The sequence below is a fragment of the Paenibacillus sp. FSL R5-0749 genome, assembly GCF_038595085.1.
Taxonomy (GTDB): domain Bacteria; phylum Bacillota; class Bacilli; order Paenibacillales; family Paenibacillaceae; genus Paenibacillus.
The window spans coordinates 1,842,198-2,072,883 of record NZ_CP152005.1; the positions used below are offsets into that span (position 1 = coordinate 1,842,198).

The window sequence follows — 230,686 nt, forward strand, 5'->3', positions numbered from 1 at the left end:
TGCATTTGGGTGCAGACGATTTTATCCAGAAGCCGTTTCACTTCGATGTATTGATTGCCAAGATTCAGGCAACTCTGCGGAGGGTGTACAACTACAATACAGAGCATATTGAACTCCGGACTTGGCGCGGTGCTGCAATTGAATATGTGAAAAATACACTCACTTGCAGGGATGAATCTGTTCTGTTAACCAAAAATGAGATGTTCATCCTTAAAGTGCTGGTGGAGCACAAAAATCAGATCGTTACCCGTGAGGATCTCATCCGGAGCTTGTGGGATCATGAGCATTTCGTGAGTGATAATACGCTGACGGTTAACGTTAATCGGTTACGAAAGAAGCTTGAACCCATCGGCTTGGAGCGATACATTGAAACCAAGGTAGGTCAGGGTTACATGGCAACGGAAGAGGCAGAAGCATGATCGGAAAGTACATACGAGAAAGGGCTAGTTGGTTATGTCTACTGGTAAGCATACAACTTATTATTTTATTGGTAGCTTACATGGACTCGTCTATTCCATTCCAATCTGTGATGTATATCGTAGTGCTGAATGTGGTGGTATGTCTTGTTTTTATCTGGGCGAGATATCTGAAAGAGACTCGTTTCTATAAAAAGTTGAGCACCTGGGATCAAACTTATAATCTGGGAGAACTCGATATCGCCGATAGTCCGTATGAGCACATCGTACATGAGGCCCTCAGTTCCCAGACACAGCGATATCGTAAGGAGTCGTCACATCATTTTATCGCTCTGGAACAGGAGAAGGACGAGATGTTGTCCTGGATTCATGAGGTGAAGACCCCACTGACTGCGTTGCAACTGATGATCGAGCGCTTGCCAGATGATAAGCTACAGAGCCAAATGACATATGAATGGTTACGAATCCATCAGTTGCTGGATCAGCAGCTTCATCAGAAGCGGATTCCGTTCATGCATAATGATCTGTTCATCGAAGAGACGGAATTTGAACCGATATTGAATAGTGAGATTCGAGCACTGAGATCGTGGTGCATATCCAAGGGGATTGGCTTTGATGTGTCGTTGATGGTATCGCGTGTGCTCACAGACAGCAAATGGTTAGGCTTCATCCTCCGGCAGTTGTTGAGCAATGCGGTGAAATATAGCGATTCATCGGACATCCTCATTGAAAGTCGGGAACAGGATGGACATGTCATACTGAGGATTAAGGATCACGGGCGAGGGATTGAGGCTCAGGATCTGCCGCGTATATTTGATAAAGGATTTACGTCTACCCGAGGCAGAATGGATGGAGCGGCGACTGGGATGGGGCTGTATCTGGTTCGTCAGGTGGTCCAAACCCTTCATATGCGCATTCATGTAGAGTCTTCTCCTGGCGAGGGCACTACCGTCACACTTACTTTTCCGCGAAAGAACGACATGGTGCATCTTGCAGGCGTGTGACAATAATGTCACATGCTTTTTGGTTTTGTTCGGTGAATCACACGATAACACTGCACATCCCGCCTATGATATAGACATGGGCATTTTGCAGAAGTTCAAAGAGGAGTGAGTGGGATATGTGGATACTGGAAGCCAAAAAAATTCATAAAGTCTATGGTAATAAACTGAATAAACAGGAAGTGCTGAAGGGGATTGATCTCGGGGTAAGCAAGGGAGAGTTTGTCGTTATTATGGGGCCATCGGGTTCGGGTAAAACGACACTGCTTAATGTACTTTCCTCCATCGATCGGGTGAGCCAGGGCACGATTGATATTGAGGGCAAGGAATTCACCGGAATGAAGGAGAAACAGCTGGCTGAGTTCCGCAAACATCATCTGGGCTTTATTTTTCAGGAATATAATCTGCTGGATACCCTTACGGTGAAGGAAAATGTATTATTGCCGCTCTCGATCACGAGTATTCCAAAACAGGAGGCACACCGGAAGTTTGAACAGATTGCCAATGAACTGGGCATCTACGAATTGAAGGACAAGTATCCATCCGAGATTTCAGGTGGGCAGAAGCAGCGGACTTCAGCAGCACGAGCATTTGTCCATGAGCCAAGTATCATCTTTGCGGATGAGCCAACCGGAGCGCTCGATTCCAAGTCTGCCTCCGATCTGCTCGGCAAGTTAAGTGAGATGAACAGTACCCGAAAGGCAACCATTATTATGGTTACCCATGATCCGGTTGCTGCAAGTTATTGCAGCAGAGTGATCTTCATTCGAGACGGTCAGATCTACACCCAGCTGAATAAAGGAGACGAGTCCCGGCAATCGTTCTTTAATGACATTATCAAAACCCAGGGCGTATTGGGTGGTGTGCAGCAATGAGCTTGAATTATATTATCTTCCGTAATTTAAGGAAAAACTTGAAGAATTATTATCTCTATGTATTTGCGCTTGTGTTCAGTGTGGCTTTGTATTTTTCCTTTGTGACGTTACAGTATGATCCTTCCATGGATGAGGTAGCTGCTTCAACAAAAGGTGCGGCAGCCATAGGCGCATCTTCGGTATTATTAATCGGTATTGTCGGTATTTTTCTGTTATATGCCAATACCATTTTTATTAAGCGACGCAGCAAAGAAATTGGATTATTTCAGTTGATTGGACTGACGAAGGGCAGAATTTTTGGTATTTTGAGCGCCGAGAACAGTATCCTTTATTTTGGCTCCATGGCCATTGGTGTGTTGATTGGTTTTCTTGCGTCCAAGCTTGTATTGATGATATTGTTCAAAATTCTCGGTGTGGATGCGATTACCAAACTGTACTTTTCTCCGATGGCACTGCTGCAAACGGTGATCGTCTTTACGATGATGTATCTGCTCATCATGCTGATGAATTACATCTTTATCAAGCGCCAGAGTATTCTCTCGCTCTTTCGGGTGTCGGCCACTTCGGAGCAGCAGGTGCAGAAGATGTCGTTTGGACAGATGTTTGTTGGCGTCTTGGGCATTGCCCTGATGGTGTATGGATACTTCGTGTCTGCTCGGCTGTTCAGTGGTGAGGCAATGGATATGCAGCAGTTGATGTATACGATGATCCTGATTCTGTTCTCGGTCATACTGGGGACATACCTGTTCTATAAGGGGTCGGTAAGTTTTATCTTTAATCTGGTTCGCAAAAGCAAAAACGGCTACCTATCTATTCATGAGGTGTTATCGTTATCTTCAATCATGTTCCGCATGAAGTCTAATGCCCTGCTGCTCACGATTATTACAACCGTATCTGCGCTTGCGATTGGCATGTTGTCACTCAGTTACATTTCATATTATTCGGCAGAGGCTCAGGCCAAGGAAAGTTTGCCGGAGGATTTCTCTTTTGCTCAGGAGGATGTGAAAAGTCGTTTTGTAGCGGAGTTGGAACACAAACAGATTGCTTATGAAGAGAAGCATAGAGAGCCTATCTATATTGAAATCGATGCACAGGAAGTGATGGATGACTCCGCAATGGGGGAGCTGTTGTTCAGCAGTGTGCTGAGTGACAACATGGTAGATAACATTGATGTGCAAGCAGGTGAAGTGGTCTTCATGGGATATGGAAATGCCATTCAGCAGTTAATTTCCATTCAGGAGAAAGGTCCAATCGTCTTGCACGGGTTGAAACATAGGCTGGCACAACAACTGATCGGAACAACTAAACAAGGCGTCCTTCCCACGTACTATACTAGGGGCACGCCTGTAGCGGTCGTGGATGAGACGGTATATCAGCAACTGAAGCAGGATATCGATCCCGAGCTGCAGAAAGTCGAGTGGGCTGACTACTATGGTGTACGTATTGTGAACGAGGGGCAGGCTGAAGATGCCTATGCCGTATATAAGGAGCAGCAGTTGGAAGCCCCAAGTTTCTCCCAGGTTGAGTTCAGAAATAACCAACGTAACACGATGGGCCTAATTATGTTCATTGTTGGATTCCTCGGTTTGACGTTTTTAATTACATCAGGATGTATCCTGTACTTTAAACAAATGAATGAGAGTGAAGAGGAGAAGGGCAATTATACCATTCTGCGAAAGCTCGGATTTACGCGAGGCAATCTGTTGCGTGGCATTCAGATCAAGCAGTTGTTTAACTTCGGTATTCCACTCATGGTAGGATTGAGCCATAGTTACTTTGCCGTGAAATCAGGTTGGTTTTTCTTTGGCACGGAGCTGGCGACACCTACGGTCATTGTCATGATTGTCTATACATTGTTATATTCGATCTTTGGTCTGTTGTCTGTGTGGTATTATAAACGGGTGATTAAGGAAGCTTTGTAGAATTGGATCGGGCGTATGCTGATATAACAAAAATAGTTTGAGTAAAGGGCAGCTGTAATATATACAGACTGTTCTTTTTTTTCTAAGTACATTACCTCGTGAAAAAAGGATGATAATGGAATTGAGTCGAAATGATGATAGAGTCACGGAATCTGATCCACGGATAACATTTGAATCGAGGAGAGGTGATGTTCAATGAATTATGCAAATAAAATCACGTTGGCAAGAATTGCGTTGATTCCATTGTTTATGCTCTGTTTCCTTAATCAGAGTAGCTTGTTGTTTGCACTTATTATATTTGCAGTAGCGGCAGGTACGGATAAATTGGATGGGTATGTAGCGAGAAAATATAATCAAATCACGAACCTGGGGAAGCTTCTTGATCCGCTAGCGGATAAACTGTTGATTGCGGTAGCGTTAATCCTGATGATTCAGGAGAATATGATCAGTTCATGGATTGCTGTAATCATTATTGGGCGTGAAATAGTTATTACAGCGTTACGAATGGTGGCAACGGAGCAGGGCATTGCTCTTGCAGCCGATCGATATGGCAAGATCAAAATGGTGCTTCAGGTGGCAGCGATTATTGCAATTTTGTTGAACAATGTTTCGTTCAGTTTGCTGACTGAGGTTCGGGTTGACCTAATTCTATTATGGCTGGCGGCAGGTGTTACGCTGTTATCGGGATTGAATTATATTGTAATGAACTATCAGTTGCTTCGGACAGAAAAATAGAAGAGCCAATCGGATAATGGTTCGATAATCCGAATGTTACCCTGTACTTCATGTACAGGGGTTGTTTGTCGTTGATTTCCGTTCAAAAATATGTGGGGCATAGTCATGGTTCCTTGTATACTTAGAGTATCTGAAAATACATACAATGAATCGGAAAACAGGCACAACGGTGCTGATTCAGGAGGATCTCATGCAACAGGAACATACCGCTGGTCACCACGGGGACTGGCTTCAATTTATGATTTTAACAACCAAACTGGAACTTCCACCTTTGCCAGCGGACACAATGGACCGTCCACGGCTAAGTTTGCAACACGAAGAATTGTTCCAATCCAAAGTCACGTTGTTGACTGCCCCGGCGGGTTCAGGGAAGTCAACACTTTTAGGTAGCTGGGTGAGAAGTGCAGCTATTCATGCAGCCTGTGTCTGCCTGGATGATAAAGATCAGGACCCGCTTCAGTTTTGGCTCTACATTATTCATGCACTGGATCGCTTGAGTAAGGGTCTCTGCGGGGATGTACTGCCGCATTTTTTGCAACGGTACCCGGTAGATCCCAGGTCGGCATTGATATTATTGCTGAACCGTGTTGCCCAGACCAATCAACATGCGCTACTCATTCTGGATGACTATCATGCAGTTACCCAGCCGGAGATTCATGAACAGATGCAGTACTTTATTGAAAATCTTCCGCTATCCATTCATCTGGTCCTGTCTAGTCGCACATATCCTCCGTTCATGCTTGAAAAGATGCGTCTGAGAGGTGAGTTGAAGCAATATACACTTCAGGAACTGGCATTTACGCCAGAAGAGGGCATTGAATTTTGCCAAGAGATCATGCACCTGGATATTACCGGGGGAGATGCGCGTGGATGGGTACAGCAGACAGAGGGTTGGGCTGCCGGTTTGAAGCTGCTCGCTTTATCTCACGCATGGGGTGGAAACGCTTCGGTTAGCCCTATGAATTCGATATCATCACCTCTGTCTCGTGAAGATTATGGAACAACTGGCGAGAGAACGATTTCGGATTACTTGCTCGAAGAGGTATTCCAGCGTCAGTCACCGCAAATGCAGCAATTTCTTCTCCGAACAGCGATCACGAGAAGAATGAACAGCAGTCTATGTCAGGTATTAAGTAATATGCAGGAAGCTCCGCAATTGTTAAGGCAACTGGAGAAGGAGCATCTTTTTCTTGTTCCACTTGATCGGGAAGCACACTGGTATCGTTATCATCATTTGTTCTATGCATTTCTAAAGCGTGAACTGGATCGTTGTGGCACAGAACAAGTAAATGAATTACATGGTCTTGCTGCAGTTTGGTATGAGAAACAAGGGTACACGGCTGAAGCGTTGGATCATTATATCCTCGGACAGCATATGCAGGATGCAGCGAGACTGCTGGAAGAGTTGTTCGCCCATTTTATTATGGGAGAGTGGTGGACGCTCCGGCGATACTTTGATGTTGTGCCACTGGAGATCGTGAAATCACGTCCCAAATTATATATGTCTTATCTGTTCCTTGTTGCACGTGAAATGCCTTATGGACAGATGGTGAAGCAACTTGATGAACTGGAACATGTGATCCGGGTGCATCTTCAAGGGCAGCTGGAACCAGAGATTATCGAGTATTTGTTGCAAGTTATATGTGTAATGCGAGCTTATATGGCCTATCTGAACAGAGATTTAGAGGGGGTGGCTCATTATTTGGTGTTCTATATTGATCAGGGATATCCCGATGATATTGCCTTTCAGTATATGGACTATGACCGGAGAGAGAGCATGCGCCTGCGCAGTTTTCATGGTGTTAATGGCTACTTGAGGCGTGGGGAAGCCTGCTTCGGGGCGATTACGGAACGTTGGTATGCTGAACATGCCTACGTGACGTCCTATTACGGTGTTGGATATGGTGAGATTTTAATGGAACAGGATCGAATTGTAGAAGCGATAAGTTATGCGGACCGAGCGCTTGAAGTGGCTTTGCAGATCAAGGTGGCTGCGCTGCTCGTTCCTGCGTATGTACTCAAGGCCAGACTTGAACTTACAATGGGCCGACCTGAAGAAGGTTTGAAGCTGCTTCAGCAGGTATCAGGTTTATTATCTGTGAAGGACATGGAATACTGGCAGCCAGTACTGGAAGCACATCAACACCGAATTTTAATTGAAATGAGTCCGGTGGAATCGTCCCATACCATTCTGACTAAGCCTGCAAACGAAGGAGATGCAGCTGTTGAGTTCAGCTGTGATCAGATCTTTCGATCCATGGTTCGCATACGTGCGATGATCATCCTTGAACAGTATGATTATGCACGAGAGGAATTGAGACGAATCCGTAAACTGGCTGAAGAACGGGACTTGCTTGCTGAACAGGTAGAGTGTGCTCTGCTAGAGTCAATCATGCTGCAAAAGCAGGCATCTACAGATGCCGGTGTTGTGGCGTTATCCCGTGCTCTGGTGCTGGGAGGACCCGAAGGGTATATCCGTTCATTCGTTGCTGAAGGTGAACAGATGAAGCGGCTACTACAGGACTACCTGTCTCTGCGTCGCACGAAGGCAATACACGATGATGGTGTGAAAATGGCTTATGTGAAACAGTTATTGTCTGCTTTCGCAAGAGACAAACGGTTAAGAGGCGGCCTCTCATCTGTAGGAGAGGCGAAGCTGGATACAAAGGAAGTGGGACTCAGCCCGATGGAGCAAAAAATATTCGGTCACATCGCTGAGGGCATGACCAGCAAACAGATTGCTGCCGAGTTTGGCATTTCACCCGGAACCGTTAATACACACATTCGCCGAGTGTTCGCGAAGTTGGGTGCGAGTAGTCGTACTCATGCTGTACAGATTGCGGAGCAACGGGGATTGTTATGATGTAGTGAAACGATGTCTACTCTTTTGTAGACTGTTTTCGAGTTAAGGTCTCTCCTACAATGAAGATAATCAAATAACGCTGACGAGTCTTTGCTGACACCAGAGTTATGTTCACGTGGGAGGTAACGTTAAGAGATGTCAACACGAATAACCGAACGTAAAGTTCATACGAAAAATAAGATCCGTAAGGTCTCGCCTTATTGGGCAGCCCTTCTGTCTTTATCTGTCATTTCTGTTCCCGGGACAGTGCATGCAGCGACTGATGCAGTAAACATTCGGGGTTTGCAGCAGGCAGCACCATGGGCCAAGCAAGCTATTGAAAGGGCTGCCGAGCAACAGATGATTCTGGCGGACAAAGCAGGGAATTTCAACCCGAGCGCAACGTTAACAAGAGGCGACCTTGCGTATACGCTGGCTCAACTATTGGAGTTGAACGTGTTGTCCTCAGTCCAGCTTCCAGATCTGTTATTCAGGGATTTGGATCATAACGCTGAGAATGGAACCTATATTCATGCCCTTCAAGTGGCAGGAATTATGAATGGTTATCCCGATGGTACGTTTCGTCCTGCCGGTCTGGTAACGAGGGAAGAGCTGGCAACGACAATTATTCGGGCTCTGAAGGCTAAAGGATATGGTGAAACATTAAATTTGACCAAAGAGTTGTCATTTAAGGATACTTCCGATATTAGTGCCTGGGCATTGCCTAGTGTACAACAGGCTGTTGAATTGGGAATCTTGAAAGGGGACAATGGAAACTTTGCGCCGAAGCGTTCTACCTCCAGACAGGAAATGGCTGTAATCGCGCTACGCACAACTGAAGTCATTCAAGTGCTTGATAAAGCTGCGAACCAAGGGGGTACCAACTCGGAATCCAATCCTGATGAGCCAGGAAAGGGAATTGAGGTGCAGGGTACAACTTCAGGCGGCAATAGCGCAGGAAACGCAAACAGTAATTCCGGGGTGACACCAGGGAATGGAACTGGAAGTACGGGTGGAGGAGGTGGATCTGCGCCAACTACGCCAACGAATCCTTCCACTCCGTCCAATCCAGGTACGGGGAACAGGGCGCCACTGGTTAGTAGTGGCGGTTTGCCTGATCAGGAACTTACACTAGATCATGCCGCATTGGACTTGGATGTCTCCACGTATTTTAGTGATCCAGATGGTGATGAATTGCAATTCAGTGTCATAACCGGAGATGCAACCATTGTTTCCTCTACTGTCGTAGAAAAAGTGATTCGACTTGTTCCACAGGCTGCTGGAGAAACAACGTTGACGATCAAAGCAGCTGACGTCCAGGGTGCCAGTGTCACGGCACAACTCAACGTTAAGGTACAGGCCAATACGATAAGTCGTCAATTTCCTGATCCATATTTGGCTGGAGCTATTGCGTATTGGTTGCAAAAGGATGTGGATGATCCACTGACCAAAGATGAATTGGTGGAAGCTCTCATTCAGACCAATGGAGGATTGTATGCCAGAAATGCGGGCATTTCCGATCTGACAGGTGTCGAGATCTTCAAAGGGCTGAACGTAACTGAAATCGACCTCTCCGGAAATGAAATAAGCAAAGCAGATGCCTCTGGATTTGATCGCTTGAATTGGCTTGATTTATCCGGTAACGAACTTGCGCAAATTAATGTGACAGGACTGGATCAGCTGGAGTATCTGAATCTTGCGAATAATCGACTTGCTTTATTGGATGTGAGCGGACTAGACTCCTTGCAAGAACTGGATATGAACAGTAATGAGCTTGTTCATTTACCCGTTGGAATTGCTGGATTACCTGATCTGCAATATCTGGATGTGAGTAACAATCCCATAACACTGAGAGAAGAGCCTGACTTCACACTGCATCACACGTTGCTGCAACGTTTGGACAGGTATGACTTCGATGATGCGTCTCCTGTATTGGTAGAGGCACCTGCGGGTAATACCGCTTATGTTCATGGGGATGAGGTTGAGATTGACCTGTCCTTTATGTTTGAGGATGAAGATGACGTTAGATCAACTCTCACACTAGAGGCTGACTCCCCTGATCCACAACTGGCAGATGTCAGAATGATTGGACAGAAACTATACGTTACTGCACTGGGGACGAGTAGTGAGCCTATTCGGATTGAGGTGAAAGCTACCGACCCTCTGGGCAGAACCGGTGTAGGTCACGTGTACGTTGATCTGAGAGGAATAGAGTAGCGTAACTTAGAACAGCATATGTGAACTAATGCAAGTTACATCAACGTGCCTTCCTATATGGAAGGTTCGTTGTTTTTATTTTGTGTGAGATAACTTTATGTTAAAATATGCAAGAAATGAATGAGGCTGTGAGTAATGATGATAGGGGAGAAGAGGATGTCTAAAGGAAATATCAATCCAAGTACTTCAGAGGATTCAGATTATATTCGCCAGCAACTTATTGCATTTAATGCTGCACATGTGGGCGAGGAATTAAGGCATCGTTACGAGGAGTTGAATTTCAATATCAAAAATGAGACTGGCGAGATTGTTGCAGGTGTGATTAGTACACTTTGCTGGAACTGGCTGGAGGTTGATATTCTCTGGGTCGATTCTGAACAGCGGCATCGGGGATATGGTTCACAGTTGTTGCTTGAAGTCGAGCGAATTGCACGAGAGAAATCTTGTGATTTTGTCATGTTAAATACCTTTTCCTATCAAGCACCAGAATTTTACAAGAAGCACGGATACCAATTGATCACAACGATCGAGAATGCACCGACTGGACATAGTCATTATTATTTTAAGAAGGACCTCACGTAAGAAAACATACGCGAAATAGGATAAAATCAGGAGGATGACAATGGTTACCATTAAAGAAATCGGACTTGAAGACTTACCATCACTAAGCCAGCTATACAATGAGTTGATGGGAACGCCTACCAATGAGCAGCAGATGAAAAAGATGTTCCATTACATACAACAGAATCCCCATTATCATGTGCTTGGTGCATTTCACAATGGTAAACTGGTTGGGTCCGTTATGGGGATTGAGTGTATGGATCTGGTGGGTCCATGCAAACCGTTCATGGTGGTAGAGAATGTGATTGTATCGGATCAAGTGCGTAGGCAGGGCATTGGGCAGAGATTGATGCTCCAGATTGAGCGGATTGCCAAAGATCTGGGCTGTGGTTACATGATTCTGGTGTCTGGCGATCAGCGCAAGGAAGCGCATATATTTTATGAGAAGCTGGGTTTCAAGGATGAGAAGGTGCAGGGTTACCGGAAGCATCTTTAAAAAACCATTCAAGAGGTTGTTCAAAAAGTGCAATTTTGATTACGAAGAATGCCTGGTGGCATCTCAGCATCGAATATGGAATTCAGCCGAAATGTCCGTTGCTCACGTAGTTTTCTCTACGCTCTGCTACTCCATTTCTAGCTTCATCCCATCTTCTTGGTACTGAAAACCGCACTTTTTGAACACATAATTCAAGTGAAAATTTCTTACACAAGTGGAAGGATTACTTAAGGAACATGGCGAATAAGGCATAGTCTTAACAAATGAAACGAATAAGAGGGAGGCACTCTCGTGCTCAAAAAATGGGCTAATGTTTTCATGATTCTGAGCCTGGTATTCGCCGTATGTTCCCCAACCTCCTATGCTGCCGCCAAAACGGTTAAGGTCACCGTGACGTTGGTGAGCGCAGAGCTTGTCGAGAACAATTCTGTCGGTAATGAATGGGCCATCGGAGCAAGTGTGAATGGCAAAGATCTGGAAGAGGGTTCATCGGTCACCTTAAATCTGAAGTCTACAGGTACGTTGAAACTGGAGGCCGTCGCTGAAGAACAGGACAAAATTCCCGATTACGGGAGTAAAAGTACCAACGTCAAACTATCTTCGTTCTCCAAGTCAACCAACAAGACGCTTTCTGTGGTGGTGACCGAGAACAGAGGTCGGTATTCTGGTAACACAGCGACTTGGGCGTTCAAATTTAAGATTAGCAAGAAGTGAATAGTTCCAAACGTGTGATAAAAGGGAGCCGAGCTCTCTTTTTTTATGTGTAAATAATTGGTGATCTGAAGGATGATAACGTTTCGAGCTACGCTGATCTTTGTTAAACTAATGAAAGTATCAGATCAAAATTTAAGATGAAATATTCAAAATAATACATAGGAGGTTAACACAATCATGCGTATCGTAGATAACATTAAAGTCTGGGGGGAGCCGCTGGAGAACGCCGTAAGTCAGGCGGTGACTTGCTCGCAATATGGAGATGTCTTGGGTGTGGCTCTGATGGCCGACCACCACAAAGGTTACTCGCAACCCATCGGTGGTGTTGTCGCTTATCGGAATATGATCAGTCCGTCAGGTGTCGGATATGATATTGCCTGTGGTAACAAGGCTGTGCGCACCAACCTGATGTGGGATGATATTCGGGATCAGATTGTGACGATTATGGATGACATCAATTCGAATATATCTTTCGGCGTGGGTCGTAATAATCCAACACCCGTGGATCATGAACTGTTCGACGACGCGAGCTGGAAGCTGTTTGATACCATTGAACCAGGATTACAGCATAAGCTGAAGACGCTCGCACGCAACCAACTTGGAACCGTAGGCAGTGGCAATCATTTCGTGGATATTTTTGTAGAAGAGGCCACGGGAAAGGTGTGGATCGCGAATCACTTTGGCAGCCGCGGGTTCGGTCACAAAGTGGCGAGTGGGTTCCTTAACCTTGCCGCAGGACGTCAGTTCAGTGGCAAAGCGCCGGGTGAATCCATGGATCAGCCACCTACATTGTTTAACCTGAACAGCGAAATGGGTGATATGTATTGGGATGGAATGACTCTGGCGGGCAGATACGCTTATGCAGGACGTGATTATGTCATTGAACAGGTGCTTGGAATTCTCGGGGCAAATGCTGAATACACCGTACATAACCATCACAACTTTGCCTGGAAAGAACAGCATATGGGTGAAGAGGTCGTCGTGGTTCGCAAAGGTGCAACGCCACTGGCACCTGGGCAGCTCGGTTTTGTCGGAGGTAGTATGGGTGATATCTCGGTGATTGTGGAGGGGATCCACAGTGAAGAAAATACCGAGTCATTCCGCAGCACCGTACATGGGGCAGGGCGCACGATGAGCCGAACCCAGGCGGCTGGCAAAATGAATTACAAGCTGCGCACACGCATGGGCGGTGAGATTAGCGAAGCACAGATGCATGAGGTGATTCGTGCTTACGGCGTTGAACTGCGGGGAGCGGGCACAGACGAAAGTCCATTTGTGTATAAGAAACTGCAAGACGTACTGAACGCACATGCGAATACGCTAAAAATCAACCGTGTGCTACGTCCCGTTGGTGTCGCCATGGCCGGAGGTAATGAATTCGATCCGTATAAGGATTAGTCATATATGTTCAACTGAACATTTACACGATAACGGAGAGGGTGAACTTCATGAGAAATTGTGCAATATACAGCTCTCAGTTTGACCTGGATCAGCTGTTTGAAGTGATTCAATCCATTTATCCTGAGGGTACGATTAAACGCAGGGAAGACAAGACCCATATTCAAGTGACTCAGAAAAAATGGCTGAGTAAAAAAACCAAAGGTTTCAATATCATGACCAGCCAGACACATCCTGAGGAATTTACGACCATGATTCAGGGGATGCTTGGATTTTTGAGTCAGATTGAGGGGCGCAATGCTTCGCTCCAGGAAAAGGTATTGATTAAATGTTCCACACTGAACATGGTGATTGGTATTGAGACAGAAGAGGATATCTCGGAAGAATTCTTCGGCGAATTGCTGCGCTTGGCGGATGCTCTGGATGCCGTCATTTTCTGGGGAGGAGGATCTCTGCTGAATGCACATGGCCAGTTATTGCTGGACGTGAATGGAGAATCTGAGGTTGAGGATTACACGGTGACAGCGCACACCAGTTTCCTGGACGATGCTGGAACCCAGACAGAGTCTGCAATTCAACGTAAAGACCGTTCAGAGCAACGGTTGACGGAACAAGGCATTCCTTATAATGCGAACTTGCCTGCAAGGGCCGGAGAAGAGCACACCACCATTCGGAGTAAAGAGGAAGTCGCGCGCCGTGCGGTTGCCTTGTGTCTTGCCGCGCTGAAGGGAGAGTGTCTGGGAGCAGGCGAAAGCGCGGACGATACCGCAGCTCTGGTTCAGGAAGTGATCGACAAGTATGAGGCTGACTCCTTTTTTTCACCCCTAGAGAAGAAGTTTATCGACCAACACGGAGCGGAGCAGCACGAGATCATTGCCTTCTCTTGGGGATATGAGGCGTACCACGTCATGTTGTGGGCGCTTGGTTATGTGGAGAAATTGGGTGCACCAACGGAGTTGTGTAACGTAGGGAAGGATGTCGGTTATTTGCAACAGAAGGACAGCTTTGCCGACTTTCTCTCCGGTGCATCTCTGCGTAGCAAGAGCGAGATTCTGGATGAAGCAGATCTGATCTACCGTTATAACTGGGTGTGTGTGGATAGTCGTGTCAATGACAAAACACCTCCCGCCGGCTTGAATGGTGGAGTGGCTTATGAACGTCACCGTGCTTTGAACTGGCTGATCTGTTATCTGGATCAGGAGTGGGATGATGTGCGTACAGATACGTAGAACACAACATACACAATGCAAATACCCCGATAGCCGCTCAAATACGGTTAAAGGGGTGTTTGGCGTGTGGTTCTGTGTGGACACAAACTTTATTCCATGCATGCTTCAATATGTGTATTATCACATATTTACCACCATATATTCTGCTTTTATCCGCTATGCTTGCCGAACTGTTCACGGATGATGACGTCAGCAAGAATCAACTTTTTCTCGACATTGCTTTCTGGATTCGCTATGCGCCATAACATCTGATCTACCGCACGCGCACCGAGCAATTCCTTGTTCACATTGACTGTAGCCAGTAATGGGATATGGTCGTATAGATTATCAAATCCCGTGACAACGCACTGATCGGGTACACGAATCCCCATACTCTCAAGGGCTTCTATGGTATATAGCCCATAAAAATCATTCGCACATACAAACACTTCAGGCAGATTATCCTTATGGATTACCGAAGTGAACGTCTGGCGGAACTCATCCAATGCCTGATTGCTCAGCTCGGGAATCTGACTTATTTCCATCCCATGGCCCATAAGTACAGAAGTGTATGCAATCCAGCGTTCATAGAAGCTTTGAGCATCCCCGATATTTCCAACGAACTGGAAAGTTTTGAAGCCCTTGCGGAGCAAATAGAGCATGATCTCCCGCATGGATGCAAAGTTATCGGTGAATATGCTATCACTGTGAAAAACAGGATCCAGATGATCGACCATGACAACCGGAATACTGAGCCGCTTGATTTCAAGCAGAATCGGGGTCGAGATCGAGCCAACGGTAATGATTCCACGAATGGCATCCGGGTTGAGTAGGGTGAATAGCTGGTCTGCGGATGGTTCCGTCAAGGTTAGAATATTAATGCCTTTTTGGTTCAGCTTGGAAGAAATCCCGTTAAAGACGGGTCCCCAGTATACGGAGTCCTGATTTTGGTATCGAACATTGGGAAACAAAATCAAGATGGTACCGCTTGAACGTGTGTTTTTCGAGTCATGTGATGATTCACTGTTGTGAGACAGTTCACCAGACAAGAGGCTGTTATCTTTGAAATACCCAAGTTTGCCAGCGGCCTTGAGAATGACATCCCTCGTCTGATCGCTGACTCCCGATTTTCCAGATAAAGCTCGTGACACCGCGAATTTCGACAAACCTGTAAAATGTGCAATCTCCTGAATTGTTACCTTCGTTTTCATCATACCATCCTTACACTCGTAATTCTGCCGTATTCCTTGTTTGGAGCGATATCCAACTGATTCTAGTATAGCATGATGTATTTCTCTTAATCTAATAACGGACAGAGAATTCAAAATGTTAGAGAAGCACAGCATTTCAGGATACGCAATCCACGTGAAGATAAGCACATTTTCAGATAGAATGACGAATTTTGTCTGTAAAATTATTATTTTGTTATTATTTAAAAATAACAAAATAATAAAAGTTATATTTGTGGTTTTAATAAGGTGTACTTAGGAATAAGGATTTTAGTAAGTGTAAAAACAGGGTTTTAACCATATTATCAGCATTTTATCAGAATAAATAGAAAATGTTAACAATAAAAATGTTGACGCTTACATTTTGCTGTGTTAAATTTTGTTTGTCAAAAACAAACGATAAAATAACAAATGGTGGTGGTTGTTTATTTTTGATTGGTTTCTGAGTGGGGTTAGCGATTTAGGGTGAACCATGATTGGTATACACATTCGGGGAGGTTGTTAAAAACATGATTAGAAGATGGAATGTTGTACCTCTGATGTTATTGGCCGTGATGCTTTTTGTATCCGCTTGCAGTGGTGGGGGGACAGCACAGACGGGAAGCGAAACAGAGGGAACAACGAACTCAGGTAACAGCACCGAAGTCGCTGAAACAGAGAAAGAGGACGTAGTGGAAGAAGCTGTGGCAAATGTGCCTGATCTGGGTGGACGTGTCATCAAGGTTGCTGCCTGGTGGGATCTGAAACCGGCGGGAGAGACCGCCTCCGATAAGGCCAGACTCGATAAAATTGCAGAGGTCGAGAAGAAATACAACGTAAAACTGGAGTTCGTCAACGTACCTTTCGAAGAATACATGAACAAATTTACCACGTCTGCACTGGCCGGCGAACCATTCGCCGACATCGTTCAGATGGAATACAAATCCGCACTACCCGCCATCCTCAAAGGGCAACTGTTGCCCCTCTCCGAATTCACTACACCTGAGAACAACATCAACCAGGAAGCAAACCTGATCACAAAGTTTCCTGCTATTGCAGGCAATGAATATGCCTTCGAATCACCAACCAGCATTGGTCTGGGACTTCACTATAACCGAGACTTGTTCAAGAAACTGTCATTACCTGATCCACAAGAATTGTATAACCAGGGCGAATGGGATTGGGACAAATTCATGGAACTCGCCAAGCAGGCAACCAAAGATACCAATAATGACGGCAAAACAGATGTATATGGATTTTCTGGCTGGGCCCTTGATGTCGTTCGCCATTTTACCGCTGCAAATGGTGGAACCATCGTGGATGATGCCAATAGCAAGGAAGGATTATCTGATCCGAAAACGATTGAAGCAACCGAATTCGTTAAACGCCTGTATAACGTGGAAAACGTCGTGAAGGTCAAAACCGGTGACAAAACCAACTGGGAGGAGAGCAACACTTTTAAGGATGGAGACGTTGCTCTGTTCACTGCTGCTGAATGGCAGTTGGGCGATCTCACCTTTGCTGTCGGTGTTGTACCCATTCCGAATGGGCCACAGGGCAGCAAAGAGGTAACGTATGCAAACAACGCGGCATCGGCAAAATTCATTCCAAAAGGTGTGGAGGATCCAAAGATCGTCTACCAAATCTATGAAGAGACCTTCGACATCCTGCAGATCGAAGAGTATCCAGGTCAGGACTATCTGGAAAGTCGTTATACCGACGAGAAGGATATTGCCATCATTCGCGAGCACATCGCTGGAACAGGCCGTATCTTGCTGGATGATGCCTACACGGGATACCCTTTCGGGGATTTTGTGAACGATATCATCAAGGACAATGCTTCCGTCACAGCAACCGCTGAGAAATACAAAGCACAGGCACAAGCTGCCATTGATAAACTCGGCAAACAATAACAACACTTATCACCAGCAAACGATTCAGGCAGGGGCTCGTGTCGGCAATGTTGCACGGAGCCCCTTTTTCCTGAACCACCAAATCGGCTTTGCTGGCATCAGCCTTGATGAGGAGGACTCGCAGGATGGCTGGAATTCTACAACGTAAGACATGGATATTCTCCACAGTGATCATCGTGGCGGCAGCTTGCATCATTCTATATGTAACTTCCGGCGCTGATGAGGGTGCAGATGTTCCACCTGGCAGTCTGCCTGCCATTGAAGTGGATGCGATCTTGCAGCAAACCCGGCAGAAGAAGGGATACGAACAGTATCGCTCTGGAACAGACCAGGCTTCACAGCCAAGTGTGGACATCACCATTGAAGCGGGAGATTACATAAGAGCCGAAGGTGAAGACGTCCGCAAACTCACTAATTATGAGGGAATGGATGGTGTATCTCTCCGTACCGGAGAGACCGGACAAGTCGATTGGACCATTAACGTGCCGGAGACCGGGCTGTATAACCTGTCCGCAATCTATTATCCCATTGAAGGCAAGAGCTCAGCTATTGAACGTGCATTGTACATTGACGGTGAACTTCCTTTTGCGGAAGCCGCCTATTTGCAGTTTGATCGGGTATGGGCCAATGAGAAAGATGTTGTGGAGCAGGACAATCAAGGCAATGACCTTCGTCCGAGACAAGTAGAGCAACCACGCTGGATGGAAGAAACGTTTCAGGACTCCGACGGGTACGAGCAGGCTCCATTCAAGTTTTATTTGGAAAAAGGGGAACACACCCTAACGCTAAAATCTTCGCGTGAACCCATGGTGATTCGGTCCATACGCCTTTTCAATGAGAAGACAGCCGTTCCTTACGCAGAGACTGCGGAGGCACAACAGTCGGATTCCTCCGGGCAGCCGAAGGATGTCCTTATTCGCATTGAAGGAGAAGCTGCTATTGCCAAATCTTCACCTACGTTATACCCGACGAGCGAAAGGTCAAGTTCTGCAGTATCTCCTTACAGTGCTTCCCAGGTACGCATCAATACGATTGGTGGCTTTAACTGGCGTCTGCCAGGACAATGGATTGAATGGGAAGTGGATGTGCCGGAGAGCGGACTGTATCATATCGGTTTTACCGCACAGCAGAATTTTGTCAAAGGCATCTATTCTACTCGCAAACTGACCATTGACGGTGAAGTTCCGTTCGCAGAGATGGCCCAAGCGCCTTTTCGTTATCAAAGTGACTATCGCATTGACGTCATGGGTGGCAAGGAAGCATACAAGTTTCAATTGGAAAAAGGAAAACATGTGCTGCGGCTGGAGAACAGCCTGGGTGATTTTGCGCCCCTCATCCGAAATGTGGAGGACAGTCTGTACAACTTGAACTCCATGTACCGGCGCATTCTGATGATTACAGGTACCAAGCCCGATGAATTCCGGGATTATCGGGTGGAACAGCAGATCCCGAACCTGCTGGAAGTGTTCAGTGGGGAGAGTAAACGACTCAAAGACGTGGCCGCACAGCTTCGTCTTCTATCAGGACAGTCCAGCGATCAGGAAGCACTGATCAAGACGATGGCGCAGCAACTGGACGAGATGATTGACAAGCCAAATACCATACCAAGAAGGCTTGGAGCATACAAAACCAACACAGGGGGTCTCGGCACATGGGTGCAGCAGGCACGAGAGCAGCCCCTTGAGATCGACGCCCTGTACGTCACTTCCATCGACCAAGATATTCCCGGTACAGGCATGGGGCCAATTGCCAAGCTCGGTCATGAAGCGAAGATATTCTATCATTCGTTCTTCATTGATTATAACCAGATCGGCAATGTAGCTACATCAGAAGATCAGCGCACCGTAACCGTCTGGATTGGCAGCGGGCGGGACCAGGCGAATACGATGAAGGCGATGATTGACAAGACATTTACACCAGACAGTGGCATTAACGTGAACTTGAAGCTGGTCAACATGGGAACCTTGCTGCCAGCGACCTTGTCGGACGAAGGACCCGATATTGCCATGCAGATCGGCAATGATCTGCCCGTGAATTTTGCCATGCGGAATTCGGCTGTAGATCTGACGCAATTCAGTGACTATGGCACCGTAGAGCAGGAGTTCAGGGAAAGTGCAATCGTACCGTATGCCTATGACTCAGGCGTATATGCCTTGCCGGAGACGCAGACCTTTAACATGCTGTTTTACCGTAAGGATGTGCTCGAAGAACTGGGACTTGAAGTACCTCAGAACTGGGAGGATGTTGAGGCTCTGCTCGCGATTCTGAGCAAAAACCATATGGAATTTGGCATGCCGGTTGTAACCCAGGCCAATATGCAGGGGGTCAATATTCCACCGAACTCGCAGTATGCCACAATGCTGCTTCAGAACGGAGGCGCCTTCTATCGGAATGATGACAAGGAATCGGATCTGGATTCCCGGATCGGGATTGAGACCTTTAAGCGATGGACAGAGTTCTATACCGATTACAAGCTGGAACGGGAATATGATTTTGCCAACCGTTTCCGGACAGGACAGATGCCTATTGGGCTAACGGATTACACCATGTACAACCAGCTGTCCGTATTTGCACCAGAGATTCGGGGATTATGGGGATTCGTTCCTGTCCCGGGAACCGTTCAGGCGGATGGAACCTTGAATCGGGACGTACCGGGTGGAGGCAGTGCAGTCATGATGCTGGAGGGTGCCAAGGATCAGGATGCGGCGTGGGCGTTCATGAAATGGTGGACCAGTGCACCGATTCAGGCGGAATTCGGACGGGAGATGGAAGGTCTGATGGGCGCAGCGGCTCGTTATCCAACGGCCAACATCAAGGCACTGGATTCCCTGCCGTGGCCTGCCGAGGATTACGCCAATCTGAAGGCGCAATTTGAAACAGTGAAGGGTATTCCCGAAGTACCTGGTGGTTATTTTACAGGCCGCCATCTGTTCAATGCATTTTACAAAACCGTTGTTGGCCAAGTGGAAGCCAGGGAATCCATCATGGATTATACCCAATATATTCAGGACGAGATTCGAGTGAAGCGTAATGAATTTGGTCTTCCGTAAGCAGAGGGAGGGTTAATCGTGCCACAAATATCACTCCGAGACGGACAAAACAGTCCTCCTGAGAAAGCGTCAAGGATGGGCATGAAATCGTGGTGGAGCTGGAAGCTCCAGGAAATGAAGGCCAGCAAACATTCCTATGTTCTGCTTGCACCTTATATGCTGCTGTTCGTCATGTTTACCGTGATTCCGGTTGTCATCTCGATCATACTCAGCTTCACCTACTTTAATATGCTGGAATTCCCGCGTTTCATTGGCTGGCAGAACTATACCCGCCTGTTTCTGGAGGATGATGTATTCCTGATTGCGATTAAGAATACGTTGTTGTTCGCCATTATTACCGGGCCGATCAGTTATATTGCCTGTTTTGTCTTCGCGTGGATCATTAATGAGTTAACACCGAAATGGAGAGCGTTCATGACGTTGATCTTCTACGCGCCCTCCATTTCGGGCAATGTGTATTTTATCTGGCTCATGATTTTCTCGGGAGATCGTTATGGTATTGCCAATGGGCTGTTGATCAAATGGGGTTTTCTGCTGGAACCGATCCAGTGGCTGAAGACGGAAGCCTATATTATGCCCATCCTCATTCTCGTGCAGTTGTGGCTGAGTCTCGGCACCGGATTTCTGGCATTTATCGCCGGTTTGCAGACGGTGGACCGGACGTTATATGAAGCGGGCGCGGTGGATGGGATAAAAAATCGCTGGCAGGAGCTGTGGTACATTACCTTGCCTTCGATGCGTCCACAGCTCATGTTCGGCGCGGTCATTCAGCTCACAACTTCGTTTGCCGTGGCTGATGTGTCGATTGCACTGGCCGGGTTCCCAAGCGTGAACTATGCGGCAGAGACGGTGGTCACCCACTTGATCGACTTTGGTACAACGCGGTTTGAGATGGGATACGCATCGGCGATTGCGACCGTGCTGTTCATGATCATGGTGGGCACCAACTTGCTGGTACAGAAACTGCTTCGAAGGGTGGGAGAATAACCTATGGCTGCAATTGCAACAGGAAAAAAGCGGGTGAATCGCTCGCTATCAGGAAGTCTCTCCCTGTTTGCCCTTCTGCTCGTATTTGGTGCCTTCATGGTGCTGCCGTTGATCTATGCGATCAACAATGCATTCAAACCATTGGATGAGATTTTCACCTTTCCGCCAACGCTGTTTGTCAAAAATCCCACATTCAGCAACTTTACAGATCTGCTGAATCTGCTGAGTGACTCGTGGGTGCCGTTTTCACGCTATATATTCAACACGGTATTTATTACAGGTATCGGAATTGTAGGTCATGTGCTTCTGGCTTCCGCAGCCGCCTACCCGCTTGCGAAGCACAAGTTTCCAGGCAAAGTATTCATGTTCCAAGTGGTCGTACTATCACTGATGTTCACACCTGCGGTGACGGCCATTCCGAACTATATGATCATGTCATGGCTCGGATGGATTGACACGTACTGGGCTGTTATCATCCCGGCATTTGCCTATTCACTCGGGTTGTATCTGATGAAACAGTTCATGGAGCAGATCCCGGATGCGCTACTGGAAGCGGCCAAGATTGATGGTGCCAGTGAATACCGGATCTTCTGGTCCATTGTCATGCCCAATGTGAAGCCAGCCTGGCTTACATTGATCATTCTGCTGTTCCAGATGTTATGGGGCAGTGATGGCAATGGGTACATCTACAGCGAGCAGCTCAAGACCCTGCATTATGCAGCAGGTCAGATTATTCAGGGCGGAATATCCCGGGCAGGAGCAGGTGCTGCGGTAGCACTGATTTTGATGAGTGTGCCGATCACGCTATTTATTTTCTCTCAGAGCCGAATCATTGAGACGATGGCGAGCTCGGGCATGAAGGATTAAGGGGGAACGATATGGCACGCACAGTGAAAAGATGGCTTGTTCTCCTGGCGGCAGTATCTCTGCTGCTGGTGAATGCCGTGCCTGCGGCGGCCTCCCCGGCGCCGTATGAGAGTTATAACTACAACTACTGGAAAGAGGCTGTTCCTTCACCAGATGCCTATCTGCCTGAGCGCACCATTTCAGGCCGTGACCTCGGCATTAGTGAGTTCAAAGACCCCGGTGATGTGAACGTTTCTCCGTCCGGGTTGATCTACATTTTGGATAGTGGCAACAATCGAATTGTCGTATTGGACCCGGAATTTAAGTTGCTGCGCGTTATCGATGGATTCATGACAGAGGGCAGCAAAGAGAGCTTTAATCTTCCGGGCGGATTGTTCGTGAATGAAGAAGAACACATATACATCGCCGATACGGGAAACAGTCGAGTGGTTGTTTTGGATGGAGAAGGGAGGCTGCTTCATATCATAACCGAGCCGGAGTCGGATATCCTGTCGACCCAATTCCAGTTCCAGCCCTTGAAACTGACGGTTGATCATGTAGGTCGCGTATATGTTGTGGCACAAGGGGTCTACGAAGGCATTATGCAGTTTGATGAGAGTGGGGCATTTATCGGATACGTCGGTACCAACAAAGTGGAGCGGGACTACGGCGAATATATCTGGCGCATGTTATCCACCAAAGCCCAGCGTGCACAGATGGTTCTGTTTGTGCCAACAGAGTTCTCCAATGCGGATATTGACCCCAAAGGATTCGTGTATGCGACGAATATTGATCCAGGCTCGAATGAACCGATCAAACGGCTGAATCCGTCTGGCGAAGATGTACTGAAACGTTTTGGTTATTACGACGTCAAAGGCGATATCCGGTTCCGCAACAATCCCGGTCCATCCAAACTGATTGATGTGAAAGTGCTCGGCGACGGCATGTACAGTGTACTGGATGCGACACAGAATCGGGTGTTCACGTACGACGATGAAGGTCATCTGCTCTACATATATGGTGGCAAAGGAAATCAGGTGGGCACGCTCAAAACGCCAGTTGCGATTGAACAATCGGGTGAGCACCACTTGGTTCTGGACCGGGGGAAGAACAATCTTGTTGTCTACGAGCCAACTCGTTTTGGTTCCCGTGTGAATGAAGCGGTCGCACTCCACTATCGAGGCGAGGACACGGAAGCTGTGAATATATGGAGAGAAGTGCTTAAGCTGAATGCCAACTATGACATCGCCTATATCGGTATCGGCAAGTCCTTATTAATGGAGAAGAAAAACGAGGAGGCGCTGGGGTACTTCGAACTTGGGATGGATCGCAAGAGTTATTCTGTCGCGTTCAAGAGGCATCGGCGAGAGATGATGAAGGAACATTTTGGTACATTCCTGACCGCTGTGATTGCGCTGATTGTCATTCTGATCCTGACCCGGGTGGCGGCTAAATGGAGACGGAGGAGGCAGGTCGATCGTGAAGCAGGATTTCATTAAGTTTCCGCTGCATCTCATTTTTCACCCCATTGATGCATTCTGGGACCTCAAGTCGGATAACCGGGGACGGCTGTTTGTTGCTTTTGCAGCACTCGCGCTTACCATTGTCATGATGATTCTGCAAAAGCAGTATGCAGGATTTCTCGTCAATTACATCGACCCTCGCACGATTAACAGCATCATTGAGATCGCCACAGTTGCGGTGCCTTTCTTTCTATGGTGCACTGCCAATTGGGCAGTAACGACCTTGATGGAAGGGGAAGGCAAGTTCAGGGAAATCGTGCTGGCGACAGGCTACTCGCTCATTCCCGTTATTCTGGTCTATGCCCCGATGATCGTAATTAGCCGGTTCATGGTGCAGGAGGAGACTGCTTTTTATTATCTGTTCAATAGCATCGCGTTTTTCTGGTTTGTACTGCTTCTGTTCATTGGCATGATGACGGTACACCAGTACACGGTGATTAAAACGATCGTTACGATGGTGCTGACACTCATCGTGATGGGCATTATTGTATTCCTTGGCGCACTGGTCTTCAGCATGCTGCAACAGTTGTACGAATTCGGTTATAACATCTACCGCGAGTTGATTTTTCGGACCTAAAGGAGGCGGCATCCGTGAACCAAAGGCAACGACTATATACGGTGCTGGCTGGTGGTGCAGCTGTAATCATGATTGCAGCCGGGCTGCTGTATATAAACAACAGGGGCATTCCTGCCGTAGAAGCTGCGGCTTATCTGGACACAACAACCAGAGCTATGCCTGTCACGGAGGAACCATTGAAGTTCCTTGTCGACTCTTCGCAGGGGGTGCCTGGTATGCAATTGGTCGCCGAAGATCAGGGCTTGGCTCTGTACTATAACGAGGAGACAACGGAAATTGCAGTACGTGACGGGAAAAGTGGAGAGGTCTGGTACAGCAACCCGAAAGAACGGGCTGAGGATGGTCTTGCTTCTGCGTATGAGAAAGAAGTGCTGTCCTCCCAGTTGAACGTGTCTTTCCGGGATTCGATGGGCACTTTGGAGAACTTTCCAAATTTCAGTTCGAGTATAAGCAACAAACAATTCACAGTGGGCCAGATCGATCAAGGGATTCGGGTCAACTATACACTGGGTGATACATCACTTGGGATTGATGCACTGCCGAAGTTGATTAGCAAACAGCGATTGGAGGAGAAGGTTCTTTCCAAGCTGGACGCGACTGTCGCTAGATACACATCTGCCCGTTACTATCCAACCAAGAACAATCCGGATATTCTGGAACGGCTGGATGGACAGATTTCGAAGCAGCTTGTATTGAACAAGATGTTGAGTGCCTTCGAGACGGCAGGTTACACGGCGGACGATCTCGCTTATGACAATCATGAGAATGGAGTCGAAGGCGGAGGCGTATCGGATAAGCCAAGCTTCGTGATTTCTGTGGAATACCGATTGGAGAAGGGAGCGCTTGTTGTTAGCGTGCCCCTGAGTCAGATAGAGGAAAGTGGGCAATACCGTATCCGAAGTATTGATTTGCTCGCTTATTTTGGTGCTGTGGATACGAAAGGTGAAGGCTACATGCTCGTACCTGACGGTTCGGGTAGTCTGATCCACCTGAACAACGGGAAAACCCAGGAAGAGCAGTATGTACAGCGTGTCTATGGAGCAGACCCGAATGATAATTCGCTCAGTCGTCCTCAGGTTAGTGAATCCGCGCATATGCCTGTGTTTGGTCTGAAGAACGGGGAGAATGCGTGGTTTGCAGTCATTGAAAAAGGGGACGGCATAGCCAGTATCTCTGCGGATATTGGAGGCAGACAGAACAGCTACAACCATGTGCATGCGACCTTCTCCCTGCGGGGGGAGGATGAGCTGGAGATGTACACCTCGCAGAAAATGCAGGAGATTCAGCTGCTTGGCGAAGAGCCTTACCGTGGAGACATTCAGGTCCGCTATCATTTCCTTCATGGAGAAGATGCCAGTTACTCGGGAATGGCCCGCCTGTATCAACAGCAGTTAATAGAACAGGATGTGCTGAAACCCCTCGCGGAAAAGACGGAGTTGCCGTTCTATGTGGATGTGATTGGTGCAGTGGACAAAAAGGCTTCGTTCCTTAGCGTACCCTATCGGACCACTTTAGCTATGACGACGTACGAACAGGCCACTGAAATGGCAGCGAAGTTACAGCAGAATGGTGTGAACCGTGTACAAATGCGGTATCAGGGATGGTTCGGCGGTGGTGTCAGCCATCATACGCCAACGCAGGTGAAGTTGGACAAGGAAGTAGGCAGTCGTTCCGAACTTCAGGCATTGTCAACTAAGCTGGAGCAGTCGGGTGGAGCTTTGTACCCGGATGTGGCTTTCCAGCATATTTATCACGATGATATGCGTTTTGCTCCTTCCTCGGATGCAGCGCGGTTTGTTACTAAGGAGACAGCAGAACTGTATCCATACAACTCTGCGCTTAATCGTATGGATCAGAGTAAGGACAGCTATTATCTGCTCTCAGCCGCCAAGCTTCCTTATGTGGTGAGTAAGTTTACTGATCAATTCAATCAACTGGACCTCGGTGGATTATCCCTTCGTGATCTGGGGCAGGTCCTGACTTCGGATTACCGGGATAGTCGGGTGATTCATCGGGAGACGGCAAAAAACATAGTGAAGGAGCAGCTGGGCAAGTTGGCACAGTCCTATTCGAACCTGATGGTATCCGCAGCGAATAGCTATGCTTGGGGTAGCGCACAACATGTTGTAAATGTACCCGCAGGGTCAAGTCGGTTCAATATTACCGATGAAGAAGTACCTTTTTATACGATGGTCATTCATGGATACATGAACTATGCGGCATCTCCAATGAACATGTCGGGGGATCAGGATCTCCGCAAACAGTTGCTGCGAAGCTTGGAGCTTGGGGCCGCTCCGTATTTCCAATGGACCTATGAACCATCATCCAGGCTGAAGCTGACAAATTATGATTCGGCCTACGCAACGGAGTACAGTTATTGGGTGGATGACGCCATTGCTTTGTATAAGCAGGCCGAAGACGTACTGGGAGATGTGGTGAATGAGAAGATCCTCAGACATGAACGCATTCAGGAAGGTGTGGTCCGAGTCACCTATACTGGCGGTACAACCATTCTTGTCAATTACAATGCGGATGCAGTAACTGTGGATGGAACGACGGTTGGCGGGACGGATTATGTGGTGGGAGGAGTGAACCGATGAGAACCATTCGATTATCGCTGAAGTCACGGAGAGCGCTGCTTGGATTTGCATTTATTTCGCCGTGGCTGCTCGGTTTCATCTTCCTCTTTGCCACACCGCTCCTGCAATCGATTCGGTTCAGTCTGAGTAATCTGTCGGTTGCTCCTGGCGGATACGTTCTGGACTTTGTTGGATTCAAAAATTTCAAGGATGCGCTTCTGGTTGATGCTACATACAACCGGATTCTGGTGGATTCCGTAGGAGCGATGTTGCTGAATGTGCCGATGATTCTGTTCTTCAGTCTGTTTACAGCAACACTGCTTAACCAGAAGTTCAGAGGTAGGACGATGGCACGTGCGATCTTCTTTCTGCCGGTTATTCTGGCTTCCAGTGCAGTTGCAGCAGCAGAGTCTGCGGGATTAATCAATCTAATGGGGGATGCAAGTGCTGTCGATGCGGCCGCTGATGGTAGTGCCTCGTTCAATGTGGTGTCCATTGTGCGGATGCTGGCGGATGTGGGATTGCCAATGGCCTATGTGGATTACATCGTTGAAGCCATCATGCGGATCTATGAGATTATTAGCAGTTCGGGTGTGCAGATACTGATCTTCCTCGCCGCGCTGCAATCAGTACCGGGATCCATGTATGAGGTTGCGAAGATCGAAGGGGCGACAGCCTATGAATCGTTCTGGAAAATAACATTTCCCATGGTCAGTCCATTAATTCTGACAAATGTCATCTATACCATCATTGATTCCTTTGCCGGAAGTCTGGTCACACAGGCGATCTATCAGACCGCATTCAAAACCCAGAACTTTGGCTTAAGCTCGGCGATGTCCTGGCTGTATACGCTGGTGATTGGCCTTGTACTGATCGTAGTGGGATGGGTGTTATCACGGCGTGTTCATTACAACTGACAGTTCACATTGAGGGAGGCTTCAGATTATGGCTGCATCAGGGACAGATCGCATGGTGGTAGTTCCGAAGCAGAATTACCACATGCAGCGGGTGCGAAACAAGACATCGGACCTTCTCTATTCCATATTCAGATATGCTTTGGTCATTGGTATTTCATTTATTATTTTATACCCGTTATTTCTCAAAGTGTCAGTGGCGTTCAAGGATAAGCAGGATATCTACAATCCAACGATCTATATGATTCCTCAGAACGTTACATTGGATAATATCCGGCTGGCGGCACAAGTGATGGATTACCTGCCTCTGCTGGCAAACACGTTATTGTTCGTTACCATCACAACGCTTCTGACAGCCATATCCTGTGCACTTGCCGGATACGGCTTTGCCCGGTTTTCTTTTCCAGGTAGCAATGTGCTCTTTATCCTGGTCATTCTCACCATTCTGGTGCCAACAAGCACACTCATGGTGCCGATGTATCTGCATTTCCGCAGCTTTGACTTTATGGGCATCATCCAGTTGTTTACCGGAAAGAATGGCATTAATCTGCTGAATACGTATTGGCCTTCCGTGATTACGGCGGCAACAGCGGGAGGGCTGAAGGCGGGGTTGTTCATCTACATCTTCCGACAGTTCTTCAAGGGCATGCCGAAGGAGATCGAGGAGGCCGCCCTGATTGACGGCGCTGGTGGATTCAAGACGTTTGCCCGTATCATGTTGCCCAATGCCATCTCACCACTGATTACGGTCATTCTGTTCTCCTTTGTGTGGCAGTACAACGATACGTTCTATTCGGCATTATTCATGAGTGAAAGTCCACTGATCTCACTGAAGGTGGCTTCCTTGCCTGCTCAGGCGAACCAGTTGATTCCGCAACTGATGGGCTTTGGTTCGAACTCGGGCATTAAGGCCGATCCGAACTATGTGGCCATGATTGTGGACACAGGTATTTTGCTGGCGATTGCACCGCTGATTATTTTGTATCTGTTTGTGCAGCGTTATTTCGTGGAGAGCATTGAGCGCTCAGGTGTAGTGGGTTAAGTGGAGCGTTGAATTGAGATGAAAGAAGCGTGGGTATTCGCTGTAACAATTCATGCGAATACTCACGCTTCTTTCTGGTGGGGTACATATGTAAATGGAGCTGTCCTTTGGAGAAACATTATAATCTGTTTCGAACCAAAATCTAGTTTGCCGGTTGTAGCATATCTCGGATATTGGGATATAAATTCACACTGTTCGTGAATAAGATATATGATTGATTAACCGTACGGATCAGAATCCTCTCGCTTGTGCCATTAACCGGACCGATCCGAATGGCGGATGGTTCGCTGCCACCGTACGTATCATCCAGAGTGACCGATGAGATATGTGCGATGGGGATTTCGATTTTGGAGAACTGCCAGCGGATGACCAGTTGATCTTCTATTTTTTTCACGTTAACACCAAACATAGGTTGATCTCCTCCTGTTGTAATTCATATCATTGTAGTAATCTCGTATGTCCAGTTTATCATATTATGGATAAAATTACCTTATTAATAATGAAGGGAGTGGAAGGGTTGAACGACTGGAATGCCTATCATTATTTTGAACAAAGTCTTGGTCCTTTCAGAAATCTCTCCAGCCTGTCTGCGGATGAAGCAGAAGAAGTAACTCAGCAGATCCGTCTTCAGGGAAGGAACTTTGCCAGTCGGCGATCCGCAGATTACATGGCTATTCGCAGAATGCTTGAGCATAGAGCTTATGAGCAGTTTGTTGCCAAAGGTGGAAAGCCGTTGCAATCATATCCCCATTACCTGACGCTTGGCGCATGTGAATGGTTGTCGTCCTGGTATTCAGAACCTGATCATGTGCTCATTCCGTGGGGGGATCTTCCTGTCGATGTTGTGAGTTTTACCTACGGGGACTTGTTTCCAACAATGAGGTTTGACGATGCTAAACCTTATCGTAAGCAGATTTATACCAAAGATGAAATCATCGAAGTGATCCAAACCTATGGTTGGCCTCAGGAATGGAACCGTCAGGGCGATAAGGGTCCGGAACGTTATATTGAGGTACAAGTGTGGGACGAGCGGTTCATCCAATCGTACACACGGGTGTAAGATAACGGGGATGGATACAGGATTAACCATGAGACATACCGAATACAAATAGAGAAATGAGTCAGCTTAAACTCCAACACAAAGGGTGTGCCACATGACGAATCTATTCGAACATTGTTCAGGTCAGACATTATCTGCCAACCTGGGATGGCTGAACGAGCCAGCAGATTGGTCCATTGAAGATGGCAAAGTAACGATAACCGTTTCGCCAGTCAGTGACTTTTTCATTGATCCGGGAGGTGACCCGGTGAAAGCCTCAGCTCCATTTTTACATACGATAATCAAGGGAGATTTCAGCATCGTCACTCAAGTACAGGTGGACATGAAAGAACAGTATGACTCGGGCTGTCTGATGGTAATGGTGGACGATACGAATTGGGCTAAAGTCTGCTTTGAATTTTTTGAAGAACAGCCGTCCATTCTCAGTGTTGTGACCCGTGGCAACTCGGATGATTGTGTATCATCCCCTGTAGATGTCAGCAAGCCTTATCTGCGTGTAGCCCGTGCAGGCAGCAGCTTTGCTTTCCATTATTCCCAGGATGGTGAGAAGTGGAAACTGGTACGTTATTTTGGCCTTGATTGCCCCGAAGAGATCAAAGTTGGCATCGTGGCCCAATCCCCAATCGGGCAAGGGACCACAGTTACTTTTGTAGATGTACGGCTTCAGTATGGACTGACCGGAAGTGTACGCCGAGTAGAATAAAAAACGATCAGAACGTTGTTCTGTCATTTATTTCACTCGAATTAACAATCCGAACAGGCCGAGTACAGCAAAGGCCAGAAATGCCGTTGTATTGGAGAACACTTCAATCGTGTAACCTGCCATGGATGAACCGAGGAATTGCCCAACACCCAGCGCGAGAAAGGCAAGACTAATTCCGATGGATACATTGGGACTGAATAGTCGCGTTGCCCAAACGATAAATACACTGGTCAGGAAAATATATGTGCTGCCAAATATGATCGCAGAGATCAGGCTTGCCGCCATGGATGGAAGCAGGATTACCCCCAGCGAGATAGCCAATAAAAGTATACCTATCCGGTAGGACCACCCAATCTCAATACGTTCAATAATGCGTCCGGCGCATCCGCCGAGTATCCCCATAACCCCCATCACAATCCAGAACAACACGGCTTCCGAATCGGAGGCCCCTTTCTCGTCCGTGAGGAAGTTTCGGGCAAAGGTCCAGTAGATTGCGGAACTAACACCTGTTAACAGACAAGCCATCAGAAGAGCAGACCCGGGTCTGGTTGGTTTCATACATGTCCAGAGCGACTTGGTACAAGGCAGTGTCTTGGTTGCCGGAATGACACGTCTGTTCCACAGCAGAACTACAACACCGATCACGGCAAACAGGATGTAGGTTAGACGCCAGTAATCCGTGAACAGCCAGTAGAGTGGACCCGATATAACAATTCCGAAGCTGGTCCCTGTATTAATCCAGCTGTTGCCTCTGGCTTGCAGATCCGGTGCAAGTTCGGCATTAACCGTGTTACCGAGTGCCGGAGAGGCCCAGCCTGTACTTAAACCGGCTAGAAATACACTAAATGCAAGAACCCATGCATTCTGAGACAGGGCAATGCCGGTTAATCCGAGCACTGCGCTGATGCCTGCCAATTGAATGACATAATGGTGCCCCTTGTGATTAATCAACAGGGGTGCCGTTAGAAGGGACAGACAATAGGCAATATACGTTCCAGAGTTAATCGCCCCGGAGGCTGCGTCATTCAAGTGTAAGGCTTCCGAAATTTCCGGCATAAACAATCCATAACTGAATCGCCCGAATGCATAACATACAGCGATAAGTGCAATGCCTGGAAAGATAATTTTTTTCATAAAATCCACCGCCTTTTTAGATAGAACGATCATTATATTTTCACTTAAATAAAAAAGTGAGTTGAACTACTAACTCACCCGGAATAGGACTACTTGAAACTGGTTTGCGTCATATGGATCAATTCTCGGCAGACGTCATTTACATTTTCTGTCTCAGCAAGTGCCGTAGAACCCTCCAGCAGCAGGGCAAATCGTATCAGATCTCGATCACTTGCAGCAGGCGCCAATGTTTGGATTAACGTTCTCATATGTCTTTTATGTGCATTCACTGTCTGGACGATGATATGGTCTGCATGACCTCCGAATTCTTCTTTGGCGCGTAAGAACAAGCAACCTCTTGACTCGTGTTCTTTCAACCAAGTTGCATGTCCTTCAGCCAGATTGAGAAACATGGGTTGTTCTTTATTGTTTGCATATTGCCTTAACTGTTCCAAATAACGCTGTTCGCGCCGGAGGAGCACCTGAACGATAAGGTCATCCTTGGATTCAAAGTGGTTATATAACGTCATGATGGCGATCCCGGCATCTGTGATAATTCGCTTCAATCCAATGGAGTGGAAGCCATGAAGATAAAATAATTCTTCAGCCACGTTCAAAAGCATTTCTTTTTTGCTGCTCATAATCAGGAATGTCCTCTCTTGAAAATAGGATAGAACGATCATTATACCTTATAAAGGTATAAAAAATGGCTCACACTGTCAAATCGTGTGAACCGTTTCAATCTCCATTTGATGTAGGGCCTCAATCCATTCAGTCGAACATTCGGAGTCTGTAATGACCATTGATACGTGATTCATGGGGGAGATCTGTGCAAACGTGGATCGACCAAATTTGGTGTGATCGGCTACCAAAATGGACTCTTCTGCTCGTTCCATCATTCTGCGGGAAACAAGTGCTTCTTCCAGCAAATAGTCTGTTACACCATCCATTAACGAAACACCGCCGGCAGAGATGAATGCTTTGTTTACTTTGAACTGACTCAGCAATTCATGTGTGACTGGCCCCGTGGAAGCTTGCACCGCTGAATTGATTTCACCTCCAGCAAAAATGATTTTACCTGCAAAACCTTCCAGCGCACAGGTGAGGATTGGAACTGAGTTGGTGATGACAGTCACCTGTGAACGATTTCTTAGTTGACGCATGATCTCCAGTGTTGTTGTGCCATTGTCCAACATCACGGTTTCACCATCTTCAATCAGAGCGGCAGCTGCAATGCCGATGCGCTGTTTCTCACTCATCTGAAGCTGCGCACGCTTTTGAAAAGGGGCTTCGATCATTCCTGAACGTACACGAACAGCTCCGCCATAGACTTTACGCAATTCGCCTTCCTTTTCGAGTCGATCCAGATCACGTCGTATGGTTTCTGTAGATACCTGAAACAGATCTGCCAAAGCCTGAACCTGAACTTTCCCTTGGGTAGCCAAACGGGTAAGAATAGTGTTTTTGCGCTCTTCGTACGTTAGAGACATACGTTGTCGAACCTCCTGTATTGCGTATACATATGTATTTTAAATTTATAATTCGTGTAGTCTTGTGGATTTATGTTGATTTATATAGTTTAAAAGGTCAAGCAAAGCTTGTCAATTTGCCGAACGTGTACTTTAAAAGAAATAAATCTGCACCGTCTAGGATCTTGATTATTTTGTTATCCAAGAACATGGGACAGAGATGTGATGATGAAGTTAATGATGTATTGACAGTACTATCATGTGAAGATAAGATCATATAAAACAACATAATGTCACAAGAAACAACATACAGAGTGTAACGAGATCATAATTATATAACATGTATTTTTACTTACTAATGAGGGGGTCAAAAGAGTGAAGCGACAGCTGACTTTTCAAAAAGATGGAACGTTTAAAATTGTGCAGTTTACAGATCTGCACTGGAAAGACGGCCGTCCTGAGGATATCAGAACCCGGAAGTTAATGAATACCGTTGTTCAGGCGGAACAACCCGATCTGGTTGTGTTTACAGGGGATGTGATCTATACAGGGCCGGTAGATCAGGGGAAAAAGGCATGTGAGCATCCGGAGCAGGCTTTCCGTGAGGCCGTAGCAGTTGTGGAAGAGTGTGGCATTCCGTGGGCATTTGTGTACGGCAATCACGATACGGAAAATCGGATTACTCCCGATGGATTAATGGATGTCATTCAGGAGCATGAGTATAACGTGACAGAGCCTGGTCCAAGCGAGATTGCAGGGATGAGCAATTACACGCTGGAGGTAGCCGATCCGGATGGGAGTCCGGCTGCAGTATTGTATTTCCTCGATTCAGGGAGTTATTCCACAGTTGAGTCTATTCCCGGCTATGACTGGATTCAGCCCAATCAGATCCAGTGGCTGATGTCTGAATCCATACGCGTCAATTCCGGCCGCAGCCGCGGAGATAAGCTACCCGCCTTGGCGTTTTTTCATATCCCGATTCCTGAATACCAGTCCATGTGGGACACGCAGATCTGCTATGGCAGCAAGTACGAGCCTGTCTGTTCTGCCCAAGTGAACTCGGGGCTGTTCTCTGCACTGCTGGAGATGGGCGATGTGATGGGAACCTTTTGCGGACATGATCATGTGAATGATTTTCACGGTAATTACCATGGCATTCGTCTCTGCTACGGGCGTTCGAGTGGGCACAGTACATATGGAAGGGAAGGCATGCTGCGCGGAGGACGCATCATTCAGATGAAGGCGGGACAACGCAGCTTTGATACATGGCTTCGTCTGGAAGACGGCTCTGTCGTGAAGGAGCAGCCAGAACATCAACCTGGGAGCGCTTCAGCACAATAGATTATATAAAAGAGTAATGGAGTAGAGAGGAACGTTTTGATTATGATTTTACCTATAATGCTGGTACTGGCTTCCGGGATGGCTCATGCCGTCTGGAGCATGTTTACCAAGCGCAGTCTGAATAAAAGTGTGTTCTTGTGGTCCATTATGATGATTCCAACGATTATATTGCTTCCTGTACTCATTGTGGAATTGGCACGTGAACCCTTATCCATGGCAGCCTATGCGCTACTGATTCTGTCGATGGGCTTGCAGGCATTGTACTCTTGGCTGTTGTCTCAGACCTACGAACTCGGCGATCTATCTCAGATCTATCCGATTATGCGGGGAACGAGCACCTTATTGGTACCTCTGATCGGAGTTACTTTTCTGGGTGAAACCTTATCATTGTACGGCTGGATCGGCATTGCGTGTATGCTCGGCGGATTTACGGTGCTCAGTGGTGCCGGAAGCAGAGATGTTAATACGGGCTCGCGTGTAACGGGATTGAAGCCGGTTTTGATGGCTTTATGTGTAGGTTTATGTACAACCAGTTACGTGTTCGTGGATAAGCTGAATCTGGAACATATCTCACCCTTATCATTACTTGAAGTGACCAACATTGGTTTTGTCGCCGGTTTAACCCCTGCGTTGCTGGCTTCTCGTCAACTGCGTCAGGAGTGGAAGGTGAATCGATCGACCATTATGCTTGGCGCGTTACTGAATCCGGGCTCGTATCTGTTGTTTCTGTTTGCGTTACAGCAGGCACCGATGGCAAGACTGGGTCCCCTTCGGGAAGTAGGAACGATATTTGCAGCCTTCCTCGGTATTTTACTGCTGAAAGAACAGCAGGGGAAAAAGCGTATTCTCTGTTCCGTCGTTATTTTTGCCGGCATTTTGCTAATTGGGATGTGGGGCTGACTAAAAAAATGAATCAGATTTCTTCATGCAATCCCCTCAGGTGAATGACCTTAAGATGCATCTGTTCAGATGACACTTAGGTGACCGCCTGAGGGGATTTGTTCATTTTATCGGAGACACCCAAACATGATATATTGGATGCAGGCACAGTAAGCAGGTAGAATAGATTGAGGGAGTGAGTAGAGCATCGGGAGTAAAGAGAAGGACCACTTGTTGCATGAGGAGAAATTCATCCGGGCAATTGCGGAGCACGAGCAATTAATGCATGACCTGCGGAGAGTCCGAGGTCTCCATTTGCCACAATGTTACATAGGTGCAGGATATATTCGCAATTATATCTGGGATATTCTCCATGGATATGCTGTTCGAGAGCTGCATAGTGATATTGATGTTGTCTATTACGATGCGCAAGATCTGCGAGAGGAACGAGACATACAGTTGGAGTGTCAGCTTCGTGAGTTGACAGGCAATGCCAAGTGGTCGGTCAAAAATCAGGCCAGAATGCATCTGCGCAATGGCACAGATCCTTATCTTTCTACTGAAGATGCTCTTCGCTATTGGCCAGAGATTGTGACTGCCATAGGGGTACAGTTGGATGAAGAAGATCGGGTTAACATCTGCGCTCCTCATGGTCTGTGTGATCTGTATGCGTTAATGGTTCGTCGAAGCCCGTTCTTCACGGATGCTGATTATTATAATCAACGCGTACAGAAGAAGTGCTGGCAACAACAGTGGCCCAAACTAACGATAATAACAGACTGAAAGATAAGTGATTTGCGGAAGTGCAGGTACAAGAAGGAGTGTCTACGGAATTGATGAAAAAGTTCTTACAGAAAAACGGACTGATCATTGATCTTGTCCTGTTGGCATGTTTTGTAGCTTTTCTGGTCTTTTGGGGCCAGAGGTTTGCGGTCATGTTTTTCGGAATGATCACGGTGGCTTTTATCGTGCTAAGACGGATTGACTATCAGAAGCATGTTATTCTGAAACGGATTATCCTTACCGGATTTGGTGTGGTTGCCGTCTCCTTTGTCATTGTTGAAGCACTTGTGTTCACACAGCTTGGTGCGAATGATCCGGAAGAAGCGGACTATGTCATTATTCTGGGTTCAGGCATTCGGGGAACGGAATTGTCATTGACCCTCAAGCAAAGGTTAGATGCCAGTCTGGACTACATTCGCAGTCACCCTCAGACGCCGGTGATTGTATCGGGTGGACAGGGACCCGGGGAATCGATTCCCGAAGCGCTTGCCATGAAAAACTATCTGATTGAACAGGGGATTAACCCCGCCCAAGTCATTATGGAAGATCGCTCGACGAGTACACAGGAGAATCTGGCCTTTTCCAAAAAAATCATTCATGAATCCGGATTGGAGCACCCCGAGATCATGATTGTCACCAGTGACTATCATATGTTCCGTTCCAAATATATCGCTGCCAAGAACGGGTACGCGGCAGAATACGGTATATCGGCCCCGTCACCGGGATATTTGAAGCCGGTCAACATGATCCGTGAATATTTTGCTACGATCAAAACGTTTATCTAATATGCAAAAAGGACGAAGCGTAATACTTATGCTTCGTCCTTTTGCATATATGGGTGTACTTGTTCCTTAACGTTGTGTTACTTCTCTGAAGGAACAAGTACAGCTTCAGAAACCTGATCCGCAGGCGCTACCATTTCAGAAGATGAGGCAGGAGAAGGAACGGTTGCAGCCTCGGAAGGGAGGGCTACCATCTCAGAAGATCCAGCAGGAGAAGGAACTGTGGCTGGTTCTACAACTTGAACTTCAGAAGGTTCAGTAGTCGAAGGAGCTGGTATATTTTCTGAAACTTCATCCTCAGGGATAGCCACGATTTCAGGCGTTTTGGAAGCAGCGGGAGCAGTTACAGCTTCAGAAATTCCGGATTTAGATGGAGAAGCTGCGATTTCAGGAGTTTCAGATACGGTAGGAACAGGCACGGCTTCAGTAGCCTTGGCCTCTACTTTAACCGTATGGTTTGATGCCCATACTGCGGTGGATGTACTTACTCCTGTAATAAGCAATAGGGCCCCCATACTTAACATCCAGTGTTTCTTGTTCAGTTTCTTCACGTTAAACATGTTCATCAATCTCCTTTTTAATTGTTTGCCTTCACCCGACAGGGATGAACAAAATTGAGCAGGCATATTCTTGGTTCCCGCCATCACATTTAAAATTGTCTCACCATATTGTCTTCGTTCTTCGTGGGACATCTCTTTCACCACATCTTCATCACAGGCTAATTCGCTCCAGGTATGAATGTCCCGGCGAATCATATGAATCAGGGGATTGAACCAGTGCAGGGCACTAACCCCCAAGGTCAGAGCCTTGACCCACAGATCTTGATGTTTCAGATGTACCAACTCATGATGAATCACCATCTTGATGTCCATCTTTACCGTATTTTCGGGTGGAAGATATATGGTTGGTTTAAACAAGCCGACCAGTATAGGGCTCCGTACTGCCGTGCTGTGAGCAAGCGTGATATTGCGTTGGAGACCCAAAGCCTCTTTGATTAATGGCAGCTGTATAGCGGCTTCACTATCATAGAGAACTGGTATACGTGTGCGTGATAGTTCATTCAAAAATCTCCGATAACAGTACACCTGCCATGCAGAAAAACCGATGACGCCAATGCCCCATATGCATAACAGGGACCAGGCTGTAGTTACAGAAATGGTTTGTGCCGAGATAAATGTCCCTGCAAGTAAGCTTGTAGATGTTGCATGCTCCATACTCGGTACAGTTGATGTAGGAGGGAATGCAAAACCCAAAAGCCATGAAAGGCCAAGGGATACCGGGAGCAGATAGAACAAGAGAGCCATTTTACCGAGTCTGTAGAGCCACTTGGTCGGAAAAACAGATACAGGTATGAGTCGCAGTGTCAACATACATATGGCAACGATACTTCCAGCCACGGTCAGGCTGCACAGAATTTCAAAAAAGATGTTCATGATCTGCACCTACTTTTCCGAAAGCCATTTTTTCAGTTCTGAAATGTCATCGTCTGAAAGCTTATCGCCGTCATACATGGCCGAAACCAAATTCTTGACAGAACCTTGATAAAGCCCATCAAGCACGTGCTGTGTTTCCTGTAGTTTATAGTCTTCTGGTTGTAGAAGAGGTTTGTAATCATTGATTCTTCCACGCCTCGTCACGGTAAGAGCGCCTTTATCCACCAATCTGGACAGAAAGGTAGACATGGTCTGCGCTTTCCACGCTTTCCCTTTCTCAGCGAATATGTCTAATAGCTCTGTCGAGGTGACGGGTGGATCGCATGACCATATAACGACCATTAACTCCATTTCTGTTTCGGATAATTTTTGAATCTGGTTCACAGTGAACACTCCTTAACATCGTTATGCGTCCATAACGAGCATATTACTACACTACGTAGTACGTATAAACTACTACAACTTGTAGTGGATAGTCAAGTTATCCTGATAGATGATTGCCAAACCATGTTATAATATAGGTCATTAATAGAAGAACGATGTAGGAGTGAATGATCATTACAGCATATCAATTACCTGCTCTCTATGAGCAGAAGCGAGTTTCAATGCAAGAAATGGAAGAGATTGTACGCCTATTGGCCCAAGCCCCGCTACTATATGATGATGGAGAGAGCATTCAGGTTCAGGACTATCTGGAAGGATTGGAAGTCGAACTTGAGCATGAGGTACGCCTTGCTGTGACTGAATTGTATGCACTGGCTGTTCAGGCCTGCCGCGTCTTCGCTGATCCATTGGCGTACGAACAACTTCAAGATGCGCTTGGGTTACAGGCTGAGTTATGGCAGGAGGAAGTGCTTACTCTTGCGAAGTGGATGGACTGGCTGAAGCAGATCAGTGAAGGAAAAAGAACACTGCCCGAGTACAACTTTACAGCCATGCTTGGGACTTTGCCGGACGGATTCATGATCCATGACTTTTATGATGAGCTCCGATATCAACTGGAACAAAACCCTGCAAACACATGGGCTATCGAAGAGCGGGATCGCTTGTACACGGCGCTGGGTGCGAATTAAATCAAACCAACGGGTCACCAGCGGGGTTTAATCTAATATCTGTATTTTGCATGCATAGAAACAGGTTGATCTATCTCTTGCGAAATCTTTACCCAGTATGGGAAATGAGGGGATACCGTGAAAAAGATTGTATTAGCTGGTGGAACGGGTTTTGTTGGACAGGATTTTGCCCAAAGGTTCAGGAAGCTGGGTTATGAGGTGCTGATTATCTCGCGTCAGCCCGGTCATATTGCCTGGGAGGATCGTACAGGGATCATAGAGGCACTGGAAGAAGCAGAGATGTTGATTAACCTGGCAGGTAAATCGGTGAACTGCCGTTATACGGATGAGAATCGCAAAGTCATTCTGGAATCCAGAACGCGTACAACACGTATTCTCGGGGAAGCCGTCCTGGCTTGTAAACATCCTCCCGAACTATGGATTAATTCGAGTACGGCGACCATATACAGACATGCTGAAGATCGTCCCATGACGGAAAAAGAAGGCGAGATTGGCTCTGGCTTCTCGGTCGACGTTGCCAAAGCTTGGGAACAGGCTTTCTTTGAATTCAGTTTGCCGTCTACACGTCAAATTGCACTGCGAATTGCGATTGTGCTGGGCGAGGGCGGCGTGATGGTGCCCATGACGAACCTGGTCCGTTTTGGCCTGGGAGGATCTCAAGGTGCAGGAACACAGCAATTCAGCTGGATTCATATCGAGGATCTGTTCCGCATGGTGATCTATTTGCAAGAGCATCCGCACTTAAATGGTGTGTTCAATGCGTCCTCTCCGCATCCGGTTACAAATCGGGAGCTCATGGCACGTCTGAGAGAACAGATGGGTGTTCGGATCGCGCTGCCCTCTCCTCGCTGGATGCTTGAACTGGGCGCACGATTCATCAAGACCGAAACAGAGCTGGTTCTCAAAAGTCGATGGGTCATTCCTGAGCGACTGGAGAGGGAAGGCTTCACTTTCACCTACGGAACGTTAGATGTCGCTCTTGCCGAGATCCTGAGTAAGAAGAAATAATATTTCATACAAAAGAAAACACAACAGCAAGGGCAGAGGCATCTGCCCTTTATTATATATTTTAAGGCTTCTATCAAATGGCGTTTCGCCATTTGAGGTTAAGGACTCATTTCATTTATATATGTTCAACTAAACATTTACACGATAACGGAGAGGACAGAAATAACTTGAAGAAGCTAAGCGTGCGCCCAAAAGCTTTCTGAAAGAAAGCTGCATCGGAAGCATCGGCTTATCCCCGGATTTTCCCTTTTTAAGAAGGGAATCAAAAAAATCTGGGGATAACAGCGATCGGAAAGTTGTTCTGTCTTCGGAGTCTCTGTGTAAATACTAATTAGCTGAACTTATAGAGGTTTTTCAAAAAGTTCGCTTTTGATTACGAAGGATGCCTAGTGGCATCATCAGCATCGAATATGGAATTCAGCCGAAATGTCCGTTGCTCACGTAGTTTTCCTACGCTCCGCTACTCCATTTCTAGCTTCATCCCATCTTCTCGGTACTGAAAATCGGTCTTTTTGAATACGAACTTATTATCAGTCAGATGAACAGAAAGAGGTTGGGGAAATGCAACTTAGAAGAGTGAGGATTGCGGGAACAGGGAAGTACCTGCCTGAACAGGAAGTTACCGATGAGGAACTGGATCGCCGCTTGGGCGTGCCTGCAGGCTGGGTTAGCAAAGCCACAGGTGTAGGTGTACGCCATTATGCTTCGGGTGAAGAGACTTCCTCCTTCATGGGCGCGCGGGCTGCTGAAGCTGCACTTGCGGATGCAGGATTACAATTCAGTGATATCGACTGCCTGGTGTGTACCAGTGGCACGAAGGAACAACCGTTGCCTAGTACGGCGGTGTTTATCCAGCAGGCCATGGGGCAGCAAGATTCGGGCGTACCCGCCTTTGATATGGATGCAACCTGCCTGAGTTTCCTGAACGGACTGGATGTGATCTCCTATATGGTAGATGCCGGACGTTACCAGCGAGTACTGCTCGTAGCCACCGAGATTGCCTCAGCGGGACTAAATTGGTCGGATAAAGAGAGTGCGGCCCTGTTCGGAGATGGAGCAGCCGCCGTTATTATTGAGCGTTCGCCTGAAGGGTCATCCTCACAGATTGTACATGCTTCCCTTCAAACCTACAGCCGAGGTGCTCGCTTCTCGGAGATAGCAGGTGGCGGTACACGGCAGCATGCTTCGAATTATAATGCAGATCAGCCTGAGCCTTACCTATTTCATATGGATGGACAGGCCATCTTCCGCATGGCTTCCAGACTTTTACCCGGATTCATTGGTGGTATGTTGCAGGCGACCGGGAATCGGATGGAGGATTTCCAATTGGTGATTCCCCATCAGGGGAGTGCCATGGCGATGAGACTGATCCGCAAAAAGCTAGGCATTGCTGAAGATCGGTTTATGGACATCACACGAAATCACGGCAATACAATTGCGGCATCGATCCCGATGGGTCTGCATGAAGCGATTAGACAACAGCGGATTCAGCGGGGAGATCGGGTGTTGATGATTGGCACGGCTGCCGGATTATCATTGGGAGGACTCATTTTTGACTACTAGATCTGGGGAAACCGGACATCGTACAGCTGCTTCTCTTCGTGTGCTGCTTACAGGCGGAAGGGCTCCCGTTACGCTCGATCTGGCACGTATGCTTCATCGTGCAGGCCATCGGGTCTATGTTGCGGAGAGTGTCGTACGGCATCTGACCAGATCATCCCGTGCAGTGGAACAGTACGCTGTGGTTCCATCGCCGCGTCATGACACACGTACTTATCTGGCGGAACTGGAACGGTTGGTACAGGATTGGCAGATCGACCTGCTGATCCCCATGTGTGAAGAAGTCTTCTATGTTGCTCAAGGGGCAGACAGACTGCGTGCATATTGCCGTGTTCTGGTTACAACCATGGAGCAATTACATGAGCTGCACCATAAATATGATTTTATCCAGCTTGCAGGGTCACTCGGTCTTTCAGTTCCGGATACGCGCCTGATCAACAATCAGCAGGAATGGATGGAAGCTCAGTCTGTTCTGGGAGAATCAGGAGATTGGGTGTGGAAACCGGTGTATTCCCGCTTCGCAGCCAAAGTTCGCATGCCTACACGTTTGATCGATGAGGGTACGGGCGGGACTGAGCAAGAAGGACACATAAGCAAAAAGAAGCATCGACATTTACGTAACGATCCTCCGGAAGAAGGGGAATTATCCTCTGCTTCCCCTTGGGTTGCACAGGCCTTCATTCCGGGTCAGGTGTTGTGTACATACAGCATAGCCCACGAAGGACAACTGGTTGCGCACGCCACCTACGATAGCCGCTACCGCACAGGAAGCGTGGGGGCCAGTGTATTTTTTGAACAGGTGGAACATGAGGGTGCCCTTGCGTGGGTAAGACAATTCGTTGAAGGAACGGGATTTAGCGGACAGATTGGGTTTGATTTTATAGTGGTTCAGGATGGGCAACTGTATGCAATTGAGTGTAATCCGAGGGCAACGAGTGGGATTCATCTGTTTCACCCCGGAGATGACTTGGTGCGTGCACTGACTGAACCGGAGACGTTGGTCAAAGAAGGAAAATGGATCACGCCCGCAAAGGGTAGCAAAGCCATGCTCATGCTTCCCATGCTGGGAAGCGGAGTACAGCAGATCTTCGGCAAAGGCAAGTTCCGTGCATGGATAGCTGCCTGGCACGGAGCGAGGGATGTGGTTTATTTAAGGCAGGATATTCAGCCTTTCTTTGAACAATTCGCGGTAGTGCTGGCCGCCTGGCGTCTGGCAAGATCACAGAAAATCTCACTGACTGAAGCTTTGACTCACGACATAGAATGGAACGGTGAACAACAATGAAGAGAGCATTGGTTACAGGAGCTACGGGATGTCTGGGCAGGCACCTCGCGATACGGCTTGCAAAAGAGGGATGGGACGTCACAGGCATGGGCCGACAGTCCAAGGTTGGTGCAGAACTTGAGTCGGCAGGAATCCGATTCCTGAATGGAGATATACGGGATGAGGCGGCAGTAAATGAAGCGTGTACGGGGCAGGATGTGGCCTTTCACTGTGCGGCGCTATCATCACCATGGGGGAAGTATAGGGACTTTTATGGAAGTAATGTGGAAGGAACACAGAAACTCATGGATGGCTGCCTGAAAAATGATGTACAGCGATTCATACATGTCTCGACTCCAAGTGTATATTTCAACTACATACCACGATTTAACGTACATGAAAATGACCCGTTGCCATCCAAACCAGCGAATCATTACGCAGCCACGAAGCTTCTCGCTGAACAGGTCGTAATGGAAGGGCATAGAAAGGGACTTCCGTCGGTCATGATTCGACCGCGAGCGATCTTTGGTCCGTATGACCAGACGTTGTTTCCCCGAATTGTCGCGGCCAATGCGAAATCCGGCGTGCCCATGATCGGTGGCGGACAGGCTTTAATTGATCTGACCTGTGTGGATAATGTGGTGGACGCCCTGTTATTGTGCCGTGATGCACCGGACGAAGCGCTCGGCAGAGCGTACAATATCTCCAATGGCGATCCGAGGGCGTTTAATGAGTTGGTGAGCAGCTTGTTTGGCATGCTGGACATGCCTCTGCGTCGTCGAAACATTCCTTATCAGGCAGCATATGGCGTTGCAGCATTGCTCGAGCGTGTTCATGGCTTTATTCCTGCGCTGGGTGAACCTGTGTTGACAAGGTATACCGTTGGCTCCTTATCCATCCCGCAGACATTGGATATTACGGATGCACAGGAGCGATTGGGATACGTCCCTCGGGTGTCTATTGAAGAAGGTTTACAACAATTTGCAGACTGGTGGAGGGCTGGATCATGCTGACAACAACTCCGGTAGAACTATATCTGGGTGCAGCAGGTTACTGTACACATCCAGAATTTCTGACGCTGCGGGGTGGTCGGTTGAAGCCGGTGCCTTTCCCGGCAGGTTTTGCCTGCATCATTCACCCTGTACATGGACCAATCCTGCTGGATACGGGATATAGCTCCCGCTTTTTCAAGGAAACGGCTCATCTGCCCAATGCACTGTATCGTCATATTACACCGGTTGTCTATCGTGAAGAGGATAGTGCCGTTCATTTTTTGGCTGGGCTTGGGCTGAAAGCTTCGGATATCCGGTATATTATCCTCTCCCATTTTCATGGCGATCACATCGCAGGTGTACGAGATTTCCCGGAGGCACAATTCATCTATTTGCCGAGAGCTTATGATGCTGTGCGCTCACTCGGTCCGATTGCGGCTGTGAAGGCAGGTTATCTGTCTGGATTGTTGCCTGAAGATTTTGTAGCCAGATCCTTGCCTGTTACGCGTCAGCCGGAGCGGTGGACAAGAGCGGGAGAATCGTTCCCTTATGATGAGGTTTACGATATCTTCGGCGATGGCAGTCTGCTGGGGGTGGAGGTATCCGGTCATGCGGAAGGCATGATGGGACTTCTGTTGCGTACAGAAGAACATGATTATTTCCTGTGCGCGGATGCAGTGTGGTCGAGTCGGGCTTTTCGTGAACAGCGCAGGCCTCATGCGCTCGCGGGTATCATTATGTCTGATCGACAGGAATACCACCGTAACTTTGACAAGTTGGTTCAGCTGCATCAGCAGTTTCCCGACATTCGGATAGTGCCGAGTCACTGCCGAGATGTGCTGGACGCTTGGGGCACAGGAGGGCTGAAACGATGAGCAATACCCTTCGTATTGTAGTACATTATGCGCTTGCACGCGGGCTGCGAACATGGAAAACGCGGGAACAACTGGAGCGCTGGCAAGAGCGTCGGATTATTCGACATGTCCATCAGATCCGCGCCCGATCTCCGTTTTACCGAAAGTGGTGGGGTGGCGTGGACGCATCCTACTGGAGAAGCTTTCCGATGATTGACAAATCAATCATGATGGAGAACTTTGATACACTGAATACGGTAGGTATTACCAAGGATGAAGCGTTGGCTCTAGCAGGTGAAAGTGAAGAAACGCGTGACTTCAAACCCTCCATTCAGGGAGTGACTGTTGGATTGTCCTCGGGTACGTCAGGGAACCGGGGAATATTTCTGGTAAGTGATCAGGAGCAGGATGCGTGGACGGGCACGGTGCTGGCCAAGTTGCTGCCTGGTGGGCTGTGGAAACCTGCGAAGATTGCGTTTTTCCTGCGGGCCAACAGTAATCTGTATGAATCGGTGCAGCGCGGCAAGTTACAGTTCCAGTACTTTGATCTTCTGGAACGTGTGGAGACCTTGGTGAGACGGTTGGAAGAATACCAACCTACCGTCTGGGTGGCTCCCCCATCCATGCTGCGTCTGTTGGCGGACGCCTATGTGGCAGGCCACCTGACCGCTGTACCGGATAAAATCATCTCGGTTGCCGAGGTGTTGGACCCCCTGGATCGCAAGGTACTGGAACAGGTCTTCGGACAGAACGTTCATCAAGTCTACCAGTGTACAGAAGGGTTCCTGGGAGCGACCTGTCGTTATGGCACACTGCATTTGAATGAGGATATAGTCCATATTGAAAAAGAGTACATGGACCCGGCCACCCGCCGGTTCGTGCCCATTATTACGGACTTCTCCAGAACATCACAGCCGATCATCCGGTATCGGCTGAATGATATTCTGACCGAGGCGGCAACGCCATGTGCCTGCGGTTCTCTGTTTACAGCGATTGAGCGGATTGAAGGCCGCTGTGATGATACGCTTTATTTTGAACAACTGCATACGGGTGTGTCTGTACCGGTCTTTCCGGATTTCGTTACTCGCGCCGTCATTGCGGCTTCGCCGGATATTGAACATTATCGTGTGGTGCAACGTGGGAACGGGACGATGGAGGTATCGCTAGTACTTGGTGGAAATGCAGCAATGGAGCAAGTAAGGGCTGATGTGTTGCATGAATTGAACAAGATGGCAGACAGGATGGATTGTACTTTACCGGAGGTGAGATTCGTTCCGTATGCGTTCAAACCAGGGGTCACCAAGCTACGCAGGGTGGAGAGACAGCTTGATTGAGTTGGTGAGAAAATATTGGGGGAGAGCAGGTGGCTGCGTGACAGTGGTGACATACAAGATAGGAGATGGACAGCAACGGATGCAGACAGAGAATGATAGAAATGAAGAAACGAAGGAAAAAAGAATATCAATATCCGGTGCATATGATCCCGTGGCTCTCATTACAGGCACATCCAGTGGCTTCGGTATGTTAACGGCCATTACTCTTGCCAAGCAGGGATACCTTGTTGTTGCCACCATGCGTGACCTGAACCGAAAAGAAGAGTTGGTCAGACTTGCAGGAGAGGCAGGCATAACAGAACGTTTGGTGTATGAGCAGTTGGACGTTACGGATTCTGAATCGGTGCAAGCAGCTATAACCAAAGTCGTTCTGGATTATGGGCGCATCGACATACTGGTGAACAATGCAGGATTTGCGGTTGGCGGGTTCATTGAGGAAGTATCGATGGAGGATTGGCGGCGCCAGATGGATACGAATCTGTTTGGGTTAATCGCTGTGACACGTGCAGTCCTGCCTGTGATGCGTGAACAGAAGCAAGGTCTAATTGTTAACTTGTCCAGTGTCAGCGGGTTGTCCGGTTTTCCGGGTTATGCTCCATATGCTGCCTCCAAATTCGCTGTGGAGGGATTCTCGGAAAGTCTGCGGCATGAGATGTCTTCGTTCGGCGTTCGCGTGGTATTGGTTGAGCCAGGCGCTTATCGTACGCCAATCTGGAATAAAGGTTTGGGTGAGATTCACCGGAGCGAGGACTCTCCGTATAAACATAAGCTGGATGCGGTCCTTCGTTATTCTCAACATGCAAGCGAGACGGCACCTGACCCACAGGAGGTAGCAGATCTGATCGGACGAATTGCACGGATGCGTGCACCAAAGCTTCGATATGCGCTAGGCAAAGGATCGCGTGTGCTGATCATAGGTAAAGCATTGCTACCGTGGAAGTGGCTGGAATGGATCATTGCCCGTGGTTTAAAATAGAGATTATATACTTCAGTATCCAGTCAGAATTGCGGCTATTTCCTAGAGAGGGGTGGATTCGTGTTTGAAATCATTGTTGTTATTCTGCTTCTTGTGATTGTGGGCTTGCTCTTGCGAATCAACAGCAAGCTGCTGGAACGTGATTGGGTGAAGGAAGCGATGGAACGGGATCGGAATCAAAAACATAACCAGAGTTCTCCAAATTAAAATAAGCGGAGGTTGCCAATGAAAATTGCATTCGTTTTGTTTGATGGACTGACTTTCCTTGATTTTGCTGGGTTTTATGATGTGATCAATCGGTTGAATTTCTTTGAACAAACCAAAGGAACAACATGGGCAACCTGTGCAATAACAGATCAGGTCACGGATGAGTCTGGTTTAACGATGAAGGTGGATCGAGTGAAGCCTGACCTGTCGGAATATGATCTCGTGTTTGTCCCTGGAGGCATGGGAACGCGTAAGCTGCGATACGACGAGGCATTTGTAGGCTGGTTGAAACAAGCGGAGTCTGTTCCTCTGAAGGTATCCGTGTGCACAGGCTCTCTTCTGCTGGGAGCGGCTGGATTTTTGTCTGGTAAAAGAGCGACGACACATCCGTATACCTATGATCTGCTTCAGCCGTACGTTGCTGAGGTTATTCAGAGCCGGATCGTGCGGGATGGAAACGTAATTACAGCCGGTGGAGTAGCCACGTCCATTGATCTGGGAATTTATGTTGTTGGGTTGCTTGCAGGACAGGAAGCGGCAGCAAATGTGAAACTCCAGATCGATTATCCTTATGAAATGGAGGGAGTGGTCGAAGAATGAACGAAAATGGAAAGCAAGAAACCTATATCATGCGCAATATTAAGCGGGATGAAGCAGATGTATACTGGCCGTTTCGACTGGAAGCATTGAAAACACATCCTGAAGCCTTCGGGGCTTCCTTTGAATTATCCATTCGGATTCCCATGAATGAAGTGCAGGAACGCATACATAACGAGCCCGACGATTATATCTTGGGCGCATATACAACAGAAGGAACACTCGCGGGAATGATGGGTTTCAAGAGAGAATATGGCCTGAAGCTCAGGCACAAAGGCATAATCTGGGGCGTCTATGTTGCCACGCCATATCGGGGAAACGGTCTGGCATCGCAATTGCTCCAGGAAGTCTTGGAACGGGGAAGATATCTGGAAGGCATCAAGCAAATTAATCTGAGTGTGGTAACGACGAATGAATCAGCCAGACGCTTATACGAGCGATATGGATTTGAAGTGTATGGCATTGAGCGTAACGCACTGGAGATCCATGGTCAGGGATATGATGAGGCGCATATGAATTACTTTTATACGTAGCATTCAATATGATGAAGATATCACAGCAGGAGGTGTCCTATGACAGGTCAAGTTGAACTTGAGATCGACGGTATTTCCTTTGTCTTGAAAGAGTCTCACTCATTTGATTGGTTACGGCCCTTGGGTACGGTCTTTCGCGTATTCGATCAGCAGGATTCAGGAAATCTCTCCTTCGGTATCGTGCAAAAGGATGGAAAGAGGTTGTTCGTAAAGTATGCGGGAGCACTTACCATTCATGCGAATCATACGGGAAGTCCCCCGGAAGCCATTCGTAATCTGAAATCATCTGTTTCCGTCTATGAAGATTTGAAGCATGACACGTTGATCCGACTAACGGATCATTTTGCAACGGAGCAAGGGTATGTCTGTGTATTCGATTGGGTGGAGGGGGAGAATCTTCATAACCACTGGAAATTTCCGCCTCCGGCCAAATATGAAGATCCTCGTTCCCCCTACTATCAGTTCAGACAACTTCCGGTGAAGACAAGGATTGGCGCGATGGAGCAGATTCTTGATTTTCATATCGAGGTGGAGCGGAGAGGGTATGTGGCTGTTGATCTGTATGACGGCAGTCTGATCTATGATTTTGACAAGTACGTCATGAAAATTTGTGATATAGACTTGTATCGGAAGGGCTCTTTTACCAATACCATGGGGCGTATGTGGGGATCTTCCCGTTTCATGTCTCCAGAGGAATTCGAGCTGGGTGCACTCATAGATGCGGTTACCAATGTATTCAATATGGGAGCCATGGCATTCGCGCTGCTGGGTGGGGAGAAAGACCATTCATATGATAGATGGGATGCTGGAGAGGCTTTATATCAGGTTGTGATACGTGCAGTCAGCGCAGATCGGTCCCAGCGGTATGCATCGATTGCAGAACTCGGTGAGGCATGGAAAGAAGCTGCAATGCAAAGGTAAGGAGCGCGTATACGAATTATTCGCAAATATGCAAAATCCATTCGTATGTGTGTGATAAATACCGTATAATGGAAATTATTAAGGGGGTGCAGATGATGTGCAGATATGCGATGTCAGGACCATACAAAGACATCTATGCATGCTTCAATTGTCGCAAATCATTTAAACAAGTTTCCAGATACGACCTTCGCCCTGAAGTTGTGGAACAACTCGAATATAAATGTCCACAATGTGCTGCGTCTATGGTTAGCATGGGACAGGATTTCCAGGCGCCCAAACAAAATGATAGCAAACAATGGACCAAAGTGATGATTCTGTATCGCCATGGTTATACCTTTCATAATTGTGGATGTGGGGCTGGATATCGGCCGTCAGATTTACGTGAATTACCCGATTTTCTGGATCAGCAGGAAGCAGGTAAAGGCAGTGAAGGCAAACGATTATTGCAAAGGTTAACTTCATAGATATGGCTCCTACATCGAACCTGCCGTCTATGGAAATGTTGAAGATACAAGCGAGCACGTTATATACAATCAATGAGCAACAGCGTCTATTAAGCATTAACGAGCCGGGTGGTGGGCAGGCTCCAGCCATATTTATCGGATTGGCTTCTGCCGGTTCACTGATCTATTACCATGAGCAGTTACCGCCGGATCTGATGGATGAATTGAGTAAGGAATGCGAGCTTCCATTGGATATTCCGAAACTGATTCGAAAGGTGCAGACCTTTGAGCCAGTTAACCATGTGTGGATGGGACCAGCCTATGTCTTTCCTGAGTCATCTGACGAATGGAATCGGCAGGTTCAGTTGATTGGTCAGGAGCAGTGTAATTTGCTGGCAGAGCATTTCCCTGAATTAACAGATCTCTTACATGAAAAATGGCCTGTTTCGGCTTATGTTATTGATGATTCTGCCGTGGCAGTGTGCTGCTCCGCACGGATTTCCGAACATGGGGCGGAAGCAAGTCTCTATACGGCACCTGGTTATAGAGGACATGGGTATGCAGCGGAGACGGTAAAATGCTGGCAGTATCATGTCAAGGAACGTGGACGCATGCCAATCTACAGTACATCTTGGGATAATCTCGCTTCACAGCAAGTTGCCCGTAAATTGGGATTAATTCAGTTCGGTGTAGATTTCAGTATCACAACTGTGGAGTTGAGGAAGGGCTGTGATGTTGGATGATCCGCACTTTCCTACAAAAGGACCTTCAGTATGTCATTGAAGCGCATATCCGAATCTACCGAGATGAGTATAATTATGATGATAGCTTTGCTGAATTTATCACCCATGCGGTGAATTCGTTTGGTTGTTCAGGCAATCACGCGACGGAGATGTTATGGGTTATGGAGTTAGATCAGACAGCTTCCCTGTTGCGTTAACTCGTTGTTGAAAGGAGTGGTCCAGTGAATCGCAGAAGATGGATTCTGGGTTTGTTATCTGGATGTATTGCACTGACGGTAACGGCGTGCTCGACTCAGACGGAAGAACAAGTATTATCAGCAACCATCGAAAGCAACCTGCAGCAGATAGTTAGTGACCCTCTCCTGCTGACCAGCAGCAATCCCAATGATTACATTGCTGGTAACCCGGAGGTTTACAGGGACATCCTGAATACGGGTAAGGAAGGACTTCTTCTCCTGTTACAGCAACTCGAATCCAGTTCGGAGAACGGTCTCAAGGAATGGATCATGGCGCTCAGGCAAGTAGCGAAATGCTTGGAGAGCACAACCCTGTAGAGGCGTGGCATAGTGGCAAGGACTGGCTCAGGCAGTATAAAATAAACGTAGAATAATGGTTCATCATCATCCCTAGTACCTGACTTAGCGGAAATAATGGAGGGGACGGAATCGATTCTGAAGAAGCGATAGCGTTCGCCTTTGTCTCCGAATTTATACATCTATAAGTTTATTCAAGAAGCTTTGGAGACAACAGCGATCAGAAGAACGATCCGTAACCGGAATGGTTCCCGCAAGTCGTCAAGCACTGTAGTGTGTGATGAGCCGGAAATACAAACCTCACCTCCAGTCAGCATGAGCAGCATTGAGAGGTTCTTGGAACCCGAAATAATACATTATAGAGGTGAAATCCTTGAATAAGAAAATTGCTTTTTTTGATTCAGGCATCGGTGGTTTGACCGTTTTGCATAAGGCATTACAACAGTTTCCCGAAGAAAAATTCCTGTATTACGCGGATACCTTGCATGTCCCGTATGGAACCAAATCTGCGGATGAGGTGAGAGGACATATTTTTGATTGTGTGGAAGCCATCGTTCAGGAGGATGTCCGAGCAATCGTAATTGCTTGTAATACTGCAACCAGTCTGGCTGTTAAAGATCTGCGCGCCAAGTACGATATCCCGATTATTGGTATGGAGCCTGCGGTGAAACCAGCCGTGGAGATGAATCGTGAGAGTGGGAAGAGAGTGCTTGTATTTGCCACTGCCCTCACCTTGAGCCAAACCAAGTATAACGAACTGGTATCGCGTGTTGATGATCACCACAGTGTGGATTCCATTGCGCTGCCGGAACTTGTGGAATGGTGCGAACAGCTGGATTTTGATCCGCGCAAAATCGCTGATTATTTCCGGCTCAAGCTGGCAGATCTCGATCTTCAGGTGTATGGCACAGTGGTGCTTGGCTGCACTCATTATCCATTCTATACGTCCATTCTGCGCACGGTTCTGCCAGATCATATACAGATTATTGATGGCAGTACAGGCACCGTAAATCATCTGAAGCAGCGCCTTGGATTGGTTGCTCAGCATGGAGACAGAATTGGGGAACAGGTCACTTTCCTCAGTTCAGCAGGCCGACCGGAAGAGCAGGAGAAGATGTACAGGGCACTCCAATATCTTGAGAAGAACTCCATGTAGGTTACACCATAGGAGGTGATCGCTATGCAGTCCATTTATCTTATCCGTCACGCCAAGGCCACAGGGCAGGAACCCCATGCAGAGCTTACAGATGAAGGGATCAGGCAAGCCGAAAAACTTGCAGATATCTTGGCTGATCAATCCATTACGTATATTGTCTCCAGTCCGTGGAAAAGGGCTGTTCAGACGGCTATGCCGTTGGGCATGGCAACGCTGCAACATATACATACGGATGAACGTCTCCAGGAGAGGGTACTTAGCTCTTTGGATCTGCCTAACTGGATGGATGTACTGAAACGTACATACGATGATGTGGATTTGGTGGAAGAAGGCGGGGAATCTTCCAGAAACGCGGCTGCAAGGGGGCTGGCGCTTCTGGAAGAGTTGTGGAGCAGACCTGAACAGCATGGGGCCGTGGTTACACATGGGAACTTGTTATCACTGCTTATTCGTGAGTATGAACCATCCTTTGGCTATGAAGAGTGGGCCAAACTTTCGAACCCGGATGTGTATGTATTGGAGAAACAGCGGCCAGAAGCAGGGCAGTTCACCATTCGCAGAATCTGGACAGATTAAACAGGAAAAGAGTGCTCCAGCGATAGGATATCAGCCAGAACACTCTTTTCGTTTATTCATAGGGGATGCTTATAAGGCGGCAATCATGATCATAACCCATCCAGCCAAAAATGCGACTCCACCAAGTGGCGTAATGGCTCCCAATTTGCGAACACCCGTAACACTTAAAGCGTACAGGCTGCCAGAGAACAGGATGATGCCGGCGAACATCAGCCATCCGGCAAGCATGACGAGTGAAGAGGATTCGAGATGGTCTGCCAGAAGCCCAATCAGGATGATCCCCAGTCCGTGGATGAGGTGATATTGAACGCCGGTTTCATAGATTTTGATCATGTCAGCGGATAATTTGCGCTTGAGCGCGTGTGCGCCAAAAGCACCCAAAGCAACAGCCAGGAACATCATAATGCTGCCGAGTATAATCAGGGTTTGCAATGTGTTTTTCTCTCCTTTTAAGGGTAATTAGTTATAACATCAAGGTTTATTTTGCACGAGTGTTGTTTAGAGTTTGCGCAATTGAATCTGCCCAATGGAGTGATCGGCTTCCTTTTTCAGAATCAGTCTGGCACGCCCTTTGGTTGGCAAAATGTTCTCATGCAGGTTTTTGGCATTGATATCCTGCCAGATCTGGTTGGCGGTCCGCACGGTTTCTTCTTCATCAATATTGGCGAATCGTTGATGGAAAAAGGAATCCGTGTCTTGGAATGCCGTATTGCGGAGCAGCTTGAAACGCTCAACGTACCAGTGTCTTATATGCTCTTCTTCTGCGTCAATGTAGATGGAGAAATCGAAGAAATCACTAACCAGCAAAGGCGTTTCTTTTTTGACCTGAAGTACATTAATGCCTTCAATTATGAGAATATCCGGTTGACAGATCTGCACCTCTTCTCCTTGAATGACATCGTAGGCGAGATGAGAATACACTGGTGCTTTCACTTCGGGTTTGCCTGATTTCACATCGCCCATGAACTGAATCAGGGATTTGATATCATAGCTTTCCGGGAATCCCTTACGGTTCATGATGCCTTTCTCTTGCAGCACGGCATTGGGATATAAGAAACCGTCGGTTGTGACAAGGTCAACCTTCGGGCTATTCTTGCCTCGAGCGAGCAGTGCCTGAAGCAAGCGGGCCGCTGTACTTTTGCCCACGGCAACACTTCCCCCGATTCCGATGATGTAGGGGGTGGGGAGCGCTTCTTTTTTCATAAAGGAGGCCGTTAGTCGATTCAGCTCTCGTGAAACTCTTGCATATAGGTCAATAAAGTGGGTAAGAGGCAAATATATATCTTCGACTTCTTGAATCGATACCTCTTCATTCAATCCCTTTAACTGTTCTAATTCGGCTTCCGTCAGTGGAAGAGTGGTCTGATGTTCTTTAAGTTCAGCCCATTCCTTGCGGTTAAACTCGATGTAAGGAGAGTATAAATTCATGAGATCCCGCTTTCTGTATGTAATATAATTGTGGACACAACCTTTAGTGTACCAAATTTCAGGAAACTGACAACACCTTTACATTGTCCGTTTCATAATGCCTTTCGTGAAAATGGAGCGAAAACCAACTTATAGGAAAGTTTAACCCAATTTATGTTAAAGTCAACGTATACCATGCGGAAGGGTGACAGCATATGATCATATATGAGAGAGAGCATGATTTTGTTTTGACCGCACAGCATGAGCATGGATTAGTAGCCGGAGAGATGGCTTCCCACTGGAAGAAAGAATTACTAGCCGACGCTGCACATCGGGATGAATTGATTCTGGCGGCGAGAGAACATGACCGGGGCTGGATTGAGTTGGATGCTGCTCCGTTCTGGAATGATTATAGCCAATCACCATATTCGTTTCGGGATTTTCCTTTGCGTCCGCGTTTTGTATTCTACCATAAAGGGATTGAAGAGGTTTGTCAGAAAAACCTCTACGCCGGATTATTGTGCAGTTTGATGTATACGGAGCTATTTCAGAAGAATCTGGGTGCTAATGCTCAGGATGATGAAGACATCCGAACTTATCTCCAGCAAGAACACGAACGTCAGCTGAATTGGCAGAAAGAGCTTGGCGGTGATGCTGAAGCATTGAAACAGAGGCTGCAAAGCGATGTGGAAATCATGCTTTTCTGCGATCAGCTCAGTTTGTTTCTATGTATGGAGGAACCTGGAACACCTGCTGCGCGTTATGATTTTTTTGCAGAAGGGCTTAGTTGCACGTTTGATGCCTGTTCCAGACAACCGATTCAGGCAGAGTGGTTATCCAATGAAAAAGTAGGCCTGTCTTTTTTTCCGTTTGATGAAGACTTTACGGTCGTTTTGCCTTATAAATCGGTGCCGAAGGCAAGTATCCGCAAATTTGGTATGCAACAGGCTTATCGCCGGGCTGAGTGGAAGGAACGTCGTGTGTTAATTACGGATTTGAACTGAGAACTGGAAACGCCAAGCTAGGGGAATGAGCAACATAGAATATCACAAAACAGGCGGGCTTCTGATGTACAGGGTGTCCGCCTTTCGTATGCATATATATCATCATGGAATGTACTGTGAGATCAGTGAAATTACTAATAAATCAGCGTGGGAATAAAGAAGGAAAACACAGGTTATTCCCAGAAATGTTAGTGTACAGCAGAGAAGCGCATGTTAGCAGGAGGACGAATATGAACACCAGAATAGAGATATTAACGATGTGTATGGTATGGGACAAAGTGAATGATCAGGTGTTATTAATGAATCGGCCGGATCGCAAAGGATTTCCGGGATACATCGCTCCTGGGGGAAAGGTAGACTTTCCGGAGAGCATTGTGGATGGTGCTGTGCGGGAGGTTCTGGAGGAGACGGGTTTAACGGTCAATGAGATTACGTATAAAGGACTCGATGAATTCTGTGATCCCGAACAAGGATTACGTTACATGGTATTCAACTATTTGGCGACTTCATTCGAGGGACAATTATTGCAGAATCCGCCCGAAGGCGAACTGTTATGGGTGCCTATGAAGCGGGTGTCCGAGCTGCCTATGCAGGACTGGTTCGCTGAACGTCTCCCACGATTTTTCCAAAAGGGTACGTTTGAGCGGAGTGTGATCTGGGAGAAGTCATCCGGACGTACGCTGCAAGAGACATTTATGTTGTATAGCGATTCCGCTCTTGAACAGCGTGGGGTTCGATAAAATCAACGTGAAAGGGAGAGAAGATCATGGGATACCAGCATGCCCTAGAAGGATACATTGCAGCGACGAATACACATCAGTTTCATGAAGTGAGCAAATGGTTATCGCCAGATGCCGTATATTGGTTTACAGGAACGTCATGCACTACTCCAGACGAAATCCGGGCTTATTTTGAGAACGCTTGGGAAACAGTCCAGGAAGAAGTCTACAGTGCTGAAGAGGTTAAGTGGATTACGACTAGCAAAGATCAGGCAGTTTGTATTTATACCTACCACTGGAAGGGGATTTATCAGGGAGAGCCGGCTTATGGAAAGGGGCGGGCAACGAATGTGTTTGTTGCTGGGCTTGATGGGGAATGGAAATTAATCCATGAGCATTTAAGCTTGGGTTAGGATAAAATTAATGCCTCATAATGTATCATCCATATCTATATATTTATATCCAAATATTATGGTATAATGAAGGTTACTATTTTTATGGGAGATGACTAGCCCAGGAGAAACAGTGTGTGTTTAATAGATTGAGTAAACTAGTTTGTTGAAGTAAGCATGATATATTTGTAGATTTGCCATACATAGGCTTCTGCAAACAGAACGAGAATGAATATTGTACGATGAAAAGGTGGAGATTGGCATGAAATTGTCGTTCCGGATTTTGGATTGGGAAGAAGAGCGACCATACGAACTTTTATTGATGGCTGATCCTTCAAAAGAAATTGTTGATGAGTACCTGAGTCGGGGTGTTTGTTTTATTGCTGAGTATGAAGGAGAGATGGTTGGAGAGTTCGTATTGCTCAAGACTCGTCCGGAGACTGCCGAGATAGTTAATATTGCCGTACAGGAAGAACTGCAGGGACAAGGTGTAGGCAAACACATGATTAAGGAAGCGATGGAAGCTGCACGCAGATTAGGCTGCCGGATTCTCGAGATTGGAACAGGCAACTCCAGCTTTCATCAATTGAAGTTATACCAACGTTGCGGTTTCCGCATTATTGGGGTTGATCGTGATTTCTTTGTGAGGCACTATGAGGAAGAAATTATAGAGGATGGTATTCGCTGTGTGGATATGATTCGTATGGCCATAGATCTGGATGCTGTTACAGAGGATGAAGACGAAAGGAAGAGTACTTAGGTGAATCGGTATACACATATTGGCGTATATGGCTTGGTCACTTGGGAGCAAAAAATCCTGTTGATTCATAAGGCACGGGGAGCATATCAGGGGCAATGGGATTTACCGGGCGGAAGGCTGGAGTTTGGTGAGCATCCAGAGGCAGCTCTTCATCGTGAGATTGAAGAAGAGACCGGCCTGACCGATCTACAAGTAATGATTTGTTCTGCGGAGTCTAAGGTTGTGGAATGGGTGCATCAAGGTGAGCCGGAAGAGCTGCACCATATCGGGATGCTGTACGATGTTGTTTTGACCGCAGCTTGTCAGCCGGATCAGATCAAAAAAGAACCCGATGGTGAAGATTCGTTAGGCGCGGATTGGTTTACACTGGAGCAAACTACTGATCTTTCCCTAACGCCGTTTGCAGAGTATATGATTAGTAAAAGAACAGAACGAACACCCTGATGCGCATCATCACCTATATTGTTAACTCAAATTGGCTATATCCAAAATAAGCTGCTCGGATAATTCATGTCTGGGCCAGCTTTTTTAGTGGGTCTCCTGAAGAAAAAACCAATTATTTGTTGAATGTCATGTCAATTGGTTAATGTTTAACTTGACGGTTTGTTTTTGAACATAATGGACCACAATTCAATTAAGGAGGTAAAATGGGAGATCATATGCCTATTTTGTTATAATTAAGCGTTCGTTGTTCTAACCAAATTGCTCGATGAATTTCGATTCATCTAATTTATGCATCAATTGAGCTAAAAATAGGAAATGCTCCTGAGCGTAAAAGTTTATAGAATAGATATTAGAACACGGACTTCACTTGAAGAAGAGGAGAAAGTGTAACCTTCGAACGGATCAGGACAGTATTCGACATCTGTGCGACGGTATATACAATCATTGTTCTACTTTGATTTTGAAAACGCAGACAAACCTTGACGGGAGCGTCGGACTAACGTTACTACCACCAACAGCACGATTATTGGACTTCATGAAAAATTTCGCTTAAAATGTTGAACGAACGCAAATTACGACTTAGTCAATGATTTCCGTCAAAAACTTATGACTAAATCAAGACGGAGGGAACGTCGATGACGATCGTGGAAGGCAACAAGAAGCCCTGGGAAAGTTACTATGGCCCCAATATGGGATACGTACAGGAACAATATGAATTATTTGCTCAAGACCCTGGTTCGGTTACACCGGCCTATCGTGAACTATTTGAACAATGGGGTGCACCGCCAATGTCTGGCAAGGATGCACGCACAACCTCGAATTCCGGCAACGCCCAATCGGCTTCCGGAAGCGTGGACATTCAATTATTACAGAAAGCGGTTACAGCAGGTAAGCTGGTATGGAATATCCGTACGTATGGTCATCTTGCTGCAGACATAGACCCGCTTGGAATCAGTGAAGATACAGATACATCTTTGCTGGAACCTCAGCATTTTGAATTAAACGAAGAAGATCTGAAAGCTTTGCCTGCTTCCCTGATCTGGGAAGGTGCAGATGGACAGACCGCAACCGGTTGGGATGCAATCCAACGCTTGCGTCAGATTTACACTGGACCCATGGCCTATGAATTCAGTCATGTGCACGAAGTTCAAGAACGTGAATGGTTGAATCGCCGTGCGGAATCCCGGACTTCACCAGCTCCACTTACGCCGAAAGAACGTAAGGCTTTGCTGGAACGTTTGGTTGAAGTTGAGCAATTTGAAGACTATCTTCACAAAACATTTGTTGGACAGAAACGTTTCTCTATCGAGGGTAACGATGTGCTTGTACCGATGCTGGATGAAGCTGTTCGTATCATGGCAGAAGCCGGATCTAGCCACATTCTGATGGGTATGGCCCACCGTGGACGGTTAAACGTACTTGCCCATGTATTAGGCAAACCGTACAGCAAAATTTTCTCTGAATTCCATCATGCTCCGAACAAAGACCTGGTTCCATCGGAAGGTTCGACGGGAATCAACTACGGTTGGACGGGGGATGTCAAATATCATATGGGTGCCAACCGTTTTGTAAAAGACGGGGAAACTGTGCAGGCCCGCCTTACTCTGGCGAATAACCCGAGCCATCTGGAATACGTCAATCCGGTTGTACAGGGTTTTGCACGTGCGGCTCAGGATGACCGTCGTGACCCTGGATATCCGAAACAGGATGTAACGAAGGCAGCTACCATTTTGATGCACGGTGATGCCGCATTCCCTGGAGAAGGGATCGTTGCGGAGACACTTAACTTCAAAGCTCTGCCAGGATATCAGAATGGTGGAACCATCCATATTATCGTTAACAATCGTCTGGGTTTCACTACAGATAGCGGTGATTCCCGTTCAACATACTACGCAAGTGACCTTGCTAAAGGGTACGAAATTCCGATTGTACACGTGAATGCGGACAATCCGGAAGCTTGTATTGCAGCCATTCGTATGGCAGCAGAGTATCGCAATCGTTTCAAAAAGGATTTCCTGATCGACTTGATCGGTTACCGTCGTTACGGCCATAATGAAACTGATGATCCTGAAACGACTCAACCTATCGTTTATGACAAGGTGAAAAACCATCCAACGGTAAGCCACCTGTATCAGGATCTATTGAAGCAGGAATCGGTTATCGATGATGCGTCCATTACGAGCATTCGCGATGGAGTAACGAACAAATTAAAAGAAGCTTATGACCAGATGAAGAAAAATGAAGTACATGAATATTACCAACGGAAAATCAGTGAGCCGGAAGCAGTTACAATTACGCCTACTGCCGTACCATTGGAGAATCTGCGCAGCATTAATGCGGACCTGCTGAAATGGCCTGAGAACTTCAATGTGTATCCGAAGCTACAGCGCATTTTGCAACGCCGGAGCACTTCCCTGAACGAAGGGGAAAAAGTGGATTGGAGCCTTGCGGAGACACTCGCATTTGCAACCATTCTCGCTGATGGCAAACCAATTCGGATTAGTGGACAGGATGCCGAGCGCGCTACATTCGCTCATCGGAATCTGGTACTGCATGATTCGGAGAACGGAGCCAAGTTCTGTCCGTTGCATCACTTGCCACAGGCAAGAGCATCCTTTGCCATCTATAACAGTCCGTTGTCTGAAGAATCCGTTGTTGGATTCGAATACGGATATAACGTATATTCACCAGATACACTGGTCATCTGGGAAGCTCAATTCGGGGATTTTGCCAACTGTGCACAGGTTATTTTTGACCAGTTTGTATCCGCAGGTCGTGCCAAGTGGTCTCAAAAATCCAGTCTGGTGATGTTGCTTCCACATGCGAATGAAGGTCAGGGACCTGAGCATACAAGTGCTCGTCTGGAACGCTTCCTTCAGTTGTGTGCAGAAGACAACATGACGGTTGCCAACTTGTCGAGTGCTTCCCAGTACTTCCACTTGTTGCGTCGTCAAGCTTCGTTGACTGAAACGGAAGATGCCCGTCCACTTGTGATGATGTCACCGAAAAGTCTCATCCGGAATCCGCGTGTTGCATCACCGGCAGTGGAATTCAGTGAAGGCAAATTCGAACTTGTGCTTGAGCAAGCTGGACTGGGTACGCAGCCGGATCGTGTGGAGCGCATTATTCTGTGCAGTGGCAAGATTGCCATTGACCTGGAAGATGCTTTTGAAAAAGATAAAGCAGATTGGTCATGGCTTCACATTATTCGAGTGGAACAGCTGTATCCATTCCCGGCAGAAGAGATCAAACGTATCCTCGCACGTTTCAGTAATGTAAAAGAACTGGTATGGGTACAGGAAGAAAACAAAAATATGGGCGCCTGGACTTACATGGAGCCTCGTCTTCGCGAAGTTGCTCCAGAAGGCACAACCGTTAGATACGAAGGTCGCCCGGAACACGCAAGTCCTTCCAGCGGTTATCAGCTTGTGCATAGTATGGAACAGCAACAGATTATTACATCTGCGTTGAAACAAACGACGAAGAATAATATTCCACTGGGGAGGTAAGAGCTGTGAGTGAAATTAAAGTACCTGCAATGGGTGAGTCAATAACTGAGGGAACTGTATCCAGATGGATGGTTAAAGAAGGGGAAAACGTTAATCAGGGTGATGTGCTTCTTGAACTGGAAACGGATAAAGTAAATATCGAGATCAGCGCAGAAGAAAGCGGTGTGCTGGAGAAGATCATTCGTCAGGAAGGAGAGACGGTAGAGATCGGTGAAACGATCGGTACACTCTCAGCTGGCTCTGGAGGAGGAAGCGGTGCACCCGCTTCCGAACCGGCAGCGGCAGAAGAGAAAAAGGCCGCTACTCCTGCACCTGAAGCACCAACACCAACAGCACCTGTTGCGGCGGCACCGGAATCATCCGACAGCGCCAAAACGGCTTCACCGTCCGCTCGCAAGCTTGCACGTGAACGTGGTATCGAGTTGGATCAGGTTCAGAGCAAAGATCCAATTGGACGGGTATACCAGGACGACGTGAAGAGCCATAACAATCAGGCACCTGCTCCGGCAGCTCCACCTGCCAATAAAGCTCCTGCGGCACCAAGTGCTCCGGCAGCTGGAAGTTCCACGTATACCAAACCAGTGGAGCGTCAGCGGATGTCTCGCCGTCGTGCGACCATTGCCAAACGTCTGGTAGAGGCTCAGCAGACTGCAGCCATGTTGACTACGTTTAATGAAGTGGATATGACTGCCATCATGGATGTACGTAAACGCCGTAAGGACAAGTTCAAAGAGAAACATGAGATTAACCTCGGGTTCATGTCCTTCTTCACCAAAGCAGTTGTGGGAGCTCTGAAAAAATTCCCTACAATTAACGCAGAGATTGATGGCGAAGATGTTGTACTGAAAAAGTATTATGACATCGGCATTGCCGTATCTGCGAAAGAAGGACTGGTTGTACCGGTTGTGCGTGATGCCGATCGTCTGGGCTTTGCCGAGATTGAGAAGAGCATTGCGGACCTGGCATCCAAAGCTCGTTCCAACACACTGGCGTTATCTGATCTGCAAGGTGGAACGTTCACCATCACGAATGGTGGAACATTCGGTTCCTTGTTATCTACGCCAATTCTGAATACACCACAAGTGGGTATTCTGGGGATGCATAAGATCCAGCTTCGTCCAGTGGCGATTGATGCAGAGCGGATGGAGAACCGTCCAATGATGTACATCGCGTTATCTTACGATCACCGAATTATCGACGGCAGTGAAGCTGTACGTTTCCTTGTGACCGTGAAAGAACTGCTTGAAGACCCGGAATCACTGTTGATTGAAGGTTAATCCATAACGTTTGATCAAGGCTATTATTCATATCGCTTAACAAGAAACCCCTGAATTGGAGCGCAGCGTGAGCTGTACATCCGATTCAGGGGTTTCTTTTGCTATAAATAGTATTGTATTGTTCCGGTTCTATTATATAGAGTCAGCTGTTTCAGTAAGGCTCACAGGCCTATCGTGTGTATTCGAGCTAGGGGTATTCCGCTCTAGCCAGTCTACGACATGCTGAGCCACTTCTGTTCGGTTGATCTCATGCAGCATTTCGTGGCGTCCACCCGGATACAGGCGATACTCGATATTCTCCAGTTGAAGCTTCTTGTACTGGGAGACCAGATTAAGAACACCTTTGCCATGAAGTCCAACGGGGTCCTTTTCACCTGAGAACAGATATACGGGTTTGTGTTTAGGTATGCGCTCCATATTGTGTGGAAGATGGACTTCGAGCAGCAATTTGAAGAAGTCGCGGAAAAAGCCTGCTGTACAGACTGCCCCGCACAGGGGATCATCAATGAATCGCTGAACCTCTTGTGCGTCCCGGGACAACCAATCAAACGGTGTCGTTGCAGGGCGGAAAGAGCGGTTGAATCCACCAAATACAATCGCGTTGAGCAGCATGCTGGGATGAGTAGCACCCTGTATGCCGCATTGCAAGAAAGCGAGCTTCTCTCCGAACCGGAGCAGCCCGCGTCTGCCGTTTGTCCCGGATAAAATAAAGGCATGGTACTGCTCGTGACCAGCGTACATAAGATGTTGTACTAAGAATGAACCCATGCTATGTCCCATTAGAAAAAGGGGCACCCCAGGGTTCTCCTTGGCGGCTACTTCGCCGAGATTAATCATATCACTTGCCATCCAGCGGAAGGCATCGACACCAGCATTGCCGAGTAGCTTGGCATTCTCCACAGTTTTGCCATGACCCCGATGGTCATTGGCATAGACCGCATAGCCATTTTCAGTAAGAACGCTGGCAAATTCCGCGTATCTGGCGGCCGTCTCGCCCATGCCATGTGCAATTTGCACTACACCCTTAACGTCGCATTCCGGATCGGGAAGCCAGCGGTACACATGAATACGGGTACCTTCACTAGCGACCAAGGCAAAGGTAGATTCCTGCATCTCGTGTAATTCCTCCTTCACAGGTTACATATGAGCTTGATTTATGGCAGATAAGAGCGAAGAACAGTGGTATTCCCGTTTAAAGTATAAGAACCCAGATTGGCTGGCAAGAGATAACATTGTCCAGCTTTCAATTCAATGCGGTCTGATGCAGCATGTGCCCACTCCAAAGTGCCTTCTCCTTCACAGACAACGAGAATTGTGAAGCTGTCAGGATTGGTGGAGAGTTCCCAGCGTTCAGTTACAACCCCTTTTTCCACCACAAAATAAGGACATTCCGCAAGCTTGAGCCATTCACCAGGAGTAGCGTTATTGGTTTTCATTGTTGAAGCACCTGCACCCTCATAGGCGGTGACATTCAATGAGTCTTCAACATGCAACTCACGTGGTTTACCATCCAGTCCAGGACGATTGTAATCGTAAATCCGGTAAGTCGTATCCGAGTTTTGCTGAATCTCAGCGACAACGACACCTGCACAGAGCGCATGTACGGTTCCGGCAGGGATAAAGAACGTATCACCAGCTTCTACAGGTACCTGACGAAGGGTATCCATCACCGTGCCATTTTCCAATGCCTCTTTCAATGTTGCCCGATCCACGCCTTCATTCAGGCCGTAGATGATGTTCGCGCCCGGTTTTGCGTCGAGTACATACCACATTTCTGTTTTGCCAAGCTCGCCAGGAGGAAGTGCCTCATACTCGTCTGTGGGATGAACCTGAACGGACAGGTCATCGTTGCAGTCAAGCAGCTTAATCAGAAGGGGGAAACGACCGCCTTTTTCGGAAACGCCTTTGGTTCCAAGCCATTCGGTGCCCAGTTGTTCACGAACTTCATCCAGACCCTTGCCAGCTAGTGCTCCATTTAATACCTTGGTTGTACCGTTTGGATGATCGGCTATCATCCAGCCTTCTCCGATATGTCCTTCAGGGGGCGTAAGGCCGAATTGCTCCAGCGCACGACCGCCCCACACACGTTCTTTGAATTCAGGTTGGAATTGTAATGGGTATGGCGTAGACATCAGTAATCTCTCCTCTAGTATATGAAATGGTGGATCGCTTTAATCAGTCATGGGCATGCAATCGCCATGAACAAACAAGTGAATACGTTTGCATATGTAGATTTAGAACACAGATCGCAGGAAGGAGAAGCCGTTAACAGCTCACCTTGCGATTGTGTCTAGTTTATTGTATTTGGTGAACAAAGGAAATTATTTTTTCTCAATTCCGATCAGAAAAGGAGAAGTTTCTCGCTGTAATTGGCGATACAGCACAACCTGTGCCTGTCCTACCGGCAGGGAAGAGGACCACTCCAACACGGCTGATGCTTCCTGTGCGCCTCCGTCATGACCAGGGTAGAGCACAACTGTAATAATGCCGCGAGGACGTAATAAAGCGAGTGCGGCCTCGAGTGCAGCAATTGTACTGTCAGTCTTGGTTATGATGGAGGAATCTGCATTTTCCGAAGGCAGATACCCCAGATTAAACATGACTGCGCCAACCGCACCAAGCCATGACTCCGGCACGGCTTCTGCCATTCGATCATGACTTAGTTGAAGCATGGAGATGGAGCCAAGCTTGGCTTCGTCGTTTTGTTTTCGAATCCGGGCCTGTGCAAGCGTAAGGGCTTCATTTTGAATATCGAATCCAATGACTTGACCACGTTTGCCTACTTGTTGTGCCAAAAATAGTGTGTCTGCTCCTGTACCAACCGTTGCATCTATGGCCAGATCACCTGGCTGCAGACGGGAAGCAATCCACTGATGAGCACAGCTGAGAACCGAAAGAAAGCCCATCTATGCTCGCCTCCAATACTTACCCTGCCATGAATCCCGCTCTCGCAGCTCACGATCAATGGAGTTCAATACTTCCCATTTGTTCATGGACCACATTGGTCCAATCAGCAGATCACGCGGTGCGTCGCCTGTAAGGCGGTGTACGATCATTTCTGGCGGGAGCATCTCCAATGTATCTACGATCAGCTTGATATACTCGTCCTGATCGAGAAAACGTAAAAGACCGGCTTCGTATTGCTTTACCATTGGTGTTTTACGCATCAGATGTAACAGGTGAATCTTGATGCCCTGTACATCCATATTGGCTACTGCCCGTCCTGTGTCCAGCATCATCTCATGCGTTTCTTGAGGCAGACCGTATATGATATGTGTGCACACACGTATATTTCGTTTGCGCAGTTTCTCAACCGCTTCTTCGTAACACTTCGTGTCGTGCGCCCGATTAATCAATGTTGATGTGGAATCGTGGATCGTTTGAAGCCCCATCTCAACCCACAAGTATGTGCGCTCGTTCAGTTCAGCCAAATAATCAACAACGTCATCTGGCAAACAATCCGGGCGCGTGGCGATGGACAGACCAACAACACCTGGTTGCTCTAAAATTTCTTCAAAATATTCGCGAAGCTCCTCAACCGGAGCATATGTGTTCGTATAGGCTTGGAAGTAACCAATATAATGGGCTGTAGGCCACTTGAGGTGCTGTTTATCTCGAATCGTATTGAATTGGGTAACCAGATCTTCACGTCTGCTGCCAGCAAAATCGCCTGATCCGCGCGCACTGCAGAAGGTACAACCACCTTTGGCAATGGAACCGTCACGGTTGGGACAGGTGAATCCAGCATCCAGCATCACTTTGAAAACTTTATTGTTGAATTGATCTCGCATCTCATAATTCCAGGTATGGAATCGTTTATCTCCCCACAGGAGAGGGGACTGTAATGCAGGTGCATTCATCTTCAAGGTACTCCTTTGGCTGTCTAATTACAGTAATCATACGTGAATAAAAGAAGAAGCGCTATGCGATTTCCGTCATAGACGATGGATAGCGATTATAGGTGTCTTCATGAACTTTTATCATTGTATCAAAAAACTAAAAAAAAAGGGAACCAAAACGCAAAATAGGCCGTAAAATCAAGGTTTTCTCCTTGCTATAGTTTACACCTTATGTTATATTTAAATCAGCGTCAGACACCATCTAATGGGTACTATTCATCATAGCATTTGAATCAATGTTGACGTCATGGACCATACTATACCGTGAGGTGATATGAATGAATTCCCAAGTAAAAAACAATGAATTGAATCATGTGTCTGTTGAATTGACGGCAGAGGAAGCACTGGCTTTAACGGGTGTTCGTTTTAATGGAAATCCGAAAGTGAAAGCGGCTGCAAGACAAAAAGTTCGCGATGCTTTCGAAAAGACATTTGATTTTTCACACCAAGATAAGGTAGACTATGAACTACTAAAGTAGTTGGACCCCAATTCCAAATAAATCGAAGAGGGAATCTTTGAGATTTGCCCAAAGTGGCAGATCCGAAGATTCCCTTTTCATTGCTCTTTACAATTTGCGAGTTCTTCGGCAAAATAAGTCTGAGACAAGTATGGGACAAACGGAGGAATAAAATGCGTTTACGTGGCAGAAAAGGGATAAGAGAAAATCTAGAGCAACAAGTTGATCTTGTTGTACTGGACCCCAAGCAACATAAAGGAAAATGGTCTGAACTGTTTGGCAATAACCATCCGATCTTCGTGGAATTTGGTATGGGTAAAGGTCAATTTATCAGCCAAATGAGTTATAAATATCCGGAATTTAATTTCATCGGTATTGATATGTATGATGAGCTGGTGCGTCGTGCCAGTGAGAAAGCTCGGAATGCGTGGAGCCAGGCAGATGTGGAGACACCACCGAACCTGAAACTTGCGCTGGCAAACATTGAACAGATCGAGGAAGTTTTTGAACCGGAAGAACTGGAACGCATTTATTTGAACTTCAGCGATCCGTGGCCAAAAGCAAAGCATGCACGTCGCCGGTTGACGCACCCGCGCTTCCTGAAGAAATACACGGAATTGCTTAATGCAAAAGGACAGATTCATTTCAAAACCGATTCGGAGACGCTGTTTGATTTCTCACTCAACGCCATTGCCGACTTTGGTCTGCAAATGACGAATCTGTCTTTGAACCTGCATCGCGATGGACTTAACGAAGAACATGTGATGACCGAGTATGAGCAGAAATTCATGGGCAAAGGCATGAACATTCACCGGGTTGAAGTGATTGTGGGTGAAGAGGCACTGCGTGAGTATCAGCAGACACGTCTGGACAAGTATAAAGTTCGCGAAGCGACAGATGAGTCTGGTGAAGGTCAGGAACAGGAATAAAATCGAAATCTAACTTAAACTCATTAAAGAAGAGCGACACATGAGGGGAATGGTTCATTCTCATAGGTCGCTCTTTTTGGCGTTGTGAAGTGCTCCTAAAAATCACGCCTGGGATGATTTCAAAAGTTCTCTGAATGAAACTCTTTGCGGCGATAATCGTTCGGTGTAACACCGTTGAACTTTTTGAACATACGATAGAAATAGGAACTGTTGGTGAATCCGGTCCTCTCGGCAATATCGGCAACGGAGTTCTCTGTCTCTACCAGCAGATGTTGAGCCTTGGCTATGCGGGTTTCATTAATCACGTCCGTTAGCCCTTTCAGGGTGAGCTGTTTGTAGAGCCTGCTTACATAGATGGGCGACATGCTAAGCTCATCTGCAATAGAAGTTAGACATAGGTTAGGGTCCGCATAGTCCCGCTCAATAATGCCGTTGATTTTGCGAATCAACTCTTCGTGCTTCAGTGTACGTTTCTCCTCAACTTTGGAACCAAGCTCATCAAACATACGATAGAAGTGTTCATGCACTTCACTGATGTCTTCCGCTTCTTTCACAGGCAGCATGAGTCCATCTGATACTGAATCAAGCGTGAGTTGATTATTTTTCTTAAGGGTATTTCGTACATGGTTGAGTGTCATCGTCAGATGGGATAAGGCCAGCTGGAAGACGGTGAAGGGATAAGCGGCTGTTTCACCGACGATATCTGCATAGACTTGCTTGGCTTCTTGCGTCTTGCCTGTCATTAGATGATCGACAAGCTGTCTTTCCTTACCTGCTGGGAATGCGTACTCTTTGGCGTGATAAGCCATAATGTCAGAAGTATAGATCAGACAGCCGGGTCCCATGAACAAACGATGCAGTGAAGCTTCGGCTGATCTGGTGTAGGAAGCAATACTGTCTTCCAATGAATCTTCCTCCGTGCCAATCGTACAGGAGATGGAGCATTTCAGATGGGTCATTACAGCAGCCTGCATCATGCGCAGCAGCTCTTCTATCCGGTTGTTAGCAGGTTGCTCAAGTTCCTGGTATTCCGCTTTCTCGTTGAAAATGAGTGTGATCAGATCACCGCCCATATCCACAGCTTCCGCATTATAGTGGAGATCGGCTGTCTCGGTGCAGATGTTCATCATGGCGTATTTGACAAGCTGGGTCTCATCACGATACGTTTCGCAGAATTCCGTAAAGTGATCAATACGCAGCAATACGAGTTTGGAAGCACGCTGAACATCAATGGAGGAACCGTAGAACTTCATCCGTTCTTCCAACATACCTCCAGTTACTGTTTCACGACCCTGCAAGGCCCCACGCAGAAAATCCTGCCGTAAAAGATGAAGACTGCCACGTCGCTCTGCTTCCATCACACGTAAACGAACAAGCACCTTATCAATAGGGTGATATAGTTTTCGGGATACAAGGTAAGAGAGCAGCAACCCTGCGATGAGAAGTCCAACACAAAACAGAACGGTATGTGTACGCATACTCCGTATATCTGAGGTAATCAGATCATACGGTGTTATTCTCACATAACGCCAGCCCAGATCATCGGGAGCGGTATAGGTGATGAGTGATTTTTCTCCGTCGACCTTCTCGGTAAAATAAGCGGAATGCTCCGCATCCTGCATAATTGGCTTCATAAAAGCTTCACTGGAGAGATTTTTCATCAATGAACGATCACCAAAGTCGGATAATAGATCCCCGTTCTCATTCACGATAAAGGTCTTACCTGGTTGATCCACAGCATTCATGTTCGGACTGAGCCAATCATCCTTGATATTAACGATGACAGCATAGTTTAATTTCGCGTTGTCATTGATCGTGTCGTAACAGAGATAAGTGTAGCTGTTGACCTCTGTTTCTTCAGTAGAGCCGACCTGATATGTACGCGGGATGGGAACAAAAGGTTTATAGTCATGGAAGCGTTGGAGGATGCTTGTAATCCCCTGATCGTCGATCTCCGAGACGGACTGCTGCCCATTACGCACGTTGGAACTGATAAAAAATTCATTGCTTTTAGAGTTATATACATAGATAGATTCGATAAAGGGAAGGGACATGCGGTAGTTGTCGAGCTGCTCCATCGCCGATGTAATCTCATAGATATTCGGTTTGGAATAAAGCAGTAATGATGAGATGGTGTAGTCCTGATAAATCTGATATGACAATGATTTCGCAGTCTCGGTCATTTTGGCTACTTCACGGCTGGTTTGTGTAAGGCTGTTCATATCGGTACGATACACCTGGCGAAGAGCAATCCGATTATAGTTGACATACAAAATAGAAGAAGCCACAAGCAAGGTGGCGACGGTACTGATGATAATGCCGATCAGAATCCGTGTGAAGACCTGCTGACTGTCCTCTGAACGTTTACGCATTCTTTTTCCCCCTTGGACCTCTTGTTATGGGTGGAGAACATAGAACTTCATATACATACGCCAGACTTCATACCTGGATGAGCAGAAGAACAAGAGTATCTTGAATTATATATTATGTATGCGTTTACATCAACGCTGGACAGGCTGTTTTGCCTACTTTCTCTACATAAAGTTCAACTTTCGCAGGATTGTTCACCAGTTGCAGCCTATGCACGATATCAACATTTGTGAACGGATGCGTGTGGATGTCTGTTCATTTCACGGTTCGTTCGTTTTGTTCATAGTTTATTTCGCAGAATCGTTCATTTTCTGAGGGGAAGCTTCAGTATCCGTGAGCGAAGGGAGCACCTACAATAAAAAGAGAGCTCCACCACGCAGCACCGCAAGAAATTCGGGAGGGATCGAGCCATGCTCAAAGAATTGAACAAAAACAAAATCATGTTTCTGATGCTGTTGCCCACGCTGATCTTTTTTCTGATTAACTCGTATTTTCCAATGGTCGGTATCTATTATGCGTTCACCCGGTATGATTTTGAAGGCGGACTGTTTGGCAGTCCATTTGTCGGTTTGGAGAACTTTAAGTTCCTATGGCAATCCGGAATGCTGCTGAAGCTCACAACCAACACTGTGGGTTACAACCTCGCCTTCATTATATTAGGAAACGGACTGGCGATCTTCTGTGCGATCATGCTTAGTGAAATCCGTGGCAGGTTATTCAAAAAAATTACGCAATCCGTCATGTTCTTGCCGTACTTCATTTCGTTTGTACTATTAAGTGTAATCGCTTACAACATGTTCAACTATGAGTCGGGTTTTGTGAACACGGTGCTCAAACGTTTCGAGGCTGGACCGGTGGATATTTATAATACACCTTGGATATGGGTATTTTTGATCATCATCTTTTATCTGTGGAAGAATCTCGGATACAGCATGGTCATCTATCTGGCCGCCATAACGGGGATCAGTGACGAGTATTATGAAGCTGCCCGAATCGACGGGGCCAACATTTTTCAGCGGATCTGGTACATTACGGTACCGATGCTGAAGCCAACCTTTGTCATCCTGCTGTTATTCTCGCTTGGCAGCATTATGAAGGGGCAGTTTGACCTGTTCTATCAACTGATCGGCAACAACGGGGTGTTGTACAACGCTACAGATATTATTGATACGTATGTGTATCGTTCACTGAAAGTAACGTTTGATATCGGGATGGCAACGGCTGCTGGTCTGTATCAGTCCTTGTTTGGATTCATTTTGATCATGACCGTCAACTATATTATCCGCAAAGTAAATGAGGACTACGCCTTGTTCTAGAACGCCCGCAGGGCAGAAGGGAGTACGATCATGAACACGCCAATGAATACTCACACGCGTACGAATACACGTCTCAGAGATTCGGAGTTTACTTTCATGTTTCAACTGATTTCCTATAGCTTCATCATTATCTTATCCATCATGTGCCTGCTACCTTTTCTTCTGATTCTATCCGGTTCGTTTAGTAGCAACGAATCCATTGTAAGGGATGGCTATCACCTCTTTCCAACGGACTTTTCCCTGGAAGGTTACAAAATGGTGTTCAAATTCCCAACTCAGGTACTCAAGGCTTATGGGGTAACCGTTTTTACAACGGTGGTGGGGACCACGCTAGGGCTGTTTCTCATCACGATGGCCGGCTTTGTGCTCCAGCGTAAGGACTTTAAATATCGGAACACGTTCTCATTTTTTATCTACTTCACAACGTTGTTTGGTGGGGGACTTGTGCCTTGGTACATTATGCTGGCGAACTACTTCAATCTCACAGATACGTATACCGTACTGATTTTCCCGGGGTTGATGACACCGTTCCTCATTATCTTGATGAAAAACTTCATTCGTTCGGCTGTGCCGGATGAGTTGATCGAGTCAGCCAAGATTGACGGAGCTAACGACTTCCGCATCTATTTCAGCATTGTGTTGAAACTGGCGATGCCTGGGATTGCTACTGTAGGTCTGTTTCTGGCATTGGGGTACTGGAATGACTGGTTTACCTCATCGCTCTTCATTAACAATCCTGATATTTACCAACTGCAATTTTATCTCTATAACACGATGAACACGATTACTTTTATTGACCAGATGGCGATTGGCACAGGGATCACGCTTAGTCAGGATGTGCCTACGGAATCAACCAAGATGGCGATGGCGATCGTTGTGACGGGACCGATTTTGTTCCTATATCCGTTTGTACAACGTTATTTTGTCAAAGGACTTACGATTGGTGCAGTGAAAGGTTAGAACGTGAACACGCTCTGGATATCAGGCTGCTAGCATCATCTTCGGTCTGAAACATGGCGAGTCTGCGCTAACATATAAAGGTTCACCACAAAAAGGGAGGATGCGTATGCGTAACAAAACAATTCGGCACCTGTCTCTGGTACTTGCCCTGATGTTGTTCGCCGGGGTGCTTGCCGCATGTAACAATGGTTCGGGGGGATCGGCGCAAGGAAGCGAGCAAGGGGGAACATCCGAGAATAAAGGTGATAAAGTAACACTGCAATTTTACATGCTTGGGGATGCTCCGAAAGATCTGCCTGTCATTGAATCCGAGATTAATAAGCTGGCTGAGGCTGATCTGAACGTCAATGTGAAATTCAACTACACCTCCTGGACCGACTGGGATCAAAAATATAAACTGCTGCTGTCTTCCGGACAGCCGATCGATCTGATCTTCACAGCGGATTGGACATTCTACCAGTCCTATGCTAAGAAGGGAGCGTTTCTGGCACTGGATGAAATGCTGCCTAAAGCAGCACCAGCGCTTAAAGCTCATGTCCCTGATGACATGTGGGATGCTGTCAAAATCAATGACAAAATCTATACGGTTCCATCTACTTGGATTGAGTATGTAACCGAGGGGATTGCGTACCGCGAGGATTTGCGCGAGAAGTACAATCTTCCGAAGCCAGAATCGCTCGAGACACTCGAAGCGTATCTGGAAGGCATTAAGGCCAACGAACCCAATATGATTCCGATCGCGGATAGCAATGCCAACCATACGCATGGTATCCGTCAACTGACATCCAAGCTGGTGAATACAGCGGGTCAACTTCCATATGGATTGGATATTATGTATGACACACCTTCGACCGTGACGTCCTATTGGGGATCGGCACAACATCTGGAAGACCTGAAAACATACAAACGCTGGATGGACAAAGGATTCTTCCCGAAAAACGTACTGAATGTAAAAGATACTTCCAACTCATTGCTGCAAAATGGAAAAGCGGCTGTTGTTCTGTCCGGGGAGAACCCTAACAAATTTAATGCAGATGTTATCAAGGTGCAGTCTACGCATCCAGATTGGAAACTGGCTTATTTCCCTTACCCGAATGCAAAAGGGTTTGCACAACCTGTTCACCCGATCCACAATGGGTTTGCGATTCCACGCAGTAGTAAGAACCCGGAAAAAGCATTGGCATTTTACGAAAAGCTTGTGACAGACAAACGATATAATTGGTTGACTGAATACGGCGTGGAGGGCAAAAACTTCGAGGTAGATAATAATGGATACTACAAAATGGTGGGGGATGCACAAACGAACGGCTTCCCGCGTGAGGGCATGAATGGCTGGGCTTGGCGTAATCCGGAATTTATGCTCTATGATAAAACCTTTGATGATGTCCTGACCATGTTTGAGGATCTGGACAAAATCAAAAAGCCAGATATTTTTACCGGATTTGCGGAAGACTGGACTCCATATCAAGCCGAGAAAGCTGCATTGGAGCAAGTTGAGAAACAATATTTGTATCCGCTTAATGTGGGTTTGGTGGCAGACGTAGAGGCTGGGTTGAACACATTTATGGAGAAGGCAAAACAAGCGGGATTAGAAAAAATTCAGTCAGAATACACCAAGCAGTGGCAGGAGTACTTGAAATCAGCAGGCATTCAGTAAATTTGTACTTTCCTTCATACAGAAGAGGTGCCTTCAAAGTCGAAGGCACCTTTTCAATGTGGTTGCAGGTTTGTTTGAAGCCGCCGCTTAAAGGCGTAATTGGACGAGATATGCGGGAAGCAGCAAATGTTCGGATAAATTCATATATGGGCCTCTTCTGCGGATGAAGGACGAACGTCCTCCAACAGATCGAGAATACTTTGAGCGCTTTCCATTGGATGAACCTTGGCAATTTCCGCCAGATGACGTTTGCGTTTACGTACGACATCCGGATAGTGGTGCAGCAGTTTGTTCATCCATTTAATAACTACGTCAGACGAAGATATGGGTTCTCCCAACCCTCTAGCGGTAAAATAATGGACGTTTTCTTCTTCCTGACCAGGTATAGGATTGTGAAACAACATCGGAATTCCTTTGGCTAAGCCTTCGCTGCATGTCATTCCTCCAGGTTTGGTGATCAGCAGGTCGGAGACTTCCATCAATTTGTCCACTTCGTTGGTGTACCCGATAATATGAATGTTCTCTTTGCGATACATCGGGTTCTGTTCCATGCTGATCCGTGCTTTATCATTGCGACCCAGACAAAAAATAATCTGAATATCTTTATGCAACCGTGTCAGCAACGGATGGACCAGCTCGTCGCTGAGCATGCCCCAACCACCGCCCATTACCAGTACAGTGGGCATATTTTTGAGGTTGAATCTGCTTCGGATCTCTTCTCGTCCGGGATGTTCCCAGAAGTTCGGATGCACCGGAATGCCGGTGACTCGAATTTTGTCTATAGGTACGCCACGAAGCAATAGTTTGGACTTAACCTCATCTGAAGAAACCAGATAAAGGTCTACTTCACGGTTAATCCATGTCCCATGTGCATCATAGTCGGTGATGACTGTGCAAAGGGGAATCTGTGCACCCAGACGTTTCAGTCTGGCTATGACAGCACTGGGGATCGGATGGGTACAGACAATTGCATCGGGACGTAACTGGCGCACCACGCTGCGTGTATGGGTATAGAACAGCTTGTGCAATGCGAGTGTTGTCAGCCGATTCAATGATTTTTTATATTGGTGTCTGTATACGTATCCGACAAGTTTGGGTTGGTTGGTAACCGTTTTTTTATATGCTGTTATAATAAGAGGTGCAACCTTGGGATTTAAGAAACTTCCCAGTTCCAGCACTTTCGTCTGCACATCTGACGAGAGCTTTCGCAAATTGCTGGACAGTGCATAGGCGGCTTGAGTATGACCCGTACCAAAGCCTTCAGATAATAGTAATACTCTTTTTTTCTCCACGCTTACTTCACCTGTTCCTGCTAGGTTTTTCTGAGTCTAACATATCGGCTTTAAGACCAGAATGCAACTGTTGCAAGTGCGACTAAAGTACCTATTGTGGCACCTGCCAGAACATCGGAAGGATAGTGTAATCCCAGATAAATGCGAGAGAATCCGACAATAAGAGCCACAGGCAACAATATTAGCAATAAGATCGGATCAGTGGTCATAAATGGAACCGTGACCGAAAAAATGGCAGTTGTGTGTCCTGATGGAAACGAATGGTCCGTCAGGGGATTCCGAAATGTAATTGTATCCGGCAAGGCCAGATAAGGTCTAATGCGGGGATACAATTTTTTTGCGATGGCTACAGGAATGTGGCTGACCGCAAGAGCGATGCAAGCTTGAAGTCCTGTTGTGCTCCATGGAGCCGGAGCAAGCAGCCAGATTAACAAAGATACTGCAATAGAAGAAGTTGCTCCACCCAGATGGGTGAAATAATACAGCCAAAAATTCATAAAACGGTTATGAAGTCGGCCGTTGATCCACATAAAAACATTTCGATCATAATCTTGAAACTTTAAGAATAAACGGCTCATATTGGCCTCCTGCCAGTCAGGCCACCTGTAATGGTGGCATTATTTCCGGTCATTTTCTGCATCCGGTTTCGTCCTGATTAATATATAACCGTTTTTCATGAACTTGAGGTTATTTCAGGTATATGTTTATCATATTTTTAAATGTTGTCCTTTTCAAGAAGAACCCATGTAAAGAACGTAAAATTCATGTTAAAGAGTGGATATATACCCATCTTAACTTTTTGACTTGGGTTAGCCAAAAAAGATACAATGATTCAACATGGCTGAAATGAGGTAAAAAAAATGTGAGTTTTGGTTTAAACTTTTTGAGGTCTGTTTGCGTTATTTGTTATAGAGCCTCTGACGAAGAATAACATGCTGATGAAAAAAGCAGGGACTTTAGAAATAAAAATCAAGTAAACGGCTGAAAATAAGATATAACAGGCATGAATGCGAGGTTGTGGTATCACGAAGTGTCTATTCAGCGTTTAAAGATCACATTTCTCGTTCAGAAAGTGGAATTGGGGTTTTGACAAATGACTGAAAAGAATACAGAATCGATAAAGCAGCCAACTGATAGCAACCAAGCTTTGAAACATTGCCTGATAAATTCACGTATTACACAAAAGAACAGGGTCATATTCTGCACATTACAAAAAAAATAAATTGCAGAATCAGGAAGAGAAATGCTTAAGTAAACTGGGTTTGAAAAAAAGGGGGTAACAGAGAACGATGTTGGACGCTATATTCGTCACGATGCAGGTCATTCTGGCACTGCTAGCCGTGTACCAATTCACGTTTTCGCTGTTCGGTCTGATTAAGAAAAAGAAAAAGAAACATTATCCAGCCACAAAATCATTCGCTGTACTCGTCGCAGCACACAATGAGGAACAAGTCATTGGTGCCTTGATGGAGAACTTGAAACAACTTGATTATCCGGAAGATCTGTACGATGTGTTTGTCATCTGTGACAACTGTACGGATGGAACGGCTCAGATTGTTAGAGAACATGGGTTGAATGCCTGCGTACGTACCAACGCTGATCTAAGAGGTAAAGGGTATGCCATCGAATGGATGCTTAAGTACCTGTGGAAATTGCCACGTCAGTATGACGCAGTTGTTATGTTTGACGCGGATAACCTGGTTGACCGTAACTTCTTGCTTGAAATGAATGATGACTTGAACAATGGTTCACGTGTTATCCAAGGATATATTGATACGAAAAATCCGGAGGATTCCTGGATTACTGCAGCTTACGGCGTATCTTACTGGTACATTAACCGTCTGTGGCAGTTGTCTCGTCATAACTTGAATATGGCGAATTTCCTCGGAGGAACCGGAATGTGCTTCGAGACCAACCTGTTGAAGGAAATTGGCTGGGGCGCAACAAGTCTGGTTGAGGATCTGGAGTTTACGATGCGTAGTGTTCAACGTAACGTGTATCCTGTTTTCAACTATGACGCCAAAGTATTTGATGAGAAGCCATTAACATTCAAAGCTTCAGCGAGACAACGTCTGCGCTGGATGCAAGGTCACTTTACAGTTGCACGTAGATATTTCTTCCCGCTGCTCTGGCAGTCCATTAAGGAAAGAAGCCTGGTGAAATTTGACCTTGCCATCTATGGAGCCAATGTCTATGTTGTGTTGCTTACGTTCCTGATGACGGCTGTGATGTGGGTAGACATGGCCATATTCAATGGTCCGCACATTGCGAATATTTATGGGTACTTCCCGTTATGGGTTGGATTCGTCGCTATTGGTCTGAATATTCTGACGTTCCTGTTATCCATGGCGCTGGAGAAGGTTACCTTTGCCAAAGTTTATCTATATCTGATTTTGTTCCCAATTTATCTGCTGTCTTGGTACCCGATTACGTTCTACGCTTTCTTCACGCAGAACAACAAACAGTGGAGCCACACCCAACACACACGTGTTGTGCGGCTCGATGAGGTGCAGAGCAAACAAGGATAAGGAACATGGATACGTGACTTTGTCGACATTGGATATAACAAATGTATAATTCAGAAAAAAGTTGTGAAGATGTTGACAATGCATTTCGTGGATGTTATAGTATTCAAGTGCTTTAAAACGGATTCAAAATGAATAGCAATGGAATCACAAGTAGAAGTCCGACTTCTCACCTGATCAACACTATGTTGGCTGGTCAACGATCCCAATAATTTATGAAGTGTATACTCATGAAGAATTGTGTTGATTACAGGGATGTCGGTAGCTTGACCGGCATCCCTTTTATTTTTGTGTAACTGGATATTCAAAATGACCTGGAGGTGGACGGTTATTAGTAAAGATCACATGATTAATGATGAGATTCGGGCGAAGGAAGTACGCCTTGTCGGAGCTGAAGGAGAACAAATTGGGATCACGCCCATTCGCGAAGCACTGCAAATGGCGATTGACCTGAATTTGGATCTGGTCAATGTGGCACCACAGGCTAAACCGCCGGTGTGTCGTATTATGGACTATGGCAAATTCCGCTATGAGCAACAAAAGAAAGAAAAAGAAGCCCGTAAGAACCAGAAAATTGTTGACATTAAAGAAGTATGGTTCCGTTCCAATATTGAGGAGCACGATTATCAAACGAAGCTTCGTAATGTAGTTAAGTTTTTGAACGAAGGCGACAAAGTGAAATGTTCTGTTCGTTACCGCGGACGTGAAATTGCACATGCCGCGATTGGTCAACGGATTTTGGAGCGCGTTAAGGTAGAAGTTGCAGAACTTTGTACTATTGAACGTCAACCGAAATTGGAAGGCCGCAGTATGATCATGATCTTGGCTCCTAAAGCCTGATAACATTGGAGGAGGAAACACAAAATGCCTAAAATGAAAACACACAGCAGTTTGAAAGGACGCTTCAAAATTACCGGTTCCGGTAAAGTCCTTCGTTACAAAGCTCACAAAAACCACTTGCTTTCCCACAAATCTAAACGTGCTAAGCGCGTTCTGAACGGTAACCCAGTTATGGCTGCCGGGGATGTTAGACGTTTGAAACAAGGTTTGGCTAACTTGAAAGGCTAATTCTAATTAGTACATTCCGTATGGGGGATCGGCTACGGCCGTACACATACCACGGATACATTTATATTTATTTGGGAGGTTCTTTAATATGGCAAGAGTAAAAGGCGGTTTTGTAGTACGTCGTCGTCATAAAAAGGTTTTGAAACTGGCAAGAGGTTATTTCGGTTCCAAACACCGTATCTTTAAAACAGCTAACGAGCAAGTAATGAAATCCCTGGTATACGCATACCGTGACCGTCGCAACACGAAACGTAACTTCCGCAGACTGTGGATCGTTCGTATCAATGCAGCAGCACGTATGAATGGTTTGTCTTACAACAAACTGATCCATGGTTTGAAACTTGCTGGTGTAGACATGAACCGCAAAATGTTGGCTGATCTGGCCGTTAACGACATCAATGCGTTCAACTCTTTGGCTACTGTAGCTAAAGGCAAAATCAACGCTTAAAATTGTATGATACAAGCCGCCGTACCTATATGGCGGCTTTTTTTACGGCTTGGAAGCAATCCGAAGGTGAATCTCTGAATGAGTAGAGCGAATAGGCTATGGTCTGGCAGGGAACAATGAAAACCAGATAACCGGTGAATAACAGTCCGTGGAAATACATAAAATACGAACGGTGAAATAATACAAATGAAAACAGGTAAATTCCATTCCTCACTAAAGTTCACGATATGTTTTTGTTATATAACATCACATCGTTGTAACGTTAGTGTGTTAAAACGCTAAATTATTAAGCGTTTTCAATAAAAAAAGAACAAAAATATGTGATATTTGGTGATGAAACATCTGGATTTTAACACTGGTTGATTGTATAATCACCTCTAGTAGGCTAGTCCTAAATTTTTCTCTCCATGTCATAATGTTCGGTTTTTCGACAGATGATAGAATGCTTCAAGGGTGAGAATGCGCTTTTAATGTCGAAGAAACCATACATTCTGCATAAAAGCCATTCCTGCTATCTGTTAACCGTTCAATTGTAGGCTGGATTGGAATGAAGGATATATCATTAAGGGGGAAAAAGAGAAAATGAAAAAGATGCTCAGCTTGTCTTTGGTAATGTTGCTGGCGGTATCGGTTATGCTCGCAGGTTGTGGTAGCAAACCGAAAGAAGAAACAAATGCCGGAGGAGATACAGGTGGCACATCCACTGAAGCGAAATCCGATCTCAAAATCGGTATGGTTACTGACGTAGGTGGAGTTAATGACAAATCCTTTAACCAATCCGCTTGGGAAGCACTGCAAGCGACTGAAACAGAAACAGGTGTAGCCGTTAAATACCTGCAAAGTAAATCCGATGAAGAGTACATTCCGAACTTGAACGAATTCGTTAAGGGTGGATATGATCTGACTTGGGGTATCGGTTTCCAATTAGCTGATGCAATCAAAACGGTTGCTGACCAAAACCCGGATGCCAAACTCGCGATCATTGACAGCGTAGTGGATTCTCCTAATGTTAAGTCCGTAACTTTTGCTGAAGAAGAAGGATCCTTCTTGGTTGGTGTTGTTGCTGGTCTGACAACAAAAACGAACAAAATTGGTTTTGTAGGCGGTATGGAAAGCCCACTGATCAAAAAGTTTGAAGTAGGATTCAGAGAAGGTGTAAAAGCAGTTAACCCTGATGCTCAATTCATTTCTAACTACACAGGTGCATTTGATAAACCAGATTTGGGTAAAGCAGCAGCAGCAACACTTTACAATGAAGGCGTAGACATTATCTTCCACGCTTCTGGCGCAACTGGTAACGGTGTGTTTAACGAAGCAAGCGCACGTAAAAAACAAGGTCAAGATGTTTGGGTTATCGGTGTCGACAAAGACCAATCTCTTGAGTTTGGTGATGAGATTACTTTGACTTCCATGATCAAAAAAGTAGACGAAGCGGTTAAACGCGTAAACCAAGAAGTTGTTGATGGTACATTTGCTGGCGGTTCTGAGAACCTGACACTGAAAGAAAACGGTGTAGGTATTGCTGATACTTCTACTGCTAACGTATCTGCTGATATCCTTGCTAAAGTAGATGAGTACAAAGAAAAAATCATCAGCGGCGAAATCAAAGTTCCTACAGAGTAATTTTGGTCTTAGTCACAGATGAATAATCATTGAGGCCGGTCTAGACCGGCCTTATGATTGCAAAAACAGGAACATTTGATCAAGTCATCATAACAATTGTACAAGGTCACTGTGTATCAACGCTCCGGGTAGGAGCTTTTCTTTCGTTTGCGGAACCACACTATATCAGTTATAAGGGTGATTACATGGGTGCAGCAACCCCCGTCGTTGAGTTAAAACAAATTACGAAGCGTTTCCCAGGCATTGTTGCCAACGACGCTATCAGCCTTCAGCTTCGTAAAGGCGAGATCCATGCGCTACTGGGCGAAAACGGCGCTGGTAAGTCAACGTTGATGAATATTGTATTTGGTCTCTATCAGCCAGATGAAGGTTCCATTGAAGTGAATGGCAAGCCTGTCATCATCGACAGCCCTAACCGAGCGATCGATCTTGGCATCGGCATGGTGCATCAGCACTTTAAGCTTGTACAGCCGTTCACGGTAACAGAGAACATTATTTTGGGATCTGAACCAACGAAGGGTCTCAATATTAATTATAAAAAAGCAGCCGCTGAAGTTCAGCGTCTATCCGAACAGTATGGACTGAAAGTAAATCCTCATGCCAAGATTCATGATATCTCTGTCGGAATGCAGCAGCGTGTGGAGATTGTTAAAACATTGTATCGTGGTGCGGACATTCTTATTTTTGACGAGCCTACAGCCGTATTGACTCCTCAAGAAATCAAAGAACTGATGATCATCATGAAGAAGCTCGTCGCAGAAGGCAAGTCAATCATCTTGATTACGCACAAATTGAAAGAGATTATGGAAATCTCCGACACCGTAACGATTATCCGTCGGGGGAAAGTCATTGATTCCGTCAAAACTTCGGAAACGAACCCGAATGAGCTGGCAGAGAAAATGGTGGGGCGGAATGTCACATTCAAAGTGGACAAAAAGCCGGCTACACCTGGTGCCAATGTGCTCGAAGTTAGCAAATTAACTTCCAAGAACAAAGAGGGTATTGCAGTCCTGAACCAACTTAACCTGAACGTTCGTGCTGGAGAGATTGTTGGTATCGCAGGCGTGGATGGTAACGGTCAAAGTGAACTGATTGAAGCCCTTACCGGACTTCGTAAAGTCGACAGTGGTTCAATTCTTTTGGAGGGCAAGGAGCTGTCCAATCATTCTCCGCGCCATATCTCGGAGTCGGGTGTAGCCCACATTCCGGAAGATCGACATAAACACGGACTTGTACTTGATTTTTCAGTGAGCGAAAATATCGTTCTGGAATCGTACTATAAGGCACCATACACTCGTAAGGGGTTCCTTAACTTCGATGCCATCAAAAAGCAGGCGAAGCGGCTTGTGGAGGCATTTGACGTGCGTACACCAAGCATCGAGACCAAAGCCCGTTCCTTGTCTGGAGGAAACCAGCAGAAGGCCATTATCGCACGTGAGGTGGATAAAAATCCTGAATTGCTTATCGCTGCACAGCCAACCCGTGGCTTGGACGTAGGGGCTATTGAGTTCGTGCAAAAGCAGCTGATTGCACAACGCGATCAAGGCAAGGCTGTTCTGCTAATTTCATTTGAACTGGATGAGATTATCAATGTATCTGACCGAATTGCTGTCATCTATGAAGGCCAGATCGTTGGCGAGGTGCTGCCGGAAGAAACCAATGACAGGGAGCTCGGCTTGATGATGGCGGGCAGCACCCAAAAGAGAGGTACTGCGCATGAATAACGTATTGAAATGGTTTACCCGAGATTCATTTATTTTGCCTGTAGTCGCCATTATTATGGGTCTGATACTCGGTGGGGTTGTCATGCTGATTGGTGGCTACAATCCAATTGAAGCTTACGGCGCATTGTTCACCAAGGTATTTGGAGACATGTACAACTTTGGTGAAGCGGTACGGGAAATGACACCGTTAATTATGACTGGACTGGCATTTGCATTTGCATCACGTGCAGGGTTGTTTAACATCGGGGGAGAAGGCCAATTTCTCGTCGGTATGACTGCTGCAACCTTTGTAGGAGTTAAATTTGCAGGTTTGCCAATCTACCTTCATGCGCCACTGGCTTTGATTGCTGGTGCATTGTTTGGTGGTCTGTGGGCAGCTATTGCTGGTTATCTGAAAGCATCACGTGGGGTCAATGAAGTTATCAGCAGTATCATGTTGAACTGGATTGGTCTATATCTGGCGAACCTTATCGTACGCCAATTCTTGTTGTTGAAGGGCGAGAATCGCTCGGTCGATATCAGCGAATCGGCTTCGATCAGTCTCACATGGTTATCTGAACTAATGGGTAACTCCCGTGTGCACATGGGGACATTGATTGCTCTTGTGATGGCTGTGCTCTTCTATATCTATATGTGGAAAACTAAACAAGGTTTCGAAATTCGCGCGGTAGGTTACAACCCGAATGCGGCTGAATATGCAGGTATGCATGTTAACCGGAATATCGTAAAAGCAATGTTTATCAGTGGTATGCTTGCCGGTCTTGGTGGTGCATTCCAGGTTCTTGGTGTGTTCCATTACCAGACTGTAATGTCGGGTTCACCAGGTACAGGTTTTGACGGAATAGCAGTTGCCCTGATTGGTTTGAATCATCCGTTTGGGGTGTTGTTGGGTGCAGTGTTGTTTGGTACCCTCACGTACGGATCTGCAGGTATGAGTTTTGCTGCGGATGTTCCGCCTGAGATTATTCGGATTGTGATCGGTTCGATTATCTTCTTCATTGCGGCACAAGGCATCGTGCGCTGGATACTCAAACCGTTCTATTCGAAGCGTAAGAAAGAGAAGGTGTTGTAGATGGACTTGTTGACAATTGGGCAGATTATCAATACGACGCTTGTCTTTGCTACGGCATTGATTTTTGCTTCACTCGGCGGAATTTTTTCGGAAAAATCAGGTGTTACGAACCTTGGACTTGAAGGTTTTATGGTCTTCGGTGCCTTTGCGGCTGGAATCGGGGCGCACTATGCTCAAGAAGCGGGTATGGGCGGAACGACATCGGCTTGGATGGGGGTTTTGCTCGCGATTGTACTGGGCGTACTGGTATCGTTGATTCATGCCGTTGCGTCTATCACATTTAAGGCAGACCAGATTATCAGTGGTATTGTCATTAACTTTTTGGCAGCAGGAAGTACGTTGTACTTGGTTAAGCTGTTGTTCGAAGGTTCTGGTGATTCACCATTGGTTCAAGGCTTCAGCAAATTTGATGTGCCATTCTTGAAAGACATTCCGTTGCTTGGAGAAGCTTTTTTCAAGAACGTATATCCAACGACATATCTGGCCATTCTTTTCGTATTCCTGACGTATTACATTATGTTTAAAACACCATTTGGTCTGCGTCTTCGTTCAGTTGGTGAACATCCAAGTGCGGCTGATACGGTTGGTGTTAAAGTACGTCGTTATCGCTATGTTGGCGTTATGATCAGTGGTGCGCTTGCAGCCATTGGTGGTGCTGCAATCACGTTGACGACAACGGGTACATTCTCACACAATACGGTTTCCGGCCAAGGTTATATTGCCATTGCAGCAATGATCTTTGGTAAATGGAATCCGATTGGTGCGTTTGGTGCGGCTGTCTTCTTTGGATTCTCACAAGCGATTCGTAACTATGTGCAGTTGTTTGAATGGTCACAAAGTATTCCCCAGGAAATTATTTTCATGTTGCCATACCTGCTTACCATCATCGTTCTTGTTGCAGCGGTTGGACGATCTTCGGCTCCGTCTGCACTCGGTGAAGCATATGATCCGGGTAAAAGGTAACGACGTGCAACATATTGATTTACTTTCCAAAAGCTTGATGGAAAGGTCCGCCATGTGCGGGCCTTTTTTGTTTTTATGAGCTTCGGCAGGCCGCTTTTTCACGTTCACTTTGGTTCTCGTGCAGATACCCATATTTTCAGGTAGGGACAAAGAAACAGGCGAATTCAGTGATGGACGAATACACTGTTTTGAACGATCCGAGGAGGAGGGGAAAGTATGAAACAACAAGTTACGCGTGATGAAGCGATGAAATTAATAGGCAAAAATATTGTTGCAATCAAAAAAGACGGCACTCGGGTTACGGGAAAGCTGTTGAAAGTATCCGGCAACAAACTGGTACTGAAGCGTCTGAATGGCAAAAAAGTACGCACAAAAGCGATTTTGCCATTGGTACTGTTTGATCTGCTCGCTATTGCCACACTGCCTTATGCTTATGGACCTGGTCCCGGCTTTGGTCCCGGATATGGACCTGGCCCGAAACCGGGTCAGGGATATGGTCCAGGCTACGGGCCGGGTTATGGACCAGGAGGACCTGGTGGCGGTTTTGGCCCAGGGCCTGGGTTCGGTCCTTATGGACCAGGACCACGTCCACCAGGATTTTTCTAGGGGATTCTATAATGTTTTTTCCAATTCGTAGCAGCTGCTCATCATGATGTATCGAATCGCGCTGTACCCATTTTTTTGATAAAACTGAAGCCCTTTGGTATTGCCTTCATCCACCATCACTTTCGATCTTCGACATCCCCGGGATGCCGCAAAGCTCTCTGCTTTGAGCAGCAAAGTTTGGCCGTAACGTTTGCGTTGTTCTTTCAGGCTAACAGCCATCATATCGACATAGAGCAGTTCCCCATGCATGAGAAAATGGATGAATGCCACAGCAGCTTTATCTGGCTCCGGCGAGACAACAAAGGTCATGCCCCTGTTCATTCGCAGGGGTATTTCTTTGCGGATTTTGTTAATTTCTTTTTCACTCATGTGAGAGAGAGGCACAAGTTGAGTGTCAATCAGCTTCATGATGGCGCCATCATCCAGCTTGGATGTGCGTTGCCGAATCACCATACGGAGCCTCCTTTCAGGACCAGTCGCGCTGCTCGTATATCCTATGCCCGAAGCAAGATAAAAGGTGACTGAATGAAGCGCTGGGATTAGGGCAACCTTAAAGGTTGAAGAGGGAGGAAGAAAGGTTCTCTGAATTTTTATGCAAAACAGGTATTGACTTATCGGTTGGAGGAATCATATAATGTTCCTAACATTTAACGAGAATATTTCATCGGCTATGAAGAGGACGAAGTTTTAAGGGCTCTTTTGCTCAGAGAGTGGCTGGAATTGCTGAAACCACCACCATTATCCCTTATATACGAGCTCACCTCGGAGCTGTTTTCCTGAAAAGCACTGGATGTCACTCCTTTCGCGTATTAGGGAAAATCGTATGTCTGCGTTACAGACAACAGGTATGGGAAACGACTATGTTCGTTTGAGCTATTCGTTTTGTTGTACCTGGTAAGGTCCGTTATTGCGAAATTTCGGGCAAAGTTGGGTGGTACCACGGAAGCGATAACCTTTCGTCCCTCGCAAGCATGAACTTGTTTGCAGGGATGGAAGGTTTTTTTTGTAACTTTAAATGTCAGAATGGTGTAAATTTCGAGAGGAGGATGACTGATGGGAGCTCAAATTCCAGAAGTACGGTCAACAGATGAATTACGTGAAAAATGGATGAAGCCGGAGGTCATTAGCGGATCCGAAATTCTGCTGAGAAGCTTGTTACTTGAAGGTGTTGAGTGCGTATTTGGTTACCCGGGCGGCGCAGTGTTGTACATTTACGATGCGATGTATGGTTTCGAGGATTTCAAACACGTTCTCACTCGTCACGAACAAGGAGCAATACATGCAGCTGACGGATATGCACGTGCAAGCGGCAAAGTTGGTGTCTGCATCGCTACATCCGGACCAGGAGCAACGAATCTGGTTACGGGTATTGCAACAGCATATATGGATTCAGTACCACTCGTAGTCATTACGGGGAATGTTATTTCGAGCCTGATCGGGTCAGATGCTTTCCAGGAAGCGGACATTACCGGGATTACAATGCCAATCACCAAACACAGTTACCTGGTGAAAGATGTAAAAGATCTGTCCAGTGTAATTCATGAGGCATTCCATATTGCCAATACCGGTCGTAAAGGTCCTGTCCTGATCGACATCCCGAAAGATGTATCAGCGAACAAAACATTGTTTGAACCGACAACTGAACCTGTTATATTGAGAGGGTACAATCCACGGACAGTACCAAACAAACTGCAGGTTGACCGTTTGGCCCAAGCCATTCAGGAAGCAGAACGTCCAATGATTCTGGCTGGTGGCGGTGTGGTGTACTCGGGTGGACATGAAGAACTGTTCGAGTTTGTTGAGAAGACAGGCATTCCAATTACAACCACTCTCCTTGGTCTGGGTGCATTCCCAAGCGGTCATGAATTATGGACGGGTATGCCAGGTATGCACGGAACGTACACTTCCAATCAGGCTATTCAAAAAGCGGATCTGCTGATTAATATCGGTGCTCGATTCGATGACCGGGTAACAGGCAAGCTGGATGGATTCGCTCCACATGCCAAGATCGTTCATATCGATATCGATCCGGCGGAGATTGGTAAAAACATTGCAACTGATATTCCAATCGTGGGTGATGTGAAGACTGTACTGGAAATAGCTAACAAAGAAGTTGGACGTGCCGAGCGTGCAGATGCATGGAGAGACCAGATCAAACAGTGGAAGCAAGAGAAACCTTACAGCTATACGGATTCAGACGAAGTGCTGAAACCCCAGTGGGTTGTTGAAATGCTGAATGATACAACCAAAGGTGAAGCGATTGTAACTACGGATGTGGGACAACATCAGATGTGGGCAGCACAATATTACAAATTTAATCAACCGCGTTCATGGGTAACTTCAGGTGGTCTCGGAACGATGGGCTTTGGATTCCCTTCTGCCATTGGTGCTCAGATGGCCAATCCGGACAGACTCGTAATCTCGATTAACGGTGATGGCGGAATGCAGATGTGTTCCCAAGAACTCGCGATCTGTGCCATTAACAATATACCGGTTAAAATTGTAATCATTAACAATCAGGTGCTCGGAATGGTCCGCCAATGGCAGGAGATCATCTATGAGAACCGCTACAGCCATATTGATCTGGCAGGAAGTCCGGATTTTGTAAAACTGGCTGAAGCATATGGCGTAAAAGGATTGCGTGCAACGAATAAAGAAGAAGCGGCACGTGCTTGGCAGGAAGCTCTGGATACACCAGGCCCAGTCGTTGTAGAATTCGTGGTACGCAAGGATGAAAATGTGTATCCGATGGTTCCGCAGGGAGCAACAATTGATCAAATGCTGATGGGGGATGCTGAGGAATGATTAGACATACGATTTCAATATTGGTTAACGATCAGCCAGGCGTCCTTCAGCGGGTATCGGGGTTGTTCGGTCGACGCGGATTTAACATTGAGAGTATTACAGTGGGTCAATCAGAAGAACCCGGACTCTCCCGGATGGTTATTGTCACCATTGGTGACGATAAAACGCTGGAGCAGATTGAGAAACAATTGTACAAAATCATCGATGTGATCAAAGTGGTTGATTTCAGCCTGAAACCGATGGTAGCCCGTGAACTTGCCCTGATCAAAGTTAAAGCAGAGCCTTCCGAGCGTCCTGAGATTCTGGGTGTGGTTGAAACATTCCGCGCATCCGTTGTAGATGTTGGTCCAGGCAGCCTGATTGTTCAGGTGGTCGGAGATACGGACAAAATTGATGCGATGATTGAATTGCTCAAGCCATACGGCATTCGCGAATTGTCCCGTACAGGCATAACTGCATTGGTACGCGGCAACGCATAAGGCTATAATGAATGAAAAGGGACGACGGTGAGCTAACATATATAGTTGATCTTATGTGAAAGTGTCAGTCCCTTACTAGTTGCAATATAACATTTTAGTGATGTAACGCTTGAAAAGATAGATACATTCCCGCATTAATGGGCGGGTGTCTGAACGGATCGATCAGACCTGAGACGCTTTGGACACTTCAAGCGAGTCGGTCCCTTGAGACACCCGCTCATTAATGAAGGGTTCTTTACAATAAAAGGAGGACTTATAAACATGCCAGTAACTACTTATTATGAACAGGATGCAGAGCTTAACGTATTGAAAGGAAAAACGATTGCGGTAATCGGTTATGGTAGCCAGGGCCACGCCCAAGCCCAAAACCTTCGTGATAGTGGATTGAACGTGGTCATCGGACTTCGTGAAGGTAAATCCTTTGACTCCGCAAAAAATGACGGATTTGAAGTTCTGTCCCCGGCTGAAGCAACAAGCCGCGCAGATGTAGTTCAAATCTTGCTTCCTGACGAAACTCAAGCTTCTGTATACAAAAACGAAATCGAACCAAACCTCAAAGAAGGCGCTGCATTGCTCTTCTCCCACGGTTTCAACGTTCATTTCGGTCAAATCGTTGCTCCAAAAAACAGTGATGTATTGCTGGTAGCTCCTAAGTCCCCTGGTCACATGGTACGTCGTACTTACGTGGAAGGTTTTGGTGTACCGGGCTTGATCGCGATCGAGCAAGATGCAACGGGTAAAGCTAAAGAAATCGGTTTGGCTTATGCTAAAGGTATCGGTTGTACACGCGCAGGGGTTATCGAAACTTCCTTCCGTGAAGAAACAGAAACTGATTTGTTCGGTGAGCAAGCTGTTCTGTGTGGTGGTGTAAGTGCATTGGTAAAAGCGGGATTCGAAACTTTGACAGAAGCGGGTTACGCTCCTGAAATGGCATACTTCGAATGTCTGCACGAACTGAAGCTGATCGTTGACATGATGTATGAAGGCGGACTTGCAAGTATGCGTGATTCCATCAGTAACACAGCTGAGTACGGTGACTATGTAACTGGACCTCGCGTTGTAACGGAAGATACGAAGAAAGCAATGAAAGAAGTGCTGACGGATATCCAACAAGGTAAATTCGCACGTGACTTCATTCTGGAGAACCAATCCGGTCGTGCATTCTTGACAGCAACTCGTCGTAACGAAGCTGAACACCCAATCGAAGTGGTTGGCGGACAATTGCGAGAGATGATGCACTGGATCAAGAAGTAAGCATTAACTTTTAGAACATGCACTTTAAGGTATTCAAGTAAACTTAGAGCTTTAACTGGGAATAGCGGCCGTGCTTATGCGTGAGCCGCTATTGCTGGTTCAGAGAAACATTATAATACAAGTACAGGAGGTGCGAAGCGTGCGTAAAATCTATGTATTTGACACAACGCTGCGTGATGGAGAGCAATCCCCGGGAGTCAATCTGAACACTCGTGAAAAGGTGGAAATTGCCCATCAGCTCGAGCGGCTTGGCATTGACCGGATGGAAGCTGGTTTCCCGGCGGCATCTCCAGGCGACCTGGCAGCTGTCAATGCAGTAGCAAAAGCGGTTAAAAATGTTACCGTAATTGGCTTGTCCCGTTCCAGAGAGCAAGACATTGATGCGGTTAAGGAAGCACTTAAAGGTGCACAGGACCCATGTATTCACGTTTTCCTGGCAACTTCACCTATTCACCGCCAACATAAATTGCGTATGGACAAAGGGCAGGTACTGGATACAGCTCGTTCCGCGATTCGTTATGCGAAGAAAACATTTTCGAAGATCGAGTTCTCACTTGAGGATGCAGGTCGTACTGAATATGATTTCCTCGTGGAAATGGTGAATATGGCTGTTGAAGAAGGCGCAGCCGTAGTGAATATTCCGGACACGGTGGGTTACCTCAGTCCATATGAATACGGAAACATTTTCAAACATCTCAAGGAGAATGTGCACGGGATTGAAAAGGTACAGCTGAGTGCCCACTGTCATAATGACCTGGGTATGGCGACGGCCAATACACTAGCAGCCATCCTCAACGGGGCCGATCAGATCGAAGGTACGATCAATGGCATTGGTGAACGTGCAGGTAACACGGCGATCGAGGAAATTGCTATGGCGCTGGAGACACGTCAGGAATTTTTCCAGGCGAAAACCTCGTTGCAGTTATCTGAAATTGCACGGACCAGTCGTTTGGTTAGCCGTTTAACAGGTATGGTTGTGCCAGGAAACAAAGCCATTGTTGGGGCGAATGCCTTTGCACATGAATCCGGCATTCACCAGGACGGCATGCTGAAGGAAAAAACAACGTACGAAATTATGACGCCAGAGTCCATCGGTTTGAAGGAAAGCAAGCTTGTACTGGGTAAACATTCCGGTCGTCATGCCTTCCGTGAGCGGTTGATCGATCTTGGCTATGAGTTGGAAGAAGAAGCATTGAATCGGGCATTTGCCCAGTTCAAAGAGCTGGCTGATAAGAAAAAAGAAGTTACTGACGAAGATCTGCTTGCCGTAATTGAAGAGAAATTGCAGGATGCACCCGAGGTGTATAAACTGGAATCGATCTTTGTTACGTACGGAGATGAATCGGTACCAACAGCCAAAGTCCGCATTGCAACGCTTGACGGGGATACGGTTGAGAAGCAGGCGGAGGGTAATGGATCGGTAGATGCGATCTACAATGCGATTGATCAAGTAAGTGGGGAAGACGTAACGTTGTCTGACTATTCGATCAAATCGGTAACACATGGCAAGGATGCATTGGGTGAAGTACATGTTGTGCTGACTCAAAATCAGGTTTCCGTACAAGGACGTGGTGTAAGCACAGATATATTGGGTGCAAGTGCACGTGCCTATGTAGACGGTCTGAATCAATTAATTGAGAAACGCAAGACATACACAAATCGTGTAAATGTGAACCTGTAGGCTCCGTTCCGGTGCAGCAATGTACGCTGACAGGAAGATGTATCTCATTTCGAATGGATATAGAAGATCGTTCGGCCTGCTATGTTCCGTTCAGTGAGGTACGTAAAGAGTCTGACTCTCCTATGGAGGGTCAGACTCTTTTGCTTTTAATATATATAATTAGGGCAGGTCCACACGGTGTAGTTTCTACGGTGACCTCGTGCCTTACCATACGCTATCAAGTTATTACCACGCGTATGCATTAGGTGCATGTCCACCTGGACCTGGGAAAATCTCATCCAGACGTTTGAGCACGGCTTCATCCAAAGTTACATCCAGACATTTGAGTGCGGTCTCAAACTGCTCCAGTGTACGCGGTCCAATAATTGGAGCGGTTACTGCGGGATTGGCTGCAACCCATGCCAAAGCCACCGTATCCTGTGGTTCACCGAGATCACGACAGAGCGCTGCGAAGTCTTCAAGCTGAGTCTGTTGCTGCTCAATTCGTCCCGCGATGCCGCCACTGCGTGTTCCTTCCAGCTTCTGCAGAGCATTACGTCCCAGTAACCCACCATCAAGCGGACTCCATGGAATGACGCCGAGGCCCAGTTCTTTGGCAGCAGGCAGTACTTCCAACTCAGGTAAACGACAGTTGAGGCTATATTTGTGTTGTTCGGATACCAGGCCGAGGAAATGACGATTGTTGGCTTCGCTTTGAGCGATTGCAATCTGCCATGCAGCAAAGTTACTCGATCCTACATAACCGATTTTACCTTGATGAACGGCATTCTCAAATGCGCCCCACAGTTCATTCCATGATACGGCTGGGTCAACATGGTGCATCTGGTACAGCTCGATATGATCGGTCTGCAAGCGGCGGAGGGAACCCTCTAGATGCCGTCTGATTTTGTAGGCGGAGAGGCCAGCTTCGTTGTTGGGGCCATCTGTATCATCATGCATGGAGCCATAGACTTTGGTGGCCAGCACTACTTTTTCACGTCTGCCACCGCCTTGATTGAACCACCGTCCGATAATTTCTTCGGTAAGACCGGAATTTTCACCCCAACCGTAAATGTTAGCGGTATCAAAAAAGTTCACCCCTGCATCGAGTGCTGCGTCCATAATGCGGAAAGCTTCTTTTTCATCTGTAGCAGGCCCGAAATTCATGGTACCGAGACAGATTCGACTGACCTTGAGGCCTGATTTACCCAAATACGAATATTGCATGTTGCTTATCCCTCCTGCGTACCTGATTTGAATTCAGCTATATTTTACCCTACCGGGAGGGTCAGGAACAACTTGTGAAAGTTAATCTCTATCGGCTTATAGGTAAAATCTATTAAAGTCATAGATTGTATATCTTGGTCAAATGACCTTGGAATATGATACAAAAGAGAGAGTTAATATGAGACGTTACTTTATGAATAATTAATGAATGAAATATAAGGAGTGGACAACCCAATGGCAGACGTGAAAAAAATTGCAGTTATTGCAGGTGACGGAATCGGCCCTGAAGTCGTAGCTGAGGCTGAGAAAGTTCTTAAACGTACGGAGGAAGTATTCGGTTATCGTTTTGAGACAGAGCATGCCCTGTTTGGTGGAATCGCGATTGATGAGAAGGGTACACCTCTTCCAGAAGAAACACTGAGCGTGTGTAAAAGTGCAGATGCAGTCCTGCTTGGAGCGGTTGGCGGTCCAAAATGGGATAACAACAGCAAGGAGCTTCGCCCGGAAACAGGCCTGCTGGGTATTCGCAAAGCACTCGGATTGTTCTCCAACCTGCGTCCGGCTGTCGTATTTGATTGCTTGAAGGATGCCTCAACGTTGAAGCCGGAAGTACTTGAAGGTACAGATCTGATGGTGGTACGTGAATTGACAGGTGGTATCTACTTCGGTGAGAAGTTCAGACGTGAAAGTGCACAGGGTGAAGAGGCCGTAGATACTTGTGCATATAATGTAACAGAAGTGGAGCGAATCGTTCGTCAGGCATTCGAAATTGCGCAAGGACGTCGCAAGAAGCTGGCTTCTGTAGACAAAGCCAACGTATTGGAAACTTCCCGTCTCTGGCGTGAAGTTGTGAATCGGGTAGCACCGGATTATCCGGATGTTGAACTGGAGCATGTGTTGGTAGACAACTGTGCGATGCAATTGCTTCGTCGCCCAGCCAGCTTCGATGTTATTGTAACGGAAAACATGTTCGGAGATATCTTGAGTGATGAAGCAGCGATGCTGACGGGTTCCATCGGTATGCTTGCATCTGCATCACTGGGAGAAGGCAGCTTCGGACTCTATGAGCCGGTACACGGTTCTGCACCGGATATCGCAGGTCAAGGCCTCGCTAATCCGATTGCAACCATTCTCTCTTTGGCGTTGATGTTCCGCACAACCTTTGGTTATGCAGAAGGTGCGGATGCCATTGAAGCAGCTGTGTCGAATGTATTGAATGCAGGACACCGCACGAGTGATATTGCTGTAGACAAGAGCACAGCGATCAGCACGACCGAAATGGGCGATTTGATTGTAGCGGCTATTCAGAAACAGGCGTAATTATATTATCAAGAACATGGCAGCCCTTTGTTTCCAGTTATGGAATGTACAGAGGGCTGTTCCTTTATGATTTTTGGCACGAAAAATCCTTATTTATAATTATTATAAAAAAATAATGGTTATAATCTTGACTTTGGGAAGTCCGGATGATAACATTTTACTTGTACTTGTTATCAAGTATCAAATCATTTTAATTACAGGAAAGGCGTTCGCGTTTTTCTTGATGATGAGCAATCCATATGGATGCTTACATAATCCCAAAGGAGGAATTTTTAGTTATGGCAGAACGTTTGGTTGGTAGACCAGCACCGGATTTCGCAATGGAAACAGTATCGGGAGATGGACAAGATTTTGGTTCCGTTAAACTGTCCGATTATCGTGGCAAATGGCTTGTATTCTTCTTTTATCCTTTGGACTTCACATTTGTGTGTCCAACTGAAATTACAGCTTTGAGCGTTGCTTCTGAGCAATTCAAAGCTTTGGATACTGAAATCCTTGGCGTGAGCGTAGACTCCGTACACAGCCATAAAGCATGGATCAACACACCTGTAGATAGCAATGGTCTGGGTCAGTTGAACTTCCCGCTGGCTTCCGACATCACGAAGCAAGTGGCTAAAGATTACGGCGTTCTGATCGAAGAAGAAGGCGTAGCATTGCGCGGCCTGTTTATCATCGATCCAGAAGGCGAATTGAAATATCAAGTGGTTAACCACAACGATGTAGGCCGTAGTGTTGAAGAAACACTTCGCGTACTGCAAGCACTGCAATCCGGCGGATTGTGTGCAATGAACTGGAAACCAGGCGACAACAACCTGTAAGGCCAGGTTAACTTGAACGGTTTTTGTTCAAGCCCTCATCCCGTTAGGGATTGAGGGCTTTTTGCACCCTTTTGCCAGAAGTTATCACGAAGTTAATCAAAAGTGTTTGAACAAGCAGCTAAGCGTGTTAATAATATATTAGAAGAAAGTCTTCTTTTTATTTGTTGAAAGAGGAATTGATGGCCAGTAAGGCGAATAGGGTATGGAAACCCGGTAAATATTCCGGTGCTCTGCATTTATAATCTGTACATGAATGTGATACACTGATGGAACTATTCCTTTTCGGAAGTGCTGGAAGTGTACGGGATGCATTTTAACAAAAAAAGTCCCGGCACGTAATAAGGAGGGTGAACAAAAATGAGTTACTGTTGTGGGGCAAGTATGGTTGGAACGAAGGGCACGCTGAAGCATTACCGCACCCAGGTTCATAATGTTCCCCTGCTGTTTTGCCCGGTGTGTCATCGGGTTGAGGTGCATTATAAAGTGGAAAACGAATATGAAATTCTCGCCGAATATGCGCATGGAGACGGTGCATCCGAGATCGACTTTCAAGATTATGTTACAGAAGATGAGGATGCCATTTTCGAAAACTGTGTAAACCGTGAGAGCGAGGATGCCATGGTCATTGTGCAGCGCCAGATTGATATGGCTCTGGATTTGCTCAGGCTCGCCAAAGAAACCAAAGACGAGAAGTGGGAAAGTGAACTTAAACGTCGATTAGCTGTGATGAGTCAGCGCAGACTGAAAATTCAGCATAATAAGACCTGACTATAGATGAATTTGGATATATCACAAATTAAAGATATTAAAAACGAAGCTGATTTGCCTAAGGGGTGAAACGGCTTCGTTTTTGTGCTGTTGTTCTGGAACTAATTCGAGGTTTTTTTTAAAATAATTTCCATTCGACACTTTCTCCGATTGACTCTCTTCTATAAACTTGTCTATGATAAAAGCAGACTTGCAAAAGAGGCGGAGCAAAAAATGTTCGTGTTTGGGAATAGGAGAAGGTCGGAATGGAACAAACGTATATGATTTTCCGGATCGAGTGTTGGTTACCGGGAATAGACCAGCTTGAGTTCCGGACATGCCATCCATATTTTCGGCTCAGCCCCCCAACGAAAGGGCACCGGTAATGAAAAATAAAATCGGCCCTTCCTGTTTCTGTGATGATATGATGTCCGAATGGCAAGTTTATCATTTACGTGAAAAGGAGGAACCTGACATGATTAGTGAATTTCAGGATACAGTGCCTCAACCAACGGATGGATTCCCGCCTGTGCATCTGGATAACAACAAGTACGAGAATGTACTGGAACATCTGGATAGCGGTATTATGTTGTTTGACAGTCACGGTGTATTGACGTTTATTAACGTTCAGATGGCAAAGTTGTTGGAACTTCCGAGAAGTCTGTTGAGCGGCTGCACCCTGATGCAAATGCTGCATCATCCGCAGATGAGCCGATTCAAGAAAAAGAAAATTTTACGTATTTATCGGGAAACCATTTTTCATCGTAAGCGCTATCATGAGTTGATCGATGAATACGGCAGGCATTGGCTGGTTACTGTAACGTACGGTGATCAGATGGATGGCGACTTTTTGTTCAGCGTCAAAGATGTATCTGATTATAAACAAATCGAACAGACCGCTTATCAAAATGACAAACTTGCGATGCTGGGGCGGATTTCAGCATCTATTGCTCATGAAATTCGTAATCCGTTGACTGCAATCCGTGGGTTCATCCAACTGCTCAGGCCCCATTTGCTGCAGCTCGGCAAAGACGAGTACGCGCGAATCATACTGACGGAGATTGATCGGGCGAACGACATCATCTACGAATTTTTGAATTCTTCTAAACCATCGGCTCCACAGAAGACCGTGATGTCTGTCGACTCTTTACTCAAAGAGGTGGTCCTGCTGACAGAAAGCGAAGGTTTGATGAAGGGATGCGAGATCGTTCTGGATGAAGGGGATGCCCCGCTGAATGTGTCCATTGATGTCAAACAGATTAAGCAGGTTATTTTGAATATGGTGAAAAATGCAATGGATGCGATCGAGGAAGTCGGTGAAGAACATACCGGTCTAATTCGAATATCTACTGCCACGGAAAACAAGTTTGTGCAGATCTCCATCGCGGATAACGGTCATGGGATGGACCATAATACGCTTGTACGTCTGTTTGATCCATTCTTCACGACCAAGGAGAGCGGAACGGGACTTGGACTGTCAGTAAGTTACCGAATCATCAAGAACCATGGAGGTACCATCTCTGTGGATAGCAAAAAAGGCGAGGGTACGCGCTTTATGATTATGTTGCCTTTGGTATTTTGAGAAGTGCGGGGAGTCAAGGAGTCGGCCATCTGCCGACTCCTTTGTTTTATGTTGCCAATTAGGGTTATAGTTAGTAATGAATGCGAATACATAAGCTCCATAACGGAAGGATGAGATGCAGATGGAAATCCAAGGAATGGAACGAATGAATCAACAATTGATGGATCACGTGGGAAAAGTAATTGTGGGAAAAGAGCATACCATTGAGCTGGTGATGACAGCGATTATAGCGTCAGGACATGTACTGCTGGAGGATGTACCGGGTACCGGGAAAACGATGCTCGCCAAATCGGTGGCCTCTTCATTGGACTGCACCTTCCAACGGATACAGTTTACACCAGACTTGCTGCCCTCTGACTTAACAGGAATTCACTTTTTTAATCAAAAAGAAGGTGATTTTGAATTCAGACCGGGGCCCTTGTTTGCCAATCTTGTACTAGCCGATGAAATTAACCGGGCTACACCGCGTACGCAATCAAGCTTGCTGGAGTGCATGGAAGAACGCCAGATCAGTATCGACGGCTCAACGAGACAGCTGGAACGGCCATTTATCGTTATCGCCACCCAGAACCCCGTAGATAATCAGGGAACTTTTCCGCTACCTGAGGCTCAGATGGATCGTTTTATGATGAAAATTCGCATGGGTTATCCAAGCAGTGAAGAGAGTGTAGAAATCTTGAGACGTACGGTAGCCAGACGCTCTGTTGATGATCTCACGGCAGTGATCAGTCGTGAAGAACTTTTGAAGGCGCAGGATACGTATAAAACCGTGCAAATCAACGAAGATTTGCTACGATATATCATTCAGTTAACGGAAGCGACAAGGCAACATCCTGAGCTCTCACTTGGCGTAAGTCCACGCGGGGCTCAGGCATTACTTAAGGCAAGTCAGGCATGGGCTGCACTGCATGGCAGAGACTTTGTTTTGCCGGATGATATTAAAGTATTGGCGGAACCCGTGCTCGCCCACCGGCTTGTATTTCGTAACCGGGTCAGACAACAAGAGGGCTTGGCGGAGCGTATGATCCAGGAACTTCTGAATCAGACAGAAGTGCCAACGGAGAATCTCGCTACAAGCGGACGTTAAGCTTATGGCATTATTATGGCTTGTCCTTGTTGGAGGTATTGTTGTAGTCATACACGGTGTGTGGTTCGGGCGACCTGCATTGCGAAACCTCAAGTACAGTAGACAATTCAGCAAGATGCGTTGTTATGCTGGAGATGAACTTGAGATGGTGGAGACGATATCGAATGAGAAACGGGTCTCCGTACCGTGGCTCAGACTTGAATCGATGATGCCCGTGTCGTTTGTATTTCGTTCCGGCTCAGGTATGGATATTAGCCAAGGCGAAATCTATCAGAACCACAAGAGTATTTTTACGTTGAAACCGTTTACTCGTATTACGCGCAAGCATCCTTTTACATGTACTCAGCGTGGGATTTATCCATTAAATACAGCAACGATGACAGGTGGGGATCTCTTTGGCGTGTGGCGTTCCACCAAACCGATTCCTTTGCAAATGTCTATGGTCGTGTATCCTTCATTAGTGAATGCAGAGGATCTTCCTGCAATTTATCAGGTATGGCAGGGAGAAGTGGAAGTATCACGATGGATCGTTGAAGATCCTTTCTTGATTCTGGGTGTTCGGCCTTATGGCGCAGGTGACCCCATGAATCGCATTCACTGGAAAGCGAGTGCACGTACAGGTGAATTACAAGTCTACAAGCAGGGATGGACAGCTGATCCGCAATCCTGGATTATAGTCAATATTCAGGAATCTGCAGATATGTGGAGTGTTGTCACTCGACCCGAAAAGATTGAACGGGCACTCCGTTACGCTGCCACGGCTGCAGTGGATGCTATCGGTAGAGGGCTACCGGCAGGCTTCGCCCATAATGGTTATCATGTGGGTGGCGGCCGCGATACACTTCGGATTGAGCCAGATTATGGCACACCCCATCTGGAAAGATTATTGGAAGCTATGGCGGAGACAGAGCTGAAATGCATGGTACCCATGGAGCAATTCCTGAATGATGAAGTGCGGTTGAATGAAGAAGCACAACAAATCCGTAGCTATCTGCTGATTACATCCTATGTATCTGCCGCTATGGAGCATGAGATTGCACGTCTGCATGAACAAGGGCATCGTGTGACGATTCTCCCGGTAGAAGACGTAAAGGGGAATACGAAGGCGGTGAGTGCATGAGCAGCAGACAGGCAGCGGCGACCAAGGGACTCATAGCGATGTTTGCCGTCTTGATGGCTGGTATATACCTATTTCCGATATTTACACTCGCTTCATTCTATGCCATGGAACATTTGCCGTATATATTATTCATCCTGGTTGTTCTCGTGGGTTGGTTGGGACAATTCATTCAGCATAAAATTCCGGGTTTTAGCGAGAAAAGTACATTTATTCGTGGAGTAACGGCACTTTTCGTAGGATTTTTCTTCGGACTCGTTGTAGGAATGAGCCTCATTCTCCCGATGCCGGATATCATCACATTGATACTGTGTGGAGTCATCTCGGCTTATGCAGGTCTGACCTTCCAGCCAGTCTTTCATTCTGTATTGTTATGGCGTTTGCAGATTATGGGTGTAATCAGTGCGATTGTACTTATGATTGCTTCGAATTCATTGGAATTCATGCAGCCGATACGAACCTATACCCTATGGATCTATATTGCGGGAGTGATCAGCTTTGCCTTTTGGCTGGTTGGACGATATATGCTGCAACTGGACCAGGCAATGCTCAATGATGGCAAGAGAAGATTGGTTTTACGAGATTTTGCACGTGCGAATCATCAGCGGTTCATGTGGATGTTTATTGTCATCGTTGCGATCGGTGCTTTCCCAAGTCTCGCAGCATGGCTGGGACCGCTACGTGACCGCTTGCTCGCATGGATCAGGGGATGGTTTGGCCCGATATCCGGCGAGGAGCCACGATTGCCAATGGACACTCCCGATCAGCAGCTAAATCTCCCGAATGACTGGAGAGAGCCCCCATCCGAGCCCTCAGTCTTCTGGAACATTCTGGGGTGGGTAGTGATGTGTGCTGTAGCAGGAGCAATCCTGTGGCTGCTTCTGAGGTTGGGACGAAAAACGATAAACAGACTCATGGAACGATTCAAGGGAATGTTACAACCTGGTGAAAAGAAGGCAGAACCACGAACGGAGTATATCGATGTGAGTGAGACACTTGATGCGCCAGCAAAAGTTCGGAAGAATTGGTTTCGGAGAAAAGAAGTGGTACCTGCTCAGGAGACTGAACGTGTTCGGTATTACTATCGGACTTGGATCGATAGAGCTACTCATCGAGGAGTGGGAATACAGGGGACGCATACTCCGCTCGAGGCTGCACAGACCATTATTCAGAATGGTGTGAAGCTAGAAGAGGATGAGCTGTCTGCGAGACTGCCAGATGCGTATAACAGCGTGCGGTATGGAGGAAAGGTTCCAGATGCATCAGATATGGTTGAGATTGATCGAATCTGGAAATCTTATCGAAGTAAATAAGTCCGGAATCCCTTTACTTTTCTTGTCACGTTCAAGTATCATGAGAGGAATACACAAGTTGGTCAGAAAAGGAGCAGACATTAATGAAGACAAATCATTGCAAAATTGTAGATTGTACGATCCGTGATGGCGGATTGGTAAATAATTGGGACTTTAGCGTGGACTTTGTTCAACAGCTGTATGCTGGGTTGAATGAAGCTGGCGTTGATTATATGGAAATTGGATACAAAAACTCTCCGAAGTTACTGAAAGGTGCTGAGGAAGCAGGACCATGGCGTTTCCTGAATGATGATTTCTTGCGTAAAGTGATTCCTCAAAAAGGCAATACCAAACTGTCTGCACTGGTTGACGTTGGACGTGTGGACGAGAATGATATCTTGCCTCGCAGTGAGAGCATGCTGGATCTGATCCGGGTTGCCTGCTACAGCAAAGATGTAGATAAGGCGCTTGCGCTGGTTCAAACATTCCATGATCGTGGATATGAAACTACACTTAATATTATGGCACTCTCTAATGTTATGGAGAATGAGCTGCTCGAAGCATTTGAATTGATCAAAGAAAGTACTGTGGATGTTGTCTACATTGTCGATTCTTACGGTAGTCTGGATCATAATGATGTGAAATATCTGGTAGAGAAGTTCAAGACTCATTTGCCTAACAAACGTCTTGGTGTTCACACACATAATAATATGCAGCTTGCGTTTTCTAACACATTGGTTGCGGCGGAACTTGGCGTTGAGCTGCTTGATGCTTCTGTGTATGGTATGGGGCGTGCGGCAGGAAACTGTCCAACCGAATTGCTGGTAGCTCATCTGAAAGGAACTAAATACAATCTGCGTCCAGTACTTGGTGTATTGGAACAGTTGATGGTTCCACTGAGAGAAAAAGAAGAATGGGGTTACATTCTGCCTTACATGATTACAGGGGCGTTGGACGAGCACCCACGTTCAGCGATGGCGATTCGCTCATCGGAAGACAAGGATAAGGTCGTTGATTTCTATGATAAATTAACAACGCCAGAAGTGAATTTTGATAAGTAATATAGTCTGATATACAGTTGCAAATTAGGAAAACATGGACTCTAACTGGAGATCCATGTTTTTTTAGTTCTTAATGCCTTGTTTTTCTCTATATTTATGAATAAATATTCCTAGGAGTGACTATTTTTTAGTTCACGTATGCAGATTTAAATGTTATTATGTACCAGATAGCATGTGTATGCATGTGAATTGAACGTTGGTTAATATGTTTTTTGTCGAATCATGTAGTAAGCTGTTGAGTTTGGTTAATGTAATTCAGGATAGGTGACCCCGGGAAGGAAAACACGGCATGAAGGTTAATCTGCAAGATCAGAGAAAAATAATTTGGGTCGCTGTTTGCGGCTTATTGTGTTTCCTCGCAAGTCAATGGTTCCGTTCCTCTTCAAGCTCTGATCTGACCCTATCGGGTTACCCGGTTTTGACACTCTTGGGTGGATTCGCTGCGGCAGCGGCCTGTATCGGTATCTACAATCAAAGCTGGTTGTTTCGGACACAGAAGCTAACTCTTCGGAGAACATTATTGACAACACTCTTTTTATTGATTGGTCTGTTTGAACTGGTTCATATCGTTTCATTTGCAGAAGAGATTCCAAATGGAGCCATGATGGAATCAGAGTTCTCCTTAATGATGTCAACCATGGGATCTTTGGTGTGTTCAGTAGGTTTGCTGCTCGTATATACCCTAAATGAGAAAGAAATTGCATTACCACGAAGGTTCTTGCTCTTCAGTGGAACATTGGGTGCCTTTGTTATTTTGTACATATTGGCGATTCAGGAGTGGAGCATGTTGCCAAATATGCTTGATGGGGATGTGCTTGGTGGAATCTTCACCCGGGTTCATTTTATGGTCGGGTTGCTCTATGCCATTATTGCAGTTCTTTTGTTTGTACAATGGAAAAAATCCAAAGATGGTGATGTACCAACCATTCTATGCGGCATCTTATGTTTCTTTTTTGGAGAATGTTATTTTGTTTCAGCAACGGGGGTGAATGATCTCAATCTGCTGCTGGGGTTGCTGAGTAATTGTATGGCATATTTTTTCATTCAAAAAGGACTGTATACGTCCGTAGTGGACACACCTTTCCTGCAACAGCAGGTCGCGGAGGCCAAGATGAACTATATTGCTCATCATGACGATGTAACAGGACTTCCGAATCGTCGTCGGCTTTCACAACGATTGAAAATAATGATGGATGATGCCGTGGTCGAGGAACAGCTTGTTGGTGTACTGGTCCTGAATATTAACCGGTTCAAGACCATTAATGATTCGCTCGGACAGCAAGCAGCTAATCGTGTTTTGCGTCAGGTAGGTCAACGACTGAAACATTCGTCACTTCCAGGAGAAGAAGTCTTTGGGCTGGGAAGAGATGAGTTTGCGTTGACAATGACAGATTTCAGTTCAACCAATACGGCGTTGCGCCGGACAAGATCCATTCTTCAACTTTTTGAAAAGCCCGTTTTGGTTGATGGCAATGAGTATCACCTTACCCTTGGAATCGGTATGGCCATTTTCCCGCATGATGGTGAGTCGCCACAGGAGATCATTCAGAATGCGGATACGGCTCTGCACAGTGCCAAGGAACAAGGAATGGAACTGAATCGTTTTGCCCATGCGATGCAGATGAAGGCACAGGAGCGTTTGCAGCTTGAGAATGATCTGCGCAAGGCGTTGGATCGAGGTCAGTTCTACCTGGTCTACCAGCCGCAGGTTAATCTGCAAAGTGGTCTAATCGTGGGTATGGAAGCATTGGTTCGTTGGCAGCATCCGCAGCGAGGCTCGGTATCTCCGGCGGAATTTATTCCTCTGGCAGAAGAAAGTGGGCTCATTGTGCCTCTTGGCGAATGGGTGCTTCGTGAAGCGTGTGCACAGAACAAACAGTGGCAGGAAGCTGGTTATCGTAAGCTGTGTGTTTCGGTGAATCTGTCGATGAGACAATTCAGGCATTCCCATTTGTTGGACAATATCAATGGCATTCTCAAGGAGACAGGACTAGAGCCCGTATGGCTTGAACTGGAGATTACAGAGAGCATGACATTTGATAAAGACCGATCTTTCGAACAGTTGCGCAAAATCAAAGAAATTGGTGTGCACATCAGTATTGATGATTTTGGAACGGGATACAGCTCGTTGCACTATCTGAAGGATCTGCCGATTGATCGGCTCAAGATTGACCGTTCATTCGTGAATGAAGTCATGGAGGACAGCAATAACGCTGCGATTGTATCTACCATCACTTCAATGGCGCATCATTTACAATTGAAAGTGACTGCCGAGGGCGTGGAGAACGAAGACCAGATGATCTTTCTTCGCAATCAGCACTGTCATGAGGCTCAGGGTTATTTCTTTAGCAAACCGATTAAAGCCGCTGAATTTGAAAAGCAGTTTTTGAGAGATGTGGATAAGCCCACAGGATAGGGAACAGCGGGGGCGCAAGAGTGCTCCTGCTTTTTTAATGTTGATACGTAATGAAAAAAATGGATAACATGACTTGCATGCTATAAAAGATCATGGTATATTATTATTTGTAAAATCACTGTTAACTTCCTAAGGAACTTAACAATTAAATCTTCATTCATGCGGGTGTAGTTCAATGGTAGAACTTTAGCCTTCCAAGCTAATAGCGTGGGTTCGATTCCCATCACCCGCTTAACGAAGCAAAACCGAAGTCCTTGCGATGCAAGGGCTTTTTTTCTGTCATAAAAGAAACTTTTGAATAAAAGCAATCATCAGAAGACTGCATGTCATCAGATTGGTGAGTAATATGTATTCTTTCAGAATAATTTATAACCTTTGCTTTTTTACAATGATCTGGTACAATAACGGAGAAATTGATACTACACATGAATGAGAGGTAACCATACGTCCCATGAAGTAAAACACATGAATTGACCCCAGTTAACTGCAGACAGTTTTATGACGCAGTCAGCCAGAGCGGCTGAGCAATGAGGGGATTCGTGTGTCCAAATTCAGCTATGGGATCAGGTATGGAACAAGTAGACCTTGGAGGTTTACGTGTACCCTGTGTTTGGGGTTTCTTTGTTCATGCCGTAGCTTACCTTAGATCTGTCTTTGAATGCTTGATCCAACCCTGAATTGCCAAACCGCCGGCTGATGCCAGCGGTTTTTTTTGTTTAGCAAAAAGGATGCAGGAAGGATGAGGCCTCATGATGACATTGGTACGCTTACATGAAGTATCAAAAGAATGGAACGGCATTGAATTGTTTACAGGATTGAATTTGGAGATTAATGAGGGCGAGCGACTTGCCATTCTGGGTCGTAACGGATGCGGCAAGACGACGTTGTTACGAATCATTTTGGGAGAAGAGCACGGTGGTGGACGGATTGAACGGTATATTCCGCAGCAGGAATGGGGATTCATGCGCCAGCGCTCGGAGATAGAGACGGGCATGAATGTATTGGATGCGGTCCGGCGTGAGAGCGGTCAGATCTATGAAGTGAAACGGAGTTTAGAAGAACTGGAGCAACGTTTGAGCATTAGCACTGAAGCGGATGATGAGCTGCTTGCAGCCTATACGCAAGTGATGGAGCAATATGAACAGCTTAACGGCTACATGTGGGAGACTGAAGTAGAGAAGGTACTGACACGTCTTGGACTATCCGCAGAGCATTGGAACAGACCCTATCATTCTTTGAGCGGTGGACAAAAAACAAAGGCTCGCCTGGCAGGACTTCTTGTCAGCAAGCCCAAATTCCTGATCCTGGATGAACCGACGAATCATCTGGATGAGGGAAGCATGCGCTGGCTTGAAGAGTGGTTATCCTCATACGAAGGTACGCTGTTATTTGTATCTCACGATCGAACCTTTATTGATGAGGTAGCATCAGGAGTGATTGAATTCAGTGCAGATGCCCTAACCAAATACAAAGGAGGATACTCCGAATACAAGCTCCACAAAGAGCGTGAATTACGGGAACAGGAAACGATCTACCGCAGGCAGGAGCTGGAGCGTAAGGCGTTGGAAGAAACGATTCGAAACTACCAGGAATGGTTCCATAAAGCGCATAATTCAGCGACCGATGTGGAGGTGAAGATCACCCAGAGCTTCTACAAGGCCAAAGCCAACAAAAATATTTCACGTTACCATGCAAAACAAAAACAGCTGGAACGTTTGGAGCGGGAACGGGTGGATAAACCTCGTGAAGCTGCAAAGTTGAACATGGAATTGCAGATGAATCCACTGGCTGCACGACAGCTTGTTGCCTTGGATGAGGTGAGTTTTTCATATACAGGTAACGAGCCAGTGCTTCGTAACCTTCGAATCACCGTTGAACGCGGAGATCGGCTTGCCGTACGAGGTCCTAATGGAACGGGCAAGACAACACTGTTAAAGTTGATGATTGGTGAGCTGGAAGCGTCGCAGGGCAAGGTAACACGGCATCCACAGCTGAAAATCGGATACTTTTCACAGGAGCTGGAAGGGCTTCCCGAGAGTTTAACATTGCTGGATAGTTTGCTTACCCTCCCATCCATGACACAAAGTGCGGCACGTACCATTCTGGGATGTTTCCTGTTTTCAAGGGATGACGTGTTCAAGCGTATTGGGGATTTGAGCATGGGGGAAAAGTGCAGAGTGGCATTTCTGAGACTGTATTTTGGTGGAGCGAATCTGCTGGTGTTGGACGAACCGACGAACTATCTGGATATCGATACCCAGGAAGTCATGGAGAATGTATTAAAACAGGCTTCAGGTGCTTTGGTACTTGTATCTCATGACCGGATGCTGACGAAGACACTTGCGAATCGATTGTGCGATCTGGAAGCTGGGGGCACAGCAACCCTGTTTGAAGGAGGCGTGTCGGATTGGGAGCAGTCCAGCAAACTTCGGGAGCGTGCGCTGGAGACACGGGAATCCGATGACGAGCGGTTGCGATTGGAGATGCGCCTGTCGGAGTTGCTGTCTCCTGTGAGCACTGCTGGAAAAGACAGTCTGACACAGCCCGAGCATTCGAATGAGCGAGCAGTCGAGGCAGCTGAGATTCGCAAAATCCAGCAGCGTCTGAAACAATTGAAAGATAAGGGCGCAAGCATAAATTAGAACATGGACGGCTTGCTATTTCGATCTATTTTGCATATAATTATGAACGATCATCGATGATTACATCGATATAGGGTATGTGTTCAAAAAGAGCGGTTTTCAGTACCGAGAAGATGGGATGAAGATAGAAATGGAGTAGCGGAGCGTAGGAAAACTACGTGAGCAACGGACATTTCGGCTGAATCCGATATTCGACGCTGATGCCAAGAGGCATCATTCGTAATCAAAAGCGGACTTTTTGACAACCTCTAGAGGTTTGAAACTAACAAGTAAACGTGATGATGGAGACAAGTAAGCAGTGCCTCTGGACAGGGAGGAAGCGCCGTAGATTGAGAGCGTTTCTGTAGAACAAGGCTGCCGAAATTCACTCCGAAGCGGTTCCCTGAACTTGTCTGTGTGTAGACACAGAGGCAACAGTAGGGGCAAACGGTTAACGGTCGTTATTCCGTACAAAGTGAGACAGAACCAGTTGCAGGCCAGAAGGCCCGTGCAGCAATGGATGTCTAACAAGGGTGGTACCACGGTCTTTTCGTCCCTTCAGGGGAGAGAAGGCCTTTTTTTTGTTGCAAAAACACCACAAAAAGGGGGCAATTACACATGAAAGAACGTTTAGAGGCATTGAAGATCGAAGCGCTGGAGCAGTTGTCTGGTGTGAATGATCCACAGACGCTCAGTGATCTGCGTGTGAAGTATTTGGGGAAAAAGGGTGCATTAACTGAAATTTTGCGTGGTATGGGTGCGCTTAGTGCGGAGGAACGTCCGGTTATTGGTCAAGTAGCCAACGATGTTCGGGCTGCCATTGAGGAAGTCATCGACAGCAAGCAGGATCAGTTCCAGAAAGAAGAGACGGCGAAGCGTCTGCAATCCGAGAAAATTGATGTGACGCTGCCAGGACGTCGTGGACGTCAAGGCGGACTGCACCCACTGACGAAAGTGGTACAGGAGATCGAAGATATTTTCATCGGCATGGGATACCGCGTAGCGGAAGGTCCTGAAGTCGAGATGGATTATTACAACTTTGAAGCATTGAACTTGCCGAAGAATCACCCGGCGCGCGATATGCAGGATTCCTTCTATGTTACCGAAGACTTGTTGATGCGCACCCATACATCTCCGGTTCAAGTGCGTACCATGCAGAGCATGAAGGGTGAAGTGCCTGTCAAAGTCATCTGCCCAGGTAAAGTGTACCGCCGTGATGACGATGATGCGACGCACTCTTTCCAATTCAACCAGGTTGAAGGTTTGGTTATCAGCGAAAACATTCGTATGAGCGATCTGAAAGGAACCCTGCTGCAATTCGTGCGCGAAATGTTCGGTTCCCACACGGAGATTCGTCTGCGTCCAAGCTTCTTCCCGTTCACGGAGCCAAGTGCGGAAGTGGATGTAACCTGTGTACAATGTGGCGGCAGCGGCTGTCGGGTATGTAAGCAAACCGGCTGGCTCGAAATTTTGGGCGGCGGTATGGTTCACCCGAAAGTACTGGAAATGGGTGGTTATGATCCGGAGAAATACAGCGGTTTTGCATTCGGAATGGGCGTGGAACGTATCGCCATGCTGAAGTATGGTGTCGATGATATCCGTCACTTCTACAATAGTGATCTGACCTTCTTGAAGCAATTCGGAAGGCTGTAACTTAACAATACAATGGATCAACAAATATAGAGCAAGCGTTATGAACCGGGAATACCAATTTATAGATGAAGGAAGTGAACGTCCATGAGAGTATCGACAGATTGGCTGTCTGATTATATTTCCCTTGAAGGTGTGACGCCACAGGAATTGGCAGAGAAAATTACCCGTGCGGGTGTCGAGATTGATGTAGTGGAGAACCGCAACAAGGGCGTGAATAAAGTTGTTGTAGGTTATGTGAAGAGCAAGGAGAAACACCCGGATGCAGACAAACTGAATGTGTGTGTTATCGATGCCGGTCAGGAAGAAGATCTGCAGATCGTGTGTGGTGCGAAAAATGTGGATGCAGGTCAAAAGGTAGTCGTAGCTTTGGTTGGAGCGAAGCTCCCAGGTGGATTGGATATCAAAAAAGCCAAACTGCGCGGTGTGGTATCCCTTGGCATGATCTGTTCTGCGAAAGAGCTCGGCATGAACGATAAATTGCTGCCCAAAGATCAACAGGAAGGTATCCTTGTTCTACCGGAAACAACAGAGGTTGGCACGCCGATCAGTCAGGTTCTTGGTCTCGACGATCATGTACTGGAACTGGACCTGACACCGAACCGCTCCGACTGTCTCAGCATGCGTGGTGCAGCTTATGAAGTAGGTGCCATTCTGGGTCGTGAAGTGAAGTTGCCGAATCCCAAAGACCAACTGGTTGAAGTGGGTGATGCAGCTGCGAATCATATCTCTGTAGAGATTAAGGCACAGGAGCAATGCAGTCACTATGCGGCTCGTTATGTAACCGGCATTAAGCTGGGTGCTTCCCCGCTCTGGATGCAAAACCGTCTGATGGCTGCAGGTGTTCGTCCAATCAACAATATCGTTGATATCACGAACTATGTCATGCTGGAATATGGTCAACCGTTACATGCATTCGATGCGGATAAGCTGGAAAAAGGCCATATTGAAGTGCGTATGGCCAACGAAGGCGAAACGATCGTTACGCTTGATGGACAGGAGCGCAAGCTGGAGCCGCACATGTTGCTCATTACGGATGGCGTGAAACCTGTAGCCATCGCTGGGGTTATGGGTGGCGAGAATTCCGAGGTATCGGAAGGTACGGTGAATCTGCTCTTGGAGTCCGCCAAATTCGACGGCGGAACCGTTCGGAAAACGTCGCGCCAACTGGGGCTGCGTTCCGAAGCAAGCATGCGTTTTGAGAAGGAAGTAGACCCGGGTGCGGTGATTACGGCTTTGGATCGTGCGGCTGAACTGATTCAGCGTTATGCTGAGGGTGAAGTGCATCAGGGAATTGTGGAAGCTGGGGCAGAAGCGGCGGAGAAACGTGTCATTCAATTGTCGCTGAACAGGCTGAATCGTTATCTGGGAACAGATCTGTCTTTGCTTGAGGTGAAAACGATCTTCGCTCGCTTGCACTTTGCATGTGGTGATGCTGAGCAAGGACTGCTGGATGTGGAAGTGCCAACACGCAGAGGGGATATTACACTTGATGTAGACTTGTTCGAAGAGATTGCGCGCTTGTACGGATACGACAACATTCCAACCACATGGATTGAAGGACCGACAACTCCGGGGGCATATACACGCTCTCAAGCGATGCGCCGCACTATTCGTGGAGTGCTCTCAGGCAGTGGCTGGCAGGAAATGATCAGTTATTCCTTTGTGCACCCGGATAAAGCGACATTATTCCCGGCGTTGACACAAGGCAGTAAAGCCGTGAAACTCGCGATGCCGATGAGTGAAGACCGCAGTGTGCTTCGTACGAGTATTTTGCCGCAAATGCTGGATGCAGCGGTGTATAACATGAACCGTAAACAGGATTCACTGGCTGTATTCGAAGTGGGCAGCGTGTTCTTCACCGAAGAAGATCAGCTGACCAAGCAACCCCATGAGATCCCAGTACTGGGCTTGCTGCTCACCGGGAATCGTGCAAACCAGCAGTGGAATGTTGGAGCGGAGAAAGTAGATTTCTTCGACCTGAAAGGTGCACTTGAGCAACTGTTCGCTTATGTAGGCCTGGAACAACGCATTCGCTTGGTAGCGAACAGCCCCGAAGGCTTCCATCCGGGACGTTCTGCATCAGTTTATCTGGAAGGCAAGGATGGCGGAGAAGGCACATTGATCGGTACATTGGGTCAGTTGCATCCGGAACTGCAACAGCAGTATGATCTGAATGATGTATACATCGCAGAGATTGCACTTGAATCGATCTACAATGAAGCAGACGCTGACATTCGTTATCGTGAACTTCCGCGTTTCCCAGCCATGGAACGTGATATCGCGGTTGTTGTGAATGAGGATGTTGAAGCGGGAGATATGCTGCGCGCTATTCGTGAATCGGCGGGTGAGTTGTTACAAACTGTACAAGTATTCGATGTGTTCACTGGAAGTAAGCTGGGTGAAAACAAGAAGAGCGTGGCGATGGCACTGGTATACCGGAATCATGAACGTACACTGACCGATGAGGAAGTTACTGAAGTTCATGCCCGTGTAGTGGCTCGTCTGGAAGAGCAATTCGGAGCGGAATTGCGTAAATAGGACAGAAGAACATTTTTTGAACAAAGATTAGCAGGAATTGTTTGAAGTCACATCGAATCCTTAGCATTAGAGGATCGATGTGACTTTTTTGTGATTACAGCTTAGAATCAACATACAGACTTGAAGGAGGGCACAACTGTGACTACACCTGATCGTACACGCGTCACCGTAGAGATCTACGGGACTTCCTATAAACTGGTTGGCAGCAGTGCCGACTATATGAAACAAGTAGCTAACCTGGTAGATGAGCGTATGAGCGCGATCTCCAAGCAAAATTCCCGTCTGGATACTCCGCGTATTGCGGTGCTGGCGGCTGTACATATGGCTGAACAGTCTCTTCAGACACAGGAAATCCGGAATGAGCTGAAGATGCTTACTGGAGAACGTACAGAACTGAGAAACGAATTAAATCGATTGAACGCCATACAAAATGAACATCAACAAGAATTGGAACGGCGTGACCAGTCTCTAGCTGAATTGCAGAAGCTGAAGCTTGAAGCAGAGCAGGCGCTGCAAAAGGCTGAGACGGACAAGCAAGCAGAAATGGACAAGTTAAACGCACTGCTTGAGCAGGAACGTGCCCAGGCAACGGAGCGAGTGCAGAAATTGCAGGCCCAGGCAACGGCACAACTCAAGGAAGCAGAGGCCAAGGCGGCAACACAACTCAAGGAAGCAGAAGCGAAGGCAACGAGACAGCTGAAGGAAATGGAAGAAAAAGCGGCTAATCAGCTCAAAACTGCACAGGCACAGGCCGCTTCTCAGTTAAAAGAAGCTCAGAATCGTTCTGCCGCCGAATTGCAGCAGGTGCAGGCCAAAGCTGCGGCTCAATATAAGGAATTGCAGGATAAGGCTGCCGCTCAATTAAAAGCAGCCGAGAGTCGTGCCATTGCAGAACGTCAACAAATAGAAGCCGAAGCTGCACAACAGGTTCAGACAGCCAAGGAAGAAGCCGAGTCGGCCATTTTGTTAGAGTTGGAGCAAGCAGAGAATAACCTGAAAAAAGCTCAGGAAGAAGCGGCACTGCAATATAACGAACTTCAGCAACAGATGGAGCTTCGTCTCCAGCAGGTTGAAGAAAAAGCGCTGGAACAGACTCAGGCTCTGACGGATCAAGCGAATCAAGAGCGGGCTGCCTTGCAGGAACAAGCGGAGCAGAAGCGCCTGAACCAGATAAACCAATTAAATGCAGAGTTCAAAGCCTTATCCGAACAGTCGGAACTCGAATGGATGGAGAAAGAAGCAGCCCTTGAGGAACAATTGCAACAAGCCAAGGAAGCAGCAGCATCGCAGGCAACCGAAGCCGCTGCAGTGGCAGAGGCCTTGTTGCAAGATGAACGAAGCAAGCTCAAGCAGCAGCTTGAGGAACAACGTAAACAGGCGGAGACTCGACTGTTAGATGTCGAGGCGCAATTGGAAGAAGTAATGACCCAGCTCATCAGTGCGCAGGACACAGTTGCAGAGCAAGAACAGCAGCTCCAGCACGAGCGTGGTCAATTGGAAACGTTGCGTCATGAGCATGGAGTCCGTATACAGGAGCAGGAAGTTCAGAGTCGCCGAATTACGGAACTGGAACAACAACTGGAGCAGTTGAAAGAGGACCGGTCTCAGTTGCAGGAGCTTCTGCGTGAAACGGAGCAGGCTGCCCAGCAATCCCGTGATGCACAGCAACAATGGAAACAGAAGTATAATGAAACTGTAGAGAGAGAAACCTCTCTTACAGCGCAGCTGCGCAAACTTCAGGAGCAGCACGCACAGCTTGAACAGGAAGTCCAAAACCTTCGTGAGGCTGAAGTGAAGTCGGAAGAGGAGCAGCGCAGGTTGCATAAGGTGCTTGAACAGGCTCATGCCGCGGTGCGTACATTGCAGAATGAGATCGGCACACTTACGGAACGTGAGCAATCCTGGAAAGACCTTGCTGAACAGCGGTTGGCTGAGATCGGGGACCTGGAGAACCAGATTCTCGAAGTTGCTGAACAAAATGAAACATTGGAATCTGGTGTGCAATCCCTTCATGATGAATTGTCCGTAGTGAAGGAAGAGTCTCGTTTTAATCATGAAGAGGCTGTCCATTACCAGAAGGATGCTGAGCTCTTGGAAGAAAAACGCAAAGAGCTTGAAGTTGAGTTAAATGTTGTTCGGGAAGATCTGGACCGACTTCAAGATAATTATAAACAAATCCGTAACGATTACAGTGATGCATTACAACGGGAAGAGAGTTACAGTTCCAAAATTGATGAATTGAGTTCAGAGAAGCAAGAGATTGTGAGAGCACTTGAAGAAGCAAGACAGTCTTCAGCAAAACTTTCCGAGCGCTACTCCGAGCAAGAGAACCAACTGGCCCAGACCGAGGAAGAAGCGCTGGAGTGGCAGATCAAATACGAAGAACTGTCGGTCAAACAGGCTGAATTGGCATCCCGCCTAGAGCAGTTGACGAGACGTGAAGAAGAACTTCGCTCAAGCGTTGAACAAGCAGAGCAGAACGACCAAGTATGGAAACGCCGTGCGGATGAATGGGCGGCTCAGGAGCAATCCTGGCAGGAACGTTGGGCCGCGCTTGAGAATGAACTGACGGTTTGGAAGAGTGAGAGTGCTGCAAGTAGCGAGTTGCTGGAGGGACTGGAGCAAGAACGACAACAGCTGGACAAGTTACGTGCAGAAGCAACGCAAGAGAAAGAGATGATGGAAACCGAATTGCTTGAGATGGGAGAGCGTTACGAACTAGCAGCCAACCAATTACGTTTGTTACAGGTGGAACGCGAGATGGAGCAGGAGAAGGCAGAGCAACTGAACACGGAATATCGTCAGTTGCATGATGAATATAAGAAATTGCAGACGGAATATAACGAATGGATTGAATTGATTGAACAGGACCAGACCTAGCGGAATGAATGTAGCAGACCTGGCTCGTGGGCAACGTACTCTGGTACAATTTGTTATACTAAAGAAGGAGCTCCCGTCGCTGCGGGGGCTCCTTGTCTTGAAACCTATTCTTCAACAATAATTTTGGAGATCATGCTGCTGTGTCCTGAACCACAGAAGACAGAACAGGACATTTCAAACTCACCAACCTTGTCTGGGGTTATGACTTTGGAGCTATTTCTGGTATCCAGTTGAAGATTCAGCTCAGGCACAAGTATACCGTGATTTCCATTTACATTTTCATAAACAATCTTAACCGGAACGCCTTTTTTGAGTCGGTACTCAGGTTGATCGAATTCGTAGTTGCTTGCCTTGATGACCAGTTCTTCACTGGCTGTAACTTCAGCATCGGATCCATTACTTCCAGATTCTGCGGACTGCTTCGTCCCTCCGCATGCGGCGAGGACCAGAATTAACATACAGGCAGCAAGCCATGTTATGCCTTTCTTCATCATGTGCCTCCTTAAGCTTGATATGGATAAAATTTGAATGATTGCTCCAGTCATCATACCGCAATATGTGGATGCCTGTACACGCTGCGTATGTCGGTTTTTTGAAAATTGTGCTTCTATGTCATAGAGGGGTACTGCCCAAATGAAATAAACCTCTTCCGGCACGGAGCCTTCAGAGGTTTAAGCGAATATTCATTGGAACGTTAAGGTGAAATGTAGATTAACTTTTGGAGCTTCGTCCTGCATCAAAAGGGGTGGAAACCGGGATGAATAGATCGATAATCCCGATAACCAGCGCAGCGAGAATGGCACCGAGCAGGCTGACTTCAACATGATCTACAACATATTGACCAAGCCAAATCACCAGTGCGCTAACGATAAATCCGACAATACCGCGACCAAACGGGTTGACCCTTTTGCCGAAGATACCTTCAACAATCCAGCCGAGCAGGGCAATGACGAGAGCAAGCAGCAGGGCGCTCCAGAAGCCACCAACGGCGAATCCGGGAACGATCCAGCTAACCACCATTAATACTATTGCGGCGATGATAAATCGCACGACATGTCCCAGGAAATTCATGGTGTTTACCTCCTTTTATTTCGGATTGAACTGAGCAGGGCAACTCCAAGGGGATGGAGAGGTTGCACAATCCTGACACCTGTAGTTTGTGGTGCTATGGTTTAAGTTATGTGTGGAAGGATTCGTTAAATAGCGTAAGAAAGTTTCTTTCGTTATAATACAGATATAGTTTGGAAGGAGTTGTACACTTGGACACGAAAATTTTACACACATTGGAATATCGCAAAATTTTAAATACATTGCTTAGCTTTGCCCAGACGAGCATGGGAAAAAAGAAAGCGGAGCAACTTGAACCAAGCAGTGAACTTGAAGAAGTGAAGCGGTTGCTGCAGCAAACCGATGAAGCCTTTACATTCGATCGCTTGAAAGGCTCCCCGTCGTTTGGGGGAATTGTAGATATTACAGCTTCCATCAAACGAGCTGAAATTGGAGGCACACTTAACCCTCACGAACTTTTGGGAATATCCAACACGACCTTTGCGGCGCGGCGATTGAAACGTCAGATTGGTACTTTGCATGAAGATGAGCCCATCGAATCTCTGTTCTATATCAGTGACCAATTGTCAGAGCAAAAAACGCTTGAGGATGCCATCAAAATCTGTATTGACGACAATGCAGAGGTTGCCGACAGTGCAAGCGTAACGTTGGCTCAGATTCGTCGTGAGTTGCGAGGCGGTGAAGCGCGTATTCGCGAAAAGCTGGATTCCATGATTCGATCCTCTACTGTATCCAAGATGTTGCAGGATCAGCTCATCACCATCAGAGGAGACCGTTTTGTTATTCCGGTAAAAGCTGAATATCGTTCGTACTTTGGCGGGATTGTGCACGATCAGTCCGGTTCGGGTGCGACATTGTTCATTGAGCCGGAATCGATTGTAGCCATGAACAACAAATTACGCGAAACCCGGATTCGGGAAGAACGCGAAATAGAGATTATTTTGCAGAAATTGACGGCACTTGTCAGTGAGCAGGGTGAATGGCTGCTGTATGATGTCGACTTGCTGGGATCGCTCGATTTTATCTTCTCCAAAGCACGTCTGGCTCGTGAACTGAAAGCAACATTACCACGCATGAATGACCGCGGGTTCCTCAAACTGAAGAAGGGCCGTCATCCATTGATACCGATCGAAAACGTAGTTCCAATCGACATAGAGCTGGGCAATGATTACACATCCATTATCGTGACAGGTCCCAATACGGGTGGTAAGACGGTAACGCTCAAAACGATTGGATTGCTGAGCCTGATGGCGATGTCCGGTTTATTTGTTCCGGCTGAGGATGGCAGTCAGCTATGTGTATTTGATGCGATCTATGCAGACATTGGGGACGAGCAGAGTATTGAGCAGAATCTGAGTACGTTCTCCAGTCATATGACGAACATCATTCGCATTCTGAAGAATATGACGCCGAAGAGTCTGGTATTGCTCGATGAACTTGGAGCAGGAACAGACCCGGCTGAAGGGTCCGCACTGGCGATCTCCATGCTGGAGCATATGCACCGGACGGGATGTCGCATGGTTGCAACCACCCACTACAGTGAACTGAAAGCATACGCTTATGAGCGTAAAGGTGTCATTAATGCCAGTATGGAATTTGACATTAACACATTGAGTCCAACCTATCGCCTTCTGGTAGGTGTACCTGGACGAAGTAATGCATTTGCCATTGCAGAGCGACTGGGACTGCCAGGTTACATTCTCGACTACGCCCGTGGCGAAGTGAAGGAAGAGGATCAACGGATTGAGCACATGATCGCTTCTCTGGAAGAGAACCGTCTTACAGCTGAACAAGAGCGTGAGAAGGCGGAGAGCTTGCGCCAGGACATGGAGAAATTACGCAGTCGTCATCAGGCGGAACTGGAGAAGCTGGAACAGCAGCGTGATCGCCGGATTGAAAAAGCAGAAGAAGATGCACGCAGCATTGTGGACAAGGCACGCGCGGAAGCGGAGAAGATTATAGCAGATCTTCGCCTGTTGGCTATGGAGGAAGGTGCTTCCGTGAAGGAGCACAAACTCATTGCTGCCCGCAAACAACTGGACGAGGCTGAACCGGAGAAACGCAGGAAAACGGTCAAGAAGACGGCAACAGCGCCGAAGACTCGTGCCATCGGTCCTGGTGATGAAGTGCTTGTCTACAGTTTGAATCAAAAAGGCCATGTTGTAGAGATGTCGGGCAGTAAAGACGCTATGGTACAATTGGGGATTATGAAAATGAAAGTATCCCTGGATGACCTGGAACTACAACAATCGGCTCCAGCAGCCAAACCGAAGCAAAAACCGGTAACCGGTATGAAACGCACACGTGATGACAATGTGAAAAGTGAATTGGATCTGCGTGGCACCAACCTGGAAGAAGCCCTGATGGAGACAGACCGATTCATTGATGAAGCTTTCCTTGCCAACCTGGGCCAAGTTTATATTATTCACGGTAAAGGTACTGGAATTTTACGTTCCGGTATTCAGGATTACCTGCGTAAGCATAAACATATTAAAAGTTACCGGCTGGGCAATTACGGAGAAGGCGGGAACGGTGTGACCGTCGCAGAATTGGAATAGCCGGTCCATGAATCAATGATATTCTGCGACCTTATTCATGAAGGTCGCAGATGGGGAGAGGGGAACGGTGCGTGATAAAAAGCATTGACCAATTGCTGTCTCATCCTTTGGGGATGGTACTCGGTTTTTTCTCGGTAGCGATTATGGAGCTGCTTGTATTTCTGGCTTGCTTCGAACTGGTGACCAAGTATAAATGCTGGACGGAGATCAAGAAGGGCAATGTGGCGGTTGCGATGGCTACAGGAGGCAAGATCTTTGGGATCTGCAACGTACTGCGGTTCTGTATACAAGCCAAGTCTTCGGTATATGAAGCCATGACATGGTCTTTTGTTGGGTTTGTTCTTCTGCTTACCGCCTATTTTTTGTTCGAATTCCTGACACCCGTGTTCTCCATTGATAAGGAGATCGAAGCGGATAACCGAGCTGTCGGATTGATATCCATGATTATTTCAGTCTCGCTGTCGTTTGTTATTGGCGCGAGCATTATCTAGGGGGAACGGTCATGAAGATATTGATACGGATTCTGTTTGCGGCATCGATCGTGTTTTTTGCCATCGGTGTGATCTATGTGATGAATACATGATGAGATGAAAGAGAAAGGTTGATTGAATATGGAAACAACAATATGCCCTTGGTGTCAAACGGAAATTGTATGGGATGAGGAACTTGGCCCTGAAGAGGAGTGTCCATACTGCCACAATGAATTGAAGGGATATCGAACGCTCAACATTAACATTGGTGATGAAGAGAACGATGATGCAGAGGACGACATCTATGATGTGGATGATGTAAAAGATGAGGAACAGACTACGGATCTTACAGATCTGTGGGGGGATGAAGTTGAACTCAAATTGCCGGAGCTGCGAACGTTGACCAAATATGCCGATGAGGGTAATGACCTCATTCAGTATGAACAAGGTGTTCAGAAGCAACTTGATCATCAGGAAGAAGTGCCGGAGTGCCCGAATTGCCGGGAATTCATGATTCTCGCAGGTACACAAGCTGCAACGCAGGATAATTTCATGCCAGTTGCTAACGCAGTTTCAGGCGAAGGGGCGCTATTGTCACCTCCTTTTAAGGTGCTGACCTATATATGCTCGGGATGTTTCCAAGTTCAATACAGTCTGTCTGAGGATGACCGTCTGCGTCTGATTCAGAACCTGAGTGCGCAAGAGTAAGCTTCACGTAGATACGAACCACAATTTCAAAGCAATCCTGAAGATTCATCATGTTTTCCTCTTGCTTGGGGCACGTTAACCCTAAGACCTACCTGTACACAGTTCACTTCAGGTGGATGAAGGAGGAGCAGATGAAGATTACTTTAGGCCGACAATCCATTCTGCTTTTGGGCGTGAATGGATTGTTTGCGTTAGCCGGAGCACTGTCGGGAACCTTTTTGAATGTGTTTCTGTGGAGAAGCCGCCCGGATTATGCCATGTTGGGATGGTTTACTCTCAGCCAGCAACTGACCATTGGACTGACATTCTGGCTTGCTGGCAAATGGGTCAAGGAACACAATAAAATGAGTGCACTTCGACTAGGTACTGCGCTGTCCGGCATATTTTATATGATCGTCCTCTGGGCTGGCTCCAAAGCAGTAGACTGGATATGGCCATTGGGTATTCTATTAGGTTGTTCACTGGGGCTGTTCTGGATCGCATTTAATGTTGTGTATTTTGAAATAACGGATCGGGAAAACAGGGATCTATTCAATGGCTGGGTCGGGTTACTTGGCTCGATGACCGGAATTATAGGTCCGTGGTTCTCCGGTCTGATTATTACTCGCATGACAGACAACACAGGATATCGGCTCATCTTTACGGTATCACTCGTCATTTATGTGATAGCGGTAGTCTTCAGTTTTTTTCTAAAAAAAAGAAAGGTGAGCGGTACATACCGCTGGTCTGAACCCTGGATACAGCTATCCAAACCGAATAGTCCCTGGAGGACCTTAGCCTTGGGGTTATTCGCTCAGGGCGCACGGGAAGGTGTCTTTGCCTTCCTGATTGCACTGTTGGTATATTTGGCCACAGCACAGGAGTACAAATTGGGGCAGTTTTCACTCATCACTTCAGCTGTGGCACTCGTAAGTTATTGGGCAGCCGGGAAGTGGTTCAAACCACAGTTCAGATCGAAAGGCATGTTCATCGGGGCCCTCATTCTGCTCGTTGTGCTGCTTCCTCTTCTCTGGAAAGTGACCTATGGTACATTGTTAATCATGGGAATTGGGAGTGCTGTTGCGATGCCGTTGTATGTACTTCCAATGATATCAGCGGGATTCGACATGATGGGCACCAGTGGCGAAAATGTGGAGAAAAGGGTTGAACTTGTCGTTTTGAGAGAATTATGCCTGATGCTTGGCAGACTATTTGGATTGGCCATATTCATTGTGACGGTCATTAATGCTCCGTCTCTACACATGTTAACATGGCTTATTATTATCCTTGGTGCTTCTCCACTTATCGGATGGATCTTCATGCGCAAATTATTGAACCGAACGGAGGGGCAAGAGCCTGCGGCTTAGCAGGTCTCGAAATACAAACAGGGTACAGCGACAGGAAAGAGAACTTTCCGTGTGCTGTACCCTATTTGTATTGATTTGTTTTCCTGTTACACAGGAGATGGTTTACTTGTGCGTGTGAGTGAGAACAGATCCATATCAGGATTCTGTTTGCCGGCAATGGCATCCACAATTAAGGAAGCAGCAATCATGCTGTATACGGTCCCGTTACCTCCGTATCCTTCTACAAAATATGAATGCGGATAATCGGGATGGGTACCAATCAGAGGGAGACCATCATTCGTATTACCAAACACGGCACCCCAGGCATAATCGACTTCAAGATCATCTAAAGGGAAATAGGAACGTACCTCTTCCAGGAGTGTATCTCCCCGGTGTTTTGCCCGTATTTCACGTTGATCCTCCCGAGGTATTTCTTCATCCAAACCGCCTGCGATGATTCTTCCGTCGGGTGTTGTTCGCATATACAAATAGGGGCGTGCCGTCTCCCAAATCATGCTGTGTTCAGACCATTCACTAAGATCAGACAATGGTTTGGTAGCAATTGCATAAGTCGTTTTCAGATAGGCTCCACGATCCTTTTTGATGTCCTGTGTCTCGTAACCGGCAGCAAATATAACCTTCTTGGCACGGATTTTACCGTTGGAAGTGTGACATAATACACCTTCTTCATCGTACTCACAGTGTATCATCTCCGTCTGGCCATAAATTCGAGCGCCACGATTATTTGCGGATTCAAACAAGGCATGAACAAAACGATAGGGGTTCACTTCTGCATCTCCCATCGTGTACAGGGCAGCGGGTTTACTGAAAGGAAAATGCTGGCTTATTTTGTCGGCATCCCATAATTCAGCTTCAAAACCATAACGTTTCAGCGTCTCGTATTCTTCCTTCAGTAGAGTTACATCATCTTCGCTACTTGCAAAACAAAGACTTGTTCGAGGGATAAACCAAGGGTCTGTATCTAAACTGTCTGTAATTTGAGCAAGCTGTTTCATGGCCTCACGACATAGCTCATAAAAGCGTACGCCTGTCGCTTCACCAAAAGTATGGATACATGAGGTTAGTGTTTTGTCATTGGTATATTGTAAAAGACCTGTATTGGCAGAACTGCTGCCGTGGGCAATATCTCTCTTGTCAATGACAACGGTATTAATACCCTGCTCCGTGAGTAGTTTAGATGTCAATGCGCCCCCCATGCCTCCACCAATGATGAGGCAGTCACAAGAGATGTCTTCTTGCAGAGCAGAGTAATCAAATGTTGCATTAAAAGTGGAGGGCCAAAAAGGTGTGCCATAGACCAAATCCATTAGAAACATCTCCTTTATGAATTAAATTTGTATACTTTTGTGTGACCGGGTTAACAATAATTGCGCATAAACTATATGCCGAGGAGGCCAGCGAAACATGCAGAATCATACGATGCAAGCACTGAGTCCCAAGGAATTAAACTATATTGCGGACTCGATCACCAATGAAGAACTGCTGATTAAGCAGTGTGCAGCAACAGCTTTCATCACACATAATCCACAAATTCAACAGGCACTGAATCACTATGTTCGCTCACATGAACAGCATCTGAACACGCTTGTCAATGCGCTTCAGCAACATCAGTCTCTTGCCCCGACACAAGCTCAGTAATTGGACACTATTCTAACTGTATAGGAGGAAAATGCATGTATTCACAATCTTTATCATCTAATGGCTCTTTTATGCAGGAGCAGGATCTGCTGAAGTCTATTCTTGCAGATTTGAGACGAACCTCGCGCGAATATACGACTGCGACTACGGAAGCATCCTGCCCGATGACACGTCGAATGTTCACCGATTTAACGAACGATACCCTGAGATTACAGGGAGAACTGTTCAATCTGATGCAGCAAAACAACATGTATTCCGTGTCGGCCAAAGCACTCCGTCAGGATGTGGACAAGCAGCTCCAGTCTGCACAACAGGCCCAACAGAAGTGTCAGCAATTCATTCAGGAAAAGAATACGCAGAACAGCTCATATAGCCAAGCTCCTAATGTGCCTCAGCATCAGCCGAATTACGGTAACCCTTATTACATGTAACCTTTGCAAAAGAGGTTTGAAGCACCTAACGTTCCAGGACCATACCACCGCTTGCCCGAATTCAGGGCAGGCGGTCTTTTGTCTATGCATCAACGTTAAATTCATGTAATATAAGTATTAATTCATTTTCAGGAACCTGGATGACGCTGGAGGGAAAACCATGAAAGATTTGAACGATCTGCAATTAAAAGTTCTGGATCTGTTGAAGGAAGACGCGAGAAGGACTCCCACACTGCTGTCGACGCTGCTGGGGGAGTCGGAAGACAAGATCAAAAACGCCGTGGCGCAGCTTGAACAAGACCACGTCATCGTGAAATACGCAACTGTCGTGAACTGGAGCAAAATAGATGATGAAAAAGTAACGGCCCTGATTGAGGTTCAGATCACGCCGGAGCGTGGTCGTGGCTTTGAAGGGATTGCCGAGCGCATTTATCTCTATCCGCAAGTGAAATCCGTATATCTCATGTCAGGTGCATACGATCTGCTCGTTGAAGTGGAAGGTGGCAACCTGCGTGAAGTGGCTAATTTTGTGTCGGAGAAACTGTCTCCGATAGACTCTGTACTTTCAACCAAAACGAATTTTATACTTAAAAAATATAAGCAGGACGGGATTATCTTTGAAGACCATCAAGAAGACAACCGTCTCATGATCTCGCCGTAAAGGAAGATGTGTCATGATAGTGAATGAACAGACAACCGGGAACAATAAGAAAATGACAACTTATCTGGCACCCCTCGTGCAGCAGATACCTCCATCCGGAATTCGTAAATTTTTTGATCTGGTTGGAGACAACAAGGATATTATTACATTGGGTGTGGGTGAACCTGATTTTGTTACACCTTGGCATATGCGTGAAGCCTGTGTCTACTCGCTGGAAAGAGGTATGACCAGTTACACATCCAACGCAGGTATGCCGAAGTTGAGAGAAGCCATCAGTGAATATCTGGATACTCAGTTTGATACCAAATACGATCCCAAGGATGAGATTATTGTCACCGTGGGTGGCAGTGAAGCGATTGATCTGGCTTTGCGTGCGTTAATCGTACCTGGCGACGAGATTCTCATTCCTGAACCTTCCTACGTGGCTTATTCACCAATCGCTTCAATCGGTGGCGGTATACCGGTTGGGGTTGAAACCTACGCAAAAGATCAGTTCAAGTTAACGGCCGAAGCACTTGAAGCTGGCATCACACCGAAGTCGAAAGTGGTTATTCTGTGTTATCCGAGTAATCCCACTGGGGCCATCATGACGTATGAAGAGTGGCTGCCGATTGCTGAAGTGATTAAAAAGCATGATCTGATTGTAATCGCTGATGAAATCTATGCTGAATTGACGTACACACAAAAACATGTTAGCTTTGCAGCTATTCCTGACATGAAGGAGCGAACAATTCTCGTAAGCGGATTTTCGAAGGCATTTGCAATGACAGGTTGGCGGATCGGTTACATGTGTGGTCATCCTGAGCTTATTGCAGCCATGCTCAAAATCCATCAGTATACAGTAATGTGTGCACCGGCCATGGGTCAGGTTGCTGCACTTGAGGCATTGACGAACGGTTTGGGTGAGAAAGATCGGATGGTAGAATCGTATAATCAGCGTAGACGTTTAATTGTGCAGGGATTCAGGGATATTGGACTTGATTGTCATGAACCTCAGGGAGCATTCTATGCATTCCCGAGTATTCAAAAGACAGGTATGAGTTCCGACCTGTTTGCTGAGCGATTGTTAACAGAGAATAAAGTTGCTGCTGTTCCCGGCAATGTTTTTGGCCCTCAGGGTGAAGGCTTCTTGCGCTGTTCTTATGCTACTTCTGTAACCCAATTGAATGAAGCTTTGGAACGAATCGGAAACTTTGTTTACAAACTGCAAAAAGAGGGTTAATACTAAAGTAGAATCTTTTTACAAATGTGACATTGTTATCGTTGGAAAAAAATAACTTTCTTTTACAAAATAATGTGATATAATTTCAATTTGAAATAAGTTTTCATATATTTGGAAAACATTTTTCCAAGGAGGGGTTAGCTTTGTTTTGTGTTGAATATGATTTACCGACGAATCGTGGGCACGTTCTGGCAGAAGGCGATCATGGCGACCGATGGTCGGTGAAACCCGATAACGCATCTTTGCATGACATTTCCTTGGAAGATGAAATTCATATGCTTCGTCGCAAGATGGAACAGATCTTCCTCGAAGAGAAATCATTCACATCCGATATTGTAATTGAAATCAGCAGTTTGCTGGATTTAAAGATTAATGAGTATATGAAGGCTAACCCGATCAAAGCAAAATAACGTTTATGCCGGATTGAAACGTTTCATTAATCGAATTAGAGAGGGAGACCTGAGAGGGTCTTCTTTTTTTGTGTGTGCAAAGGCAGGGTGATCGCCCGATCAAACAGGTTATTTTTTTGCGTGGAACAATTGTGATATATTGGACGTAGGAGACTAAAGGGGGAACTGGAATGAAGAGATTTTGGGGGCTTACTGCGATCGTTTCTATCGTTTTTCTGCTTGCTGGTTGTGGTGGTAAAGATGGTTTTTCCATTTTTATCATTGATAACCAAGGAAATCCATCTGTAATCTCAGAACAGTTACAGGCTAATCTGCAACAGAAACTGGGCGAGGAACCCAAGGTAGAAGTGATCACCAGTGCGATGTATGATGTTCAGAAAATTATGGTTGAGTACGCAGCTGGAGGACATGATATCTTCATTTTGCCTGAATCTGACATGAAACAATATGGAAGTAATGGTTCCAATATTCCGCTGGATGATACTTTTGACCCCAAGAAGTTTGAACGGGGGGTATTTGAGGGTGGAGTATTGGTAGAGAAGGGTGAAGGAGATGGAGGTTCAGATATCAAACAAGAATCACATCTTTACGGCATTCCGCTCGAAGATATGAAAATGTTTAAAGATGTAGAATATGCTGCGAGCAATCTGTTCGCTACCATTCCAGTGTCATCTTCCAATGTCGAAGAATCCAAGAAAGTGCTGAAGGCGCTGACAGAGTAAAGAAAATTCAGAATGGCTATGGAAGGAGGGAAGCGGATTGCTGATTACGGTCACAGGCGGCATAGGTAGTGGTAAAACCCGGTTTGCCCTCAAGTACGCAGCCGGGATTAGCCGGGAGGGTGTATATTTATCCACTGGTGATCATGATCCCGTTATTCCCGAATTGCCATCCGCTCATTATCGTGCCATTCAAGCCGGGAACGGTCAGCATCTGACAGAGGTGATCACCCAGATTAATCGGGAATCCAATCTGTTTTTGGCGGATCAGCGAATTGTAATTGTAGATAGTTTGACCTCCTGGATGGCTACCAGTTTCAGAGCAACCGAGGATCTGAATCAGCAGCGATCAGAGACACAGCTTTTGCTTGATGCGTTATTGTCTTATCAGGGGAAGCTGCTTGTGATTACCAATGAAATGCATGGCACATTACATCCTACCGAGGAAGAACGAATATTTACAGCGAGAATGGCTTCGGTTAACCGGATGCTGCAGATACATGCTGAAAAGATGTACATGCTGGTATCTGGTCTGGCTATCGATCTTAAGAGTCAGGGCATGCGAAATGAAGATGAACGATAGTGAGATGACATAAACGGGTGACTTAAAGAGGCCTCCTTAACCACGAATGGGTGGCGAGGAGGCTTTATTTAATCATCGTTCTTTATTTTTTCTTTTTGCTACGTCTGATCCACCAGATGATACATCCGATAACAATAATGGCTAGCATGACGTACACCACGATGGAATAGACGTCCATAAAGTGCAAAATGCTCTCCCACGATGCGCCAAGCGCAGCACCGACGCAGACAAGAATGACATTCCAGATCAATGTACCAATGGTTGTAAAGAGAAGGAATAAACCAAATTTCATATTGGACATGCCTGCCGGAATGGAGATAAGACTACGTACGAGGGGAACCATTCGGCAGAATAATACGGTCCACATGCCATATTTGTCAAACCATGCATCGACACGGTGAATATCCTCTTTTTTGATGCGTAGCACATGTCCCCAACGTTCCACAATTTTCTCAAGGCGCTCGACGTCAATGAGCAGACCAATACCATACAGCATGACAGCACCAAGGACGGAGCCGATGGTAGCAGCGATAATAACCCCTGGAAGAGTTAGACTGGTGTAAGTGGTCAAGAAACCGCCAAATGGCAAGATGATTTCGGATGGAATCGGGGGGAATACATTCTCAAGAGCAATAATGAGTGCAATGCCTATGTAGCCGTATTGTTCCATGAAATCGGTTATCCAGTTTTGCATAATCGTCTCCCTTTGCTTTTGGTTTCCTTCGATTTGTCGTATACTCGGCAGAGCACACCAATTCTTATATACGTGTACAGCGAGAAACTGGTTTCTGAAAAAATAGCATTCCCGTATTCATTAATGATATTAACAATTGGAGGGATAACGATGGGCATATATACACGAACAGGTGACGAAGGTCAGACCTCGGTTATTGGTGGACGTGTCATCAAGGATGATGACCGAGTAGAGGCTTATGGTACGATTGATGAATTGAACTGTTTTGTCGGTCAGGCGATTAGCCTTATTGAGTCGGCTCAGGGCGAATTCGACGATCTGCGTGAACATCTGCTGGAAGTGCAGCAGGAATTGTTCGATTGCGGGTCGGATCTGGCCTTCGTGAAGATTAGTGAGACCAAATATAAGGTGAGAGATGAAATGGTCACACGTCTGGAGCAATGGATTGACCAGTATGATGCAGAGAATCCGAAAGTGGAACGCTTCATTATTCCAGGTGGCAGCCAGTTATCCTCTGCTTTGCACGTATGCCGTACCGTATGTCGCCGCGCAGAACGTCGCACGGTAACACTGGGACAACATACGGATATTAATCCGTCTGTACGGCGGTATCTAAACCGACTGTCTGATTATTTCTTCGTAGTTGCACGGACGGCCAACGCGAGACAACAGGTGGCCGATATTGAATATGTGCGGAGCAAAAAAGTCTTCCGCCGCAAAGAATGAGCCAATACTATTCGCCCATTGTCTACACGGTGACCGAGCAAGAAGATGGCTGGCTGCTGAAGACCGTGCTTCAGCGGCGGCTGCTGGTGTCCCGCAAGCTCTTGTCCAAAATCAAGCTGACGGAACAAGGCGTTATGCTTAATGGGGAGCGCGTATACATTAGCGTCAAGGTAGCTGCAGGTGATGTCGTTGAAGTTCGGATGGAGCAAGAGGAATCGGATGATATTTTGCCTGAACCTATCCCCTTTACCGTTCTGTATGAAGATGAGCACTTACTTGTTGTAAACAAGGATGCAGGCATCATCGTTCATCCGACACATGGACATTACACAGGTACTTTGGCGAATGGAGTCGTTCATTACTGGAAATCCAAGGGTGAGCGATTCCGGTTTAGACCAATTCATCGTCTTGATCAGGAAACGTCAGGTGTGCTGGTTATAGCCAAGAACCCGTATGTGCACCAGCACGTATCTGAACAGATGATTGCAGGGACGGTAGACAAGAAATATATTGCGTTTGTACACGGCAGCCCCGTCCCGGAACAAGGGTCAGTGGATGGGCCGATTGACAGGGATCCTGAAGAGCCACACCGCCGAATTGTAACGCCTGATGGTTACGCTGCAAGAACGTTGTACACGACTTTAACACGTTGGTCTGGGGGCAGTGCCAGTGCAATAAGTCTCAAGCTGGAAAGTGGAAGAACCCATCAGATCAGGGTACATATGACGTCCATCGGTTGCCCGTTAATTGGAGATCGGATGTACAAGACACTACCTGTGCATGAGATTGATGAACAGACCATGGCTGTTCGGGAAGAACGGGACAGCTGGATTGAACGTCAGGCATTACATGCCTGTGAACTGACGTTTGAGCATCCGATTCTCCGGGAACGCATAGCGTTCCAGGCCCCTTTCCCAGCAGATATGGCCGCACTGGAACAGCGTTTGAATGATGAGGCAGCAATTTCAAATCTGTAAAAGCGTTTAAAAATATTAAATCTAAATGGTTTTGGTCCAAAAAAATAGCGAATGTGTGTTTTGATCTCATTCGCAAAAATCAGTAAAATTACATGGCGATGGTATCGATTTGGAGCGACTTTTGGATTTGCGAAGCAAACCAAGGGAAGCGAGAAGTCGAAACCGGAGCCACACCGGAGCCACACAGGAGGAACAAATAAATGAGCAACTTAAAAGTATATCAATATGCCAAATGCGGCACATGCCGCAAAGCTGTAAAGTGGCTTGAAGCGCAAGGACATGAGCTGGAGCTAATCCCCATTTTTGACACACCACCATCAGAATCTGAACTAACAGAATTGATCCAGAAAAGCGGGCTCGAGGTGAAAAAGTTCTTTAATACGAGCGGGGAAGTGTACAAAGAACAACAATTGAAGGACAAGCTGCCAGGCATGTCCGCTGATGAACAGATTCGTTTGTTGGCTTCCAATGGTCGGTTGATCAAACGTCCGATTGTTACGGATGGAGAAAAGGTGACAGTTGGTTTCAAGGAAGAAACGTTCGAGCAGGAATGGAATAACGCATAAGCGTGCTGAATACCAGCCTTGAATTGTTCAAGATTCAGGGCTTTTTTGGCTGAACGATGGTTGGCGGAACTATGCTATAATGATAGAATTAGTTTCGTATTTTATATGCTAGATCAGGATAGGAGAGAACAAATTCAAGTGAATCAACGTAATGAACCTACTTTGTTGCTGGTGGACGGTATGGCGGTGTTGTTCCGTGCTTTTTATGCGACATCTGCAAGCGGATATATCAGACGTACAAAGGCAGGATTGCCTACCAACGCAGTCTACGGATTTATCCGTTATTTCTGGGATGCGGTTCAGACTTTTGGGCCAAGTCATGTCGTATGTTGTTGGGATATGGGCGGTAAGACGTTCCGCGGTGAAGAATATGCAGCCTACAAAGGCAACCGGTCTGAAGCTCCAGATGACCTGATTCCCCAGTTCGCCCTGATTCGTGAAGTCATGGATAGTCTGGGTATTCCGAATATAGGTGCACAAGGATTCGAAGCTGACGATTGCATCGGGACGCTTGCTAAGTATTATACCGAAGAGACAGATATGAATGTTATGGTACTGACGGGTGACCACGACATGTTGCAACTGATTAATGATCGCACGAGTATCATTATTATGAAAAAAGGCCATGGCAACTACATGGTGTACAATCCTGAAACGCTCATGGCAGAGAAACAACTGACACCTCGTCAAGTCATTGACATGAAGGGTCTGATGGGAGATGCCAGTGACAACTATCCCGGAGTACGGGGAATTGGTGAGAAAACAGCGTTGAAGCTTGTACAGGAATATGGCTCCATTGAAGGGATTTTGAGCAACATGGATAAACTGACCCCTTCGGTGCGTAACAAGATTGAGAATGATCTGGACATGCTTCATCTGTCCCGCAAACTGGCAGAGATTCATTGTGCTGTTCCGGTTGCCTGTGCGCTGGATATCTGTGAATTGCGTCTTGATCCGGATATGGTGATGGACAAGTTTGAACAACTTGAGATGAAGAGCCTCGGCTCTTGGATGGGAGTGGCAATAGGGTGAGCAACATGAAGAACGTACGATCAGGCAAAAAGTGGTGGACAGGGGCTATGGCCCTCGTCCTGGCCTTGCCAATAATTCTTTCGGGAGCAGTAAGTGCGCCACAGACAGTGGATGCCAAAGCAGCAATTAGCACCAAAGTACAGAAAGTAAAAGCAGCAGGACGTAATTTTACCGTACAGACCGTTTCGATTCCGAAGGGAACACCGGTTACCGTGGGACTCGCGAAGAAGCAAGTTGGCCAGACGGCTACATTGCCATCGATTGTGAAAGCCTACGGTGCACAAGCAGCCATTAACGGAGCATTTTTCGAAGCATATAACGGAGCACCAGATCCATACGGCATGTTAATAGCAAATGGTAAGGTCATACATATTGGAAGATACGGAACATCCATCGGATTTAAGGAAGATGGCTCGGCGATCATGGATTCACTTCAGGTGAGTTTGACAGGTAAAGTAACAGATACAAAAGGCAAATCACGCAGTTGGTATGCGACATTTATTAATCGAACACCCTCTGCGAATGCAAGCATTACGATGCTGTATACACCTGAACGAGGTGCGACAGTCGGGTTCAAAGGTGGTACTGCAGTAGTCATGGAGAAAGGCATCGTGACCAAAAAAGTCCCTAACACCAATGTAGCCATTCCTAAGAATGGCTCTGTGCTGGTCTTCACAGGCAACCAAAAGTCCTCTTCAGATCGTTTCACCGTTGGCTCAACCGTAGAAATGAATTACAAATATACGAACGCAGCAGGTAAAGAGATTCCTTGGCAAGATGTGGTGACCGCTGTGGGAGCAGGTCCGCGTCTGGTGAAAGACGGCAAGGTAGCTGTAAATCCGACGAGTGAAGGTTTCAAGGATGCCAAGATTCTTAATGCTTCCGGAGCCAGAAGTGGTATCGCAATCATGGCGGACGGTTCTGTTATGCTGGCTACCGTTTCCGGAGCAACAATCAAGGAGTGGGCAGCGGTGATGCAAAAGCTTGGGGCGAAGCAGGCCATGAATCTGGATGGTGGCGCATCTTCAGGCATGTACGCCGGGGGCAAAATGCTGACCTCACCAGGTCGACTTTTGAGTAATACACTCGTATTTGGTGGCTCTGTTCGTTAAAAGAAAGTGATTATGGGAGGGATGACGCAAATGACACTCACATCTGATCGAAAGCCAGAGGAGGGTAGTACAGCTGTTCTGGCCATCAATGTAGGACTGCTGCAACCGCTCTCTGGGCAGAAGCGTGAAGTGCTGAGCGGCATTGTGAAACACCCTGTATCCGACGCGGTTTTCCTGTCATTCACTGGAATGACAGGGGATGCGCAGGCGGATCTGGTGCATCATGGAGGCCCTGACAAGGCCGTTTGTGTATACGATTACAGTCGTTATCCGGAGCTGGAACAGTTGATGGATCGCAAGCTGGACTGGGGAGCTTGTGGAGAAAATCTGACGGTTGAAGGCTGTGCCGAAGAAGTCGTTCGGATTGGTGATGTCTACGAGTTGGGCGAAGCCACAGTGCAGGTCAGTCAGCCCAGACAACCTTGCTTCAAGCTGGGCGCGCGGTATGATTATAAGGAACTGCCTGTATATTTTCAGGAGAGTGGATATACCGGCTTTTACTTTCGTGTCCTGCAAGAAGGTGAGGTAAGTCCTTCATCGACATTTCGACGGATCAGCACCGATCCTGCATCAATGACCGTTCTTGAAGCCAATCGAATTATGCATCAGGGGAAAGAAAATGTCGAAGGTATCCAGGCGCTGCTAGCCATTTCTGCGCTGTCAGACAGCTGGAGGCAGACGTTAATGAAACGATTGTCCAAGCTGGAGAACAAGTAGCAGGATAACTATAGTGTCATCAAGTAAAGCACGAAAAATGATTTCCTTTTTAAACTAACTTGGGAGTGTGACTAACATGACGATCTTAGGCGCAATTGAAGCAGGCGGAACCAAATTTGTATGTGGTATTGGCACAGAAAACGGAGAAGTTCTGGAACGCGTAAGTTTTCCAACAACAACACCGGAAGAGACAATGGCTCAAGTGATTTCGTTTTTTGAAGGCAAAGGCATTGAAGCTCTGGGCGTAGGTTCATTTGGTCCGATTGATCCGATTGAAGGAAGCCCGACGTATGGCTATATCACAACAACACCGAAGCCACATTGGGGACAATATAACGTGATTGGCAAGCTCAAGGAGCATTTTGATGTACCGATGACATTTGATACGGATGTGAATGGTGCGGCACTTGGAGAAGCAACCTGGGGCGCTGCACAAGGTCTTGAGAGCTGTCTGTATATCACGGTGGGTACAGGTATTGGTGCAGGTGCTGTAGTTGGCGGTAAAATGGTCCATGGATTGTCACATCCAGAGATGGGACATATCATTGTACGCAGACATCCGGAGGATACATACGAAGGTTTCTGTCCGTATCATGGCGACTGCCTCGAAGGCCTTGCAGCAGGCCCAGCCATTAACAAACGTTGGGAGCAACCGGCTTATGAACTGCCTGCAGATCATAAAGCATGGGAGATTGAAGCACATTACCTGGCACATGCACTGATGAATTATGTTCTCATTCTCTCTCCACAGAAAATCGTAATGGGTGGCGGAGTAATGAAGCAGGAGCACCTGTTCCCGATGGTTCGTAGCAAACTGCAGGAGTTGCTGGCTGGATATGTTCAGCATCCCGCACTTCAATCCGAGATTGACCAGTATGTTGTTTCACCGGGACTTGGTGACAATGCGGGACTATGTGGTTCGCTGGCGCTTGCCAAACTGGCATTAAATAAGTAGATCAATAAGGGATTGACGAATTTTACCATTGTGGTATGATATGGGCAACAGCATAGTACGGTTAATGAGGAAGCACCTCTCTTGCATGGATTTTGCAGGAGAGGTGTTTTTTTGTGCTGCCTTTAGGTAGTGTAGCTAACCCGTTTAGGCTGAAATGTTAAAGGGAGGGAACGGAGATGGAAGTCATTTTCATGAACAGATTGTCCAGAATGTCAGATCAAAATGCAGAGTATGCACAGCTATGGATTGGGGAAGAGGAGGATGGTTGGCAGCTGGGATGGAGTCGCTACGAGGAAGGAGAACGTGAGGACAGCATCTGGTATGAAGGGACTTCTTGGGAGGAACTGCTTCATATTTATCGTCATCAGCTCGCCATACAGATGAGTGAGGGATACCGACCGCAGTTACAGGGGTTATTTCATGAGAATGATGATTTGAAGTTGCGCAGTTATGGTGGGCAGCGACTCCATTGTTACAGTGAGTTATACGGCAATGAGCAGTTATATACGGATTTGTGCGCCTGGCGTAGAAAGAGAGCCGTGTCTGACCGGAAGGCACCGTATTTTATTGCAACGAATCGTCTGCTGCGTTTGATCAGTGCCTTTGTGCCGCAATCGATGGATGAACTGATGCAATTGCCGGGCGTAGGGGAGAGCAAAGCGACCGACTATGGTGCGGAATGGATGGAGATTACGAACGGGTTGGAGCGTTCAACGACATTCCCGCTTGAATGGGTGTACACGGCGCTGAAGGAAGAAGAGTATGAGAACTGGTTATACAAGCAGAGAGAGCAGAAGTACAAACAGGAACTTGATAAGTTCACCACGCGCAAGCAGGTGCTTGAAGGCATGAAGGAAGGGCATACGTTAGAAGAAATCGTTAATCGATCCGGATTATCCCGACGCGAGTTGATTGAGCTGTTAGAGACACTGGATCTCGAAGGTTATGACACCGATTGCCTTCTTGATGTGGAGCTTGCTGTGATGCCAGAGAACGAACAAGAGGCTGTATGGAGTGCATATGAGGAGCTGGGAGATACGTTCCTGAAGCCAGTATTACATAAGGTGTATGGAGCGGAGAAGCCCGACGGAGGAAGTCTGGAGCAGGTCTATGAAAAACTGCGCATGATTCGCATCCGCTTCCGTCGGCATGCAGAGACAGAGCGGAATGTAAGTTAGTTGCAGGGTATAGAAAAAGACGACGCGTTCCTCCAAGAGGAGCGCATCGTCTTTGTTATTTCGTACGAGTTCATACCCAGTCTTTTTTGCGGAAAATGAAGAACATGCTCAGGCCCAGTGTAACCATCAGGCCAATTACAACAAAATAGCTGTATTTCCAGTTAAGCTCGGGCATATTCGTAAAGTTCATACCGTATATTCCGGTAATAACCGTCAGCGGCATGAAGACCGTGGTAATGGCGGTAAACACACGCATGATCTCATTCGCCCGGTTCGCTATACTGGATTGGTAGGCTTCTCGCAAGTTGCCCATCAGGTCGCGATAAGTCTCAAAGGTTTCCGAAATTTTTACGGCATTTTCATAGATGTCACTGAAATACTTTTGCAGTTGATCATCGATGAGACGCAGATCTTTTTTGTTCAGTGTGTTAATGACCTCTTTCTGAGGTCCAAGGACTTTTTTCAGCCACAGAATCTCACTGCGCAGCCCGATGATTTCATTCAGATGTGACTTTTTGGTATGCATCAGAATGTCTTCCTCAAGCTTCTCAATCCGTGCTTCAATTCGGTCACCTACGGTGAAATAATTATCAACAATCAAGTCAACCAGCAAATAGAGCAGACGATCCGGTGTACTGATTTCCTGTTCCCACAGGATTGGTTTCAGTGTGCGCAATTCGCTGACCTTTTGCTTCGTAACACTAATAATAAAATGTCTGCCAAGGAACAAGTTGACTGCACGCAGAAAAATCTCTTCATCATCGAAACGTATGCTATTGATTACAATAAAATAATGGTTCTCATAAATTTCAATCTTCGGACGTTGTTCTTCGTCACTAAGACAGTCTTCCACAGCCAGATCATGCATCAAGAACAGCGGTTGAAGTACCGCCAAATCGTCTACATCTGCATCAATCCAGTAAAATCCTTCCGCTGGTGGAGTCAGCGCCTGCTGAATATCGTCCACCGGAATAAACACACCGTTGTTTACCAACCGGATTTTCATCGTTAATCTACTCCTTCTGCACCCGCCAACTCGGCGGATATTATCATTATGGGCGCAAAAAGAACAAATCAGCCGGTCGGCAGCGGAGCCTGGAGATCAGGGCTGCGTTCACTATATAATCAAACGGAAGTCACGTCCCGCTGCCGGCATGCTGATGTCAATTCTCTATGCAGTTTGTCGGAATTCGGCTGCCAGTCAGGCCTCGGGTCGCCATCCATTTAATATGTCACCTCTCACATAAGGGTTTATAACACCTTGTTTAGTATACCGCTGGTACAAGGTGCTTTCAAGCGCAAAAATGTGTCTATTTCGCGCCCTGAGGCAGTGTATGACAACGGATGAAGAACGGTTCCGATCTGGACAGCAGACAGAGAACTGCACCTTGACGTAAAGGCATTAATGTAATAAAGTAGACGGTGAACCATATTAAATTACAATCTAATACAGCGAAATCTTATCAAGAGTAGGTGGAGGGACTGGCCCGATGAAACCCGGCAACCGGCGGTATACCGCACGGTGCTAATTCTTGCAGCGACCTAGTGTCAAGTGGCACTGTTGTAACTGAGAGATGAGAGAGGCGCATATCTATTTACATATGACCTTTCTCGAAATCCGAGGAAGGTCTTTGTCATATGCCCCGACTTCTCAGCAGTGATTTTCGCTAAGGAACTTGAGGTTGTTTGTAACGTTGGATGAAGGAGCAATTCAATGTTTTTACAAGCTCAAGGCAGTCTGTCACTGTATTGATATGAAGACATCAAGCCAGTGGCAGCTGCATCTATCTATGCACAAGGAGGAGTTAGACTTACCATGCCAATCAAAATTCCGGATACTTTACCAGCAAAAGAAGTACTTGAAGGAGAGAATATCTTCGTCATGGATGAAACTTCTGCATACCAGCAGGATATTCGTCCACTCCGTATCGCTATATTAAACCTGATGCCGACAAAGGAAACGACCGAAACACAATTGCTTCGTCTGGTCGGAAACACGCCTATTCAGGTGGATGTTGTTCTCGTACACCCAAAATCCCATACGTCGAAGAATACGTCTCAGGAGTATTTGGATCTGTTCTATAAAACCTTCGACGAGATTGAACACCGCCGTTTCGATGGCATGATTATTACGGGTGCCCCGGTGGAACAGATGGATTTCGAAGACGTGAACTATTGGAATGAGATCCAGGAGATCTTCGAATGGACCAAAACCAATGTGACTTCAACCCTCCACATATGTTGGGCTTCCCAAGCAGGTTTATACCATCATTTTGATGTGCCGAAAGTACCACTTGATGAAAAGTGCTTTGGCGTTTTCCCACATACGATCAATAAACCACATGTTCCATTGTTGCGTGGATTTGATGAAGTATTCAACGTTCCACATTCCCGTCATACGGAAGTGAGACGCGAAGATATTGAAAAGAATGAAAATTTAGAGATTTTGGCTGAATCCGAGGAAGCGGGTATCTTCCTGGTTGCGACCAAAGACGGCAAACAAATTTTTGCCACAGGTCATGCCGAGTACGACCCGTTCTCATTAAAGTGGGAGTATGACCGGGATGTAGCCAGAGGGTTGGATATTGCATTGCCTAGACACTATTATCCAAATAACGATCCTTCCCGTGTGCCACCGGCTACCTGGCGCGCTCATGCCAACTTATTATTCTCTAACTGGCTCAATTACTATGTGTATCAAGAAACACCTTACGATATTGGCCCGCAAATCTAATCGAGATTACAGGAGGATGCAGCAATGGAAGACAACAACAAGTTGAAAATCGAAAGCCGCTTAGCACAAATAGGGTCCATCAATGAACCGGTAACAGGCGCCATTAACTTTCCGATCTATCAATCCACTGCGTTTCGCCACCCGAAGCTAGGACAAAGCACGGGGTTTGATTATATTCGTACGACGAATCCAACCCGTAAGGTATTGGAAGAAGCAGCCGCAGCGCTAGAGTCTGGTGATGCGGGGTTTGCCTGTAGCTCGGGTATGGCTGCACTGCAAACGATCTTTGCCATGTTTGGTCAAGGGGATCATCTGATTGTATCGTTGGATCTATACGGTGGAACCTATCGTCTGCTTGAACGCATTCTGTCTCGTTTTGGCGTAACTGCCAGTTATGTAGATACGAATGACCTTGCAGCACTGGAGAAGGTTCGTCAGCCAAATACCAAAGCGGTATTTATTGAGACACCAACCAATCCATTGATGATGATCACCGATGTGGAAGCCGTTGCTTCCTGGGCGAAAAGTTACAACCTGTTGACCATTGTTGACAACACGTTGTTGACTCCATTTTTCCAACGTCCGATTGAACTGGGTGCCGATATCATCATTCATAGCGCTACCAAATATCTGGGCGGACACAATGATGTGCTGGCCGGACTAATTATAACCAAGGGTGAGGCATTATCTGCAGAGATGGCGTTCCTGCATAATTCCATTGGAGCGGTATTGTCTCCAAGTGACTCCTACCAGTTGATGAAAGGGATGAAAACGCTGGCTCTTCGCATGGAGCGTCATGAGTACAATGCGCTTACCATTGCCAAATATTTGCTTGAGCATCCAGCAGTGGGTGAAGTGTATCATCCAGGCCTGTCGGATCATCCAGGGTATGAGATACAAAATAAACAATCCACAGGTAACACAGGTATTTTCTCTTTTAAAGTGAAGGATGCACGTTACGTTGAACCATTGCTGCGTCATATCAAACTGATTGCTTTTGCCGAAAGTCTCGGTGGAGTGGAATCACTCATGACCTACCCAGCGGTACAAACGCATGCGGATATTCCGCTTGAAATTCGTGATGCTGTAGGTGTCGATGACCGACTGCTCCGGTTCTCTGTAGGCATTGAACATGCGGATGATCTGATTGCAGATCTTGGCAATGCTCTGACAGCTGCACAACAGGAAGTTGAAGGAGGCGTGCACTCATGAGTGAGTCCAACAACAAGCCCAATTCTGAATTGAAATTTGATACCAAATTGCTTCATTTTGGTGATGAAATTGACAAAACAACTGGAGCCTCCAGTGTGCCAATCTATCAAGCCTCAACCTTCCATCATTTTGATATCTTCAATCCACCTCAACATGATTACAGTCGTTCGGGTAATCCGACACGTCAGGCTCTGGAAGATTACATCACACTGCTGGAGGGCGGAGCGCGAGGATTCGCCTATTCATCGGGGATGGCTGCGATCTCCAGCGTGTTCATGATGTTCTCCGCAGGGGATCACATGATTGTAACGGAAGATGTATATGGAGGCACGTATCGGTTGCTTACTTCCATATTAAGCCGTATGCAGATTGAGACGACTTTTGTGGACATGACCAATATAGATGAAGTAAAAGCGGCGCTCAAGCCAAACACCAAGGCAGTTTATATGGAAACACCATCCAACCCTACTCTGCGTATTACGGATATCGCTGCCGTAACTGACTGGTCGAAGGAACATGACCTGATCACGATTCTGGATAACACCTTTATGACACCGTACTATCAGCGTCCAATTGAGCTTGGTGTGGATATCGTCGTACATAGTGCTACCAAGTTCCTAGGGGGGCATAGTGATGTGCTGGCAGGCTTAGCAGTTGCTCGCACGGAATCACTTGGCGTACAACTGAAACAGTTGCAGAATGGACTTGGAACTGTACTCGGGGCACAAGAATCCTGGCTTCTGATGCGCGGGATGAAAACCTTGGGGGCTCGTATGGCTCATAGTGAACGGAGTACAGCCAGACTTGCGGCATGGCTTAATGAGCGCAGTGATATTACCGCTGTCTTTTACCCTGGACTGGAGGATCATCCGGGCCGCGAGGCACATGAGCGCCAGTCAACAGGATATGGAGCTGTCGTTTCATTTGACGTCGGTTCAGGAGATCGTGCAAAAGCAGTTCTTAACCGGGTGAAGCTACCCATTGTTGCTGTAAGCCTGGGAGCTGTCGAGAGTATTCTGTCCTACCCAGCGATGATGTCTCATGCAGCAATGCCGGCTGAGGTTCGCCGGGACCGTGGCATTACAGACGGGTTGCTGCGTTTCTCGGTAGGTCTGGAAGATATCGAAGATCTGATTGTAGATTTGGAACAAGCACTTCAGGAATCCTAACAAAAGGGAGTATCCAAATACCCTTATGAGTATCACTTAAGTTCGGATAAATTCCATTCCATATGTAAAAATTTTTACTTATTTTTAAAGCACCTGTACATAAGGTGCTTTTTTTCACATGTAACCTGTGTTACGATATGTGGAGTACAGAAATGCGATGTTGCCACCAGAACTTGCTTCTTTTGAACAAGTTGGGACGGATCGTTATATAATTTCTCTTCATGAGGGAGGCTTTTTTACGATGAGTACGGTAGACCGTATCTTAGATAAAGCCCTTCGGGGCGAACGTTTGGACTTGGAAGACACGATTCAGTTATTTGAATCCAATGAAGTGGACAAAATCGGGGCAGCTGCTAATGTCGTTATGAAACGCATGCACCCTGAGCCATACAGAACATTTGTAATTGGGCGTAACGTCAACTACACGAACGTGTGTGATGTGTACTGCCGTTTTTGTGCTTTCTACCGCAGACCTGGTTCAGATGAAGGTTATGTGCTTCCAGATGAAGTTATTTTCCAGAAGATTCAGGAAACGGAAGATGTGAATGGTACCGAAATTTTGATGCAAGGTGGTACGAATCCAAACTTGCCTTTCAGCTATTATACAGACCTGTTGAAAGCCATCAAGGAGCGTTTCCCGAACATCACGATGCACTCGTTCTCACCTGCTGAGATTATGAAAATGGTTGAAGTCTCCGATGGCCTTACATTGGAAGAGGTTGTTCGTGCTATACACGAAGCTGGACTGGATTCCTTGCCTGGCGGCGGCGCTGAAATTCTGGATGACCGTACACGTCGGAAAATCAGCCGTTTGAAAGGTTCATGGCGGGATTGGATGGACGTTATGCAAACTGCACACCGCATCGGCATGAATACCACGGCAACGATGGTTATCGGCCTTGGTGAATCGATGGAAGAGCGTGCTTTACACTTGCTCCGTGTACGTGAAGCTCAGGATGAATGTATTGCGAACAAGTATGATTCCGAAGGTTTCCTGGCGTTCATTCCTTGGACTTTCCAGCCAGACAATACCAACCTTAAGCTGGAGCGTCAGACGCCGGAAGAGTACTTGAAGACTGTAGCCATCAGCCGACTGGTGCTTGATAATATTAAGAACATTCAATCCTCTTGGGTAACCATGGGTCCTGAGATCGGTAAGAAGTCGCTTGAATTTGGATGTAATGACTTCGGCAGCACCATGATTGAAGAGAACGTTGTATCTGCTGCGGGTGCAACTTACAAAGTGAACATTGAATCCATTTTACGTTTGATTCGAGAGGCCGGTTATATTCCCGCACAACGTAACACCCGTTACGACATCTTGCGCATGTTCGATGAAGAGAATACCGTGCATGAAGATTTCGTAATGCAGAACTAATTATAATATTTGTATACCACTTCCATATATGCTGATCGTTAGATGAGTATTAATGAAGCAAGCCCGCTGACTACTCCGTCTGGAGGAACGGCGGGCTTTTTGATTTTTTCTGGAGATTGAGGTCATTAAACAGTACATGTTACGCAATTGGCGATATTTTATATTGTAATTGAACTGTTACAATGAAAAGGAACTTGTGTAGTCAGACATGTTGGAAGGGGCAAACCAATGAAGAGAAGAACACTTGGAAAGACCGAACTGGACGTTCCTGTATTGAGTTTTGGAGCATCCTCACTTGGCTCTGTATTTCGTGACATTGACCGGGAAGAGGGAATTCGCACTGTACATGCTGCTGTAGATGCCGGAATGAATTACATAGACGTTTCGCCTTATTATGGATTGACAAAGGCAGAGACGGTGTTGGGTGAGGCTATCCGCAGCTTGCCGCGCAGTTCATATATGTTATCAACCAAAGCCGGACGGTATGGGGAAAATGAGTTTGATTTTTCACGTAAGCGTATTCAGGATAGTGTACAAGAGAGCCTCAAGCGATTGCATACCGATTATATTGATATTTTGTTCCTGCATGATATTGAATTTGTGCCAGCAGAGATTATTATCGAAGAAGCTTTTCCAACGTTGCTGCGTCTGAAAGAACAGGGAGTTATTCGTCATGCGGGCATTTGCGGATTACCCTTGCCATTGTTCGAGAAGGTTCTGCCACAGATTAATGCGGATGCAATCATCTCGTATTGTCATTATTCATTGAACGATACCTCATTGTTATCTTTGTTGCCTTTGTTGGAAAAGAAAGAAATTGGCCTCGTGAATGCTTCGCCTCTTTCTATGGGCTTGTTAAGCACCCGAGGTGCTCCTGCTTGGCATCCGGCAGGTGAACGGGTGAAGCAGCTCTGTCTGGAGGCTGCACAATTCTGTGCAGATCAAGGCAGTGACATTGCCAAGCTGGCCGTGCAATTTTCCACGTCGAGTGAACGTATTCCAACTACACTGGTGAGCAGTGCTAATCAGCGTAATATCGTCAATAACGCAGCCTGGATCGAAGAACCGATAGATCAAGGGCTGCTGGATGAAGTGCTGCGCATATTGGCTCCATTGCATAATGAGACGTGGTCAAGCGGGCGTCCTGAATATAATGCGGAGTTATAACAACATGACATTAGAAACATTCAAGGGGGAACAATGATGAGAGCCATTGTGTGTGAAGAAATAGATCGTTTAGAGCTGCAAGACCTGCCTCAACCGGAACGTGCGGAAGGAGAGGCGCTGGTTGCGATAAGGCGGATTGGAATCTGTGGAACAGATCTGCATGCATATAAAGGCAATCAGCCATTCTTTACCTATCCTCGCGTGCTGGGTCATGAACTGGCGGGTGTTATTGAAGAGATCGGTCCGAACGATGCAGGGCTATGTCCAGGGGATCAGGTAAGCATTATTCCATATCTGCATTGCGGTCATTGTATTGCTTGTCGCAGTGGAAAAACCAATTGTTGTGTGTCCATGCAAGTCATGGGCGTCCATGTAGACGGAGGCATGAGAGAAAGAATCAGCGTGCCGGTCTCACATCTGCTTTCAGCAGAAGGTTTGACACTGGATGAGACCGCAATGGTAGAACCCTTAAGCATTGGAGCCCATGCGGTCAGGAGAGCGGGAATTAAGCCTGGTGAGCATGTAGTTGTGATTGGAGCTGGCCCGATTGGGCTTGGCGTCATGGCATTTGCCAAACAGGCAGGTGCCCATGTTATTGCCGTTGACCGTAACCTGGACAGGCTCGAGCTTAGCCGGACTTGGGCTGGAGCGGATGAATTGGTACAGGCCAATGAACAGGCTGTACAACAAGTGGCTGAAATTACGGGAGGCGACTATGCTACAGCGGTCTTCGACGCAACCGGTAACGTGAATTCCATGAATGAGGCCATTCAATATGTGGCGCACAGTGGTCAACTCATTTTCGTCGGACTGGTGAAAGCGGATATTACTTTCCATGATCCTGAGTTTCACAAGCGGGAGATGAGCATGCTGGGCAGCCGAAACGCAACCCGTGAAGATTTTGAACAAGTCTTGTCAACCCTGCGTCAAAAGAAATTAAGTATGAATGGTTATATCACACACCGAGTGGAGTTTGATGAGTTACCTGCTACAATCGACCAATGGCTCTTGCCAGATTCACATGTAGTCAAAGCCATCGTTGAGCTATAATCATAAGTAAATCGGATAACAGAAAAAAACGCTCTCTGACCTTGGTGGACAATACCATCCATAGGGAAAGAGAGCGTTTTTTTTATTTTTCCGGATTGGTCATAATGCCCGCATGCGGATCAATGTGACGCACAATGGACTTCAACCAGACCATCTCCAGAACATGTACCTCATAATAAAGTGCACCGGGGATCTGCCTGATCCATCCTTCCGCCATCGCGATTTGTGTTGAGTCAGAAGTGGCTTCCAGCGTTCCAGGTTCACGGCGCAGCCGTTTGCGTACAGCTTTTTCAACCTGAGAGCTTTGTGTGGTCAAAATGCATACTTTACGTTTGGAAGAGAAACCCCTGAACGCAATGTAGACCATTTCATAAGCAATAAGGTAGGCGATTACGGAATACATCGCTTGGTCCCAGCCAAAGACAACACCTGCGGCTGTCAGTATTAACAAGTTAAGCAGCATGATTATTTTTTCGATAAGCATCCGTTTTCCGCTAAATACACGTTCAGGTGGGCGGGAAGAGGGATCACCGATTTCTAGCGTATCCAGTGTCCCGCCGTACCGCACGACGAGCCCAATTCCAAGTCCGAGACATAATCCGCCAAACATGGCGGCAGCCAGCGGGTGCTCTACAAGTGGCGGCATGGGATGAAGCACAATGGCACCGATCGAAAAGACAACCAGACCCAGCACAGTAACCAATACAAATTTCTTCTTCACAATCTTGTAGGACAGAAATATGAACGGAACATTGAATAAAAATAGGAATAATCCAATCCTCATTTCCGTCCAGTGGGCGAAGAGGGAGGAAATGCCTGTAATGCCTCCAATAATGATCTTATTGGGATGTAAGAACAATTCAAGTCCTACGGAGGCCAGAATTCCACCCATAATCACGAGCAATAGGTTTAACCAGCGGCGGGTGGATGATATTCTGGTCTTGGCGGTGGCTGGCACCGGATTAGCCGATATCAGAGGTGCTTTCATAGGTCATCCTCCTTTGTGCGGCTTTCGAGCCATTCTCCCTGGGTTAGTCACAGAAAGACCGGCGCAGAGCCGCGAAGTACGATCGTATGTCTGTTCTGCACAGACATAGGCATTACCCTTCTTTCTGCAGTACCTTTGGTTCTTCTTTCTTTTTCCGAGGATCTTTGAACTTGAATATTTTATCCAATAAACGGAATACATGTTTGGACTCTTTGGTTAATAAAGGCCCCAGAATAGCCAGAATTAGGACATACAGTGCGGCAAATGGTTGAATCATTGGCAGCAGTCCTCCGGCTTTACCCATGTTGGCCAAGATGATGGAAAATTCACCTCGTGACACAATGGTTAATCCAATATTGGCTGATGCTTTGGGCGATAGGCCTGCACTGCGACCGGCCATCATGCCTGCAAGGAAGTTACCGAACAATGTAATAACAACTGCAATCAGAGCTAACCATACGGCTTCGCCACCCAGAGACAACGGATCAATGGACAGTCCGAAGCTGAAGAAGAAGATGGCTCCGAAGAAGTCACGGAACGGCAGAATCAAGTGCTCAATCCGTTTCGCGTGTTCTGTTTCAGCAAGCACCAGTCCAACCAATAATGCACCGATCGCTTCGGCAACATGAATGGTCTCAGAGAAGCCGGCTACGAGGAACAAAGCTCCGAATACAACAAGAGAGAATAGCTCATTCGATCGTATTTTAAGCAACTTGTTTAGTAGCGGCGTTGCTTTGCGTCCAAGAATTATGACGATAAGCATGAATCCGAGGGCAATAAGTGCGGACATGAGCACGCCTCCGATGGAGGATGAATCACTAAGCACAAGTCCGGACAAGATCGAGATATATACAGCGAGGAATACATCTTCGAACATGATAATACCCAATATCATCTCTGTTTCCGGATTGGCTGTTCGTTTCAAATCAACGAGTACCTTGGCCACGATCGCACTGGAAGAGATGGTAGTTATACCTGCGATAATAAGTGCTTCTGCAACTGGGAAACCGGACATAAAACCGAATATTAATCCCAGCGTAAAGTTAATTCCGATATAGATCGAGCCGCCAACTGCAATAGAGCGACCCGATTTAATTAAACGACCTACCGAGAATTCAAGTCCGAGGTAGAAGAGAAGAAACAGAATACCGATCCGACCCATGAAATCAATAAAAGGCTGGCTTTCAATGAAGCGGAAGTCCAGATGCCAGATTTTCATGGCATGTGGCCCAACGGCCATCCCGATCAGAATATAAAACGGAACGACCGAAAATCTTAGTTTTGCTGATAAAAGGCCGGCTGCCGCAATGAGCACAAGGGCCAGACCTACTTCGAATATCAGATGATCCATCTATTTACCCCCTTCCAGTCAGGAGGAGGGATTTAAACAGTTTCTGCTGATTGCGTTCGCCAACGGCTACTACCGTGGATTCTGCACTGATAACTACCTCCGGACCTGGGCTGATGTGTTTTTTGTGATTTTTTTCTACAACGGCAATAACCGTCGCCCCAGAGTTTTGACGTACATCCAATTCACCGATGGATTTGCCGATACATCCGAAGGATGGTTCGATTTTGTACCACTCGATAATCAGGTCGTCAAACGTGACTTCAATATTTTCAAGCTGCTTTGGCTTGTAAGTTAATCCACCTACAATAGCAGCAATTTGTCGTGCTTCGTAATCGTCAAGTGTGATCATCGAGATGCTTTGATCGGGATCATCATACTCGAAGTGGTACATTTCCCGCCGACCGTCATCGTGAATAATAATGACAATTTTATCACCGCTGCTTGTTTCAATCTGAAATTTTTTGCCGATTCCCGGCAAGTCTGTTTCGCGTACATCCATGGATTGTTGCCTCCTTATATTTAGGGGCTGGCCACAGAAGACAGGCTTATTTCCCGAAAATGTATAATCTGCTGCTCTAGGGAACATCAAAAGATGCGGGTAAACAGAGCCAGAAATTCCTGACACAGCCATATGATTTGAATTTGTAAGTGTGGGTAAAACAAAAATAGGTTCGTTCGTTAAGGCGATAAACATCGCTTTGTATCTAACGTGTGCAATAAGGGTTATAAGATATGCACAAGCGCACCGTCTTCAATACAGAGGTGTCTCCATGCAAAAGCAACCTGTAAATACGTCGTAACGGCTACTGAAGAGCGTTCGCGTATTTTGGTGCTATAGGGGTGAGGGATACATACATACTGGTGAACTTAATAGGTAGCAGAAATAATCTGCGTTTAAACAGACAATACCACGGTTTAAAGGACAGACCCGTTGTAGGGATTCGCAGCATTAATAACAATGCGAGGACAAGAAAGACAGGCTTATTATGCGTAACCGCAATCAGCTTGGTCATGACTTGTGGATATTTGCGAATAACAGGTTTCTGCTGGATTTCGGGTATTTGCAACAGCACTTCCTTGTTGGAAGTTGCTTCAACAGATACCCCAACAGCAGATTCGGACTGCGTCGGAATAGGGAAGCACAAGGCTTGGAAAACGCACAAAATGATAATGATCGTGTAGTGGAGTATTCTAGGTTGTTGTCGCATTTTGGCTTCCCTCCTTTTCCGTGAAACATACTGTTATTAAAATAATAACACATTTTTGTCTTAACTCCAAACCTCTTCATAATATACTGAGAAATCATGACACGCTTTCCATCAATCCGCTTCGTATATCCCCATCGGCCTTGCCATATACTTTGAAGAGGAAGGAAAGGAGTGATTCTTGTGGAACTGTTTGCTGTATGGACCGATGTATCTGGGCAAGAGGAAGCGGATCAATTTTATCGTTGTGTCAAGGAAAAAACCAAAGGTTTACATATAAGTAAAAGAGGATTCAGGCTTGTCTTCAAACATAATGATGGAAGAGCAGCTTGGGTGTGCAGAGGGAATGAGAATCACGAAGACTTCCAGCAATGGCTTCCCCGGATTAGTGATCTGCTCTCCCTTGGGCTCGCCGATTTCATTATGGAGACACAAGAACGTAACATGGTGGAGGATATGATCGCCAAGGCATGTTCTGTCATGGATGAGCATGAGGTGGAGAAGGTCAATCGAATCTGCATGCCACTACTATTAAATGGTGATCTGGATCAACCTGGACTCCGGGAGCGCCGTCGTACTACGTTGGCTAGCGGACTACGGCAGGATTTGGAGGATGTTCACTTTTTTCACCTTGAAGGCATTATCAACTTCCGCATACGACCATATAAACAGGAGCTTCAGGAATTAGTGGAGTATGCGCTGGATGAATTCTGGATGGATCGGCAGTATGAAGAGTTTATGGGGCTGTTAAAATATTTTGTTTTTTTTCAAGAAGCCAAAGTACCTCTGGTTCATCTTGTACACAAGGGAATGCATGAATTTCAGGTCCTGGATGCTGGACTTAATCTGTTACCCGTACAAAAGGATGAACAGGTCGTTGTGGAAATGCCCGGTCTGGAACTGGAGATGGATATTGAAGATATGATTGTAAGTACTCTCATCTCGATCTCTCCTGAGAAAGTTATGCTGCATACGCGTACCCCCGATCTGCCGATCATCTCGACCATCTGCCAGATCTTTGAAGACAAAGTGCAAATCTGCCATCATTGCCCGGAATGTGAAGTGCTGCGTTCAGGATTGTTGACAGGTCTTGACGCAAGTGATCTCGGCAATTATAATAACTGTTGATCCATGATTTTTTCATGTGAACCATTGAACCAAAAGCGTTGACAAAGACAACGACCACACGCAAGATCGGTGCAGAGAGAGGAACCTTGGCTGAAATTTCCTCCGGTTATCACGTATGGTTTACCCCTTTGTAGCTGCAATTTTGAAAGTGGATTTAGAACATCGCCTTTACTGGAGATTATCCGCGAGTAAGGATCTGCCGGGTCATGCCCGTTATCGTCATGCCAATGAGGGCTGTGTCTCCGAATAGGATGAATCAGCTGAATTAGGGTGGAACCACGAGTATATATCACTCGTCCCTTTGCCGGGACGGGTGTTTTTTGCGTTCCTTTGCAAAATGATTGGAATAGCATTAGATAATCAATCCATGAACATTAGGACATGAAGGTTACATTAACAGGAGGAATGAGACAAATGGCAGTTAACATTAAATTACCGGATGGTTCGGTACGTGAGTACGCGGATGGCAGCACCATTGAGGACGTAGCGGCTTCGATTAGCAGCGGATTGCGCAAAAATGCCGTAGCCGGCAAGCTGGATGGTATCGTGGTGGACTTGTCCACAACACTTCATGAAGGAGCATTGGTGGAGATCGTAACTTTGGATTCACCAGAAGGACTTGAAGTGATGCGTCATAGTACAGCTCACTTGATGGCTCAAGCCGTGAAACGTTTATTTGGTAACCAAGAGGTACGCCTTGGTATTGGCCCGGTCATCGAAGATGGTTTTTACTATGATATGGACCTCGAACACCCGCTCAATCCTGAAGATCTGCAAAAGATCGAGAAGGAAATGGAGCGTATTGTAAACGAGAACTTGCCAATTGTACGTAAGGAAGTTAGCCGCGAGGATGCGATTAAAACGTTCGAAGAAGTGGGCGATCCCTACAAACTTGAGTTGATTCGTGACTTGCCCGAAGACAGCGTGATCACGATTTACGAGCAAGGTGAATTCTTCGACTTGTGTCGTGGTCCTCACGTGCCATCGACTAGCAAAATCAAAGTGTTCAAACTGATGAATGTCGCTGGTGCTTACTGGCGTGGAGATAGCAAAAACAAAATGCTTCAACGTATCTATGGTACGGCTTTTGTGAAAAAAGCACAGCTGGACGAGCATTTGCACTTCCTCGAAGAGGCTCGCAAACGGGATCACCGCAAGCTGGGTAAAGAGCTCGAAATGTTCACATTCTCCCAATTGGTTGGCCAAGGTCTGCCAATCTGGTTGCCTAACGGTGCGAAGCTGCGCCGTACGCTGGAGCGCTATATTGTAGATCTAGAAGAAAGCCTTGGATACCAGCATGTATACACACCGGTTCTGGGTAACGTGGAATTGTACAAAACATCTGGACACTGGGAGCACTACCAGGAAGATATGTTCCCGAAAATGGTTATGGATAACGAGGAACTCGTTCTCCGTCCAATGAACTGTCCTCACCATATGATGGTGTACAAGTCCAGCATGCACAGCTACCGTGATCTGCCAATCCGTATTGCCGAGCTTGGCATGATGCACCGTTATGAAATGTCAGGAGCGTTGACAGGTCTGCACCGTGTACGTGCAATGACTCTTAATGACTCACACATTTTTGCACGTCCGGATCAGATTAAAGAAGAGTTCGCTCGTGTTATCGAGTTGATTCAAACCGTGTACAAGGATTTCGGTATCAACGAATATCGTTTCCGTCTGTCCTATCGCGATCCGAAGGATACCGAGAAATACTTCCAGAACGACGAGATGTGGGAGATGTCCCAACGCATGCTGCGTGAAGTTGTGGAAGAGCTTGACCTTCCATTCTATGAAGCAGAAGGTGAAGCTGCGTTCTACGGTCCGAAGCTAGATGTGCAGATCAAAACAGCATTGGGCAAAGAAGAGACATTGTCTACAGTCCAACTGGACTTCCTGTTGCCTGAGCGCTTTGAGCTTGAATATGTGGGAGATGACGGACAGAAACATCGTCCGGTCGTTATTCACCGTGGTGTAATCAGTACGATGGAACGTTTCACAGCATTCTTGCTGGAGAACTTTGCAGGAGCTTTCCCGCTGTGGTTGTCTCCGGTTCAGGCCAAAGTGATCCCGGTATCCGGAAACTTCGACGATTATGCGCGTGAAGTGGAAGCGAAGCTGAAACGTGCGGGAATCTCTGCTGAAGCTGATCTGCGGAATGAGAAGCTTGGATATAAAATCCGTGAGGCGCAGCTTGAGAAAATGCCTTATATGTTTGTTGTCGGTGAGAATGAGCGTAATGCAGAAGCGGTATCCGTGCGTAAGCGTGGAGAAGGCGATCTGGGCATGAAACCGGTCGATGAAATTATTGCACAATTGAAAGAGGAAATTGCAACACGTTTGGTGTAAATGAACCATTGATCTATGGGATAACCATTGCATAAGCTGAGTTGATTTATCTGAATAAACGCCTGAGTAACTTGGGAACTCCCTTGTTGTTCAGGCGTTTTTTCGTCGTTTTCAATTTTGAAAAGTATAGATTAATTGCTTTTTGGAAAACCTTTGCAGTGAGGGGGAGGTTGTACAATGAAAAAGCAATTCTCAATTCAAAAGAAAACGATACGGTGTTTACTGGTTGGTTGTGTAATGTTCGCCGGAATAATGATCAGCCTGAATCAGGCGGATGCGTATACATTTGAAGAGGAAAGTGCAGTACTTCATGTCGAGAGTCGAAGCAGTGAGACTTCGATTGAGCGTTCGAGCAAGTCTAATCAAGAATTTTCGGAACAGGCCGACCATCTATACAGCGATGAGGCCCAACTGACAACCATGGTATACATGGCTTTACTGTGGTCACCACAACCGATGGTCATTCCAAAGCCGGAGCTTCCAGATAAACAAGTGGGTAATCCATCTATGCCTGTGCTTGCCCCACGTTCAGAACAGGTTCTTGGCACACAGAAGGTGACAGCAACAGGATATACGGCAGGTGTGGAGTCTACAGGTAAAGGCCCCAAACATCCACAATACGGAATTACGTATTCCGGTGTCAAAGTACGCCGTGATAAAGAAACCGTCTCCACGATTGCAGCTGATCCAAAGTTGTTTCCAATGGGCTCCATTCTATATATTCCGGGCTATGGATACGGGATTGTTGCAGATACCGGTTCGGCGATCAAAGGCAATAAAATTGATCTGTATTTCCCGACAACCAAGCAAGTGTATAAGGAGTGGGGCAAAAAGGATGTGGAGGTACAGGTGATCAGGCAAGGCGCTGGAAAGTGTACAGAAAAGATGCTCAGCGATTTGGCTGATGCGATCAATGTGTACAAATCTGTACCGGATTCTTGGTTGGACAAGGCCATTTAATTTCACATGTGAACATGAATAACAGAAGTGCTCTCTCCACATAATACTGACTGGGGACGAACCCCGCGGTGCAGCAATGCATCGTAAATATGAAGAGAGAGGTGATTCGTTGTGGCTAAAAAATCACAAGGGTATCAAACGCCGAACGAGAAGTACAATGCAGAGTTTGGAGAAGAGAATGCAGCATCTAAAGTGAAGCAATCCGCTCAAAACAAAGTTCAAGATAATTTCCAAACACCTGATGAAAAATTCAATGCCGAGTTCGGTGTAGAAAACACAGGCCAAACTGGCCAAGGTCAAGGCAAAGCATCCAAATACAAAAAATAAATGAAGATTCATTAACCCAATGATGATTCAGCACCCTGGAGCAGCAGCTCCAGGGTGTTTTACATATGCGAATTTTTTACAAAAATATCCTCACATCTCAGTCTTGAGACCGAGATGACTTCCACCTGCCGCCGCTGTTCTCATTGCCTTGTCTGAGTTACACTGGATACATAATAAAGACGAAGGAGACATGAGCGATGAAACGATCTACGCGTGACCGCTGGTGGGTTGGCATACCTCTTATTGCTATAGGTGCAATGATCTTGTTCAGACAATTGGGATATGACATTGATGTAGGATATATTTTCAGAACATATTGGCCGTTATTTTTAATCTGGTGGGGGGCCAAGGGAATCTCCGAGATTCGTCGCAACGGGGGTTATGCTTTTATTGGACCGGTCATCGTACTGGGGATTGGTGGTTACTTTCTTGCCCGTAACCTGGGATGGATTGATTACTCCATGGGGGAGTTCATCCGTTACCTGATCCCGGTTATGCTAATTGGCGGAGGATTATTCGTACTGATTGGGCCACGACGTCGCGACCGGAAACATCATGATAAAATGCAGCCACCTCCAGCACCTGAGCAACCTTATAAACCGTTGTCTCCTGAGGATCTGGAAATGCCATCTTCGTTTGACGAACAGTTCGAGAAAACTTTTGGCAAACCTAAGCAGGAACAGAAGAACGCCTCATATGGCCCTCATTTCACAGGATCAACAGATTCATCATCACAAGAGCATCAATATAAGAAGAAATATAAATCGCATAACTCAAGTGATACTGGATATGAAAAACATTATGATGATGACTACGGGAATGGTTATGGGGATTATGGCAGTGGCAATACCATTAATAAATCAGCGTTCATTGGGGATTTGTATATGGGACAGGAAGTGTTCTCGTTGAAGCCGATGAACATCTCGGCCTTTATCGGAGATACCGTTATTGATTTGACCAAAGCACAGATTCCATACGGTGAGACGAAGATTGTCATTTCTTCATTTATCGGTGATGTAAAAGTATTTGTACCAGAAGATATGGACCTGGGTGTGACGGTGACGACGAATTCATTCATTGGAGACATGTCATTGTTGAATCAGAAACGCGGCGGATTCCTGAGTAGTGCGCAGGCTGAAACTGCCCATTATCGTGAGGCAAGCAAAAAGGTGCGCATTATTGTAAGTGTGTTTATCGGAGACGTCAAAGTTAATAAGGTGGGTTAATGCATGATTCGAACAATTCTCAAGGCCAATAAGTGGGAACTGATGATGTATTTTGCGTTAACGGGTCTGATTACGCTGGGTGGGTTCTATCTATTATATGGAGAGGTGTTGATGGGGGCTGGCCGTCAAAGGGCATGGACCTATGTTGCCGTTATTGTGCTGGCCACCGTTATCACCGGATATATCGCCGCATTACGACTTCAGCGCAAGATCGACCTGCTCGATCTTAACATGTTGAAAGTGTCCAAGGGTAATCTGGCGGTACGCATGCCTGAAGCGGATGACGCTTCGTTCGGTCGTGTCTACCAGGAGTTCAATGTCATGATGGATTCGATTGAGAAAAAGATGAGACTGCTTCAGCGTCTCGGTGAGCAGGAAGTGATTGAGAAGGAGCAGGCCTCGGAGCGCGCTGTGCTTGAAGAGCGCAAACGAATGGCAAGGGATCTCCATGACACGGTTAGCCAGCAGCTGTTTGCCATGCATATGTCGGCTTCATCCTTACCACGTCTGCTGGAGATGAATCCGGAGCATGGCGGTAAAGTGCTGGACCAGTTAATTCAGATGTCACATATTGCGCAGCGACAGATGCGAGGACTCATTGCCCAACTTCGACCGGTGGAGCTGGAAGGGCGTGATCTCAGCGCGGCACTGGATAGCTGGTTTCCTGATTATTGCCGGCAGAATGGTCTTAAAGGTGTGAAAGAGCTGGAACTGGATGGCGGAATCTCGGATGCCATTGAGCACCAGCTGTTTCTTGTTATTCAGGAGGCGGTTGCCAATGTTGTGAAACATGCAGAGGCAGGGGTGGTCAGTCTGTCCATACGGGAGAGTGAACATCAGATCAGCATGAGCATCAGCGATGATGGTCAGGGATTTTTGCATCAAGCCGAGCGTCCAGGTTCATATGGGTTATCTACCATGCGTGAACGGGCCGAGAAGCTTGGGGGGCAAGTCCAGATTATATCGAAGCCGGGAGCGGGAACGACGGTACGGGTATTGATCCCGAAATTTCCGAATGTTTCTGAATGAATTAAGGGGGAGACGAAATGAGTGGGAAAGTAAACGTAATGATTGTGGATGACCATGACATGGTACGAATGGGCTTGAAAACGTATCTGATGCTGGAACCTACTTTTCATGTGATGGGAGAAGCAGGCCATGGGCAGGATGCGCTTGATCAGTTGCGCAAATTAAATGATAATGAAATGCCCGACTTGATCCTCATGGATCTGATGATGCCGATCATGAATGGCGCAGAAGCAACACAAGCTATCATGACTGAATTTCCAGGGATGAAGATCGTGATGCTCACCAGTTTCCTGGAGGATGATCTTGTTGTGCAAGCGATTGAAGCGGGTGCGGTAAGTTATGTGCTCAAGACAGTCTCTGCTGAAGAATTGATCTATGCTCTTCAAGGGGCTTACAGAGGCATGCCTGTTATGACAGGTGATGTGTCGCAGGCATTGACTCGGGGAATCAGGCAACGTACAGCGAGAGAGAGTGAATCTGGCTTGACTGAACGGGAAAAGGAAGTGCTGTTGCTTATTGCAGAGGGGAAGACCAACAAAGACATTGGAGAAGAATTACATATCAGTATCAAAACCGTCAAAACACATGTGAGCAACCTGCTGATGAAATGTGAGATGGACGATCGAACCCAATTGGCAATCTATGCGCATCGTCAGGGCTGGGTGAAAACGAAAGGATAAAATCCCGTTATGACGGGAAAAACAATCTATTCTTCCATGCTTTTATCTCCTTTTTAATTGTTTTTAAGGTACGGTTAAGGTTTAAAGTACAAAATAAGGACAGTTAAAGAATATCTCTTGGGAATAAGAGATTGGGAGGTAGAGAGGCATGGACGAACGCAATTATAGATCGAACCGTCAAGACGAGGAAAACGAAACCAAACAAACGGAGAATCGCAATTCTTCCGGAACGGACGAATCCTCCTATTATTATTCTTATGGACCTTTTCAGTCCGTGAATCAGGAAGATACAGCAAACCACATGGGAAGCAATAATCAACGTGAAGAAGGAAATGTAGAGATTACAAAACCTGATCCGGTGAGACCCGTACCTACTTACTACAATAATCAATCCTCCGAGCAAGCGACAAGATCAACAGGAGGCGGTGGAAACGGCTCAGGTAATGGTGGAGATCAAGGGAATGGCGGCAAAGGCAACTGGAACTATAATAACCGCAAGCCGCGTTCATCTGTAAGATCACTGTTGTTCTCTTTTATTGCCGGCATGCTGGTCATTACCGTTCTCATGTACACAGCCGATAGAACAAACATGTTCACACCGGAGACTGCACTTACGAACACGGAAAATCAAAGCTCGGGACAGGAAGCGTCCACAAACACAGGCGGAGGCAACAATGTGACAGCATCGTTACTGCCAACAGGCAAAGAAGATGTCTCTTCCGTAGTGACGAGTACAAGTCCAGCTGTTGTCAAAATCGAAACACTCGCGAAACAGTCCTCGCGTACAGGAATGGGTCAGGGTGGATCGAACACAAGTGATCCGTTGTACCAATACTTCTTCGGTAATGGGGGCGGAACGGAAGGCAATCAAGGTCAGAGCCAGCAACAACAGCAAGGCAGTAATCAATTAGTACCCCTAGGCATTGGTTCCGGATTCATTTTTGACAAAGAAGGATATATCCTGACGAATCAACACGTAGTTCAGGGTGCGGACGTAATCCAGGTAACCTTGGAGAACAACAGTAAACCTTATGAAGCTAAACTTCTGGGAAGCAGCTTCGATCTGGATTTAGCTGTACTGAAAATTGAGAAAAACAGTGGTGACGATGCGTTCCCTGTAGCTCCACTGGGTGACTCCAACAGCACTCAAGTCGGTGAGTGGCTTGTAGCGATCGGTAACCCTGAAGGATTCGAACACACGGTTACAGCAGGTGTGCTGAGTGCCAAAGAACGTACAATCAGCATTCCAGATGAAGAAACAGGAAAAACACGTGAGTACAGCCATTTGCTGCAAACAGATGCTTCGATTAATCCGGGTAACTCTGGTGGTCCGTTGCTGAACCTGAATGGGGAAGTTATCGGAATGAACGTTGCAGTAAGCGCAGATGCACAAGGGATTGGCTTTGCGATCCCATCGAGCGTTATCTCTGAAGCCGTTAAATATCTCAAAGAGAACAAAGAAGTTCCCAAAGAGCCAGTACCATTTATCGGTGCATCTCTGATGGCTCTCACGCCTGAAGTAGCTAAACAAATGGGAACAGACATTACCGAAGGTTCTGTCGTAGCCAGCACGATCTTCCAATCACCGGCTTACCAAGCAGATCTTCGTGCATATGACATCATCACTGGTGCTAATGGTACGCCGTACGCCACAAGTCAGGATCTGATTGATTTTATCAAGAAACAGAAAATTGGCAGTGAAGTGACATTGAACGTGGTTCGTGACGGTAAGAAAATGGATCTGAAAATCAAAATCGGGAATAAAAATGATTTTGATACTTCACAAACAACAGATACCCAACAGCAACAACCATAAATATCGGGTAAGGATCGAAAGAGCGGAAGGGTTTGAAGGCCCTTCCGCTTTTTTTGCCCTGATAAAGCAGGGTTACAAAGGACCAGTGAAGAATTTGAGACGCCTACTTGAAGATGCAGATTGTGCTTCTGGCTGTTACAATGGGATAAAACGTTAGGATAAAGGAGAAAGACCATGCGCTCAACTATTTTGATTGTGGATGATGACGAAAAAATTGTATCCATGCTCCGCCGGGGCTTGGCTTTTGAAGGATATGAGGTACAGACTGCTTCCAACGGAGCCGAAGGCCTTAGTAAACTGATGGACAAGGAGCCGGACATTGTTGTGCTGGATGTGATGATGCCGCAGATTGACGGATTTGAGGTATGTCGCAGATTGAGAGAAGCAGGCAGCAAAGTGCCTGTGCTAATGCTGACTGCCAAGGACGAGGTACAGAGCCGGGTGACCGGACTGGACACGGGAGCCGATGACTACCTTGTAAAACCTTTTGCGTTGGAAGAATTATTGGCGCGTGTCCGGGCATTGCTGCGCCGCAAGTCAGATAGCGCAAGTACGCCGGACAACCGCTTAATGTATGAAGATATCATTTTGGACAATGACTCACGTGAAGTACTCCGAGATGGGCAACGTCTGGAACTGACTGCCAAGGAATTCGAGCTGCTCAATCTGTTTATGCAAAATCCAAGACGGGTACTGTCCCGTGATCTGATTATGGATAAAATCTGGGGTTATGATTACAGCGGTGAGTCTAACGTGCTTGAAGTATACATCGCCATGCTCCGACAGAAGACCGAAGAATACGGTGGCAAACGTCTAATCCAGACCATCCGGGGAGCCGGTTATATTCTGAGAGGTGACTCCTGATATGTCCATCCGGTTAAGACTAACCGCATGGTATTCTGGCATTTTGGCGGCTGTGCTTATTTTTTGGGGCGTTGTAATCTATGCCTTTGTGTATTTTAACTCCTACCAGGAAGTCGAACAGCAATTGAAGGTGAAGAGTGCACGGATTACGGAGCAGATTGGTGTTAACCCTCTTTCGCAGTCGTTGGATCTGGACCCATTTACAGAGAGCCAGCTTCAAGAGGCTCAAATATATATTCAACTCTGGGATTATCAGAGTCGTTCGGGCATAATTTCTGGCAATATGAAGAAATTACAGATTCAGTTTCCGGTATTGAAATCCAATGAAATTCTTGAAAAGCGTGGCATATCGAAGATCTATGTGGATGGCACACCGTTTCTGGTGAATCAGCTCCCCCTTTCTCTTCAAGGTACCAATGAAGTACGTGGAATTCTTCAGGTAGGAGCCAATGTAAGTTCACAGGAGCGCCTGCTGGAAGCGTTGCTTAATATTTTGGTTTTTGGCTGGCTGGTAGCGATGGCCCTCGCTATTACCTCAGGTCTTGTTCTGGCCCGCAAGTCGATGCGTCCGCTCGTGAATGTCATTGATGCCGCAAATCAGATTCAATCAGGAGATGACCTAAGTGTACGTATTCAATATGCGGGGCCTAAGGATGAGATCGGGCGTCTGATCGAAACGGTTAATAATATGCTTGAGCGTACAGAATTGTCATTCCGCGGTTTGGAGGAGACGAATGCTGCCCAGCGCCGCTTTGTATCCGATGCATCGCATGAACTGCGTACACCGCTGACTACCATTCGGGGAAACGTGGACTTCCTGAAGAAGCTGTGGGATCAAGAGGCAACAGACCGACCGAATCTGGATGAAGAAACGGTCAGACAGATGTCCGTCGAGGCGTTGGAAGACATGGCCGATGAAGGAAAACGCATGAGCAGGCTGATCAGTGACATGTTGTCATTGGCGAGAGCGGATACAGGGCAAAAAATTGAACTGAATCCGATCCCGCTGCAGATATTGGTACAGGAAGTCGCGCGAAGATCGCAATTCCTGGATCACCATGCGGAGTGGCGTACAGGTGATCTGTCAATTCTCAATGGTATCTATGTGAATGGTAGCAAGGACTATCTGCAACAGATGCTGTTTATTTTCATCGAAAATGCGTTTAAATACACACCTGACGGCTCTGTAACGCTGGATGCCGTACTATACAAAGGTCAGGTGGGACTGCGCATCAGCGACACCGGTATTGGCATGGATCGGGATGAAGTGCCGTTTATCTTTGATCGCTTCTATCGAGCGGATGAATCCCGTGGGGCTACCCCCGGCATAGGTCTGGGACTTTCGATTGCGAAGTGGATTATTGAGGAACACCAAGGATCGGTCGAGGTTGTAACCAGACGTGGAGAAGGAACAACCTTTATTATCTGGTTGCCGGTGGTCTTTGCTCCGCCTATCGAATAAAGGTATAATAGACAGGACTGCAATTACATCGGCAATGTTGTCGAGAAAGAAAGCGGGTGGCAACCAAGTGGAAGTACTACGAATTTCGCCGCGTGGATATTGTTACGGCGTTGTGGATGCGATGGTGCTCGCGCGTCAAGCGGCACGCAATCTGGATTTACCACGACCTATTTATATATTGGGTATGATTGTGCATAACCAACATGTGACGGATTCCTTTGAAGAGGAAGGTATTATTACATTGGATGGTCCGAACCGAATGGATATTTTGAGCCAAGTGGAGAGTGGCACGATTATTTTTACAGCTCATGGTGTATCTCCAGAAGTGCGTAAGCTGGCAAGGGATAAAGGACTGACAACAGTGGATGCAACATGCCCTGATGTCACCAAGACACATGATCTCATTCGGGAGAAGACGGCAGAGGGTTATCAGATCATCTATATCGGCAAAAAGAATCACCCTGAACCAGAAGGTGCCGTAGGCGTTGCACCAGATCTCGTTCATCTGATCGAGAAGGAAGAAGAGATCGAAGCACTGAACATACCTCCAGGCAAAATCCTTATTACGAATCAGACCACGATGAGCCAGTGGGATATCAAACACATCATGAGCCGGCTGTTGGAGAAGTTCCCTGGCGCTGAGATTCATAATGAGATTTGTCTCGCAACTCAGGTGCGTCAGGAAGCTGTTGCTGAACAGGCAGGTCAAGCAGACCTGGTTATTGTAGTGGGTGATCCTCGCAGCAATAACTCCAACCGTCTGGCACAAGTGTCGGAGGAAATCGCGGGGGTTACGGCCTACCGTGTATCGGATGTCTCCGAGATTCAGCAAGAATGGCTGAAAGGTGTCAATAAGGTGGCGGTTACTTCGGGTGCATCAACACCTACACCGATTACGAAGGAAGTCATCCTTTACTTGGAGCAGTATGAGCATGACAAGCCGGAGACGTGGGAGATTAAGCGTACCGTGAACATGAGCAAATTGCTGCCCCCAGTTAGAGAAAAAACACGTACACCGTAGTGTGAAGGCAATGTAAGTCTACCTGTATGTAAATTGCAAACGAGATGTGAATAAGAAGAATCCTGTTATGCAGAACCGAATTTGGTGCCTGCGGAGCAGGGTTCTTTTTAATATAGGATAAAGAAGGTGTACCTTGACGCAACAGGAGATCTATGGTATATTCACTTTAATGGATAAAAGCTTAAAAGCGAACAAGCGTTTAAGCGCGACAGAGTTTATATGTTTAATCAGACGCACGTTAGAAACTGATTGTGCTCTCATACAAGGAAGGATGGGAATTAATATGATCGTTATTGCAGGCAAAGCCACACCGGAGGAACAGATTCAGGATATCGTAGCAGTTATTGAAAAAGAAGGGCTTCAGGTGCATATCTCTCGCGGAGAGGATCGTACTATAATTGGGTTGATTGGCAAAGTTGAACCTAAAATGCAAGAGCATCTTCGCCAAATGAAAGGTGTCGAGAATGTTGTGAAAATCTCGAAGTCCTACAAGTTGGCAAGCCGTGACTTCCATCCGGAAGATACGGTGATCTCCATCAAAGGTGTAGATATTGGCGGAAAAGAACTTGTCGTCATGGGTGGACCGTGTGCAGTTGAATCCGCTGCGCAGATTGATGAGATTGCGGGACTTGTAAAAGCTGCAGGTGGGCAAGTGTTACGTGGGGGTGCATTTAAGCCGCGTACAGGACCTTACAGCTTCCAGGGAACGGGCGTAGAGGGATTGATCATGATGGCAGAGGCAGGTAAGAAACATGACCTGCTGACCATTACAGAAGTTATGACACCTGAGTATGTGGATATTTGCGCCGAGTACGCAGATATTCTGCAAGTAGGTACACGTAACATGCAGAACTTTGACCTGCTGCGCAAATTGGGCGAGTGTGGCAAACCGGTATTGTTGAAACGTGGCTTCAGTGCAACATATGATGAGTTGTTGAATGCGGCAGAATACATTCTTGCGGGTGGTAATCCAAATGTCATGCTGTGTGAACGTGGTATTCGTACGTTTGAATCTTACACACGTAATACGCTTGACCTGTCAGCGATCCCTGTTCTACAGTCTCTGAGCCATTTGCCGGTTATTTCTGACCCGAGCCATGGTACTGGACGACGTGAACTGGTGGAGCCGATGACAAAAGCTTCTGTTGCTGCGGGTGCCAATGGCCTGATCATTGAAATGCATACCGATCCGGATAACTCCATGACAGGAGATGGTGTGCAATCCTTGTTCCCTGATCAATTCGCGAACCTGTTGCAGGATCTGGAGAAATTGGCACCAATCGTGGGTAAATCATTCAGTACAGCTAAACAACCAGCAGCATTCTTCCCCGCACGTGTAGGCGTATAATAGAATTCATAGTCAAAGTCTGGAACATCATCCGGGCATCTCATCTGGTCTCGTTTATTGCGACGGCATCAGATAGATGCTCGGTTTTTTGCATATTTTGCAGCTTTGAACGTATTTATTAATCAATAGTGATAAGAAACATTTATGATGTGAAGTTTTTTCCATGATTTAGGATAAAAAGGGGTCGCTTTACCGCATTAAACCAGTTAAATATATATAAATTGTGTTGTTATCTGAATTTACGTTATTTATAAAATGTGAGTATAGCTAACATACTCGCAAAAAATACCTTACATAAGTATTGACGATGTCAGGTTTTAAAATTTATAATGACGACAGAAAAAAATTCGAATTTAGACATTTTCTTAGTGGGGTTGTTTAATGTTCGGAATATTTGGGAGGACGAATACATGTCGGTTGAAAACGTATTGAAATCAATTCAAGAGAACAACATCGAGTGGGTAGATTTTCGTTTTGTAGATTTAGCTGGTCGTGCACATCACATTTCCTTGCCAGCTTCGGCTGTTGATGCAGACACGTTCGTAAATGGAGTAGCTTTTGACGGTTCTTCTATCCAAGGTTTCCGCGGAATTGAAGAGTCCGATATGGTTATGATGCCAGACCCTGAAGCGACTTATGTCGATCCGTTCACTGCACACCCTACATTAAATGTTATGTGTGATATCTTCACTCCAGACGGCGAGCGTTATGAGCGTGACCCACGTAGCATCGCTGTTAAAGCAGAAGCTTATTTGCAAGAAAGCGGTGTAGGTACAGCGGCATTCTTCGCACCTGAATCCGAGTTCTTCATCTTCGACGATGTACGTTATGAGAGCGGCACGAACAGCTCTTCCTACTACGTAGATTCCGAAGAAGCTTCATGGAACACGAACCGCAAAGAAGAAGGCGGAAACTTGGGCTTCAAAGTACGCACTAAAGGTGGATATGTTCCAGTAGCACCAGTCGATACACAACAAGATATTCGTAGCGAAATGTGTCGCCTTTTGGAAGAAGCGGGTCTGTCGATTGAGCGTCATCACCATGAAGTGGCGACAGCGGGTCAAGCCGAAATCAACTTCCGTTTTGATACACTGAAGAAAACAGCAGACAACCTGCTTGCATACAAATACATCGTGCACAACACTGCACGTCAATATGGTAAAGTAGCAACATTCATGCCAAAACCATTGTTCGGTGATAATGGTAGCGGAATGCACGTTCACCAATCCATCTTTGATGGCGATTCCCCATTGTTCTATGACAAAGCGGGATATGCTAACCTGAGTGAAATGGCTCTGCACTACATCGGAGGTATCCTGTACCATGCTCCGGCACTGATCGCTTTGACTAACCCGAGTACAAACTCGTTCAAACGTCTTGTACCTGGTTACGAAGCACCAGTTAACTTGGTTTACTCCAAAGGTAACCGTTCCGCAGCAGTTCGTATTCCGGTTGCAGCTGTGACACCAAAAGGTTGTCGTATCGAGTTCCGTACACCAGACTCCACAGCTAACCCATACTTGGCATTCTCCGCAATGTTGATGGCTGGTCTGGATGGAATCAAACGCAAAATCAACCCAACTGAACTTGGATATGGTCCGCTCGACAAAAACATCTATGACCTGTCTGATGCAGATAAAGAAAATATCCGCAGTGTGCCAGCTTCCCTCGAAGAAGCACTGGATGCATTGGCAGCGGATAACGAGTTCTTGACTGAAGGCGGCGTATTCACAAAAGAATTCATTGAAAACTACATCAACCTCAAGCGCGATGAAGCGAAAGCAGTAGCGATCCGCATTCATCCGCACGAGTACAGCCTTTACTTCGACTGCTAATCGGTCGGGGTCGGAACAGAACTTGTTGCAACTTAAAGCCTCCGGGACACAATCTCGGGGGCTTTTCCTTGAATTAAACAATGTAGTGCTTTAACTTTGCAGGGTGATAAAGGAATTTGATGGCCTGAATTGAACACTTCAGTGCATATTGCCCTTGAAGCAGATAGAGAATACTGATATCATAGCGATAATATTCACTTTGAGTGCATTTCGCACAAATCCATAGAGCGACTTTCAATAAGTAAGATATAGATCGAAATGATTCAATTTGTCTATATCTTATACCCGTGAGCGAGTCTAATCGAATTGTGCAAAATGCTGTTTGTATGTCAGAGTTACGGATGGAAAGGGCGGGGGATTTTGTGACAAAAAGAGCGTATAACTTTAATGCAGGACCTGCGGCGTTACCACTTGAGGTATTGGAGCGTGCACAGGCGGAATTTGTAGATTTTCGTAATACAGGCATGTCGATTATGGAGATGTCTCACCGTGGAGCGGTGTATGAGTCTGTACATAATGAAGCTCAGGAGCGGTTGTTGTCGCTTCTAGGCAATCCAAAAGGATACAAGGTTCTCTTTCTGCAGGGCGGTGCAAGCACTCAGTTCGCGATGTTGCCAATGAATCTGCTCGGTGCAGGTCAGACTGCAAGTTACGTGATGACCGGCAGCTGGGCCAAGAAGGCTCTGTCTGAGGCGAAATTGATCGGCGAGACACATGTTGCTGCATCTTCGGAAGCAGAGAAATTCATGAAATTGCCGGATGTTTCGAATCTGAGCCTGCCTGAACGTACGGCTTATGTGCATCTTACTTCCAACGAAACGATTGAAGGTACGCAATTTAAGTCATTCCCGGATACCGGTTCAGTACCTCTGATTGCCGACATGTCGAGTGATATTTTCTGTAAACCATTCGATCTCAATCAGTTTGGTATGATCTATGCAGGTGCACAGAAGAACCTGGGACCATCGGGGATTACGGTTGTGATTGCTCGTGAGGAACTGGTGAGTGAATCGCCTAAAACGATTCCAACCATGCTTCGTTACAGTACGCATGTAGACAACAACTCCCTATACAATACGCCGCCATCCTTCTCAGTATATATGGTAAATGAAGTATTAAAATGGATTGAAGAACAGGGCGGATTAACTGGTATTGAGCAAAAAAATACGAAAAAAGCTGAATTGCTTTACAACGTAATTGATGCTTCCGGTGATTTCTACCGTGGTTGTGTGGAACCGGAAGATCGTTCCCTGATGAATGTAACCTTCCGTCTTGCTTCGGAGGAACTGGAGAAGAAGTTCATCAAGGCATCGGAGGAAGAAGGATTCGTAGGTCTGAAGGGACATCGCAGTGTGGGTGGTCTACGTGCCTCCATTTACAATGCGGCTCCTTATGAGAGTGTTAAGGCACTGACAGACTTCATGAGTCACTTCCAGAAGACAAATGGATAATTAGTAGGGGTACGGAGTCATGGACCATAGTGTCTAATCCTGTGCCTTACCAGAGCCTTCCACATTGACGTGTGGAGGGCTTTTCTTTAAGATTAGAGGGTTGTCATCAACACGAATTGAAAAGGAGATTGAACACATATGGCTTTACACATTGTTCTGGTTGAACCAGAAATTCCGGCGAACACAGGAAATATTTCGCGTACTTGTGCGGCCACCGGAACCCATCTGCATCTCGTGCGTCCACTTGGATTTCGAACAGATGATGCTACATTGAAACGGGCAGGGCTGGACTACTGGCATGCCGTTCATATTGAATACCACGACTCATTTGCAGAGGTTCAGGAAAAATATCCGGAAGGTCGCTTCTTCTACGCAACTACGAAGGCGAAGAACCGATACAGTGACTTTAATTTTCAAGATGGGGATTTCCTCGTTTTCGGTAAAGAGACCAAAGGCCTCCCACCTGAATTAATTGCTGCAAATCCCGATACATGCATGAAAATGCCAATGACTGGTGACGTTAGATCATTAAACCTGTCCAATTCGGCAGCAATTATTGTATATGAAGCGTTGCGTCAGCTCAATTTTCCGGGGTTAGAAGGATAAATTCCGGTTATAAATAACGGCTAGAATTCGGTAAAAAAACATTTTTCAAAAAAAAGGACAAAAAATGTTTATTTCCAGCAGGATTCGACAAAATCTTGGCGAATCTATAAACATAGTACAAATGTACCTAGAAATTTAGAGTAAGATAGGAGAGGTGTGCCGTAGCTATGAAGCCAGCTGGAGTAGTTCGCAAAGTTGACCAATTAGGTAGGATCGTATTGCCTAAATCTTTGCGTAAAAGGTATCAAATGAATGAGGGAGATCCTGTAGAGATCTTAGTACAAGGGGACCATATTATCCTGGAGAGATATCGTCCAAAATGTATTTTCTGCGGATCCATCGAGGAAGTCAACGAGTTCAAAGAGCGTTACATATGCGCACAATGTTTAGATGAAATGACTCAGCTTCCACAGCACGGGTAAGAAGTAACGCCATGGGGTTTATTAACCCCGTGGCGTTTTTTTTGTTTTGTTTTCAGTATTCAGTGCATGGTAAGTTCCGCGGAAATATAAGAAGAATATAATATTTAACGCTGGTTGCATATAGGTAAAATCTCATCCCACACGGCATTCAGGATGCCTTGCATGTTTTCTTCCTCGCTGTTAATACATATGACAGCTTCCTTCGAGGGAAGGATGATACATAACTGACCATAGGCTCCATCGGCGCGGTAAGCCTCATGGGAACACATCCAGAACTGATATCCGTAACCTTTTCCCCAATCACCATCTCCAGTCGTTTCGATCTGCCGGGACGTAGCTTGTCTGATCCAATTCGCAGGTATAAGCTGTGTGCCTTCCCAAAGGCCTTCCTGGAGCAGTAACTGTCCAAATCGACTCAGTTCCTCATTGCTTATCCAAAGTCCTGCACAGCCGAGTGTTACCCCCAGTGGAGAGGTTTCCCACTCTACATCATGAATGCCCAGAGGCTCAAATAATCGCGGAGTCAGGTAATCTTTCACGGTTTGGCCGGTGGCTGCCTGAAACATGGCTGAGATCATAAACGTATCCCCGCTGCTGTATGTAAATTGTTCTCCGGGCATCCGATCCAGAGGGAGAGACATATAATGTTTCGCCCAATCTTTCTCGGTCAAAGAAGCTCGTTCATCAGCCCAAAGAGGCGGCGAATCATGACCAGAAGACATTTGGAGCAGGTCACGTAACTTCAATTCCCGTGGAGATGGGAGCTTGTAATGTGCACTCGATACATGATTATAGGTGAAATAATCACCAAGTGTGGCATCCAGATGTAACAGACCTTCTTCAAGCGCAAGACCAACAGCCATGCATGTGAAGGATTTACTTATGGAATGTTGTACACGGCGCTGATCCCTATCCCTGTCCCAATAGGCAAGCAGATGCCCTTTTTGTAATATGCGAACGGAGAACACGTTCAATTGTTGCTCAGTAATGGTATGAATGAAATCTTTGAGTTGCTCAGACATATTAACCTCCCTAATATCAGGTGAAACCTGAGTAAAATCGGTTGGTGAAACGTTTCCGTAATTCGAATGCAAAATCAGAACTCATGTTAGTATAAACCTGGTTTGGTGTCAATTAAAGTTGTGATAACACTGACTAAAATTTCATTTTTTCGTAATAATAGTGTCTTTCGGCGCAAATTTAGACGTAAAAAAGCATTTTTTCGAGAAAATAACGCGAAATTTGTAAAAAGGTTATTGACAGGATTTACTCATCGGGCTTATGATTTATTCGAAACGATTCGAAGAAATCGCTTCCACCTTAAAAGTGTTGTAATGAAGACCAAGTGAATCAACGTTGGCTATGTTTTGAAACGATTCGAGAAAATCGTTTCGATAACCCATCGTAATACAAGGGAATCTACAACAGCCTGCAAAACAACGCCAGAGCAACGAATGAGTAAAGACAGCAGGCGATGATGAGAGGGGTTACATTATGGCACATATAACGATCGAAACTGGATCGCCAACCTTATGCATGAATACCAGCATACATGTTGTGTCCAGTGACTCCGGAGAGACTTCAGGCGGTACCCTATATCTGTTGCACGGAGCAGGCGATAATGCGAGTACCTGGCAACGATTAACCACAATTGAGATGTATGCAGCGCAATATGGTTGCACCATCATTATGCCGGAAGCGAATCGAAGCTATTACACCGATATGGAATACGGCCTGAATTACTTCCACTACATCACTCAGGAGTTACCTGAAGTATGCGAGCGTCTACTCAATCTGAATCCTGATCCGGAGAAAACGTATGTCGGCGGTTTATCCATGGGCGGATATGGTGCACTGAAATGTGGACTAACTTATCCAGAGAAGTATCGCAAAATAGTGTCTCTATCCGGGGTGACGGATATTCAGACACGGCTTCATGATCCCCATATGCCAGCGACCATGATCAAGGAAATGAAAGCGGTTTTTGGAGAACGTTTACAGGTAAAAGCCAATCAGGATATTTACGCACTGTCGGCCAAGCTGCTGGAACAGGGTGTTTCTTTACCTAATATCCTCAGTTGCTGTGGCGATCGTGACCCCTTCGTAGAGATGAATCGTGATTTCGCGAAATACATGCAGGGGACCGCTTTTGATTTTCGGTATGTGGAGACGCCGGGGACTCATGAATGGAGATTTTGGGAGCACCACCTGAGAACGATGTTTGATTTTCTGTACAATGACAAGACCAAAGTAGAGTGAGGAGATGCAATGTGAAACCTGCAGCCGAAGGACCTAGCAAAAAGCTGAAGGGAAACGTGAAGGGCAATTCGCTCTGGACTGAAATCTGGAAGCACCGTATGACATACACCCTGCTTATTCCGGGGCTTGTCTGGCTAATCCTGTTTGCCTACATGCCGATGGGTGGCCTGTCTCTGGCATTCAAAGATTACAAGGCCAACCTGGGCATCTGGGGAAGTCCATGGAGCGGATTCGAGAACTTCAAATATGTTTTCCGTGATCCAACCTTTATTGACGCAGTATGGCGTACGCTGTACATCAATATTCTGAAACTGATTATTCAATTCCCGTTCCCGATCATTCTGGCGTTGTTGCTGAATGAATTGCGGATGCGCAGAGGGAAAAAATTGTTCCAAACCGTTCTTACGTTCCCTCATTTTCTGTCCTGGATCATCGTATCCGGCGTAGTCATCAATGTGCTGGCATATGACGGACTGGTAAACAGCGCGCTCGGATTACTCGGATTGCCAACGATTAATTTCCTTGGATCCGAATCTAACTTTGTACCGATGTTGCTGTTAACTGATATTTGGAAATCAAGTGGATGGGGCGCAATTATATTCTTGGCTGCCATTTCCGGTATTGACCAGGATCAGTATGAATCAGCACAGATCGACGGGGCTTCCCGTATGCAACAGATGTTCAAAATTACTTTACCGAACATCCTTCCAACCATCACAATCATGTTTATTCTTTCGGTTGGTGGATTGATGTCTTCCGGGTTTGACCAGATCTTCAACTTGGCAAATGCTGCTACCAAAAATGTATCAGAAGTACTCGATGTATATATCTATCGGATTACGTTCCAGTCATCAACCGATTTCTCATTCTCGACAGCGGTCAGCTTGTTCCGTTCCCTGGTGAATATGGCCTTGCTGCTTCTTGCTGACAGATTTGCCAAGTGGCTTGGCGGAGACGGTTTGTTCCGATAAGAGAGGAGGATAAATGAGATGAGCAAGAAAGCTAACAAAAAACCGAGAATTGGTACTGAAAGAATGACACTTCTCGATTACATTATTTTCGCCGTATTACTCGTGCTTGCCCTGATGATCCTGATTCCGTTCTGGAATGTTATCATGATCTCGTTTGCAACACAGAAAGAATATGCTGACAATCCATTTTTGATGTTCCCTAAACAATGGACATTGGATTCCTACAAGGCGTTGTTCGCTGACGGAACGATTCTGTCGGGATACAAAAATACCATTATATTGCTAGTCATCGGCTTGCCACTCAGCTTGTTCCTGACAACAAGCATGGCATATGGCCTTAGTCGCAACAAATTCCCGTTTAAGAAATTTATCTTTTTCCTGGTACTGTTCACCATGATCTTTAATGGTGGTATCGTACCGCTGTACCTGATCATGAAATCACTTCATCTTACAGGTACGCTCTGGTCCGTTATCCTGGCGGGAAGCTTCAGTGCTTTTAACATGATTCTGATGATGAACTACTTCTACACCTTGCCTGAATCACTGATGGAATCGGCGAGACTGGATGGAGCAGGAGAGTGGAGAATTCTGTTCTCTGTCGTTCTTCCGCTGGCTACACCAATTATGGCTACAATCACGTTGTTCTACGGTGTGGCTTACTGGAACAGTTGGTACGATGCGATGATATTCCTTCGAAAAGCGGATCAGTTACCGCTCCAGAATGTACTGCGAAACATTATCGTGACATCTACGACGAATGCATCAAATGCATCCAGTGTGGATGCTGCCCAGGCGAGCAACTTCTCCATGGGTATGAAGATGGCAGCTGTATTTGTCACCATGGTACCAATTATGTGTTTCTTCCCAATGCTGCAAAAACACTTTGCCAAAGGGGTATTAACAGGGGCAATCAAGACCTGATTATACGTATAGGATTTTGCAATAAAATCTGACTAAAAAACATGGGGGTAAAACATGAAAACGAACAAAAAGTTGTCAGTAAGAGCTCTCTTTGCCATCACGCTTAGTGTAGTTATGCTGATGGTGACCGCTTGTTCCAGCCAAGGAGCTTCAGGTGGTAACGAAAAAGATGCAGAGGGAAATTACAAAGATAACCTGACCATCTCTGTAGCTAACCTGACAGAAATCAAAAACGGAAACCTGGATAATGACTTCCACAAGTTCTGGACAGACAAATTCAATGTAACATGGGACTACAACTATATCGATTGGGATTCATGGGGCGAGAAGCTTCGTCTGTGGATTAACTCTGGCGACTTGCCGGATGTAGCGGTATGGAACTATGTACATGGCGATGCCATTAACAGCATTGAACAAGGTTTGTTCTACAAATTCCCGGATGACTGGAAAGAACGCTGGCCTAACGTTGCAGCAGCTTACAATTTGACGGGTCTTGGAGACAAGCTGGAAGAATTGACAGGTGGAACATACGTCCTGCCTAGACCAATCTATTTCGAGAACAAACCAGCTGACCCACTGACGAACCAAATTGGTGTCATTGCGCTTCGTAAAGACTGGGCTGAAGCCGTTGGTTTTGAACTGAAAGATGCTTATACAACAACGGAATTGAATGAATATGCTGCGCTGGTGAAAGAAAAAGATCCAGGCAAAGTAGGTAACAAACTTGTACCATTGTCCTACAATGCAGCAGATGCCATGACAAACATGATTATGCCAAACAGCGTACATGCCATGACCGACACACCGTTCTACAAGGGTGAAGATGGCAAGTTCCACTGGGGACCAGCAGATCCTGAAACGCTGACAGGACTTAAATTGATGCAAAAAGCGTATAAAGATGGATTGCTCAATCCTGAGTTCTACACATGGAAAAACAATGAAGGTCAAAACAACTTCAAAGTAACAGGAACAGCCGCTGTAACAAGTCTGGGTGGACTCGCTTCGTACAGACAAGGTCTGGATTCGGATATGAGAAAAAATCTGGGTGTAGATAGTGATGAACTGGTACACACAGCAATCGTAGTGGGCGATGACGGTAAATACCGTAACATGGAGCAAGCCAACTTCTGGTCCGCATTGATCTTCAACCCGGACATCAGTGACGAGAAATTCGAACGGATCATGGATCTGATCGATTACTCCGCAACCAAAGAAGGACAGTTGCTCATCAACATGGGCTTTGAAGGAACGGATTGGAAATATGATGAGAACCAAGAACTGGTTAGCTTGTTGCCAGAAGGAACAGTATTGGAAGATAAATACCCGGCACGTTTCGAAGGTCTGTATCTGCTCGGTGACGACTTCAGCGTTGTAAACCCAGCAATCAAAAAGGATTACCGTGATAGAGCCGTGAAATTGTTCCAAGAAAAAGCAAAACTCGGTACAGAAGGCAAATCGCTTGCAGCATACGATTGGGATGTCAACCTGTATGATTCCAAAGCGAAGAGTCAGGCTTCATTCGATTACCAGAACGAATATGCCAACCTGATCCTCAAAAACGGAGATCTGGAGGCAAACTGGAAAGAATGGGTGAACAGTAAAATGTCCCTGGTTCAACCTTATCTGGATGAGCTAAACGAGAAATTCTAGTAATCGTTCAGTCATTAATTTTGAACCCGGTGCGCGGTCTCTCCCCGAACGCAGCCGGGTTCTTTATTTCAACAACTTGTAAGTGGAGGATACGATCAGATGAATAACGAGCAGCTGCTAGACCTGGTAAAACAGATGACGTTGGAGGAAAAAACAGCTCAGCTTCTTCAGTTGACTGCCAACTTCTATGAAGGAACAAATGTCGAAGGCCAGATCACGGGGCCGATGGAAGAGATGGGAATTACGGAGCAGTCCGTGGATGCCAGTGGTTCCATTCTAGGGTTGTCCGGTGCACAGGCCATCATTGATGTACAGCAAGCTTATATGAAAAAAAGCCGTTTGGGCATTCCGCTGTTGTTCATGGCTGACGTCGTTCATGGTTTCAAAACCATTTTCCCGATTCCACTGGCGATCGGTTGCTCATGGGACACAGAACTGGCTGAGAAAAGTGCTGAAATTGCAGCACGTGAATCAGCTGTATCCGGTTTGCATGTTACTTTTGCACCTATGGTGGATCTGGTTCGTGACCCGCGTTGGGGCCGTGTGATGGAAACGACAGGAGAAGACCCTTATCTGAACAGCTTGTTCGCGGCTGCATTTGTACGTGGATATCAGGGCGATAGCTTGAAGGATGAGCCTGATCGTCTTGCAGCCTGTGTTAAACACTTTGCGGCGTATGGAGCGGCTGAGGGTGGTCGGGATTACAATACGGTGGACATGTCCGAGCGTAACCTGCGTGAGTACTATTTGCCAGCGTACAAAGCTGCATTGGATGCGGGTGTAGAAATGGTCATGACTTCGTTCAATACGGTTGACGGTATTCCGGCAAGTGGCAATGAGAAGTTGATGCGCGGCATTTTGCGTGACGAGTGGGGCTTCGATGGCGTGCTGATCTCGGATTGGGCTTCCATTCGCGAGATGATTGCGCATGGTGCTGCGGAAGATGATCGTGAAGCGGCATACCGTGCCATTCGCGCAGGCGTAGATATGGAGATGATGACACCTTGTTATGTACATCATTTGCCTGAGCTGATTGAGAGCGGTGAAGTGGAAGAGAAGCTCATTGATGAAGCCGTTCTGCGAATACTGCAACTAAAAGAGAAGCTGGGATTGTTCGACAATCCGCTACGTGCAGCTGATCCGGTTCGTGAACGTGAGATTGTGTTCTCCAAAGAGCACCGTCAGGTATCATATGAACTGGCAACCAAATCGGCTGTCCTGTTGAAAAATGATAACAGCGTGCTTCCGCTTCAACCTGACGCTAACGTAGCCCTTATTGGTCCTTTTGCACAGAGTCCTGATATTCTGGGCTGGTGGTCCTGTGAAGGAGTTAAGGAAGATGCAGTCAAGCTTGGAACAGCTCTGCAAGAACGCTTGACGGGTGGGAAAGTTCAGTTTGCTCAAGGTAGTGATGTTCATACGATTACAGCTGAGCAGATTGCGGAAGCCCTTCAAGTGGCAAGCAAAGCAGATCTGATTGTCCTTGCTCTGGGTGAAGACTCGGAGATGAGTGGAGAAGGTGGATCACGCACGGATATTCGTCTGCCAGCAGCCCAATTGGAATTGGTTAAACAGCTCAAAGCTGCGGGAAAACCTATTGCCAGCTTTATTTTCAACGGGCGTCCATTGGATCTGCATGGTGTAATCGATGAATCGGATGCCGTTCTTGAAGCCTGGTTCCCAGGCAGTGAAGGCGGAGCAGCGATCGCAGATGTTCTGACAGGTGTAGTGAATCCATCTGCACGTCTGACGATGTCCTTCCCGCAGTCCGTAGGTCAGATTCCGGTCTATTACAATCATTTCAATACAGGTCGTCCGTTGAACCCGGAGAAAACGGAAGAGCGTTATGTCTCGAAATACATTGACAGTCCCAATGAACCTTTGCTTCCGTTCGGTTATGGTCTTTCATACACTTCTTTCTCTTATGGTGATCTTGAAGTGTCCAGTAACGAGATGACTGCCGAAGAGCCTTTGAGTATCCAAGTACGTGTAACAAACACGGGTGATCGCACAGGTGTAGAGACTGTTCAGTTGTACATTCGGGATGTGACGGGTGAAGTCGTTCGTCCTATGCGTGAACTGAAAGGATATGTGAAGCTTGCATTGGCTCCAGGAGAGAGTGGTATAGCTGCGTTTACGTTACATGAAGAACAGCTTCGCTATCACCATTCCGATTTAAGCCATCGCAGTGATCGAGGTGAGTTCCATATTCTTGTGGGTGCAAACAGTCGGGACACTCAGAAGAAATCATTCAGACTCGTGTAATCCGGTGAATGGAAATAGTAATGTGTCAGGCCTTTCCTTATGGAAGGCCTGATGAACATAACAGGGGAGCGAAGAATGTGGTCAGTATCAAGGATATCGCCAAACAGGCGGGAGTTTCCATCTCTACGGTGTCATATGCGCTTAATGGTAGCAACAAAGTGACCGATGAGACGAGTTCCAAAATTTTGGCCATTGCCAAAGAGCTGAACTATGTTCCAAATGCCGCTGCAAGAACACTGAAGAAGAGAGAATCCAAAATTCTGGGTGTATTCTTGACCGATTTTAGCGGAGATGTGTATGGAGACTTGCTGAGTGGCATGAAAGCTGTATGCAATGCTCAAGGCTATGACCTGATCGTGTGCAGTGGTAAACAATCCCATCGCATGCTTCCAGAGAGGATGATTGATGGTGCAATCATTCTGGATCATACGTTTGCAAGTGAGGAACTGATGCAATACGCCGATCGGGGCCACAAAATCGTTGTATTGGACCGTGAGATGGATCATCCCAACATTAATCAGGTTCTGTTGGATAATAAAGCCGGGGCGACACTTGCGATGGAACATCTTATTGAGCAGGGACATAAGAAAATCTACGTGGTGACAGGACCGGAAGGTTCGTTTGACTCTGTGCAGCGATTAAAGGCTGTGAGACAGGTTGCGGAACGTGAAGCCGATGTGGAATGGATTGAGATCACGGGAGATTTTGAAAAGAGTGGTGGAGAACAAGCCGCAGATCAGATTGTGCAGGAGTATGATGGGCCCGCAGCAGTATTCTGCCTCAATGATGAGATGGCTATTGGCTTGTGTGATCGTCTGGCAGAAAGTGCACTTGGCGTTGGTCAGGAGGTCGATGTCATCGGATTCGACAATATTGAATTGAGCAAGTACGTCCAGCCGAGATTGGCAAGCATTGATTATTCCAAACGCAAGTGGGGATCACTCGCCGCTGAACAATTGATCAAAATTATTGCTGGAGAACCCGTCGATCATGAACGAATCTATGTGACATTAGTTGAGGGTGGGTCAGTGAGTGGACCTATGCCTTCTGATGCTGTTATATCCATGCGGAATGAACGGGCGGTAAGCTATTGATCCCGAATATGCGTATCCTGACTGGATTGATGCGTGGAACAAACGGCACAGCAAGAGGCAAGGCTTAGAAGAATCGAATCATTCTTTTAAGCCTTGCCTCTTGTTATTTCAAGGATGAAGCAATAGAAAAAGCCTCTCCGGAGAGAGGCTTGGCCTTTTACAAGCCTTTTGTCTTGTCATTGTTGTAGGATGAAGTGAGAATGCCTGTAATGAAGAGAGTCAATACAATTGCAATAATCCAGAATGTCAGTGAAAATGACATACCCTTCGCACCTCCTGCACAAGCTCATTTTCTTCTATTATAACCATTATAGGTAGAAAAGAAATGCTTCACCCTATTATTTGTAAAATAAAAAGTGTGTGGGTACCGGTCTTAGACTGCCATCCGACGGGTTATTTACAACCCGATTATTCAGAATAAGCGAGGAAGATCCGCCGCCATCCAGATTATAGGCGTCGATAACCCCAAGCTTGTACAGCCGTCCTTGCAACTCTTCTAGGGTAGCACCGGAACTTCCGCCTTCATTATATCCATCGACTACAATGATCAACAATTGATCATCCTTATAATTGCCAATGACCGTACGTGGTGCTCGTTTGGGTGATACTTTCCACTTATCGGGAATTGTGGTTTTACGCCCATTCTGCAACAGCACCGGAACAAACGTAGCCCCAAACTGTGGCCGCAGGCGGTCCAGTGAATTTTTATCGAAGAACTTGCCTCCGACCAGCTTGCCGGCATCGTTAAGTCCTACAAAAAACAGGTCTTTGAAACTGGCCTGAAAACCGTTCACGTATTTCCCATCCATAACCGTTGTGCTAAGTGGGTAACGTTTACCGCCACTGTCAGCAAATCCACCTGCGTTGATCCCGGCAATCGCGCCGTTACGCTTCACAGCCTGCATGGTTGTCTCAGAACGGCCAGGTTCACTGTCCAGAGCCATCTGCATAGCAGTGGGGTCTTTTAGCTTAATCTTCATGGCATAGCCCTTATAGGTGCCAGGATTCACTCTGTACAGTTCAATCGTTAGCCGGTCACTGTCTACCCGTTCAAATGGAACGCCAAGCTTGGATGTAATCCGTTTGTTGTAGATCGTTTCCGGACGATCCGCCTGAGCGGAAGCCTTCTGTACGAGTGTAGACATCGTACTTGTTGTTTTATTATAGAGCTGTGTCGTTCTTTTAATAGAAGAAGAAGTCTGGACAGCAGCCTCTTTTGCCCCGGCAAGCTCTTGGCTAATTGCTTGGGCCCGGGGTGTAATCGTATCCTCTGACAGTTCGGCAGAAATCAAACCTCCGGGTTCGAGCGGAGGACGAAGCACCAGCAGGCATAATATCAATCCAACAAAAGGAGCGAGTGCAAGCATAAAAAAACGATTAACCTGTTTGACGGGTGTAATCATTTGAGCAGGTCCATCTTTTTCTGGAGTGTCTCCAGTTGTTTTTTGACTTCGCTCAGCTGGGTATAGAGTTTGTTGCTGTTATCCGTTTTGTCACTTGCATTATCCTTGGTGAAAGTCAGCAATTCATTGAAGGATTGAACTTGTCCCTGCAGGTCTTCTACTTCCTTAGATATCGTTGTTAGCTGATTTTCGTAGTCGGTTTTTAACGCTGTAATCTGCTGCTGATTATGGGCCTGAAGCTGGTTAATCATCTGTTGCTGGAGATGGTTACTATAATAGTAGGTTCCAACGACTCCCAGTGCAATGAGCACAATCCACATTACCAGAAACAGCTTGATTGAAGATCCGGCCTTGCCTTTGGCGCTCCGGGTGTGATGGATGTCAGAGGGCGGGGCAGATGGTTTCATATCATCACTCCTGGTCATTTATAGGTACAAAAATTTTTCCAGTCCTCATTCTATCATGCCCCTATTGATTACGCAAAAATGAAATTCTTTACTTAATAGAGTAAAAAGAGATTGCATCGGAAGGAAGTCCTAGGATACAATTTCTTATAGATGCAATAAGTAGGAACTTTGGGCAGGTTTTTCGACTTTTTTAGATAGAAATGCAGGAAATTTATACTATATTTTTACCTTTCCGGGGATGGGAAGATGGACGTCATGGTGTTTTTATAACAAAATACGGTGAAAATAGAGCTTTTTTATCGGCTGCATCCTGTGTTTTTCTATTTTTCGACATAATCCGACCTATGCTTCTTCTATACTCGGACTGTCGCATAGACGATGGCATCATCATGACAGAAGCTAGAAGCTATTTGTCCAATACATAACAGGGGGAACAACAATGAAAAAAGTATGGCAGGTGGTCATCGTAGATATCCACCCCACCAGCATGCTCGGTACAAAATTGATTTTGGAAGAGCAGCAAGATCTGACGGTACGTGGCATGACCTCGACCGGAACAGAAGGGCTCGATCTAGTGAATATGCACCAGCCTGATCTGATTCTGATGGATTATCGTCTTCCAGAGGGCCCGGCCGATCAATATATTGCCCAGATGAAGAATCTGTCAGCTCACAGTCACATCATCATTCTGACGGATGAAGATAATGTGAAGCTGTTTCGTCATCTGATGAGTCTTGGTGCAAGCGGCATGTTATCCAAACAGGCTTCCCCTAGCCAGCTGATTCATCTGATCTCTGGGTTACGTGAGGGCCATGTGTCCATTCCATTGGCGTGGTTAAACAGTGCGGAGTGGGCGCAACCTGTGGAGTCTCCGACAGAATCACGTGTAATTGAATTAACAGAAACCGAAACTTTTATCATGGAAAGAATTGTTCAGGGTGTAACCTATGATAAAATAGCGAATGAGATCAACGTTAGCAGACGTTCCATTGATAATTACCTGCGTAAAATATACGTGAAGCTGGAAGTAAGCAGCAGAGCACAGGCCATTGAACGTTATGCCTTGCATGCAAGACAAGTGAAGACGGGATCCTGACGAGTCGGGTTTGTTCTTCTTATTATCACAACTGGTCGATATGCATCCGGTCATATTCGATGGCGAGCACGAATAGGTTGTAGGGCTGCGGACTGCGAGTACAGTTTCGGAATAGGGATGAAAGGGGAACGGATCGATGAAATATTTCTTTGCTTCCCGTACCAACAGGCTTTTGTCATCACCACTGAGGGATATACGTGAGATGTCTGGCAGAGATTATTTCATTTCTCTGGCAGAAGAATTGCCTGCGGAGGAGTTGTTTCCTTTCAAATTGTTGGAAGAAGCAGCGGTGTCTGTCTTTAGTTCAGGCCCCTCCGCATTGCAATATGGAGAGCCAGCAGGCTACACCCCCCTAAGAGAGTGGCTGAACAAGGACTGGAATGCACGCAAAGGCATACGAACGGTACCCGAGCAGATTCTGTTGACCACTGGTACCCAGCAGGCCATCGATCTCGTGATGCGTCTATTACTTGAGCCAGGAGATTCCGTACTGGTTGAACATCCTACATCTCCAGGCTGTCTTGAGGTTCTGGAAATGCAAGGAGCCAAGATTGTGCCCGTAATGGGTGATCGGGACGGCATACTACCAGACCTTTTGGAGCATCACATGCAGCAGGTTAGACCGAAGCTGCTTTTTGCTGCACCCAGTTTCTCAAATCCGACAGGTGCTTTGTGGAGTATGGAGCGTCGGGAGGCTGTCCTTGAACTGTGTTCGCGCTATGGTGTACTGCTAGTGGAAGATGATTCTTACGGGGAGCTTCATTTCGATGGCCTGGAGCCAACGGAATTCTATCGTAAATACCCTTCACTCTTTGCACTGGATACTGCAGATCAGGGTGGACATGTTCTATACATTGGTTCATTCAGCAAAACGGTAGCGCCCGCTCTTCGAACCGGATGGGCCGCGGGGCACCCGGCACTGATTCAGGCCATGGCCTCAGTTAAACGGATTGCCGATGGTCAGTCCAGCCCGATGAATCAGCGGCTGTTGTATCAATTGCTTGCCCAGTCCCCGTTTCGTTGGAGTGATCACCTGTCCATGTTGAATCGGGAGTATAAGACAAGACTCAAACTGATGCTTGAACTGTTGAAGAGACCAGGCTGGAAAGGGTGTCAATACAACATTCCTGAGGGTGGAATGTATCTGTGGGTACAGTTGCCGGAAGGATTGGATAGTGGCGCTCTGCTTAAGGCTGCTCTGCCCAAAGGGGTATCTTTTCTGCCTGGATCGCTATGTTCTACAGGTGTACAGGATCAACGTTACATTCGATTAAATTTTAGCCATCCGGGTCGGGATGAACTGCTGCTCGGCATGAATCTGATCAGTGAAGCCATTTCCGAATTTACGGCTCGTAGCTAAGACAGATCCAAAATAGATTGTGGCAAAATTAAAATTGGTTCATGACCAAAGTGATTACGTTATTGCATCCACTAACATTTTTATATATAATATGAATTAATGAGTTGTTGGTTTCTTTATATAAGCTACAATGGTGGCCAGTTCAGAAAGAGCACTCATATATTTTATCTAACGGGGGAAAATTCAACATGTCTAATATTTTATTCGTTAAAGCAAATGACCGTCCTGCAGATCAAGCAGTCAGCGTTAAATTGTACGATGCATTCTTGAGCGCATACAAAGAGTCCCACCCAGGTGACACAGTTACTGAGTTGGATCTCTACAATACAGAATTCCCATTCTATGGTAACACTGCAATCACAGGTACTTACAAAGCAGCTAACGGTTTTGAACTGACAGCTGACGAGCAAAAAGCAGCTTCACTTGCAGCACAGCTTCAAGATCAATTCTTGGCAGCTGACAAAGTGGTATTTGCATTCCCGCTCTGGAACTTCACTGTTCCTGCACCATTGGTAAACTACATTGCTTACCTGAGCCAAGCTGGTAAAACATTCAAATACACTGCTGAAGGTCCTGTAGGACTTGCTGGCGACAAAAAAGTAGCTTTGCTTAACGCACGTGGTGGCGTGTACTCCGAAGGTCCAATGGCAGCTGCTGAAATGTCCCTGAACTTCCTGAAAACAGTTCTCGGCTTGTGGGGTATTCAAAGCCCTGAAGTGGTTATCGTTGAAGGACATAACGCTTCTGCAGATCGTGCTGAAGAGATTGTTACTGCAGGTCTGAAATTGGCTTCCGAAGTAGCAGCAAGCTTCTAATAACAATTTTCTATATGTAACACATAAAAACACCTGTTGTCTCCTCTGGAGATTACAGGTGTTTTTGCATTCTCATTTTCATATCACGTACTTCGAGTGTTTCCATATCAGTTATGGCCTGTATTTTTCAAGTATTGCTCCGCGGTTTCAGCGATATGTGCAAGGTCGTCCTTATGTTCACCAGATACGGAATACGTTACATCAAGTTCATTAATGGTTCGTTCAATCATATCATTATCCTCAAGCATGTGTGCATGCTCGGTTAACGCTTGTACTCCCTTAATCGTCAGAATATATTTCCCTCGGGAGAGGCGTTCAAACCAGCCATAATAATTCTTTTGCAGAATCGCCGCGGCAGAACCTACACCCGTCTGTCTGGCAAGTGTGGCGGGAGAGGATTCTCCGTTCGTTCGCAGAGCAGATGCGACTCGTAAGGCCTTTTCACGATATGCCGTGACCAGCTGTCTGCGTGTGCTGCCTCCCGTATTATAATCACCGCTGCGTTCGTCGAATTCCTTAAGCAGGCGTTTCCGCCGAACACCACTTTTGCGAGCAACCTGATTGCGGCCAGTGAGGGGAGTCTGTGCAGAAGGCTCGCATAATACATCAATTAAGGGAGGTTTGGTTTTGTAAAATGTGACCGTCAGCAGCCCCAGACCAAGCTGTCTGCATAATGCAGTCAGTTCGCTCCAGCGTTGGTTCACGGCGCCACGTTTGCTGCGATTGCGCTCGACGGCCAAATACACGAACGGGCTAAGCTTCAAGCGCTGCATGCCTTGCAACAACAGGGAGAGATTAAATGTTTTTTTCATCTCCACAATCAGTGGTTCCTCCTGATCCGATCTGACCCCTACGAGGTCACAATGTCTAACTTCCGCCTTTACGTCGAAGCCACGCTGCTCGAAGAAAGCCTTCACAGGCGAATATAATTCGGTTTCGTATTGCACAGCCATCGTTCGTGCTCCTTTCCCAAAGTAGTCAGAGTTCTGACCGCATTGTCCGGTTTCCTGAATTAGAACCCTCATTATATCATATTCGTTCTTTTTTTTCTGAACGCACAAGATGTCTGATAGAACAGGGAAAAGCCAAAATTCGAAGCCATGGATTGAAAAAAAGAGGTCAACTTATCCGAATTGCCGCATAGGTATGTAATACACTTTTCACAACAAAACAAGATGTTTGGACAGAGGGTGGCGGGACTTCACAGGACCGCAAGATTGGTATTCAAGCAGGAGCCGCAATTCTATTGATTTCTTCATACCATTCGGAATGGTTGACAATCACACTAAAGGAGCCATGGGAGGTACCAAGCATGAATATTTTTGAACGCGTTGCGGAACATCGGGCAGAGAGTGACCGTTTGACATGGAACGGAACATTTGAAGATTATATTGAACTGCTGAGAGAGGACCCGACTCCGGCAATGACGGCTCACGCCAGAGTGTATGAAATGATTGAATCGTTTGGCGTTGAAGAAGTAGGTGGGCATAAGCGGTACAAGTTTTTTGAGCAGGAGATCTTTGGATTGGATCGATCCATTGAAAAGCTGGTTGAAGAATACTTTCACTCAGCAGCACGCCGCCTGGATGTACGTAAGCGGATCTTGCTGCTTATGGGTCCCGTAAGTGGAGGTAAATCGACGCTAGTGACGTTGCTGAAGCGGGGGCTTGAACAATTCTCGCGGACAAAAAAAGGTGCTATCTATGCTATTGATGGATGCCCGATGCATGAGGAGCCACTGCATCTGATTCCATTGGAACTTCGTCCTGAAGTGGAAAAGGAAATTGGAGTTCGTATTGAGGGGAACCTTTGCCCATCTTGCCAAATGAGACTCCGTACCGAATATGGCGGTGATATCAGCAAGGTGCCTGTGGAACGGGTTATTGTTTCCGAGGATAATCGGGTGGGGATAGGAACATTCAGTCCTTCCGATCCGAAATCGCAGGATATTGCCGATCTGACGGGTAGCATCGACTTCTCCACCATTACCGAGTTTGGTTCTGAATCCGATCCACGTGCCTATCGTTTTGATGGAGAGTTGAACAAGGCGAACCGCGGATTGATGGAGTTCCAGGAGATGTTGAAGTGTGATGAGAAATTTCTGTGGAATCTGTTGTCGCTTACACAGGAGGGGAATTTCAAAGCAGGACGTTTCGCCTTAATCAGTGCAGATGAGATGATTGTGGCGCATACGAATGAATCGGAGTATAAGTCTTTTATCTCCAACAAGAAGAATGAGGCACTGCAATCCCGGATGATTGTCATGCCGATTCCATACAACCTGAAAGTATCCGAGGAAGAGAAAATCTATGCCAAGCTCATTCAGCAAAGTGACATGAAGCATGTTCATATTGCACCGCATGCATTGCGGACTGCAGCCATTTTTTCCATACTTACCCGCTTGAAGGAAACGAAGAAACAAGGCATGGATCTCGTGAAAAAAATGCGGATGTATGACGGTGAGGAAGTGGAAGGTTATAAAGAAGCCGATCTGCGAGAGATGCAAAATGAGTATCTGGATGAAGGGATGTCCGGCATTGATCCGCGGTATGTCATCAATCGGATCTCCAGTGCTTTGATCAAGCAAAATCTTCAGTGCATTAACGCGTTGGACATTCTGCGGGCCATCAAGGACGGTCTGGACCAACATGCTTCCATTACGAAAGAAGAGCGGGAGCGTTATCTGAATTTTATTGCTCTTGCACGCAAGGAGTATGACGAACTGGCCAAGAAGGAAGTACAGAAAGCATTTGTGTACTCATTCGAGGAGTCGGCGAGAACATTATTTGAGAACTATCTGGACAACATTGAAGCATTCTGCAACTGGTCCAAAATTCGTGATCCACTCACGGATGAAGAAATGGACCCGGATGAGCGTTTGATGCGTTCCATCGAGGAGCAGATCGGAATCTCCGAGAATGCAAAGAAAGCATTCAGGGAAGAGATTCTAATCCGAATCTCGGCGTACTCCCGTAAGGAGCGCAAATTCGAGTACAGCAGCCATGACCGTCTGCGTGAAGCGATTGAGAAGAAGTTGTTTACAGATCTGAAAGACATCGTCAAGATTACAACCTCCACCAAAACACCAGATGCAACCCAATTGAAACGAATGAATGAAGTGATCAAACGCTTAATTGAAGAACATGGATATACCGCAGCCAGCGCCAATGAACTGCTACGCTATGTGGGCAGTCTGCTTAATCGCTAATCGGCAACGAACCATTCCGGATCAGGCTTCTGATGTCTGCTGTGAGGCTCCTTCACAGCAGAGTCAGGGCCTTTTTAGTTCCATAAGCATCTTATTAATCTGAAATACTGACAAATAAGGTTAATTTTACGGTGAATTAGTTCTAAAGGTGTATGTAAGTTTGGGTATTTTAGTCTATAATCAATACATATATTTACAATTTAAAGTAATGGTGTTTATTAAGGAGCTGACTGAACCAGATATGAGCAGTATTTCCGCAACAAGACAGAAGCAACTTGATTACATGGGATTAACCGCAAGAGATCTGGCACTGCTTGCCGATCATCGGCCTGTTTTTAAAAAAGTCGTGAATGAAGTGGTGGATCATTTCTACAATCACGTGGGGAATTATCCTGATCTGGTAGATCTGATTGCCCGATTCTCTACAATTGATCGTCTAAAGGAAACACAGAAGATGTACTGGTTATCGATGACGGATGGAATCGTGGACGACGCATATATTGAACAACGTATTGCGATTGGGCTTGTGCATTCCCGTATTGGCCTGTCCGAAGATTATTATCTGGGTACCTATATGGTTTACCTTGATATTGCAACGAGCATATTCCAGCAGGTTATCCCTGATTCCTGGCATCTTGTCATTCAGGCGCTCAGTAAAATGTTTAATCTGGATTCACAGCTTGTCCTTGAGGCATATGAGAAGAAAGAAAAAGAAAAGTTACATCAGCTTGCCGATGATCAACAACATACTTTGCAGGCGATCACGCAAATTACCCAAGAGCTTACAGGCATGATCAGTGAACTGAATGAAAATGCGCTGGCTATCTCGAATGTGGCCAAAGAAACAGCTGCTTCTCAGGATCAGGCTCAAGTTCTGCTCACGGAGTTGACCGGGGAGATCCAGCAGATTGGAAAAATGGGTGAACTCATTCGCGAGATATCGGATCAGAGTCATCTTGTCGGCCTGAATGCAGCGATTGAAGCTGCTCATGCAGGAGAGTTCGGTCGTGGCTTCGAGGTCGTCGCCAGTGAGGTGCGCAAGCTCGCAGCCAGTTCCCGGGATGCCCAGGGTAAAATTCAGTCTAATCTAGAGCAGATCATGAAGAAACTAAGTAGTGTGCAGCAAGAGTCGGATCATACGTCTCGTGGAGCACGTAGCCAAGCTTCACGCTCGGCTGAACTGGCTGTATTTGCAACAACAATGGAGAAACTGTCTCTGGATTTGAAGAATCTGGAACAACAGGAATAGACGTTAAAAGCAATAGGAACCTTCCATACCGTTTCAGGCTGTTTTAAGCTATAATGGGTAGACAAACCTGCCGATGTTATGGAAAATGCAGCCGGAGACAGGGGATTTGAAAGAGGTTGAGGTGATCAGATGGCTTCTATCCATGATGTGGCCAAGGAAGCGGGAGTATCTGTTGCAACCGTTTCCAAAGTGATAAACGATTATCCTGATGTAAGTGAAAAAACACGCAAAAAAGTCAATATAGCCATCGAATTATTGAAATATCAACCGAATGTGGTCGCACGTGGACTTGTAAAACGCCGTTCATGGACGGTAGGTGTATTGTTGACGGTCCCATTTACAAACCCTTTTGTGTCGGAATTGCTGGAAGGGATTAAGACTGCGCTAGAGAACAGTGGTTATGATCTGGTCCGGTTGTCTACACGATTCGATGATCCGACGTACTCGTTCATCAAACATTGCCGCAGTCGTAATGTGGATGGTGTGGTGGTATTCGGGGAAGGCAGAGATAACGCGAGTATTCAGGAACTGGTGGATGCAGAGATCCCAACAATGTTTATCGATACGGACCTGTTGGGCAAACGCGCCGGTTACATTACTACGGATAACGCAAACGGCATCTCCATGAGTGTCAAACATCTGTATGAGCTCGGACACCGCAAGATTGCTTATATCTCGGGAACACTCGGACCTGCCGTAGCTAATCTGCGATTGGAAGGATATCGGGAAGGACTGCGAGAATGCGGCATTCCGTATTCTACGATATATCTGGAAGTTTGCGATTACTCATTTGATGGCGGTAGCAAGGCTGCAAGAAGATTGTTGGCACTTCAGGATCAACCGACGGGGATTGTCTGCGCATCAGACATGTCTGCCTTTGGGGCAATTCATGAAATTGAAAAGCATGGACTGAGTGTGCCAGAAGATATTTCTGTTGTCGGATTTGACAACACATATTATGCTGAAGTATTCAAACCGGGACTGACCACGGTGAATCAGAATATCTATTCGATTGGCATTAAGTCCATAGAATATCTGATTGCCATGATTGAGAATCCGTCTTATTCTCCACCCGTTGTGACGGAACCTTCCAATTTGGTCATCCGTCAGACGACAGCGCCTTTAAAAGTGTAAAGACGTTTCACACGTAGCACAGCGAACAAGCTGTGCTTTTTGTCGTTCTATATTATGGTGAAGATTTTAGAAGAAGTCCTATAGTTTAACGGGTAAACAAAGTTTGCTGGCAATCGTATAATGAAAGTGCTTACAATTTCTGTTGAATAATGTCTATCCAATCCTGCCCAACGAACTTGTGAAGGGCGGACGCATGACAGAACAGAGGTTACTCTTCACAAACAACCAAGGAGGAGATCGGATGCATTTGAGAAAATGGTGGAGCTTGTGCTTGTCGGCGGTATTGATCTTCAGTTTGTTCCCGAGTGTGGGAACAGGAGGGACACGTGCTCAAGCGGCTGCTGACGTTAAGACGGGCGATGATGAAGTGCTGTTCGAGGCTAATTTTGAAGATGGTGCGTTGGGACAATGGCGTCCACGGGCGAGTGAAAAGCTTGATATCGTAGCGCAAGGTCACGACAGCACACGCAGTCTGAGAACCTCTTCCCGTACCGAAACGTTCCATGGACCCTTAATTGAAGTAATGGACCATGTACAGAAGGGCAGCACGGTTCATATTTCGTTTTGGGCCATGTACGATGAAGGACCTGACAGTCAGGTCATTAACGGTTCACTGGAGAAAGAGTACAATAACGACGCTTCAACTCGTGAATATGCTACATTTGCCTCTGCAACCCTGAATAAAGGACAATGGAAAAAAATCGAGGCGGATGTGGTGATTCCAGGGGAAAATAGTGGCATCACCGGATTCCGGATGTATGCAGAGACACCCTGGAAGACGTCAGCGGAAGTGACGCCGGCAGATACAATTACTTTTTACGTGGATGATGTTCTGATTACCGAAGCCGAAAAAATAGAGATAGAGCCGAACATTCCGAATCTAGTGGATGTCGTGGGAAAAAACTATGCCATGGGAGCGGCAATCGACCAGTCTGCACTGGATGCAGAAGATCCGCATTCCCAGTTGTTGACCAAACATTTTAATAGTATTACAGCCGGCAACTTTATGAAAATGGATGCGATGCAACCAAAGGAAGGGCAGTTTGTCTGGTCAGAGGCAGATCGTCTGGTGAACTTTGCCGAAGCAAATGACATGGAGGTAAGAGGTCATACTCTGTTATGGCATAGTCAGGTGCCAGACTGGTTCTTTACCGATCCGAATGATGCTTCCAAACCTGCCACGCGTGAACAGTTGCTTGCACGGATGAAAACTCATATTCAGACCATCGTGACTCGTTACAAAGGAAAGGTTCATACATGGGATGTCGTCAATGAAGTCATCTCGGATGGAGGCGGCTTGCGCAATCAGGCGAGTGGTTCCAAATGGAGAGATATTATTGGGGATGTGGACGGTGATGGAGATGACAGTGATTACATTGAGCTGGCTTTCCGATATGCACGCGAGGCTGACCCGGATGCTGTATTAGTGATTAATGACTATGGAATGGAGGGCAATGGAAACAAGGTGAATGATATGGTGAAGCTTGTAGAGAAGCTGCTTGCCAAAGGAACACCGATTGATGCGGTTGGATTTCAGATGCATGTGTCCATGTACGGACCGGATGTAAAGCTCATTCGTGAGGCTTTTGAGAAAGTGATCGCTCTTGGTGTGAACGTACAGGTTACAGAGCTGGACGTTTCGATCTATTCAAGTAATTCTGAGCAGGAGATGCCTGTTACGGATGAATTAATGTTGCAGCAAGCTTATCGTTATCGTGAGCTGTTCGATCTGTTTGACGACCTGGGAAAACGTGGTGTCATGGACAGTGTTACGGTCTGGGGACTTGCGGATGACGGTACATGGCTTGATAATCATCCAGTCAAAGGACGTAAAGATGCACCATTGCTGTTTGATCGTAAATTGAAAGCAAAACCGGCCTATTGGGCACTGGTGGATGCTACCACGCTTCCGATCTATCGTAATGAGTGGACAGCACTTAAGGCCAGCCCTTCTTTTCCAAATCACAAAGGACAGGAAGATGTTCTATGGGGTGCTGTGAAAGGGCTTGGAATTAATCATCTGGCAGATGGTGTATCCGCAGTTACGGGTGAGGCCCGTGTAATGTGGGATGCCAAAAAGGTGAATTTACGAGTGGAAGTGAAGGACACCACACGTCGCAAAGGGGATCAGGTGCAGGTTTTCCTCGCGGAAGAAGTAAAGAGTACAGGCGCTGCCACTTCTGAAGCTGATCTAACTGCCAAGAAGAAAAATCCGCCGTCTGCAAATGGTCAGTATACATTCAAACGGGAAGGCGGTAAAGGCAAGGATAAGAATGCATACAACGTACAGGAGACAAAAACGGGTTATGTTGTATATGCATCCCTGCCGATGTCAGCTGCTTTACTTGCTGAAGGCCAGGTCTTGTCTTTAGATTTTCGGATTACGGATGAATATGCTGCGGGCAAGACAGCTACCATCGTCTGGAATGATATTTCCAATCAACAGCCTGATAAACCAGCCAACCGGGGGAAACTGAAGCTGGGTTCTGTCTTGAAACAAACGAAGGTCACGTATGGCAAACCTGTAATTGATGCGAAAAAGGATGACATCTGGAAAAAGGCTGCATCTGTTAAAACAGATGTCTGGGTCATCGGAAACTCAGGTGCAACGGCGACTGCACAGCTGTTATGGGATGAAAAATACCTGTACGTATTGGCAGATGTGAAAGATCCTCTGCGAAGCAAATTAAGTTCTAATGCACATGAGCAGGATTCGATCGAGATTTTTATTGACCAAAACAAAGATCAGACAACGTTCTATCAGGAGGATGACGCCCAGTACCGGGTTAACTTTGATAATGAGGCTTCTTTTGGAGGAAATGCACGGAAAGAAAACTTCAAATCAGCTACCCGATTAACAAGCGGAGGGTATACCGTTGAAGTGGCAATCCCACTAGATAGCGTTCGTGCTGAAGGGCAACGATGGATTGGATTCGATCTTCAAGTTAATGATGATGGCGCGGGGGATGGCAAGCGAAGCAGTGTGTCCATCTGGAGTGATTCATCAGGTAATTCTTATCAGGATACTTCCGGTTTTGGCAGTCTGTTACTGACTCGCAAATAGAATATTGAGCTGTGTATCAGAATATGAGAATGTCAGCTATTAAACCTCGTTTTTCTGGAAATAAGTGTTGATTTTAAAGGCTGGGACGTTTAGACTATATACATTCAAATAAACGGGTTCCAATGTATGATAACGGCTTCAACTGAGTCTGTGGTCACGAGTCAAATGATGCGGAGGGAGTGCCTGTCATCCAGACAGCGCACTCGCTTCTTTTTTACATTTTTGCATACATATGAGGCATTTCCCGGTTGAAAGGACAGAGTGAGTGGAGCACCTACATGGTACGTACAACTTAGAACTTGTTATTTTATCCTATATTATTGCATCGTTAGCTTCGTACGCAGCCCTTGACCTTGCAGGCCGTGTAAGTCAGGCTAGCGGGATGGCGCGGAATGTGTGGCTTACCTGCGGTGCAGTCTCGATGGGGCTGGGGATCTGGTCCATGCATTTCGTAGGTATGCTGGCTTTTGTTCTGCCTACGCAAGTCTCCTATTCCACCGGTAAGGTTGTTTTATCTGTTCTACTTGCTATTGTCGCATCGGGGGTAGCCTTGAACATTGCGGGAAGACAATCGGGCAGGATTAGCAAGCTCATGATTGCTGGAGTGCTTATGACAGTCGGAATCAGCTCAATGCATTATGTGGGAATGGCAGCGATGTCGACTCCGGTTACATATGAACCTGGCAGAGTGATGTTATCCATTCTGATTGCAGCACTTGCTTCATTTGCGGCACTATGGCTCATGTTTTTCTTCCGATATCATCAATCCAGACATACCTGGGTTTACAAGATGGGCAGCGGTCTTATTATGGGTGTTGGAATCTCTGGCATGCACTATACTGGGATGTCAGCCGCACAGTTCCATCATTCACATGCCTCGATGGCAAGTTCAGGGATGCAGATTGAACCCGGTATTCTCGCCTACCTGATCGCATCGGGCACATTTATTGCCTTGGGCTTGACGTTATTCGGCATATTTATCAACCAGCGTATGTCCCAGAAGGATCGACGGATTCATGAGAACGAGCAATGGTATCAGGCACTGTATCATAATCATTCGGATGCGATCATTTCAGTAGACAAGGAAGGCATTGTCAAAGGCATTAATGCTGCAGTAACAACAATCACCGGTTATCCTGAAACAAGGGTCATGAATCGTTCCATTGATGAGATTGTTCAGCAGATCGATATAGAATGGATCAGTGAATTCGATTCCATTGATTGGGATGATCATGGGATGGAGCAGATGCATTACATGGCCAAGATGAGAGACGTGCGGGGTGAACTTCTGGACCTTAGTATTGTTGTAGTCCCGGTTGTCATTGATGGTAATCATGTGGGAAGCCACATTCTGATCAAAGACATTACGGAGGAGAAGCAGGCTCAGGAGAATATTCGTCACCAAGCTTTGCATGATCCGTTGACGGGGCTGCCCAATCGGCGCAAGCTGGATGAGGTGCTGGCATGTACAATCCAATCTTCAGAAGAAAAAGGACATTCGTTTGCTGTTATGGTGATGGATATAGACCGATTCAAGATGATAAATGACTCTTTGGGACACTCCGTTGGAGATGTATTTCTAAGAGAAGTCAGCAACCGGATTATGAAAGCCATAGAGGCTTCTGATCCCTTGGCTATGGAGAATGTCATGCTGGCCCGCATGGGCGGTGACGAGTTCACACTCGTTGTGACCCATGATCAAGCGACAGAGGTAAGAGTGGCAGAACTTGCTAAACAGATTGTTGAAGCCATTCAGTTACCCTATCGCTTGAAGGAAAATGACTTTTACGTGACCGCCAGCATTGGAATTGCGATGTATCCCCATCATGGAGTGGGCGTCGATGCTTTGCTGAAACATGCGGACTCCGCCATGTATGAAGTGAAGAAGAACGGCAAAAATGGCTTCCAATTTTACACGGCCCAACTGGATTCGGAACTTTATGAACGCATTGAGCTGGAAGGATACCTGCGTAAAGCGTTGGAACGCGATGAGATGGTTCTGTACTATCAACCGCAGATTCGTACCGAGGATAGTCGTATGATTGGTGTCGAGGCTCTTATACGTTGGAACCATCCACTTAAAGGGCTGCTTGCACCCAATGTGTTCATCCCGCTTGCAGAAGAGACAGGTATGATCTATGAGATTGGGAAATGGACGCTGCGCGAAGCGTGCAGGCAGATGAAGCTCTGGCATGCCAGCGGTGGGCCGCTCATTCCGGTATCGGTAAACTTGTCCAGCCAGCAGTTCCATCAATCCAACCTGGTAGAACAGGTCAAGAATGCACTCTTGGAGACAGGACTGGAGGCACGTTATCTGGAGCTGGAGATTACAGAGAGCATGATGATGGATGCAACGGTATCTACAGCAATTCTGAATGAACTTAATGCACTGGGTGTCAAAATCAGCTTGGATGATTTCGGTACGGGATACAGTTCCCTGAGTTATCTGAAGCATTTCCCGATTCACAAGCTTAAGATTGATCGTTCATTCGTGACGGACATTACAGAGAGTCACAGCGATCAGGCGATTGTGGCGACCATTATATCGATGGCACAGAATCTCAAGATGGAAGTGATTGCCGAAGGCATTGAGACGAAAGGCCAACTCGATATTCTGATGCAGAATGACTGCCGGGAAATTCAGGGATATTATTTCAGTCGTCCGCTGCCTGCGAGTGAAGTGGAGCATGATTTTTTTGTGCCGCTGCGATTGCAGGGTAATGGTACACCAGCGTTACCTTCCTAATTTTTTGTATGCCAAGCGGCAAGTTCCCGTGTATGTCGGGAACTTGCCGCTTTTTGGTATCATATCTTTTAATGATATCGTTCACGATATAAGCATTTATCATAACCTCACATAAACTTGCGGTGATGCTTCTTACCATCATACGTAAACCAGATCGGTTTATCCTCTACACGTGTCTCTACATGTACCGTACGCCCCCAGAGGCGATACAGATAAGGCAACGTGCGTTCCATGTATTTTAAATCCAGCTCGATGCCCTCATATTGATGTTTCAGTACGAGTTCACCTGTCCGCAGATAGTCAGCATCTTGCACGACCAGATAAGGTGATCCCCCGTTGACACGTGAAAATACGAGCTGATCCCGAATGTTCTCCCAGGACTTGTCGGTGATTTTCCAGTCCGGTCCTTTTTTCTCAAATACGTAGAGGTCGAGATCTTCGGTCAATTGCTTGGTCATGTAATTGCGGATAAAAGAGGTATCGGAATCGAATTCACGTACCTCGAACATTTTGGCACGACCTTGCCCTGGTTTGCGGCCCCAACGTTCCTGTTCTTCACGGGTGGGGTTATCCCAACGCCGTTCAATATCCTCGAAAATCTTCAGTCCCAGATAATACGGATTCAGACTTTGTTTGGATGGCTGCACGACAGAGGAGTTGAGCTTCGCGAATTCAATCGTGTCTTCACTGTTCAGATCGAGTTCACGGATAATGCGTTGATGCCAGTAAGATGCCCAGCCTTCATTCATGATTTTGGTTTCCATCTGTGGCCAGAAATATAACATCTCTTCACGCATCATACTCATGATATCCCGCTGCCAGTCGGTCAATACTTCCGAGAATTCCTGAATAAACCACATGACATCCTTCTCCGGTTCAGGCGGAAAGTGATGAACCTGAATACCTTCGGCGGGTGATTCTTCGGTCTGCACATCATCAAGTGACCAGAGATCATCATAGCGACCTTCCGGCCGGGGTGCTTTCTCACCGCGCTGCTCCCGCATTTTCATCTCCATATAGCGTTGTTTGTCCAAATGGCGGGGTTTAATCAGCTGTGGGTCTACATGCTCCTGAATGGCAATGACAGCATCGATAAATGCTTCAACGGCTTCCGTTCCATACTCCATCTCATAATTGCTGATCCGGTCGGCCGTAGCGGCCATGCTTTCGACCATATTACGGTTGGACTTGGAGAAGCGGGCATTGTTTTTGAAAAAATCGCAGTGGGCCAGGACGTGGGCTACAATCAATTTGTTCTGAATCAGGGAATTGCCATCCAGCAGGAAGGCATAACAAGGGTTGGAATTGATGACAAGCTCATAAATTTTGCTGAGTCCAAAATCGTATTGCATTTTCATCTTATGAAAAGTTTTGCCGAAGCTCCAGTGACTGAAACGGGTCGGCATGCCATAAGCTCCAAAGGTATAAATAATATCCGATGGGCAGATTTCGTACCGCATGGGGTAATAATCCAGGCCGAATCCATTGGCAATCTCCATAATCTCGGCAATGGCGTATTCGAGGTCGCGAATCTCATCTGTCATCTAACGCTGCCTCCTTCCCTTTTCTGGAAAAAGCTGCGCAAAGCTTTGTACACTTCGCCTTTTTCTTTGATCACATAATACATGAACTGATCCATCTTGATATGACGGTAAGCTGACATCAGTGTGCTGCTGCGGTTGTACTGATTCACCTCGCCGTACCCAAACATGTTGCTGCGTTTCATTAACTCCCCGATCAGCTTCACACACCGTTCATTATCCGAGGTTAGATTATCCCCGTCAGAGAAGTGGAAAGGGTAGATGTTGTAGCTTGAAGGTGGATAACGGCTGTCAATAATATCCAACGCCTTCATATATACAGAGGAGCAGATGGTGCCTCCGCTCTCGCCACGGGTAAAGAACTCTTCTTCAGTAACTTCCTTGGCTTCCGTATGATGGGCGAGGAAAACAATCTCGACTTTCTCATACTGACGGCGTAGAAAACGGGTCATCCAGAAGAAAAAGCTGCGCGCGCAGTATTTCTCAAACGAACCCATAGACCCGGATGTATCCATCATGGCAATAATAACGGCATTGGATTGCGGAATAATTTTGTCTTCCCATGTCTTGTAGCGGAGGTCATCTGGACTGATATGATGGATGCCCGGGGTACCGGTCGTTGCATTGCGACGCAGATTCTCCAGAATGGTACGTTTCTTGTCAATATTGGACTGCATGCCTTTTTTGCGAATATCGTTGAATACCACCGTATGTGTCTCAATCAAGTCTTTATCTTTCTGCTTCAGATCGGGTAATTCCAGCTCAGCGAAGAGCATATCTTCCAATTCCTCAATACTAACTTCGGCTTCCACAATATCATGACCCGGCTGATCGCCAGCCTTTTCGCCTTTGCCGGGTTTCTGCGAAGCAGAGGGATCACGACCGATGACGTCTCCGACCTGACTGTCACCGTCTCCTTGACCGACATGTTTTTGCTTCTGGTAGTTATACACAAAACGGTACTCATCCAGACTGCGGATTGGTACCTTGATGATTTGTTTTCCATCAGACATGATGATGTTTTCTTCCGTAATCAGATCAGGCAGATTCTGCTTGATGACATCTTTCACCTTTTGCTGATGGCGCTGTTGGTCCTGGTACCCTTTGCGGTGAAGCGACCAATCTTCCTTCGACACGACGAACGAGTAAGGCTGGTGTGAATTTGACATGTAGGCACCCCCCATTGATTACGCGGCACAGTTTGGCCTGTCGGTAATTAAGTATATTCACGGGCGAGGACGATATGTGATGAGAGTGGATATAAAATGATACAATTACACAAGTTCACCTCAGAGGTAAGGTGTGTCGTAAGAACAGAACGGCTCCATTTTTTACATAAACAGTGAACAAGTGTGATATCCTTCCTTTACAATAGGAGAAAGACATCGATCTGGCATCTGATAGAGGTTGTTTAAAAAGTCCACTTTTGATTCTCTGAACACAGACTATAGAGATGCATGAAAAGGAAGGATGTATGTGAATAAAAAGGCGATCAAGGCTTGGATTATGTATGATTGGGCCAACTCGGCATATGCGACAACTGTGCTGGCAGCAGTACTGCCTGTATTCTATGCTTCGGTTGCTGCGGCTACGCTGGATACAGATACGGCCGCATCCTACCTGGCCTATACCCATTCCATTGGCATGTTGTGCGTAGCTCTGCTAACACCGCTGCTTGGCACGCTGGCTGATTTGTCAGGACGGAAGGGCGACTTCCTGCGTATATTTGCAATCATTGGTGTCCTTGCCACATTGGGATTCAGCGCAATCGGAGAAGGGGACTGGTTACTTGCTTCCGCATTACTGGTCATATCTACGATTGGTTTTGCAGGTGGTAATACCTTTTACGATGCCATGCTGCCGGATCTGGTACCTGTGGAACGAAGAGACATGATATCTTCCAAAGGTTATGCCTATGGTTACATTGGAGGAGGTTTGCTATTTGCAGTGAACATGCTGATGATTCAGCAACCGGGCTGGTTCGGGATGAGCAGTACATTGGCAGGCACAAGGCTAGCTTTTATCTCCGTGTCGCTGTGGTGGTTTTTGTTCTCAATACCGATCTTTCGCCATGCTCCGAGACGGCCAGCATCACCAGATCTGCCCGGCACGTGGAAAGGGTATGCTGCGGTGGGTGTTCGCAGACTACGGCAAACCTTTCGTCAGATGAGGCGTTTTCCCCAGTTAATCCGCATGCTGGTGGCTTTCTGGTTTTTTAATGACGGCATTAATACCATCATTCTGATGGCTACGATCTACGGGACAAGTATAGGCATAGGTACAGCCGACTTGATGTTGGCGCTACTGTTAACCCAGTTTATCGGTTTTCCTTGCACCTTGTTACTGGGAGCCTGGGCACAGCGCTGGGGAGCGAAGCGGGTATTGATCTTCAGTTTATCTGTATACATATGTATCGTAATTCTCGGTTATTTCATGACACAAGCGATTCACTTCTATATGCTCGCTGGATTGGTTGGTGTCGTGCAGGGTGTAAGTCAATCCACAGCTCGTTCCATGTTCAGCAATCTGATGCCAGCTGGCAGAACAGGTGAGTATTTTGGATTCGTGAATATTACAGGCAAATTCTCTTCGATCTTCGGTCCCTTTGTGTTTGGTTATGTTGGGCAAATAACAGGTTCTACACGTTGGGGAATTCTGTCCCTCATTTTCTTTTTCGTCGCCGGAATTGCAGTATTGTTAACTGTAAACGTACAGAAGGGAATGCAGGATGCTACTTTTGCAGATGAGGAAGAAGGGCGTAAGGGGAGTGTCGGAACTCTGCTGGGCAAAGTTCAAATGTAGGGTCTACTGGTTAGTTTTTTGATAGGTGTCATATCCAACTTCTCGTTGGAATACTCATGGCTTCAGGCGTTGTTCTTCGCAGAACATGTCTGAAGCTTATTCGCATTTGTGCATCTTAATCAAGATGAATTAGGAGGAAGTGCTGAAACGACAGACAGCAGAATACCATGTAAGAGTAAGAATTTATGAAAAGGTGAAAATAAAAGATTGACATGATACATTTTGTATCATAGAGTAAAACTATGAATACATACTGTATCTGAGAGTTGTCGAATACAACCATGTGTTTTGCTTCATTCCCGTGTAAGATTCCGCCGGAATATTGCAAAATACTGACCAATAGCGTGCATGTTACTCGTTTTGCCAAACACAAAGGTAGAGTCTGGTCTATCCCGGCTACATATTTATACTAATGAACAGAGGAGAGGCTGCCATTGATCGATGCTCAAGGTAACGGACTTGTTTTCTTACTATGTGTTCCCCGCAGTGGTAGTTCCTTATCCACCGTCATGCTGCAAAATCACAGTCGTATATTTGCCACCCAGGAAATGTGGTTTCTGATGAATCTTGTCGATTTGCCCAAAGGTGATTCACGCGCTTATGGTGGTAGCTCCATCGTTCGTCAGTTCTACAATGCCATGGTACCCGAGGATGTCTTCGAAAAGGCGTGCCGAAGTTTTGCTCTCGAGATCTACAATGGATTCCTGGAGGGTAGCGGAGCAGACTTCATCGTAGATAAATCTCCACGGTACTATTACATGCTTGAATGGCTGGATCGTCTATTCCCTCAGTCCAAGCGCATTCATCTCCAACGTAATCCTCTGGCCATAGCTGCATCATTCAAAAAGGTAAACCGCCATACAGGAGAAGGATTCGACCTGATTCATAGTCTGCATAGCCCCAAATTAAATATGAAATCTGCGGATCTCACACTTGGGATGCTCCGCTTGAATGATTATTTTGCCGAACCACACTCCAATGCGTATGAGTTGCAATATGAACAATTAGTTTCTAATCCTCAGGAAGAACTTGAGAAACTATGCGCATTTCTGGGAATTCGATATGAACAGGGTATGGAGCAATATGGACAGTTTCTGGACAGTCCGAAGTCTGACATGTTTTACAGTATGGGCGTGGGTGATCCATTTCTTTCTTCGCATCAAGAGGCACATCAGGGTTCTGTTAACAACTGGAAAAACATATTGGAGCCGGGTGAAGTTGAATTGTATTGCCGTGTGATGGGGGCAGATCTGTTCCACCGGATGGGATACAGTGAACAGCTCGCAGAAGCCGAACAATGGACGGGAGTCCATTATGATGCAAGTCCTGATCAAGAGGTTATCGACCGGATCACGCATCAGTTGACAGCAGCGACCGGTTGCCAGTGGCAACCGCAATACCGAATGCAGCCAGCAGATTCTGTCGTTCATGCTCCACCTGGGACTCCTGATGACCAAGTTGTCGAAGAACCTGAAAAGACAGACCCTACACTGGCTGCACTGGTCACGATCAGACAACTGCAAGCTGCATTACGGGCGGCAGATCATCGTCTGGAACGGGGATACAGTGAGCGGGAACGCCTGAAAGTTCAGTTGGCTTCTGCTCAAAGCAAAATACAGCGTATCAAATCATGGGTACCATTTGGTCATCAGATCAGCGCCTGGGCTTCACAGCGCAAGATTCTACGGGGAGGAAAGTCATGAGCGCCATAGCGGGAATTGTTCATAACGATGGTCAACAGGCGCTATGGGAAGACAGCTGGCGCTTGTATGCAAGCCTGGGGCATGTGCCTGCGGACACAACAGGAGTGTGGAAAGGCAACGAGGCTTTTCTTAGCTGTCATGCCCAATGGATTACACCGGAATCGGTTAGCGAGAAATTGCCTTTATATGATGAGGAAAGTGGCCTGACGATCACGGCAGATGCCATTCTGGATAATCGGGAACAACTGGCAGATCAATTACAGATATCCAGAGCTGAACTGGCTATGTTGGCTGATAGTGAACTGATCTTGCGTGCCTATCAGCGCTGGGGAGACGATGTAGCTGTCCGATTGCTGGGGGATTTTGTATTCGCCATATGGGATGAGCGGAATCGCAAACTGTATGCAGCGAGAGACATTACAGGCATGAGAGCTTTCTATTACCGACACGATGGTTCACGATTTGCTTTCTGCACACTCATGAATCCGTTGCTCGGGCTTGAAGGGGTACATAAAGAACTTGATGAGACCTGGCTATCTGAGTTTCTTGCCATTCCCGACATGCATGATTCAGCAGATATCAATTCGACCGTATATCGTGGGGTAAGCCAGCTGCCTTCTGCACATACACTTGTCTTCCGTGACGGCAGGCTGGAGCTGAAGCAATATCATCGTTGGGATGAAGTGGAACCTCTACGGCTCAAATCCGACGGTGAATATGTAGAAGCGTTCCGAGAGGTATTCGCTCAGGCAGTCGGATCACGATTGCGAACGCACAGGCAGGTGGCTGCCGCATTAAGTGGAGGACTGGACTCGGGGGCCGTGGTAGGTTTTGCTTCCGGAACACTGAGAAGTCAGGGCAAACGCCTGCATGCCTATAGTTATGTTCCCGTACCGGATTTCACTGATTATACGTCAAAAACGTTGCTAGCCGATGAGAGGCCCTTCATACGTTCCACGATTAATCACGTCGGCAATATTACGGAGAACTACCTTGATTTTGAAGGCAGAAGCCCACTTAGTGAAATAGATACGTGGCTCGACATTATGGAAATGCCCTATAAATACTTTGAAAATTCATTCTGGATTCGCGGATTCTATGAAAAAGCAAGCCAGCAAGATGCAGGTATTCTGCTCACAGGCGCACGTGGTAATTTCACCATCTCCTGGGGGCCGGCTCTGGATTATTACGCCAGTCTGCTGAAAAGTGGCCGATGGTACCGCTGGTTCCGTGAGATGCAGCAGTATAGTGAACGGACTGGCATGCCCTTCTCCCGTATAGCCAAGATTACGGGGCGAAAGGCATATCCGGAATGGTTCAAGGCTCAGTCCAAGGGAGCAAGCAAGGCCGCATCTGTACAATTGATCCATCCTGATTTTGCGCAAAGAACGGGTGTGCTGGAACGACTCAAATCCATTATTGTTCGTCAAGGCGGTGCGCAGGCGGATGCACTCAAGGTTCGTGCCGAGAAATTCAATAACCTGGCCATTGCGAATAAAAATGGTGCCGTAGCCACAAAATGTTCTCTCCGTTATCGGGCTTGGGAACGTGACCCGACCAGTGACATCAGGGTTATTCGATTCTGTCTGTCTGTACCGATTGAACAATATGTGAAGCACGGAACGGATCGTTCATTGATTCGCCGGGCGACTTCACCCGAGTTGCCCGACAAGGTCAGACTGAATCAGCGTGTACGGGGGGTACAACCGGCGGATTGGCTACATCGCATCATTCCAAATTGGGAGTCGTTTACGGCCGAGTTGCGTGAGTTGTGTTCTGACAGCAAGGTCGCTGGCATATTAAACACGGAGCGCATCCAATCTGCCCTGGCCAATTTTCCGAGTCCGAGACCGGAGCTCGCTTCACATCCGGATCTGCGATTGATGATGCATAGTCTGATCGTATACCGCTTTATTCGCAAATTTTGACCATGTGCACATGAAGGGAGGTGAAAACAATGCAAAACGAAAAGAAAGAATGGCAAGCTCCAGCTCTTGAAGTGTTGGAAGTTAATCAAACGATGGCCGGTACTGGCTACAGACAAATTGACTGGGTAACTGATCACGATGCGGATCTGTATGATCCAACTTCCTAAGTTGTTAAGTTATTAAGTTTTAACCAGCGTCATCATACTTAAAGGGCGGAAATGGTACCAATCCAGATTTCGCCTCCGCCCTTATATTGAGCAACATGAATATAAGGGCTTTTTTTACATTTAATCACGAAGGAGGCGTCGTTCATTGTTGCTTGTGCATTATGTAGCGTATGGTCTACGCTGGTCGAGCCAAATTCGAATGCCTGAACTTCAGATTGCACCCAAGCATTCGGAGACGGATTGGGATGTAGCGGATGTACACATCGAGTCTTCAGATTTGACCCCATTGTGGGAGGACTGGGATGTAGGCAACGACAACTTTGTTGCACGAGAGGGCAGCCTTTTTTTCAAAATCGAAGATACAGGTCTGTTTCTGATAGAGCAAGGAAAGCGCATTGTCGTGTCCCCTATATCGGGTGCAGATGAGAAAAAGGTCAGATTATTCATTCTGGGCACGTGTATGGCGGTCATAATGATGCAACGTGGCATTCTTCCATTGCATGGTAGTGCAGTGGTTATTGATGGGTGGGCTTACGCATTTGTCGGACATTCTGGAGCAGGCAAATCGACACTATCGGCTGCCCTGGCATCACGCGGATATCCGCTTCTCACCGATGATGTCGTTGCACTCACCTGGGGTGCCGGGGGAAGAGCCATCGTATCGCCTGGTTATCCACAACAAAAATTGTGGCAGCCCAGTCTGGATGGTTTCGGCATGAAGGAACAGGATTATGCAACGGTTCACGCGGAGATTACGAAGTATGCGATACCTGTTCAGCACTATTTTCATGAGATGGCCGTACCACTAGGCGGAATCTTCGAACTCGCTCCACAACCGGAGGCAAACTATTCGTCCGTTCAACTGGTTGAAGTGAAGGGGCTGGAACGATTGCATCTCTTATGCTCGCATACGTTCCGTGGTGGACTCGTTGCAAGACAGGGATTGGCACAGTGGCTGTTCGAGACGGCTTCAAGACTTTCAGCGAGTGTGGAGATTGGCAGATTGGTCAGAACGGGTGCTGAGTTTACAGCATTTGAGATGGTGGATCGGATTACAGATCATATACGTAAAGGAGTGCACACAGGATAATGACAGCGACTACGCCGATGAATGTGGAAGACCGGGTAACCCGGAAGGAAGGCAATCTGGTGAGTGACATGGGCAGTGAGAAAGTCATGATGAGCATTAGCTCTGGAAAATACTATAATCTCGGAAGTACCGGAGGACGAATCTGGGATCTGATCGCAGAAGAACGCACGCTGGGTGAAGTTGTAGACGTACTCGCTGCGGAGTATGAGATTGAGCCGGATGTATGTCGTGAGCAGGTAGTGCAGTTCCTGGAACATTTGTCCCGTGAAGGTCTGATCGACGTTACTCGCGGAGTGTAGCATGATGTTGCGAAAAATAAAGGCTTATCTCTCGCTCCCGCGGGCGATGCGTCGACTGATATGGGAGGCCTATCTCTTCCTTGGCTGGGCGCGCATACAGAAGGCTATGCCATTCGCCAAAATCGCCCCAGGTCTGGGTACACCCATGGTTGAAACGCCGATGACAGGAATTGATCGCAGCGAGGTCATCGCTATCCGGAATATTTCCAAAGCGATTTCGCTTGCTAGTAAATATACGTTATGGGAAAGCCGCTGCCTTGTAATGGCGATTGCCGGGATGAAGATGCTTGAGCGTCGCAAGATAGAGAGTACGTTATACATGGGGACTGCGCGGAATAAGCAAGGACATATGATGGCTCATGCCTGGCTGCGAAGTGGTAAATTGATCGTGACCGGAGCTGATACTATGGACCAATATACGGTTGTCGGCGTGTTTGGCAAACGGTGTCCGGAGAAGGGATCTGGGGAGATTGTCTATGATACATGAAAGTGAACTCTATTCATCAGGATTTCCGAAGGAACTTAAGCTGATTTTGAGCATCATTAGAGGTGATCTGACGGCTCTATCCCCTGAAGAACGCAAGGCCGGTTTACAAGGAACGGATTGGCAGCTCTTTCTGCGGCTGGTCTATCATCACCGCTTATACTCTGTCCTTTATTTGAAAATGAAAGAATTGAACTCGGTGATCATTCCAGCAGATGTTATGGAGAGCTTGAGACAACAATACACGGCCAATACGTTCCGCATGTTACATCTGACAGCTGAAATGGAACAGGTGTGTGGAGCTTTCCGTGAACACGGCATCCGTAATATTACGCTGAAGGGGCCCGCGCTGGCTCATGATCTATATGGTGATGTATCCATGCGAACCTCCAAAGACCTGGATATTCTGATTCCGTTCGATGATGTGGAAGCGGCTGAAGGCATTCTGGCTACCCTTGGTTACGTATCCAAGGAAGGGGAGCGGGCACCTACGGTTCGCAGCTGGAAATGGCGGGAACATCATATCTGTTACATCCATCCGGTCAAAAGGACTCAAGTGGAGATTCATTGGCGTTTGAACCCGGATTCGGGCAAAGAAACCGATTTTGAATTGTTGTGGAAACGGAGCCGGTTCAGTTCATACACACAGACACCTGTTCGTATGCTTGAACAAGAAGATCTCTGGGCTTATTTGGTAACCCATGGAGCACGTCATGGCTGGTTCAGACTGCGTTGGTTGCTGGATATCGATCAGATGATTCGAAGCATGCCACTCGATGTGAAAAAAGTAGAACGGCGTCTGAAAGCGGAGGGACGTTTGTCCATTGGTTCACAGGCTCTTCACTTGGCATCAGATCTGCTGAACACGCCACTGGATACAGAGTACAGGTCCTTGATGTCCTTGAGTGATCGTACAGGCAAACGATTAGCGAGTGAAGGCGCAGAGTTCATGAATGATATGCTGGAAAGTCCGGCTGATATGAAATCGTATCCGTCGTATCTGTTTAAACTCCGAAGTACGAAACAGAAGTGGTTTTTCTTTATTGAGCGGTTATATCCAAGTACATGGGATGTGGATCAACTGCCGCTTCCGCGTTCTTTGTTTTTTCTGTACTTTCCGTTACGTCCGTTTCTCTGGTTCTGGCGGCGAATTAAAAGGTATACGGTCACGGAGAGGGGTAAAGTATGATCTCGGAATTAAAGTATTTTATGCGAAAGCTGCATCATGTCACGGGGCCCATTTTATATTGGAATCTGCTAGGGATGATCTGTATCAGTCTCATGGAAGGGATCGGGATCTACATGCTTGTTCCGATGTTGAGTCTGATCGGTATATTTGAGATGGGCTCCGCTGGGTTGAACATTCCCTGGATTGGACAAATGTTGAATCGTTTTTCTGAGAATGGCCAATTGTTACTCGTATTGTTCACCTTTGTATTGATTGTCTCCGGACAGGCCTGGATGCAGCGTCTTCAGACGATCCGTAATACTCGAATCCAGCAGCAATTTGTACGAACGCTGCGCATGGAAACCTATGGTGCCATTATTATGGCGCAGTGGTCATTTTTTCTCCAAAAACGAAAATCCGATTTTAACCATATATTAACGACTGAGCTTGCACGTGTCAGCCAAGGCACAGGCATTGTACTGCAAATGACAGCCTCCCTGATCTTTACGGGCATACAGATTGGTCTGGCTTTCTGGTTGTCTGCGAAATTGACAGCACTTGTGTTGGTCTGTGGATTGCTGCTCTTTATGGTCTTGAGAAAATTCGTCAAGCGAGCCAAACAGATCGGGGATCAGACTTCTGGATTCTCGCAAAGTTATTATAATGGCATAACCGAGCATTTTAACGGAATTAAGGATATTAAGAGCAATATGCTTGAGCGATCACACATGAATTGGTTCGAGCGTATGTGCAGACAGATTGAACGCAATGTCATTCAATTTAGCCAATTGAACAGTGGAACACAGCTGATTCATCGGATGTCTGCGGCGATCATTATTGCGGCATTCATTTATCTTTCTCTTCGTGTAATGACGGTGCCACCTGCAAGTCTGCTGCTCATCATCCTTATTTTTTCCCGCTTATGGCCTAGATTTACAGCGATTCAGTCCAATCTGGAGTACATCAGCTCCATGCTGCCTGCGTTCCGTGTGGTAAGAGAAATGCAAGCTCAGACGGCGAAAAGTCGTGAGATTAGTGAAGAAGTGGCTTCAGCGGGAGAGACGGGGTCTCATGTGATTCAACCCATGGTATTTCAAGAATCGATCACATGTGAGGATGTCTGTTATCGTTATGAGGGAAGTGATACGTACTCATTGAGGAATGTAAAGGCTTCGATTCCCGCAAGTGGCATGACCGCGATTGTGGGTAAATCTGGAGCAGGCAAGAGCACACTAATCGATCTGATTATGGGTCTTGTAAGGCCAGAGAGCGGTCGTATTCTGATTGACGGTGTTCCTCTGTCAGAAGAGCGTTTATTGAGCTGGAGAAGTTCTATCGGATATGTCTCCCAGGACCCTTTCCTGTTTCATACCAGTATTCGTGAGAATCTGCGTCTGGTTGATCCCAATGCAAGTGAAGAACAGATGTGGCAGGCTTTGCAGTTTTCCTCCTCTGCGGCTTTTGTACGGAAGCTGCCGCAGGGTCTGGATACGATTATTGGTGATCGAGGTATTCGTCTATCCGGTGGCGAACGTCAGCGATTGGTGCTTGCCCGGGCCATGCTGAGGAATCCTTCGGTATTGGTACTGGATGAAGCAACAAGTGCGCTCGATAGTGAGAATGAACAGTATATTCATGAGGCGCTGGAACGACTGAAAGGACATGTGACCATTATCGTGATTGCACACCGATTGTCTACGATTCGGACAGCGGATCGTGTCATTGTGCTCGATGAAGGTCGGGTGATTCAAGAGGGCGGGTACCAGCAGTTATCAACTGATCCGGTAGGGACGTTCAGTAAACTTCTGAATATGCAAGCGGGTGTTGTAGGACAGTAAGTAAGTTTTTCTGTATATTCGTTTATCGAAGGATAACCAGCAATTATTATGTTAAAAGGCGCGCCACTGCGGGCGCGCCTTTCATGTAAGTGGGCTAGTATAATGACAAGGATTAATGAACAAGTGCTGTATTGGAAGGGATCGGAAGCTGAAGAGCGCCGATCTGCTTCAAATGTTGTACAATCTCTTGCACGGCTTCCTCAATGGACGATTGCTCTGTATCGATGATGAATGAAGGAGATTTTGGTACATCATAGGGGGCCGAAATGCCTGTGAAATGCGGGATATCACCGTTGCGTGCTTTTTTGTATAGACCCTTGGGATCACGCCGCTCACATTCTTGAATTGAACAGCGCACATAGATTTCAATAAAATCATCGGGTTCAAATAACTGTCTGACCATCTCCCGATCCTGTGCATCTGGAGAGATAAAGGCTGAAAGGACAAACAACCCGGCATCTACCATTAACTTGGACACTTCGCCAATACGCCGCAAATTTTCTTGACGATCCCCTGTTGTAAAACCGAGATCACGGTTCAGTCCATGACGAACATTATCCCCGTCCAGAACATAACAGCGTACGCCTTGGTCATAGAGATATTGCTCCAGGGCAAATGCAAGGGATGACTTTCCTGCACCTGATAACCCGGTAAACCAGATGGCACGACTACGGTGCCCATGTTGTTTCTCCCGGTCTTGTCTTTTGATGTTGGATGATTGCCAGGTTATATTGCGCTCTTCCTTCGACATGTGTATCCCGCCTTTTCCCTACCATGATATGTATAATATTTTAACATATTTACAAGATTATAGCACCTTACAGATTTCTTCAAAATAAGCGTGAATCGACAAAATATCGGGTATAGATGTAGTACATACATAAGCAATATGCATATATCCAAGGAGTATTTTGCATGAAATGATGTAGAATGCTCACATCGCAGGAGGAACAAGGCCATGAACGAAAACATACAAAACATACAAGTTGGATTCAAATGCCCGGATTGCCATCAGGATGTTCGAGTGGAATTTATAGATGAACAGGTCAGCACTGTTCGTTGCAAAGGTTGTGACAGAGCATATACCTTGTTGAAGCCAACCATTGGTGATGAGATTCTTCTGGATTGGGAACAGGAGGCATTGTATCACAAGCTGAGGGCAGAACGCTCTGAACTGGATAATCACAATATGTCCGCCTTAATTATCAAAGTTATCGAGCTGCTTACATGGCGTGATCGGGGAGATGGACAGACTCGTGCCATACAGACCGTGAGGGAATGGCTTGCTTCCAGTGGCAAACCCCAGACCTTGCTTGAATTGTTCTATCAATCTCCGCCACAACCTGAAAATAAACGTTTTGATCGTTGATAATTTACATACATTAGCCGTTCCTGTGGCATATTACCTGAAGGTGTTCGTGTATACAAACGACTAGCCGAATTTTCAGGAACAGGAGCGGATGGAATGAAGCGAATGGTTCTATATATATTGGTGGCACTGTTATCCATCAGTATGGTACCGGCACAGACTGAAGCATCACCGGTTACCGGAGCATATCACTTTGGCTTCAAAAAGAGTCAAAACGGTCAGCTGCCCTCCATTGATCAGGAAGGCTTCAAATCGATCTTACAACATAACGATGCCATTTTCCTGGGGGATACAAAGCAAAAGGAATTGTATCTCACGTTTGATAACGGGTATGAGAATGGATTCACGCCTGCCATACTGGATGTTTTGCGTACCAAGAAGGTGCCAGCTGCTTTCTTTGTAACAGGTCATTATCTGAAAGATCAGCCTGAGTTGGTCAAACGCATGGCGGCTGAAGGTCATATCGTCGGTAATCATTCATGGAGTCATCCGGATATGACCCGTATCTCCAATGAAAAGCTTAAAGTGGAACTGGAGAAGGTCAAATCAGAGGTGAATCGTCTGACAGGTCAACAAGCGACCTTTTTACGCCCACCGCGCGGAATCTTTAACAATCGCACGCTTGCGGAGAGTCATGCTCAGGGTTATGTGAATGTGTTCTGGTCTGTTGCCTACAAAGATTGGGATACCAATGTGCAACGTGGTGCACAATATGCTCATCAAGAGGTATTGAAGCAACTTCATCCAGGGGCTGTCATTTTGCTTCACTCGGTATCCAAAGATAACACGGAAGCACTCGGCTCCATTATTGATGAGGCACGCAAGCAAGGGTATGTATTTAAAAGTCTGGATGATTTGCGAACCAAAAATTATTGATCTGTTTCGTGATGAAGAATGGATCAAATGTAGGTCATTCAAAAGTATAGCAAAATATGAAAGGGCATCCTGAGCGATTAGGCTCGGAATGCCCTTTTTAGTTGTATCGGTATGTCTGTCCAAGTAATGGATGTAACCACATACAGATCCAGAAGAAAGGATTGGGTAATACGATACGATGGTGCGTGTAATACTATAAAACAGTGTTATAGATGATTCCAATTGTTTTCGGGCCGCAGTGACTGCATATTACACACCCAGCCGTGGTTAGTTCCACCCGGGCCCCCGTCTGTTCCTGCAAAGATTTCTGCAAGTCCAACGCATCCTCTTCGGCCATGGTATGCACAACGATCAGCAGATCTGGATCGATCTGATCCTTCTGGCTAAGTGTATTAGTTAGCATTTGTTCCAGCGCTTTCTCCCGTTTACCGCGTACTTTATAAGCAGGTGCCATCTTGCCATCCGTTACCCGGATGACAGGGCGAATCTTGAGCAGGCTGCCAATCAGGTTCTGCATGCCCGAACAGCGACCGCCTTTATGCAGATACTCCAGGGTATCGATGACAAACTCGGTGCGTACATTTGGTTTCATCGCCTCAATCAGGTGTGTAATCTGATTCAGGTTTTGTCCTTGATCGGCAGCATATACAGCTTTCATCACCATCAGTGCAATTCCCGATGAGAGATTTTGTGAGTCAATAACCGAAATTCGACCTTCGGGGAACTCGGAACTCGCTAGTCGTGCATTTTGATAGGTAGAGGAAAGTTCAGAAGATAAGCTGATATATAGAATCTCATCCCCTTGATCTATGTAAGGTTGAAATGCCGTCATGAAATCAGCGGGGGAAGGTGCAGCCGTTTTGGGAAGACGCCCATCTTGGCTGACACGTTCATATAGCTGTTCAGGCTTGATCTCAGCACCATCTTTCAGTGATTCATCACCGAACACCACATATAAGGGGATAATGCCGATATCGTGCTGCTGGATCCATTCTGGAGCCAGATCACTTGTGCTGTCCGCAAAAATTTTGATTCGTGACATGTCAATCTCCTTTGAAAACAATGATTTTGGCAAAAAAATATAGATTATACTTATGTGTAGACCCATTCATTTTAATTATAAGGAAACAAGGCGCTGATGCAAACCGTTACATCATGTTCATGCCTATCACAATAAGTGCAACGAATAACAGAATCATCATTCCATTTAATATGGTTCCGATTATGGCAAAGACTTTCTTTCGATTCTTGAGGACAAGACCAATAATTCCAAGGATGCCTCCGGCGAGGTTGAGAATCAGACCGACCAAAATGGCTAATGAAGCCAGAACCACTGCTGGATGTAAGGCTATCTCTTCTGCCTGCAACGGGGTGAGCACTCCGATGGACTCGTTTATAGCCATGGTGGCAATAAAGAATATCAGAATGTAACCCAAAATCGCAACCAATCCTATGACAAAGCTGGCGATACCAGGTCCGGAATGTTTCAGTGGTACAATCGGTTGTCTCTCATGATCTGGTGGGTATGGATCATAACTGTTGTTATTGTATGGATCTGCATGGCCAGGGTTCTGATCCGTATTGTTATAACCTGAATTATAGGAATCGCGATTATCCATAATTGTAACTTGCCTCCCTTAAACATCTTATGAGTGTTATTAACCTAATTGATGAGTAATTATTAGCTTGTTCCCATCTTTCCGGTACTGAAACACCAACTTTTTTGGACTTGCACTTAAAATACAACGATGACATACCTGTTTACTTTTCCATAAATAACGATAAAAATCAAGGATTTACGCTTGTTTCCTACAATTTATAGGGCGGAGAAAGAATTGTTAAGTATAAACAGACATATGATCTTTGAAGTCTCCTCCCGACTGGCAAAGGAGGAGTGGATTCGCTACAATGATAGGAGTGAAGAGTAGTTGAAATAAGGGAGAGAACTTACATGCAACGAAGATGGATGATGCTTGGAGCTGTAATGACCATGCTATCGGTGGCGATCGGCGCATTTGGTGCTCATATGCTTAAGGATACGATTGGGCCGGCGGCCATCGCTACATATGAGACGGGTGTGCAATATCACATGATTCATGCATTGGGCTTGCTCATTATTGGCTTGACGGCTGGTCAGCTTGGGGCATCGACGAAACTAAAGTGGGCAGCACGTTTGTTGTTTATCGGGATTATCGTGTTCTCGGGTAGTTTGTATGTGCTTAGCATTTCTGGTATCAAGATTCTAGGAGCCATCACACCGATTGGTGGGGTAGCCTTCATTGCTGGATGGTTGTTATTGGCATTAGATGTATGGCAGCGAGGTAAGGATCGCTCCTGATCGGGCCGAAGGAATCTCGGAGAGTTCAATCCTACATGAACCATCGAACTAAAAAAGCAACTTGCGTTAGAATGTCCCGTCATTCTAACGCAAGTTGCTTTTTGTTTATTCCGATGAAGTAGGTTACAGAAACTCATCGATTTCATTGGTTCGGAACGTATACACCTGTTTTTCATCGACATGGTATATGCTCACAATACTAGTATCCCGATCAAAATTCAAAATGCGGCATGGAATGCTCTGATGTTTACCGTTCTTATTATTGACCACAATACGGGTAAGTCGATTCTCTTTAATGAGCGTGTCAATCCACGCATCAAACGAATTTCCTTCGGAAATATTGGATGTTTGAGTAGAGGTCTTTTTCTCAATAGCAGGTGTTTCTTGCTTGTTCTGTGTTTTGGCTGGAGCAGTTGAGGTAGGTGTCTGCGTAGAACCGGACGCCTTCTGTGCCGCGCTCACTTGTGATTTTTTACGTTCATTGTGAAGTGTGACGAAAGAGTCCTTCTTGGACTGGAGTGTCGCTTCAATAATTTTGCCTAGCTCTATGCCGGATTGAATCCGAAAGTCCGCAATTTGTTCCTCTTTGTTTATGAACTCCAACAGGGACTGCAGTGCCAATGCATTTGAGCGGCTCTTAATAAGTATATCGACATTAAATAAAAAGCCGATTTCCTCTTGATTGGATAAGGTTTCTTTCATTCATCCCAGCCCCGTTAAAAGATATGTCAGCTTAAAAAAACGCTTCAATCCACTATATCATTAAAAATGAATTTATCATAGTGCTAGAGAAGGGGAAAAATGATTATGATTAATTGGGTAAATATTACAAATGAACATCATTATTCGGGTCATTATTAGGTATCCACAAGACAATTGAGAATGAGGAAAACAATGATCGTGACCATGTGGAAGAGGAGGTGGATCAAGAAAAGAGTGGGCTTATTAGATCGGTAAGGAATAGTTCAGAAATATAATACCTGTCTTCTCAAAATCAACTCCGTAAAGGTTGTTCTTTTATTTTACTTCCCTCTATAATATTGATCTTCAAAATAGGATCATGCCCGACTCTAAGCATCTGTACTTTATTATGTAACAGTCCTCTTCTCGTTATGATACAATGTGTTTATCACATATTAAGGAATGAAGACCATGCGTCAAGAGGACAGTGTATTTGAACAAATTATGAAGCAGAAGAGATTGAGGACGATCAAGTCTGGAACTGATAATCTTCAAGTAGAGCCAATACATAAAAAGAAACTAGCTCAGGAGCAATTAAGTGCATTGGATATTAAGTTCAAAAATTCGGTAGTTGAATCAGTAGACCGCAGTGTACTTCATAGACGTGTACTGGGAATTAGAAGAGAGTTAACGGAGATAAGGAAATTAAAGAATGATGAGCATACGTTTTAAGGTAGGTCCACTTTGACCAGTTAAATTAACTCGTCTTCTTAACTCGAGAAGCTGATTAGATGTTATCAAACACTCCGAGATAAACTTTTAGACACTTAAAAATGATTATTATGAGAGCTGCCTCATTTCCGAGGTGGCTTTTTTAATATTTCACAGAAAGCATTCTTTTACATCCAAGTCTGCGAGAAGAATTACCAACAAAATATTCGGAAGATAAGTTCCTACATTTTCTCAAACACGGCAGGTGTCCACACGACAATCCAGAATGAGGCATACAATTATCGTGACCTGTGGAAGAGGAGGTGGATCGGGAAATTATGGTGACGATGGAGCCCATTGTAGTTGGAGAGCATGTATTGGTTGGGGTAGAAGTCAAGCTGCCCAAAACAACGTTGTTGACCATTAATACATCCAAAGGATATATCATGTGTGGAGCACTCGATGTGGGATTACTTAATGAGAAGCTCGGGGATCGCAAAATTATTGCGGCTCGGGCGGTTGGTGTGCGTACACTGGAGCAGTTATTGCATGCACCTATGGAGTCGGTGACAACAGAGGCCGAGGCCATGGGCATTACGGTTGGCATGACGGGTGTAGAGGCTTTGTTGAAAATGATTTAATCACTAACAAAAGGGCTACCCATAAGGGAAGCCCTTCTTTAGCATCGTAATATTGGCCTGGCACATCGTAGGCACCAACGCTATACACGACACTCTCTTCTTGAATACTCTTATTAAGTTAAGCTTCTTCCTTTGCGAACAAAGCAGCCAAATTTTCCTTGAAAGGTGCGCGAACAACGCCTTTTTCCGTGATGATAGCTGTTACATATTCGTTAGGCGTTACGTCAAATGCTGGATTGAATACTTTAACACCTTGCGGTGCTGTACGTTTGCCAAATCCTTCAGTGACTTCTTCCGCAGCTCGTTCCTCAATCGGAATAAGATCTCCGGATGGAGTAGACAAGTCGATCGTCGACAATGGGCTGGCTACATAGAACGGAATGTTGTGAGCCTTCGCAAGAACGGCCACACTGTAGGTCCCGATTTTGTTAGCTACGTCACCGTTCGCTGCAACCCGGTCTGTTCCGACGATAACGGCTTGAATCCAACCTTTGGACATCACCATGCCTGCCATATTATCACAGAGCAACGTAACGTCAATACCGGCTTGCTGAAGCTCAAATGCAGTCAGTCGTGCACCCTGAAGTACAGGACGAGTCTCGTCTGCAAATACTTTCAAATGGATACCGCGTTCCTGTGCGAGATACATTGGAGCGGTTGCCGTACCGTATTTCGCTGTAGCCAGTCCGCCTGCATTACAGTGAGTGAGCACACCCATACCATCCTCGAACAAAGGTAGGGCATTCTCGCCGATCATGCGGCATACTTCTTCATCTTCCTTCTGGATCAACAGAGCTTCAACTTCAAGGGCATCATTGCCCTCTTCCAGGCTCAAGCCGGATTCAACGACCACATTTGCTCTTTGCATCATGCGATCCAGCGCCCAGAACAGGTTCACTGCTGTTGGACGGGAAGTCGCCAGATGAGCACAGATGGATTTTACATGATCCAGCCAGCCTTGAATGGTTGTTCCATCGTATGATTTGGCACCTAATACAACACCAAATGCAGCAGCAATACCTATCGCTGGAGCACCGCGTACTTTCATGGAGTGGATCGATTCCCATACTTCCTCGGGTGTATAGAGTTTCAGCATAAGAATGGTTTCGGGCAATAGACGCTGGTCAAGCATTTCAAGTTTGTCCTTTTTCCAGATCAGAGAGGACAGAGGCTGATATTCAGGGGTTGTCATGGGTGGTTCCTCCGTTCCTTGTGTTAAGCCTTAGTCGTAGTAACCGCTGTAGATACAATATCCAGTACTTCACCGATGGTATTCAAACGGCGATTGTTTTTGATTAACGCTTTACCAATGGCCAATGATTTACGCTGAGCACGTTCACGTTCAGTTGCATTAGGAATGGTATCTATATCCGCCACGTGAGCGAGTCCCACGATACGACGAACCATTTTGGCACCTGCGAAGCCGATCGAATCTCTGAACAATTGCTGCACATACAGCTCCTGGTACCCAGGCGTTTTTGCCATCGGATCCACCAGGTCGTTAGCCCAGAGGGCACGGAAACGGGATTCGAATTCAGTCCATACATCACGAACCATATTCAGCAAAAGCGTTTCACGCTCACGTAAAGCAGTCTCATCCTGAATCCATCCTGGCAGGGATGCGTAATTTAAGAGCAGGTTTGCAAGGACTGCACCGACATCGAATCCCATGGGGCCGTAAAATGCAAATTCGGGATCGATGACTTTGGTCGATTCAGGTGTAACAAAAATACTGCCTGTATGCAGATCTCCATGAAGCAATGCCTGTCCATGTGTCAGGAATTTTTCCCGCAGCAGGGCCACTTCAAGGTGGAGCTCCCCATCCGTGCGAAGGGCGTCAGCTGCATCTTCAATGGAAGCATCATAATTATTTTTTTCAGCGATCCGGTAGGGTTCATCAAAGATCAGATCTTCCGTTATTTTGCATTGGTCCGGGTTAATGAATCTGCCCTGTTGTTCCTTCTTCAATTGCTGATCCATACCCAAGTCGGATGTGAAGAACAGCGTTCTCGCCATGAATTCCCCAATATGCTGTGCAAAAAGAGGATAGGAAACACCTTCAATCAGACCCTTGCGCATGATCACATGATCACTCAGATCTTCCATAACGGTTAATGCGAGGTCATCATCGTAATGATACACTTCCGGTACCATCCCTGGACACAGACGGTACTCTTCTTGAAGAATCTCACGTTCAATTCGGGCACGTACAAGAGAGAGTGGCCATGATTCTCCAACCACTTTCGCATAAGGAAGCGCCTGTTTGATAATGATACTTTTATCGGAGTTCTGATCCGTGATGTGGAATACCAAATTCAGATTGCCGTCGCCGATCTCGTGACAATCCAGATTTGCATCTGCCGCAAATGGACCCGGTAATGTTTTGGCCAGTTCAATTGCATCCTGGGGGGTTAAAGGGCGATATTGGGACAAAGGTGCCACCTCCATATATATGAAGAAACAGGAAAACCCACTTCTTTGCTTGGTATATGTCAGTATATCGGAAATAGCGCGGTTTTTGAACTTTTTTTTGAGACAACCCAAGTTGATCCTGATTCGAACTTCCTGTTCAAGGGTAAAAACAAATAGGCCGGACAGTTGAGAAAAACGCTGATCATGAGCCTCTCCGCTACCAAGCGGTGACACATTATTAACTCTCTGTTATGCATTTGCGGGACAACCTGCTTATCACGGCATGACAGGCTAATTTTAAATAAAAGGATGGGATTAATATGGCTACAAAAAACAAAACAGATCAAGCGAAATCGGTGGAACAAGTACTTAATCGTCAGGTAGCCAACCTGAACGTATTGTATGTCAAAATTCATAACTATCACTGGTACGTTAAAGGACCTAACTTCTTCACGTTGCATGTGAAATTCGAAGAGTTCTACAACGAAGTTACCGTGCAAATGGATGAAATTGCAGAGCGTATTCTTACGCTCAAAGGTAGCCCGGCGGCTACAATGAAAGAGTATCTGGAGCTTTCCTCTATCCAGGAGGCAGCTGGTGGCGAAGACGCGAAGACAATGGTGCAAAACCTGATCGAAGACTTTGCTACACTCTCGAATGAATATCAGGAAGGTATCGAGGTTGCAGATGCAGCTGAAGATCAACCGACATCCGATATGCTGACAGGCTTCAAGGCTGACCTTGAGAAACACATGTGGATGCTTCGCTCTTTCCTGGGTTAATACAGACAAGATCTAATCTAATACAAGTATGTTTCTTTCGTAAGCTTTCTGATCCCCGATCATGTTGTCAGAAACGCCCTGAGCGTCTATACTGCTGACAAGAACGATGGGGGAGGAACAGCTTATGTTAGAACCAACGATACCGGCTTTAAAAGAATGGGCCTCAGCAATCAAAGCACTGGAAACGGGTCGCCAAATTATGGTGATGCGCAAAGGTGGGATTGTAGAGGAAACCCGACATTTTGAGCTGAAAAGTCCGGCGTTTTACCTGTATCCGACTTATGAACATCAGCGTAAAGAACTGATTAAGTCCTCGGATCAATCCTCTGTTGAAGAATCATTGGCCGAATGGGTGCCCGAAGCTTCGACAATCCGCATTACTGCTTATGCCGAAGTAACGCAGGATCTGGAGATACGAGATCAGGAGATGCTGGATCGACTTCTTGACTTTCATATGTGGACAGCGGATTTTGCCGAAGACCGTTTGAAATGGAAACGGAAAGATCCGCTCCATGTATTGATTTTACGTGTGTACCTTTTGAAAGAACCGATGGAAATCCCCGTATTGCCTGAATATAATGGCTGTCGCTCATGGATTTCTATTCCGAATGGTCCGGTGCCGCGCGAAATGACGCCAGTGGTGGACGTTGCGGATTTTGACGAACAGGTACAGAAGATTAACGAGATGCTCAAATTGTAATATTATTAATGAAGGGGCTTGTCCATAATATGGATAAGTCCTTTTTTGGATTAGTGTGCAGCAGATATGATAAAAGCTTGATTTTCTGTGATTTTTCTCACTGTCCATCTCGGCAGAAGATGTTTTCTCATTTGATTCAATCTGGTATTTATTATAGAATCAGAAAGAATAATGTTTCCTTCAAGGAATATACACTCTTAGGAAATAGCTTGATTATCATTGAGAATCAGTTTAGAATTATTCTAAAGTGTTCTTGCTTTGAAGATTCGAGTACAAGAGAAATTCAGGGGAAGCCCTGTTCAGATATAATAGGCGCTTTTTCGTTTTCGACAGCAAACATCAATTTAATCAATGGAGGGAAACAATACACATGGCTACGAATTTCGTCATTGAAGGTCTGAAAGCGACGATCGAAGGTAAGGAAATCCTGAAAGGCATCAACCTGGAAATGAAAGGTGGAGAAATCCACGCAATCATGGGTCCGAACGGAACAGGTAAATCAACTTTGGCTTCTGCATTGATGGGCCATCCGAAATATGAAGTAACTGACGGTACAATTACACTTGATGGTGAAGATGTATTGGATATGGCAGTAGATGAGCGTGCACGTGCAGGTCTCTTCCTGGCTATGCAATATCCAAGTGAAATTGCTGGTGTTACTAACTCCGACTTCTTGCGTAGTGCAATTAACGCACGTCGTGGCGAAGGTAACGAGATCTCCCTGATCAAGTTCATTCGTCAAATGGAAGGTAAAATGAAAGAACTCGACATGAACCCTGAGTTCGCTCACCGTTACCTGAATGAAGGTTTCTCCGGTGGTGAGAAAAAACGTAACGAGATTCTGCAAATGATGCTGCTTGATCCGAAAATCGTAGTACTTGATGAAATTGACTCCGGTCTGGACATCGATGCTCTGAAAATCGTGGCAAACGGCGTAAATGCAATGAAGAGCGAAGATCGTGGTTTCTTGATCATCACTCACTATCAACGCCTGCTTAACTACATTACTCCTGACTACGTACACGTTATGATGCAAGGTCGTATCGTGAAATCCGGCGGACCTGAACTGGCACACCGTCTGGAAGCTGAAGGATATGACTGGGTTAAGGAAGAGCTGGGAATTACAGACGAAACTGTAGGTCAAGAAGCGTAAAGACAAAACGGAGGAGGATTAATTAATGACTACACAAACAATTCTTCCGGTTGAATCTGAAGCGCTTCGCGCCTTGTCGGAAAGCAACAATGAACCCGGCTGGTTGACCGAACAGCGACTCGAAGCTTTGAAGCTTGCGAGTGGGCTTGCGCTTCCTAAACTGGAAAAACAAAAAATCGAACGCTGGAATGTCAGCGAGTACGGAACATATAAAGCAAGTGAAGCTATTTCTTCTTTGACAGAAGTACCTGCTTCTATCAAAGATCTGGTTCAGGATCAAGCTGAAGGCAGTCTGGTTATCCAGCGCAATTCCGGTGCGGTATATTCTAAAGTGTCTGCTGAACTGGCGGCAAAAGGAGTTATCTTCACGGATCTGGCTACTGCGGTTCGCGAACACAGTGATTTGGTAAAACCATATCTGAACACAGCAGTGAAAGCAGATGAGCATTCCCTTGCTGCACTTCATGCGGCACTTTGGAACGGCGGGGTGTTCCTGTATGTTCCGAAGAATGTTGAAATTGAAGTACCACTGCAAGCAGTGCTGCTTACGGATGATGCATCTGCAACGTTTGCACCTCACGTACTCGTGGTTGCAGAAGCAAACAGCTCAGTAACTTATGTGGATAACTATGTATCCGGCGAACTGTCCGCACCTGTATTCCATAATGGTGTTGTGGAAGTATTCGCAAAATCTGGTGCTAAAGTACGCTATGCATCGGTTCATCAACTGAGTGTGAATGTAACTGATGTTTCATTCCGTCGTGCAGTCTTGGAGAATGATGCTTCGATCGAGTGGATCGTTGGTGAAATGAACAATGGCGATACAGCAAGTAACACGATGACTGTGCTTAAAGGCAATGGATCAAGTTCCGACTCCAAAGTTATCGCTGTAGGTTCCGGTTCCCAGAAAATTAACTACACCACAGAAGCTCGTCACTTCGGCAAGAATACGCCAAGTCAGATGATTACACGTGCAGTTATGCGTGAAGAAGCTTCTGCAATCATCAACGGCATCACGAAGATTGAGAAAGGCGCTACCAAAGCTGATGGACAGCAGACAGAGAAAGTATTGATGCTGAGCCCTAAAGCACGTGGAGACGCTAACCCAATCCTTCTGATTGATGAGGATGATGTAACAGCAGGTCACGCGGCTTCTGTTGGTCAAGTCAATGCCGAGCAGATTCATTACTTGATGTCGCGCGGAATTAACCGTACGGATGCCGAACGCCTGATCATCTATGGCTTCCTGGCTCCGGTGGTGGCGGATATTCCTCTGGAAGCACTGCGTACCCAATTGCAGTCCCTGATTGAGAAGAAGCTGGGACAATGAACCCGTCCATTCGCGAGCAGTTCCCGATCCTCCACCAGGAAATCAACGGACACCCGCTCGTATATTTAGATAGTGCTGCAACTTCACAAAAGCCTCGTGCTGTGATTGAAGCGGTCAAACATTATTATGAGTATGAGAACTCCAACGTGCATCGTGGTGTTCATACCCTTGGAAGCCGTGCAACGGACGCTTACGAAGGCGCACGTGAGAAGGTAGCCAAGTTTATCAATGCACGTAGTACGCAGGAGATTATCTTTACCCGCGGGACAACGACAGCCCTGAATCTGGTGGCTTCATCATACGCCCGCGCCAATTGCAAAGAAGGCGATGAAATTGTTATCACGCAAATGGAGCACCATAGTAATCTGATTCCTTGGCAGCAAGTTGCCAAGGAGACAGGTGCAACATTGAAATACATCCCGCTTCAGCCTGACGGTCATATTGAACTGGCTGATGTCGAGAAGACGATTACGAACAATACTAAAATTGTAGCAATCGCTTATGTATCCAATGTTATGGGTCTGATTCATCCTGTGAAACAAATTGCTGAAATTGCACACCGCAATGGTGCTGTCATCGTTGTTGATGGCGCACAAAGCACACCTCATATGAAGGTGGACGTGCAGGATCTGGACTGTGATTTCTATGCATTATCCGGTCATAAAATGTGCGGACCAACCGGAATCGGTGCACTCTACGGCAAAAAGGCGCTGCTGGAGTCCATGGAGCCTATTGAGTTCGGCGGTGAAATGATCGATGATGTGGGTCTATACGAATCCAACTGGAAAGAGCTTCCCTGGAAGTTCGAAGGTGGAACCCCGATTATCGCAGGTGCGGTAGGATTGGGAGCTGCCATTGATTTCCTGGAACAGATTGGTATGGATGAGATTGCACATCATGAGAGTGTGCTGGCAGCTTATGCAACAGAACGTCTGGCCGAGATCGATGGGTTAACCATCTATGGCCCAGCGAAGCGGCATGTGGGTGTTGTTACCTTTAATCTGGGGGATGTTCATCCGCATGATGTGGCAACCGTACTGGATGCGAGTGGCGTAGCCATTCGTGCCGGACACCATTGCTGTCAACCGCTAATGCGCTGGCTTGAAGTTAGCTCAACAGCTCGTGCCAGCTTCTATCTATACAATAACGAACAAGATGTAGATCGGCTTGTCAGCGCCTTAATCCAGACAAAGGAGTACTTTGGCGATGCAACTTGATGATCTGTACAGACGTGTTATAATGGACCACTACAAAAACCCGCGTAACCGCGGAACATTTGATAATGACGCTGTCACGGTGAATTTGAACAATCCAACGTGCGGCGACCGGATTTCACTGCAAATTTTGCTGAAAGACGGAATCGTTCAGGAAGCCAAATATACGGGTGAAGGCTGCTCCATCAGCATGTCCTCTGCATCAATGATGACGGAGGCCGTCAAAGGCAAAACGATGGAACAGGCACTCGATATCGCTAACCGTTTTTCCTCACTGATGAAAGGTGAAGAAGTCGATTTCGACGATTATGAAGATCTCGAAGCCCTATCCGGTGTGAACAAGTTCCCTGCACGCATCAAATGTGCCACTCTGGCCTGGAATGCATTACGCAAAGGGATTGACGAAGAGAACAAAGTACAATAACGATAGGGAGGTAGAGCAAGATGGCTAAAAAAGCACCAGAAATGGAAGAGTATAAATATGGTTTCCGCGACGAGCACAAATCCATCTTTCAAACCGGTAAAGGTCTGACTGCAGAAGTAGTTACCGAGATTTCCCGGATTAAGAACGAACCGGAATGGATGTTGGAATTCCGTCTGAAATCCTTGAAGCAATTCGAAAAGATGCCGATGCCGAAATGGGGCGGAGATCTCGACGGATTGGATTTCAACGATATTCAGTACTACGTTCGTGCTTCTGAAAAACAAGGGAAAACATGGGAAGAGGTCCCTTCTGAAATCAAGGAAACCTTTGATAAATTGGGTATCCCTGAAGCAGAGCAAAAATTCCTTGCAGGGGTATCGGCTCAGTATGAATCTGAGGTTGTATATCACAACATGCAAAAGGAATTGGAAGATCAAGGGGTAATCTTCATGGATACGGATACGGCTCTCAGAGAGCATCCGGAAATCCTGCGTGAATATTTTGCAACAGTTATTCCGCCAGCAGATAACAAATTTGCTGCATTGAACAGTGCGGTATGGTCTGGAGGAAGCTTCATCTACGTGCCTAAAGGCGTTAAATGTGAAGTGCCTCTGCAAGCCTACTTCCGGATCAACTCCGAGAATATGGGGCAATTCGAGCGTACACTTATCATTGCGGACGAAGACAGCTTTGTTCACTATGTAGAGGGCTGTACAGCTCCGATCTACAGCACAAACTCACTGCACAGTGCGGTCGTTGAGATCATCTGTAAGAAAAATGCTCGTGTTCGTTACACAACGATTCAAAACTGGGCACCAAACATCTACAACCTCGTTACGAAACGTGCGGTTGCAGAAGAAAATGCAACGATGGAATGGGTCGATGGTAACATCGGTTCCAAACTGACGATGAAATATCCAGCGGTTGTACTGAAAGGTCGTGGAGCTAAAGGTTCCGTACTCTCCATCGCTGTAGCTGGTAAAAACCAGCATCAGGATGCAGGTGCGAAAATGATCCACTTGGCTCCGGATACAACATCTACGATCGTATCCAAATCCATCAGTAAACATGGTGGTAAAGTAACGTACCGTGGTTTGGCTTCCTTTGGACGTCAAGCTGAGGGCGCGAAATCCAACATCAAGTGTGATACACTCATTCTCGATAATGAGTCCACATCAGATACAATTCCTTACAATGAAATCATGAATGATAACATCATGCTGGAGCATGAAGCTACGGTATCCAAAGTGTCCGAGGATCAGCTCTTCTACCTGATGAGCCGCGGTCTGACGGATGCAGAAGCTACACAAATGATCATCATGGGCTTCATTGAGCCATTCACGAAGGAATTGCCAATGGAATATGCTGTTGAGATGAATAGATTGATCAAATTCGAAATGGAAGGCTCTATTGGTTAATCCCATTCAAAAAGGATTATTCAGCAGATCGGGACGTTCTCGTCCTGAATCCGACCTAACTTAAATCATGTAATACTAAAAAAGATCGAGGTGAATTCCTCGGTCTTTTTTTTATACTGTTCTGTTCATTTATTGTACATATTAATGATCAGATTCTAGTATAGAACGAAATATAAGGGAAAAGAATTTGACTAAAAAAGCATACTGCTATGCTTAACCCTAGTCTGAGCAATGCTTATTTGTAATAAAATAAGACCAATAGCACAAGCCATTTCATAGATTTAAGCATGTAATGATAGAAAAGGATGTGAGTGTATGAGCGTTAACCCTTTCGAGGGATATCGGATTACAAGTTCATTCGGCTATCGCATTCATCCCATTCATGGTGGACAAACATTTCACCGCGGAATTGATCTCGTAACAGAGCCGTGGAATGGCCCTGTCTATGCCTTTATGGAAGGCAGGGTACGTTTTGCTTCCGAAGGAGTTACAGGCTCCGGATTCGGCGGTTATGGGCTTACAGTTGCCCTTCAAGATCATCGAGGCTACTTGCATTGTTATGGTCACCTTTCTCGCATTGCCGTAACAGTTGGACAGTTGGTGAAACGAGGCCAGCTGATCGGTAATCAGGGAAGCACGGGTCAGAGTACTGGTCCGCATGTACATTATGAGATTCGTAAAACAAGTGCACCCTCTTACGGGTATACAGCCAGTGAAGATGGTGTGACGGAACCGGCTGCATATCTGGCGGCCGAATACGGAACTGCGACTCAGGAACAGGAGGCTCCGCCGATGACCGCTGAGCAGAAGAGAATATTTGAAGACATGCAGAAGACACTGGAGATTCAAGGGGATTGGATTCAGCAACAAAAGCAACTTTCCAATATGGATTGTCCTACATGGGCGCAACAAGCGTATGATTATTATCGTCCGTTTATTATGAACGACAAAGGCAGTTATGATTTTTGGAGATTACTTGTTATCATGCACCGTAAGGAAAAAGGCATCCAGGTTCATTCGGATTAGAATATATAGATCATTCGGAACGACAGGATTTATTTTTATGAATAGTTCGAATCCTCGGGGCAGAACCAGGCAGACAACCAATTGTGGAATGTTGCCACTTCGCCCGGTTCATTAGGTCGATAAACGTCATATGTTAGGGTATACCTGATGAAGAGGAGGCAATCACATGAGCGAAGTAGGATATGGCTGTGGAGGCAACGTAGGCGGAGTAGGTGGCGTTGGTGGATACAATATGTTCACTAACACGGGTGCAATCCTGGTACTGTTCATTCTGTTGGTTATCATCACAAAAGCATTCTGCGTGTAATCCAATATGATCGAATAGAAATACACAAAGGGAAGCCGATTAAGGCTTCCCTTTGGTCATAATTAACTTATTAAGTTTGCTATGCCTATCTAAGCTACTTTTTGGTTCTTCGTATGCATGTTTGTACAATGAACAGTTACTGTACATAGATCTCAACGATAGCAATATCTCTTTCTTTCGCTAAATCAATAAAGGCAGTAGAGGTCTGAACGAGTGGGCGGAAGTAATCTGCAGGATTATTCATCACAATTAGTCCCGTCTGACCCGTGGAGAGCAGAACCCGTTTACCGATAAAATTAGGCAACATGTGCTTGATCAGTTCCTGCGTGGCTTCACCATTTAACTGACCGAAACTGAGACTGTACAGTTCACACAGAACAGAGATTAGTTCCTGTTTGGTTTGATACACCCGATTGGTCGTCATGGCGCTGTAAACGTCCGCTACAGCCGTTATACGGGAATATGGGTGGATCTCGTCCCCTCGCAGTCCATGGGGATAACCACTTCCATCCTCGCGCTCATGATGCTGAAGAGCAACCGTTGCCAGAATTTCATCCTGCGTGGATTCTTTAATGATATCGTACCCATAGAATGTGTGTTTCTTCATTTCGTCAAATTCTTCCGTGGTCAATTTACCAGGTTTATGTAACATTTCAGAAGGAATCTTGGACTTGCCAATATCATGAAGATATCCTGCTTTGGCTACCGTTAGACATTCCTCGGGGTTATAACCCATCCAGCCGGCGATATAAAAAGCGAGCATTCCGACTTGCAATGAATGGTTATACGTATAATCGCTATCCCCGTCCAGCATAAGCAACAAGGAGACAACATCTTTCTGCTTTTCCAACTGTCCCGTTAGGGTAATCAAAATCTCATCGACTTGTGTCTCATCAATAAAACCCTTCTCCATCGCTTGTTGAAATAGAGACTCAGTACCTTTGATCGTATCGTTAAACAGATTAGTTAACAGACGGGTTTGATCGGAAGGTAAGGTTTGTGCATCAGAGTGTAGGTCGGATGTTGTATGTTCTACATCTGCGTAATCGATTCCATGTTGCAGCAGCTTGGACAGGTCATCTTCACTGAGGGTGGAACCTTTCATCAGGATGTGGAGACCCGAACTGTTGTATACATCATTTTTTAACAGGTCGCCAGGTTTGAGATCAGTAACATGCACTCTCACGTATAAACCACCTTTTCCTCGACTAATATCGACATATATCATTATAATAACAAGAAAAAAATGGGTTGACAACGACTTATTTACTATTAACCCACTCTGTCTAAAAAGGTGTAAAGGCTCATTGTTTAGTTCTCCATGGGGTTCCATGGTCCTAATTGATGACCCTTCCATTCTGATCCATCGTCCCAGATTTCCTTTTTCCAGATCGGAACGGTCTGTTTGAGTCTCTCTATGGCGTAGCGGCTTGCATCATAGCAATCGTTGCGATGAGGTGAGGATACGGCAATGACTACACTAATCTCTGCCACATCCACTTTGCCAATGCGGTGACTGATTGCACACAACACACCAGGCCATCGATCGGAGATTTCCACACCAATAGCCGCCATCTGAGAAAGGGCCATTGGCACATAGGCCTCATACTCCAGATGGACGGTGCGCTGTTCACCAGTCATTTCACGAGTCGTACCTACAAAAGTAAGAGCTGCCCCGTGATTCGGGGTAATCACTAGCGCCGTTGTTGCTTCTACAGACAAGGTGGACTCTGTAATCAGGAATAAGCCATCTTTCGTCCGATGCTCAGGAAAAGTAGATTGATGCTCATTGGATATATCCGTACCATCGCCTCCCGAGACTGGAGGTATTAAGGCAAGTTCGTCTTCTGATCTAATTATAGTATCGGCAGGAGCGTACTGTTGGTTAACGGCCAAAAAGGATGACCTTATCTGAGAAGCTGCCTCAGGGTAAGCCAGACTCAGTTTTTCTTTTATCTCGGCAGCGGTTGGAATGCCTTCAATATATTCAAACTCCAGAAGGGATGTATTTAAGCGTTCAGCAATGCCTGCAAATAGTTGAATTGTCAATTTCATGGATATGGTCCACCTCTTTTTGGTCTTTAAACCCTTTAAATATATCATAACGACGTGGAAAATGTTATGCTTATCCATTAGAAGAATGAACGTTTATTCAAGAGCAGGGGAGGCGGTGTGATGAGCACCAGGGAGAAGCAAACGTTAACGATTCTACACACCAATGACATTCATAGCCACTTTGGCTCCATGAGCACCATCGCCGCTATGATCAATGAGGAACGGGACCAAGGTGGCAACCTTCTTGTATTGGATATCGGTGATCATATGGACCGGATGGCCGTTGAAACAGAGGGAACACTGGGTACGGCTAATGTTGATGTTATTAACCTGACGGGCTACGATGCCATTACAATTGGTAACAACGAAGGACTCACGTTTACGGCAGATCAGCTCGCGCAGTCCTATGCTGGCCTTCTGTGTCCTGTGGTATGCGGCAATGTTGTGGAGCAAGATACTGGCCTTCCGCCAGTCTGGATGAAACCTTCTCTGATTGTGGAGAAAGGTCCATTTCGCATTGGTCTGCTGGGGGCAACTGCGCCTTTCACCACGTTTTACGAACTTCTTGGGTGGGATGTTCTGGACCCTCTGGAGTCACTAAGTGCTCAAGTAGATTCGTTACGTGATGAAGTGGATGTGGTGGTTATTCTTTCACATCTGGGACTTTCCACAGATCGGAGACTGGCGGAGCAGATCACTGGAATTGATGTTATTCTCGGTGGACATACCCATCATGTTCTAGAAGAACCATTAGTCATAGGCCAGACCGTGCTGGGCGCAGCTGGGAAATTTGGACAATGGCTTGGGAAAGTGGTTCTGGAACGAACAAGCGGGGGAGAACCTCTTCAACTGGTAAGTAGCGGTTGTATGGCTGCCAAGAGTATATTACTGGATGATCAGGTCGCGCTGGCAATCGCTACGGATCGTGCGGAAGCCGAAAGGGCACTTAATCAGACGGCAGTGATAACAGACCGGGTACTGCCCATCGCGTATGACCGGGAATCGCCGCTAGCAACATTGCTTGCACAAGCTGTTCGTCATTTCACGGGGGCACAGCTATCGTTGGTGAATGCAGGTCAGCTTCTCGGAGATCTTCCACAAGGTAATATTACAAAAGGAATGTTGCATTCCCTATGTCCATCTCCTATAAATGCTTGTACAATATGCTTGAGTGGAAGTCATATTCGTGAAGCACTTGAACAGTCCTTGCTGGACGAATTTTCAGGTAAGCCTATTGTCGGCTTTGGTTTTCGTGGTCAAATTCTAGGTACGTTATGTATGGATGGAATGGAAGTTCAATACAATCCGCATGCGCCTGCCTATGAGAAGATCCAGACCATATCCATTAATGGGGAGCCTATGGACGAACAGTGTGAGTATATCGTTGGAACACTGGACATGTTTACGTTCAATGTCGGGTATCCTCCTCTGGCTCATGGAACCCGTACGCTCTATCATCTTCCCGAATTCATACGCGATCTGCTGGAAACGGAAATTAAACGACCAGGGGCTCTGGACGACAGCCTGCGAGCCCGCTGGCATCAAAGCTAAATTAAAGGACTTGCCTTCTGCTGAAGCGGCGGCTAGTGGTAATTACATCTACGGAGCGGGAGAGGATAGGCTGTGCGTTTAGTACATATAAACCTATTGCAGCCTGGCATGAAGCTGGGGAAACGAATTTATAGTGAAGAAGGCCTGGTATTACTTAGTGAGGATGTAGAGCTAACCAGTCGATTGATTGGGCGGCTCAAAGATCTCGGGGTTGGTTACGTGTATATCAAAGATGCTGCGACTGAGGATATCATCGTTCCTGATATGTTGCAGGAAGAGACCAAGAGGAAGGCATTGGTAGAGATCAAGCAGCAATTTCAGAGTATGTCAGGACTAAAAACCAAAAATCAGATTCCTCATTTCGGTAAAGCGCTTAGTGGTGTGATGAATGCCATTCTGGAAGACATCGGCAGTCAGAAGGAAGCCATGATTATGCTGATGGACATGAATTCCAGTGATTTTGACCTGTATAACCATTCTCTGAATGTATGTGTGTACACGTTGGTTCTTGGTGTCGCTTCGGGTTACACACGCCAGCAATTAATGGAGATTGGTCTGGGCGCCTTGTTGCATGATATTGGCAAGACACAGATTGCACCTGAGATCCTGCACAAACCCTCCAGATTGAGTGACGAGGAATTTAAAATCATTCAGCAGCACACTACATATGGACACCGTATTCTCAAAGATGAACCAGGCATACCGCTTCTATCTGCGCATTGTGCATTGCAGCACCATGAACGAATTGATGGTAGCGGATATCCATTTGGGTTGAAAGACAAAGAAATTCACGAATATGCCAAGTGGATTGCGCTTGCTGATTCCTATGATGCCATGACGACGAATCGGGTGTACAAGCAAGCCTTATTGCCGCATCAGGCTGTCGAGGTTCTGTACACTGGTTCAGGGACCCTGTACGAACAACGGATGCTGGAGAAGTTCAGGGATTGTGTAGCCATATACCCAGTAGGTCTTTCAGTTAAGCTCAGTACGGGAGAGGTTGGGGTAGTTGCATCCATTCATTCACGTGTTCCCCAACGTCCGCTGATCCGTGTTCTAAAAGATGCGGACGGGCAGACTTTATCTTCGCCTTATGAAATTAACCTGCTGACAGCTCTGTCTGTGATGATCACAGGTGTAGAGGGTGTGGAGGATACACCATCTGCGGCCCAAAGTGAACAGGTGCAAAGCTGAACAACTAGAAAGATGATTAGCGCTCATGTCGTAATATCGGGGCCGTTTCGTGATTCGGTCCAGAGTTGCCTGAGCGTTTTTTGTCATGTAATGGACAGGGTCTACGTATGCCGGAGCATTCAAAATTGTGCTATGATAAAAGATAACTCCAAAAAGAGAAACACAAGGTATGATGTAAATAAAACTTTTTAGGTTAATAAAAGGAATAAGGTGAAGAACAATGACCATGCTAAACTCAGGATCGGTACAACCGATGCCTTTATCGCCGACCAATGATCCGTGGGATCCGATCGGCTCTCTGCGTACATATGGACGCCATGTGCTGACCAGTGTAGAAATGACTGTGACACATCTGTGTAATATGAGGTGTGAGCATTGTGCTGTGGGAGATATGCTTACGATGCGCGAAGCACCGGCTCTACCGCTTCCTCTGATGCTGAAACGATTGGATGAAGTGGAGCATCTGCAGACGATTAGTCTGACGGGTGGCGAGCCAAGCTTTAGCCAGAAAACAGTGGATGAAATGATCATCCCACTGCTCAAATATGCCAAGGGACGTGGAATTCGTTCCCAGATTAATTCGAATTTGACATTGGATATCAGCCGGTATGAGCAGCTTTTACCGTATCTGGACGTCATGCATATCTCATTCAACTACCTGAATGCTGACGATTTCCATCAAGTCGGATTTGCAAATAGTGGCAGACCTGTAAAACGTGAAGTAGCGGTGAAGATGTATGAGAAAATGATTGAGAATTCCCGCAAACTGAGTGAAGCAGGCATGTTTATCTCTGCGGAGTCAATGATTAACTTCCGTACGCATGACAAGCTGGATGGTATTCATCAATTGATTCGTGAGATGGGCTGCGTTCGCCATGAAGTGCATCCGATGTATAACTCGAACTTTGCTTCGTCGCTGCCCGTGTTATCACTGGATCATATGAGAGCGGCGATTCATCGTTTGCTTGATGTGCGTGACAAGGATATGTGGATGCTCTTCGGGACATTGCCATTCTTCGCATGCAGTGCAGCTGAGCAGGATCGGGAATTGATTAACCGACTGTACAGCGAGCCAAATGTGACGGTACGTAACGATCCGGACGGACGCAACCGTGTGAACGTCAACATGTTTACAGGCAATGTGTATGTGACGGATTTTGCGGATATCCCGGCGTTTGGCAACATTCGTGATCGTAAGCTGGATGAGGTGTTCCATGAGTGGTCAGCGGAACATCCGCTCAATCAGACGGTTAACTGCCATTGTGATATCGCATCCTGTTGCGGGCCAAACCTGCTCGTAGCGGATATGTATTACAAAGGTGTGGATTTCAAATCCAGAAAAGCCATCACACGTTGATATTCCAGGTGTATTCCTGAAATAGATAGAAAAGGGGAGTTTCAACTTGGATATTCATACCGAGTTTCATCTTGGGCAGCTAGTATTTAATCTGGTCTGTGTCTTTTTGCTCGTATTTTTGAATGGCGTATTTGTTGCAGCAGAATTTTCGCTTGTGAAAGTAAGGCAGACACGCTTAACTCAATTACAGAGTGAAGGAAACCGTATGGCTGGTTACGCATTAAAGGTGAATAGTAAACTGGATTCCTATCTATCGGCGACTCAGTTCGGGATTACGCTGACATCGCTCGGACTTGGGTGGCTGGGAGAACCGGCCATTTCGGAATTGCTCGTTGAGCCACTCATGTTTAAACTTGGTGTAGGAGATGCAGGACTTATTTCGACCGTGTCGGTCATTATTGGTTTTTGTATCATTACATTTCTGCATATTGTTCTGGGTGAGCTCGCCCCTAAATCACTTGCGATTCAAAAAACAGACGGTGTGGCATTGTTCTTATCTGCACCTTTGCTGTTGTTCTACAAAATTTTCTTTCCGTTCATCTGGGTACTGAATGTATCGGCCAATGCATTGCTGCGTCTGGCAGGTATCGAACCTGCCAGTGAAGGAGAAGCACACTCAGAAGATGAGCTTCGTATACTGATGAAGCAGAGTGCCAAAAGTGGGGTCATTGATAAGGATGAGATCAAACTGATGGATAACATCTTTGACTTCTCCGATATGCTGGCACGTGAAGTCATGCTGCCTCGTACGGATATGGATTGTTTGTATACCCACATGTCTTTGGAGGAAAATCTGGAGATTATTAATGCAACCAAACATTCCCGGTATCCTGTGGCAGTAGAAGACAAGGATGAGATTATAGGGTTTATCCATATCACAGACCTGCTGCTGGCTGACCCGGAGCAGCAACGTGATCTGGCTTCGCTTGTCCGTCCCATCTTGAACGTTCCCGAATCCATGGAGATTAGCCAGGTATTGCGGATGATGCAGAAGAAACATTCTCAGATGACCCTGGTCGTGGATGAGTATGGGGGCACAGCTGGATTGCTGACCGCGGAAGAGATTCTGGAAGAGATCGTTGGAGACTTGTATGACGAGTTTGAGGATGAGCGTCCGCATATGGAACGCACCGGCGATTCATTCTCCATTGATGGTCGATCCCTTATTGAAGAAGTTCATAAGTGGACTGGGGCCATCATTGAGGATGAGGAAGTAGATACGATTGGTGGATGGCTGTTTAAAGAGCTCGGAGGCAGTCCGGCCAAGGGGAAAATGCAGGAGCTTAATGGGTACGTTTTTGAAGTGGAAGAAGCCTCTCGCTTACGAATCACCCGGGTTCGAGTGTATAAGCAATCTGTCCCACAAGACATGAATACGGAAGAAGATCAGTCAACACACTAAATTGACCTCTGAAGGAACGCCTTATGGTGGACTTTCAGAGGTTTTTTTGATGTGTCAGTTAAAAGGGGATTAACTTGCCGACCTGAAACATATGGATATAGAGACGGAAGCAATTGTTTTAAAGGTACGTTGAGTGCATATAAACATGCAGAAAGGAGAGTTATTCTGTGAAAGATCCACAGCTTCGAGCCTATGTCCCATTTGTGGGACCGTTTGATCCTTGTCCACCCGTAAAGATTCGAACGTATCTGGTTCCTCCGCAATTATTCATTCCATTTCAACCTATGGGCTGGCCTCAGTACAGCCCGGCAGAAGCCTTAAGAATCGGAACGTTGTGGCCTGCATTATACAGCCCTTATACACCAGCGAGATCGAAAGGGAGGAAGGTGGAGTCGGATGGAGCCTGAAGTACCCAAAGCCTGTGATGCAAGGTACTACGAGCTGTTAGAGGAGCTCCAGGCACTGGACTTTGTATTAGTTGAGCTGAATCTGTATCTGGACACCCATCCGGGTGATTTTCAGAGTATTGAACAGTACAACAAATTCAGTCAGGAGCGCATGAGAGTTGCACATGAATTTCAACAATTGTATGGACCGCTGATGAACTTTGGTCATGCATTCTCCAAATATCCTTGGGAGTGGTCTCAGACACCGTGGCCATGGCAGGTGTGAAATAATCCCCTCGGGTTTCCGTGCAAAGTTGTAAAGCCGGGGACTCGGGGAACATGCCAGCAATTTCGATTTTATTCAAAAAGGAGGGCTCTGCATGTGGGTGTATGAGAAAAAATTGCAGTATCCTGTTCGGGTTAGCAAATGTGATCCTCATATGGCAAAATTGCTGGCTGAACAATATGGAGGAGCGGACGGTGAGCTGGCAGCAGCTCTGCGGTACTTGAACCAGCGGTATACCATTCCGGACAAAATAATCGGGCTGCTGAACGACATAGGCACAGAGGAATTTGCTCACCTTGAGATGATTGCCACCATGATCTACAAGTTAACAAAGGACGCGTCAGTGGAGCAACTGGAAGAAGCGGGACTTGCACCTAATTATGCTCAGCGTGATTCTGCTTTATTTTACACGAATTCCTCAGGTGTACCTTTTACTGCAGCATACATTGCTTCGAAGGGAGATCCGATCGCGGATTTGTATGAGGATATTGCAGCAGAAGAGAAAGCCCGGGCTACATATCAATGGTTAATCGATCTGACCGATGACGTAGATCTACAGGATAGTCTGAAGTTTCTGCGGGAACGGGAGATCGTGCATTCGTTAAGGTTCCGGGAAGCCGTGGAGATTTTGAAAGACGATCGGGACACAAAGAAAATTTTCTGAATATTTAATATCGAGGCAGAAGTCTGGCAGTCCAGTAGGGCTGCTTTTTTGTATGAAAAGATAATAAAATTAAATAAATAATTTTTAAGGTTAAATTACATATAATAATATAATTTACAAATATTGTTGTAAAATACAATCGCATATTATACAATGAAATTGTAGTTAAAAATTCTATTAAGGAGATGATCATTTTGAGACTTACTAAAGTTCTTATGTTGACTGCATGTTCCTTTATTTTGACCACTTCCATTTCAAGTGGAGGCGTGTCTGCGGCAAATGTTCAACCGATTACCAGTACAAGTGTATCAGACGTAGTATCTCCTATGCTTGAAAGTAAAACTTTTTCTGTAGTGCATTATTATCCTGTAGGTTTTGGAGTACCAAAATATCTTACGGACTATAAAACGCCAGACGGTTATGTAGGCACCTTGGTGTTGGTTAGTTATCATACGGTGGATGGAATTGTTGCTGCAAGATTCGAAGGGACCGTTTACAGATAATCAGAAATGGTAGATTAAACATAGTTCACAGGTTCTTATAACAACGCTTTTATAAAATTTTAAAAGTAGCAGTTCTCAAGATTGAATAATCTTGGAACTGCTACTTTCATTTAGAGCATCTTTTTCAGTTTAATAGATACTACAGTTGTATGCTGACGGTTTCTTCACCAGGGCTTACATAATTGACACTTACTTTATCGGATGGCACAGAGTGATATCCTCCGGTTTGTCCACTGCCCCAACTGCTATATATCAGATTGCTACCAGAATAGTAGCCTACAGTGATATCATGCCAGCGCACATTTTTAATCGATGAACCTGTGTTCATGTTCTCGGGTTTTTGACCGATAGTGGTC

211 protein-coding genes, 1 tRNA gene and 1 riboswitch (2 of these 213 only partly in view) are annotated in these 230,686 nt (G+C 46.4%); of the genes, 170 read left to right on the top strand and 42 right to left on the bottom strand.

Annotated features, from left to right (window positions below; genetic code table 11):
- The 12 genes from MKY85_RS08315 to MKY85_RS08370 form a co-directional block, all read left to right on the top strand.
- Nucleotides 1-419 carry the 3' portion of a response regulator transcription factor gene (locus MKY85_RS08315; protein WP_342572349.1) on the top strand. 271 nt of this gene lie to the left of the window's left edge, so the window shows 419 of its 690 coding nt (coding positions 272-690); its start codon lies off the left edge, out of view; its stop codon occupies nucleotides 417-419.
- A complete protein-coding gene (locus MKY85_RS08320) occupies nucleotides 416-1,420 on the top strand; it encodes a sensor histidine kinase (RefSeq protein WP_342572350.1) in 1,005 nt (334 codons plus the stop codon). The genes MKY85_RS08315 and MKY85_RS08320 overlap by 4 nt, the downstream gene beginning before the upstream one ends.
- A 116-nt stretch (nucleotides 1,421-1,536) precedes the next feature.
- On the top strand, nucleotides 1,537-2,292 hold the full coding sequence (locus tag MKY85_RS08325) for an ABC transporter ATP-binding protein (protein ID WP_342572351.1): 756 nt from the start codon (nucleotides 1,537-1,539) through the stop codon (nucleotides 2,290-2,292).
- Complete coding sequence (locus tag MKY85_RS08330) at nucleotides 2,289-4,214, top strand: ABC transporter permease (RefSeq protein ID WP_342572352.1); 1,926 nt, start codon at nucleotides 2,289-2,291, stop codon at nucleotides 4,212-4,214. The genes MKY85_RS08325 and MKY85_RS08330 overlap by 4 nt, the downstream gene beginning before the upstream one ends.
- Before the next feature lie 195 nt (nucleotides 4,215-4,409).
- Nucleotides 4,410-4,949, top strand: a complete 540-nt coding sequence (pgsA, locus tag MKY85_RS08335; protein WP_342572353.1) for a CDP-diacylglycerol--glycerol-3-phosphate 3-phosphatidyltransferase — start codon at nucleotides 4,410-4,412, stop codon at nucleotides 4,947-4,949.
- Nucleotides 4,950-5,139: 190 nt separating this feature from the next.
- Complete coding sequence (locus MKY85_RS08340; protein ID WP_342572354.1) at nucleotides 5,140-7,812, top strand: LuxR C-terminal-related transcriptional regulator; 2,673 nt, start codon at nucleotides 5,140-5,142, stop codon at nucleotides 7,810-7,812.
- A gap of 135 nt (nucleotides 7,813-7,947) precedes the next feature.
- Complete coding sequence (locus MKY85_RS08345) at nucleotides 7,948-10,008, top strand: S-layer homology domain-containing protein (protein WP_342572355.1); 2,061 nt, start codon at nucleotides 7,948-7,950, stop codon at nucleotides 10,006-10,008.
- Nucleotides 10,009-10,164: 156 nt separating this feature from the next.
- A complete protein-coding gene (locus tag MKY85_RS08350) occupies nucleotides 10,165-10,590 on the top strand; it encodes a GNAT family N-acetyltransferase (protein ID WP_342572356.1) in 426 nt (141 codons plus the stop codon).
- A gap of 40 nt (nucleotides 10,591-10,630) precedes the next feature.
- Complete coding sequence (locus MKY85_RS08355) at nucleotides 10,631-11,065, top strand: GNAT family N-acetyltransferase (protein ID WP_342572357.1); 435 nt, start codon at nucleotides 10,631-10,633, stop codon at nucleotides 11,063-11,065.
- A gap of 291 nt (nucleotides 11,066-11,356) precedes the next feature.
- Nucleotides 11,357-11,779, top strand: a complete 423-nt coding sequence (locus MKY85_RS08360) for a hypothetical protein (protein WP_342572358.1) — start codon at nucleotides 11,357-11,359, stop codon at nucleotides 11,777-11,779.
- 177 nt (nucleotides 11,780-11,956) lie between these two features.
- The gene (locus tag MKY85_RS08365; protein WP_342572359.1) at nucleotides 11,957-13,177 is read left to right on the top strand and encodes an RtcB family protein; all 1,221 of its coding nucleotides are present in this window, start codon (nucleotides 11,957-11,959) and stop codon (nucleotides 13,175-13,177) included.
- Between the two features lie 50 nt (nucleotides 13,178-13,227).
- Entirely contained in the window at nucleotides 13,228-14,406 is a 1,179-nt protein-coding gene (locus MKY85_RS08370; protein ID WP_342572360.1) for a DUF4272 domain-containing protein, read from the top strand.
- A 149-nt stretch (nucleotides 14,407-14,555) separates the two neighbouring features.
- On the opposite strand, the gene MKY85_RS08375 is transcribed toward MKY85_RS08370, so the two are convergent.
- Nucleotides 14,556-15,599 (bottom strand): LacI family DNA-binding transcriptional regulator, encoded by a 1,044-nt coding sequence (locus tag MKY85_RS08375; protein ID WP_342572361.1) that lies wholly within the window; start codon nucleotides 15,597-15,599, stop codon nucleotides 14,556-14,558.
- Between the two features lie 524 nt (nucleotides 15,600-16,123).
- Between MKY85_RS08375 and MKY85_RS08380 the strand changes: the two genes are divergently transcribed.
- From MKY85_RS08380 to MKY85_RS08420, 9 genes are all read left to right on the top strand, one after another.
- Nucleotides 16,124-17,506, top strand: a complete 1,383-nt coding sequence (locus tag MKY85_RS08380; RefSeq protein ID WP_342572362.1) for an extracellular solute-binding protein — start codon at nucleotides 16,124-16,126, stop codon at nucleotides 17,504-17,506.
- A 125-nt stretch (nucleotides 17,507-17,631) separates the two neighbouring features.
- The gene (locus tag MKY85_RS08385; protein ID WP_342572363.1) at nucleotides 17,632-20,556 is read left to right on the top strand and encodes an extracellular solute-binding protein; all 2,925 of its coding nucleotides are present in this window, start codon (nucleotides 17,632-17,634) and stop codon (nucleotides 20,554-20,556) included.
- A 75-nt stretch (nucleotides 20,557-20,631) separates the two neighbouring features.
- Nucleotides 20,632-21,543 (top strand): sugar ABC transporter permease, encoded by a 912-nt coding sequence (locus tag MKY85_RS08390; RefSeq protein WP_091032984.1) that lies wholly within the window; start codon nucleotides 20,632-20,634, stop codon nucleotides 21,541-21,543.
- Nucleotides 21,544-21,546: 3 nt separating this feature from the next.
- Nucleotides 21,547-22,410 (top strand): carbohydrate ABC transporter permease, encoded by an 864-nt coding sequence (locus MKY85_RS08395; RefSeq protein WP_017689719.1) that lies wholly within the window; start codon nucleotides 21,547-21,549, stop codon nucleotides 22,408-22,410.
- Between the two features lie 11 nt (nucleotides 22,411-22,421).
- Nucleotides 22,422-23,888, top strand: a complete 1,467-nt coding sequence (locus MKY85_RS08400) for an NHL repeat-containing protein (protein ID WP_342572364.1) — start codon at nucleotides 22,422-22,424, stop codon at nucleotides 23,886-23,888.
- On the top strand, nucleotides 23,869-24,489 hold the full coding sequence (locus MKY85_RS08405) for a YIP1 family protein (RefSeq protein ID WP_342572365.1): 621 nt from the start codon (nucleotides 23,869-23,871) through the stop codon (nucleotides 24,487-24,489). The genes MKY85_RS08400 and MKY85_RS08405 overlap by 20 nt, the downstream gene beginning before the upstream one ends.
- Before the next feature lie 14 nt (nucleotides 24,490-24,503).
- Complete coding sequence (locus tag MKY85_RS08410; protein WP_342572366.1) at nucleotides 24,504-27,089, top strand: DUF5696 domain-containing protein; 2,586 nt, start codon at nucleotides 24,504-24,506, stop codon at nucleotides 27,087-27,089.
- Nucleotides 27,086-27,985 (top strand): sugar ABC transporter permease, encoded by a 900-nt coding sequence (locus MKY85_RS08415; protein ID WP_342572367.1) that lies wholly within the window; start codon nucleotides 27,086-27,088, stop codon nucleotides 27,983-27,985. The genes MKY85_RS08410 and MKY85_RS08415 overlap by 4 nt, the downstream gene beginning before the upstream one ends.
- 28 nt (nucleotides 27,986-28,013) lie before the next feature.
- Nucleotides 28,014-29,024 carry a carbohydrate ABC transporter permease gene (locus tag MKY85_RS08420; protein WP_342572368.1) on the top strand — a complete coding sequence of 337 codons (1,011 nt, stop codon included), beginning with the start codon at nucleotides 28,014-28,016 and terminating at the stop codon, nucleotides 29,022-29,024.
- A gap of 142 nt (nucleotides 29,025-29,166) precedes the next feature.
- On the opposite strand, the gene MKY85_RS08425 is transcribed toward MKY85_RS08420, so the two are convergent.
- Entirely contained in the window at nucleotides 29,167-29,433 is a 267-nt protein-coding gene (locus MKY85_RS08425) for a hypothetical protein (RefSeq protein ID WP_339240728.1), read from the bottom strand.
- A 108-nt stretch (nucleotides 29,434-29,541) separates the two neighbouring features.
- On the opposite strand from MKY85_RS08425, the gene MKY85_RS08430 reads away from it, so the two are divergent.
- Nucleotides 29,542-30,084 carry a hypothetical protein gene (locus MKY85_RS08430; RefSeq protein WP_342572369.1) on the top strand — a complete coding sequence of 181 codons (543 nt, stop codon included), beginning with the start codon at nucleotides 29,542-29,544 and terminating at the stop codon, nucleotides 30,082-30,084.
- Nucleotides 30,085-30,178: 94 nt separating this feature from the next.
- Nucleotides 30,179-30,787: a DUF1349 domain-containing protein gene (locus MKY85_RS08435; RefSeq protein ID WP_342572370.1), complete on the top strand. Its 609-nt coding sequence runs from the start codon at nucleotides 30,179-30,181 to the stop codon at nucleotides 30,785-30,787.
- A gap of 27 nt (nucleotides 30,788-30,814) precedes the next feature.
- On the opposite strand, the gene MKY85_RS08440 is transcribed toward MKY85_RS08435, so the two are convergent.
- From MKY85_RS08440 to MKY85_RS08450, 3 genes are all read right to left on the bottom strand, one after another.
- Nucleotides 30,815-31,921, bottom strand: coding sequence for an MFS transporter (locus tag MKY85_RS08440; protein ID WP_342572371.1), 1,107 nt, complete (start codon nucleotides 31,919-31,921; stop codon nucleotides 30,815-30,817).
- An 89-nt stretch (nucleotides 31,922-32,010) separates the two neighbouring features.
- Nucleotides 32,011-32,541, bottom strand: coding sequence for a TetR/AcrR family transcriptional regulator (locus MKY85_RS08445; protein ID WP_339259946.1), 531 nt, complete (start codon nucleotides 32,539-32,541; stop codon nucleotides 32,011-32,013).
- Between the two features lie 78 nt (nucleotides 32,542-32,619).
- Nucleotides 32,620-33,390: a DeoR/GlpR family DNA-binding transcription regulator gene (locus MKY85_RS08450; RefSeq protein WP_339240735.1), complete on the bottom strand. Its 771-nt coding sequence runs from the start codon at nucleotides 33,388-33,390 to the stop codon at nucleotides 32,620-32,622.
- A gap of 354 nt (nucleotides 33,391-33,744) precedes the next feature.
- On the opposite strand from MKY85_RS08450, the gene MKY85_RS08455 reads away from it, so the two are divergent.
- The 4 genes from MKY85_RS08455 to MKY85_RS08470 all read left to right on the top strand — a co-directional run bounded on the left by MKY85_RS08455 (nucleotide 33,745) and on the right by MKY85_RS08470 (nucleotide 37,157).
- On the top strand, nucleotides 33,745-34,710 hold the full coding sequence (locus MKY85_RS08455) for a metallophosphoesterase family protein (RefSeq protein ID WP_342572372.1): 966 nt from the start codon (nucleotides 33,745-33,747) through the stop codon (nucleotides 34,708-34,710).
- A gap of 42 nt (nucleotides 34,711-34,752) precedes the next feature.
- Complete coding sequence (locus tag MKY85_RS08460) at nucleotides 34,753-35,610, top strand: DMT family transporter (protein WP_339259949.1); 858 nt, start codon at nucleotides 34,753-34,755, stop codon at nucleotides 35,608-35,610.
- Nucleotides 35,611-35,820: 210 nt separating this feature from the next.
- A complete protein-coding gene (locus tag MKY85_RS08465; RefSeq protein WP_342572373.1) occupies nucleotides 35,821-36,372 on the top strand; it encodes a nucleotidyltransferase family protein in 552 nt (183 codons plus the stop codon).
- Between the two features lie 53 nt (nucleotides 36,373-36,425).
- Entirely contained in the window at nucleotides 36,426-37,157 is a 732-nt protein-coding gene (locus MKY85_RS08470) for a YdcF family protein (protein WP_339259953.1), read from the top strand.
- Between the two features lie 77 nt (nucleotides 37,158-37,234).
- On the opposite strand, the gene MKY85_RS08475 is transcribed toward MKY85_RS08470, so the two are convergent.
- Both MKY85_RS08475 and MKY85_RS08480 read right to left on the bottom strand, forming a co-directional pair.
- Nucleotides 37,235-38,587, bottom strand: coding sequence for a M56 family metallopeptidase (locus MKY85_RS08475; RefSeq protein ID WP_342572374.1), 1,353 nt, complete (start codon nucleotides 38,585-38,587; stop codon nucleotides 37,235-37,237).
- Between the two features lie 9 nt (nucleotides 38,588-38,596).
- Nucleotides 38,597-38,971 carry a BlaI/MecI/CopY family transcriptional regulator gene (locus tag MKY85_RS08480; RefSeq protein ID WP_339240744.1) on the bottom strand — a complete coding sequence of 125 codons (375 nt, stop codon included), beginning with the start codon at nucleotides 38,969-38,971 and terminating at the stop codon, nucleotides 38,597-38,599.
- A gap of 167 nt (nucleotides 38,972-39,138) precedes the next feature.
- Between MKY85_RS08480 and MKY85_RS08485 the strand changes: the two genes are divergently transcribed.
- From MKY85_RS08485 to MKY85_RS08570, 18 genes are all read left to right on the top strand, one after another.
- Nucleotides 39,139-39,660: a hypothetical protein gene (locus MKY85_RS08485; RefSeq protein WP_339240745.1), complete on the top strand. Its 522-nt coding sequence runs from the start codon at nucleotides 39,139-39,141 to the stop codon at nucleotides 39,658-39,660.
- Between the two features lie 117 nt (nucleotides 39,661-39,777).
- A complete protein-coding gene (locus MKY85_RS08490; RefSeq protein ID WP_339259956.1) occupies nucleotides 39,778-40,668 on the top strand; it encodes a TIGR01777 family oxidoreductase in 891 nt (296 codons plus the stop codon).
- 561 nt (nucleotides 40,669-41,229) lie between these two features.
- Entirely contained in the window at nucleotides 41,230-42,231 is a 1,002-nt protein-coding gene (locus tag MKY85_RS08495; RefSeq protein WP_339259958.1) for a beta-ketoacyl-ACP synthase III, read from the top strand.
- Complete coding sequence (locus MKY85_RS08500; protein WP_342572375.1) at nucleotides 42,221-43,513, top strand: ATP-grasp domain-containing protein; 1,293 nt, start codon at nucleotides 42,221-42,223, stop codon at nucleotides 43,511-43,513. The genes MKY85_RS08495 and MKY85_RS08500 overlap by 11 nt, the downstream gene beginning before the upstream one ends.
- Entirely contained in the window at nucleotides 43,510-44,505 is a 996-nt protein-coding gene (locus MKY85_RS08505; RefSeq protein ID WP_342572376.1) for an SDR family NAD(P)-dependent oxidoreductase, read from the top strand. The genes MKY85_RS08500 and MKY85_RS08505 overlap by 4 nt, the downstream gene beginning before the upstream one ends.
- Nucleotides 44,499-45,359, top strand: coding sequence for an MBL fold metallo-hydrolase (locus MKY85_RS08510; protein WP_339259964.1), 861 nt, complete (start codon nucleotides 44,499-44,501; stop codon nucleotides 45,357-45,359). The genes MKY85_RS08505 and MKY85_RS08510 overlap by 7 nt, the downstream gene beginning before the upstream one ends.
- Nucleotides 45,356-46,672, top strand: coding sequence for a F390 synthetase-related protein (locus MKY85_RS08515; RefSeq protein ID WP_342572377.1), 1,317 nt, complete (start codon nucleotides 45,356-45,358; stop codon nucleotides 46,670-46,672). The genes MKY85_RS08510 and MKY85_RS08515 overlap by 4 nt, the downstream gene beginning before the upstream one ends.
- A gap of 37 nt (nucleotides 46,673-46,709) precedes the next feature.
- Nucleotides 46,710-47,648, top strand: a complete 939-nt coding sequence (locus tag MKY85_RS08520; protein ID WP_339240756.1) for an SDR family oxidoreductase — start codon at nucleotides 46,710-46,712, stop codon at nucleotides 47,646-47,648.
- Nucleotides 47,649-47,708: 60 nt separating this feature from the next.
- Nucleotides 47,709-47,855 (top strand): hypothetical protein, encoded by a 147-nt coding sequence (locus MKY85_RS08525; protein ID WP_342572378.1) that lies wholly within the window; start codon nucleotides 47,709-47,711, stop codon nucleotides 47,853-47,855.
- Nucleotides 47,856-47,873: 18 nt separating this feature from the next.
- A complete protein-coding gene (locus MKY85_RS08530) occupies nucleotides 47,874-48,455 on the top strand; it encodes a DJ-1/PfpI family protein (RefSeq protein ID WP_342572379.1) in 582 nt (193 codons plus the stop codon).
- Nucleotides 48,452-48,985, top strand: coding sequence for a GNAT family N-acetyltransferase (locus tag MKY85_RS08535; protein WP_342572380.1), 534 nt, complete (start codon nucleotides 48,452-48,454; stop codon nucleotides 48,983-48,985). Before MKY85_RS08530 ends, MKY85_RS08535 begins: the two co-directional genes overlap by 4 nt.
- Before the next feature lie 39 nt (nucleotides 48,986-49,024).
- Nucleotides 49,025-49,906, top strand: a complete 882-nt coding sequence (locus tag MKY85_RS08540; RefSeq protein WP_342572381.1) for a serine/threonine protein kinase — start codon at nucleotides 49,025-49,027, stop codon at nucleotides 49,904-49,906.
- Nucleotides 49,907-49,998: 92 nt separating this feature from the next.
- Complete coding sequence (locus MKY85_RS08545; protein ID WP_339240764.1) at nucleotides 49,999-50,370, top strand: hypothetical protein; 372 nt, start codon at nucleotides 49,999-50,001, stop codon at nucleotides 50,368-50,370.
- 2 nt (nucleotides 50,371-50,372) lie between these two features.
- The gene (locus MKY85_RS08550) at nucleotides 50,373-51,092 is read left to right on the top strand and encodes a GNAT family N-acetyltransferase (RefSeq protein ID WP_342572382.1); all 720 of its coding nucleotides are present in this window, start codon (nucleotides 50,373-50,375) and stop codon (nucleotides 51,090-51,092) included.
- Nucleotides 51,089-51,289, top strand: coding sequence for a hypothetical protein (locus tag MKY85_RS08555; RefSeq protein WP_342572383.1), 201 nt, complete (start codon nucleotides 51,089-51,091; stop codon nucleotides 51,287-51,289). Before MKY85_RS08550 ends, MKY85_RS08555 begins: the two co-directional genes overlap by 4 nt.
- A 24-nt stretch (nucleotides 51,290-51,313) precedes the next feature.
- Complete coding sequence (locus MKY85_RS08560) at nucleotides 51,314-51,646, top strand: hypothetical protein (protein WP_342572384.1); 333 nt, start codon at nucleotides 51,314-51,316, stop codon at nucleotides 51,644-51,646.
- Nucleotides 51,647-51,998: 352 nt separating this feature from the next.
- Nucleotides 51,999-52,781, top strand: a complete 783-nt coding sequence (gene murI, locus MKY85_RS08565; RefSeq protein ID WP_342572385.1) for a glutamate racemase — start codon at nucleotides 51,999-52,001, stop codon at nucleotides 52,779-52,781.
- A 24-nt stretch (nucleotides 52,782-52,805) separates the two neighbouring features.
- Nucleotides 52,806-53,357, top strand: coding sequence for a histidine phosphatase family protein (locus MKY85_RS08570; protein WP_339259984.1), 552 nt, complete (start codon nucleotides 52,806-52,808; stop codon nucleotides 53,355-53,357).
- Nucleotides 53,358-53,426: 69 nt separating this feature from the next.
- Here the strand turns inward: MKY85_RS08570 and MKY85_RS08575 are convergent, their stop codons facing one another.
- Both MKY85_RS08575 and coaA read right to left on the bottom strand, forming a co-directional pair.
- Nucleotides 53,427-53,789, bottom strand: coding sequence for a DUF423 domain-containing protein (locus MKY85_RS08575; RefSeq protein WP_221822851.1), 363 nt, complete (start codon nucleotides 53,787-53,789; stop codon nucleotides 53,427-53,429).
- Nucleotides 53,790-53,855: 66 nt separating this feature from the next.
- Complete coding sequence (gene coaA, locus MKY85_RS08580; RefSeq protein ID WP_339259986.1) at nucleotides 53,856-54,785, bottom strand: type I pantothenate kinase; 930 nt, start codon at nucleotides 54,783-54,785, stop codon at nucleotides 53,856-53,858.
- Between the two features lie 194 nt (nucleotides 54,786-54,979).
- On the opposite strand from coaA, the gene MKY85_RS08585 reads away from it, so the two are divergent.
- The 7 genes from MKY85_RS08585 (at nucleotide 54,980) to odhB (ending at nucleotide 62,869) form a co-directional block, all read left to right on the top strand.
- Nucleotides 54,980-55,768 (top strand): DUF3891 family protein, encoded by a 789-nt coding sequence (locus tag MKY85_RS08585; protein ID WP_339240775.1) that lies wholly within the window; start codon nucleotides 54,980-54,982, stop codon nucleotides 55,766-55,768.
- Nucleotides 55,769-55,998: 230 nt separating this feature from the next.
- Nucleotides 55,999-56,508 (top strand): 8-oxo-dGTP diphosphatase, encoded by a 510-nt coding sequence (locus MKY85_RS08590; RefSeq protein WP_339240777.1) that lies wholly within the window; start codon nucleotides 55,999-56,001, stop codon nucleotides 56,506-56,508.
- A 26-nt stretch (nucleotides 56,509-56,534) separates the two neighbouring features.
- A complete protein-coding gene (locus MKY85_RS08595) occupies nucleotides 56,535-56,900 on the top strand; it encodes a nuclear transport factor 2 family protein (protein WP_339240778.1) in 366 nt (121 codons plus the stop codon).
- A gap of 241 nt (nucleotides 56,901-57,141) precedes the next feature.
- Entirely contained in the window at nucleotides 57,142-57,639 is a 498-nt protein-coding gene (locus MKY85_RS08600) for a GNAT family N-acetyltransferase (RefSeq protein WP_339240779.1), read from the top strand.
- On the top strand, nucleotides 57,640-58,083 hold the full coding sequence (locus tag MKY85_RS08605) for an NUDIX domain-containing protein (protein WP_342572386.1): 444 nt from the start codon (nucleotides 57,640-57,642) through the stop codon (nucleotides 58,081-58,083).
- A gap of 635 nt (nucleotides 58,084-58,718) precedes the next feature.
- A complete protein-coding gene (locus tag MKY85_RS08610) occupies nucleotides 58,719-61,592 on the top strand; it encodes a 2-oxoglutarate dehydrogenase E1 component (protein WP_339240783.1) in 2,874 nt (957 codons plus the stop codon).
- Nucleotides 61,593-61,597: 5 nt separating this feature from the next.
- Entirely contained in the window at nucleotides 61,598-62,869 is a 1,272-nt protein-coding gene (odhB, locus tag MKY85_RS08615; RefSeq protein ID WP_342572387.1) for a 2-oxoglutarate dehydrogenase complex dihydrolipoyllysine-residue succinyltransferase, read from the top strand.
- 132 nt (nucleotides 62,870-63,001) lie between these two features.
- Here the strand turns inward: odhB and MKY85_RS08620 are convergent, their stop codons facing one another.
- The 4 genes from MKY85_RS08620 to MKY85_RS08635 form a co-directional block, all read right to left on the bottom strand.
- Nucleotides 63,002-63,982: an alpha/beta hydrolase gene (locus MKY85_RS08620; protein ID WP_342572388.1), complete on the bottom strand. Its 981-nt coding sequence runs from the start codon at nucleotides 63,980-63,982 to the stop codon at nucleotides 63,002-63,004.
- A gap of 41 nt (nucleotides 63,983-64,023) precedes the next feature.
- On the bottom strand, nucleotides 64,024-65,001 hold the full coding sequence (locus MKY85_RS08625; RefSeq protein WP_342572389.1) for a type I phosphomannose isomerase catalytic subunit: 978 nt from the start codon (nucleotides 64,999-65,001) through the stop codon (nucleotides 64,024-64,026).
- Nucleotides 65,002-65,190: 189 nt separating this feature from the next.
- Nucleotides 65,191-65,775 carry a class I SAM-dependent methyltransferase gene (locus MKY85_RS08630; protein ID WP_342572390.1) on the bottom strand — a complete coding sequence of 195 codons (585 nt, stop codon included), beginning with the start codon at nucleotides 65,773-65,775 and terminating at the stop codon, nucleotides 65,191-65,193.
- The gene (locus tag MKY85_RS08635) at nucleotides 65,776-66,729 is read right to left on the bottom strand and encodes a TIGR01212 family radical SAM protein (RefSeq protein ID WP_036610193.1); all 954 of its coding nucleotides are present in this window, start codon (nucleotides 66,727-66,729) and stop codon (nucleotides 65,776-65,778) included.
- Nucleotides 66,730-67,046: 317 nt separating this feature from the next.
- On the opposite strand from MKY85_RS08635, the gene MKY85_RS08640 reads away from it, so the two are divergent.
- Both MKY85_RS08640 and trmB read left to right on the top strand, forming a co-directional pair.
- Entirely contained in the window at nucleotides 67,047-67,247 is a 201-nt protein-coding gene (locus MKY85_RS08640) for a hypothetical protein (protein ID WP_036610190.1), read from the top strand.
- A 152-nt stretch (nucleotides 67,248-67,399) separates the two neighbouring features.
- Nucleotides 67,400-68,155 (top strand): tRNA (guanosine(46)-N7)-methyltransferase TrmB, encoded by a 756-nt coding sequence (trmB, locus tag MKY85_RS08645; protein ID WP_339240792.1) that lies wholly within the window; start codon nucleotides 67,400-67,402, stop codon nucleotides 68,153-68,155.
- A 119-nt stretch (nucleotides 68,156-68,274) separates the two neighbouring features.
- Here trmB and MKY85_RS08650 read toward each other — a convergent pair whose 3' ends face one another.
- A complete protein-coding gene (locus MKY85_RS08650) occupies nucleotides 68,275-70,527 on the bottom strand; it encodes a helix-turn-helix domain-containing protein (RefSeq protein WP_342572391.1) in 2,253 nt (750 codons plus the stop codon).
- A 408-nt stretch (nucleotides 70,528-70,935) separates the two neighbouring features.
- On the opposite strand from MKY85_RS08650, the gene MKY85_RS08655 reads away from it, so the two are divergent.
- From MKY85_RS08655 to MKY85_RS08665, 3 genes are all read left to right on the top strand, one after another.
- Nucleotides 70,936-71,841, top strand: coding sequence for an ABC transporter permease subunit (locus MKY85_RS08655; RefSeq protein WP_017689672.1), 906 nt, complete (start codon nucleotides 70,936-70,938; stop codon nucleotides 71,839-71,841).
- A 30-nt stretch (nucleotides 71,842-71,871) separates the two neighbouring features.
- Nucleotides 71,872-72,801 (top strand): carbohydrate ABC transporter permease, encoded by a 930-nt coding sequence (locus MKY85_RS08660; protein ID WP_342572392.1) that lies wholly within the window; start codon nucleotides 71,872-71,874, stop codon nucleotides 72,799-72,801.
- Between the two features lie 106 nt (nucleotides 72,802-72,907).
- Nucleotides 72,908-74,458, top strand: a complete 1,551-nt coding sequence (locus MKY85_RS08665) for an extracellular solute-binding protein (protein WP_342572393.1) — start codon at nucleotides 72,908-72,910, stop codon at nucleotides 74,456-74,458.
- Between the two features lie 140 nt (nucleotides 74,459-74,598).
- Here the strand turns inward: MKY85_RS08665 and MKY85_RS08670 are convergent, their stop codons facing one another.
- Entirely contained in the window at nucleotides 74,599-75,750 is a 1,152-nt protein-coding gene (locus tag MKY85_RS08670) for a glycosyltransferase (protein ID WP_342572394.1), read from the bottom strand.
- Nucleotides 75,751-75,800: 50 nt separating this feature from the next.
- Nucleotides 75,801-76,328, bottom strand: a complete 528-nt coding sequence (locus MKY85_RS08675; protein ID WP_169478872.1) for a phosphatase PAP2 family protein — start codon at nucleotides 76,326-76,328, stop codon at nucleotides 75,801-75,803.
- 711 nt (nucleotides 76,329-77,039) lie between these two features.
- Here MKY85_RS08675 and MKY85_RS08680 point away from each other — a divergent pair.
- The 9 genes from MKY85_RS08680 (at nucleotide 77,040) to MKY85_RS08720 (ending at nucleotide 85,779) form a co-directional block, all read left to right on the top strand.
- The gene (locus tag MKY85_RS08680; protein WP_339240801.1) at nucleotides 77,040-78,278 is read left to right on the top strand and encodes a glycosyltransferase family 2 protein; all 1,239 of its coding nucleotides are present in this window, start codon (nucleotides 77,040-77,042) and stop codon (nucleotides 78,276-78,278) included.
- 342 nt (nucleotides 78,279-78,620) lie between these two features.
- Nucleotides 78,621-79,115, top strand: coding sequence for a translation initiation factor IF-3 (infC, locus tag MKY85_RS08685; protein ID WP_062833422.1), 495 nt, complete (start codon nucleotides 78,621-78,623; stop codon nucleotides 79,113-79,115).
- Nucleotides 79,116-79,139: 24 nt separating this feature from the next.
- On the top strand, nucleotides 79,140-79,343 hold the full coding sequence (gene rpmI / locus MKY85_RS08690) for a 50S ribosomal protein L35 (protein WP_017689665.1): 204 nt from the start codon (nucleotides 79,140-79,142) through the stop codon (nucleotides 79,341-79,343).
- An 88-nt stretch (nucleotides 79,344-79,431) separates the two neighbouring features.
- A complete protein-coding gene (rplT, locus tag MKY85_RS08695) occupies nucleotides 79,432-79,791 on the top strand; it encodes a 50S ribosomal protein L20 (RefSeq protein ID WP_017689664.1) in 360 nt (119 codons plus the stop codon).
- Between the two features lie 582 nt (nucleotides 79,792-80,373).
- Complete coding sequence (locus tag MKY85_RS08700; protein ID WP_339240803.1) at nucleotides 80,374-81,414, top strand: BMP family ABC transporter substrate-binding protein; 1,041 nt, start codon at nucleotides 80,374-80,376, stop codon at nucleotides 81,412-81,414.
- Nucleotides 81,415-81,599: 185 nt separating this feature from the next.
- Nucleotides 81,600-83,138 carry an ABC transporter ATP-binding protein gene (locus MKY85_RS08705; RefSeq protein ID WP_192134643.1) on the top strand — a complete coding sequence of 513 codons (1,539 nt, stop codon included), beginning with the start codon at nucleotides 81,600-81,602 and terminating at the stop codon, nucleotides 83,136-83,138.
- Nucleotides 83,131-84,210 (top strand): ABC transporter permease, encoded by a 1,080-nt coding sequence (locus MKY85_RS08710; RefSeq protein ID WP_339240805.1) that lies wholly within the window; start codon nucleotides 83,131-83,133, stop codon nucleotides 84,208-84,210. The genes MKY85_RS08705 and MKY85_RS08710 overlap by 8 nt, the downstream gene beginning before the upstream one ends.
- The gene (locus MKY85_RS08715; protein WP_339240807.1) at nucleotides 84,211-85,173 is read left to right on the top strand and encodes an ABC transporter permease; all 963 of its coding nucleotides are present in this window, start codon (nucleotides 84,211-84,213) and stop codon (nucleotides 85,171-85,173) included.
- Nucleotides 85,174-85,389: 216 nt separating this feature from the next.
- Complete coding sequence (locus MKY85_RS08720) at nucleotides 85,390-85,779, top strand: hypothetical protein (protein WP_339260004.1); 390 nt, start codon at nucleotides 85,390-85,392, stop codon at nucleotides 85,777-85,779.
- 6 nt (nucleotides 85,780-85,785) lie between these two features.
- On the opposite strand, the gene MKY85_RS08725 is transcribed toward MKY85_RS08720, so the two are convergent.
- A complete protein-coding gene (locus MKY85_RS08725) occupies nucleotides 85,786-86,232 on the bottom strand; it encodes a GNAT family N-acetyltransferase (protein WP_342572395.1) in 447 nt (148 codons plus the stop codon).
- A gap of 600 nt (nucleotides 86,233-86,832) precedes the next feature.
- Here MKY85_RS08725 and ilvB point away from each other — a divergent pair.
- From ilvB to MKY85_RS08745, 4 genes are all read left to right on the top strand, one after another.
- Nucleotides 86,833-88,584: a biosynthetic-type acetolactate synthase large subunit gene (gene ilvB, locus MKY85_RS08730; RefSeq protein WP_339240813.1), complete on the top strand. Its 1,752-nt coding sequence runs from the start codon at nucleotides 86,833-86,835 to the stop codon at nucleotides 88,582-88,584.
- Nucleotides 88,581-89,063, top strand: coding sequence for an acetolactate synthase small subunit (ilvN, locus tag MKY85_RS08735; protein ID WP_339240815.1), 483 nt, complete (start codon nucleotides 88,581-88,583; stop codon nucleotides 89,061-89,063). Before ilvB ends, ilvN begins: the two co-directional genes overlap by 4 nt.
- Nucleotides 89,064-89,324: 261 nt before the next feature.
- Nucleotides 89,325-90,317, top strand: a complete 993-nt coding sequence (gene ilvC, locus MKY85_RS08740; protein WP_192134654.1) for a ketol-acid reductoisomerase — start codon at nucleotides 89,325-89,327, stop codon at nucleotides 90,315-90,317.
- Between the two features lie 139 nt (nucleotides 90,318-90,456).
- Nucleotides 90,457-91,998: a 2-isopropylmalate synthase gene (locus tag MKY85_RS08745; protein WP_339303278.1), complete on the top strand. Its 1,542-nt coding sequence runs from the start codon at nucleotides 90,457-90,459 to the stop codon at nucleotides 91,996-91,998.
- Nucleotides 91,999-92,223: 225 nt separating this feature from the next.
- Here MKY85_RS08745 and MKY85_RS08750 read toward each other — a convergent pair whose 3' ends face one another.
- A complete protein-coding gene (locus MKY85_RS08750) occupies nucleotides 92,224-93,204 on the bottom strand; it encodes an aldo/keto reductase (RefSeq protein ID WP_339240818.1) in 981 nt (326 codons plus the stop codon).
- Nucleotides 93,205-93,438: 234 nt separating this feature from the next.
- Between MKY85_RS08750 and leuB the strand changes: the two genes are divergently transcribed.
- The 14 genes from leuB to MKY85_RS08820 all read left to right on the top strand — a co-directional run bounded on the left by leuB (nucleotide 93,439) and on the right by MKY85_RS08820 (nucleotide 114,336).
- Nucleotides 93,439-94,524, top strand: a complete 1,086-nt coding sequence (leuB, locus tag MKY85_RS08755) for a 3-isopropylmalate dehydrogenase (RefSeq protein WP_339240821.1) — start codon at nucleotides 93,439-93,441, stop codon at nucleotides 94,522-94,524.
- A gap of 278 nt (nucleotides 94,525-94,802) precedes the next feature.
- The gene (locus tag MKY85_RS08760; protein ID WP_091032840.1) at nucleotides 94,803-95,342 is read left to right on the top strand and encodes a peroxiredoxin; all 540 of its coding nucleotides are present in this window, start codon (nucleotides 94,803-94,805) and stop codon (nucleotides 95,340-95,342) included.
- Nucleotides 95,343-95,699: 357 nt separating this feature from the next.
- Nucleotides 95,700-96,110 carry a hypothetical protein gene (locus MKY85_RS08765; protein ID WP_342572396.1) on the top strand — a complete coding sequence of 137 codons (411 nt, stop codon included), beginning with the start codon at nucleotides 95,700-95,702 and terminating at the stop codon, nucleotides 96,108-96,110.
- Nucleotides 96,111-96,564: 454 nt separating this feature from the next.
- Complete coding sequence (locus tag MKY85_RS08770; RefSeq protein ID WP_150364819.1) at nucleotides 96,565-97,671, top strand: PAS domain-containing sensor histidine kinase; 1,107 nt, start codon at nucleotides 96,565-96,567, stop codon at nucleotides 97,669-97,671.
- Between the two features lie 121 nt (nucleotides 97,672-97,792).
- Nucleotides 97,793-98,758, top strand: coding sequence for a MoxR family ATPase (locus MKY85_RS08775; RefSeq protein ID WP_342572397.1), 966 nt, complete (start codon nucleotides 97,793-97,795; stop codon nucleotides 98,756-98,758).
- Nucleotides 98,759-98,762: 4 nt separating this feature from the next.
- The gene (locus MKY85_RS08780; protein ID WP_342572398.1) at nucleotides 98,763-99,878 is read left to right on the top strand and encodes a DUF58 domain-containing protein; all 1,116 of its coding nucleotides are present in this window, start codon (nucleotides 98,763-98,765) and stop codon (nucleotides 99,876-99,878) included.
- The gene (locus MKY85_RS08785) at nucleotides 99,875-101,188 is read left to right on the top strand and encodes a hypothetical protein (RefSeq protein ID WP_342572399.1); all 1,314 of its coding nucleotides are present in this window, start codon (nucleotides 99,875-99,877) and stop codon (nucleotides 101,186-101,188) included. Before MKY85_RS08780 ends, MKY85_RS08785 begins: the two co-directional genes overlap by 4 nt.
- Nucleotides 101,189-101,271: 83 nt before the next feature.
- A complete protein-coding gene (locus MKY85_RS08790; protein ID WP_339198382.1) occupies nucleotides 101,272-102,228 on the top strand; it encodes an aldolase catalytic domain-containing protein in 957 nt (318 codons plus the stop codon).
- Between the two features lie 289 nt (nucleotides 102,229-102,517).
- Nucleotides 102,518-104,644: an EAL domain-containing protein gene (locus MKY85_RS08795; RefSeq protein ID WP_339240827.1), complete on the top strand. Its 2,127-nt coding sequence runs from the start codon at nucleotides 102,518-102,520 to the stop codon at nucleotides 104,642-104,644.
- A 161-nt stretch (nucleotides 104,645-104,805) separates the two neighbouring features.
- Nucleotides 104,806-104,876, top strand: a tRNA-Gly gene (locus MKY85_RS08800).
- A gap of 517 nt (nucleotides 104,877-105,393) precedes the next feature.
- Nucleotides 105,394-107,286: an ABC-F type ribosomal protection protein gene (gene abc-f / locus MKY85_RS08805; protein WP_342572400.1), complete on the top strand. Its 1,893-nt coding sequence runs from the start codon at nucleotides 105,394-105,396 to the stop codon at nucleotides 107,284-107,286.
- Between the two features lie 597 nt (nucleotides 107,287-107,883).
- On the top strand, nucleotides 107,884-108,918 hold the full coding sequence (gene pheS / locus MKY85_RS08810; protein WP_047842255.1) for a phenylalanine--tRNA ligase subunit alpha: 1,035 nt from the start codon (nucleotides 107,884-107,886) through the stop codon (nucleotides 108,916-108,918).
- 84 nt (nucleotides 108,919-109,002) lie between these two features.
- A complete protein-coding gene (gene pheT / locus MKY85_RS08815) occupies nucleotides 109,003-111,456 on the top strand; it encodes a phenylalanine--tRNA ligase subunit beta (protein WP_339260017.1) in 2,454 nt (817 codons plus the stop codon).
- Between the two features lie 138 nt (nucleotides 111,457-111,594).
- On the top strand, nucleotides 111,595-114,336 hold the full coding sequence (locus MKY85_RS08820) for a hypothetical protein (RefSeq protein ID WP_342572401.1): 2,742 nt from the start codon (nucleotides 111,595-111,597) through the stop codon (nucleotides 114,334-114,336).
- A gap of 104 nt (nucleotides 114,337-114,440) precedes the next feature.
- Here the strand turns inward: MKY85_RS08820 and MKY85_RS08825 are convergent, their stop codons facing one another.
- Nucleotides 114,441-114,830 carry a cytochrome C oxidase subunit II gene (locus MKY85_RS08825; protein ID WP_342572402.1) on the bottom strand — a complete coding sequence of 130 codons (390 nt, stop codon included), beginning with the start codon at nucleotides 114,828-114,830 and terminating at the stop codon, nucleotides 114,441-114,443.
- A 217-nt stretch (nucleotides 114,831-115,047) separates the two neighbouring features.
- On the bottom strand, nucleotides 115,048-115,407 hold the full coding sequence (locus tag MKY85_RS08830) for a phage holin family protein (protein ID WP_017689637.1): 360 nt from the start codon (nucleotides 115,405-115,407) through the stop codon (nucleotides 115,048-115,050).
- Nucleotides 115,408-115,595: 188 nt separating this feature from the next.
- Here MKY85_RS08830 and MKY85_RS08835 point away from each other — a divergent pair, with 188 nt between their 5' ends.
- From MKY85_RS08835 to MKY85_RS08850, 4 genes are all read left to right on the top strand, one after another.
- Nucleotides 115,596-117,962 carry an endonuclease MutS2 gene (locus MKY85_RS08835; RefSeq protein WP_339303268.1) on the top strand — a complete coding sequence of 789 codons (2,367 nt, stop codon included), beginning with the start codon at nucleotides 115,596-115,598 and terminating at the stop codon, nucleotides 117,960-117,962.
- A 50-nt stretch (nucleotides 117,963-118,012) separates the two neighbouring features.
- Nucleotides 118,013-118,453 (top strand): DUF350 domain-containing protein, encoded by a 441-nt coding sequence (locus MKY85_RS08840; protein WP_339240835.1) that lies wholly within the window; start codon nucleotides 118,013-118,015, stop codon nucleotides 118,451-118,453.
- 120 nt (nucleotides 118,454-118,573) lie between these two features.
- Entirely contained in the window at nucleotides 118,574-119,140 is a 567-nt protein-coding gene (locus MKY85_RS08845) for a hypothetical protein (protein WP_339240836.1), read from the top strand.
- Between the two features lie 131 nt (nucleotides 119,141-119,271).
- Entirely contained in the window at nucleotides 119,272-120,486 is a 1,215-nt protein-coding gene (locus tag MKY85_RS08850) for an MFS transporter (protein WP_342572403.1), read from the top strand.
- A gap of 86 nt (nucleotides 120,487-120,572) precedes the next feature.
- Here the strand turns inward: MKY85_RS08850 and MKY85_RS08855 are convergent, their stop codons facing one another.
- Nucleotides 120,573-121,793 (bottom strand): FAD-dependent oxidoreductase, encoded by a 1,221-nt coding sequence (locus MKY85_RS08855; RefSeq protein WP_342572404.1) that lies wholly within the window; start codon nucleotides 121,791-121,793, stop codon nucleotides 120,573-120,575.
- A gap of 97 nt (nucleotides 121,794-121,890) precedes the next feature.
- Between MKY85_RS08855 and MKY85_RS08860 the strand changes: the two genes are divergently transcribed.
- From MKY85_RS08860 to MKY85_RS08890, 7 genes are all read left to right on the top strand, one after another.
- Entirely contained in the window at nucleotides 121,891-122,124 is a 234-nt protein-coding gene (locus MKY85_RS08860) for a hypothetical protein (protein ID WP_342572405.1), read from the top strand.
- A gap of 35 nt (nucleotides 122,125-122,159) precedes the next feature.
- Nucleotides 122,160-122,555 (top strand): spore coat protein, encoded by a 396-nt coding sequence (locus MKY85_RS08865; protein ID WP_339240842.1) that lies wholly within the window; start codon nucleotides 122,160-122,162, stop codon nucleotides 122,553-122,555.
- Between the two features lie 160 nt (nucleotides 122,556-122,715).
- A complete protein-coding gene (locus MKY85_RS08870; protein WP_237176219.1) occupies nucleotides 122,716-123,216 on the top strand; it encodes an Lrp/AsnC family transcriptional regulator in 501 nt (166 codons plus the stop codon).
- A gap of 13 nt (nucleotides 123,217-123,229) precedes the next feature.
- Nucleotides 123,230-124,438, top strand: coding sequence for an aminotransferase class I/II-fold pyridoxal phosphate-dependent enzyme (locus tag MKY85_RS08875; protein WP_339260031.1), 1,209 nt, complete (start codon nucleotides 123,230-123,232; stop codon nucleotides 124,436-124,438).
- A 143-nt stretch (nucleotides 124,439-124,581) separates the two neighbouring features.
- On the top strand, nucleotides 124,582-124,848 hold the full coding sequence (locus MKY85_RS08880) for an aspartyl-phosphate phosphatase Spo0E family protein (protein ID WP_091014723.1): 267 nt from the start codon (nucleotides 124,582-124,584) through the stop codon (nucleotides 124,846-124,848).
- Nucleotides 124,849-125,018: 170 nt separating this feature from the next.
- The gene (locus MKY85_RS08885; RefSeq protein ID WP_339240844.1) at nucleotides 125,019-125,570 is read left to right on the top strand and encodes a hypothetical protein; all 552 of its coding nucleotides are present in this window, start codon (nucleotides 125,019-125,021) and stop codon (nucleotides 125,568-125,570) included.
- 37 nt (nucleotides 125,571-125,607) lie between these two features.
- Entirely contained in the window at nucleotides 125,608-126,150 is a 543-nt protein-coding gene (locus tag MKY85_RS08890) for a bifunctional adenosylcobinamide kinase/adenosylcobinamide-phosphate guanylyltransferase (RefSeq protein WP_342572406.1), read from the top strand.
- An 82-nt stretch (nucleotides 126,151-126,232) separates the two neighbouring features.
- Here the strand turns inward: MKY85_RS08890 and MKY85_RS08895 are convergent, their stop codons facing one another.
- Complete coding sequence (locus tag MKY85_RS08895) at nucleotides 126,233-126,844, bottom strand: DedA family protein (RefSeq protein ID WP_342572407.1); 612 nt, start codon at nucleotides 126,842-126,844, stop codon at nucleotides 126,233-126,235.
- A 150-nt stretch (nucleotides 126,845-126,994) separates the two neighbouring features.
- Between MKY85_RS08895 and MKY85_RS08900 the strand changes: the two genes are divergently transcribed.
- The 8 genes from MKY85_RS08900 (at nucleotide 126,995) to MKY85_RS08935 (ending at nucleotide 134,107) form a co-directional block, all read left to right on the top strand.
- Nucleotides 126,995-127,570, top strand: coding sequence for a cob(I)yrinic acid a,c-diamide adenosyltransferase (locus tag MKY85_RS08900; protein WP_339240847.1), 576 nt, complete (start codon nucleotides 126,995-126,997; stop codon nucleotides 127,568-127,570).
- A complete protein-coding gene (locus tag MKY85_RS08905) occupies nucleotides 127,567-128,547 on the top strand; it encodes an RluA family pseudouridine synthase (RefSeq protein WP_342572408.1) in 981 nt (326 codons plus the stop codon). Before MKY85_RS08900 ends, MKY85_RS08905 begins: the two co-directional genes overlap by 4 nt.
- A 200-nt stretch (nucleotides 128,548-128,747) precedes the next feature.
- Nucleotides 128,748-129,113, top strand: coding sequence for an arsenate reductase family protein (locus tag MKY85_RS08910; RefSeq protein ID WP_339240850.1), 366 nt, complete (start codon nucleotides 128,748-128,750; stop codon nucleotides 129,111-129,113).
- 138 nt (nucleotides 129,114-129,251) lie between these two features.
- Entirely contained in the window at nucleotides 129,252-130,145 is an 894-nt protein-coding gene (locus tag MKY85_RS08915; RefSeq protein ID WP_339240852.1) for a 5'-3' exonuclease H3TH domain-containing protein, read from the top strand.
- A 5-nt stretch (nucleotides 130,146-130,150) separates the two neighbouring features.
- Entirely contained in the window at nucleotides 130,151-131,257 is a 1,107-nt protein-coding gene (locus tag MKY85_RS08920) for a phosphodiester glycosidase family protein (RefSeq protein WP_339240853.1), read from the top strand.
- Nucleotides 131,258-131,287: 30 nt separating this feature from the next.
- On the top strand, nucleotides 131,288-131,974 hold the full coding sequence (locus MKY85_RS08925) for an MOSC domain-containing protein (protein WP_342572409.1): 687 nt from the start codon (nucleotides 131,288-131,290) through the stop codon (nucleotides 131,972-131,974).
- A 76-nt stretch (nucleotides 131,975-132,050) separates the two neighbouring features.
- Entirely contained in the window at nucleotides 132,051-132,929 is an 879-nt protein-coding gene (locus MKY85_RS08930) for an ROK family protein (protein WP_017689617.1), read from the top strand.
- Nucleotides 132,930-133,105: 176 nt separating this feature from the next.
- Nucleotides 133,106-134,107: an HRDC domain-containing protein gene (locus MKY85_RS08935; protein ID WP_339240856.1), complete on the top strand. Its 1,002-nt coding sequence runs from the start codon at nucleotides 133,106-133,108 to the stop codon at nucleotides 134,105-134,107.
- A gap of 70 nt (nucleotides 134,108-134,177) precedes the next feature.
- Here MKY85_RS08935 and corA read toward each other — a convergent pair whose 3' ends face one another.
- Nucleotides 134,178-135,113 carry a magnesium/cobalt transporter CorA gene (gene corA, locus MKY85_RS08940; protein ID WP_062833460.1) on the bottom strand — a complete coding sequence of 312 codons (936 nt, stop codon included), beginning with the start codon at nucleotides 135,111-135,113 and terminating at the stop codon, nucleotides 134,178-134,180.
- Nucleotides 135,114-135,564: 451 nt separating this feature from the next.
- Nucleotides 135,565-135,688: riboswitch (SAM riboswitch) on the top strand.
- Nucleotides 135,689-135,923: 235 nt separating this feature from the next.
- Between corA and metA the strand changes: the two genes are divergently transcribed.
- The 6 genes from metA to MKY85_RS08970 all read left to right on the top strand — a co-directional run bounded on the left by metA (nucleotide 135,924) and on the right by MKY85_RS08970 (nucleotide 142,817).
- On the top strand, nucleotides 135,924-136,841 hold the full coding sequence (gene metA / locus MKY85_RS08945; RefSeq protein WP_339260044.1) for a homoserine O-succinyltransferase: 918 nt from the start codon (nucleotides 135,924-135,926) through the stop codon (nucleotides 136,839-136,841).
- Between the two features lie 24 nt (nucleotides 136,842-136,865).
- Nucleotides 136,866-138,053: a PLP-dependent transferase gene (locus MKY85_RS08950; protein ID WP_342572410.1), complete on the top strand. Its 1,188-nt coding sequence runs from the start codon at nucleotides 136,866-136,868 to the stop codon at nucleotides 138,051-138,053.
- Nucleotides 138,050-139,222, top strand: a complete 1,173-nt coding sequence (locus tag MKY85_RS08955; protein WP_339240860.1) for an aminotransferase class I/II-fold pyridoxal phosphate-dependent enzyme — start codon at nucleotides 138,050-138,052, stop codon at nucleotides 139,220-139,222. Before MKY85_RS08950 ends, MKY85_RS08955 begins: the two co-directional genes overlap by 4 nt.
- Before the next feature lie 241 nt (nucleotides 139,223-139,463).
- On the top strand, nucleotides 139,464-140,600 hold the full coding sequence (gene mqnC, locus MKY85_RS08960; protein ID WP_339240862.1) for a cyclic dehypoxanthinyl futalosine synthase: 1,137 nt from the start codon (nucleotides 139,464-139,466) through the stop codon (nucleotides 140,598-140,600).
- Nucleotides 140,601-140,828: 228 nt separating this feature from the next.
- The gene (locus MKY85_RS08965; RefSeq protein ID WP_342572411.1) at nucleotides 140,829-141,767 is read left to right on the top strand and encodes an aldo/keto reductase; all 939 of its coding nucleotides are present in this window, start codon (nucleotides 140,829-140,831) and stop codon (nucleotides 141,765-141,767) included.
- 36 nt (nucleotides 141,768-141,803) lie between these two features.
- Complete coding sequence (locus tag MKY85_RS08970) at nucleotides 141,804-142,817, top strand: zinc-binding alcohol dehydrogenase family protein (protein WP_342573318.1); 1,014 nt, start codon at nucleotides 141,804-141,806, stop codon at nucleotides 142,815-142,817.
- Nucleotides 142,818-142,899: 82 nt separating this feature from the next.
- On the opposite strand, the gene MKY85_RS08975 is transcribed toward MKY85_RS08970, so the two are convergent.
- The 4 genes from MKY85_RS08975 to MKY85_RS08990 all read right to left on the bottom strand — a co-directional run bounded on the left by MKY85_RS08975 (nucleotide 142,900) and on the right by MKY85_RS08990 (nucleotide 146,364).
- Nucleotides 142,900-143,805, bottom strand: a complete 906-nt coding sequence (locus MKY85_RS08975; RefSeq protein WP_342572412.1) for a YitT family protein — start codon at nucleotides 143,803-143,805, stop codon at nucleotides 142,900-142,902.
- Between the two features lie 112 nt (nucleotides 143,806-143,917).
- Nucleotides 143,918-145,156: a cation:proton antiporter gene (locus MKY85_RS08980; RefSeq protein ID WP_339240867.1), complete on the bottom strand. Its 1,239-nt coding sequence runs from the start codon at nucleotides 145,154-145,156 to the stop codon at nucleotides 143,918-143,920.
- Nucleotides 145,157-145,160: 4 nt separating this feature from the next.
- Nucleotides 145,161-145,655: a cation:proton antiporter regulatory subunit gene (locus MKY85_RS08985; RefSeq protein ID WP_091032736.1), complete on the bottom strand. Its 495-nt coding sequence runs from the start codon at nucleotides 145,653-145,655 to the stop codon at nucleotides 145,161-145,163.
- 304 nt (nucleotides 145,656-145,959) lie between these two features.
- The gene (locus MKY85_RS08990) at nucleotides 145,960-146,364 is read right to left on the bottom strand and encodes a hypothetical protein (protein ID WP_342572413.1); all 405 of its coding nucleotides are present in this window, start codon (nucleotides 146,362-146,364) and stop codon (nucleotides 145,960-145,962) included.
- A gap of 171 nt (nucleotides 146,365-146,535) precedes the next feature.
- Here MKY85_RS08990 and MKY85_RS08995 point away from each other — a divergent pair, with 171 nt between their 5' ends.
- The 16 genes from MKY85_RS08995 (at nucleotide 146,536) to MKY85_RS09070 (ending at nucleotide 164,888) form a co-directional block, all read left to right on the top strand.
- Nucleotides 146,536-147,489 (top strand): putative sporulation protein YtxC, encoded by a 954-nt coding sequence (locus MKY85_RS08995; RefSeq protein ID WP_339240871.1) that lies wholly within the window; start codon nucleotides 146,536-146,538, stop codon nucleotides 147,487-147,489.
- Nucleotides 147,490-147,903: 414 nt separating this feature from the next.
- Nucleotides 147,904-149,841 (top strand): threonine--tRNA ligase, encoded by a 1,938-nt coding sequence (gene thrS, locus MKY85_RS09000; protein WP_339240873.1) that lies wholly within the window; start codon nucleotides 147,904-147,906, stop codon nucleotides 149,839-149,841.
- A 177-nt stretch (nucleotides 149,842-150,018) separates the two neighbouring features.
- Nucleotides 150,019-150,801 carry a 3D domain-containing protein gene (locus MKY85_RS09005; RefSeq protein WP_339260052.1) on the top strand — a complete coding sequence of 261 codons (783 nt, stop codon included), beginning with the start codon at nucleotides 150,019-150,021 and terminating at the stop codon, nucleotides 150,799-150,801.
- A 111-nt stretch (nucleotides 150,802-150,912) separates the two neighbouring features.
- Nucleotides 150,913-151,128 (top strand): hypothetical protein, encoded by a 216-nt coding sequence (locus tag MKY85_RS09010; protein ID WP_339240876.1) that lies wholly within the window; start codon nucleotides 150,913-150,915, stop codon nucleotides 151,126-151,128.
- Nucleotides 151,129-151,325: 197 nt separating this feature from the next.
- Nucleotides 151,326-152,354 carry a cell wall-active antibiotics response protein LiaF gene (gene liaF / locus MKY85_RS09015; RefSeq protein ID WP_342572414.1) on the top strand — a complete coding sequence of 343 codons (1,029 nt, stop codon included), beginning with the start codon at nucleotides 151,326-151,328 and terminating at the stop codon, nucleotides 152,352-152,354.
- A gap of 3 nt (nucleotides 152,355-152,357) precedes the next feature.
- Nucleotides 152,358-153,383 carry a sensor histidine kinase gene (locus tag MKY85_RS09020; protein WP_339240879.1) on the top strand — a complete coding sequence of 342 codons (1,026 nt, stop codon included), beginning with the start codon at nucleotides 152,358-152,360 and terminating at the stop codon, nucleotides 153,381-153,383.
- Between the two features lie 17 nt (nucleotides 153,384-153,400).
- On the top strand, nucleotides 153,401-154,063 hold the full coding sequence (locus MKY85_RS09025) for a response regulator transcription factor (protein ID WP_339240881.1): 663 nt from the start codon (nucleotides 153,401-153,403) through the stop codon (nucleotides 154,061-154,063).
- A gap of 148 nt (nucleotides 154,064-154,211) precedes the next feature.
- Nucleotides 154,212-155,879 (top strand): trypsin-like peptidase domain-containing protein, encoded by a 1,668-nt coding sequence (locus MKY85_RS09030; RefSeq protein ID WP_339240882.1) that lies wholly within the window; start codon nucleotides 154,212-154,214, stop codon nucleotides 155,877-155,879.
- Between the two features lie 174 nt (nucleotides 155,880-156,053).
- Nucleotides 156,054-156,743: a response regulator transcription factor gene (locus MKY85_RS09035; RefSeq protein WP_339240884.1), complete on the top strand. Its 690-nt coding sequence runs from the start codon at nucleotides 156,054-156,056 to the stop codon at nucleotides 156,741-156,743.
- Nucleotide 156,744: 1 nt separating this feature from the next.
- Nucleotides 156,745-158,205, top strand: a complete 1,461-nt coding sequence (locus tag MKY85_RS09040) for a HAMP domain-containing sensor histidine kinase (RefSeq protein ID WP_339240886.1) — start codon at nucleotides 156,745-156,747, stop codon at nucleotides 158,203-158,205.
- A gap of 67 nt (nucleotides 158,206-158,272) precedes the next feature.
- Complete coding sequence (locus MKY85_RS09045; RefSeq protein ID WP_342572415.1) at nucleotides 158,273-159,226, top strand: 4-hydroxy-3-methylbut-2-enyl diphosphate reductase; 954 nt, start codon at nucleotides 158,273-158,275, stop codon at nucleotides 159,224-159,226.
- A gap of 283 nt (nucleotides 159,227-159,509) precedes the next feature.
- Nucleotides 159,510-160,574 carry a 3-deoxy-7-phosphoheptulonate synthase gene (aroF, locus tag MKY85_RS09050; RefSeq protein ID WP_150364800.1) on the top strand — a complete coding sequence of 355 codons (1,065 nt, stop codon included), beginning with the start codon at nucleotides 159,510-159,512 and terminating at the stop codon, nucleotides 160,572-160,574.
- A gap of 410 nt (nucleotides 160,575-160,984) precedes the next feature.
- Nucleotides 160,985-162,409, top strand: coding sequence for a type I glutamate--ammonia ligase (gene glnA, locus MKY85_RS09055; RefSeq protein ID WP_074094318.1), 1,425 nt, complete (start codon nucleotides 160,985-160,987; stop codon nucleotides 162,407-162,409).
- 362 nt (nucleotides 162,410-162,771) lie between these two features.
- Nucleotides 162,772-163,860: a 3-phosphoserine/phosphohydroxythreonine transaminase gene (gene serC / locus MKY85_RS09060; protein WP_342572416.1), complete on the top strand. Its 1,089-nt coding sequence runs from the start codon at nucleotides 162,772-162,774 to the stop codon at nucleotides 163,858-163,860.
- A 138-nt stretch (nucleotides 163,861-163,998) separates the two neighbouring features.
- Nucleotides 163,999-164,466 (top strand): tRNA (uridine(34)/cytosine(34)/5-carboxymethylaminomethyluridine(34)-2'-O)-methyltransferase TrmL, encoded by a 468-nt coding sequence (trmL, locus tag MKY85_RS09065; protein ID WP_017689589.1) that lies wholly within the window; start codon nucleotides 163,999-164,001, stop codon nucleotides 164,464-164,466.
- 167 nt (nucleotides 164,467-164,633) lie between these two features.
- Nucleotides 164,634-164,888, top strand: a complete 255-nt coding sequence (locus MKY85_RS09070) for an AbrB/MazE/SpoVT family DNA-binding domain-containing protein (protein WP_036610032.1) — start codon at nucleotides 164,634-164,636, stop codon at nucleotides 164,886-164,888.
- 104 nt (nucleotides 164,889-164,992) lie between these two features.
- Here MKY85_RS09070 and MKY85_RS09075 read toward each other — a convergent pair whose 3' ends face one another.
- Nucleotides 164,993-165,910: a serine hydrolase gene (locus MKY85_RS09075; RefSeq protein WP_339240893.1), complete on the bottom strand. Its 918-nt coding sequence runs from the start codon at nucleotides 165,908-165,910 to the stop codon at nucleotides 164,993-164,995.
- A gap of 472 nt (nucleotides 165,911-166,382) precedes the next feature.
- On the opposite strand from MKY85_RS09075, the gene MKY85_RS09080 reads away from it, so the two are divergent.
- The 6 genes from MKY85_RS09080 to MKY85_RS09105 all read left to right on the top strand — a co-directional run bounded on the left by MKY85_RS09080 (nucleotide 166,383) and on the right by MKY85_RS09105 (nucleotide 174,048).
- Nucleotides 166,383-167,147, top strand: coding sequence for an alpha/beta hydrolase family protein (locus tag MKY85_RS09080; RefSeq protein ID WP_342572417.1), 765 nt, complete (start codon nucleotides 166,383-166,385; stop codon nucleotides 167,145-167,147).
- An 11-nt stretch (nucleotides 167,148-167,158) separates the two neighbouring features.
- The gene (locus MKY85_RS09085; RefSeq protein WP_017689585.1) at nucleotides 167,159-168,118 is read left to right on the top strand and encodes an ABC transporter permease subunit; all 960 of its coding nucleotides are present in this window, start codon (nucleotides 167,159-167,161) and stop codon (nucleotides 168,116-168,118) included.
- Nucleotides 168,119-168,136: 18 nt separating this feature from the next.
- Nucleotides 168,137-169,039: a carbohydrate ABC transporter permease gene (locus tag MKY85_RS09090; protein WP_253432871.1), complete on the top strand. Its 903-nt coding sequence runs from the start codon at nucleotides 168,137-168,139 to the stop codon at nucleotides 169,037-169,039.
- Nucleotides 169,040-169,093: 54 nt separating this feature from the next.
- Entirely contained in the window at nucleotides 169,094-170,689 is a 1,596-nt protein-coding gene (locus MKY85_RS09095; RefSeq protein ID WP_339240895.1) for an ABC transporter substrate-binding protein, read from the top strand.
- A gap of 99 nt (nucleotides 170,690-170,788) precedes the next feature.
- Nucleotides 170,789-172,954 carry a beta-glucosidase BglX gene (bglX, locus tag MKY85_RS09100; protein ID WP_342572418.1) on the top strand — a complete coding sequence of 722 codons (2,166 nt, stop codon included), beginning with the start codon at nucleotides 170,789-170,791 and terminating at the stop codon, nucleotides 172,952-172,954.
- Between the two features lie 77 nt (nucleotides 172,955-173,031).
- Complete coding sequence (locus tag MKY85_RS09105) at nucleotides 173,032-174,048, top strand: LacI family DNA-binding transcriptional regulator (RefSeq protein ID WP_339260061.1); 1,017 nt, start codon at nucleotides 173,032-173,034, stop codon at nucleotides 174,046-174,048.
- Nucleotides 174,049-174,386: 338 nt separating this feature from the next.
- On the opposite strand, the gene MKY85_RS09110 is transcribed toward MKY85_RS09105, so the two are convergent.
- Nucleotides 174,387-175,451: a phosphodiester glycosidase family protein gene (locus tag MKY85_RS09110; RefSeq protein WP_342572419.1), complete on the bottom strand. Its 1,065-nt coding sequence runs from the start codon at nucleotides 175,449-175,451 to the stop codon at nucleotides 174,387-174,389.
- Nucleotides 175,448-175,858, bottom strand: coding sequence for a hypothetical protein (locus MKY85_RS09115; protein ID WP_339240899.1), 411 nt, complete (start codon nucleotides 175,856-175,858; stop codon nucleotides 175,448-175,450). The genes MKY85_RS09110 and MKY85_RS09115 overlap by 4 nt, the downstream gene beginning before the upstream one ends.
- Before the next feature lie 439 nt (nucleotides 175,859-176,297).
- Between MKY85_RS09115 and MKY85_RS09120 the strand changes: the two genes are divergently transcribed.
- The 3 genes from MKY85_RS09120 (at nucleotide 176,298) to MKY85_RS09130 (ending at nucleotide 179,129) form a co-directional block, all read left to right on the top strand.
- Nucleotides 176,298-176,954, top strand: a complete 657-nt coding sequence (locus tag MKY85_RS09120) for a response regulator transcription factor (RefSeq protein ID WP_339240900.1) — start codon at nucleotides 176,298-176,300, stop codon at nucleotides 176,952-176,954.
- A gap of 136 nt (nucleotides 176,955-177,090) precedes the next feature.
- Nucleotides 177,091-178,314, top strand: a complete 1,224-nt coding sequence (locus MKY85_RS09125; RefSeq protein WP_339240901.1) for a PLP-dependent aminotransferase family protein — start codon at nucleotides 177,091-177,093, stop codon at nucleotides 178,312-178,314.
- Nucleotides 178,315-178,502: 188 nt separating this feature from the next.
- Nucleotides 178,503-179,129, top strand: a complete 627-nt coding sequence (locus tag MKY85_RS09130) for an FMN-dependent NADH-azoreductase (protein WP_169478771.1) — start codon at nucleotides 178,503-178,505, stop codon at nucleotides 179,127-179,129.
- A 107-nt stretch (nucleotides 179,130-179,236) separates the two neighbouring features.
- Here the strand turns inward: MKY85_RS09130 and MKY85_RS09135 are convergent, their stop codons facing one another.
- On the bottom strand, nucleotides 179,237-180,082 hold the full coding sequence (locus MKY85_RS09135; RefSeq protein ID WP_339260063.1) for a DUF2161 family putative PD-(D/E)XK-type phosphodiesterase: 846 nt from the start codon (nucleotides 180,080-180,082) through the stop codon (nucleotides 179,237-179,239).
- 359 nt (nucleotides 180,083-180,441) lie between these two features.
- Here MKY85_RS09135 and MKY85_RS09140 point away from each other — a divergent pair, with 359 nt between their 5' ends.
- From MKY85_RS09140 to MKY85_RS09160, 5 genes are all read left to right on the top strand, one after another.
- Entirely contained in the window at nucleotides 180,442-182,337 is a 1,896-nt protein-coding gene (locus tag MKY85_RS09140; RefSeq protein WP_339260066.1) for a PrkA family serine protein kinase, read from the top strand.
- Between the two features lie 241 nt (nucleotides 182,338-182,578).
- Complete coding sequence (locus MKY85_RS09145) at nucleotides 182,579-183,586, top strand: globin-coupled sensor protein (RefSeq protein WP_339260068.1); 1,008 nt, start codon at nucleotides 182,579-182,581, stop codon at nucleotides 183,584-183,586.
- Between the two features lie 129 nt (nucleotides 183,587-183,715).
- Nucleotides 183,716-184,720, top strand: a complete 1,005-nt coding sequence (locus MKY85_RS09150; protein ID WP_339240906.1) for a LacI family DNA-binding transcriptional regulator — start codon at nucleotides 183,716-183,718, stop codon at nucleotides 184,718-184,720.
- Between the two features lie 241 nt (nucleotides 184,721-184,961).
- Entirely contained in the window at nucleotides 184,962-187,784 is a 2,823-nt protein-coding gene (locus MKY85_RS09155; protein ID WP_342572420.1) for an endo-1,4-beta-xylanase, read from the top strand.
- Between the two features lie 265 nt (nucleotides 187,785-188,049).
- Complete coding sequence (locus MKY85_RS09160; RefSeq protein ID WP_342572421.1) at nucleotides 188,050-190,530, top strand: EAL domain-containing protein; 2,481 nt, start codon at nucleotides 188,050-188,052, stop codon at nucleotides 190,528-190,530.
- Nucleotides 190,531-190,637: 107 nt separating this feature from the next.
- Here MKY85_RS09160 and MKY85_RS09165 read toward each other — a convergent pair whose 3' ends face one another.
- A complete protein-coding gene (locus MKY85_RS09165) occupies nucleotides 190,638-192,074 on the bottom strand; it encodes a SpoVR family protein (protein WP_339240911.1) in 1,437 nt (478 codons plus the stop codon).
- Entirely contained in the window at nucleotides 192,071-193,240 is a 1,170-nt protein-coding gene (gene yhbH / locus MKY85_RS09170; RefSeq protein WP_036609998.1) for a sporulation protein YhbH, read from the bottom strand. Before yhbH ends, MKY85_RS09165 begins: the two co-directional genes overlap by 4 nt.
- 307 nt (nucleotides 193,241-193,547) lie before the next feature.
- Between yhbH and MKY85_RS09175 the strand changes: the two genes are divergently transcribed.
- The 9 genes from MKY85_RS09175 to MKY85_RS09215 all read left to right on the top strand — a co-directional run bounded on the left by MKY85_RS09175 (nucleotide 193,548) and on the right by MKY85_RS09215 (nucleotide 203,550).
- On the top strand, nucleotides 193,548-194,873 hold the full coding sequence (locus tag MKY85_RS09175; protein ID WP_342572422.1) for an MFS transporter: 1,326 nt from the start codon (nucleotides 193,548-193,550) through the stop codon (nucleotides 194,871-194,873).
- A 434-nt stretch (nucleotides 194,874-195,307) separates the two neighbouring features.
- Complete coding sequence (locus MKY85_RS09180) at nucleotides 195,308-196,576, top strand: sulfotransferase (RefSeq protein WP_342572423.1); 1,269 nt, start codon at nucleotides 195,308-195,310, stop codon at nucleotides 196,574-196,576.
- Complete coding sequence (locus tag MKY85_RS09185; protein WP_342572424.1) at nucleotides 196,573-198,504, top strand: asparagine synthase-related protein; 1,932 nt, start codon at nucleotides 196,573-196,575, stop codon at nucleotides 198,502-198,504. The genes MKY85_RS09180 and MKY85_RS09185 overlap by 4 nt, the downstream gene beginning before the upstream one ends.
- Before the next feature lie 29 nt (nucleotides 198,505-198,533).
- Entirely contained in the window at nucleotides 198,534-198,671 is a 138-nt protein-coding gene (locus tag MKY85_RS09190; RefSeq protein WP_339240916.1) for a paeninodin family lasso peptide, read from the top strand.
- A 145-nt stretch (nucleotides 198,672-198,816) separates the two neighbouring features.
- Nucleotides 198,817-199,761 carry an aldolase gene (locus MKY85_RS09195; RefSeq protein WP_342572425.1) on the top strand — a complete coding sequence of 315 codons (945 nt, stop codon included), beginning with the start codon at nucleotides 198,817-198,819 and terminating at the stop codon, nucleotides 199,759-199,761.
- Nucleotides 199,761-200,060 carry a lasso peptide biosynthesis PqqD family chaperone gene (locus MKY85_RS09200; protein ID WP_339260080.1) on the top strand — a complete coding sequence of 100 codons (300 nt, stop codon included), beginning with the start codon at nucleotides 199,761-199,763 and terminating at the stop codon, nucleotides 200,058-200,060. The genes MKY85_RS09195 and MKY85_RS09200 overlap by 1 nt, the downstream gene beginning before the upstream one ends.
- Before the next feature lie 4 nt (nucleotides 200,061-200,064).
- Nucleotides 200,065-200,547: a lasso peptide biosynthesis B2 protein gene (locus MKY85_RS09205; RefSeq protein ID WP_339261358.1), complete on the top strand. Its 483-nt coding sequence runs from the start codon at nucleotides 200,065-200,067 to the stop codon at nucleotides 200,545-200,547.
- Entirely contained in the window at nucleotides 200,537-201,733 is a 1,197-nt protein-coding gene (locus MKY85_RS09210; RefSeq protein ID WP_342572426.1) for a nucleotidyltransferase family protein, read from the top strand. Before MKY85_RS09205 ends, MKY85_RS09210 begins: the two co-directional genes overlap by 11 nt.
- Nucleotides 201,733-203,550: an ABC transporter ATP-binding protein gene (locus MKY85_RS09215; RefSeq protein ID WP_342573320.1), complete on the top strand. Its 1,818-nt coding sequence runs from the start codon at nucleotides 201,733-201,735 to the stop codon at nucleotides 203,548-203,550. Before MKY85_RS09210 ends, MKY85_RS09215 begins: the two co-directional genes overlap by 1 nt.
- A 112-nt stretch (nucleotides 203,551-203,662) precedes the next feature.
- On the opposite strand, the gene cysC is transcribed toward MKY85_RS09215, so the two are convergent.
- Nucleotides 203,663-204,301, bottom strand: a complete 639-nt coding sequence (gene cysC / locus MKY85_RS09220; protein ID WP_342572427.1) for an adenylyl-sulfate kinase — start codon at nucleotides 204,299-204,301, stop codon at nucleotides 203,663-203,665.
- Nucleotides 204,302-204,508: 207 nt separating this feature from the next.
- On the opposite strand from cysC, the gene MKY85_RS09225 reads away from it, so the two are divergent.
- A complete protein-coding gene (locus tag MKY85_RS09225) occupies nucleotides 204,509-204,919 on the top strand; it encodes a hypothetical protein (protein WP_339240925.1) in 411 nt (136 codons plus the stop codon).
- 96 nt (nucleotides 204,920-205,015) lie between these two features.
- Nucleotides 205,016-205,795, top strand: a complete 780-nt coding sequence (pdaA, locus tag MKY85_RS09230; RefSeq protein ID WP_342572428.1) for a delta-lactam-biosynthetic de-N-acetylase — start codon at nucleotides 205,016-205,018, stop codon at nucleotides 205,793-205,795.
- 193 nt (nucleotides 205,796-205,988) lie between these two features.
- Here pdaA and MKY85_RS09235 read toward each other — a convergent pair whose 3' ends face one another.
- Entirely contained in the window at nucleotides 205,989-206,837 is an 849-nt protein-coding gene (locus tag MKY85_RS09235) for a DegV family protein (protein ID WP_342572429.1), read from the bottom strand.
- Between the two features lie 106 nt (nucleotides 206,838-206,943).
- Nucleotides 206,944-207,414, bottom strand: a complete 471-nt coding sequence (locus MKY85_RS09240; RefSeq protein ID WP_342572430.1) for a hypothetical protein — start codon at nucleotides 207,412-207,414, stop codon at nucleotides 206,944-206,946.
- A 332-nt stretch (nucleotides 207,415-207,746) separates the two neighbouring features.
- Between MKY85_RS09240 and MKY85_RS09245 the strand changes: the two genes are divergently transcribed.
- Nucleotides 207,747-208,133 (top strand): DUF423 domain-containing protein, encoded by a 387-nt coding sequence (locus tag MKY85_RS09245; protein WP_091032639.1) that lies wholly within the window; start codon nucleotides 207,747-207,749, stop codon nucleotides 208,131-208,133.
- A 123-nt stretch (nucleotides 208,134-208,256) separates the two neighbouring features.
- On the opposite strand, the gene MKY85_RS09250 is transcribed toward MKY85_RS09245, so the two are convergent.
- Nucleotides 208,257-208,835 (bottom strand): hypothetical protein, encoded by a 579-nt coding sequence (locus MKY85_RS09250; RefSeq protein ID WP_339240930.1) that lies wholly within the window; start codon nucleotides 208,833-208,835, stop codon nucleotides 208,257-208,259.
- Nucleotides 208,836-209,285: 450 nt separating this feature from the next.
- On the opposite strand from MKY85_RS09250, the gene MKY85_RS09255 reads away from it, so the two are divergent.
- Nucleotides 209,286-209,546, top strand: coding sequence for a hypothetical protein (locus tag MKY85_RS09255; RefSeq protein ID WP_342572431.1), 261 nt, complete (start codon nucleotides 209,286-209,288; stop codon nucleotides 209,544-209,546).
- Nucleotides 209,547-209,863: 317 nt separating this feature from the next.
- Nucleotides 209,864-210,166 carry a DUF1805 domain-containing protein gene (locus tag MKY85_RS09260; RefSeq protein ID WP_017689545.1) on the top strand — a complete coding sequence of 101 codons (303 nt, stop codon included), beginning with the start codon at nucleotides 209,864-209,866 and terminating at the stop codon, nucleotides 210,164-210,166.
- Nucleotides 210,167-210,284: 118 nt separating this feature from the next.
- Here the strand turns inward: MKY85_RS09260 and mtnA are convergent, their stop codons facing one another.
- Nucleotides 210,285-211,358 (bottom strand): S-methyl-5-thioribose-1-phosphate isomerase, encoded by a 1,074-nt coding sequence (mtnA, locus tag MKY85_RS09265; RefSeq protein WP_339240946.1) that lies wholly within the window; start codon nucleotides 211,356-211,358, stop codon nucleotides 210,285-210,287.
- A gap of 23 nt (nucleotides 211,359-211,381) precedes the next feature.
- Complete coding sequence (mtnK, locus tag MKY85_RS09270) at nucleotides 211,382-212,599, bottom strand: S-methyl-5-thioribose kinase (protein ID WP_342572432.1); 1,218 nt, start codon at nucleotides 212,597-212,599, stop codon at nucleotides 211,382-211,384.
- A gap of 299 nt (nucleotides 212,600-212,898) precedes the next feature.
- Between mtnK and MKY85_RS09275 the strand changes: the two genes are divergently transcribed.
- From MKY85_RS09275 to MKY85_RS09315, 9 genes are all read left to right on the top strand, one after another.
- Nucleotides 212,899-213,360, top strand: coding sequence for a Dps family protein (locus MKY85_RS09275; RefSeq protein WP_017689542.1), 462 nt, complete (start codon nucleotides 212,899-212,901; stop codon nucleotides 213,358-213,360).
- 124 nt (nucleotides 213,361-213,484) lie between these two features.
- Nucleotides 213,485-214,060, top strand: coding sequence for a DUF1802 family protein (locus MKY85_RS09280; RefSeq protein WP_342572433.1), 576 nt, complete (start codon nucleotides 213,485-213,487; stop codon nucleotides 214,058-214,060).
- A gap of 370 nt (nucleotides 214,061-214,430) precedes the next feature.
- The gene (gene sufC, locus MKY85_RS09285; protein ID WP_062833524.1) at nucleotides 214,431-215,213 is read left to right on the top strand and encodes a Fe-S cluster assembly ATPase SufC; all 783 of its coding nucleotides are present in this window, start codon (nucleotides 214,431-214,433) and stop codon (nucleotides 215,211-215,213) included.
- Nucleotides 215,214-215,238: 25 nt separating this feature from the next.
- Nucleotides 215,239-216,543, top strand: a complete 1,305-nt coding sequence (gene sufD / locus MKY85_RS09290; protein ID WP_339260096.1) for a Fe-S cluster assembly protein SufD — start codon at nucleotides 215,239-215,241, stop codon at nucleotides 216,541-216,543.
- The gene (locus MKY85_RS09295) at nucleotides 216,540-217,760 is read left to right on the top strand and encodes a cysteine desulfurase (protein ID WP_091032625.1); all 1,221 of its coding nucleotides are present in this window, start codon (nucleotides 216,540-216,542) and stop codon (nucleotides 217,758-217,760) included. The genes sufD and MKY85_RS09295 overlap by 4 nt, the downstream gene beginning before the upstream one ends.
- On the top strand, nucleotides 217,750-218,181 hold the full coding sequence (gene sufU, locus MKY85_RS09300) for a Fe-S cluster assembly sulfur transfer protein SufU (protein WP_017689537.1): 432 nt from the start codon (nucleotides 217,750-217,752) through the stop codon (nucleotides 218,179-218,181). Before MKY85_RS09295 ends, sufU begins: the two co-directional genes overlap by 11 nt.
- 20 nt (nucleotides 218,182-218,201) lie before the next feature.
- Complete coding sequence (gene sufB, locus MKY85_RS09305; protein WP_339240954.1) at nucleotides 218,202-219,599, top strand: Fe-S cluster assembly protein SufB; 1,398 nt, start codon at nucleotides 218,202-218,204, stop codon at nucleotides 219,597-219,599.
- Between the two features lie 315 nt (nucleotides 219,600-219,914).
- A complete protein-coding gene (locus MKY85_RS09310) occupies nucleotides 219,915-220,625 on the top strand; it encodes a M23 family metallopeptidase (RefSeq protein ID WP_342572434.1) in 711 nt (236 codons plus the stop codon).
- A gap of 166 nt (nucleotides 220,626-220,791) precedes the next feature.
- Entirely contained in the window at nucleotides 220,792-220,932 is a 141-nt protein-coding gene (locus MKY85_RS09315; protein ID WP_017689533.1) for a hypothetical protein, read from the top strand.
- A 136-nt stretch (nucleotides 220,933-221,068) separates the two neighbouring features.
- Here MKY85_RS09315 and MKY85_RS09320 read toward each other — a convergent pair whose 3' ends face one another.
- Nucleotides 221,069-222,118 (bottom strand): HD-GYP domain-containing protein, encoded by a 1,050-nt coding sequence (locus tag MKY85_RS09320; protein ID WP_339240956.1) that lies wholly within the window; start codon nucleotides 222,116-222,118, stop codon nucleotides 221,069-221,071.
- 125 nt (nucleotides 222,119-222,243) lie between these two features.
- Entirely contained in the window at nucleotides 222,244-222,987 is a 744-nt protein-coding gene (locus MKY85_RS09325) for a molybdenum cofactor biosynthesis protein MoaE (RefSeq protein ID WP_342572435.1), read from the bottom strand.
- Between the two features lie 120 nt (nucleotides 222,988-223,107).
- On the opposite strand from MKY85_RS09325, the gene MKY85_RS09330 reads away from it, so the two are divergent.
- From MKY85_RS09330 to MKY85_RS09365, 8 genes are all read left to right on the top strand, one after another.
- Nucleotides 223,108-224,538: a 5'-nucleotidase C-terminal domain-containing protein gene (locus MKY85_RS09330; RefSeq protein WP_342572436.1), complete on the top strand. Its 1,431-nt coding sequence runs from the start codon at nucleotides 223,108-223,110 to the stop codon at nucleotides 224,536-224,538.
- A 72-nt stretch (nucleotides 224,539-224,610) separates the two neighbouring features.
- Nucleotides 224,611-225,732, top strand: coding sequence for an HD-GYP domain-containing protein (locus MKY85_RS09335; RefSeq protein ID WP_339260103.1), 1,122 nt, complete (start codon nucleotides 224,611-224,613; stop codon nucleotides 225,730-225,732).
- A 220-nt stretch (nucleotides 225,733-225,952) separates the two neighbouring features.
- Nucleotides 225,953-227,089, top strand: a complete 1,137-nt coding sequence (gene yfkAB, locus MKY85_RS09340; protein ID WP_342572437.1) for a radical SAM/CxCxxxxC motif protein YfkAB — start codon at nucleotides 225,953-225,955, stop codon at nucleotides 227,087-227,089.
- Nucleotides 227,090-227,135: 46 nt separating this feature from the next.
- Nucleotides 227,136-228,491 carry a hemolysin family protein gene (locus tag MKY85_RS09345; protein ID WP_342572438.1) on the top strand — a complete coding sequence of 452 codons (1,356 nt, stop codon included), beginning with the start codon at nucleotides 227,136-227,138 and terminating at the stop codon, nucleotides 228,489-228,491.
- A gap of 167 nt (nucleotides 228,492-228,658) precedes the next feature.
- A complete protein-coding gene (locus MKY85_RS09350) occupies nucleotides 228,659-228,898 on the top strand; it encodes a spore coat associated protein CotJA (protein ID WP_091014608.1) in 240 nt (79 codons plus the stop codon).
- Complete coding sequence (locus MKY85_RS09355; protein ID WP_091014607.1) at nucleotides 228,888-229,163, top strand: spore coat protein CotJB; 276 nt, start codon at nucleotides 228,888-228,890, stop codon at nucleotides 229,161-229,163. Before MKY85_RS09350 ends, MKY85_RS09355 begins: the two co-directional genes overlap by 11 nt.
- A 94-nt stretch (nucleotides 229,164-229,257) precedes the next feature.
- Complete coding sequence (locus tag MKY85_RS09360) at nucleotides 229,258-229,827, top strand: manganese catalase family protein (RefSeq protein WP_278295975.1); 570 nt, start codon at nucleotides 229,258-229,260, stop codon at nucleotides 229,825-229,827.
- A 194-nt stretch (nucleotides 229,828-230,021) separates the two neighbouring features.
- Nucleotides 230,022-230,330 (top strand): hypothetical protein, encoded by a 309-nt coding sequence (locus MKY85_RS09365; protein ID WP_342572439.1) that lies wholly within the window; start codon nucleotides 230,022-230,024, stop codon nucleotides 230,328-230,330.
- 139 nt (nucleotides 230,331-230,469) lie between these two features.
- Here the strand turns inward: MKY85_RS09365 and MKY85_RS09370 are convergent, their stop codons facing one another.
- On the bottom strand, nucleotides 230,470-230,686 hold the end of the coding sequence (locus MKY85_RS09370) for a hypothetical protein (protein WP_342572440.1). The gene runs 845 nt beyond the window's last position; 217 of the gene's 1,062 nt are visible here — the last part of the coding sequence; the start codon falls outside the window, past its right edge; it ends in the stop codon at nucleotides 230,470-230,472.

What these genes read in the sequence shown, in the direction of transcription:
- MKY85_RS08775 (WP_342572397.1), top strand. Translation starts at nt 97,793, where the DNA reads ATGGAAATCCAAGGAATGGAACGAATGAATCAACAATTGATGGATCAC.
- MKY85_RS08590 (WP_339240777.1), top strand. Translation starts at nt 55,999, where the DNA reads ATGAACACCAGAATAGAGATATTAACGATGTGTATGGTATGGGACAAA.
- MKY85_RS08400 (WP_342572364.1), top strand. Translation starts at nt 22,422, where the DNA reads ATGGCACGCACAGTGAAAAGATGGCTTGTTCTCCTGGCGGCAGTATCT.
- MKY85_RS08855 (WP_342572404.1), bottom strand. Translation starts at nt 121,793, where the DNA reads ATGGATTTGGTCTATGGCACACCTTTTTGGCCCTCCACTTTTAATGCA.
- MKY85_RS08675 (WP_169478872.1), bottom strand. Translation starts at nt 76,328, where the DNA reads ATGAGCCGTTTATTCTTAAAGTTTCAAGATTATGATCGAAATGTTTTT.
- MKY85_RS09355 (WP_091014607.1), top strand. Translation starts at nt 228,888, where the DNA reads ATGGAGCCTGAAGTACCCAAAGCCTGTGATGCAAGGTACTACGAGCTG.
- MKY85_RS09250 (WP_339240930.1), bottom strand. Translation starts at nt 208,835, where the DNA reads ATGAAAGAAACCTTATCCAATCAAGAGGAAATCGGCTTTTTATTTAAT.
- MKY85_RS08600 (WP_339240779.1), top strand. Translation starts at nt 57,142, where the DNA reads ATGAAATTGTCGTTCCGGATTTTGGATTGGGAAGAAGAGCGACCATAC.
- MKY85_RS09080 (WP_342572417.1), top strand. Translation starts at nt 166,383, where the DNA reads ATGGCACATATAACGATCGAAACTGGATCGCCAACCTTATGCATGAAT.
- MKY85_RS09155 (WP_342572420.1), top strand. Translation starts at nt 184,962, where the DNA reads ATGCATTTGAGAAAATGGTGGAGCTTGTGCTTGTCGGCGGTATTGATC.
- ilvB (WP_339240813.1), top strand. Translation starts at nt 86,833, where the DNA reads ATGGGAGCTCAAATTCCAGAAGTACGGTCAACAGATGAATTACGTGAA.
- MKY85_RS09255 (WP_342572431.1), top strand. Translation starts at nt 209,286, where the DNA reads ATGCGTCAAGAGGACAGTGTATTTGAACAAATTATGAAGCAGAAGAGA.
- MKY85_RS08585 (WP_339240775.1), top strand. Translation starts at nt 54,980, where the DNA reads ATGATCATATATGAGAGAGAGCATGATTTTGTTTTGACCGCACAGCAT.
- MKY85_RS08510 (WP_339259964.1), top strand. Translation starts at nt 44,499, where the DNA reads ATGCTGACAACAACTCCGGTAGAACTATATCTGGGTGCAGCAGGTTAC.
- MKY85_RS09040 (WP_339240886.1), top strand. Translation starts at nt 156,745, where the DNA reads ATGTCCATCCGGTTAAGACTAACCGCATGGTATTCTGGCATTTTGGCG.
- MKY85_RS08485 (WP_339240745.1), top strand. Translation starts at nt 39,139, where the DNA reads ATGATCATTACAGCATATCAATTACCTGCTCTCTATGAGCAGAAGCGA.
- MKY85_RS08990 (WP_342572413.1), bottom strand. Translation starts at nt 146,364, where the DNA reads ATGCGACAACAACCTAGAATACTCCACTACACGATCATTATCATTTTG.
- MKY85_RS09035 (WP_339240884.1), top strand. Translation starts at nt 156,054, where the DNA reads ATGCGCTCAACTATTTTGATTGTGGATGATGACGAAAAAATTGTATCC.
- MKY85_RS08895 (WP_342572407.1), bottom strand. Translation starts at nt 126,844, where the DNA reads ATGCAAAACTGGATAACCGATTTCATGGAACAATACGGCTACATAGGC.
- MKY85_RS08795 (WP_339240827.1), top strand. Translation starts at nt 102,518, where the DNA reads ATGAAGGTTAATCTGCAAGATCAGAGAAAAATAATTTGGGTCGCTGTT.
- MKY85_RS08435 (WP_342572370.1), top strand. Translation starts at nt 30,179, where the DNA reads ATGACGAATCTATTCGAACATTGTTCAGGTCAGACATTATCTGCCAAC.
- MKY85_RS08955 (WP_339240860.1), top strand. Translation starts at nt 138,050, where the DNA reads ATGAGTGAGTCCAACAACAAGCCCAATTCTGAATTGAAATTTGATACC.
- MKY85_RS08545 (WP_339240764.1), top strand. Translation starts at nt 49,999, where the DNA reads ATGATGTGCAGATATGCGATGTCAGGACCATACAAAGACATCTATGCA.
- pgsA (WP_342572353.1), top strand. Translation starts at nt 4,410, where the DNA reads ATGAATTATGCAAATAAAATCACGTTGGCAAGAATTGCGTTGATTCCA.
- MKY85_RS08720 (WP_339260004.1), top strand. Translation starts at nt 85,390, where the DNA reads ATGAAACAACAAGTTACGCGTGATGAAGCGATGAAATTAATAGGCAAA.
- MKY85_RS09210 (WP_342572426.1), top strand. Translation starts at nt 200,537, where the DNA reads ATGATACATGAAAGTGAACTCTATTCATCAGGATTTCCGAAGGAACTT.
- MKY85_RS08495 (WP_339259958.1), top strand. Translation starts at nt 41,230, where the DNA reads ATGCAACTTAGAAGAGTGAGGATTGCGGGAACAGGGAAGTACCTGCCT.
- MKY85_RS08625 (WP_342572389.1), bottom strand. Translation starts at nt 65,001, where the DNA reads ATGTCTACGCCATACCCATTACAATTCCAACCTGAATTCAAAGAACGT.
- MKY85_RS08950 (WP_342572410.1), top strand. Translation starts at nt 136,866, where the DNA reads ATGGAAGACAACAACAAGTTGAAAATCGAAAGCCGCTTAGCACAAATA.
- MKY85_RS09165 (WP_339240911.1), bottom strand. Translation starts at nt 192,074, where the DNA reads ATGACAGATGAGATTCGCGACCTCGAATACGCCATTGCCGAGATTATG.
- MKY85_RS08860 (WP_342572405.1), top strand. Translation starts at nt 121,891, where the DNA reads ATGCAGAATCATACGATGCAAGCACTGAGTCCCAAGGAATTAAACTAT.
- MKY85_RS09240 (WP_342572430.1), bottom strand. Translation starts at nt 207,414, where the DNA reads ATGGATAATCGCGATTCCTATAATTCAGGTTATAACAATACGGATCAG.
- pdaA (WP_342572428.1), top strand. Translation starts at nt 205,016, where the DNA reads ATGAAGCGAATGGTTCTATATATATTGGTGGCACTGTTATCCATCAGT.
- MKY85_RS09280 (WP_342572433.1), top strand. Translation starts at nt 213,485, where the DNA reads ATGTTAGAACCAACGATACCGGCTTTAAAAGAATGGGCCTCAGCAATC.
- MKY85_RS08640 (WP_036610190.1), top strand. Translation starts at nt 67,047, where the DNA reads ATGAATTCCCAAGTAAAAAACAATGAATTGAATCATGTGTCTGTTGAA.
- MKY85_RS09200 (WP_339260080.1), top strand. Translation starts at nt 199,761, where the DNA reads ATGACAGCGACTACGCCGATGAATGTGGAAGACCGGGTAACCCGGAAG.
- MKY85_RS08865 (WP_339240842.1), top strand. Translation starts at nt 122,160, where the DNA reads ATGTATTCACAATCTTTATCATCTAATGGCTCTTTTATGCAGGAGCAG.
- sufC (WP_062833524.1), top strand. Translation starts at nt 214,431, where the DNA reads ATGGCTACGAATTTCGTCATTGAAGGTCTGAAAGCGACGATCGAAGGT.
- MKY85_RS08845 (WP_339240836.1), top strand. Translation starts at nt 118,574, where the DNA reads ATGGAAACAACAATATGCCCTTGGTGTCAAACGGAAATTGTATGGGAT.
- leuB (WP_339240821.1), top strand. Translation starts at nt 93,439, where the DNA reads ATGGCAGACGTGAAAAAAATTGCAGTTATTGCAGGTGACGGAATCGGC.
- MKY85_RS08440 (WP_342572371.1), bottom strand. Translation starts at nt 31,921, where the DNA reads ATGAAAAAAATTATCTTTCCAGGCATTGCACTTATCGCTGTATGTTAT.
- glnA (WP_074094318.1), top strand. Translation starts at nt 160,985, where the DNA reads ATGTCGGTTGAAAACGTATTGAAATCAATTCAAGAGAACAACATCGAG.
- sufU (WP_017689537.1), top strand. Translation starts at nt 217,750, where the DNA reads ATGCAACTTGATGATCTGTACAGACGTGTTATAATGGACCACTACAAA.
- yfkAB (WP_342572437.1), top strand. Translation starts at nt 225,953, where the DNA reads ATGACCATGCTAAACTCAGGATCGGTACAACCGATGCCTTTATCGCCG.
- MKY85_RS08350 (WP_342572356.1), top strand. Translation starts at nt 10,165, where the DNA reads ATGTCTAAAGGAAATATCAATCCAAGTACTTCAGAGGATTCAGATTAT.
- MKY85_RS08330 (WP_342572352.1), top strand. Translation starts at nt 2,289, where the DNA reads ATGAGCTTGAATTATATTATCTTCCGTAATTTAAGGAAAAACTTGAAG.
- MKY85_RS08450 (WP_339240735.1), bottom strand. Translation starts at nt 33,390, where the DNA reads ATGTCTCTAACGTACGAAGAGCGCAAAAACACTATTCTTACCCGTTTG.
- MKY85_RS08320 (WP_342572350.1), top strand. Translation starts at nt 416, where the DNA reads ATGATCGGAAAGTACATACGAGAAAGGGCTAGTTGGTTATGTCTACTG.
- aroF (WP_150364800.1), top strand. Translation starts at nt 159,510, where the DNA reads ATGATCGTTATTGCAGGCAAAGCCACACCGGAGGAACAGATTCAGGAT.
- MKY85_RS08680 (WP_339240801.1), top strand. Translation starts at nt 77,040, where the DNA reads ATGTTGGACGCTATATTCGTCACGATGCAGGTCATTCTGGCACTGCTA.
- MKY85_RS08710 (WP_339240805.1), top strand. Translation starts at nt 83,131, where the DNA reads ATGAATAACGTATTGAAATGGTTTACCCGAGATTCATTTATTTTGCCT.
- MKY85_RS08425 (WP_339240728.1), bottom strand. Translation starts at nt 29,433, where the DNA reads ATGTTTGGTGTTAACGTGAAAAAAATAGAAGATCAACTGGTCATCCGC.
- MKY85_RS08355 (WP_342572357.1), top strand. Translation starts at nt 10,631, where the DNA reads ATGGTTACCATTAAAGAAATCGGACTTGAAGACTTACCATCACTAAGC.
- MKY85_RS09325 (WP_342572435.1), bottom strand. Translation starts at nt 222,987, where the DNA reads ATGAAATTGACAATTCAACTATTTGCAGGCATTGCTGAACGCTTAAAT.
- MKY85_RS08750 (WP_339240818.1), bottom strand. Translation starts at nt 93,204, where the DNA reads ATGCAATATTCGTATTTGGGTAAATCAGGCCTCAAGGTCAGTCGAATC.
- MKY85_RS08380 (WP_342572362.1), top strand. Translation starts at nt 16,124, where the DNA reads ATGATTAGAAGATGGAATGTTGTACCTCTGATGTTATTGGCCGTGATG.
- MKY85_RS09190 (WP_339240916.1), top strand. Translation starts at nt 198,534, where the DNA reads ATGCAAAACGAAAAGAAAGAATGGCAAGCTCCAGCTCTTGAAGTGTTG.
- MKY85_RS08905 (WP_342572408.1), top strand. Translation starts at nt 127,567, where the DNA reads ATGAGCCAATACTATTCGCCCATTGTCTACACGGTGACCGAGCAAGAA.
- corA (WP_062833460.1), bottom strand. Translation starts at nt 135,113, where the DNA reads ATGAAAATCCGGTTGGTAAACAACGGTGTGTTTATTCCGGTGGACGAT.
- mqnC (WP_339240862.1), top strand. Translation starts at nt 139,464, where the DNA reads ATGAGTACGGTAGACCGTATCTTAGATAAAGCCCTTCGGGGCGAACGT.
- MKY85_RS08610 (WP_339240783.1), top strand. Translation starts at nt 58,719, where the DNA reads ATGACGATCGTGGAAGGCAACAAGAAGCCCTGGGAAAGTTACTATGGC.
- cysC (WP_342572427.1), bottom strand. Translation starts at nt 204,301, where the DNA reads ATGTCGAAGGAAGAGCGCAATATAACCTGGCAATCATCCAACATCAAA.
- MKY85_RS08340 (WP_342572354.1), top strand. Translation starts at nt 5,140, where the DNA reads ATGCAACAGGAACATACCGCTGGTCACCACGGGGACTGGCTTCAATTT.
- MKY85_RS08935 (WP_339240856.1), top strand. Translation starts at nt 133,106, where the DNA reads ATGGAAGTCATTTTCATGAACAGATTGTCCAGAATGTCAGATCAAAAT.
- MKY85_RS09115 (WP_339240899.1), bottom strand. Translation starts at nt 175,858, where the DNA reads ATGAAACCATCTGCCCCGCCCTCTGACATCCATCACACCCGGAGCGCC.
- trmL (WP_017689589.1), top strand. Translation starts at nt 163,999, where the DNA reads ATGGCTTTACACATTGTTCTGGTTGAACCAGAAATTCCGGCGAACACA.
- MKY85_RS09135 (WP_339260063.1), bottom strand. Translation starts at nt 180,082, where the DNA reads ATGGCTGTGCAATACGAAACCGAATTATATTCGCCTGTGAAGGCTTTC.
- MKY85_RS09090 (WP_253432871.1), top strand. Translation starts at nt 168,137, where the DNA reads ATGAGCAAGAAAGCTAACAAAAAACCGAGAATTGGTACTGAAAGAATG.
- MKY85_RS08530 (WP_342572379.1), top strand. Translation starts at nt 47,874, where the DNA reads ATGAAAATTGCATTCGTTTTGTTTGATGGACTGACTTTCCTTGATTTT.
- MKY85_RS08850 (WP_342572403.1), top strand. Translation starts at nt 119,272, where the DNA reads ATGAAGATTACTTTAGGCCGACAATCCATTCTGCTTTTGGGCGTGAAT.
- MKY85_RS09185 (WP_342572424.1), top strand. Translation starts at nt 196,573, where the DNA reads ATGAGCGCCATAGCGGGAATTGTTCATAACGATGGTCAACAGGCGCTA.
- MKY85_RS08635 (WP_036610193.1), bottom strand. Translation starts at nt 66,729, where the DNA reads ATGAATGCACCTGCATTACAGTCCCCTCTCCTGTGGGGAGATAAACGA.
- MKY85_RS09225 (WP_339240925.1), top strand. Translation starts at nt 204,509, where the DNA reads ATGAACGAAAACATACAAAACATACAAGTTGGATTCAAATGCCCGGAT.
- MKY85_RS08725 (WP_342572395.1), bottom strand. Translation starts at nt 86,232, where the DNA reads ATGGTGATTCGGCAACGCACATCCAAGCTGGATGATGGCGCCATCATG.
- MKY85_RS08700 (WP_339240803.1), top strand. Translation starts at nt 80,374, where the DNA reads ATGAAAAAGATGCTCAGCTTGTCTTTGGTAATGTTGCTGGCGGTATCG.
- MKY85_RS09145 (WP_339260068.1), top strand. Translation starts at nt 182,579, where the DNA reads ATGAGCAGTATTTCCGCAACAAGACAGAAGCAACTTGATTACATGGGA.
- MKY85_RS09005 (WP_339260052.1), top strand. Translation starts at nt 150,019, where the DNA reads ATGAAAAAGCAATTCTCAATTCAAAAGAAAACGATACGGTGTTTACTG.
- ilvC (WP_192134654.1), top strand. Translation starts at nt 89,325, where the DNA reads ATGCCAGTAACTACTTATTATGAACAGGATGCAGAGCTTAACGTATTG.
- MKY85_RS08965 (WP_342572411.1), top strand. Translation starts at nt 140,829, where the DNA reads ATGAAGAGAAGAACACTTGGAAAGACCGAACTGGACGTTCCTGTATTG.
- MKY85_RS08505 (WP_342572376.1), top strand. Translation starts at nt 43,510, where the DNA reads ATGAAGAGAGCATTGGTTACAGGAGCTACGGGATGTCTGGGCAGGCAC.
- mtnA (WP_339240946.1), bottom strand. Translation starts at nt 211,358, where the DNA reads ATGACAACCCCTGAATATCAGCCTCTGTCCTCTCTGATCTGGAAAAAG.
- MKY85_RS08460 (WP_339259949.1), top strand. Translation starts at nt 34,753, where the DNA reads ATGATTTTACCTATAATGCTGGTACTGGCTTCCGGGATGGCTCATGCC.
- MKY85_RS08470 (WP_339259953.1), top strand. Translation starts at nt 36,426, where the DNA reads ATGAAAAAGTTCTTACAGAAAAACGGACTGATCATTGATCTTGTCCTG.
- MKY85_RS08770 (WP_150364819.1), top strand. Translation starts at nt 96,565, where the DNA reads ATGATTAGTGAATTTCAGGATACAGTGCCTCAACCAACGGATGGATTC.
- trmB (WP_339240792.1), top strand. Translation starts at nt 67,400, where the DNA reads ATGCGTTTACGTGGCAGAAAAGGGATAAGAGAAAATCTAGAGCAACAA.
- MKY85_RS08375 (WP_342572361.1), bottom strand. Translation starts at nt 15,599, where the DNA reads ATGATGAAAACGAAGGTAACAATTCAGGAGATTGCACATTTTACAGGT.
- MKY85_RS08570 (WP_339259984.1), top strand. Translation starts at nt 52,806, where the DNA reads ATGCAGTCCATTTATCTTATCCGTCACGCCAAGGCCACAGGGCAGGAA.
- MKY85_RS09205 (WP_339261358.1), top strand. Translation starts at nt 200,065, where the DNA reads ATGTTGCGAAAAATAAAGGCTTATCTCTCGCTCCCGCGGGCGATGCGT.
- MKY85_RS09260 (WP_017689545.1), top strand. Translation starts at nt 209,864, where the DNA reads ATGGTGACGATGGAGCCCATTGTAGTTGGAGAGCATGTATTGGTTGGG.
- MKY85_RS09140 (WP_339260066.1), top strand. Translation starts at nt 180,442, where the DNA reads ATGAATATTTTTGAACGCGTTGCGGAACATCGGGCAGAGAGTGACCGT.
- MKY85_RS08925 (WP_342572409.1), top strand. Translation starts at nt 131,288, where the DNA reads ATGACACTCACATCTGATCGAAAGCCAGAGGAGGGTAGTACAGCTGTT.
- MKY85_RS08420 (WP_342572368.1), top strand. Translation starts at nt 28,014, where the DNA reads ATGGCTGCATCAGGGACAGATCGCATGGTGGTAGTTCCGAAGCAGAAT.
- MKY85_RS09095 (WP_339240895.1), top strand. Translation starts at nt 169,094, where the DNA reads ATGAAAACGAACAAAAAGTTGTCAGTAAGAGCTCTCTTTGCCATCACG.
- MKY85_RS08555 (WP_342572383.1), top strand. Translation starts at nt 51,089, where the DNA reads ATGATCCGCACTTTCCTACAAAAGGACCTTCAGTATGTCATTGAAGCG.
- MKY85_RS08840 (WP_339240835.1), top strand. Translation starts at nt 118,013, where the DNA reads ATGGGGAGAGGGGAACGGTGCGTGATAAAAAGCATTGACCAATTGCTG.
- MKY85_RS08390 (WP_091032984.1), top strand. Translation starts at nt 20,632, where the DNA reads ATGGGCATGAAATCGTGGTGGAGCTGGAAGCTCCAGGAAATGAAGGCC.
- MKY85_RS09025 (WP_339240881.1), top strand. Translation starts at nt 153,401, where the DNA reads ATGAGTGGGAAAGTAAACGTAATGATTGTGGATGACCATGACATGGTA.
- MKY85_RS09150 (WP_339240906.1), top strand. Translation starts at nt 183,716, where the DNA reads ATGGCTTCTATCCATGATGTGGCCAAGGAAGCGGGAGTATCTGTTGCA.
- MKY85_RS08660 (WP_342572392.1), top strand. Translation starts at nt 71,872, where the DNA reads ATGAACACGCCAATGAATACTCACACGCGTACGAATACACGTCTCAGA.
- MKY85_RS08535 (WP_342572380.1), top strand. Translation starts at nt 48,452, where the DNA reads ATGAACGAAAATGGAAAGCAAGAAACCTATATCATGCGCAATATTAAG.
- MKY85_RS08445 (WP_339259946.1), bottom strand. Translation starts at nt 32,541, where the DNA reads ATGAGCAGCAAAAAAGAAATGCTTTTGAACGTGGCTGAAGAATTATTT.
- MKY85_RS09295 (WP_091032625.1), top strand. Translation starts at nt 216,540, where the DNA reads ATGAACCCGTCCATTCGCGAGCAGTTCCCGATCCTCCACCAGGAAATC.
- thrS (WP_339240873.1), top strand. Translation starts at nt 147,904, where the DNA reads ATGGCAGTTAACATTAAATTACCGGATGGTTCGGTACGTGAGTACGCG.
- MKY85_RS08540 (WP_342572381.1), top strand. Translation starts at nt 49,025, where the DNA reads ATGACAGGTCAAGTTGAACTTGAGATCGACGGTATTTCCTTTGTCTTG.
- MKY85_RS09130 (WP_169478771.1), top strand. Translation starts at nt 178,503, where the DNA reads ATGTCTAATATTTTATTCGTTAAAGCAAATGACCGTCCTGCAGATCAA.
- MKY85_RS09245 (WP_091032639.1), top strand. Translation starts at nt 207,747, where the DNA reads ATGCAACGAAGATGGATGATGCTTGGAGCTGTAATGACCATGCTATCG.
- MKY85_RS09125 (WP_339240901.1), top strand. Translation starts at nt 177,091, where the DNA reads ATGAAATATTTCTTTGCTTCCCGTACCAACAGGCTTTTGTCATCACCA.
- MKY85_RS08475 (WP_342572374.1), bottom strand. Translation starts at nt 38,587, where the DNA reads ATGAACATCTTTTTTGAAATTCTGTGCAGCCTGACCGTGGCTGGAAGT.
- MKY85_RS08930 (WP_017689617.1), top strand. Translation starts at nt 132,051, where the DNA reads ATGACGATCTTAGGCGCAATTGAAGCAGGCGGAACCAAATTTGTATGT.
- pheS (WP_047842255.1), top strand. Translation starts at nt 107,884, where the DNA reads ATGAAAGAACGTTTAGAGGCATTGAAGATCGAAGCGCTGGAGCAGTTG.
- rplT (WP_017689664.1), top strand. Translation starts at nt 79,432, where the DNA reads ATGGCAAGAGTAAAAGGCGGTTTTGTAGTACGTCGTCGTCATAAAAAG.
- MKY85_RS08370 (WP_342572360.1), top strand. Translation starts at nt 13,228, where the DNA reads ATGAGAAATTGTGCAATATACAGCTCTCAGTTTGACCTGGATCAGCTG.
- rpmI (WP_017689665.1), top strand. Translation starts at nt 79,140, where the DNA reads ATGCCTAAAATGAAAACACACAGCAGTTTGAAAGGACGCTTCAAAATT.
- MKY85_RS08655 (WP_017689672.1), top strand. Translation starts at nt 70,936, where the DNA reads ATGCTCAAAGAATTGAACAAAAACAAAATCATGTTTCTGATGCTGTTG.
- yhbH (WP_036609998.1), bottom strand. Translation starts at nt 193,240, where the DNA reads ATGTCAAATTCACACCAGCCTTACTCGTTCGTCGTGTCGAAGGAAGAT.
- MKY85_RS09330 (WP_342572436.1), top strand. Translation starts at nt 223,108, where the DNA reads ATGAGCACCAGGGAGAAGCAAACGTTAACGATTCTACACACCAATGAC.
- MKY85_RS09075 (WP_339240893.1), bottom strand. Translation starts at nt 165,910, where the DNA reads ATGTCTGAGCAACTCAAAGATTTCATTCATACCATTACTGAGCAACAA.
- MKY85_RS09120 (WP_339240900.1), top strand. Translation starts at nt 176,298, where the DNA reads ATGAAAAAAGTATGGCAGGTGGTCATCGTAGATATCCACCCCACCAGC.
- MKY85_RS09110 (WP_342572419.1), bottom strand. Translation starts at nt 175,451, where the DNA reads ATGATTACACCCGTCAAACAGGTTAATCGTTTTTTTATGCTTGCACTC.
- MKY85_RS08515 (WP_342572377.1), top strand. Translation starts at nt 45,356, where the DNA reads ATGAGCAATACCCTTCGTATTGTAGTACATTATGCGCTTGCACGCGGG.
- MKY85_RS08715 (WP_339240807.1), top strand. Translation starts at nt 84,211, where the DNA reads ATGGACTTGTTGACAATTGGGCAGATTATCAATACGACGCTTGTCTTT.
- MKY85_RS08395 (WP_017689719.1), top strand. Translation starts at nt 21,547, where the DNA reads ATGGCTGCAATTGCAACAGGAAAAAAGCGGGTGAATCGCTCGCTATCA.
- MKY85_RS08415 (WP_342572367.1), top strand. Translation starts at nt 27,086, where the DNA reads ATGAGAACCATTCGATTATCGCTGAAGTCACGGAGAGCGCTGCTTGGA.
- infC (WP_062833422.1), top strand. Translation starts at nt 78,621, where the DNA reads ATGATTAATGATGAGATTCGGGCGAAGGAAGTACGCCTTGTCGGAGCT.
- MKY85_RS08985 (WP_091032736.1), bottom strand. Translation starts at nt 145,655, where the DNA reads ATGGATGTACGCGAAACAGACTTGCCGGGAATCGGCAAAAAATTTCAG.
- MKY85_RS09030 (WP_339240882.1), top strand. Translation starts at nt 154,212, where the DNA reads ATGGACGAACGCAATTATAGATCGAACCGTCAAGACGAGGAAAACGAA.
- MKY85_RS08980 (WP_339240867.1), bottom strand. Translation starts at nt 145,156, where the DNA reads ATGGATCATCTGATATTCGAAGTAGGTCTGGCCCTTGTGCTCATTGCG.
- sufB (WP_339240954.1), top strand. Translation starts at nt 218,202, where the DNA reads ATGGCTAAAAAAGCACCAGAAATGGAAGAGTATAAATATGGTTTCCGC.
- MKY85_RS08975 (WP_342572412.1), bottom strand. Translation starts at nt 143,805, where the DNA reads ATGAAAGCACCTCTGATATCGGCTAATCCGGTGCCAGCCACCGCCAAG.
- MKY85_RS08620 (WP_342572388.1), bottom strand. Translation starts at nt 63,982, where the DNA reads ATGCAGGAATCTACCTTTGCCTTGGTCGCTAGTGAAGGTACCCGTATT.
- MKY85_RS08630 (WP_342572390.1), bottom strand. Translation starts at nt 65,775, where the DNA reads ATGGGCTTTCTTTCGGTTCTCAGCTGTGCTCATCAGTGGATTGCTTCC.
- ilvN (WP_339240815.1), top strand. Translation starts at nt 88,581, where the DNA reads ATGATTAGACATACGATTTCAATATTGGTTAACGATCAGCCAGGCGTC.
- bglX (WP_342572418.1), top strand. Translation starts at nt 170,789, where the DNA reads ATGAATAACGAGCAGCTGCTAGACCTGGTAAAACAGATGACGTTGGAG.
- coaA (WP_339259986.1), bottom strand. Translation starts at nt 54,785, where the DNA reads ATGAATTTATACTCTCCTTACATCGAGTTTAACCGCAAGGAATGGGCT.
- MKY85_RS08785 (WP_342572399.1), top strand. Translation starts at nt 99,875, where the DNA reads ATGAGCAGCAGACAGGCAGCGGCGACCAAGGGACTCATAGCGATGTTT.
- MKY85_RS08665 (WP_342572393.1), top strand. Translation starts at nt 72,908, where the DNA reads ATGCGTAACAAAACAATTCGGCACCTGTCTCTGGTACTTGCCCTGATG.
- MKY85_RS09360 (WP_278295975.1), top strand. Translation starts at nt 229,258, where the DNA reads ATGTGGGTGTATGAGAAAAAATTGCAGTATCCTGTTCGGGTTAGCAAA.
- MKY85_RS08830 (WP_017689637.1), bottom strand. Translation starts at nt 115,407, where the DNA reads ATGAATTTCCTGGGACATGTCGTGCGATTTATCATCGCCGCAATAGTA.
- MKY85_RS08920 (WP_339240853.1), top strand. Translation starts at nt 130,151, where the DNA reads ATGAAGAACGTACGATCAGGCAAAAAGTGGTGGACAGGGGCTATGGCC.
- MKY85_RS08870 (WP_237176219.1), top strand. Translation starts at nt 122,716, where the DNA reads ATGAAAGATTTGAACGATCTGCAATTAAAAGTTCTGGATCTGTTGAAG.
- MKY85_RS08760 (WP_091032840.1), top strand. Translation starts at nt 94,803, where the DNA reads ATGGCAGAACGTTTGGTTGGTAGACCAGCACCGGATTTCGCAATGGAA.
- MKY85_RS08365 (WP_342572359.1), top strand. Translation starts at nt 11,957, where the DNA reads ATGCGTATCGTAGATAACATTAAAGTCTGGGGGGAGCCGCTGGAGAAC.
- MKY85_RS09315 (WP_017689533.1), top strand. Translation starts at nt 220,792, where the DNA reads ATGAGCGAAGTAGGATATGGCTGTGGAGGCAACGTAGGCGGAGTAGGT.
- MKY85_RS08910 (WP_339240850.1), top strand. Translation starts at nt 128,748, where the DNA reads ATGAGCAACTTAAAAGTATATCAATATGCCAAATGCGGCACATGCCGC.
- MKY85_RS08385 (WP_342572363.1), top strand. Translation starts at nt 17,632, where the DNA reads ATGGCTGGAATTCTACAACGTAAGACATGGATATTCTCCACAGTGATC.
- MKY85_RS08780 (WP_342572398.1), top strand. Translation starts at nt 98,763, where the DNA reads ATGGCATTATTATGGCTTGTCCTTGTTGGAGGTATTGTTGTAGTCATA.
- MKY85_RS08345 (WP_342572355.1), top strand. Translation starts at nt 7,948, where the DNA reads ATGTCAACACGAATAACCGAACGTAAAGTTCATACGAAAAATAAGATC.
- MKY85_RS08825 (WP_342572402.1), bottom strand. Translation starts at nt 114,830, where the DNA reads ATGATGAAGAAAGGCATAACATGGCTTGCTGCCTGTATGTTAATTCTG.
- sufD (WP_339260096.1), top strand. Translation starts at nt 215,239, where the DNA reads ATGACTACACAAACAATTCTTCCGGTTGAATCTGAAGCGCTTCGCGCC.
- MKY85_RS08705 (WP_192134643.1), top strand. Translation starts at nt 81,600, where the DNA reads ATGGGTGCAGCAACCCCCGTCGTTGAGTTAAAACAAATTACGAAGCGT.
- MKY85_RS08790 (WP_339198382.1), top strand. Translation starts at nt 101,272, where the DNA reads ATGAAGACAAATCATTGCAAAATTGTAGATTGTACGATCCGTGATGGC.
- MKY85_RS08595 (WP_339240778.1), top strand. Translation starts at nt 56,535, where the DNA reads ATGGGATACCAGCATGCCCTAGAAGGATACATTGCAGCGACGAATACA.
- MKY85_RS08550 (WP_342572382.1), top strand. Translation starts at nt 50,373, where the DNA reads ATGGCTCCTACATCGAACCTGCCGTCTATGGAAATGTTGAAGATACAA.
- MKY85_RS08765 (WP_342572396.1), top strand. Translation starts at nt 95,700, where the DNA reads ATGAGTTACTGTTGTGGGGCAAGTATGGTTGGAACGAAGGGCACGCTG.
- MKY85_RS08325 (WP_342572351.1), top strand. Translation starts at nt 1,537, where the DNA reads ATGTGGATACTGGAAGCCAAAAAAATTCATAAAGTCTATGGTAATAAA.
- metA (WP_339260044.1), top strand. Translation starts at nt 135,924, where the DNA reads ATGCCAATCAAAATTCCGGATACTTTACCAGCAAAAGAAGTACTTGAA.
- pheT (WP_339260017.1), top strand. Translation starts at nt 109,003, where the DNA reads ATGAGAGTATCGACAGATTGGCTGTCTGATTATATTTCCCTTGAAGGT.
- MKY85_RS09020 (WP_339240879.1), top strand. Translation starts at nt 152,358, where the DNA reads ATGATTCGAACAATTCTCAAGGCCAATAAGTGGGAACTGATGATGTAT.
- MKY85_RS08650 (WP_342572391.1), bottom strand. Translation starts at nt 70,527, where the DNA reads ATGCGTAAACGTTCAGAGGACAGTCAGCAGGTCTTCACACGGATTCTG.
- MKY85_RS09070 (WP_036610032.1), top strand. Translation starts at nt 164,634, where the DNA reads ATGAAGCCAGCTGGAGTAGTTCGCAAAGTTGACCAATTAGGTAGGATC.
- MKY85_RS08875 (WP_339260031.1), top strand. Translation starts at nt 123,230, where the DNA reads ATGATAGTGAATGAACAGACAACCGGGAACAATAAGAAAATGACAACT.
- MKY85_RS08885 (WP_339240844.1), top strand. Translation starts at nt 125,019, where the DNA reads ATGAAGAGATTTTGGGGGCTTACTGCGATCGTTTCTATCGTTTTTCTG.
- MKY85_RS09310 (WP_342572434.1), top strand. Translation starts at nt 219,915, where the DNA reads ATGAGCGTTAACCCTTTCGAGGGATATCGGATTACAAGTTCATTCGGC.
- MKY85_RS09235 (WP_342572429.1), bottom strand. Translation starts at nt 206,837, where the DNA reads ATGTCACGAATCAAAATTTTTGCGGACAGCACAAGTGATCTGGCTCCA.
- MKY85_RS08900 (WP_339240847.1), top strand. Translation starts at nt 126,995, where the DNA reads ATGGGCATATATACACGAACAGGTGACGAAGGTCAGACCTCGGTTATT.
- abc-f (WP_342572400.1), top strand. Translation starts at nt 105,394, where the DNA reads ATGATGACATTGGTACGCTTACATGAAGTATCAAAAGAATGGAACGGC.
- MKY85_RS08970 (WP_342573318.1), top strand. Translation starts at nt 141,804, where the DNA reads ATGAGAGCCATTGTGTGTGAAGAAATAGATCGTTTAGAGCTGCAAGAC.
- liaF (WP_342572414.1), top strand. Translation starts at nt 151,326, where the DNA reads ATGAAACGATCTACGCGTGACCGCTGGTGGGTTGGCATACCTCTTATT.
- MKY85_RS09275 (WP_017689542.1), top strand. Translation starts at nt 212,899, where the DNA reads ATGGCTACAAAAAACAAAACAGATCAAGCGAAATCGGTGGAACAAGTA.